Source organism: Streptomyces sp. YIM 130001 (genome assembly GCF_003574445.1).
Classification (GTDB): Bacteria; Actinomycetota; Actinomycetes; order Streptomycetales; family Streptomycetaceae; genus Streptomyces.
Genome location: NZ_KZ984549.1, coordinates 1 through 227,633 on the forward strand (window position 1 = coordinate 1; position 227,633 = coordinate 227,633).

At 70.8% G+C, this 227,633-nt stretch carries 198 protein-coding genes, 4 pseudogenes and 1 riboswitch (1 of these 203 running past the window's edge); of the genes and pseudogenes, 89 read left to right on the forward strand and 113 right to left on the reverse strand.

Translation table 11 applies throughout. The features are described from left to right. Window positions 1-232 precede the first annotated feature (232 nt). Window positions 233-499 (forward strand): annotated as a pseudogene (locus tag DSC45_RS36220) (MerR family transcriptional regulator); the annotation flags it as partial. A 317-nt stretch (window positions 500-816) separates the two neighbouring features. Continuing rightward, a complete protein-coding gene (locus DSC45_RS36225; protein WP_240434389.1) occupies window positions 817-1,818 on the forward strand; it encodes a TIGR03086 family metal-binding protein in 1,002 nt (333 codons plus the stop codon). Window positions 1,819-1,935: 117 nt separating this feature from the next. Here DSC45_RS36225 and rpsN read toward each other — a convergent pair whose 3' ends face one another. Then, a complete protein-coding gene (gene rpsN, locus DSC45_RS03135; RefSeq protein WP_119286890.1) occupies window positions 1,936-2,241 on the reverse strand; it encodes a 30S ribosomal protein S14 in 306 nt (101 codons plus the stop codon). Continuing rightward, on the reverse strand, window positions 2,241-2,477 hold the full coding sequence (gene rpmB, locus DSC45_RS03140) for a 50S ribosomal protein L28 (RefSeq protein WP_119286892.1): 237 nt from the start codon (window positions 2,475-2,477) through the stop codon (window positions 2,241-2,243). Before rpmB ends, rpsN begins: the two co-directional genes overlap by 1 nt. 85 nt (window positions 2,478-2,562) lie before the next feature. Here rpmB and rpmG point away from each other — a divergent pair, with 85 nt between their 5' ends. The 6 genes from rpmG (at window position 2,563) to DSC45_RS03170 (ending at window position 7,681) form a co-directional block, all read left to right on the forward strand. Then, the gene (gene rpmG, locus DSC45_RS03145) at window positions 2,563-2,727 is read left to right on the forward strand and encodes a 50S ribosomal protein L33 (protein ID WP_119286894.1); all 165 of its coding nucleotides are present in this window, start codon (window positions 2,563-2,565) and stop codon (window positions 2,725-2,727) included. A gap of 53 nt (window positions 2,728-2,780) precedes the next feature. Then, window positions 2,781-3,035, forward strand: a complete 255-nt coding sequence (locus DSC45_RS03150) for a type B 50S ribosomal protein L31 (RefSeq protein WP_119286895.1) — start codon at window positions 2,781-2,783, stop codon at window positions 3,033-3,035. Continuing rightward, a complete protein-coding gene (locus tag DSC45_RS03155) occupies window positions 3,035-4,189 on the forward strand; it encodes a CobW family GTP-binding protein (RefSeq protein WP_119286897.1) in 1,155 nt (384 codons plus the stop codon). Before DSC45_RS03150 ends, DSC45_RS03155 begins: the two co-directional genes overlap by 1 nt. 68 nt (window positions 4,190-4,257) lie before the next feature. Then, a complete protein-coding gene (gene rpsR / locus DSC45_RS03160) occupies window positions 4,258-4,494 on the forward strand; it encodes a 30S ribosomal protein S18 (protein ID WP_119286899.1) in 237 nt (78 codons plus the stop codon). A gap of 268 nt (window positions 4,495-4,762) precedes the next feature. Further along, window positions 4,763-5,332, forward strand: coding sequence for a type 1 glutamine amidotransferase domain-containing protein (locus tag DSC45_RS03165; RefSeq protein ID WP_119286901.1), 570 nt, complete (start codon window positions 4,763-4,765; stop codon window positions 5,330-5,332). Between the two features lie 3 nt (window positions 5,333-5,335). Beyond that, on the forward strand, window positions 5,336-7,681 hold the full coding sequence (locus DSC45_RS03170) for a phosphoketolase family protein (protein ID WP_119286902.1): 2,346 nt from the start codon (window positions 5,336-5,338) through the stop codon (window positions 7,679-7,681). 53 nt (window positions 7,682-7,734) lie between these two features. Here DSC45_RS03170 and DSC45_RS03175 read toward each other — a convergent pair whose 3' ends face one another. From DSC45_RS03175 to DSC45_RS03205, 7 genes are all read right to left on the reverse strand, one after another. Further along, a complete protein-coding gene (locus DSC45_RS03175) occupies window positions 7,735-8,616 on the reverse strand; it encodes a universal stress protein (RefSeq protein WP_119286904.1) in 882 nt (293 codons plus the stop codon). Between the two features lie 138 nt (window positions 8,617-8,754). Further along, window positions 8,755-9,564: an ABC transporter ATP-binding protein gene (locus DSC45_RS03180; protein ID WP_240434408.1), complete on the reverse strand. Its 810-nt coding sequence runs from the start codon at window positions 9,562-9,564 to the stop codon at window positions 8,755-8,757. Then, window positions 9,561-10,520, reverse strand: a complete 960-nt coding sequence (locus DSC45_RS03185; protein ID WP_119286908.1) for an ABC transporter ATP-binding protein — start codon at window positions 10,518-10,520, stop codon at window positions 9,561-9,563. Before DSC45_RS03185 ends, DSC45_RS03180 begins: the two co-directional genes overlap by 4 nt. Before the next feature lie 2 nt (window positions 10,521-10,522). Further along, window positions 10,523-11,374 carry an ABC transporter permease gene (locus tag DSC45_RS03190; RefSeq protein ID WP_119286910.1) on the reverse strand — a complete coding sequence of 284 codons (852 nt, stop codon included), beginning with the start codon at window positions 11,372-11,374 and terminating at the stop codon, window positions 10,523-10,525. After that, window positions 11,371-12,321: an ABC transporter permease gene (locus DSC45_RS03195; RefSeq protein ID WP_119287632.1), complete on the reverse strand. Its 951-nt coding sequence runs from the start codon at window positions 12,319-12,321 to the stop codon at window positions 11,371-11,373. The genes DSC45_RS03190 and DSC45_RS03195 overlap by 4 nt, the downstream gene beginning before the upstream one ends. Before the next feature lie 14 nt (window positions 12,322-12,335). After that, complete coding sequence (locus DSC45_RS03200) at window positions 12,336-13,985, reverse strand: ABC transporter substrate-binding protein (RefSeq protein ID WP_119286912.1); 1,650 nt, start codon at window positions 13,983-13,985, stop codon at window positions 12,336-12,338. Next, window positions 13,982-15,127 (reverse strand): C45 family autoproteolytic acyltransferase/hydrolase, encoded by a 1,146-nt coding sequence (locus DSC45_RS03205; RefSeq protein ID WP_119286914.1) that lies wholly within the window; start codon window positions 15,125-15,127, stop codon window positions 13,982-13,984. Before DSC45_RS03205 ends, DSC45_RS03200 begins: the two co-directional genes overlap by 4 nt. 120 nt (window positions 15,128-15,247) lie before the next feature. Here DSC45_RS03205 and DSC45_RS03210 point away from each other — a divergent pair, with 120 nt between their 5' ends. Continuing rightward, complete coding sequence (locus DSC45_RS03210) at window positions 15,248-16,138, forward strand: MurR/RpiR family transcriptional regulator (RefSeq protein ID WP_119286915.1); 891 nt, start codon at window positions 15,248-15,250, stop codon at window positions 16,136-16,138. A gap of 24 nt (window positions 16,139-16,162) precedes the next feature. Here DSC45_RS03210 and DSC45_RS03215 read toward each other — a convergent pair whose 3' ends face one another. Next, the gene (locus tag DSC45_RS03215) at window positions 16,163-16,720 is read right to left on the reverse strand and encodes a TetR/AcrR family transcriptional regulator (RefSeq protein WP_119286917.1); all 558 of its coding nucleotides are present in this window, start codon (window positions 16,718-16,720) and stop codon (window positions 16,163-16,165) included. Window positions 16,721-16,847: 127 nt separating this feature from the next. On the opposite strand from DSC45_RS03215, the gene DSC45_RS03220 reads away from it, so the two are divergent. Beyond that, a complete protein-coding gene (locus DSC45_RS03220; protein ID WP_119286919.1) occupies window positions 16,848-17,459 on the forward strand; it encodes a DUF2867 domain-containing protein in 612 nt (203 codons plus the stop codon). Between the two features lie 28 nt (window positions 17,460-17,487). On the opposite strand, the gene DSC45_RS03225 is transcribed toward DSC45_RS03220, so the two are convergent. Genes DSC45_RS03225 through DSC45_RS03235 form a run of 3 tightly spaced genes read right to left on the reverse strand, consistent with a single transcriptional unit; the run spans window position 17,488 to window position 20,373 of the window. After that, complete coding sequence (locus tag DSC45_RS03225) at window positions 17,488-18,021, reverse strand: cupin domain-containing protein (protein ID WP_119287633.1); 534 nt, start codon at window positions 18,019-18,021, stop codon at window positions 17,488-17,490. Window positions 18,022-18,029: 8 nt separating this feature from the next. After that, window positions 18,030-19,328: a cytochrome P450 gene (locus DSC45_RS03230; protein WP_119286920.1), complete on the reverse strand. Its 1,299-nt coding sequence runs from the start codon at window positions 19,326-19,328 to the stop codon at window positions 18,030-18,032. After that, complete coding sequence (locus tag DSC45_RS03235) at window positions 19,318-20,373, reverse strand: type III polyketide synthase (RefSeq protein WP_119286922.1); 1,056 nt, start codon at window positions 20,371-20,373, stop codon at window positions 19,318-19,320. Before DSC45_RS03235 ends, DSC45_RS03230 begins: the two co-directional genes overlap by 11 nt. Before the next feature lie 465 nt (window positions 20,374-20,838). On the opposite strand from DSC45_RS03235, the gene DSC45_RS03240 reads away from it, so the two are divergent. Then, complete coding sequence (locus tag DSC45_RS03240) at window positions 20,839-22,335, forward strand: acyl-CoA carboxylase subunit beta (RefSeq protein ID WP_240434410.1); 1,497 nt, start codon at window positions 20,839-20,841, stop codon at window positions 22,333-22,335. 12 nt (window positions 22,336-22,347) lie between these two features. On the opposite strand, the gene DSC45_RS03245 is transcribed toward DSC45_RS03240, so the two are convergent. Both DSC45_RS03245 and DSC45_RS03250 read right to left on the reverse strand, forming a co-directional pair. Beyond that, window positions 22,348-23,604, reverse strand: a complete 1,257-nt coding sequence (locus DSC45_RS03245; protein ID WP_119286925.1) for a DUF4032 domain-containing protein — start codon at window positions 23,602-23,604, stop codon at window positions 22,348-22,350. A gap of 221 nt (window positions 23,605-23,825) precedes the next feature. Then, complete coding sequence (locus tag DSC45_RS03250) at window positions 23,826-25,616, reverse strand: AAA family ATPase (RefSeq protein WP_162929110.1); 1,791 nt, start codon at window positions 25,614-25,616, stop codon at window positions 23,826-23,828. 266 nt (window positions 25,617-25,882) lie between these two features. On the opposite strand from DSC45_RS03250, the gene DSC45_RS03255 reads away from it, so the two are divergent. Further along, window positions 25,883-26,464 (forward strand): O-methyltransferase, encoded by a 582-nt coding sequence (locus tag DSC45_RS03255; protein ID WP_119287635.1) that lies wholly within the window; start codon window positions 25,883-25,885, stop codon window positions 26,462-26,464. Between the two features lie 18 nt (window positions 26,465-26,482). Here the strand turns inward: DSC45_RS03255 and DSC45_RS03260 are convergent, their stop codons facing one another. From DSC45_RS03260 to DSC45_RS03270, 3 genes are all read right to left on the reverse strand, one after another. Beyond that, on the reverse strand, window positions 26,483-28,552 hold the full coding sequence (locus tag DSC45_RS03260; RefSeq protein WP_240434412.1) for a SpoIIE family protein phosphatase: 2,070 nt from the start codon (window positions 28,550-28,552) through the stop codon (window positions 26,483-26,485). A 204-nt stretch (window positions 28,553-28,756) separates the two neighbouring features. Beyond that, entirely contained in the window at window positions 28,757-31,333 is a 2,577-nt protein-coding gene (locus DSC45_RS03265) for an ATP-dependent Clp protease ATP-binding subunit (protein ID WP_119286931.1), read from the reverse strand. Between the two features lie 198 nt (window positions 31,334-31,531). Then, the gene (locus tag DSC45_RS03270) at window positions 31,532-32,161 is read right to left on the reverse strand and encodes a LysE family transporter (RefSeq protein ID WP_119286933.1); all 630 of its coding nucleotides are present in this window, start codon (window positions 32,159-32,161) and stop codon (window positions 31,532-31,534) included. Window positions 32,162-32,294: 133 nt separating this feature from the next. On the opposite strand from DSC45_RS03270, the gene DSC45_RS03275 reads away from it, so the two are divergent. After that, window positions 32,295-33,200 carry a LysR family transcriptional regulator gene (locus tag DSC45_RS03275; protein ID WP_119286935.1) on the forward strand — a complete coding sequence of 302 codons (906 nt, stop codon included), beginning with the start codon at window positions 32,295-32,297 and terminating at the stop codon, window positions 33,198-33,200. A gap of 16 nt (window positions 33,201-33,216) precedes the next feature. On the opposite strand, the gene DSC45_RS36765 is transcribed toward DSC45_RS03275, so the two are convergent. After that, window positions 33,217-34,029 carry a methyltransferase domain-containing protein gene (locus tag DSC45_RS36765; RefSeq protein ID WP_346426641.1) on the reverse strand — a complete coding sequence of 271 codons (813 nt, stop codon included), beginning with the start codon at window positions 34,027-34,029 and terminating at the stop codon, window positions 33,217-33,219. Between DSC45_RS36765 and DSC45_RS03285 the strand changes: the two genes are divergently transcribed. Both DSC45_RS03285 and DSC45_RS03290 read left to right on the forward strand, forming a co-directional pair. After that, window positions 34,010-35,665, forward strand: coding sequence for a sigma-70 family RNA polymerase sigma factor (locus tag DSC45_RS03285; RefSeq protein ID WP_119286937.1), 1,656 nt, complete (start codon window positions 34,010-34,012; stop codon window positions 35,663-35,665). The genes DSC45_RS36765 and DSC45_RS03285 overlap by 20 nt on opposite strands. Window positions 35,666-35,742: 77 nt before the next feature. After that, window positions 35,743-36,468, forward strand: a complete 726-nt coding sequence (locus DSC45_RS03290) for a class I SAM-dependent methyltransferase (RefSeq protein ID WP_119286939.1) — start codon at window positions 35,743-35,745, stop codon at window positions 36,466-36,468. A gap of 63 nt (window positions 36,469-36,531) precedes the next feature. Here the strand turns inward: DSC45_RS03290 and DSC45_RS03295 are convergent, their stop codons facing one another. After that, window positions 36,532-37,992 (reverse strand): FG-GAP-like repeat-containing protein, encoded by a 1,461-nt coding sequence (locus DSC45_RS03295; protein WP_119286940.1) that lies wholly within the window; start codon window positions 37,990-37,992, stop codon window positions 36,532-36,534. 114 nt (window positions 37,993-38,106) lie between these two features. Here DSC45_RS03295 and DSC45_RS03300 point away from each other — a divergent pair, with 114 nt between their 5' ends. Further along, window positions 38,107-39,072, forward strand: coding sequence for a pirin family protein (locus tag DSC45_RS03300; protein ID WP_119286942.1), 966 nt, complete (start codon window positions 38,107-38,109; stop codon window positions 39,070-39,072). Between the two features lie 47 nt (window positions 39,073-39,119). On the opposite strand, the gene DSC45_RS03305 is transcribed toward DSC45_RS03300, so the two are convergent. From DSC45_RS03305 to DSC45_RS03320, 4 genes are all read right to left on the reverse strand, one after another. After that, window positions 39,120-39,740 carry a response regulator gene (locus DSC45_RS03305; protein ID WP_119286943.1) on the reverse strand — a complete coding sequence of 207 codons (621 nt, stop codon included), beginning with the start codon at window positions 39,738-39,740 and terminating at the stop codon, window positions 39,120-39,122. After that, entirely contained in the window at window positions 39,737-40,990 is a 1,254-nt protein-coding gene (locus DSC45_RS03310) for a sensor histidine kinase (protein ID WP_205571235.1), read from the reverse strand. The genes DSC45_RS03305 and DSC45_RS03310 overlap by 4 nt, the downstream gene beginning before the upstream one ends. 99 nt (window positions 40,991-41,089) lie before the next feature. Then, window positions 41,090-41,854: an ABC transporter permease gene (locus tag DSC45_RS03315; RefSeq protein ID WP_205571236.1), complete on the reverse strand. Its 765-nt coding sequence runs from the start codon at window positions 41,852-41,854 to the stop codon at window positions 41,090-41,092. Beyond that, on the reverse strand, window positions 41,854-42,789 hold the full coding sequence (locus DSC45_RS03320) for an ABC transporter ATP-binding protein (RefSeq protein ID WP_119286945.1): 936 nt from the start codon (window positions 42,787-42,789) through the stop codon (window positions 41,854-41,856). The genes DSC45_RS03315 and DSC45_RS03320 overlap by 1 nt, the downstream gene beginning before the upstream one ends. A gap of 320 nt (window positions 42,790-43,109) precedes the next feature. Between DSC45_RS03320 and DSC45_RS03325 the strand changes: the two genes are divergently transcribed. Then, entirely contained in the window at window positions 43,110-43,739 is a 630-nt protein-coding gene (locus DSC45_RS03325) for a class I SAM-dependent methyltransferase (RefSeq protein WP_119286946.1), read from the forward strand. Between the two features lie 21 nt (window positions 43,740-43,760). Here the strand turns inward: DSC45_RS03325 and DSC45_RS03330 are convergent, their stop codons facing one another. Beyond that, window positions 43,761-44,528, reverse strand: coding sequence for a YqjF family protein (locus tag DSC45_RS03330; RefSeq protein WP_119286948.1), 768 nt, complete (start codon window positions 44,526-44,528; stop codon window positions 43,761-43,763). Between the two features lie 398 nt (window positions 44,529-44,926). Here DSC45_RS03330 and DSC45_RS03335 point away from each other — a divergent pair, with 398 nt between their 5' ends. After that, on the forward strand, window positions 44,927-45,727 hold the full coding sequence (locus tag DSC45_RS03335; protein WP_119286950.1) for an SAM-dependent methyltransferase: 801 nt from the start codon (window positions 44,927-44,929) through the stop codon (window positions 45,725-45,727). Between the two features lie 57 nt (window positions 45,728-45,784). Here DSC45_RS03335 and DSC45_RS03340 read toward each other — a convergent pair whose 3' ends face one another. Both DSC45_RS03340 and DSC45_RS03345 read right to left on the reverse strand, forming a co-directional pair. Continuing rightward, entirely contained in the window at window positions 45,785-47,119 is a 1,335-nt protein-coding gene (locus DSC45_RS03340; RefSeq protein WP_119287641.1) for a family 43 glycosylhydrolase, read from the reverse strand. 16 nt (window positions 47,120-47,135) lie between these two features. Further along, window positions 47,136-48,602 carry a sulfatase family protein gene (locus DSC45_RS03345; RefSeq protein ID WP_119287643.1) on the reverse strand — a complete coding sequence of 489 codons (1,467 nt, stop codon included), beginning with the start codon at window positions 48,600-48,602 and terminating at the stop codon, window positions 47,136-47,138. 250 nt (window positions 48,603-48,852) lie between these two features. Between DSC45_RS03345 and DSC45_RS03350 the strand changes: the two genes are divergently transcribed. The 4 genes from DSC45_RS03350 to DSC45_RS03365 all read left to right on the forward strand — a co-directional run bounded on the left by DSC45_RS03350 (window position 48,853) and on the right by DSC45_RS03365 (window position 52,766). Beyond that, a complete protein-coding gene (locus DSC45_RS03350) occupies window positions 48,853-50,124 on the forward strand; it encodes an ROK family transcriptional regulator (protein WP_119286952.1) in 1,272 nt (423 codons plus the stop codon). After that, entirely contained in the window at window positions 50,115-50,933 is an 819-nt protein-coding gene (locus DSC45_RS03355) for an ABC transporter permease (protein ID WP_119286954.1), read from the forward strand. Before DSC45_RS03350 ends, DSC45_RS03355 begins: the two co-directional genes overlap by 10 nt. Beyond that, complete coding sequence (locus DSC45_RS03360; protein WP_119286956.1) at window positions 50,930-51,709, forward strand: ABC transporter ATP-binding protein; 780 nt, start codon at window positions 50,930-50,932, stop codon at window positions 51,707-51,709. The genes DSC45_RS03355 and DSC45_RS03360 overlap by 4 nt, the downstream gene beginning before the upstream one ends. A 73-nt stretch (window positions 51,710-51,782) precedes the next feature. Beyond that, a complete protein-coding gene (locus DSC45_RS03365; protein WP_119286957.1) occupies window positions 51,783-52,766 on the forward strand; it encodes an aliphatic sulfonate ABC transporter substrate-binding protein in 984 nt (327 codons plus the stop codon). 61 nt (window positions 52,767-52,827) lie between these two features. Here DSC45_RS03365 and DSC45_RS03370 read toward each other — a convergent pair whose 3' ends face one another. The 5 genes from DSC45_RS03370 to DSC45_RS03390 all read right to left on the reverse strand — a co-directional run bounded on the left by DSC45_RS03370 (window position 52,828) and on the right by DSC45_RS03390 (window position 59,125). After that, window positions 52,828-54,009, reverse strand: a complete 1,182-nt coding sequence (locus DSC45_RS03370; RefSeq protein ID WP_240434416.1) for a PP2C family protein-serine/threonine phosphatase — start codon at window positions 54,007-54,009, stop codon at window positions 52,828-52,830. Between the two features lie 131 nt (window positions 54,010-54,140). Beyond that, window positions 54,141-55,661: a catalase gene (locus DSC45_RS03375; RefSeq protein ID WP_119286961.1), complete on the reverse strand. Its 1,521-nt coding sequence runs from the start codon at window positions 55,659-55,661 to the stop codon at window positions 54,141-54,143. A 386-nt stretch (window positions 55,662-56,047) separates the two neighbouring features. After that, on the reverse strand, window positions 56,048-56,365 hold the full coding sequence (locus DSC45_RS03380) for a WhiB family transcriptional regulator (RefSeq protein ID WP_119287644.1): 318 nt from the start codon (window positions 56,363-56,365) through the stop codon (window positions 56,048-56,050). 562 nt (window positions 56,366-56,927) lie between these two features. Next, window positions 56,928-58,166: a PP2C family protein-serine/threonine phosphatase gene (locus tag DSC45_RS03385; RefSeq protein WP_240434417.1), complete on the reverse strand. Its 1,239-nt coding sequence runs from the start codon at window positions 58,164-58,166 to the stop codon at window positions 56,928-56,930. A 74-nt stretch (window positions 58,167-58,240) separates the two neighbouring features. Further along, a complete protein-coding gene (locus tag DSC45_RS03390) occupies window positions 58,241-59,125 on the reverse strand; it encodes an aldo/keto reductase (RefSeq protein ID WP_119286962.1) in 885 nt (294 codons plus the stop codon). A 267-nt stretch (window positions 59,126-59,392) separates the two neighbouring features. Here DSC45_RS03390 and DSC45_RS03395 point away from each other — a divergent pair, with 267 nt between their 5' ends. Continuing rightward, a complete protein-coding gene (locus DSC45_RS03395) occupies window positions 59,393-60,295 on the forward strand; it encodes a helix-turn-helix transcriptional regulator (protein ID WP_240434424.1) in 903 nt (300 codons plus the stop codon). Between the two features lie 22 nt (window positions 60,296-60,317). Further along, a pseudogene (locus DSC45_RS03400) lies at window positions 60,318-61,336 on the forward strand (aldo/keto reductase). A gap of 22 nt (window positions 61,337-61,358) precedes the next feature. Here the strand turns inward: DSC45_RS03400 and DSC45_RS03405 are convergent. Together DSC45_RS03405 and DSC45_RS03410 are read right to left on the reverse strand one after the other, a co-directional pair. Then, complete coding sequence (locus tag DSC45_RS03405) at window positions 61,359-62,693, reverse strand: enolase C-terminal domain-like protein (protein WP_119286966.1); 1,335 nt, start codon at window positions 62,691-62,693, stop codon at window positions 61,359-61,361. Window positions 62,694-62,826: 133 nt separating this feature from the next. Further along, the gene (locus DSC45_RS03410; protein ID WP_119286968.1) at window positions 62,827-64,263 is read right to left on the reverse strand and encodes a dihydrolipoyl dehydrogenase family protein; all 1,437 of its coding nucleotides are present in this window, start codon (window positions 64,261-64,263) and stop codon (window positions 62,827-62,829) included. 127 nt (window positions 64,264-64,390) lie between these two features. Here DSC45_RS03410 and DSC45_RS03415 point away from each other — a divergent pair, with 127 nt between their 5' ends. From DSC45_RS03415 to DSC45_RS03425, 3 genes are all read left to right on the forward strand, one after another. Next, entirely contained in the window at window positions 64,391-64,798 is a 408-nt protein-coding gene (locus DSC45_RS03415; RefSeq protein WP_119286970.1) for a thioredoxin family protein, read from the forward strand. A gap of 182 nt (window positions 64,799-64,980) precedes the next feature. Then, a complete protein-coding gene (locus DSC45_RS03420; protein WP_119286971.1) occupies window positions 64,981-66,405 on the forward strand; it encodes an amidase in 1,425 nt (474 codons plus the stop codon). A gap of 168 nt (window positions 66,406-66,573) precedes the next feature. Further along, the gene (locus tag DSC45_RS03425; RefSeq protein ID WP_119286973.1) at window positions 66,574-67,032 is read left to right on the forward strand and encodes a type II toxin-antitoxin system PemK/MazF family toxin; all 459 of its coding nucleotides are present in this window, start codon (window positions 66,574-66,576) and stop codon (window positions 67,030-67,032) included. Window positions 67,033-67,051: 19 nt separating this feature from the next. Here the strand turns inward: DSC45_RS03425 and DSC45_RS03430 are convergent, their stop codons facing one another. Next, window positions 67,052-67,912 (reverse strand): TIGR02452 family protein, encoded by an 861-nt coding sequence (locus DSC45_RS03430; protein WP_119286974.1) that lies wholly within the window; start codon window positions 67,910-67,912, stop codon window positions 67,052-67,054. Window positions 67,913-68,112: 200 nt separating this feature from the next. Here DSC45_RS03430 and egtA point away from each other — a divergent pair, with 200 nt between their 5' ends. The 4 genes from egtA to egtD are packed head-to-tail and all read left to right on the forward strand — an operon-like array spanning window position 68,113 to window position 72,501. Further along, window positions 68,113-69,381 carry an ergothioneine biosynthesis glutamate--cysteine ligase EgtA gene (egtA, locus tag DSC45_RS03435; protein ID WP_119286976.1) on the forward strand — a complete coding sequence of 423 codons (1,269 nt, stop codon included), beginning with the start codon at window positions 68,113-68,115 and terminating at the stop codon, window positions 69,379-69,381. Further along, complete coding sequence (gene egtB, locus DSC45_RS03440) at window positions 69,378-70,727, forward strand: ergothioneine biosynthesis protein EgtB (protein ID WP_119286978.1); 1,350 nt, start codon at window positions 69,378-69,380, stop codon at window positions 70,725-70,727. Before egtA ends, egtB begins: the two co-directional genes overlap by 4 nt. Continuing rightward, entirely contained in the window at window positions 70,727-71,545 is an 819-nt protein-coding gene (egtC, locus tag DSC45_RS03445; protein WP_119286980.1) for an ergothioneine biosynthesis protein EgtC, read from the forward strand. Before egtB ends, egtC begins: the two co-directional genes overlap by 1 nt. After that, entirely contained in the window at window positions 71,542-72,501 is a 960-nt protein-coding gene (gene egtD, locus DSC45_RS03450) for an L-histidine N(alpha)-methyltransferase (RefSeq protein ID WP_119286981.1), read from the forward strand. Before egtC ends, egtD begins: the two co-directional genes overlap by 4 nt. 23 nt (window positions 72,502-72,524) lie before the next feature. On the opposite strand, the gene DSC45_RS03455 is transcribed toward egtD, so the two are convergent. Next, window positions 72,525-73,790: an extracellular solute-binding protein gene (locus DSC45_RS03455; protein ID WP_240434439.1), complete on the reverse strand. Its 1,266-nt coding sequence runs from the start codon at window positions 73,788-73,790 to the stop codon at window positions 72,525-72,527. Between the two features lie 205 nt (window positions 73,791-73,995). Here DSC45_RS03455 and DSC45_RS03460 point away from each other — a divergent pair, with 205 nt between their 5' ends. After that, on the forward strand, window positions 73,996-74,205 hold the full coding sequence (locus DSC45_RS03460) for a dodecin (RefSeq protein ID WP_119286983.1): 210 nt from the start codon (window positions 73,996-73,998) through the stop codon (window positions 74,203-74,205). Window positions 74,206-74,265: 60 nt separating this feature from the next. Here the strand turns inward: DSC45_RS03460 and DSC45_RS03465 are convergent, their stop codons facing one another. Then, entirely contained in the window at window positions 74,266-74,757 is a 492-nt protein-coding gene (locus DSC45_RS03465) for a phosphatase domain-containing protein (RefSeq protein ID WP_119286985.1), read from the reverse strand. Window positions 74,758-74,861: 104 nt separating this feature from the next. Between DSC45_RS03465 and DSC45_RS03470 the strand changes: the two genes are divergently transcribed. Together DSC45_RS03470 and DSC45_RS03475 are read left to right on the forward strand one after the other, a co-directional pair. Then, window positions 74,862-75,899 carry an LLM class flavin-dependent oxidoreductase gene (locus DSC45_RS03470; RefSeq protein ID WP_119286987.1) on the forward strand — a complete coding sequence of 346 codons (1,038 nt, stop codon included), beginning with the start codon at window positions 74,862-74,864 and terminating at the stop codon, window positions 75,897-75,899. 38 nt (window positions 75,900-75,937) lie between these two features. Beyond that, entirely contained in the window at window positions 75,938-78,277 is a 2,340-nt protein-coding gene (locus DSC45_RS03475; RefSeq protein ID WP_119286989.1) for an ATP-binding cassette domain-containing protein, read from the forward strand. 19 nt (window positions 78,278-78,296) lie between these two features. Here DSC45_RS03475 and DSC45_RS03480 read toward each other — a convergent pair whose 3' ends face one another. Further along, complete coding sequence (locus DSC45_RS03480; protein WP_119286990.1) at window positions 78,297-78,881, reverse strand: YceI family protein; 585 nt, start codon at window positions 78,879-78,881, stop codon at window positions 78,297-78,299. Window positions 78,882-78,982: 101 nt separating this feature from the next. On the opposite strand from DSC45_RS03480, the gene DSC45_RS03485 reads away from it, so the two are divergent. Beyond that, entirely contained in the window at window positions 78,983-79,855 is an 873-nt protein-coding gene (locus DSC45_RS03485; RefSeq protein WP_119286992.1) for a helix-turn-helix transcriptional regulator, read from the forward strand. Between the two features lie 117 nt (window positions 79,856-79,972). On the opposite strand, the gene DSC45_RS03490 is transcribed toward DSC45_RS03485, so the two are convergent. From DSC45_RS03490 to DSC45_RS03500, 3 genes are read right to left on the reverse strand one after another with little or no spacing between them, the layout of a single operon-like run. After that, window positions 79,973-80,719: a succinate dehydrogenase/fumarate reductase iron-sulfur subunit gene (locus tag DSC45_RS03490; RefSeq protein WP_119286994.1), complete on the reverse strand. Its 747-nt coding sequence runs from the start codon at window positions 80,717-80,719 to the stop codon at window positions 79,973-79,975. After that, the gene (locus DSC45_RS03495) at window positions 80,716-82,665 is read right to left on the reverse strand and encodes a fumarate reductase/succinate dehydrogenase flavoprotein subunit (protein ID WP_119286996.1); all 1,950 of its coding nucleotides are present in this window, start codon (window positions 82,663-82,665) and stop codon (window positions 80,716-80,718) included. Before DSC45_RS03495 ends, DSC45_RS03490 begins: the two co-directional genes overlap by 4 nt. Before the next feature lies 1 nt (window position 82,666). Further along, window positions 82,667-83,410 carry a succinate dehydrogenase gene (locus DSC45_RS03500; protein WP_119286998.1) on the reverse strand — a complete coding sequence of 248 codons (744 nt, stop codon included), beginning with the start codon at window positions 83,408-83,410 and terminating at the stop codon, window positions 82,667-82,669. A 96-nt stretch (window positions 83,411-83,506) separates the two neighbouring features. Between DSC45_RS03500 and DSC45_RS03505 the strand changes: the two genes are divergently transcribed. Continuing rightward, a complete protein-coding gene (locus DSC45_RS03505) occupies window positions 83,507-84,397 on the forward strand; it encodes a LysR family transcriptional regulator (RefSeq protein ID WP_119286999.1) in 891 nt (296 codons plus the stop codon). 88 nt (window positions 84,398-84,485) lie between these two features. Here DSC45_RS03505 and DSC45_RS03510 read toward each other — a convergent pair whose 3' ends face one another. From DSC45_RS03510 to DSC45_RS03525, 4 genes are all read right to left on the reverse strand, one after another. Next, the gene (locus DSC45_RS03510) at window positions 84,486-85,028 is read right to left on the reverse strand and encodes a heme-binding beta-barrel domain-containing protein (RefSeq protein WP_119287001.1); all 543 of its coding nucleotides are present in this window, start codon (window positions 85,026-85,028) and stop codon (window positions 84,486-84,488) included. A 148-nt stretch (window positions 85,029-85,176) separates the two neighbouring features. Further along, window positions 85,177-87,312, reverse strand: a complete 2,136-nt coding sequence (locus DSC45_RS03515; RefSeq protein ID WP_119287003.1) for a putative bifunctional diguanylate cyclase/phosphodiesterase — start codon at window positions 87,310-87,312, stop codon at window positions 85,177-85,179. After that, entirely contained in the window at window positions 87,309-88,121 is an 813-nt protein-coding gene (locus tag DSC45_RS03520) for an SAM-dependent methyltransferase (protein WP_119287004.1), read from the reverse strand. The genes DSC45_RS03515 and DSC45_RS03520 overlap by 4 nt, the downstream gene beginning before the upstream one ends. Window positions 88,122-88,441: 320 nt before the next feature. Further along, entirely contained in the window at window positions 88,442-89,392 is a 951-nt protein-coding gene (locus DSC45_RS03525; protein ID WP_119287006.1) for an SCO0930 family lipoprotein, read from the reverse strand. A 359-nt stretch (window positions 89,393-89,751) separates the two neighbouring features. Between DSC45_RS03525 and DSC45_RS03530 the strand changes: the two genes are divergently transcribed. Further along, window positions 89,752-90,282 (forward strand): hypothetical protein, encoded by a 531-nt coding sequence (locus DSC45_RS03530; protein WP_119287008.1) that lies wholly within the window; start codon window positions 89,752-89,754, stop codon window positions 90,280-90,282. Window positions 90,283-90,408: 126 nt separating this feature from the next. On the opposite strand, the gene DSC45_RS03535 is transcribed toward DSC45_RS03530, so the two are convergent. Continuing rightward, the gene (locus DSC45_RS03535) at window positions 90,409-90,894 is read right to left on the reverse strand and encodes a hypothetical protein (RefSeq protein ID WP_119287009.1); all 486 of its coding nucleotides are present in this window, start codon (window positions 90,892-90,894) and stop codon (window positions 90,409-90,411) included. Between the two features lie 333 nt (window positions 90,895-91,227). Between DSC45_RS03535 and DSC45_RS03540 the strand changes: the two genes are divergently transcribed. Beyond that, complete coding sequence (locus DSC45_RS03540) at window positions 91,228-91,893, forward strand: class F sortase (protein ID WP_119287011.1); 666 nt, start codon at window positions 91,228-91,230, stop codon at window positions 91,891-91,893. Between the two features lie 54 nt (window positions 91,894-91,947). Here the strand turns inward: DSC45_RS03540 and DSC45_RS03545 are convergent, their stop codons facing one another. Further along, the gene (locus DSC45_RS03545) at window positions 91,948-92,793 is read right to left on the reverse strand and encodes a polysaccharide deacetylase family protein (RefSeq protein ID WP_119287013.1); all 846 of its coding nucleotides are present in this window, start codon (window positions 92,791-92,793) and stop codon (window positions 91,948-91,950) included. Between the two features lie 133 nt (window positions 92,794-92,926). Further along, window positions 92,927-96,274 carry a bifunctional lysylphosphatidylglycerol synthetase/lysine--tRNA ligase LysX gene (gene lysX, locus DSC45_RS03550; RefSeq protein WP_119287015.1) on the reverse strand — a complete coding sequence of 1,116 codons (3,348 nt, stop codon included), beginning with the start codon at window positions 96,272-96,274 and terminating at the stop codon, window positions 92,927-92,929. A 93-nt stretch (window positions 96,275-96,367) separates the two neighbouring features. Here lysX and DSC45_RS03555 point away from each other — a divergent pair, with 93 nt between their 5' ends. Then, window positions 96,368-96,829, forward strand: coding sequence for a universal stress protein (locus DSC45_RS03555; protein WP_119287016.1), 462 nt, complete (start codon window positions 96,368-96,370; stop codon window positions 96,827-96,829). 105 nt (window positions 96,830-96,934) lie between these two features. Next, a complete protein-coding gene (locus DSC45_RS03560) occupies window positions 96,935-98,392 on the forward strand; it encodes an amino acid permease (RefSeq protein ID WP_119287018.1) in 1,458 nt (485 codons plus the stop codon). 87 nt (window positions 98,393-98,479) lie between these two features. Here DSC45_RS03560 and DSC45_RS03565 read toward each other — a convergent pair whose 3' ends face one another. Then, the gene (locus DSC45_RS03565) at window positions 98,480-99,730 is read right to left on the reverse strand and encodes a CapA family protein (protein WP_119287020.1); all 1,251 of its coding nucleotides are present in this window, start codon (window positions 99,728-99,730) and stop codon (window positions 98,480-98,482) included. A 225-nt stretch (window positions 99,731-99,955) separates the two neighbouring features. Between DSC45_RS03565 and DSC45_RS03570 the strand changes: the two genes are divergently transcribed. Together DSC45_RS03570 and DSC45_RS03575 are read left to right on the forward strand one after the other, a co-directional pair. After that, the gene (locus tag DSC45_RS03570) at window positions 99,956-100,528 is read left to right on the forward strand and encodes a sigma-70 family RNA polymerase sigma factor (protein WP_346426642.1); all 573 of its coding nucleotides are present in this window, start codon (window positions 99,956-99,958) and stop codon (window positions 100,526-100,528) included. A gap of 141 nt (window positions 100,529-100,669) precedes the next feature. Beyond that, on the forward strand, window positions 100,670-101,188 hold the full coding sequence (locus DSC45_RS03575) for a hypothetical protein (protein ID WP_119287021.1): 519 nt from the start codon (window positions 100,670-100,672) through the stop codon (window positions 101,186-101,188). Window positions 101,189-101,219: 31 nt separating this feature from the next. Here DSC45_RS03575 and DSC45_RS03580 read toward each other — a convergent pair whose 3' ends face one another. From DSC45_RS03580 to DSC45_RS03605, 6 genes are all read right to left on the reverse strand, one after another. Beyond that, window positions 101,220-102,431 (reverse strand): sensor histidine kinase, encoded by a 1,212-nt coding sequence (locus tag DSC45_RS03580; RefSeq protein WP_119287023.1) that lies wholly within the window; start codon window positions 102,429-102,431, stop codon window positions 101,220-101,222. Next, complete coding sequence (locus DSC45_RS03585) at window positions 102,428-104,206, reverse strand: sodium/solute symporter (protein ID WP_119287025.1); 1,779 nt, start codon at window positions 104,204-104,206, stop codon at window positions 102,428-102,430. Before DSC45_RS03585 ends, DSC45_RS03580 begins: the two co-directional genes overlap by 4 nt. Before the next feature lie 5 nt (window positions 104,207-104,211). Continuing rightward, window positions 104,212-104,616: a hypothetical protein gene (locus DSC45_RS03590; protein WP_162929112.1), complete on the reverse strand. Its 405-nt coding sequence runs from the start codon at window positions 104,614-104,616 to the stop codon at window positions 104,212-104,214. Between the two features lie 112 nt (window positions 104,617-104,728). Further along, entirely contained in the window at window positions 104,729-105,493 is a 765-nt protein-coding gene (locus DSC45_RS03595) for a LytR/AlgR family response regulator transcription factor (RefSeq protein ID WP_119287027.1), read from the reverse strand. Between the two features lie 123 nt (window positions 105,494-105,616). Next, window positions 105,617-107,680, reverse strand: coding sequence for a SpoIIE family protein phosphatase (locus tag DSC45_RS03600; protein WP_119287029.1), 2,064 nt, complete (start codon window positions 107,678-107,680; stop codon window positions 105,617-105,619). Window positions 107,681-107,806: 126 nt separating this feature from the next. Next, a complete protein-coding gene (locus DSC45_RS03605; protein ID WP_162929113.1) occupies window positions 107,807-109,042 on the reverse strand; it encodes a DUF6777 domain-containing protein in 1,236 nt (411 codons plus the stop codon). Between the two features lie 125 nt (window positions 109,043-109,167). Between DSC45_RS03605 and DSC45_RS03610 the strand changes: the two genes are divergently transcribed. Next, complete coding sequence (locus tag DSC45_RS03610) at window positions 109,168-110,622, forward strand: lipase maturation factor family protein (protein ID WP_119287032.1); 1,455 nt, start codon at window positions 109,168-109,170, stop codon at window positions 110,620-110,622. Here the strand turns inward: DSC45_RS03610 and DSC45_RS03615 are convergent. The 7 genes from DSC45_RS03615 to DSC45_RS03645 all read right to left on the reverse strand — a co-directional run bounded on the left by DSC45_RS03615 (window position 110,610) and on the right by DSC45_RS03645 (window position 118,387). After that, complete coding sequence (locus DSC45_RS03615) at window positions 110,610-111,497, reverse strand: amidohydrolase family protein (RefSeq protein WP_119287033.1); 888 nt, start codon at window positions 111,495-111,497, stop codon at window positions 110,610-110,612. The two genes, DSC45_RS03610 and DSC45_RS03615, sit on opposite strands and share 13 nt — an antisense overlap. 53 nt (window positions 111,498-111,550) lie before the next feature. Continuing rightward, window positions 111,551-112,609 carry an aldo/keto reductase gene (locus tag DSC45_RS03620; RefSeq protein WP_119287035.1) on the reverse strand — a complete coding sequence of 353 codons (1,059 nt, stop codon included), beginning with the start codon at window positions 112,607-112,609 and terminating at the stop codon, window positions 111,551-111,553. Next, the gene (locus DSC45_RS03625; protein ID WP_119287037.1) at window positions 112,606-113,373 is read right to left on the reverse strand and encodes an SDR family NAD(P)-dependent oxidoreductase; all 768 of its coding nucleotides are present in this window, start codon (window positions 113,371-113,373) and stop codon (window positions 112,606-112,608) included. Before DSC45_RS03625 ends, DSC45_RS03620 begins: the two co-directional genes overlap by 4 nt. Continuing rightward, complete coding sequence (locus tag DSC45_RS03630) at window positions 113,370-114,710, reverse strand: L-fuconate dehydratase (protein ID WP_119287653.1); 1,341 nt, start codon at window positions 114,708-114,710, stop codon at window positions 113,370-113,372. The genes DSC45_RS03625 and DSC45_RS03630 overlap by 4 nt, the downstream gene beginning before the upstream one ends. A gap of 68 nt (window positions 114,711-114,778) precedes the next feature. Then, window positions 114,779-115,822: an ABC transporter permease gene (locus DSC45_RS03635; protein WP_240434440.1), complete on the reverse strand. Its 1,044-nt coding sequence runs from the start codon at window positions 115,820-115,822 to the stop codon at window positions 114,779-114,781. Continuing rightward, window positions 115,815-117,317, reverse strand: coding sequence for a sugar ABC transporter ATP-binding protein (locus DSC45_RS03640; RefSeq protein ID WP_119287038.1), 1,503 nt, complete (start codon window positions 117,315-117,317; stop codon window positions 115,815-115,817). Before DSC45_RS03640 ends, DSC45_RS03635 begins: the two co-directional genes overlap by 8 nt. Next, the gene (locus DSC45_RS03645) at window positions 117,314-118,387 is read right to left on the reverse strand and encodes a sugar ABC transporter substrate-binding protein (protein WP_119287040.1); all 1,074 of its coding nucleotides are present in this window, start codon (window positions 118,385-118,387) and stop codon (window positions 117,314-117,316) included. The genes DSC45_RS03640 and DSC45_RS03645 overlap by 4 nt, the downstream gene beginning before the upstream one ends. A gap of 165 nt (window positions 118,388-118,552) precedes the next feature. Here DSC45_RS03645 and DSC45_RS03650 point away from each other — a divergent pair, with 165 nt between their 5' ends. Further along, window positions 118,553-119,284 (forward strand): FadR/GntR family transcriptional regulator, encoded by a 732-nt coding sequence (locus DSC45_RS03650; RefSeq protein WP_240434441.1) that lies wholly within the window; start codon window positions 118,553-118,555, stop codon window positions 119,282-119,284. A gap of 119 nt (window positions 119,285-119,403) precedes the next feature. Continuing rightward, on the forward strand, window positions 119,404-121,026 hold the full coding sequence (locus tag DSC45_RS03655) for an alpha-L-fucosidase (RefSeq protein ID WP_119287044.1): 1,623 nt from the start codon (window positions 119,404-119,406) through the stop codon (window positions 121,024-121,026). 45 nt (window positions 121,027-121,071) lie between these two features. Here DSC45_RS03655 and DSC45_RS35610 read toward each other — a convergent pair whose 3' ends face one another. Continuing rightward, window positions 121,072-121,242, reverse strand: a complete 171-nt coding sequence (locus tag DSC45_RS35610) for a hypothetical protein (protein ID WP_162929114.1) — start codon at window positions 121,240-121,242, stop codon at window positions 121,072-121,074. Between the two features lie 289 nt (window positions 121,243-121,531). After that, the gene (locus tag DSC45_RS03660) at window positions 121,532-122,059 is read right to left on the reverse strand and encodes a DUF6328 family protein (RefSeq protein WP_240434442.1); all 528 of its coding nucleotides are present in this window, start codon (window positions 122,057-122,059) and stop codon (window positions 121,532-121,534) included. Window positions 122,060-122,225: 166 nt separating this feature from the next. Here DSC45_RS03660 and DSC45_RS03665 point away from each other — a divergent pair, with 166 nt between their 5' ends. After that, the gene (locus DSC45_RS03665) at window positions 122,226-122,741 is read left to right on the forward strand and encodes a metal-dependent phosphohydrolase (protein ID WP_119287046.1); all 516 of its coding nucleotides are present in this window, start codon (window positions 122,226-122,228) and stop codon (window positions 122,739-122,741) included. A gap of 58 nt (window positions 122,742-122,799) precedes the next feature. Here the strand turns inward: DSC45_RS03665 and DSC45_RS03670 are convergent, their stop codons facing one another. From DSC45_RS03670 to DSC45_RS03690, 5 genes are all read right to left on the reverse strand, one after another. Continuing rightward, the gene (locus tag DSC45_RS03670) at window positions 122,800-124,353 is read right to left on the reverse strand and encodes an SDR family NAD(P)-dependent oxidoreductase (RefSeq protein ID WP_119287048.1); all 1,554 of its coding nucleotides are present in this window, start codon (window positions 124,351-124,353) and stop codon (window positions 122,800-122,802) included. Between the two features lie 161 nt (window positions 124,354-124,514). Next, entirely contained in the window at window positions 124,515-126,857 is a 2,343-nt protein-coding gene (locus tag DSC45_RS03675; protein WP_119287049.1) for a GH92 family glycosyl hydrolase, read from the reverse strand. A 243-nt stretch (window positions 126,858-127,100) separates the two neighbouring features. After that, window positions 127,101-128,138, reverse strand: coding sequence for an SPFH domain-containing protein (locus DSC45_RS03680; RefSeq protein ID WP_119287051.1), 1,038 nt, complete (start codon window positions 128,136-128,138; stop codon window positions 127,101-127,103). Window positions 128,139-128,141: 3 nt separating this feature from the next. Further along, window positions 128,142-128,573, reverse strand: a complete 432-nt coding sequence (locus tag DSC45_RS03685) for an NfeD family protein (protein WP_119287053.1) — start codon at window positions 128,571-128,573, stop codon at window positions 128,142-128,144. A gap of 348 nt (window positions 128,574-128,921) precedes the next feature. Then, a complete protein-coding gene (locus DSC45_RS03690) occupies window positions 128,922-131,456 on the reverse strand; it encodes a PA14 domain-containing protein (RefSeq protein ID WP_119287658.1) in 2,535 nt (844 codons plus the stop codon). 266 nt (window positions 131,457-131,722) lie between these two features. On the opposite strand from DSC45_RS03690, the gene DSC45_RS03695 reads away from it, so the two are divergent. The 5 genes from DSC45_RS03695 to DSC45_RS03715 all read left to right on the forward strand — a co-directional run bounded on the left by DSC45_RS03695 (window position 131,723) and on the right by DSC45_RS03715 (window position 137,680). Beyond that, window positions 131,723-132,748 (forward strand): LacI family DNA-binding transcriptional regulator, encoded by a 1,026-nt coding sequence (locus tag DSC45_RS03695; RefSeq protein WP_119287055.1) that lies wholly within the window; start codon window positions 131,723-131,725, stop codon window positions 132,746-132,748. 190 nt (window positions 132,749-132,938) lie between these two features. Further along, on the forward strand, window positions 132,939-134,042 hold the full coding sequence (locus DSC45_RS03700; RefSeq protein WP_119287057.1) for an ABC transporter substrate-binding protein: 1,104 nt from the start codon (window positions 132,939-132,941) through the stop codon (window positions 134,040-134,042). A gap of 2 nt (window positions 134,043-134,044) precedes the next feature. After that, entirely contained in the window at window positions 134,045-135,697 is a 1,653-nt protein-coding gene (locus DSC45_RS03705) for a sugar ABC transporter ATP-binding protein (RefSeq protein ID WP_119287059.1), read from the forward strand. After that, window positions 135,690-136,652 (forward strand): ABC transporter permease, encoded by a 963-nt coding sequence (locus tag DSC45_RS03710; RefSeq protein ID WP_119287061.1) that lies wholly within the window; start codon window positions 135,690-135,692, stop codon window positions 136,650-136,652. The genes DSC45_RS03705 and DSC45_RS03710 overlap by 8 nt, the downstream gene beginning before the upstream one ends. Next, window positions 136,649-137,680 carry an ABC transporter permease gene (locus DSC45_RS03715; RefSeq protein ID WP_119287062.1) on the forward strand — a complete coding sequence of 344 codons (1,032 nt, stop codon included), beginning with the start codon at window positions 136,649-136,651 and terminating at the stop codon, window positions 137,678-137,680. The genes DSC45_RS03710 and DSC45_RS03715 overlap by 4 nt, the downstream gene beginning before the upstream one ends. Window positions 137,681-137,758: 78 nt before the next feature. Here the strand turns inward: DSC45_RS03715 and DSC45_RS03720 are convergent, their stop codons facing one another. Next, on the reverse strand, window positions 137,759-138,307 hold the full coding sequence (locus tag DSC45_RS03720) for a YciI family protein (RefSeq protein ID WP_119287064.1): 549 nt from the start codon (window positions 138,305-138,307) through the stop codon (window positions 137,759-137,761). A gap of 43 nt (window positions 138,308-138,350) precedes the next feature. Continuing rightward, entirely contained in the window at window positions 138,351-139,208 is an 858-nt protein-coding gene (locus DSC45_RS03725) for a LysR family transcriptional regulator (protein ID WP_119287066.1), read from the reverse strand. Window positions 139,209-139,302: 94 nt separating this feature from the next. Between DSC45_RS03725 and DSC45_RS03730 the strand changes: the two genes are divergently transcribed. Beyond that, a complete protein-coding gene (locus DSC45_RS03730; protein WP_119287067.1) occupies window positions 139,303-139,620 on the forward strand; it encodes a hypothetical protein in 318 nt (105 codons plus the stop codon). Window positions 139,621-139,685: 65 nt separating this feature from the next. Then, entirely contained in the window at window positions 139,686-140,558 is an 873-nt protein-coding gene (locus DSC45_RS03735; RefSeq protein ID WP_119287069.1) for a trypsin-like serine peptidase, read from the forward strand. Between the two features lie 47 nt (window positions 140,559-140,605). Here the strand turns inward: DSC45_RS03735 and DSC45_RS03740 are convergent, their stop codons facing one another. The 4 genes from DSC45_RS03740 to rph form a co-directional block, all read right to left on the reverse strand. Next, window positions 140,606-141,724 carry a protein kinase family protein gene (locus tag DSC45_RS03740; RefSeq protein WP_240434443.1) on the reverse strand — a complete coding sequence of 373 codons (1,119 nt, stop codon included), beginning with the start codon at window positions 141,722-141,724 and terminating at the stop codon, window positions 140,606-140,608. Window positions 141,725-141,758: 34 nt separating this feature from the next. Next, window positions 141,759-142,979, reverse strand: a complete 1,221-nt coding sequence (glgC, locus tag DSC45_RS03745; RefSeq protein ID WP_119287072.1) for a glucose-1-phosphate adenylyltransferase — start codon at window positions 142,977-142,979, stop codon at window positions 141,759-141,761. An 86-nt stretch (window positions 142,980-143,065) separates the two neighbouring features. Next, entirely contained in the window at window positions 143,066-144,241 is a 1,176-nt protein-coding gene (gene glgA / locus DSC45_RS03750) for a glycogen synthase (RefSeq protein ID WP_119287073.1), read from the reverse strand. Window positions 144,242-144,382: 141 nt separating this feature from the next. Continuing rightward, complete coding sequence (rph, locus tag DSC45_RS03755; RefSeq protein ID WP_119287075.1) at window positions 144,383-146,992, reverse strand: rifamycin-inactivating phosphotransferase; 2,610 nt, start codon at window positions 146,990-146,992, stop codon at window positions 144,383-144,385. A 456-nt stretch (window positions 146,993-147,448) separates the two neighbouring features. Between rph and DSC45_RS35615 the strand changes: the two genes are divergently transcribed. Next, window positions 147,449-147,610 (forward strand): hypothetical protein, encoded by a 162-nt coding sequence (locus tag DSC45_RS35615; protein WP_162929115.1) that lies wholly within the window; start codon window positions 147,449-147,451, stop codon window positions 147,608-147,610. Window positions 147,611-147,797: 187 nt separating this feature from the next. Here DSC45_RS35615 and DSC45_RS03760 read toward each other — a convergent pair whose 3' ends face one another. After that, window positions 147,798-148,040 (reverse strand): hypothetical protein, encoded by a 243-nt coding sequence (locus DSC45_RS03760; RefSeq protein WP_119287076.1) that lies wholly within the window; start codon window positions 148,038-148,040, stop codon window positions 147,798-147,800. A 425-nt stretch (window positions 148,041-148,465) separates the two neighbouring features. On the opposite strand from DSC45_RS03760, the gene DSC45_RS35620 reads away from it, so the two are divergent. Next, window positions 148,466-148,702: a hypothetical protein gene (locus tag DSC45_RS35620; protein WP_162929116.1), complete on the forward strand. Its 237-nt coding sequence runs from the start codon at window positions 148,466-148,468 to the stop codon at window positions 148,700-148,702. Window positions 148,703-148,769: 67 nt separating this feature from the next. Here DSC45_RS35620 and DSC45_RS03765 read toward each other — a convergent pair whose 3' ends face one another. Continuing rightward, entirely contained in the window at window positions 148,770-149,465 is a 696-nt protein-coding gene (locus DSC45_RS03765; RefSeq protein ID WP_119287078.1) for a (2Fe-2S)-binding protein, read from the reverse strand. 347 nt (window positions 149,466-149,812) lie between these two features. Between DSC45_RS03765 and DSC45_RS03770 the strand changes: the two genes are divergently transcribed. Then, complete coding sequence (locus DSC45_RS03770) at window positions 149,813-150,898, forward strand: DMT family transporter (protein WP_205571237.1); 1,086 nt, start codon at window positions 149,813-149,815, stop codon at window positions 150,896-150,898. 62 nt (window positions 150,899-150,960) lie between these two features. Here the strand turns inward: DSC45_RS03770 and DSC45_RS03775 are convergent. Next, a pseudogene (locus tag DSC45_RS03775) lies at window positions 150,961-151,430 on the reverse strand (carboxymuconolactone decarboxylase family protein). A gap of 50 nt (window positions 151,431-151,480) precedes the next feature. On the opposite strand from DSC45_RS03775, the gene DSC45_RS03780 reads away from it, so the two are divergent. Further along, window positions 151,481-152,167 (forward strand): TetR/AcrR family transcriptional regulator, encoded by a 687-nt coding sequence (locus DSC45_RS03780; protein ID WP_119287079.1) that lies wholly within the window; start codon window positions 151,481-151,483, stop codon window positions 152,165-152,167. A 72-nt stretch (window positions 152,168-152,239) separates the two neighbouring features. Here DSC45_RS03780 and DSC45_RS03785 read toward each other — a convergent pair whose 3' ends face one another. Together DSC45_RS03785 and DSC45_RS03790 are read right to left on the reverse strand one after the other, a co-directional pair. Then, window positions 152,240-153,475, reverse strand: coding sequence for a transglycosylase family protein (locus DSC45_RS03785; protein ID WP_119287081.1), 1,236 nt, complete (start codon window positions 153,473-153,475; stop codon window positions 152,240-152,242). A 131-nt stretch (window positions 153,476-153,606) separates the two neighbouring features. Continuing rightward, on the reverse strand, window positions 153,607-154,581 hold the full coding sequence (locus DSC45_RS03790; RefSeq protein WP_119287083.1) for an acetylxylan esterase: 975 nt from the start codon (window positions 154,579-154,581) through the stop codon (window positions 153,607-153,609). A 742-nt stretch (window positions 154,582-155,323) separates the two neighbouring features. Between DSC45_RS03790 and sigJ the strand changes: the two genes are divergently transcribed. After that, complete coding sequence (gene sigJ / locus DSC45_RS03800; protein WP_119287085.1) at window positions 155,324-156,256, forward strand: RNA polymerase sigma factor SigJ; 933 nt, start codon at window positions 155,324-155,326, stop codon at window positions 156,254-156,256. A gap of 52 nt (window positions 156,257-156,308) precedes the next feature. Here sigJ and DSC45_RS03805 read toward each other — a convergent pair whose 3' ends face one another. The 4 genes from DSC45_RS03805 to DSC45_RS03815 form a co-directional block, all read right to left on the reverse strand. Beyond that, the gene (locus tag DSC45_RS03805; protein WP_119287086.1) at window positions 156,309-156,746 is read right to left on the reverse strand and encodes a nitroreductase family deazaflavin-dependent oxidoreductase; all 438 of its coding nucleotides are present in this window, start codon (window positions 156,744-156,746) and stop codon (window positions 156,309-156,311) included. Window positions 156,747-156,843: 97 nt separating this feature from the next. Next, window positions 156,844-156,990: a hypothetical protein gene (locus DSC45_RS35625; RefSeq protein ID WP_162929117.1), complete on the reverse strand. Its 147-nt coding sequence runs from the start codon at window positions 156,988-156,990 to the stop codon at window positions 156,844-156,846. Window positions 156,991-157,205: 215 nt separating this feature from the next. Further along, window positions 157,206-157,628, reverse strand: a complete 423-nt coding sequence (gene panD, locus DSC45_RS03810) for an aspartate 1-decarboxylase (protein WP_119287088.1) — start codon at window positions 157,626-157,628, stop codon at window positions 157,206-157,208. Window positions 157,629-157,824: 196 nt separating this feature from the next. Then, a complete protein-coding gene (locus DSC45_RS03815; RefSeq protein WP_119287089.1) occupies window positions 157,825-158,007 on the reverse strand; it encodes a hypothetical protein in 183 nt (60 codons plus the stop codon). A gap of 343 nt (window positions 158,008-158,350) precedes the next feature. Between DSC45_RS03815 and DSC45_RS03820 the strand changes: the two genes are divergently transcribed. After that, window positions 158,351-159,964 (forward strand): MFS transporter, encoded by a 1,614-nt coding sequence (locus tag DSC45_RS03820; protein ID WP_119287091.1) that lies wholly within the window; start codon window positions 158,351-158,353, stop codon window positions 159,962-159,964. A gap of 239 nt (window positions 159,965-160,203) precedes the next feature. Here the strand turns inward: DSC45_RS03820 and DSC45_RS03825 are convergent, their stop codons facing one another. Further along, complete coding sequence (locus tag DSC45_RS03825; RefSeq protein ID WP_162929118.1) at window positions 160,204-160,851, reverse strand: TetR/AcrR family transcriptional regulator; 648 nt, start codon at window positions 160,849-160,851, stop codon at window positions 160,204-160,206. Window positions 160,852-160,956: 105 nt separating this feature from the next. Continuing rightward, on the reverse strand, window positions 160,957-161,937 hold the full coding sequence (locus tag DSC45_RS03830; RefSeq protein ID WP_119287095.1) for an SDR family NAD(P)-dependent oxidoreductase: 981 nt from the start codon (window positions 161,935-161,937) through the stop codon (window positions 160,957-160,959). A 63-nt stretch (window positions 161,938-162,000) separates the two neighbouring features. Between DSC45_RS03830 and DSC45_RS03835 the strand changes: the two genes are divergently transcribed. Next, entirely contained in the window at window positions 162,001-162,564 is a 564-nt protein-coding gene (locus DSC45_RS03835; protein WP_119287097.1) for a TetR/AcrR family transcriptional regulator, read from the forward strand. Window positions 162,565-162,589: 25 nt separating this feature from the next. On the opposite strand, the gene DSC45_RS03840 is transcribed toward DSC45_RS03835, so the two are convergent. Next, on the reverse strand, window positions 162,590-163,225 hold the full coding sequence (locus DSC45_RS03840; protein WP_119287099.1) for a hypothetical protein: 636 nt from the start codon (window positions 163,223-163,225) through the stop codon (window positions 162,590-162,592). Window positions 163,226-163,630: 405 nt separating this feature from the next. Here DSC45_RS03840 and DSC45_RS03845 point away from each other — a divergent pair, with 405 nt between their 5' ends. Both DSC45_RS03845 and DSC45_RS03850 read left to right on the forward strand, forming a co-directional pair. After that, a complete protein-coding gene (locus DSC45_RS03845) occupies window positions 163,631-165,106 on the forward strand; it encodes an FG-GAP and VCBS repeat-containing protein (RefSeq protein WP_119287100.1) in 1,476 nt (491 codons plus the stop codon). A gap of 127 nt (window positions 165,107-165,233) precedes the next feature. Next, window positions 165,234-165,848 (forward strand): VOC family protein, encoded by a 615-nt coding sequence (locus DSC45_RS03850; RefSeq protein ID WP_119287102.1) that lies wholly within the window; start codon window positions 165,234-165,236, stop codon window positions 165,846-165,848. Window positions 165,849-165,864: 16 nt separating this feature from the next. Here the strand turns inward: DSC45_RS03850 and DSC45_RS03855 are convergent, their stop codons facing one another. The 11 genes from DSC45_RS03855 to DSC45_RS03905 all read right to left on the reverse strand — a co-directional run bounded on the left by DSC45_RS03855 (window position 165,865) and on the right by DSC45_RS03905 (window position 182,523). Next, window positions 165,865-166,896 (reverse strand): LacI family DNA-binding transcriptional regulator, encoded by a 1,032-nt coding sequence (locus tag DSC45_RS03855; RefSeq protein WP_119287104.1) that lies wholly within the window; start codon window positions 166,894-166,896, stop codon window positions 165,865-165,867. A 14-nt stretch (window positions 166,897-166,910) separates the two neighbouring features. Continuing rightward, window positions 166,911-167,996 carry a rhamnose ABC transporter substrate-binding protein gene (rhaS, locus tag DSC45_RS03860; protein ID WP_119287106.1) on the reverse strand — a complete coding sequence of 362 codons (1,086 nt, stop codon included), beginning with the start codon at window positions 167,994-167,996 and terminating at the stop codon, window positions 166,911-166,913. A gap of 57 nt (window positions 167,997-168,053) precedes the next feature. Beyond that, window positions 168,054-169,124, reverse strand: coding sequence for an ABC transporter permease (locus tag DSC45_RS03865; protein WP_162929119.1), 1,071 nt, complete (start codon window positions 169,122-169,124; stop codon window positions 168,054-168,056). Beyond that, the gene (locus tag DSC45_RS03870; protein WP_119287107.1) at window positions 169,117-170,172 is read right to left on the reverse strand and encodes an ABC transporter permease; all 1,056 of its coding nucleotides are present in this window, start codon (window positions 170,170-170,172) and stop codon (window positions 169,117-169,119) included. Before DSC45_RS03870 ends, DSC45_RS03865 begins: the two co-directional genes overlap by 8 nt. Then, window positions 170,169-171,698 (reverse strand): sugar ABC transporter ATP-binding protein, encoded by a 1,530-nt coding sequence (locus DSC45_RS03875; RefSeq protein WP_119287109.1) that lies wholly within the window; start codon window positions 171,696-171,698, stop codon window positions 170,169-170,171. The genes DSC45_RS03870 and DSC45_RS03875 overlap by 4 nt, the downstream gene beginning before the upstream one ends. A gap of 395 nt (window positions 171,699-172,093) precedes the next feature. Further along, window positions 172,094-173,470 (reverse strand): low temperature requirement protein A, encoded by a 1,377-nt coding sequence (locus DSC45_RS03880; protein WP_240434444.1) that lies wholly within the window; start codon window positions 173,468-173,470, stop codon window positions 172,094-172,096. 31 nt (window positions 173,471-173,501) lie between these two features. Continuing rightward, window positions 173,502-175,241, reverse strand: a complete 1,740-nt coding sequence (locus tag DSC45_RS03885; RefSeq protein ID WP_240434445.1) for a sodium/solute symporter — start codon at window positions 175,239-175,241, stop codon at window positions 173,502-173,504. 168 nt (window positions 175,242-175,409) lie between these two features. Continuing rightward, the gene (locus DSC45_RS03890) at window positions 175,410-176,828 is read right to left on the reverse strand and encodes a PucR family transcriptional regulator (RefSeq protein ID WP_119287111.1); all 1,419 of its coding nucleotides are present in this window, start codon (window positions 176,826-176,828) and stop codon (window positions 175,410-175,412) included. A 205-nt stretch (window positions 176,829-177,033) separates the two neighbouring features. After that, on the reverse strand, window positions 177,034-179,910 hold the full coding sequence (locus tag DSC45_RS03895; RefSeq protein ID WP_205571238.1) for a helix-turn-helix transcriptional regulator: 2,877 nt from the start codon (window positions 179,908-179,910) through the stop codon (window positions 177,034-177,036). A gap of 219 nt (window positions 179,911-180,129) precedes the next feature. Further along, window positions 180,130-181,023 carry a bis(hydroxyethyl) terephthalate hydrolase gene (locus DSC45_RS03900; RefSeq protein WP_119287115.1) on the reverse strand — a complete coding sequence of 298 codons (894 nt, stop codon included), beginning with the start codon at window positions 181,021-181,023 and terminating at the stop codon, window positions 180,130-180,132. Window positions 181,024-181,764: 741 nt separating this feature from the next. Beyond that, entirely contained in the window at window positions 181,765-182,523 is a 759-nt protein-coding gene (locus DSC45_RS03905) for an SDR family NAD(P)-dependent oxidoreductase (protein WP_119287668.1), read from the reverse strand. Between the two features lie 151 nt (window positions 182,524-182,674). Between DSC45_RS03905 and DSC45_RS03910 the strand changes: the two genes are divergently transcribed. Continuing rightward, a complete protein-coding gene (locus DSC45_RS03910; RefSeq protein ID WP_119287117.1) occupies window positions 182,675-183,322 on the forward strand; it encodes a TetR/AcrR family transcriptional regulator in 648 nt (215 codons plus the stop codon). Between the two features lie 189 nt (window positions 183,323-183,511). On the opposite strand, the gene DSC45_RS03915 is transcribed toward DSC45_RS03910, so the two are convergent. The 3 genes and pseudogenes from DSC45_RS03915 to DSC45_RS03925 form a co-directional block, all read right to left on the reverse strand. Beyond that, window positions 183,512-185,449, reverse strand: coding sequence for an ABC transporter ATP-binding protein (locus tag DSC45_RS03915; protein WP_119287118.1), 1,938 nt, complete (start codon window positions 185,447-185,449; stop codon window positions 183,512-183,514). An 89-nt stretch (window positions 185,450-185,538) separates the two neighbouring features. After that, window positions 185,539-185,787, reverse strand: a pseudogene (locus tag DSC45_RS03920) (hypothetical protein); the annotation flags it as partial. Window positions 185,788-185,936: 149 nt separating this feature from the next. Next, complete coding sequence (locus tag DSC45_RS03925) at window positions 185,937-186,758, reverse strand: sulfite exporter TauE/SafE family protein (protein ID WP_119287122.1); 822 nt, start codon at window positions 186,756-186,758, stop codon at window positions 185,937-185,939. Between the two features lie 456 nt (window positions 186,759-187,214). Here DSC45_RS03925 and fusA point away from each other — a divergent pair, with 456 nt between their 5' ends. Beyond that, the gene (gene fusA / locus DSC45_RS03930) at window positions 187,215-189,293 is read left to right on the forward strand and encodes an elongation factor G (RefSeq protein WP_119287124.1); all 2,079 of its coding nucleotides are present in this window, start codon (window positions 187,215-187,217) and stop codon (window positions 189,291-189,293) included. Window positions 189,294-189,595: 302 nt separating this feature from the next. Further along, on the forward strand, window positions 189,596-190,582 hold the full coding sequence (locus DSC45_RS03935) for a peptidoglycan-binding protein (RefSeq protein ID WP_119287126.1): 987 nt from the start codon (window positions 189,596-189,598) through the stop codon (window positions 190,580-190,582). A 413-nt stretch (window positions 190,583-190,995) separates the two neighbouring features. Here DSC45_RS03935 and DSC45_RS03940 read toward each other — a convergent pair whose 3' ends face one another. Continuing rightward, on the reverse strand, window positions 190,996-191,670 hold the full coding sequence (locus DSC45_RS03940; protein WP_162929120.1) for an XRE family transcriptional regulator: 675 nt from the start codon (window positions 191,668-191,670) through the stop codon (window positions 190,996-190,998). A gap of 279 nt (window positions 191,671-191,949) precedes the next feature. Between DSC45_RS03940 and DSC45_RS03945 the strand changes: the two genes are divergently transcribed. The 3 genes from DSC45_RS03945 to DSC45_RS03955 all read left to right on the forward strand — a co-directional run bounded on the left by DSC45_RS03945 (window position 191,950) and on the right by DSC45_RS03955 (window position 197,251). Next, window positions 191,950-193,395, forward strand: a complete 1,446-nt coding sequence (locus DSC45_RS03945; RefSeq protein ID WP_119287129.1) for an NCS2 family permease — start codon at window positions 191,950-191,952, stop codon at window positions 193,393-193,395. 230 nt (window positions 193,396-193,625) lie between these two features. Next, window positions 193,626-195,338, forward strand: coding sequence for an ABC transporter ATP-binding protein (locus tag DSC45_RS03950; protein ID WP_119287131.1), 1,713 nt, complete (start codon window positions 193,626-193,628; stop codon window positions 195,336-195,338). Window positions 195,339-195,415: 77 nt separating this feature from the next. Continuing rightward, complete coding sequence (locus tag DSC45_RS03955) at window positions 195,416-197,251, forward strand: ABC transporter ATP-binding protein (RefSeq protein ID WP_119287670.1); 1,836 nt, start codon at window positions 195,416-195,418, stop codon at window positions 197,249-197,251. A gap of 50 nt (window positions 197,252-197,301) precedes the next feature. Here the strand turns inward: DSC45_RS03955 and DSC45_RS03960 are convergent, their stop codons facing one another. Beyond that, a complete protein-coding gene (locus tag DSC45_RS03960; RefSeq protein ID WP_119287132.1) occupies window positions 197,302-198,309 on the reverse strand; it encodes a 1-aminocyclopropane-1-carboxylate deaminase in 1,008 nt (335 codons plus the stop codon). Between the two features lie 119 nt (window positions 198,310-198,428). Then, entirely contained in the window at window positions 198,429-199,157 is a 729-nt protein-coding gene (locus tag DSC45_RS03965; RefSeq protein WP_119287134.1) for a GntR family transcriptional regulator, read from the reverse strand. A 355-nt stretch (window positions 199,158-199,512) separates the two neighbouring features. Between DSC45_RS03965 and DSC45_RS03970 the strand changes: the two genes are divergently transcribed. From DSC45_RS03970 to DSC45_RS03995, 6 genes are all read left to right on the forward strand, one after another. Continuing rightward, window positions 199,513-199,980: an SRPBCC family protein gene (locus DSC45_RS03970; RefSeq protein WP_119287136.1), complete on the forward strand. Its 468-nt coding sequence runs from the start codon at window positions 199,513-199,515 to the stop codon at window positions 199,978-199,980. Window positions 199,981-200,253: 273 nt separating this feature from the next. Next, entirely contained in the window at window positions 200,254-201,198 is a 945-nt protein-coding gene (locus DSC45_RS03975) for an alpha/beta hydrolase (protein ID WP_119287138.1), read from the forward strand. Window positions 201,199-201,374: 176 nt separating this feature from the next. Continuing rightward, window positions 201,375-201,950 (forward strand): DinB family protein, encoded by a 576-nt coding sequence (locus DSC45_RS03980; protein WP_119287140.1) that lies wholly within the window; start codon window positions 201,375-201,377, stop codon window positions 201,948-201,950. Window positions 201,951-202,095: 145 nt separating this feature from the next. Then, window positions 202,096-202,815, forward strand: coding sequence for a cupin domain-containing protein (locus DSC45_RS03985; RefSeq protein ID WP_119287142.1), 720 nt, complete (start codon window positions 202,096-202,098; stop codon window positions 202,813-202,815). Window positions 202,816-202,954: 139 nt separating this feature from the next. Further along, window positions 202,955-203,179, forward strand: a complete 225-nt coding sequence (locus DSC45_RS03990) for a DUF6458 family protein (RefSeq protein WP_119287143.1) — start codon at window positions 202,955-202,957, stop codon at window positions 203,177-203,179. A 54-nt stretch (window positions 203,180-203,233) separates the two neighbouring features. Next, the gene (locus DSC45_RS03995; protein ID WP_119287145.1) at window positions 203,234-203,554 is read left to right on the forward strand and encodes a small hydrophobic protein; all 321 of its coding nucleotides are present in this window, start codon (window positions 203,234-203,236) and stop codon (window positions 203,552-203,554) included. A 58-nt stretch (window positions 203,555-203,612) separates the two neighbouring features. On the opposite strand, the gene DSC45_RS04000 is transcribed toward DSC45_RS03995, so the two are convergent. Next, complete coding sequence (locus DSC45_RS04000; protein WP_119287147.1) at window positions 203,613-204,182, reverse strand: DinB family protein; 570 nt, start codon at window positions 204,180-204,182, stop codon at window positions 203,613-203,615. A gap of 133 nt (window positions 204,183-204,315) precedes the next feature. On the opposite strand from DSC45_RS04000, the gene DSC45_RS04005 reads away from it, so the two are divergent. From DSC45_RS04005 to DSC45_RS04030, 6 genes are all read left to right on the forward strand, one after another. Then, window positions 204,316-205,506: an AAA family ATPase gene (locus tag DSC45_RS04005; RefSeq protein WP_119287149.1), complete on the forward strand. Its 1,191-nt coding sequence runs from the start codon at window positions 204,316-204,318 to the stop codon at window positions 205,504-205,506. Window positions 205,507-205,522: 16 nt separating this feature from the next. Beyond that, complete coding sequence (locus DSC45_RS04010) at window positions 205,523-207,130, forward strand: VWA domain-containing protein (protein WP_119287151.1); 1,608 nt, start codon at window positions 205,523-205,525, stop codon at window positions 207,128-207,130. Between the two features lie 348 nt (window positions 207,131-207,478). Beyond that, window positions 207,479-208,096 (forward strand): TetR/AcrR family transcriptional regulator, encoded by a 618-nt coding sequence (locus tag DSC45_RS04015; RefSeq protein ID WP_119287153.1) that lies wholly within the window; start codon window positions 207,479-207,481, stop codon window positions 208,094-208,096. A gap of 47 nt (window positions 208,097-208,143) precedes the next feature. Next, entirely contained in the window at window positions 208,144-209,799 is a 1,656-nt protein-coding gene (locus DSC45_RS04020) for an acyl-CoA dehydrogenase family protein (protein WP_119287672.1), read from the forward strand. Between the two features lie 253 nt (window positions 209,800-210,052). Further along, window positions 210,053-211,771 carry a ribosomal protection-like ABC-F family protein gene (gene abc-f / locus DSC45_RS04025; protein WP_119287155.1) on the forward strand — a complete coding sequence of 573 codons (1,719 nt, stop codon included), beginning with the start codon at window positions 210,053-210,055 and terminating at the stop codon, window positions 211,769-211,771. Continuing rightward, window positions 211,768-212,718: a phosphotransferase gene (locus tag DSC45_RS04030; RefSeq protein ID WP_119287157.1), complete on the forward strand. Its 951-nt coding sequence runs from the start codon at window positions 211,768-211,770 to the stop codon at window positions 212,716-212,718. Before abc-f ends, DSC45_RS04030 begins: the two co-directional genes overlap by 4 nt. Window positions 212,719-212,763: 45 nt before the next feature. On the opposite strand, the gene DSC45_RS36770 is transcribed toward DSC45_RS04030, so the two are convergent. Together DSC45_RS36770 and DSC45_RS04040 are read right to left on the reverse strand one after the other, a co-directional pair. Continuing rightward, on the reverse strand, window positions 212,764-212,892 hold the full coding sequence (locus tag DSC45_RS36770; RefSeq protein WP_276145439.1) for a hypothetical protein: 129 nt from the start codon (window positions 212,890-212,892) through the stop codon (window positions 212,764-212,766). Further along, a complete protein-coding gene (locus DSC45_RS04040) occupies window positions 212,870-213,997 on the reverse strand; it encodes a TetR/AcrR family transcriptional regulator (protein WP_346426643.1) in 1,128 nt (375 codons plus the stop codon). Before DSC45_RS04040 ends, DSC45_RS36770 begins: the two co-directional genes overlap by 23 nt. 62 nt (window positions 213,998-214,059) lie before the next feature. On the opposite strand from DSC45_RS04040, the gene DSC45_RS04045 reads away from it, so the two are divergent. The 3 genes from DSC45_RS04045 (at window position 214,060) to DSC45_RS04055 (ending at window position 217,027) form a co-directional block, all read left to right on the forward strand. Further along, window positions 214,060-214,680, forward strand: coding sequence for a transcriptional regulator (locus DSC45_RS04045; RefSeq protein WP_119287161.1), 621 nt, complete (start codon window positions 214,060-214,062; stop codon window positions 214,678-214,680). After that, window positions 214,677-216,347 (forward strand): pyruvate, phosphate dikinase, encoded by a 1,671-nt coding sequence (locus DSC45_RS04050; RefSeq protein ID WP_119287163.1) that lies wholly within the window; start codon window positions 214,677-214,679, stop codon window positions 216,345-216,347. Before DSC45_RS04045 ends, DSC45_RS04050 begins: the two co-directional genes overlap by 4 nt. A gap of 92 nt (window positions 216,348-216,439) precedes the next feature. Further along, the gene (locus DSC45_RS04055) at window positions 216,440-217,027 is read left to right on the forward strand and encodes a histidine phosphatase family protein (protein ID WP_119287165.1); all 588 of its coding nucleotides are present in this window, start codon (window positions 216,440-216,442) and stop codon (window positions 217,025-217,027) included. 120 nt (window positions 217,028-217,147) lie between these two features. Here DSC45_RS04055 and DSC45_RS04060 read toward each other — a convergent pair whose 3' ends face one another. Both DSC45_RS04060 and DSC45_RS04065 read right to left on the reverse strand, forming a co-directional pair. Continuing rightward, window positions 217,148-217,540, reverse strand: coding sequence for a VOC family protein (locus tag DSC45_RS04060; RefSeq protein ID WP_119287166.1), 393 nt, complete (start codon window positions 217,538-217,540; stop codon window positions 217,148-217,150). Further along, a complete protein-coding gene (locus DSC45_RS04065; protein ID WP_119287168.1) occupies window positions 217,537-217,839 on the reverse strand; it encodes an ArsR/SmtB family transcription factor in 303 nt (100 codons plus the stop codon). The genes DSC45_RS04060 and DSC45_RS04065 overlap by 4 nt, the downstream gene beginning before the upstream one ends. 198 nt (window positions 217,840-218,037) lie before the next feature. Here DSC45_RS04065 and DSC45_RS04070 point away from each other — a divergent pair, with 198 nt between their 5' ends. Both DSC45_RS04070 and DSC45_RS04075 read left to right on the forward strand, forming a co-directional pair. After that, a complete protein-coding gene (locus DSC45_RS04070; RefSeq protein WP_119287170.1) occupies window positions 218,038-218,409 on the forward strand; it encodes a VOC family protein in 372 nt (123 codons plus the stop codon). A gap of 245 nt (window positions 218,410-218,654) precedes the next feature. Next, complete coding sequence (locus tag DSC45_RS04075; RefSeq protein ID WP_119287172.1) at window positions 218,655-219,854, forward strand: cysteine desulfurase-like protein; 1,200 nt, start codon at window positions 218,655-218,657, stop codon at window positions 219,852-219,854. A 69-nt stretch (window positions 219,855-219,923) separates the two neighbouring features. Here the strand turns inward: DSC45_RS04075 and DSC45_RS04080 are convergent, their stop codons facing one another. The 4 genes from DSC45_RS04080 to DSC45_RS04095 are packed head-to-tail and all read right to left on the reverse strand — an operon-like array spanning window position 219,924 to window position 224,854. After that, the gene (locus DSC45_RS04080; protein WP_119287174.1) at window positions 219,924-221,528 is read right to left on the reverse strand and encodes an ABC transporter ATP-binding protein; all 1,605 of its coding nucleotides are present in this window, start codon (window positions 221,526-221,528) and stop codon (window positions 219,924-219,926) included. After that, entirely contained in the window at window positions 221,525-222,349 is an 825-nt protein-coding gene (locus DSC45_RS04085; RefSeq protein ID WP_240434446.1) for an ABC transporter permease, read from the reverse strand. Before DSC45_RS04085 ends, DSC45_RS04080 begins: the two co-directional genes overlap by 4 nt. Further along, a complete protein-coding gene (locus DSC45_RS04090) occupies window positions 222,346-223,293 on the reverse strand; it encodes an ABC transporter permease (protein WP_119287175.1) in 948 nt (315 codons plus the stop codon). Before DSC45_RS04090 ends, DSC45_RS04085 begins: the two co-directional genes overlap by 4 nt. A 1-nt stretch (window position 223,294) precedes the next feature. Further along, window positions 223,295-224,854, reverse strand: a complete 1,560-nt coding sequence (locus DSC45_RS04095) for an ABC transporter substrate-binding protein (protein ID WP_240434447.1) — start codon at window positions 224,852-224,854, stop codon at window positions 223,295-223,297. 52 nt (window positions 224,855-224,906) lie between these two features. Then, window positions 224,907-225,035, reverse strand: a riboswitch (cobalamin riboswitch). A gap of 246 nt (window positions 225,036-225,281) precedes the next feature. On the opposite strand from DSC45_RS04095, the gene DSC45_RS04100 reads away from it, so the two are divergent. The 4 genes from DSC45_RS04100 to DSC45_RS04115 form a co-directional block, all read left to right on the forward strand. Further along, window positions 225,282-225,713 (forward strand): molybdopterin-dependent oxidoreductase, encoded by a 432-nt coding sequence (locus DSC45_RS04100; protein ID WP_119287179.1) that lies wholly within the window; start codon window positions 225,282-225,284, stop codon window positions 225,711-225,713. Window positions 225,714-225,838: 125 nt separating this feature from the next. Beyond that, window positions 225,839-226,237, forward strand: coding sequence for a TOBE domain-containing protein (locus tag DSC45_RS04105; protein ID WP_119287181.1), 399 nt, complete (start codon window positions 225,839-225,841; stop codon window positions 226,235-226,237). A gap of 163 nt (window positions 226,238-226,400) precedes the next feature. After that, window positions 226,401-227,198 carry a molybdate ABC transporter substrate-binding protein gene (modA, locus tag DSC45_RS04110; RefSeq protein ID WP_119287182.1) on the forward strand — a complete coding sequence of 266 codons (798 nt, stop codon included), beginning with the start codon at window positions 226,401-226,403 and terminating at the stop codon, window positions 227,196-227,198. A gap of 103 nt (window positions 227,199-227,301) precedes the next feature. Then, window positions 227,302-227,633: the beginning of an ABC transporter permease gene (locus DSC45_RS04115; protein WP_119287184.1), read on the forward strand. The gene runs 1,663 nt beyond the window's last position; 332 of the gene's 1,995 nt are visible here — the first part of the coding sequence; the start codon lies at window positions 227,302-227,304; its stop codon lies off the right edge, out of view.

The window sequence follows — 227,633 nt, forward strand, 5'->3', positions numbered from 1 at the left end:
AACCGACCCCCACATCACGCATCCAGGCCCCCGCACCCGACGCCCCACCGCGCCGGACACGGGGGCCTGACGCATGCCCCGAACGGTCAGGTCCGGTGGCTCCCGGGACCGGAGGGAAGCACGGCGGAAACGACACGGAAGGATCAAGGAGTCGCAGCAGATCGGTGTCTCCTGCGCCCGCATCACCAGGCTGCTTGACTCTCCCACGAAGGGAGAGTCGAGGGTGGTGCACATGCACAGGGAAGACGCGTCGCGGCCCACGTGGAGCATCGGGGCCGTGGCACGGCAGACCGGACTGACCGTGAAGGTGGTCCGGCACTGGTCGGACGCGGGCATCGCCGCACCGGCCGGACGGACCACCGGCGGCTACCGCCGCTACGACACCGACGGCATCGCCCGACTGCAGATGGCCCGGACGCTGCGGGACCTCGGGCTCGGACTCGGTGAGATCAGGGCCGCTCTGGACCGGGAGAGCGGGCTCGCGGACGTGGCCGCCGCGCACGTGGAGGCGCTGGAGGCGCAGATCCGCCGGCTGCGGACCCACCAAGCCGTCCTGCGCAACGTCACCCGTCACACCACCCGGGAAGGCCTCGCTCTGATGACTCGCACCGCCCACATGTCCCCCGAAGAGCGACGCAGCCTCATCCACGGCTTCCTCACCGACACCCTGGGCGACCTCGACGTGCCCACTTCCGTGAGGGGCTGCTCGACGCGGGAGCGGACCTTCCCGAGGAGCCCACCGACGAGCAGGTCGAGGCATGGCTGGAACTGGGCGAGCTCGTCGCCGGCAGGGAGCTGCGGCCCGCCATGCGGCGCATGGCCCGGTACACCGCCCGCCAGGGGCAGGGAGCGCAGGCCACCGATCCCGCGGCGGCAGCCGAGATGCGCGCACTCACCGACCTGTGGACCACCCGCGCCCGCGAGGCGATGCAGGCCGGCGTCGCAGCGGACTCCCCGGCCGCCGACGCGGTCGTCGCCGATGTGGTCGCCGGCTGGCTGCCGAGCGGCGCCAACAACAACGCCGCCGTGACCTCCGACGGCCCCGATGCCCGCTCCCTCCTGCACGAGCAACTCACCGCCGCCGCCGAACCGGCGGTCGAGCGCTTCTGGCAGCTGCTGTGCATCCTCGGCGGTCAGCCCGCACCCGCCTCGATCGCCGCAGAAGGACAGTGGCTGACCACCGCCCTGCGCGCCAACCCCGCGCCCGGCACACGCGATTCGCGCCTCGAGGCCCTCTACGCGCAAGACTCCGACCCTTGGCCTGGCGGCGTCCTGGACGCGTTCGCACGTGTCCGGGACACCGTCGGCGCACTCGTGCGCGCGACGACGCCGGAGCAGTTCAGCCTGCCGACCCCGTGCGAAGACTGGACCGTACGGGATCTGCTCGACCACCTGGTGTGGGAGAACATCATCTGGGGTGGCCTGGCACAGGGCGCCCCACCCGCCGACGGCCATACGGAGGACCATCTGGGCGCCGACCATGTCGCCGCCTTCGAAACGGCCTCCGCGACCGCTCGCGCGGCGTTCCGTCAGCCGGGCATGCTGGACCGCTCCTTCGGCCCTGCCCCCGGCCGCCGCGTGGCCGAGCAACTCCTGATCGAGCTGCTGGTGCACGGCTGGGACCTCGCCGCCGCGCTCGGCGGTGACCGTGACCTGGAGTCCGACATCGCGCGCGCCGCCCTTCCGGTCGTTCAGGAGGTGTACGGCGAACTGCCCCGCACCGTCGGCGGCTCCTTCGCCCCCGCCGTGCCCGTCCCACGGAATGCCCCGGCCCTGGACCGCGTGGCCGCGTTCCTCGGCCGCCGTATCCCGCACTGACCGGGGCGCGCCGCTCGGCGCTGCTCCACCTTGGGCACAGACCGTCCGGGCAGGTATGTCCGGACGCACCGGCCGCGCCCCTGACGGACGCCGTGCGGCGCCGCCGACCTGTCTACGTCACCAGGAGGACTTCCTGACTCCCGGCAGGAACCCGGCGTGTGCCTGCTCGCGCATCCTTACCCGTGAGAGTCCGAACCGGCGCAGGTGACCGCGCGGGCGGCCGTCCACACTGTCCCGGTTGCGCACCCGGGTCGCACTGGCGTCGCGCGGCTGGCGCCTCAACTCGTCCACGGCGGCGGCACGTTCGGCATCCGTAGTGGTGCGGCGGCGGATGATGTCCTTGAGTTCGGCCCGGCGGGCAGCGTACCGGGCGACGGTTTCCTTGCGCTTCTCGTTCTGCGCGATCTTGCTCTTCTTCGCCATCAGACCTTCCCTCCCCGGGAGCGGATGCGAGCGACGGCGGCCTCGATGCCGATCACGTCGACGGTCTTGATCGCCCGCGCGCTGAGTGTGAGCCGGACGTGGCGGCCCTCGCTCGGCAGCCAGTAGCGCTTGCGCTGGATGTTGGGGTCGAAGCGGCGCGGGGTGCGCCGGTGCGAGTGCGAGACGGTCCGGCCGAATCCTGGTTGTGCGCCGGTGAGTTGGCAGTGGGCGGACATGGTGGCCCCTCCTGATCGTGATGGCATCTCCGGTTCCCTGGATCGCCTTATTGGTAATGGGAACCATTTCCAATATAGTAGCGGCATGGCTCGCAACGAACTACGCCCGGTCATCAAGCTCCGCTCCACCGCCGGCACCGGCTTCACCTACGTCACCCGCAAGAACCGCCGGAACGATCCGAACCGCCTGGTGCTCCGCAAGTACGACCCGGTCGCCCGCCGTCACGTCGACTTCCGCGAAGAGCGCTGACGCCCCGCACCGGCCGCACGCCCCAGACCGCATCACCCACCTCGAGGACCACCATGAAGCCCGGAATCCATCCCGCCTACGGCCCCGTCGTCTTCCGCGACAAGGCCGCCGGCACCGCCTTCCTCACCCGTTCCACGCTGACCAGTGACCGTACGATCGAGTGGGAGGACGGCATCACCTATCCCGTCGTCGACGTCGAGATCTCCAGCGCAAGCCACCCCTTCTACACCGGTACCGCTCGCGTCCTCGACACTGCGGGCCGGGTCGACCGGTTCGAGCGCCGCTACGGCCGACGCGGGGTGAACTGATGGCTGAGAACGGGCAGTTGGCTGTCCTCGTCGTCGGAGGTCTGCACGCCGAGGCGCGTCGGGAGGTGGCGGACGGCCTGCTGCGTACGGTGCCGGGCAGCGTCCTGCTGCATCACGACCTCAGCACTGCCGCCGAGGGGACCGTCCGCAGGGTGGTCAAGGACTCCGCGGGGACGCTGCAGGTGGGCGAGACGCCGCTGGTGAACGACTGCGCCTGTTGTGCGCTGCGTGAGGACCTCGTCCCCGAGCTCGAGCGCCTCGCCGACGACGGGCTGACCCGCCTTGCCGTGGTGGAGCTGTGGGACTCCGTCGAACCCAAGGCGATGGCCGAAGTGATCGCCTCGCAGGGCGGCGATTCCGTCCGGCTGACCAATGTCGTCACCGCCGTCGACCCGGCCCTGGTACTGGCCTGCCTGGCGAACGGTGACGATCTGGCCGACGTGGGACTCGCGGCGGCCCCCACGGATCAGCGCACCGTCGGTGACACCTGGGCCCGACAGCTCGAGTACGCGCCCGTGCTCGCCCTTGCCGACAGCCCCGCGGCCGACGACGCGGACCGTGCGCTCCTCGGGCAGTTGCACCCCACGGCGGCCCAGGTGGCGGCCGGATCGGCGGAGCTGGCCCGGCTCGCGTTCGCCGGCTTCGACGTCGAAGCGGCCGCCGCCGCCCAGCATCCGGCGTGTGCCCTGCTTCCGCAGGACGCGGACGACGCCGGTGTGACGACGTACGTGTGGCGCAGGCGTCGCCCGTTTCACCCCGGTCGGCTCTTCGACGCGCTCGAGGACCTGTGCTGTGCGGGCGTGCGCAGCCGGGGCCGCTTCTGGCTCGCGGACCGTCCCGACACACTGTTGGCCTGGGACGCGGCCGGCGGGGCCTTGTGTGTGGAGGATTCCGGTCCGTGGCTCGCCTCGTTGCCGGACGCGGCCTGGGAGCTCGTACCGCCGATGCGCAGGGCAGCGGCCGCGCTCGACTGGGATCCGGAGTACGGCGACCGCTGTCAGCATCTGGTGTTCACCTCGCCCGGCCTCGACCGCGACGGACTCGAGCGGCTGCTCGAGGACTGCCTGCTCACCGACGCGGAGTACGCGGCCGGGCCCGAGGCGTGGCGGCGGCTGCCCGCCGCATTCGACGCGCTGCTCGACTCGGTGCCGTAGCCGGACGGCGCCTTGCTCACACCCCATCTGCCCCGGCAGGACACGTACACCGAGAGGAAACGTCAGACATGACACGCCCCCGCGATCCCCGCCGGCCGCTGCGCCCCAAGCGCAATCCGCTGGATGCCGCAGGGATCACCTACATCGACTACAAGGACACCGATCTGCTGCGGAAGTTCATCTCCGACCGGGGGAAGATCCGCAGTCGACGGGTGACACGGGTCAGTGTCCGGCAGCAGCGCCGGATCGCCGCCGCGGTCAAGAACGCGCGCGAGATGGCTCTGCTGCCGTACGCGAGCCGCTGAGGACGCGGCGGACAACGGTGGTGCGGAGGGGACGGCGAACCGGCACCCGTTCGGTTCGCCGCCCCGCGAGTGCACGGCCCTTCGGCCGCGCGGGCTGTTCCATGCAATGCCTGGTAACGCCCGGCTCGCGGTGGCACATATCGGAAGAACCCCAACGATCCCGGTGTGACCTCCGCAGGTCCGGGTAACCGGACGGGCGGATACCGAGCCCCGGACCGGCCGGCACCTCTGCCCGGCCCGGGACCGCATCGACAGTTAGGAGCCGGACATGCCTGACACGCAGCCCCTCGACGGCCGCCGCATCCTGGCGATGGTCACCAACTACGGCGTCGAGCAGGACGAACTCCTCACCCCTGTACGGCACTTGCGGAATCAGGGCGCCGAGGTCTCGGTGGCCGCCGTCACCAAGGATCCGATCGAGACCCTCGTCGGTGACCAGAACCCCGGGGAGAGCGCGGAGCCCGATCTGACGCTGGCCGAGGCGGACCCCGCCGCGTACGACCTGCTCCTTGTCCCCGGCGGCACGCTCAACGCCGACTCGCTGCGGCTGCAGGACGACGCGCTGCGCGTGGTGCGCGCCCTCACCGAGGCCGGGAAGCCGGTCGCGGCGATCTGCCACGGCCCGTGGATCCTGGTCGAGGCAGGGCTCGTGAGCGGCAGGACGCTGACGTCGTACGCCTCCCTGCGGACCGACATCGTGAACGCGGGCGGCGACTGGATCGACAAGTCGGTGGCCGTCGACGAGGGCGACGGGCGACTGTTGATCACCTCGCGCACGCCGGACGATCTGCCCGACTTCCTGCGCGAGATCGACGCCGCACTCGCCCCCGCGGGCTGACCCGTGGCCCCGGCACCGGACGGCACGCTCGCCTATCGGCGGGCGGCGGACTACATCGCCGTCGCCCTGGTCTTCCTGCGCGACAACGTGCTGCTGCGCGAGCCGTTGCGCCCCGAGCATCTCAAGCCCAGGCTGCTCGGCCACTGGGGCTCCTGCCCGGGCATCACCATGACCTACGCGGCCCTCAACGCCCTGGTCCGGGAGCGAGGGACCGACGTACTCCTGGTCACCGGGACCGGCCACGGCGCTCCCGCCAATCACGCGAACCTGTGGCTGGAGGGCACCCACGGCCACTACGACCCGGCGCTCGAGCGCACCGAGGAGGGCCTCACCGAGCTGGTCCGCCGCTACTGCGCACCGGACGGCTTCCCCAGCCACCTCTCCCCCGCGCTGCCTGGGACCCTGCACGAGGGCGGCGAGTTGGGGTACGCCCTGTCGACCGCGTTCGGTGCCGCCCTCGATGCGCCGGAGCGGCTGGTGACCTGCATCGTCGGCGACGGTGAGGCGGAGACGGGGCCGACCGCCGCCGCCTGGCACGCGGTCAAGCAGCTCGATCCGGTGACCGGGGGCGCTGTGCTGCCCGTACTGCACCTGAACGGCTACAAGATCTCCTCGCCCACGCTGTTCGCCACCATGTCGGACACCGAGCTGACCGACCTCTTCCGCGGGTACGGCTGGGACCCGGCGATCGTCGACATGATCGAGGCGCCGGACAGCGAGCGGCTCACCGAGGCCGTGCTCGACGCCCACACGGCGATCACCGGGATTCAGCGCCGTGCCAGGTCCGGGGAGAGCGTCGAGCGTCCGCGGTGGCCGATGATCGTGCTGCGCAGCCTGAAGGGGCAGGGCGCGCCGGCCGAGGTCGGCGGGCAGCGCATCGAGGGGACGTTCCACTCGCATCAGGTGCCGCTCCCCCAAGTGCACGACGATCCCGAGGAGTTCGCGGCTCTGGAGGGCTGGCTCAGGTCGTACCGGCCGGACGAGCTCTTCGACCAGGACGGGCGGCCGGTGGCGGGGGTCCTGGCGGCCTGTCCGAGCGGCGAGCGGTGTATCGGGCGCCGACCGGCGGGTGACGGCGGGCAGTTGAGGCGACCGCTCGACCTGCCGCCGGTCGAGTCGTACGCGGTCGAGCTGAAGGGCGGTCCGGGCAGCGCCACGGCCAGCCCCAACGAGGTTCTCGCGGCCTGGCTGACCGAGATCTTCCGCCGCACGGAGGCGACCCGCGATTTCCGCATCGTCTCCCCCGACGAGCTGGCCTCCAACCGCCTCGACGGCGTCCTGGAGGCGACCGGACGCGGCTACAACTGGCCCGTCGACTCCTACGCCGAGCATCTCACCCCGGACGGACGGGTGCTCGAGGTGCTGTCCGAACACAACTGCCAGGGCTGGCTGCAGGGTTACCTGCTCACCGGCCGGCACGGCATCTTCCCGACGTACGAGGCGTTCGCGTCGGTCGTCGACAGCATGCTGAACCAGTACGCGAAGTGGCTGAAGATGGCCGCCGAAGTGCCGTGGCGCTCCCCCGTCAGCAGTCTCACGTATCTGCTGACCAGTGAGGGCTGGCGGCAGGAGCACAACGGGTACAGCCACCAGGGCCCGGGATTCATCAACAACCTGCTCACCAAGCGGAGTTCGGTGACCGGCGTGTATCTGCCGCCGGACGCCAACACGTTGCTCGTCACCATGGATCACCTGCTGAGCGACACCGGCCGGATCAACGCGGTGGTGTCCGGGAAGCACCCTGCGGCTCAGTGGCTCGACCTGGACGAGGCGCGCCGGCACTGCGCGGCCGGGGCGTCCGTGTGGCGGTGGGCGTCGACCTACGACGGGGAGGATCCCGAGGTGATCCTGGCCTGCGCGGGCGGCATCCCCACCGTGGAGACGCTCGCCGCGGCCGAACTGCTCGCGCACGACGTGCCGGACGTACGGATGCGCGTGGTGAACGTGGTGGACCTGTGCACCCTCTCGCCGCCCGGGCGGCATCCGCACGGGATGCCGGACGAGGAGTTCCGGGAACTGTTCGGCGAGGACACTCCTGTGTTGTTCGACTTCCACGGCTATCCGTCGGCCGTGCACCATCTCCTGCACGGCCGTCCGTCGCCCGACCGCTTCCATGTGCGCGGCTACGTCGAGGAGGGCACGACCACGACGCCGTACGACCTGCTGGCCGACAACGGTGTGTCACGGCACGATCTGGTGATCGCCGCGCTCGGGCTGCTGCGGGGGCGCTCCGGCACCGCCGGCGATCTGGCGGCGGGCTGGGCGCGCCACCGCGACCGGCTCCGCGCGCAGTTGCGGCGTACCGGCGAGGATCCCGCCGAGATCACGGAGTGGCGCTGGGGTGGCTGAGGCCGTGGCGGCCTGCGGACGCGTGGCCGAGGCGGCGCCCGCCTGCCTGAGCGTCAGGCCCCCGCGGAGAGCGGGACGACCATCACGGGGCAGGACGCGGTGTGCAGGACCTCCGCGCTGACCGAGCCGAGGATGAGTCGCTGCAGGCCGGTCCGCCCGTGCGAGCCGACCACGAGCAGCGAGGAGCGCCGGGACGCCTCGGTGAGGAGCGTGGAGGCCCGGACGCGTTCGACGCGCAGGCCCACCTCCACATCGGGGTGGCGTTCGCGGCGTTCGACGGCCTCGGCGGTCAGGACGCGCCGCGCTCCTGCGTCCAGGGCCTCGAAGTTCGGCGCTGCCATCGCCGGGCCGGTGGGCAGTTCGCTGAGGTGGAAGTTCGCGTGCAGCAGGGTGAGGTGGGCGCCGCGCAGTTCGGCCTCCCGATAAGCCTGGTCGAGGGCCTGCCCGGCGATGTTCACGACGTCGACCCCGACGGCGACGCGGTTCGGCGCATCGGCTCGTTCGGGCTCCTCGCCCGGACGGACCACGATGACCGGGCACGCCGCGTGGGTGGCGACCTGCCAGCTCACGGAGCCGAGCGGCAGCCGCGGGAAACCTCCGCTGCCGCGGTGGCCCACCACCAGTTGGGTGACGTGGGAGGACCGGTCGATGAGTACGGCGGCCGGCTGCCCGGACACCGCCTCGGAGGACACCGCCAGATCGGGGAACTCGGTGCGGATCAGCTGGGCGAGCGGCTCCACCACGGTCGCTTCCCGTTCCACGCCTGCCCGCAGCGCCTCCTTTCCCGAGGCCTCGGGCCGTACGACATGCACCAGGTGCAGTGCGGCCGCGTGCAATGCGGCCTGCCGGGCGGCGTACCGCACGACGGACCGCTGCTCGCGGCCCTCGTCGACACCCACCAGGACGGTGCGCCCTGCACCCGCGGTGTCCTCCATCGTGACTGCTCCCCTGTTGATCGGCTGCTGCGGGACGTCCGGGCCGCGCTCGCACGCGCCCCGGCCATCGTCCTGCGGGCGGTGCGACGGCGCCACCGCGCCTGCGCCGTCCGGCCCGTCCGCGGCGCCGCGGGAGCGTCAGGCGAGCGCCGCCCTGGCCGCCACCGCGTCGGCGGGGTCCCAGCCCTCGCCGGGCACGGAGGCGAGGAGGAGTCGGGTGTAGGGGTCTGAGGGGTCGGTGAGCACGCCGCGGGTCGGTCCCTGTTCGACGGTGCGGCCGCGGCGCATCACGATCACCTCGTCGGTGATGTGCTGGACGACGGCCAGGTCGTGACTGACGAAGACGAGGGCCACGCCGGTGTCGCGGCGGATGTCGTCGAGCAGGCGCAGGATCTGGGCCTGGATGGAGACGTCGAGTGCGGCGACGGCCTCGTCGAGTACGAGGATCCGCGGGTCGACGGCGAGTGCCCGGGCGATGGCGAGCCGTTGCCGCTGTCCCCCGGAGAGCCGGCGCGGCAGAGCCTCGGCCTCGCGTGCGCCGAGGCCCACCTGATCGAGGAGCCCGGCTGCCAGCTGCTCCTGTCTGCCGTGCAGACGCAGGGCGGAGCGCAGGCACTGCGCGGCGGTCAGGCGGGGGTCGAGCGACACGTAGGGGTCCTGGAAGACCATCTGGATCTGTCGGGCGCGGGCGAGGCGTGCGGTGCGGCCGCGTGGGGTGCGGTCGGCGCGCGGGAGGCCGTCGACGGTGATGCCGCCCCGGTCGGGGCGCACCAGGCCGACCAGCATGCGGGCGACGGTCGTCTTGCCGGAACCGGATTCGCCGACGATGCCGAGGGATCCGCCTGCGGGCACCGTGAAGCCGACGCCGTCGGCCGCGGTCTGGCGCCCGCCGCCGGGCAGGGCGTAGGTCTTGGTGAGGTCGGTGACCTCGAGGAGGGCTCGGGTCACTGGCCGCTCAGCTCCTTGGGGTGCGATCGTGCGGCGCCGGGTTCGACCCGGCGGCATTCGGCGCTTCCGCCGTCGGCGAGGTGGACCGGTTCGGGCTGCCAGGTGGTGCAGGCGTCTTCGGCGTCCGCGCAGCGGGTGGCGAAGGGGCAGCCGGTGAAGGTGTCCGACAGGGACGGCGGGCGCCCGGGGATGGGCCGTACCTCGACCGCCTCGCCCAGCGTCGGGGAGCAGGCGAGCAGTCCGTGGGTGTAGGGGTGGGTGGGTGCGGTGAACAGGGCCTTGGCAGTGCGCTGTTCGACGACGCGGCCCGCGTACATGACGTAGACCCGGTCGCAGTAGGCGGCTGCCAGGTGCAGGTCGTGGGTGATGAAGAGGAGTCCTGCGCCCTGTTGTTCGCGGGTGGTGCGGAGCTGGGCGAGGATCTCGGCCTGCGTCGTGACGTCGAGGGCGCTGGTGGCTTCGTCGGCGAGCAGGAGCCGGGGGCGGGCGGCGAGGGCACCGGCGATGACGACGCGCTGGAGCATGCCGCCGGAGAGTTCGTGGGGCCGTTGGCGTACGTGGCGTTCGGGGGCGGGCAGACCGACGGTCCGCAGGAGTTCTACGGACTGGTCCTTGGTGGCACCGCGTTCGGTGAGGAAGTCGCCGATGCGGCGTACGGGGTTGAGGGCGGCCCGCGGGTCCTGGTGGATCATCGCCGCGGTGGTGGCGCGATGGCGGCGCAGTGTCTCGCCGGTGAGGGTGAGGACGTCCTGCCCCTCGACCCGGACCGCTCCGGTGGTCTCGGCGCCGGTGGGCAGGAGGCCGAGTGCGGCCTTGGCGGTGGTGGACTTGCCGGAGCCCGACTCGCCGACCAGACCGACGACTTCGCCCTCGGCGACGGTGAGGCGGACGGAGTCGAGTACCGGCCGGGCGGCGCCCGGGAGGCGGACGGTGAGGTCCTCGATGTCGAGCAGCATCGTCAGTCCTGCCTTCCGAGTCGGTCGGCGGCCCAGACTCCGACGACGTTGAACGAGACGACGACCAGGGCGATGGCGGTGCCGGGGACGAGGGCGGGCAGCAACGCCCCCTGGACGACCGCGGCCTGCCCCTCCTGGACCATCAACCCCCAGTCGGAGGAGGGTGGTTGGGCACCGAATCCGAGGTAGGACAGGGTCGCCAGGGACATCAGGGCCTCGCCGAAGAGGACGACCAGGTACCCGAGGATGGCCCGGCCGAGGTTGGGCACGATGTGCAGGGTGCAGATCCGGGCGCCGCCCATGCCCTGTACGCGGTAGGCGTCGACGTAGGGCTTGCGGGTCTCGGCGAGGGCGACCGAGCGCGTGTAGCGCGCGATGGTCGGGGTGAAGGCGAGGCCGAGGGCGAGGACCGAGGTGGTCATGCCGGCTCCGAAGACGGCGATGATCAGGACGGTGAAGAGCAGTCCGGGGAAGGCGTACATCACGTCGGTGAGGCGGGATACGACGGTGTCCACCCAGCCGCCGCGCCAGGCGGCGAGCACTCCGAGGGTCACACCGAGGACGGCGGCGACGGCGAGGAGCAGCACGGGGGCGACGAGGCTGCTGCGGGCGCCGTACAGGACGCGGGAGAGCAGGTCCTGGCCGGAGGAGTCGGTGCCGAGCAGGTGCTCGGAGCCGGTACCGACGAGCGATGCGGACAGGTCGATGGCGTCCGGGGCGTAGGGCGCGAGCAGCGGTGCGAGGACGGCCGCGACGACGACCAGGGCGAGCAGGGCCGCGGCGACGGTGACACCGACGGGGCGTCGGGCCCGTGGCAGGGACGGGTCCGGTTTCAGGGTGAGAACTGCGCTCATCGGGCCGTCGCCTCCTTCACTCTCGGGTCGAGCAGGGGGTGGACCAGGTCGACGAGGGTGGTGACCACGATGTAGCCGGTGACCATCAGCAGCAGTACGGCCTGGGCGACCGGGAAGTCGTGGGTGTTGATGGCCCCGACGAGGAGCGAGCCGATGCCGCTGATGCCGAAGGCGGTCTCGACGACGACGGTGCCGGCGAGCATGCCGGCCATGACCAGGCCGCACATGGTGACGATCGGCCCGAGGGCGTTGCGCAGCACGTGCCGGCGCACGATGTCGCGTTCGGGTACTCCGGAGGCGCGGGCGGCCTCGACGTGGTCGGAGGCGGCCGCGTCGGCCATGGCCTGGCGGGTGACGCGACTGATGACGGCGAGGGCGCCGAGGGCCAACGAGCAGGCGGGCAGGGTCAGATGATGCAGGGTGTCCATCGCGCCGTCGCCCGCTCCGGTCACCGGGAACCAGCCGAGTTGTACGCCGAAGAGCGAGACGAGAGCGATGGCGGCGACGAAGGAGGGCACCGAGGCGGCGAGCGTGGTGCCGCCCACGACTGCCGAGTCCACCCAGGTGGATCGCTTGACGGCGGCGAGGATCCCGGCGCCGACACCGAGGACGACGAACAACACGCTTGCGTAGGCGACGAGTTGGAGCGTGGTGGGCAGTCGGGCTGTGATCAGGTCGGCGACCTGGTCGCTGTACTTGAAGGAGCGGCCGAGGTCGAAGTGGACGCAGTCCCAGAGCCAGCGGCCGTATTGGACGACGAGGGGTTCGTCGAGGTGGTACTGGGCGCGGACCTGGGCGAGGCGCTCGGGGGTGAGCTTGTCGCGTCCGCCCGCCAGGAACACGGCCGGGTCGCCGGGGGCGGCGTACACGGCGGCGAAGATGACGAACGAGGCGGCGAAGAGGGTGGCGAGGAGTCCGGCGACCCTGCGTGAGATCCGTCCGGCGATGGCGTGCACGGTGGTCACCCGGCCTTCTTCTTGCCGAGGCCGGCGGCCCACGGGTAGTAGAGGTAGGCCTGGGACGAAGTCGGTCCGGTCAGTTCGGAGTCGAGGACCAGGATGGTGGGGACCTGGGCGACGGGGATCCATACGGCGGCTTCCACGAAGCGCTGCTGGATGTCGGTGGCGAGGCCGGCACGTTCGGTGTCGTCGAGGGTGCCGAGTGCCTTCTTGACCAGGCGGTCGTAGGCGGCGTCCTTGAAGCCGACCCAGTTGTTGGGAGAGGTGGACAGGCCGTTGTCGTAGAAGCCGACCGGGTCGGCCTTGGAGATGTACCAGTCGCCGACCAGCAGGTCTATGTCGCCGCGCGCCTGCTCGTCGCTGTAGAACTCCTCGAACTGCGCGGTGGGTACGGTCTTGATCTCGCCCTTGAGTCCGATGCGCTGCAGGGCGGCACGTACCGCGTTCGCGGTGACGGTGCGGCCCTGGCTGGCGTCGGTGCCGATGACGACGGGTTCGGTGGGCGCGCCCGACTCCTTGACCAGGCGCTTCGCCTCGGCGAGGTCGTCGGCGTCCGGGGAGGCGGGCGCGCCGGCGGCGAGCTTCTTCTGCGCCGCTGCGAAGGTGTCCTTCTCATACCCCCAGGCTCCTGAGCCGACGGGTGAGGCCCAGGGCTGCACGAGTCCGCCGAAGCCGGATTCGGCGATGCCTTTGCGGTCGAGCGCGAGGGAGAGGGCGTGCCGGATCCGGTCGTCCTGCATGCCGCCGCGGGCGGTCGGGATGAGGACGAGCGAGGCGGTGGAGGGGCCGTAGTACTGGCTCAGGCCCTTGTCGCCGCGCAGGGCGGCGGCGGTGTTCGGCGACTCCGCGTAGGCGCCGTCGGCGGCGCCGGTCTTGAGCGCGTTGACGAGAGCGCTGTCGGTGGCCCACTTGAAGACGACCTCGCGGGTCAGTGGCTGCTCGCCCCAGTAGGCGTCGTGGGCACGGATGGTGATCGAGTCGCCGGAGTCCCAGCGCGTCAGTTCGTACGGTCCTGAGCAGGCGTCGGGCTGGCCGGGGGTGCCGAACTCCTTCCCGGATTCGCGTACTCGAGCCTTGTTCCACACGATGCCGGCGTCGCCTGCGAGGGCCTTGAGGAAGAGGGCGTCGGGTTCCTTGAACCGGACGGTGATCTCGTGTTCGCCGGTCTTTTCCATGGCGGCGACGTTCTCGAACTCGTCGGCCTGTTCCATGTCGGGGTCGGCGTGCCGCTTCAGGGACCACAGCACGTCATCGGCGGTCATCTTCGAGCCGTCGTGGAAGGTGACGTCGTCGCGGAGGCCGAGCGTGAGGGTCTTGCCGTCGGCCGAGGCCTGCCCCTTCTCGGCGAGGTGCGGCTTCGTGCTCATGTCGGGCTGCAGCTGGTAGAGACGCTCGCAGACGTTGGTGAGGACGATTCGACCGGCGCTGGTGCCCTGGGCGTCGAGATCGAGGGAGTCCGGCTCGTCCTCGAGCAGCCAGTTCGCCTTCGCCAGTGCGTCCTCGGCGGCGGGGGTGGTGGCGGTGAGGTCGAGCTTCGCGGCGTCGGCGGGGGCCCGGTCGCCGGCGGGCCGGTCGGCGCCGCTACAGCCGGTGGCGGTGAGCAGGGCGAGAGCCGCGAGCCAGGCGACGGCGGCCGTGCGGGTGGTGGTCATCCGGCGTCTCCGTACGGGCCGTCGTAGAGGTTCCAGGGCAGGTGCTGGTAGTCACGGTCGCAGGGGGTACCGGCGGTGACGTGGTAGTCACCCGTGGTCAGGTCCACGCAGGAGGACACCAGGGTGGCCCAGTGCTTGACGGCCGGGCGGCGCGGGTCGGGGTGGGTGCACAGCGACTCGGGGTGGCCGAGGTGGTCGGACATGGCCTCCTGGATGACCTTGCGGGACTCGTCGGGTCCGGTGGCGTCGCGCAGGGCGCGCAGGCCGCGTTCGGCGCGCGGGACGCGGACCAGGGAGTCGGAGGACATCGGCCGGTAGTCGGCGGCGAGGGCCGCGGGGAGACCGGCCTGGTAGTGGTTTCCGTGCACCAGCAGATCGTCGGTCGGGTACATCCAGCCGATGCCGGCGGGCGTGGTCTCCAGGTCGACCGCGAAGCCTTCCCTGCAGGTGAGCAGGGCATTGCTCGCGATGTGGGCGCGGGTGCGGCAGAGCACGTCGAGGGCGTCGGTGATGGTGTGGGTGTCCAGGACGGCGCGGCGGACCACGGTCTGCGGCAGTCCGACGCGGTCGTCGAAGCGGCCGCCGAGGCCGTTGGCGTTGAGCGCGATGCCGGCGGAGTTGGCGCCCTGCCGTCCGATCTGGCCGGCCTCGACCTGCATGATCAGGGTGGGTCTGGGCGGCTGGACGATGCGGAGCATGACGACGGTGTCGCCGACCCCGGCCCGCCAGTCCCAGTTCTGCCCGGCCCACACGTGTCCGTCGCCACTGGCTTCGCCGAAGGCGGCGAAGGACGTGCACCCCTCGGCGGGTTCGTCCTCGGCGGCCATGTCCTTGAAGGACCGGTCATAGATCACCTCGCCGCGGGCGTTGAGGGCGAGTACGTCGAGAAGGTCGACGCCCGCGCCCTCGGCGATCCCCCGCATCTCCTCGAGGAGTTCGGGGGCGTAGTCGCGTACGGGATCGAGCCAGCGGGCGGCGCGTGCGGTGACCAGGTCCCAGGTGAGGCCCGCGGACTGGCCGAAGGCCTCCTCGTAGTAGCCGAGGGCCGCGTGCAGTTGGGTGCGGACGGCTGCGCCGTACTGGCGGCCACACTCCAGGGCCGTCCCGCTGATCTCGATGACCGGAAGGGTCCGGGGTGTCATTCTTCTCCTCGCGGCGAGAGGTTCCGGCAACCGTCCTGTAACGTCGGTTACGAGACGCTCTCCTCTTGGAATGCGTTGTTCAGGAGAGTAACGACCATCACACGAGAGTCAATACCTGTAATGGAGATTACTGAGGAGAGCGGGGCGGGCGTCGTCCGCCTCCGCACCGTGGTGCGCGAGAAGTGGGACGAGCTGTCCTCCTCCGAGCGGGCCGTGGCCCAGTACCTGGTGAGTGCACCCGCCGAGTCCCTGGTCTTCGCCTCGGCACAGGAGCTGGGCGGCGCGAGCGGCACCAGCAACGCCAGCGTGGTCCGCACCCTGCAACGCCTGGGATACGCCGGACTCCCCGCCCTCAAACGCGAGTTGGCGTCCGACTTCACCTCCGCGGTGGCCCCCGAGGTCCGGCTCAAGCAGCGCATCGCGCACGTGGGCCGGGACCTGGACGACATCTGGGAGGAGGTCTTCGACGAGGCGCAGGAGCGCATCGAGCACACCCGACGGCTCACACCCGGCGAGGCACTGCGCGACGCGGTCGCGCATCTCGCCGAGGCCGGGGAGATCCACTGCTACGGGGTCGCCGCGTCCGAACTGGCCGCGCGCCACCTCGCTTTGGCGCTCGGAAGGCTGGGCCGCAGGGCCCGCTTCGTCGGGGCGACGGGTTTCGCACTCGCGGACGACCTGCTCGCCCTGCGACAGGGCGACGCCGTGGTGATCTTCCAACCAGGCCGCGATCTCGCGGAGTTGACCGTGTTCGTCGACCGCGCCCGTGCGGTGGGCGCCCGGGTGGTCCTGGTGACCGACGAGTTGGCCGAGCCGTACGGAGACCGCGTCGACGCCGTCCTGACCGCACCGCACACCCCGACCGGCATCACCACCGAAGCGCTCACCGCACTGGTCGTCGCGGACGCGCTCCTCCTCGCCATGACCACGCTCGACGAGTCACGCGCGGTACAGACCTCGCACGAACTCACCACGCTGCGCGAGCAGTTGCTCAAGCCGAAGCGACGCTGAGCGGGCGGCGGACCGCCCGGCACATCACCTCAGGAGCCAGGCACGGGTCCGTTCCAGTACTTCGCCACGGGTGTGGCCCGGGTGGTCCGCGACGATGAACGGATTGCCGATGCGGAGGGCGAAGGTGAGCAGGCAGCGGGCCTCGACGTCACCTTCGTCCTCGCAGACGGCACGGAACAGGGAACGCAGGTAGTCCATCCGCCGGTTGTCGACGCGTCGCAGGCGCTCGGCGACGGCGGGGTCGCGGCGCGCCCAGTCGCGTACGGCGAGGTCGAGGGTGGTGCCGGTCGTGACGTCGTCGGCTTCCGAGACGAGGGTGAACAGCCGGTCGAGGCGGGCCCGTTCGTCGCCGGCATCGCGTTCGACCTGCTCGATGACGCCCTCGGTGACCTCGCGCTCCCAGGCATCGAGCATTTCCTCCAGCAGGGCCTCGCGATTGCGGAAGTGGCCGTAGAAGCCGCCCTTGCTGACGCCGAGCGCCTGCGCGAGCACCTCGACGCGGACCTCGCCGGGGCCGCCGGTCGCGAGCGCGCGCAGACCCTCCTCGACCCATCGAGCGCGCGGCGTGCGCGTCACACCCATCCTGTGCCCCGTCCTCGTCGCCGACTTCGTATACGCCACCGTACAGAAGCCTGCTAGTCTCGATGTATACGGCGCCGTATAGATGGAACGGACCACCGGACGCAACCGTAGGGACAGGGGCACGCTCATGAGACTCCCCACCACCGCATTCACCGCCCGCCCGTGGCGGGTGCACGAGATCGCCGAGGACTTCGACGTCGAGGACGTGTGGGCTCTGCCCACGCCCGGCGGGCCGGACGATCTGGACCGTCTCGTCGCGCAGTTCGCGGAGCGGGACGACGAGAGCCGGGTGGAGTCGCCGGTGTACCGCGCGCTCTTCGCCGTCCGCTGGAAGCTCGGCAAGCTGGCACGTCTCGACAAGCCCAAGAGCGGCGTCGGGGCACGGGTCGCGACGCTGCGCGACCGGCTGCCGGCAGACCTGCGTGACGGGACACGCGGGCCCGACTTCGGGGACCCCGCCAAGTTCCACTCGGTGTTCCTGACCCATGACGAGTGGGCGGCCGAGATGGCCAACAGCACCATGCACTGCGTACTGCACCTGGGGTGGGTGCCGGACGGCAAGGGCGGGTACCACGGCGTGATGACCGTCCTGGTCAAGCCGAACGGACCCCTCGGACGCCTCTACATGCTGGGCATCAAACCGTTCCGCTACGTCGGTGTGTACCCGGCGCTGCTGCGGGCGATCGGACGCCGGTGGGAGGCGAACGGCTCCGGGCGCCACCCGGCGGGAGCGGCCTGAGCCGCCCCCGCGCCAGGCTGCCCGTGCCTCAGTCGTGACGCAGCGGGGTGAGCTGTTCGATGTCGTAGCGCGCCCGCAGTTCGGCGATGGCCGACGGGTGTGGTGAGCCCTCGGCGTCGATCAGAGCGAGCAGCTCCTCGAAGTAGCGCTCGTGGTCCGGCGGCGGGGACGACTGGAAGAACATCTTGGCCGCGGTGCCCGTCCGGTTGGCGAACGCGTGCGGACAGCCCGGCGGCACGACGATGACCGTGCCCGGGGTGGCGCGCACCGTGCGCTGTCCGCCGGGTGACTCCCAGTCCTCCCAGCCGTCCGGGGTCCGCACCCGCGGTTCGAAGGCGAGGACGTCCAGCTCGCCGTCGAGGACGTAGAACAACTCCTCGCTGCGGCTGTGCACATGAGCGCCCACGTCGAATCCGGGCGGCACCACGACCTCGAAGCTGGAGGCCGCCCTGGAGTGCTCGCCGGTGACCTTGAACGTCACCTGCTGGGCCGGTGAGCGCAGGGTCCGCCCGTGGCCGCTGGGCACGAGCAGTCCCTGCGCCGCCGATGCCCCGCCCGGCACGACCGCGGTCACCAGGCCACCGGCATGCCCTCGGGGCCACGGATCAACGCACCCGGGCGCCAGCGCAGTCGGTCCTCCGGCACGGCGAGGTGGAGTCCCGGGAAGCGGTCGGCGAGTGCGTCGACGACGAGTTCGCTCTCCAGGCGCGCGAGCAGTCCGCCGATGCAGTAGTGCGGTCCGTGCCCGAAGGAGACGTGCGGGTTCTGGGCGCGGTCGAAGTCGATGCGGTCCGGGTCGGGGAAGACGTCCGGGTCGCGGTTGGCGGCGAGGTAGGAGACGTAGACGGGGTCGCCGGCCCGGATGCGGACACCGGAGACGGTCACGTCCTCCAGGGCGATACGGGAGAGGCCGACGGAGTTGCGGTGCGGGATGTACCGCAGCAGTTCGTCGATGGCCCGTGGCCGCACCGCCGGGTCGTCACGCAGTCGGGCGAGCAGGTCGGGGCGGGTGAGCAGGATGTACGCCATGTTGCCGGTGTTGTTGGTGACGGCCTCGCCGCCGATCTGGATGAGCAGCGCGAGCCCGACCGCCTCCTCCTCCGTCACGTCGCCCGCTGCCACGGCGGCGGCCAGCAGGCTGACCACGTCCTCGCCGGCCTGGTCGCCCCCGGCCCGCAGCCGCTCGGCGAAGTAGGCGCACATGGCGCCCTTGGCCTGCTCGCTGCGGTCGGCTCCCGCGGAGGAGGAGAGGATGAGGCTGGTCCACTCGTGCATCCGGGGGCGCTCGTGCTCGGGCGTTCCCATGAGTTCGCAGACGACGGCCAGCGGGAACGGCGCGAGGAGGCGCTCGGTGAGGTCGAGCGGCGGGCCGTCACCGAGCATCGAGGCCACGAGTTCGTCGAGCATGTCCTGCGCCCGTGACCGCAGCCGCTCCACACCGCGCCCGGTGAACGCGGGCGCCACCGCCCGTCGCAGGGTCGTGTGGTGCGGCGGGTCCTGCATCCCCACCGCGTCCTTGCTCGGGATGAAGTGCGGGGCGAGCCGGGTCACGTCGCGCTCCATCACGGCGGCGCGGCCGAACCGCGGATCGCCCGCGACCAGGCGTACATCCTCGTAGCGGGAGACCATCCACGCCCAGCCTGTGCCGTGCGGCAGCTGGATCCTGGTGACCGGGCCCTCGTCCATCAGCTCGGCGAGCACGGGGTCGAAGTCCACTCCGTCCAGGTCGATCGCCGGCCAGTGCCGCAGCGGAGGGAGTGCGCCGTCGGGGCCGGTCTCCGCGAGCGGGCATCCGGGGGCGTCGGCCGCCGGGGCGGTGCCCACCGGATCGGCGGTACGGGTCGTGCCGGTCGTGGTCTCACTCTTCATGCTGCCTCCAGCGGCCGAGCGACATCTCCGCGGTGATGCCGGGTCCGAACCCGGCGAGCAGTCCGCAGGCGGCGTCGCGGTTGCCGCCCTCCTCGAACATCCGGCGCAGCGCGTCGAGTACGACAGCGCTGGCGATGTTGCCGTACTCGGTGAGCGTGGCGCGGCTGAACCGGAACGCCTCGGAGGGGACTCCGAGGAACTTGCTCAGGTCGTCGAGGATCCGTGGGCCGCCCGCGTGAATGATGTAGAAGTCCAGCTGGGAGGCGTCCCAGCCGTGCAGTGCCGCCAGCTCCTTGAGGGCTGGGGCGAGGGGTTCCATGGTGCCGGGCACCCGCTTGTCGAGCTGGAAGTGGAATCCCGTGGAGCGGACGTCGTAGGCGATCCAGTCCTCTGTGCCCGGGACCAGGTAGGAGCGGTTGCGCTCGAGGGAGATGCCGGTGCCGCCGCGGCCGCGCACGACTGCCGCCGCTATGCCGTCGCCGAACAGGCCGTTGGACAGCAGATTGCCGATGCCGAGGTCGGTGGGCTGGTAGCACAGCGAGCAGAACTCGCAGGCGACGATCAGGGCGTTGGCCTCCGGATAGGCCAGGCAGAAGTCGTGGGCCCGGTTCACCGCCGCGCCGCCGGCCGCGCAGCCGAGTTGGGCGATGGGTATCTGTCGGGTGTCGGTGTCGAACTCCATCTCGTTGATCAGCCAGGCCGTCATGGACGGCATCATGAATCCGGTGCAGGAGACGTAGATGATCACGTCGATGTCCGCGGTGCGCAGTTCCGCCTCGTCCAGGGCACGGCGTACGACCTCCGGGACCCTGGCCTTGGCCTCGGCCTCGTAGCGGGCGTTGCGTGCGTCGAAGCCGGGGTGCTTGAGCGTTTCCTCGATGGGCTGCACGATGTGCCGCTTCTGCACACCGGTGTTCTCGATCAGCCTTAGCGCAAGCTCCAGTTGGGGGTGGTCCGCGTGCAGTGTCCGAGCCAGGTCGAGCGTCTGCGCCTGAGTGATCACGTGCTCGGGAACGGCCACCGCGGGTCTGCACAACGTCGCCATGGGAGGAGCCCCTTCTGTCGTCCCCGAGTCGTGGGCCCCTGCCCGGGGGCTCTGCTCCCCGGGGGCCGGTACCCAGCGTGACCCGACTACGGGGTCCGCACTGGCTCAGCTGGGCCGAACCGGTGACGGCCCAGTCCCCGGCCGACCCGAGGGGCCTGACGTCCGGGTTCCGTGGACCGCGGCGCGGGCCGACCTGACTCGCCCGGCATCCGTGGTGCCACCACGGATGCCGCACCGGCTCGCTGGACGGATCATGAGGGCACCCGTCGACACCCCCATCCCACCTGGAGGTCACTCATGGCCACCGTCGAGGAGCCTGTACGGCATCGCCGCCCGGACCGTCCAAATCAGTCGGAGCCCATAGGCACGAGGGAGCCGGGCCCACACTTCAGCCGTGACCGTCCGGCCGCCTCGGAGCCCGCAGTCGACTCCGGGCAGGACGGCCCCGCACGCGGGGACCGCATCGTGCGCTGCTGCGCTCCGGTCAAGGGTGAGCGGGCCGCGCGGTCCGCGGGGACCGCCCGTGAACGTCTCGAACTACTCCTGGACCAGGGGTCGTTCCACGAGACCGAGGCGCGCGTGGCGGATCATGGCAGCGACTTCGGCACCGGACTCGGCGCTGCGCACTCGGACGGCGTCCTGACCGGATGGGGACTGGTCGCCGGTCGCACGGTGTTCGTCTACGCGCACGATCCGGGCGTCTTCGAGGGCACCCTGGGCGAGACCTCGGCGGTCAAGGTGCACAAGGTGATGGACCGGGCCCAGCGGATGGGCGCACCGCTGGTCAGTGTCTGCGACGGAGCCGGCGTCCCGGTGCTCGAAGGGGTGGGCGCGCTCGCCCGGCACGGCGGGATCCTGCGCCGGCACGCCCGCGCCTCGGGGGTGATACCGCAGATCAGCGTGGTGCTCGGCCCCTGCTCCGGCACCGCGGCCTACTCCCCCGCCCTCACCGACTTCGTGTTCATGGTGGACGGTACGTCCCAACTGGCCGCGTCCGCCCCCACCCACGTCGAGTCGGCCACCGGCGCCCGCACCGCCCTGGAGGACCTGGGCGGCACCCAGGTGCACGCACGTACCACCGGGACCGCAGGTTTCACTTACCCGGACGAGCGGAGTTGCCTCGACGACGTACGGCATCTGATCGCACAACTACCCTCCAACAACCGGGAGTTGCCGCCCTGGGAGTCCACCCGCGACACACCGGACCGGCGCTGCGAGAACCTGCTCGACCTGGTTCCGGCCGACCTGCGCGAGCCGTACGACATCCGTCCGGTGATCCGCGAGATCGCCGACGCCGAGTCGTTCTTCGAGGTGCACGAGTCGTGGGCACCGAACGTCGTCTGCGCCCTGGTGCGGCTGGACGGCGAGGTGGTCGGCGTGGTGGCGAATCAACCCAGCTCCCAGGCAGGCGCGTTGGACGCGCAGGGCGCGCACAAGGCGGCCCGCTTCGTCACCACCTGCGACGCCTTCAACATCGCTCTGGTCACCCTCGTGGACGTGCCGGGTTTCCTGCCCGGACCGGAGCAGGAGCGCGAGGGCGTACTGCGGTGCGGCGCCCAACTCCTGTACGCCTACGGCAATGCGGCCGTCCCCAGAGTGTCGGTGGTGCTGCGCAAGGCGTACGGCACCGCCTATCTGGTGATGGACTCACGTGCGGCGGGCGCCGACCTGGCCTTCGCCTGGCCGGGCAACGAGATCGCCGTGACCGGCGCCGAGGACGCGGCCGACCGTGCCCTCCCCACCGACATCGAGTACGCGGACGATCCCGAGGCCGGCCGCGAACGTCTCGCCAAGCAGTACCGGGCGGAGCTGATGCATCCCTACGACGCGGCGGAGCGCGGCCTGATCGACGAGGTCATCGATCCGGCCGACACCCGCCGGGTGCTGATCGATTCGCTGGCGGCACTGCACCGCAAGCACGCCGATCTCCCCCTGCGCAAGCACGGGAACCCGCCCCTGTGAACCGGGCCGGCCTCAGGCGTCGTCGTCCGCGGGGTCTTCGGATTCCGGCTCCGGTCGCCCGTCGGCGACGTTGCGCACATAGTCGTCGGCAGCCGCTTCGAGGCCGATGTCGTGCTGGGCGCGCTCCGACAAGTACCAGCGGTGTTCGAGGAGTTCGTGGTACAGCTCCGCCGGGTCCATGCGCTGCGGAACCCGGTCGCGCACGGCGCGGACCACGGGCCGGAAGACCTCGCGGACCCACCGGTGGGCCAGCACCTCGGGGCGCGGTCCGAGTCCGGCGTCGCGGGAGCCCGGCGCGACGTAGTCGGCCTGTGTGGCCATCCAGCTCTCCAGGTCGTTGAGGAGCCGGCGGGCCTGGTTCTCCTCCGCGTCCAGGCCTGTCAGGCGCAGGAGTTGGCGCTGGTGGTGGCCCGCGTCGACGACCTTCGGCACGAAGGTGACGGTGTCTCCGTGGTCGGCGTGCTCTATCTGCATCTCGGCGACGTCGAAGCCCAGGTCGTTGAGCCGCCGGATGCGCCGCTCCATGTAGTGGTGCTTGCCCGCCGGATACACCGAGGTCCGGGTCAGCTCCGACCACAGTGCCTCGTACCGCTCGCCGATCTCGGTGCCGAAGCGGATCGGGTCGAGGGCCGGATGGAGAGCTCCGGCCGCCTCCAGATCGAGCATCTCGCCGCTGATGTTGACCCGCGCGAGATCGATGTCGTACGCCCGCTGTCCGTCGCTCAGGGACGGGTGCAGCTCGCCCGTCTCGGCGTCCACGAGATACGCGGCGAAGGCTCCGGCGTCCCGGCGGAACAGGGTGTTGGACAGCGAACAGTCGCCCCAGGCGAACCCGCCGAGGTGCAGCCGCACGAGCAGCACGGCGAGCGCGTCCATCAGCCGGTGCACGGTCGCCGGCCGCACGGTCGTCTCGAACATCGACCGGTACGGGATGGAGCCGTCCAGGTGCCGGGTGATCAGTACGGGTTCGAGGTCCGCACCGCCCGCCGTGGTGCGGCCGGTGACCACGGCCAGCGGGTCGACGGACGGGATGCTCATCCGGTCGAGGGTGCGCAGGAGTTCGTACTCCCGCAGGGCGGGGCGTTCGGCGATCTCCTTCACCACGACCACCTCGTCGCCGGCCCGTACGTGCCGCACCACGTGCCGCGAGATACCGCGCGGAAGCGGCACGAGGACGTCGTCCGGCCACTCCTCGAGGGGAGTGTGCCAGGGCAGGTCGAGCAGCAGCCCGGGGTGCTCCGGGTTGGTGGCACTGATCTGCAAGGCCATGGGGGTGTCCCGCTCCTGTGCTCGGGGGCGCGGCTGGTTCAGTACAGGCAGCGACGCCCCGAACGGTCCCGCCTGTCGCTGCGTAGTCTCACACCCTCGCCGCGGAGACGATCGCGGTGGGCTCCCGGCTCCTTCCCCGCGTAGGCCGCTCGTTCGACCCGACTCAGGTGCCGTACGGCCGCCGTGAATCCGGTGGACACCGTGCGGTCGGTACTGGCGGCTCAGGGCCTGCGGCGCAGCTCCGCCGGGTGCCGGGAGGCCGGACGGGTGCGAGTGAGGTGGGGATGGTCGCCGCCGAGGTCGTCGGCGAGGGGCTCGAGCCGGGTGCGGAGGTTCTCGTAACCGTGGTGGCGGGCCGCCTCCAGCGCGGTCAGGCAGGCCCGCCAGGCCGCAGCGGGCCTGCCGTGGCGCTGGTGGATGACCGACCGGGCATGCAGCAGCTGCGCCTGCGCCCACGGGTCGTGGTCCGGATCGATGGCCTGCTGGGCACGATCGGCGGCGTAGGCGGCCTCGTCGAGCAGCCCGTCCCCGGCGAGGGCGAGAGCGAGCCTCGCCCAGCCCAGGCCCACGCCCGGAGCGGCACTCGGCAGCCGCTGCCGTCCGCGACCCGACGGGTCGGCGGTCCGCAGGAACTCGCGGGCCGCCGACCAGTCGCTCTGCCCGAGCGCGTGCTCGGCCTGGGCGACCTGTGCAGCGGCGAACAGTCCGCCGTCTCCGCTGACCACCGCGGACCGCCAACTCCCGTCCAGGTACGGCCGAGCGGGCCGGCCGGCGGCGAGCGCCAGATGGGCGGCAAGAGTGAGCGCCTCGGCATGCATGCCCCAGAGCCGGCCGTGCGCCGTCAGGTGGCACCGGACCAGATCGAGCGCGAACTCCGCCCAGTCCCGGGTCAGCCACCAGAACCACAGGTCGACGCAGATCCCGAGCAGCGCCACGTCCCCGTCCGGGCCCTCCGGGACCTCGCCGGGGTGTTCCAGTACGGCGCTCAGCAGCGGCCAGTCCTCCTCGACGGTCCGCAGCGCGCGGCGGTGCTGGCCGATGTCCCAGAGGTGACGCGCGTTGACGGCGATGAGCTGGGCCCGCAGGCGCAGCCGGTGCCGCGCCTCGTCGTGTTCGCCGCGGGCTCGTAGTTGCCGCAGGCCCCAGGCACGCGCGGAGGCGGTGAGCCGGTAGCGGGGTGCCGTGACGGCGCCGGGATCGCGGTCGGCGCGAACCACCGAGGCCAGGTTGAGGCGGGCGACTGCGGACGGGATCTGCGCGGGTGGGCAGGCACCGGCGTCACCGGCCAGGGTCTGCGCGGTGGCGAGGTCGAAGGTGGACGGCAGCACGGAGAGCCGGGCCCAGACCGTCCGGTCGCCCTGGTCGAGGAATCGGGCGCCCGCGTCCTCCGCGGCCAGCATGGACGTGTGGCGCCGAGGTCCGGCGGGGCGGGTGGCGCCGGACGCCAGAAGCAGGGCGAGCGGGTTGTGTTCGAGCGCCGCACAGAGAGCTGCCGGGTCGGCGGGTTCGGCCACCGGTCCGGGTCCGTCGGTCGCCGTGCACAACTCCCTGGCGTCGTCGGCGTCGAGCGGACCCAGGCGCAGAATGGTTTCTTCGCCGAGCCCGAGCGGGCCCCGCGAGGTGACGAGAACCTTCAGGCGCGGCAGCCGCATCAGCAGGTCCTGCACGAGACGGGCCAACGGCAGGCGTACGGGGTCGACATCGTCCAGGAAGAGCAGGCAGCGGCGGTTCCGCAGCGCGCGGGCCAGTGCTTCGAGGCCCGCCTCGGGGGCGAGGCCGGCCGCCTCGCACAGTCCCTCGAGAGCGCCCTTCTCCCGGCCCGGCCCCCACCAGCGTGCCCGCAGGAGGCGGTCGCGTTTCCAGGTGCGGGACACGATGTCCGCGGCCTCTTCGGCCAGCCGGCTCTTGCCCACTCCCGCCGGCCCCGTCACGGTGGTCAACCGTTCGCGGCCCAGGAGTGCTCGGAGCCGGTCGCGCTCGGCACTGCGCCCCACCATCCGTCCCTGGCTCATGCGCCATTGCCCTGCGCCCTTGCGCGTCGCCATCCCGTCCCCGTCGTTCGGCCAAGGTGAAGCCTTTCCGCTCCGGACATGGTGGGAGACGGGGGGCGTTCGGGCGTCAGGACTCTGATGCGGTTCACCCGATCGGGGGGCTCTGGCCGGATTTCTGCACGGTGGCGGGCTCGGGCACCTAAAGGGCCGGGACCGCGCGCCGCCTCGGGCGGACGGCTGACTCGTGGAGGCGCCCGCCCCCGCCGGTACGGTGATGCGTCGTGGACATGAACCTGCTCCGTTCGCTCCATCAGGACGGCCTCGCGTACGACGCGGCACAGAGCGACCGACTGCTGCGCCGTCGCAATCTGGAACCCGAGTCGGCCGCCCTGCTCTCCGTCGTCCTGCAGACCGCGGGTGTGCGGCGGATGGCCGAGATCGGCACCTCCAACGGCTACTCGGCGATCTGGTTCGCGGATGCGCTGCACGCCACCGGCGGTGCGCCCCTGCTCAGTGTCGACCTGGACGGCGACGCACAGCGCGCGGCATCGGGCCATCTCGAGCGGGCCGGTCTCGCCGGCCTGGTGGAGTTGCGGCACGCCGACGGCGGCGAGGTGCTGCGGGCGCTGCCGGACATGGGCCTGGACGCGCTGTTCCTGGACTCCGAGCGGACCGAGTACGCGAGTTGGTGGCCGCATCCGCGCCGGGTTCTGCGCCCGGGCGGGTTGCTGATCGTCGACAACGTCCTCTCGCATCCCGACGAGGTGGCGGAGTTCCGCCGACTCGTGGAAGGCGACGGCGAGTTCGGGACGTCCACCGTCGCCGCGGTGGGCAAGGGGCTGCTGCTCGCGGTACGTGCGCAGGCCTGAACCGGGGCCGCGGGGGCGTCAGTCGGGTGGCAGGGCGATCTCGCACCAGACACGTTTGCCGGTGCCGCGCGGCTCGACGCCCCAGGAGTCGGCGAGTTCCTCGATCAGCATCAGACCGCGCCCGGAGGTGGACTCGTCCGTCGTGGCGACGCGCCGCGGCTGAGCGGGCGAGGTGTCGCTGACGGCGAGCCGGAGCGCTCGCCCGCCGCTCACCGGGTGCGCGGTGAGCATGGCGTACCCGTCGGTGTGCAGCAGCGCGTTGGTACTGAGTTCACAGGCCAACAGCTCGGCCGTATCGGTGAGTTCGTCGAGCGACCAGCGCGTCAGCGCGGCGCGCAGAGCGGCTCTGGCGGTACGCAGCGAGTCCGGGTCGGCGCGGGTGAGGCTGAGCTCCACCTTCGGCAGCCGGTCCGGGTGGCGCCGGTCCCGGCGCAGCACCAGCAGGGCCACGTCGTCCTCCTCGCTGGTGAAGGCGCCCATGGTCTTCAGCAGGTGGTCGGCGAGATCGTCCGGTTCCGGTGGGCCGTCCCGGAGTACTTCGAGGAGCCTGGTGCGTCCCCGGTCCAGGTCCTCCATGCGCGCCTCCACCAGTCCATCGGTGTACAGGACGAGCGTCGCCCCCGGCGCCAGGATCGTTTCGGAGGCCGGGTACGGAGGCTGGGCACCCATCGGTGCGACGCCGAGCGGCAGACCGCCGGGGGTGGGCAGCCAGCCGCAGGAGCCGTCGGGGCTGCGTACGACGGGTTCGGGGTGGCCGGCCCGGACCGTGACGGTCAGGCCGGTGTGCGGGTCGATGATGGCGAGCAGGCAGGTGGCGAAGCGGTCGGTGTCCAGGTCGGCGAGGAAGTCGGCGGCGCGTGCCATCACCGTGGTGGCGGGGTGCCCCTCGGCCGCGTAGGCCCGTAGTGCGATGCGGAGTTGACCCATCACGGCGGCAGCCGTCACGTCGTGGCCCTGTACGTCGCCGACCACCGCGGCGATCCGGCCGTCCGGCAGGGTGAGCGCGTCGTACCAGTCGCCGCCGATGCCGCCGCGTGCCCTGGCCGGCTGGTACCGGGGGGTGAGGGAGACTCCGGTGATCTCCGGCAGGCGCCCCGGGAGCATGGCCGTCTGCAGGCCGGCGGCCAGTTCGTGCTCCTGGTCGTAGAGCAGGGCGCGCTGCAGGGACTGGGCGATGACCTTGCCGAGGGCGGTCAGTACGGTCCGTTCGTCCGGGGTGAACCCGGCCCGTCCGTCGTAGGTCAGGCCCACGGAGCCGATCGGGGTGTCCTGGGCGATCAGCGGCAGGTAGACGGCGACGGCCGTCGGGGAGACCGCTCCCACGTAGGGCGCCAGCTGCGGGTAGCGGTCCCGGTACTCGTCGCGCGAGGTGATGAAGACCGGCTGACGGGTGACCACCGGTTCGGTGAGCGGCAGTGGGTCGGTCAGGCGGGAGAGGTGGAAGTCCCGGACGAACGCCGGCGGGCAGCCGTTGGAACCGACGATCTGCAGGTGCCCGTTGTCGACGAGGGCGAGCACGATGGTGGCGGCGCCGAGCTGTTCCAGCAGCTGGGTGCTGGTGAGGGCGCCTGCGACGTCGTCCACGGTGACGGCGGGGGCGAGCGCGTCGCTGACGTGCCGGACGATGTCGGCCTGTCGGCGTCTCTCGTCGCGTGCGCGGCGCAGTTCCTCGGTGTGGTCGACGGCGCGCAGTTCCTGGCTGGCGTCGCGGATGATCCCGATGACGCGCACCGGTGAGCCGTCCGCGTCGCAGACGACGTGGCCCTGGGTGTGCGTCCAGCGCAGCCGTCCGCCGGGCAGCCGCACCCGGAAGTAGAGGCTGAAGCCGGTGCGGTCGCGCAGCGCCCGGCCCACCTGGTCCTCCACTGCGGGCAGCTCGACGTCCACCATCCGCTCGCCGAGGGTGGGCAGCTTGCCGTCGAACTCGCCGGGGGCGAAGCCCATCACGGCCAGGCCGGCGTCGTCGTAGCGCATGGTGTTGCTGGCCACGTGCCAGGTGAAGCTGCCCATGCCGTTGGCGGCGAGCGCCAGGTCGGGACGCGGCGGTTCGATGTCGGGGGCGCGGTCGGGTGCGGTGGCTTCAGGCACGGGAACGGGCGCTGGTGCCGGCGCTGGTGCTTCAGGCCTGGGCGTGCTCGCGTCGTCCGGGCGCGAGCGGGGGCCATCGGCCGGCTGGTGATCCGGATCGACGTGATTCATGACGGCCTCCCAACCCGCGTCCCGCGGGGCCGGCCCGTGCCGCGGCCCGGTCGACGCCGTTCTCCGCACCGCTGCCGGACCGTGCGCACCACCTCATTCTGCGGGCGCGGCACTGCTCCCGCCCGCCGTGGCTCCTGCGGGCCGCTCGGCCGCTGTGTCCTGCCGTGCCTTCTGCTCCCGCTGCGCCTCGTCGCCCGGACGTACGGAGCAGACCAGGGAGTCGTCCACCACATCGGCGACGATGGTGTCGCCCGGCCCCGCCTCGCCGGAGATCACGAGCGAGGCGATGCGGTTGTCCAGTTCGGTCTGGATGGTGCGGCGCAGCGGTCTGGCTCCGAATTCGGGCTGGTGACCGTGCGCGACCAGGAGCTTCTTGGCCGCCTCGGTCACCTCGAGGTCCATGCCCTGGGCGCGCACCCGGCGACGGCTCTCGTCGAGCAGCAGGCCCACGATGTGCGAGAGATCGTCCGCGGTGAGGCCGTGGAAGATGATGATCTCGTCGATGCGGTTGAGGAACTCGGGCCTGAAGTGCCCCCGCAGGTCGGACATCAGGTCGTCCTTGATCTCCGACACATCGCCGTGGTGCGCCAGGATGCGGTGGGCGCCCACGTTGGAGGTCATCACGACGATGGTGTTGCGGAAGTCGACCGTACGTCCCTGACCGTCCGTCAGGCGGCCGTCGTCCAGGACCTGCAGGAGTGCGTTGAACACGTCGGGGTGGGCCTTCTCCACCTCGTCGAAGAGCACGACACTGTACGGCTGGCGGCGGATCCGCTCGGTGAGCTGGCCGGCCTCGTCGTGACCCACGTATCCGGGCGGTGCGCCGATCAGGCGGGAGACGGTGTGCTTCTCCTGGAACTCGCTCATGTCGAAGCGCACCAGGCGACTCTCGTCGCCGAACAGCAACTCGGCGAGCGCCTTGGCCAGTTCGGTCTTGCCGACGCCGGTGGGGCCGAGGAAGAGGAACGAGCCGACCGGCCGGTCCGGGTCGCTCATACCGGCGCGGGAACGGCGTACCGCCTCGGAGATGGCCACCACGGCCTCGTCCTGTCCGACGACCCGGCTGTGCAGCGCGTCCTCCAGCTTGAGGAGCCGCTTCTTCTCGTCCTCGGTGAGTTGGGCGACGGGAATGCCGGTGCGGCGGGAGAGGATCTCGGCGATGTCGTCGGCGGTCACCTTCATCACGCCCTCGCGGCGCTCGGCGATGCCCGCAAGTTCCGACTCGGTGCCGGCGATCCGGTCCTTGAGTTCCTTGGCGCGCTCGAAGTCCTCGTGCGCCACGGCCTCGTCCTTCTCCCGCCGCAGCTTGGTGAGGACGTCCTCGCGCTCCACGGCCTCCGTGGACCTGCCGAGCGAACGCAGCCGGACGCGGGCGCCCGCGGTGTCGATGAGGTCGATGGCCTTGTCCGGCAGAAAGCGGTCGGTCACATAACGGTCGGAGAGGTCGGCCGCTGCCGCGAGCGCCTCGTCGGTGTATCTGACCTGGTGGTGCGCCTCGTACGAATCGCGCAGGCCCTCCAGGATCTGGACGGTCTCGGCGACCGTGGGTTCGGGGACGGTGACCGGCTGGAAACGGCGTTCGAGGGCGGCGTCCTTCTCGACGTACTTGCGGTACTCGTCGAGCGTGGTGGCGCCGACCACGTGCAACTCGCCGCGTGCCAGGGCCGGTTTGAGGATGTTGCCGGCGTCCATGGAGCCCTCGCCGCCTCCGCCCGCGCCGACCACGGTGTGCAGTTCGTCGATGAACAGGATCGTCGAGTCGGAGGCGGCGGTGACCTCGTCGATGACGTTCTTGATGCGCTCCTCGAACTCGCCGCGGTACTTGGATCCGGCGACCATCCCGGTCAGGTCGAGCGCGACCACCCGCCGGTCCGCGAGGGATCCGGGCACGTCACCGGCGACGATCCGCTGGGCGAGGCCCTCCACGATCGCCGTCTTGCCGACGCCGGGCTCACCGATGAGCACCGGGTTGTTCTTCGTACGGCGGGAAAGGATCTCCACCGTCTGCTCGATCTCCTCCGCCCTGCCGACCACGACGTCGAGTCGGCCGGCCTTGGCATCGGCGGTCAGGTCCCTGCCGTATTCGTCGAGTGTCGGGGTGTCGCTCGGGGGCTTGGCCGCCTGGGTGTCCGTGCCGCCGGGCTCCCCGGCCTCCTGGAGGACGGCGCGGGCGTCGACGCCGTGCGCCTGCAGCAGTTTCGCGGCCGCCGAGTCCTGGTCGGAGACGAGCGAGAGCAGGATGTGCTCGGGGCCGATGTAGGAGGACTCCGCGGCCTGGGACATGGCGTGCGCGCGCAGCAGGGTCCGTTTGGCGGCCGGCGTGAGGTCCGGGGTTCCGGAGACCTCGGAGCCCTCGCCCGGCAAGGCCTCGGCGACCTGCCGGCCGAGCCGTTCGGGGTCCACGCCGGCGCGCTGCAGGAGGGTGCGGGTCGGCTCGGCCTGGGTGCAGGCCCAGAGCAGATGCTCGGTGTCGAGGTCAATGCTGCCGTCCGCGACGGCTCGTTCCGCCGCCTTGGCCAGGAGGTCCTGGGCGGACTCGGTGAGCAGCCTGCCGATCGGCACTCGCTGCACCGCGGGCGGGGACGCCATCGGCGACGTACCGAAGAACCTGCCCAGCAGATCCCCGAAGGGGTCGGAGGAGCCGAACGAACCGAAGGACGAGAGCGACATGGCCTGTGGCCTCCTTGGACGCTGTGTCCTGCCCGAATGCGCAGGGTCGCGCGCCGCGGCTCGCCCGCCACGGCGCTTCCTTCACACCGAAACAGCAGCGGGTAGGTCCCGCAACGCGAGGAAGTGCCCCGCCGCCGAGGCGCGGCGCGGCGGAACGTACAGCTGCCCCGGATGCCGCCACGCGACTGCCTTGCCCACTCATCCGCCCGTCACCATGCCCGCCGCGAGGCCGAGGATCAGCGCGCCGGAGACCACGGCGGTGACGCGCCTGCCTCGCGGCCCGGTGAGGAACCTGCCGAACACGGTCCCGCAGCAGGCCAGGAACACCTGCCAGCTCGCCGAGGCGGCCACCACGGCGACGAGATACGCGACGGCCTCGGCTCCGCCCGCGCCCTGCTGCGCCTGACGCCCCAGGATCAGGGCCACGAAGTACAGGGCAGGCCAGGGGTTGAGCGCGGTCAGGCCCAGGAACATGAGGTAGGACCGGGGTGGTGTCGGGCCCGCCGCACGCGGGCCTGCGGTGGCGGCCGGTCCGGCCGAGGTGCGCCGGGCGCTCAGGAGGATGCGTACGGCCATGCCCGCGAGTACCAGGAATCCGATCCACCGCAGGGGCCCGGCGTACGGTTCGATCGCCGTGGCGAGGGCGGCGCCGCCGGCCAGTGCGGCCACGGCGTAGAAGGCGTCGGCGGTCGCGGCGCCGAGGGCGGCGAAGACGCCGACCCGGAACGAGGTCCGCGCGGTCACCTCCACCATGAGCACGGCGACCGCCCCGACCGGGACGGCCAGTCCGTAGCCCGCCCAGAGGCCGGCGAGTACTGATTCGAGCACGTCGAAGTCCGTTCATGGTGCGCAGGAGGAGGCGTCCGCCGGTGTCCGGGAGGCGGTTCGCGGTACATTCTTGAACGCGTGAACCTTGTGACACCAGCGAATGTTTCTGCACATGACCGTTCGACGGAGCAACATGATTGACCCGCGTCTGCGTACCCTGCGTGTCCTGCACGCCGAGGGCACGGTCACCGCCACCGCTGCCGCCCTGCACCTGACGCCGTCCACCGTCTCCCAGCAACTACGCCAGCTGGCGGCCGAGTTGGACGTACGACTGCTCGAACCCGAGGGGCGGCGGGTGCGGCTCACCCCGGCCGCGCTGACGCTCGTCGAGCACACCGACGTACTGCAGGCACAGTGGGAGCGAGCCGACGCCGACCTCGAGGTGCATCGCAGCGGATCCGCCGGACTGCTGCGGATGACCGGCGTCGCCACGGCCGTCGCGGCGCTGATGGTGCCGGCGGTGCGGCATCTGCGGTCCCGGTTCCCGGGGATGACGTTCCACCTGGGCGAGGATCCGGGCGAGGACCGGTACCGGATGCTGCTCGCAGGCCGCACGGACATCGCGGTCGTCATCCCGACCCCGGATTCACCGCCACCCGACGAGCGGGCCTTCGATCAGCGTCTGCTCCTCGAGGAGCCACAGGATCTGCTCGTCCCCGACCAGCACCGACTCGCGGGCAAGCGGCGCGTGGAGCTCGCCGACGCTGACCGGGAGACCTGGATCGCGGCCGGCGATCCGGCCGACCAGCATCGGCTGCTCCTCGGTGCGGCAGTCGCCGCGGGGTTCACGCCACGGATCGAGCACGGCGCGGTCGACTGGTCCGCGGTCGTCGCGCTGGTCGCCGGCGGACTCGGGATCTGTCTGATGCCGCGGCTGGCACCCGTACCGCCCGGCCTCGCGGTGCGGCGGGTGCCGCTGGCCGGAGCCGTGCGGCCCACCCGACGGCTCGTCGCCTGCGTGCGCCGCGGGAGCGCGGATCAGCCGGTCATCGGCCGAGGTCTCGCGGCGCTCGCGGAAGAGGCGTCGGCGCTGGGGTGAGGCGAGCGGGGTCGCGTCACCGAGGTACCCGAACCTCCCGGAGCGGATCGCCTCCGTCGATGAACAACCGCCCCTCGGGCGCGAGTACGCCGCCGATACGGACCGGCACCCGCCTCCCCGACGCCGGGTGACGGCCGTCCAGGGCCCCGACCCGGAAGGCGAAGACGAGGTCGAACGGCCCCTCCCCCGGCTCCGCGGCGAAGTCCTCCGCCGCACACTGCCGCACCGTCTGCCGCCCGGAGGCGATCTCGGCCGCGCAGGCGGTACGGGCCAGGGCCACGGCTGCGGCGGACCGGTCGACGGCCACGATGTGCCCGGACCGCAGACGTGCGGCGACGGCGCGAGCCGCCGCGCCCGGACCCAGCCGATCTCCAGGACGCGCAGCCCGGGCTCCAGCGGGAGGGCCTCGACAGCGGCGCGGAGACGCGGCGACAGATGCGCCAAGAGCCGACCGTACGCCGGGGATCGGGCCCGCTTCCCGGCCGAAGCGGGACGTCCCGGACGGAACGCACGGCGGTCCGACGGAATGCTCCGTCCCTGTGTGGGCATCGGGTGGCGCCCCTGGCAGACTGCAGCCGCGGTCGGCCGGCGGCTCGCGCCGCGGGGTGGATCGCGGGCATCGCCCGCGCACGGGAGCCCGTCGGCGGGACCTCGCGGGTGGCGATGGACCGCTGCCGCCGGGCGGACGGCAGGCGGCCGTCGTGAAAGTCGGCAGGACGGTGCACCGATTCTTGTTATCCGCCCGGGCACCGGACGTCTCCCAGGTGTCGAGGGAGCAGGCCCGAGCAGACAGAGGCAGGGGACGGCACGTGAGCAGCGAACGTGACACGGCGTTGATCAGAGCAGCACAGGCGGGCGAGCAGCAGGCCCAGGACCGGCTGGTGGCCGCGTACCTACCGCTGGTCTACAACATCGTGGGCCGCGCCCTGAACGGCCACGCGGACGTGGACGACGTGGTGCAGGAGACGATGATCCGGATGCTCGGTGGGCTGCCCGCCCTGCGTGATCCGGACACCTTCCGCAGTTGGTTGGTCGCCATCACCATGAACCAGATACGCGGCCACTGGCGGGAACGCCGGTTCGGCGCGATACCCGGCGGCGGCCTGCACGAAGCACACGACGTCGCCGACCCGGGAGTGGATTTCGTCGATCTCACGATCGTGCGGCTCGGGCTCTCCGGCCAGCGGCGCGAGGTCGCGGAGGCCACCCGCTGGCTGGACGAGGACGACAGGGCGCTGCTCTCGCTGTGGTGGCTGGAGGCCGCCGGCGAACTGTCCAGGGCGGAGGTCGCTGCGGCGCTGGAACTCTCCGCGCAGCACACCGCGGTTCGGGTGCAGCGGATGAAGGCGCAGCTGGAGACCGCGCGGGTGGTGGTGCGTGCGCTGTACGCGGACCCGCGGTGTGTGTTGCTCGCCGATCTGGTCGCGGGTTGGGACGGATCGCCGTCGGCTCTGTGGCGCAAGCGCATCGCGCGGCATGCGCGGGGCTGTACCGCCTGTTCGGGTCACTGGTCCGGACTCGTCCCGGCCGAGGGGCTGTTGGTCGGTCTCGCTCTCGTACCGGCAGGTGCGGCGGGCGCTCACTTCGCGGCCGGCGGGGTCGGTTCGGGCGGCTCGGCGCCGACGGCCGCGTCGTATCAGGCGGGGCCCGACGGCGGGTACGGGGAGGCCGGGCACTCGGCCGATACCGGGTTCACCGGGGCCTCGTACGGCGACCCGGGTGTCTCCGGACCGGTCGGCGGCCACACTCCGCGCCGCCGGAAGACGGCGCAGGGGCGCCGGACCACCGTGGTCGCCGCCGTCGCCGTACTCGCCGCCGCGGGTGGTGCCGTGTACCTGTCGACCTGGCCGGATCAGGACGAAAGGGAGCGGGACACGGTCGGCGCCCGGTCCGCGGCCGTGTCCCCGACGACACCGAGCCGCACCCCCGAGGCCTCCCCCGGCAAGACGTCCGAGAAGCCCTCCCCGAAACCGAGCAAGTCCTCGGCGAAGCCGTCGCCGAAACCCACCACCGCCAAGCCCACCAAGAAGCCGGCACCCAAGCCCGAGCCGAAGCCCACCCGCCCCGCGGCACCCGCACCGAGCGGCAAAGTGGAACAGGTGGTCGCACTGGTCAACTCCGAGCGCGCCAAGCAGGGTTGCGGTCCGGTCACCGCCAACTCCACGCTCCACGAGGCCGGCCGTCGCCACTCGGTCGATATGGCGGCCCGCGACTACTTCGACCACACCAGCCCGGACGGAAAGGACCCGGGCGACCGCATCACCGCGGCCGGTTACCGCTGGAGCACGTACGGCGAGAACATCGCCCGCGGCCAGCAGACCGCCGCGCAGGTCATGGAGGGCTGGATGAACAGCGAGGGACACCGCGCGAACATCCTCAACTGCTCCTTCAAGGAGATCGGCGTCGGCATCCACGAAGCGGGCGGCGGCCCTTGGTGGACCCAGGTGTTCGGCGCGAAGCTCTGACCCTCGCCCGTGCCGTATCCCGTCACGAACGCGAAAATCGAGAGCCCCGGACCGCGGCGCGGCCTACCCTCGTCGCCATGCCCGACGCCTGCTTCGCCCACCCGCGACTCGCCGCGGTCTACGACCCGCTCGACCCCGATCGCAGTGACCTGGACGCCTACGTGCGGATGGCGGAGGAGTTCGGCGCCCGGACGGTTCTCGACATCGGATGCGGTACCGGCGTGTTCGCGCTGCGCCTGGCCGGGCTCGGCCTCGACGTCGTGGGCGTCGACCCAGCCCGGGCATCCCTCGACGTCGCACGGGGCAGACCCGGCGCCGACGCGGTCCGCTGGCTGTGCCAGGACGCCACCGGACTACCGCCCCTGCAAGCCGACTTGGTGACGATGACGGCGAACGTGGCCCAGGCCATCGAGGCGCCCGCGATGTGGCAGGCCACGCTCCGGGCCGCCCACGGGGCGCTGCGGCCGGGCGGCCGCCTGGTCTTCGAGACGCGTGTCCCGGCGCGGCGCGCCTGGCTGGAGTGGACACCGGAGCGCTCCCGCCGGGTCACGGACGTGCCGGGAGTCGGCCGCATCGACAGCTGGGTGGAGCTGACCGAGGTCGACCTGCCACTGGTCAGCTTCCGCTGGACCTACGTCTTCGCATCCGATGCCGAGACGCTGACATCGGACTCGACGCTGCGGTTTCGCGAACTGGCGGACATCGAGGCCGACTTGGCGGCTCATGGCTTCGGGGTGGAGGAGGTGCGGGACGCTCCGGACCGGCCGGGCAAGGAATTCGTTCTGGTGGCGCGCCGGCTGTGAGCGTGGCGCGCCGGCCGAGTGACCGGCCGGCCGGCGCGTGAGCGCGAGTCCTGGCTTTTCCGGTCACGACCCGGTGGCGAACTCCGTGGTCGCGAACGACGTGGCGTCTCTCGCCGTTGTCCCCTCGGTGATCCACCAGTGGGTGGGTTCCTCGCCGTAGAGGCCGAAGAGCCCGTCCCCGGACCAGTGCATGACGAGTTCGTCCTTGCCGTCCTTGTCGAAGTCGGCTGCGGCGGCGGGGCGTGCGTGCCGCCCGGCCTTGGGGATCTTGTCGCCGTCGACCCGGGCGGGCACGTCGCGACGGACCACGGTCCGCCGGTCACCGTCGATCAGCGTGGCTCCTTCGTAGGTGGCGACGAGTACGCCGTCGCGGCCGTCCCCGTCCGGGTCGGCCGCGACGTATCCACCGGGGCCGTAGCCGGTGGCGGCGCCCTTCGGCACCTTCGGCAGCAGGTGCCTGACCGGGTCGCCGCCGGCGCCCGGATACACGGCCAGGGAACCGTCGACGTCCGATTCCTCGCTCTCGGTCCCTGGCTCGTCGTTGCGTCCACCGTCGTCGCCGACGGCGATGTCGCGGGTACCGTCACCGTCGAAGTCACCGAAGGCGTGAGCGCTGCCGACCCGCAACTCCTTGCTCTTCGAGGCGAGTCCGCCGCCGGTGGAGGCAGGGTAAAGGGTGTTGCCGGACTGTTCGCCGTCGTTCCCGCCCTCCAACAGCAGCGAGGTGGCGCGGTGTTTGCCCGACGGGTCGATGTCGTCGGCGATCGGAGTCGCGTCGGCCCAGGGCCGGTGGTCACTGCGGGCGGGTGCGCCCGCGCGGGTGAAGGGCCCGTACATCACGACGAGGGACGACGTCTCGTCGTGTCCGAGAGCGGCGAGGTCGTGATGCCCGTCGCCGTCGAAGTCGCCGCGCTCGGCGGATTCGACACCGAACTCCCCGAGCTTCGAGGGGAGTTGCAGCTCGGTGGTCCGGGAGTCGCGACTCGGACCCTGCGGCCCACCCCAGGACACGTGCAGTTCGCCGCGGTCCCGCTCCCCGCCGCCCGGCACATCGCCGGACACGGAGGACACGAAGTCCGGGAAGCCGTCACCGTCGAGATCGGCCAGGTCGACGTCGTCGGCACCGATGGATTCCTTGCCGTAGGCGTCGTCCTGCGGTGCCGGCAGACCGAGATCGCTCCTCCCGTACACGGTGCGGGTCACGGGGTCGAGGCCCTCGGCGGAACCGAACACCACCGCGATCCGGTCCTCACGGTCCTCGGCGTCCGGGTCCGCGCTGGTGAATGCCGGAACGAGAAGATCCCGGTACCCGTCGCCGTTGACGTCGTCGGGGTCCTTCGAGCGCTTGCCGGCAGGCGGCTGCCTGCTCTCGCCCGGGACGCCCGGTATCGAGGCCGGCGCCCTGTCCTCGCCCGAGGGCTCGGGTGACGCACCGGAACCGCCGTCGCCGCATCCGGTGACCAGGGCGAGCGCGGCGAGGGCGGCGAGGGCGGTCAGGGCACTCAGCACGTTGCGTGACTTCATGCGCTCAGCTTGGCACCGGTCGGTGCCCGCCCCGCCCTGAACCCCCTGCGTGAGACTTTGCGGGTGAGTCGTGGCGGGGTGAGCGGGTCGTTCGCGGGCACTAGGTTGTGGGCCATGAGCAACCTTGACCGTGAGGCCGTACCGTCCGTCTGCGGCGGCCGGGGATTCGTCGTCGCCGAACCCGTGCGCGAGCTCCTGGCACCGCGCCGCGTCATGCTGGGCGAATCCACCGAGGTCCGCCGTCTGCTGCCGAATCTGGGCCGCCGCATGGTCGGCGCGTGGTGCTTCGTCGACCACTACGGTCCGGACGACATCGCCGACGAGCCCGGCATGCAGGTACCTCCGCATCCGCACACCGGCCTGCAGACCGTCAGTTGGCTGCACGACGGTGAAGTGCTGCACCGCGATTCCGAGGGAAGCGTGCAGACCGTACGACCCAGGGAGCTCGGCCTGATGACGTCCGGCCGGGCGATCAGCCACTCCGAGGAGAGTCCCCAGTCGCATGCGAAGTACCTGCACGGCGCTCAGCTCTGGGTCGCGCTGCCGGACGCGCACCGCCACACGGAGCCCCGTTTCGAGTACCACGGCGATCTCCCCCAGGTCACCGCTCCCGGCCTGACCGCGACCGTCCTGCTCGGCACACTCGCCGGCGCGACCTCACCGGGTACCGCCTTCACACCTCTCGTGGGCGCCGACCTGGCCCTGTCCCAGGGTGCGGATCTCGCGGTCCCGCTGGAACCGGACTTCGAGTACGCGGTCCTGTCGATGTCCGGCGAAGTACATGTGGACGGCGTACCGATGGTGCCCGGCTCGATGCTGTACCTCGGCTGCGGGCGCACCCGACTCCCGCTGCGCGCCGAGTCCGACGCCGAGATCATGCTGCTCGGCGGCGAGCCGTTCGAGGAGGAGATCGTCATGTGGTGGAACTTCATCGGCCGCTCGCAGGACGACATCGCCCAGGCCCGCGAGGACTGGATGTCCGGCACACGCTTCGGCGAGGTGAAGGGCTACGACGGGGCGCCACTCCCCGCGCCGCAGCTCCCACCGGTCCCGCTCAAGCCACGGGGTCGCGTGCGCTGACCTGCGCGGACATGGTGACCTCAGCAGGCATCGGGCCGGCGGTGCCGTCAGGTCAGCAGGCGACGGCGGTAGCCCTCGGCCACCGCCGAGGCTCGATCACGAACGCCGAGCTTGTCGTAGATGTGCTGCAGGTGGGTCTTGATGCTCGCCTCACCGATGAACAACGCCGTGGCGGCCTCGCGATTTGAACTTCCGTTCGCGACCAGTTGCAGCACTTGCTTCTCCCGATCGGTCAGTGTGCCGGCGCCGGGCCTGCGGACCTGTCCCATGAGGTGCTGCGTCACCGACGGCGCGAGCACCGACTCTCCGCGCGCGGCGGCACGGACGGCTCTCATCAGCTCGTCGGGCAGCGCATCCTTCAGCAGATAACCGATCGCACCCGCCTCGATCGCCGGCAGTACATCGCTCTCGCTGTCGAAGGTGGTCAGGATCAGCACTCGGGCACCGGGTGCCCGTTCGCGCAGAGCCGCGGTCGCTGTGACGCCGTCCATTTTGGGCATCCGAAGGTCCATGAGCACCACGTCCGCGGCCAGCACCTGCGCACGTTCGACGCCCTCGGCACCGTCCCCGGCCTCACCGACCACGCATATGTCCTCGGCGCCCGCGAAGGTGTCACGCAGACCGCCCCGCACGACCGGATGGTCGTCGACAACCACCAGTCGAATCATCGGCCGTCCTCCCCCTTCGCTCTGGTGCCCCCGGGGGCGATCGCCGGAACGCGCGCACTGACGGATGTCCCTTCACCCGGCGCGCTCTGCACTTCCACCTGACCGCCGACCCCTCTGACGCGCTGGCGCATGCTCGTCAGGCCGAAGCCGGTGCCCGCCCCGTCCGCGAATCCGCGTCCATCATCGCGCACGTCCAACAGCACCTCGGTGCCCGTGTACGACAGGGTGACACCGACGCGCGAGGCCTCCGCGTGCTTCGCCACGTTGGTCAGCGACTCCTGCGCGACCCGGAAGAGCGACACCTCTATCGCCGGGCTCAGTGGCTCTCGAGTGCCGGTGACCTCGACCTGCGCCCTGATCTCCTGGTCCTGCGACCATCGCTCGGTCAACGTACGCAGTGCGTCGGGGAGTTGCGCTCGCCCGAGTTCCTGCGGGGCGAGCGCCTTCACGGACCGCCTGGCCTCGGTCAGGCTGCTGCGTGCGAGCCCCAGTGCACGCGAAACGTGCTCTTCAGTCTCACCCTGCACGCTCACCGAACGCTCCGCGGCCTGGAGTTGCGTGATGATGCCGGCGAGACCCTGGGCCAGGGTGTCGTGGATCTCGCCGGCCAGTCGCTGCCGCTCGTCCTGGGCACCGGATTCCCGGGCCTGGACGACGAGTTGCTTATGGAGCCCGGCGTTCTCGTGGAGTGCCGCCTCGAGTCGCTCCACGAGTTCCTCCCGCTTGCGCTCCTCCGGTTCGCTTCGCGCCGTCAGCACGATGCCGACACCGATCGCCGCAGACTGCACGGCGACGATCAGGAGGAACTCCGCGAGCACGACCGGGGCCGGGTCCGCCCACACACGCATCGCCGAGCCGTTCAGAGCCACCGAGGTGGCCAGGACCCCGAGCACCCCCGCCGGCCACGGCCTGAGCAGGTACGCGTGGAAGAAGCCCGCAATGGTGAAGACGAGGAAGATCTCGGAGTACGTCATGAGGCAGACGCACAGCGCCAGCAGTCCGACGAAGTAGATGCCCGCCGACACGGGCCCAAGCGTCCTCCGCCTGATGGGCAACGTGTGACCGAGCAGCACCCACGGCACCGAGACCGCGACCAGCCCGAGGACGGATGCGCCCTCGGGCCAGAACCCCGCGCCGGAGACCGGAAGCACCCATCCGAAGTAGACGGCCGTCGAGATGGTCCCCAGCAGCCACGGTGTGATCAATTGCAGCAGGTCCCAGACCCGCAGCTGCTCCGCTTTCCAGGCCAACCGGGAGCGATTCGCGATCTCCGCCACTTCCCCGACGGAGGGTTCCTGCGTCCCGGGGCTCGGGCGCTCACCGGCCCCGGCATCCCGCATCATCGACATCTACTCCCAGCGGAAGAGCCTGGCGGCGGTCGCGCTCGCGATCACTGCGATCCCCGCCATTATGGCAATCAGCAGCCAGAACGGGTGGCCGCCGGCGGTGGCGGTGACCTCGCCCGCTTCGGCGGACCAGGCCGCGGTGAGGGCCTGCAGCCCGGGCGGTACGAACTCGCTGATCTCGCGCAGCACTTCGGGCATCAGGGCACGGGGCAGGAAGGCTCCGCCGAAGAACATCAGCGCAACGAACAGGAGGGTACCGATCTGGTTCGCTGCACTGCTCGTAGGGGCCACACCCGCGGAGATCATGCCGAGCCCGAGCAGTGCCGCACAGCCGACGACGAGGGCGGCGACGAACTCCAGGGGCCGCTCGGGCGGCGCGATGTCCAGCACCGCCCACGCGACGAGGACCACGAGCGCCGCGGAGACGACCACGGATGCGAACGCGACGGTCATGTGCGCGAGCAGGACATTCCGCGGATGCGCAGGAGTGGTCGACAGCCTGCGCAGGATGCTTCGCTCGCGATAGGCCGCGATCACCGCCGGAACGTGCTGCACGGCGATCATCACCATCCCGAACACCACCGCGGTCGGCGCCCAGACGTCGATGGACCGGAGCCCGCCGGTCTCCGGCGCCCTCTCCCTGAGCGCCGGGACGGCAGCCAGCCCGAGCAGGAGTGCCGTCGGGAACAGCACACCGAAGATGACGGTGGCCGAGTCCCGGAGGAAGAGTCTCGTCTCGACCTTGACCATCTTCAGGAGAGCAGGCATCACTCACCCCTCCTCTCGGGGGTTTCCGGCGTCTCCGGGGCGCGTCCGGTAAGGGCCACGAACGCGTCGTCGAGGTTGCGCTGATCGACTCGGAGATCCTCCGCCACGACCTGCACCCTGGCGAGAGCCCCTGCGACGCTGCTCAGCAACTGTCCCCTGCCGGTGACCAGCCAGCGCCCTTCGGTGATCTCGACACCGGTCACGTCGGGAAGTTCGGTCAGGACGCTCGCGTCCAGCGATTGACTTATCCCGAACCGGACTTGCTGCTCCGCGCTCGACTGCGCGATCAGCTGTGCGGGCGTATCCACTGCGACGACCCGGCCGCCGTCGATGACGGCGATCCGGTCGCTGAGGCGCTCCGCCTCGTCCATGAAGTGCGTGACGAGGAGGATCGTGACGCCGGTGTCACGCACTCGCTCGATGAGGCTCCAGGTGTCACGCCTCGCCTGCGGGTCGAGGCCCGTCGTGAGCTCGTCGAGAATCGCGATCCGCGGGTTGCCGACCAGAGCGAGCGCGATCGAAAGCCGCTGCTTCTGCCCGCCGGAGAGAGCCTTGTACTGCGTGTTGCGCTTCGCGGTGAGGCCAAGGAGCTCCATGAGTTCACGCCAGTCGGCAGGGTTTTGGTAGAAGGAGCCGTAGAGCTCGAGGGCTTCGGCCACCTTGATCGCGTCGGGGAAGCTGCTCTGCTGCAGTTGCACGCCGAGTCGCTCACGCACCTCCGCCCGGTCCTTGACCGGATCGAACCCGAGCACTGAGATCGAGCCCGAGTCGGGCGTTCGCAGGCCGGCGATGCTCTCGACCGTTGTCGTCTTGCCGGCTCCGTTGGGCCCGATGATGCCGAAGATCTCCCCCTCCGCGACCGTGAACGAGACGTCGTCCACGGCAAGGTGCTGCCCGTAGCGCTTGTGCAGATGTCGCACTTCCAATGCGGTCATACCGCGAAGTTATGGGCGCCCGCACCTCACCACATCGACCGCGGGGTCTGAGCGGGGGTTGACTCACGCCTCCACCGATCGGTGGATCTCCGGCACTTGCGGAGCACCCGCGGGCCACAGGTGCGACACCGGCCGTCGGCGACGTCGGGGCCCCGGCGAGGGTGCCCGCAGCCGTACCCCTCGCGGCCGACGACAAGGCTCAGGTGCGGGGCAGGCCCGCCCAGGAGTGACGCGGTGAAGACGGCCCGGGAAGTGTCGCGCACCTGCGCGTTGAGCGCAGAGAGGACGACTGCGAGCCGAGTGAGTGCTAGTTTCCTGCCGTGTTGGAACACCAGGACGAGACCAGGGACGGCTACGACGCGGTCGTCGAGCGCTACGCGTCGATGTTCACCAAGGAGTTGGAGACACGGCCGTTCTCACGGAACATGATCGCCACCTTTGCCGAGCTCGTACGGGAGACGGGGAATCCACGGGCAGCCGATGTCGGCTGCGGGCCGGGACATCTGACGGCCATGCTGCACGACTTGGGGCTCAGCGCCTTCGGACTCGACCTCTCCCCGGGCATGGTCGACCACGCCCGGCGGACCCATCCGACGCTGCGGTTCGACGAAGCGCGCATGGAGGCGCTGCCGGTCGAGGACGGCACACTCGGCGGCGTGCTGGCCCACTACTCGATGATCCACACTCCACCGGGGGAATTGCCGGCGCTGCTCGCCGAGTTGGTGCGCGTCCTGGCACCGGGGGGTCTACTCCTGGTGTCGTTCTTCGGGACCGAGGGACTGGAGCCGGTTCGCTTCGATCACAAGGTGGCGCCCGCCTACAGCTGGCCGGAGGCGCAGTTCGCCGATCTCCTGGCCGGAGCCGGGCTCGTCACGGTGGCGCGGTTGCTCCACGACCCGGCCACTGAGCGGGGCTTCCTCGACACCCACTTCCTGGCTCGCCGGCCGTAGACGGCAGTTCCGGGCGTCGGCTCAGGGCGTGGGGATGCCCGCCGGCGCGCGTGGTGGGCGTCCGAAGCGGACCGGGACTCCCGGGGAGTACAGGACGCTGGCGGGAGCCTCGGCCGGTGCGGGCAGGCCCGCCGCCGTGATGAGGTTCTCCTCGCAGTGGAGGAGTTCGGCTCGGTGCAGGGGCCAGCGGGGGTGCGTGTTCGGCAGGTACATCGAGCGCCCGAAGAATGCGTTGTGCATGCCCCAGCGGGCGGTCAGGAAGTGTTCGAGGGCGGAGGGCTCCTCGATCCGCTCACCGGGCCGCACGGAGATCTCACTGTGCGCGCCCCGGGGTCCGGGCCAGCGGCGGTGACTGCTGTACGTGACCGTGTCCTCGTCCCGGCGCACGCTCATCCTCGACCAGACGTACGGAAGACGGAACGCGGCCCGGGCGACGGCGACGGGGATCAGCCGCGAGGCGTCCAGGGAGCGGAAGACCACTCCGCGCCGGCCGCGGGCGTCGACGGAGTACAGGCGGACGTTGGTCTCGGGAAATGAGCCGAGATAGGGGATACCGGGGAGGCGGAACCATCCCACGCGGTGCATCCGGAAGGCGACGAGGCCGATGTAGGTGAGCCCGTCCAGGGTGTCCGGCCGGGTGCCGACGGGCAGCAGCGGGGCGACTACGGACGGTTCGGCGGCCCAGTGCAGGAAGGCCAGGTCGAGCCAGGACTGGAAGAGGAAGGGCCGGTCCGTGTGGTGGGGCGGGTCGGCCGTTATCGGCTCGGGGGCCCTGTCCAGCGCAGGCATCGCGACAGTATGGCACGGGCCTGTCCCACGCTTGGAAGGAGGACGGTCCCGCCCCGCGGCGGTAAAGGAGCGCTTGGCCGCTCCGCTCATGTCGCCCGCCGGGGGTGGTACGCGGCGAGGACGATCCGGCGGTCCCGTTCCCGTCCTTGCACGGCGCTGCGGCGCAGGCCGCGGTGGAAGCCGTATTCCGGGCACCGGGATCTACGTGGGACCGTCGGCACCCTGGCGGGGCGCCATCGAGGGCAGGCGCCAACTCGTTCACCGGCGAGGCGAGTTGGCCGGGTCTGCACAACCTCGCCCCGTGTCCTGCCGACTACGGCGATCGGCAGGACACTGAGGTGTACCGTGATCGAATCCAGGTACGTCCTGCCAGGTTTTGGCGCACGAGGTGGCAATCGATGAACGATTTCACGCAGTCCGCAGAGCACCCGACGAACGCGCACCCCGCTCGCGTGTACAACGTCTGGCTGGGCGGCAAGGATCACTACGAGGTGGACCAGGAGGCGGCCGAGCTCGCCGCCCGCGCCAATCCGACGATCGTGCCGTCGGTCCGGGCCAACAGGGCCTTCCTCGGCCGGGCCGTACGCCACCTCGCGACCTCCGGAATCCGCCAGTTCCTGGACATCGGCACAGGCGTCCCCGCCGCGGACAACACCCACGAGGTGGCCCAGCGGGCCGACCCCGACGCGCGCGTCGTGTACGTCGACAACGACCCGATCGTCCTCGCCCATGCCCGTGCCCTGCTGGTCAGCGGGCCCGGCGGACAGACGGACTACGTGCAGGCCGACGCACGCGACGTGGACGCGATCCTCGACGCCGCCTCGGACACCCTCGACCTCGATCAGCCGGTCGGCCTCATGCTGGTGGCGATCCTGCAGTACATCAAGGACTCCGAGGACCCCTGGGACATCACCCGCCGCCTCCTCGACCGCCTGGCCCCCGGCAGTTACCTGGTGCTGTCCCACCCGGCCGCCGACGTCACCGCACCCGAGGTGGCCGAGTCGATGCGGATCTACAACGAGCGCGCCGCCAGCCACGCCTCGGCCACACCTCGCACGCGGGGCCAGGTGGAGGGCTTCTTCGAGGGCCTGGAGCTCCTGACACCCGGTGTGGTGACCTTGACCCGCTGGCGTCCCGACCCGGCGGACACCCCGGACGACACCCTGCCGATGTGGTGCGGAGTCGCCCGCAAGGCCTGACGGCGACGGCCCGCACCCGCGTCGACTTACGGGCGCGTGCGGGCCCGCCGGTCCGCTTCACTCCTGGTCGCGGCGCTTCACGTACAGGCGGTTGCCCTCCGGCCCCGTCCACTCCAGGCGTACGACGCCCGCGACCGCGGCATCCGCGACGCGCGAGGGGTCCGCCCAGTAGCCGTGGGCGGGGTTGCGGAAGAAGGTGGCCCACAGGCCGCCTTCGTGGTCCTCGAACATGTTGTTGTGGCCGGCCCCGACGCCGGCGGTGTAGCGGCTGGAGTACGGCCCCTCGAAGCGGTCGGCGACCGCGACCACCGCGTCGTACTGGTACTGCGTCCGTCCGTCGGCGGGCGGATCGTAGGCGTATCGGGTGCTGCCGTCCGCGTTCGTCGACGTGCGGTCCCAAGCAGCGTGCAGCAGGAAGTACTTGCCGCCGTGCTTGAAGACGTACGCCCCTTCCAGGTACGGCTCCGGTTCGTAGGGTTGCTGTGCGAACGGCGGCAGTCCGGTCGTCGGGACGATGTCCTCCATGTCGGCGCGGAACTTCGCGTAGACGTGGTTGTGCAGCACCAGCCACGCCTCGTCGCCCTCGCTGTACAGGCCGCCGTCGATGTGGAAGTACGCGCCGGGTTCGATGAACTCCGGTCCACCCTCGACGACTTCACCGAAAGGCGACTCCAGACTGCCCTCGACCAGCCGGTACGGGCCCGCCACGTCTCCCTCGCTGACCAGCATGAACGTACCGACGAGCCGGGAGTGGTCGCCCATGCACGCCACCATGTACCAGCTGCCGCGGAAGTAGTGCAGCTCCGGCGCCCAGACGTTGCCGCGTTTACCGAACTCGCCGTCGTCCTCCCAGTGTTCCTGCCAGGGCGCGACGACCGTGCGGCCAGGGCGGTTCTCGCCAACGAACTCCGGCGACCAGACCTTGCCCTTCTCCGCGTCGGGTCTGATGCCGGTGGTGTCGGCGAGCTGCCACGGACCGTCCATCGAGGGGGACGTCCACACGAAGAGGCCGTCGTTCCACGGTCCTGCCGCTTCGAGGCCGGGGGCGCGCGTGGTGCCGGTGGCGACGTACAGCGGTGCGCCGTCGACCTCGAAGCAGTTGACGTAGGTGTCGCGCATCCACACCCGACCCAACTCCGCGTCCTGGGGGCGGAGTTCCAGCGGCAGGATGTGTGAGTTGTCCTCGCGCGGCCACAGGTCGTCGCGCGTGTCGGCCAGTCCGTAGGGTTCGAGGTCGGGCCAGTTCGGCGGATACACGGTCCGGGCGTTCCCCGCCGCCGCGAGGCGCGGTCCGCTCTCGGCGAGCTGCGGTAGTGCTCCGGCCGCGAGTGCGCCCGCGGCTCCGGTGAGCAGCACGCGACGGCGCAGGTGTGAGCTGTTCGTCGGTTCCATGTCCATGGAGCACTCCCTATTCGGGCTCGAAGGCCGACAGCGTGGTGTCGTAGTCCGTCTCCACGTCGTACATCGGCGTCATCCAGTGGTAGAAGTTGTCGCCTCGTTCGCGGAGCAGGTCGTACAGGCGCCGGGTCAGTACGGTGCGTGTGCCGGCGGCGTCCGGGTGGTCGTAGCGGTTGGTCAGCTCGTCGGGGTCGGCTTCGAGGTCGTACAGCTCGTTGCGGGACTCCGGGTTGATCACGAGCTTGTGCGTTCTGGTGCGCAGCATCCGCTGCGGGTACGGGAAGTGGTGCCCGTGGAACTCGGCGAGGTGGTGCTCGTCCCACTCGGGCGTCTCGCCGAGCGCGAGCGGCACCAGGCTGCGGCTGTCAACGGCCAGTTCGGGCTTGCTTTCCGCGAGGTCGAGGACCGTCGCGGTGCAGTCCGTCAGCGAGACGAACTCGTCCCGCACCTGGCCCTGCGGGGCGCCGGGCACCTTCAGCAGTCCCGGGATGCGGTAGATGTCGTCGTACATCGCCGGGCCCTTGTCGTGCAGGCGGTGCGCGCCGGTGAACTCCCCGTGGTCCGCCGTGAAGAACACCGCTGTCCGGTCGTCGAGGCCGAGTTCACGCACGGCGTCGAGGATGCGGCCGATCTGCTCGTCGATGAGGGTGACGTATCCCCAGTAGGCCGCGATCAGTTTGCGCGAGTCCTCGAGCGGCATGGTGTCGAAGGCCCAGAGCTTGCTGTAGTTGTGCTGGACGGGCGGCTTGTCCGCGAAGGTCTCGTGCACCGAGGCGGGCAACGTCACGAGGTCCGGGTCGTACATGTCGAAGTACGCGTCCGGGAGGATGTACGGCAGATGCGGGCCGAAGAAGTGGGTGGCGAGGAAGAACGGTGACCCGCCGCCGTGGTCCTCGCCCGCGGCGAAACGGCGCAGCATCTCGATGGTGCGGGTGGCCAGGTAGTACTCGAAGGTGGCCTCGACCGGCTGATCGAGGCGCGCCGCCAGCAGGTTCCCGGGACTTCCGTTGGGTGTGGTGCCCCGCATCAGGTCGGTGATGCGGTACGGCGGCAGGCCGGCCGCCTCCAGGTAGGCCAGATAGTCCGGGTGGTCCACGGGGTTGTGCCAGCCCGCGAGGTCGGGTCCCTCGAAGCCGTAGTCCGCCGCGGTGCGCCGCACGCCGCCGTGCCACTTCCCGATGAGCCCCAAGTTGTAGCCCTCGGACCGCAGTTGCCCGGCGAAGGTGAACTGGTCGTCGGAGAGGTCCTCCAGGTAGCCGACGTTGCGCTCGTAGTTGGCGAGGAGCTTGTGCCGGAAGGGCGCTGCTCCGGTGAGCAGGCTGGCGCGTGCCGGAGTGCAGATCGCCGTGGGTGTGTAGAAGCTGTCGAAACGCGTGCCCTCCGCGGCGAGCCGGTCGAGGTTCGGGGTGCGGACATGGGGGTTGCCGTATGCACCCAAGGTGTCCACCCGGTGCTGATCGGTCATCAGGAAGAGCATGTTGTGGCGCACGGAGAGCCTCTCGGGTCGGTCCGGCTCGCGCGTCGGACTTCAGCGGCCGCCTGTCGACGTCGGGTTGGTACGGCACGTCGCCGTTCACGTCACGGCGACGTCCTCGGAGCACGGCCGAGGTGATCTCGACCGGTTCCCTGCCGGGATGTTCCGGCTCGGACCGCATTTACGTCAAGTACGCGCACGAAAATCAGGATGATTTTGGTTCGCGTCCTTGACGAAAATCCACGGTGCTCACATGCTGTCCGGCATGCAGGATCACGACGGCCCGCTGACACGGCTCAGGCGCAGCAACGAACAGTTCGTCCTCGGCCTCCTCCGCAAGCACGGCCCGCAGAGCCGCGCGGAGTTGGGCACGCGCAGCGGACTGTCCCGCACGACGCTCTACGAGATCGTCGCGGACCTGACCGAGAGCGGCGCCGTCGTCGCGAGCACACCCCATGTCGCCGTACGCAAACGGGGACGTCCGGTGGAGAAGCTCAGCCTCAACCCCACTGCGGGCGGCGCCGTCGGCATCGACTTCGCACGCCGTGCCGTTCACGTCGCTGTCGCCAACCTCGCCCACGAAGTGATCGGTTCGGCGAGCGAGAGCCACGGTGCGGACCTGTCCTGGCCGGAACGCGTCGACGTCGCCTGGCGGTTGCTCGACTCACTGACCGATCCGGAGAGTGCGGCTGCCGACGGCGCTGCGCCCGCCGCCGCCCCTGTGCGCCTCGGCGCGCTCGGCGCCATCGGCGTCGGCGTGGTCGGCCCGCTCACCGACCCCGGCAGTACGAACGCCCATGCACGCGACATCGACGGACTGCAGGACCTGCTCCGCAAGCGCCACCAGGTGCCGGTGCTCCTGGACAACAACACCCGGCTCGCCGCCCTGGCCGAGACGGTGTGGGGCGCAGCGTCCGACAGCAGCGACGTGCTCTACCTGCGCCTCTCGCACGGCGTGGGCGGCGGCCTGGTCGTGGGCGGCGCCCTGCACCGCGGCGGGCACGGCCTGTCCGCGGAGTTCGGGCACATCGTCGTGGACCCGTCCGGCACACGGTGCGAGTGCGGCGGCACCGGCTGCCTGGAGACCGTCGCGTCGCTCGACGCGGTCCTGCGCCGGTACCGGCAGGCCGGCGGACGGGCCGCGGACATCGCCGGGTTCCTGAGAGCCGTCGAGGAGGACGACGCTCTCGCTCTCGAGGTGCTCGACGCCGTCGGCAGCGAGATCGGCGCAGTACTCGCCGGGGCGTGTCAGACCGTCGGCCCCGGCGCCGTCGTCCTCGGCGGCGAACTGGCCCAGGCCGGCGCGCGCCTGCTCGAACCCGTCGAACGCGTCCTGCACCAGCGGCTCATGCCCATGGCCCGCCATCACGTGGACGTACGCCGGGCCACCCTGGGCGACGCCGTCAGCGCGCTGGGCGGAATCGCGCTCGCGCTGCACGAGTCTCCCCTGCTCTCCCACTACCCACAGCCGACCGACGCCGAGGACACCCCCGTGACACCACCAGCGAGGAACCCATGGCAGTGATCACCCCTCCGGAGAATCCCGGCACCCGCGCCCTGCCGCCACGGCAGACACGCCGAACTCCCGCCCTGCGGCCCCTGATCCTGGGCATCGCCTCCGTGGCAGCGGGTATCGCCCTGTGGGCCGTGGTCGCGGCCCTGGGACTGGTCGAAAACCTGCCTGCGCCGGCGGCCGTCACGCGGCGGGCCGGCGAAATGATCTCCGACGGCACACTGGCCTCCGACACCCTCGCCAGCCTGCGCCGCGTCTTCATCGGATACGCCCTCGGCGTGGCCGTGGCCATCCCGGTCGGCTTCCTCATGGGCTGGTACGCGACGGCACGCGCGGTCGTCGAGCCGTACATCCAGTTCTTCCGCACCATCCCGCCGCTGGCTCTGATTCCGCTCGCCGTCGTCCTGCTCGGCATCGGCGAAGTGCCGAAGATCGCGGTGATCTACCTGGCCTCGTTCATGGCCTGCGTCGTCTCCTCGTTCCAAGGGGTCGTCGATGTGGACAAGACGCTGATCAACGCGGCACGCGTGCTCGGCGCCTCGGACCGCACGATCTTCGCCAAGGTGGTGGTGCCGGCGTCCACACCGTTCATCCTCGTCGGCATGCGGATCGGCCTCGGTGCGTCCTGGGCCACCGTGGTCGCGGCCGAACTCATCGGCGCACAGGAGGGATTGGGCTATCGCATGCAGAAGTCCGCCACCTGGTTCGACATGGACGCGGTTTTCGTGTCCCTCATCACGATCGGCGTACTCGGGCTCGTCATGGACCGGCTCCTGCTGCTGGCCGAACGGCGCCTCACCGGCTGGCAGGAGCGACGATGAACAGCAAGATCAGTTTCCGTGACGTGGTGAAGACCTTCCCGCTCAAGGACACCACCTTCACCGCCCTCGACGGGGTGGACCTGCACATCGCGGACCAGGAGTTCGTCACCGTCGTGGGCCCCTCGGGATGCGGCAAGTCCACGCTGATGAACATGGCGGCCGGGCTGGAGGTACCGGACTCGGGCGACGTACTCGTCGACGGGAAGCCGGTCCTGGGTCCCGGACCCGACCGTGGGGTGATCTTCCAGCAGTACGCCCTGTTCCCGTGGCTGACGGTGCGCCAGAACGTGGAGTTCGGGCTCAAGCTCGCCGACCTTCCCGCCGAGGAGCGCAGGCGCCGCGCCGAGGGCGCCATCGCGCTCGTCGGCCTGAGCGAGTTCGCCGACGCCCTGCCCAAGACGCTGTCCGGCGGCATGAAGCAGCGCTGCGCCATCGCCCGCGCGTACGCGGTCGACCCCCAAGTGCTCCTCATGGACGAGCCGTTCGGGGCGCTCGACGCACTCACCCGGGTGCAGCTCCAGGACCAGCTCCTGGAGACCTGGAGCCAGGAGAAGCGCACCGTCCTGTTCATCACCCACGATGTCGACGAGGCCGTCTATCTCGCCAGCCGTGTCGTCGTGATGGCCGCGGGGCCCGGCCGGGTGCGCCAGGTCATCGATGTGGACCTGCCCTACCCGCGTACGGAAGAGATCCGGCTCTCCGCGGAGTTCCGCCGTATCCGCAACGAGGTCTGGACCTCCGTCTACCACCAGGACGCACCCGCCTCCGCCGCGTGACCGGCCGAGACCGCTCCGCATCCCACTCCCCCACCGCACCCCCGATTGCCCTGCCCAGAGAGGATCACCCGCCATGCCCCGCAGCACGACCCGACGTTCCCTCATCGCCCTTCCCGCGGCACTCGTGCTGTCCCTGTCCGTCAGCGCGTGTTCCGGGAGCGATTCCGGCGACGACTCCACGGTCGAGTTCGGCTACATCGGCGACTACAACGGGGCCAGCCTGCTGGCGATCGCCGAGAATCAGGGGCTGTGGAAGAAGGCCGGCCTCACCGCTTCAGTGAAGTCGTTCAACAACGGCCCGGTCCAGATCCAGGCGCTCGGCGCCGGCGACCTGGACTACGGCTACATCGGCCCGGGCGCCGTATGGCTGCCGGCGTCCGGCCAGTCCAAGATCATCGCGGTCAACACGCTCACCTACGCGGACCGGGTGATCGGCCAGCCGGGCATGAAGTCCATGAAGGACCTCAAGGGCAAACGGGTCGGCGTCCCCGAGGGCACCTCCGGCGACATGATCCTCAACATGGCCCTCGAGAAGGCCGGGATGACCGCCAAGGACATCACCAAGGTCAACATGGACCCGTCCACCATCGTGTCCGCCTTCTCCTCCGGGAAGATCGACGGCGCCGGTTTCTTCTATCCGGGCATCGACACCATCAAGAAGAAGGTGCCGGACCTGCAGGAGATAGCCAGCACCGAGGACACCGGAGACTCCTTCCCCACCGCGTTCGTCGCCGGCAACAAGGTGCCGGAGGAGAAGACCAGCAAGGTGATCAAGGTCCTGCAGCAGGCCAACGACTGGCGCAAGAAGAACCCGGACAAGACGATCACGCTCACCGCGAAAATGCTGGAGGTCTCCGAGGCGCAGACGAAAGCCGACGCCTCGCACGTACGCACCCGCTCCACCGCCGACCTCGTCGCCAAGTCGAAGAGCGGCGAGGTGGACAAGTGGCTCAAGTCCCTCGGCGACTTCTTCGTCCGCAACAAGCAACTGGACGAGAACCCCGATCCGTCGGACTACTACACGGGGGACCTCTACGAGGAGGCGCAGGCCGAGTAGAGCCGGATCGGCATCGGCCACCGGCGCGGGTTCCCGCACGGAGCCCGCGCCGGGGTTCCGCTCAGCGCTGGGGACCTAGCCACTCGAACATGAGGAGCGTGGCATCGTCCCGCAGCCCCTCGCTCTGGGTGTCCAGAATGGAATGGATCAGGCGCCGCAGCGTCTCCGGCGCCAGTTCACCCGCGGCAGTAGCACGGATGAGGGAATCCACGAACCGGTCCAGGCCGAACTCGGTGCCGTCCCGCAGCCGGGCCTCCGTGACCCCGTCGGTGTACATCAGCACCCGGTCACCGGGCTCCAGAGCGATCTCGTGCACCCGGCGGTCCATGGAGGCGAGCTGCGAAGGCAGTCCCATCGGCGGGTCCGCCTCACGGTCCAAGGCCCCGGGAACCAGCCTCTTGTCCCGGATGAGCAGCGGAGCCGGATGGCCGCAGTTGCTCCACCGCAGCACGCCGGTCGCCAGGTCGAGCTGGGCGAGGATCGCCGTGCAGAACTGGTCCGGCAGCCACTGCGCGAGCGCGTCGTCGACCGACTCGATGAGGTCGGGCAGGTCGGATCCGGTGCGACGCGCATTGCGGCAGGCGGAGAGCGACACCGACGTGGTGAGGCCCGAGGCCAGGTTGTGGCCCATCGAATCGAGGATCCCGGCGTGCAGCGTCGACTCGGTCAGCGCGTGGTCGAACGCGTCGCCACCGATCTCGTAGGCGGGCTCGAGTACGGCCGTCGACACGGCATGCGCGGTGCCGATCGTGCGGGGCGGGAGGAAGGTGCGCAGCATTTCGGCGGGCAGCTGCATCGGCTCGGTACGGGTCCGCCGTACGAACGAATCCTTGTAGGCCCGCTCGGACGTGATCATCATGGCGAGCAGCGCGGCGAGTGCCCGACCGCTGCGCAAGGTCGCGGGATCGATCGACGCCGCCCGCACGGCCAGCACCCCGAGCCGCTCCGCCCCGTCGAGCAGGGGGAGCCAGGCCGTCATGCCCCCGGTCTGCGACTCCTCGACGTGCAGGGACTGTGTGCGGTACGCCCAGCCCGCCAGTGAGGCTTCGACGTCCAGCGTCGATGCCACGTCCGTCAACGGTACGAGCCGGCGCTGCTGCAGATCGGCCAGGTAGACGACGGCGGGCTGTAGGCCCAGCGCTTGGGAACAGCGGGCCGCCGCGGTGGTCAGGTCCAGCCTCGCGTTGTCCGGTTCGGCCAGGAACTCGCCCAGCGAACCGGCCTCCGTCTCCGACGCCGCCACGTCGTCTCCCTTCGCCTCGCCGTCGCCGGAAGAGGGGCCGCCGGCCGTCTCGCCCGGTCCGGCAGGCTCACACCGGTACGCGGCGCGGTGTGAGCCTGCTCGACCTGGGTCGGTGGAGCGCGCCGGGCCTGTCAGGCCTTTGACTGCATGTCGCGCCGCGCCTTGTTGCCCTGTTCCGCGGCCTTGGGATCCTTCTCGTCCGCCTTGGCGCGCACGCCCTGCTCGATGCGTTCGCCGATCGACTTGTCGATGTTGGACCAGTACTCGAAGGCCCGGCGCAGGACGGGTTCGGTGACGCCGTTCAGGAGGTGGCCCACGACGTTGTCCACCAGTCGGTCACGGGCCTCGTCGTCGAACACCTCGCGCACCATGGTGCCCGGCTGGCCCCAGTCGTCGTCCTCGGCGTGCGAGACGTAGGCGGCCCGCGTGATCTCCCCGTCGGCGTACCAGCTGGGCGGGCTGCCGTAGCGCTCGGTGTCGGCCGCGGGGCCGCCCTTGGAGTTCGGGGCGTAGACGGGGTCGCTGGTCTTGCGGTACGCCATCGCCCCGTCCTTCGAGTACGTGTGTACCGGGGCGACGGGGGCGTTCACGGGCAGCTGCTGGTAGTTGCCGCCGATCCGGTGCCGGTGCGCGTCCGCGTACGAGAACAGGCGGGCCAGCAGCATCCGGTCCGGGCTCGGGCCGATACCGGGGACGAGGTTGTTCGGCTGGAACGCCGCCTGCTCGATCTCGGCGTGGTTGTCGGTGGGGTTGCGGTCCAGCGTCATGCGGCCGACCTCGATCAGCGGGTAGTCGCTGTGCGGCCACACCTTGGTCAGGTCGAACGGATTGAACCGGTAGTCCGCCGCGTCCGCGTACGGCATGACCTGCACGTGCAGCGTCCAGCTCGGATACTCGCCGTCGCGGATGTGCTCGAACAGATCACGCGTGTGGTAATCCGTGTCGGCCGAGGCCATCTGGTCGGCCTCGTGCTGGGTGAAGTACTCGATGCCCTGGTCGGTCTTGAAGTGGTACTTCACCCAGAAGCGCTCGCCCTGCGCGTTGATCCACAGGTACGTGTGGGAGGTGTAGCCGTTCATGTGGCGCCACGTGCGGGGGATACCGCGGTCGCCCATCAGCCACGTGACCTGGTGGGCCGACTCCGGCGACAGGGTCCAGAAGTCCCACTGCATGTCGTGGTCGCGGAGATTGTTGTCCGCGCGTCGCTTCTGGGACCGGATGAAGTGCTGGAACTTCATCGGGTCCTTGATGAAGAAGACAGGGGTGTTGTTGCCCACCATGTCGTAGTTGCCTTCGCTGGTGTAGAACTTCACAGCGAATCCGCGGGGGTCACGCCAGGTGTCCGGGCTTCCGCGCTCCCCCGCGACGGTGGAGAAGCGGATGACCAGATCGGTCGTGGTCCCGGGCTGGAACAGGGCCGCCTTCGTGTACGCGCTGACGTCGTGGGTCACCTCGAAGTGCCCGAAGGCACCGCTTCCCTTCGCGTGGGGCTGCCGCTCGGGGATCCGTTCCCGGTTGAACTGCGCCATCTGCTCGATCAGGTAGGCGTCCTGCAGCAGGATCGGGCCTCCCGGGCCGACGGTGAGCGAATGCTCGTCGCTCTCCACCGGGGCGCCGGAATCCGTGGTGGTCGGCTCGCGTGAGACTGTCATCGATCTGTCCTCCGTCGGGCGGTATGGGCTGCGACGCCGACAGGCCGCGAGGCCGGACGGAATCGCCGCGATGCGCGAGTAGCCCAATCAGGATCGTGCCAAACCCGGGCAACCGCCGCTCTTCGACGACGAGGGTCGGGTCCTGCCGCCGATGGTCCGTCGGCGGCAGTGGGCAAGGGGCGGAGGATCCCCTCGCCGATTGGGCACGGGACAGTTCGAAGCCCGTCGGCACGGCCGGCCGTCACGGTGGACGGAGCAGAGCCGACTTCGGCACGAGTTGCACGTTCTTGCAGATCGTGATGTCGGCAGGACCGGACCGGCACGTACCCGGCCCGGTGCGGGGCCTGTCGGCGGTGCTGCACCGCATACCCGGCACCCCGCCGCAGTCAGCAGACCTTCACGTCCCGGTCCTCCGCCGCCTGCGGCAGTTGTGTGTGCGCTTCGCGTGCTGCCAGCAGGAGGCCCTGCCAGGAGGTGACCGTAGGACGGCGCTTGAGCAATGCACGCCGTTCACGTTCGGTCATGCCTCCCCAGACGCCGTGCTCGATGCGCTCGTCCAGAGCATGCGCCAGGCACTCGGTCCGCACCGGGCACGGGGCGCAGATCCGTTTCGCGCCGGTCTGTGCCGCGCCTTCCACGAACAGCTCGTCGGGGCTCGTCGTGCGGCATGCCGCACGCTCGGCCCACGTGGTGTGGCTGTCCACCATCATCCGCCCCCTCGCTTCCAGTTCCCCTGCTGTGCCAGTTCCCCTGCTGGAGACCCTAGTTGGCGGGTGAATCTACGGCACAGGTCCAGGCCATGCACCCCATCCCCACAGCTTCAGCTGGGAGTTACCGTCCCGCCGCCCCTACAACACCCGGCTCCTGTCGGCTACTTCAAGCCACCGAGCGGGCGGCACGGCCGCTGTGTCCGATACGCGCTCGATCCGCTCTGACGGCGCTGGGAGACGACCCGCGCCACCCCGTACTGCACGGCGAGGGCGCCATCTCGATCTTCTCCTCCGACTCGGGTCCGACCGATGCACTGCGCGGTCCGAAGGCCCCGACCGACAAGGGCCGTCCGGGCAGGATCATAGGTGAGCTGCAGGAGTTGCCGACGGCCCGACGTGAAGCGCACAGATGATCCGGCGTCCCGTCTCGCCCCGTAGCCCCCTACGCCCGCGCGCCGCGGTGGCGTCGCTCTCCGTGGCCAGCGGGATGTCGAAGCATCCGTATGCGGGAGTCGCTGATGGCTGGTATCCGTTGTGCCGGCGGTGGCCCGCCCTGTCACGCCCTCGGCTTCCCGCGCGCGGATGAAGCCTGCGAGGTGTCCGCCCCGGAGCTCACGTGCCGCTGGGTCTCCTGCGGGCCGTGCCAGTCCAGGCACATCACGGTGGCATCGTCCTGGAGGCGTCCGCCGGCCGCCTCCAGGACGGCGGACGTCAGGGCCAGTGCCGTCTCCCGCGGGTGCAGGCCACGAGTTCGCTCCAGCAGTGCGGGCAACTGCACATTCGCTGCGTGCCGTTCGATCATGCCGTCGGTGAACATGAGCAGACGGTCGCCGGGGCGCAGATCCAGGGACTGGACACGGTAGGGCTGGGGCGCGAGCTCGGACAGCCCGAAGGGCTGGTCCACCTCGCACGTGACCACTTCCACCGTGCCCTCGCGCAAACGCAGCGGCCAGGGGTGGCCTGCGTTGACGAACTGGACCTGCCCGGTACGAAGGTTGACGCGCAGCAGCTGCCCGGTGGCGTGACCGCGACCGTGGTCGACCAGAGCCCGATCGGCCAGTCGCGCTTGCTCGGCCAGCCCCGCTCCCGCCCGGCGGGCGCCGCGCAGAGCGCCCACCAGGACGGTCGCGGCAAGGGCAGCGTCGATGTCGTGCCCCATGGGGTCGGTCACCGACAGGTGCAGGACGTCGCGCTCCAAGGCGTAGTCGAAGGTGTCGCCGCTGAGGTTCTCGGAGGGCTCCAGGTTCCCGCACAGCGTGAATTGTGCGGCTTCGCACGACAGTGACATGGGCAGCAGCTGGTACTGGATCTCCGCGGCCAAGGAAGGGGGCCTGGAGCGTTTGCCCCAGGTGTAGAAGTCCGTGAACCGCCCGTTGGCGATCACGATGTAAGCCAGGAGGTGGGCGGCTTCCCCGATCTCGGCGAGTACGCCCTCGCCGAGATCGCTGGGCAGGAGCAATTCCAGCAACCCGATGGCGTCTCCGCGGTTGGTGACCGGAACGATCACCCGCTGCTCCTCGCCCGCCGTCTCCTGATGCAACTGCTGGGTGCGGATCACCTGCTCGTAGACGCTGCCGAACAAGGGCGTCCGCTCCGCTTCCGGCCCGCCCTCGACCAGGCCGGCGGTGGACAGCCGCGCCACCGCCTGTCCGGTCAGGTCCACGATGAGGAAGGAGACCTTCGTGGCGTCGAACCGTCGACGCAGATGCTCCGCCACCACATCGACGGCCTCCACCGGCGCCGCCGTCTCCGCTGCCGTGAGCAGTCGGGCGAGCCTGCTGTGCCCACCGCTCACGCTTCGCTCTCTTCCTCGCCTGCGTCTCAGCTTGGGTACCCGCACGGCAAGCGTCAATCGGAGACCGGCCGGGCTCAGGCTTCGGGGATGGGCCGGCCGTGGTCTGCCAGATTCATGGACTCCGGCTCCGGGCCGCCGCGTCGGCCGGTCTCCAGGCCGTCGATCGCCTTCAGCTCGCCGGCCGTGAGGTCGAAGTCGAAGACGTCGATGTTCTCGGCGATCCGGTGGCGCTTGGTCGACTTCGGGATCACGGAGCGGCCCTGCTGGAGGCCCCAGCGAAGCAGCACCTGGGCCGGGGACTTGCCGTGCGCCTCGGCGATACCGGTGACGACGTCGTCCTCGAGGACGCTGCGGCGGTCCTCGCCGTATCCCGGGTAGAAGGTGATCCCGCCGATCGGGGACCAGGCCTGGTTGAGGATGCCGTTGCGGTCGTCGAATTCGAGGACGGTGCGCTGCTGGAAGTACGGGTGGATCTCCAGCTGGTTGACGGCCGGGACGACCGTGGTGGCGTCGAGCAGTGCGGTCAGGTGGTCGACCATGAAGTTGCTGACGCCGATGGCCCGGACCTTGCCGTCGGCGAGGAGCTTCTCCAGAGCACGGTAGGCCGCCACGGTCCTGTCGAAGTCCGACGGCAGCGCCTGGTGCAGGATGAGCAGGTCGATCCGGTCGAGCCCGAGTTTGGCGGCGCCCTTGTCGAAACCGTGCAGGGTCTCGTCGTAGCCGTAGTCGCTGATCCAGATCTTCGTCTCGACGAAGATCTCCTCCCGGGGCACGCCGGAGTCCCGCAGGGCCTGGCCGACCTCGCGCTCGTTGCCGTAGGCGGCGGCCGTGTCGATGTGCCGGTAGCCCAGGTCGAGCGCGTCCTCGACGGCGGCACGGGTCTCGTCCGGCGGGGTCTGGAAGACGCCGAGTCCGAGGGCGGGCATCTCTACACCGTTGTTGAGGGTGATCGTCTGCATCGCTGAGCCTTTCGTTGCGGGTGGCGCTTGCGTGCGGGGGGCACGCTGCGGGTCGGGACGGTCACGACCACAGGTAGCGCCCGCCGTCCAGGAAACCGCGGATCGGCGCGCAGGTGGGAGTCACTGCTCTTCCAGGTAATGGCAGTACCTCGCGGGCGCTCACCGCCGGATCTACCGTGAAGGCACCGGCACAGGATGCACATCGAGCCAGAGGAGTTGCCGTATGCCCGCCCGCCTCGTCGCCCCCGTCACCGAAGCCCGCGGGCCGTGAGTACGGCCGACCGCAGCAGGAAGACGCCGACCGCCGAGGTCCGGGAGTTCCTGAGTACTCGCCGGGCACGGATCACGCCGGAACAGGCCGGACTGCCGGTCTACGGAGGGAACCGGCGCGTGGCCGGGCTCCGCCGTGAGGAAGTCGCTCTCCTCGCGGGCATGAGCGTTGATTACTACGTACGGCTCGAACGCGGGAACCTCGGCGGCGCATCGGACTCCGTACTGGAGTCCCTCGCGCACGCGCTGCAACTGGACGAGGCCGAACGCACCCACCTCTACGACCTCGCCCGCGCGGCCGCCCCGGCGGGCCGGCGTCCGACCGTCACGGCGTCGCGGGTGCGGCCCACCATGCTGCGCCTGCTCGACTCCATGACCGACGTGCCGGCCTACGTACGCAACGCTCGCTTCGACATCGTGGCCGCGAACGCGCTGGGCCGGGCCCTGTACGCACCGGTCTTCGACTCACCGCTGTTCGTGCGGCGCGGTCCGGTCAACAGCGCCCGCTTCATGTTCCTCGACCCGGCGAGCCGGGAGTTCTGGTCGGACTGGGACCGGGGCGCCGACGACGCGGTCGGGTTCCTGCGCACCGAGACGGGCCGGGCGCCCAACGACAAGGCACTGACCGATCTGATCGGCGAACTGACCGCGAAGAGCGACGACTTCGCGCGCCGGTGGGCCCGCCACGACGTGAAGTTCCACCGCTCCGGCCTGAAGAACCTGCACCACCCACTGGTTGGCGATCTCGCCCTGCCCTACGAGGCGATGGAGCTGCCGGCCGATCCGGGCCTGCGCCTGAACTTCTACACGCCCGAGCCGGACTCCCGGGAACAGGCGGCACTCGGCCTCCTCGCCAGTTGGGAACGCACCGGCAAGACCGTTCCCTCCGGGAACCAGTGACCCTTCCAAGGAGAACCACCTGATGCAGTACCGACCGCTCGGCCGCACCGGCGTCCAGGTCAGCCCGCTCTGCCTGGGCGCGATGATGTTCGGCCCCTGGGGCAACGAGGACGAAGCCGACTCGATCCGGGTCATCCACCGCGCCCTCGACGCGGGCGTGAATTTCGTCGACACCGCAGACGTGTACTCCGCCGGTGTCTCGGAGGAGATGGTCGGCAAGGCCCTCGCGGGCCGCCGCGACGACGTGTTCCTGGCGACCAAGTTCTTCATGCCGATGGACAAGGACGATCCCAACCAGCGTGGCGGGTCACGGCGTTGGATCTTCCGAGAGGTCGAGAACTCCCTGCGGCGCCTGGGCACCGACCACATCGACCTCTACCAGGTCCACCGCCCGAGCCCGGACACCGACGTCTCCGAGACCCTCGGCGCCCTCTCCGACCTCGTGCATCAGGGCAAGATCCGCTATATCGGCTCCTCCTCCTACTCCGGCTCCCAGATCGTCGATGCCCAGTGGACTTCGCGGGAGCGGAACCTGGAGCGGTTCGTCACCGAGCAGCCGCCGTACTCGATTCTGGTCCGCGGGATCGAGGAGGACGTGTTGCCCGCGACGCGTCGCCACGGCCTGGGCACGCTCACCTATAGCCCCCTGTGCGGCGGCTGGCTCTCCGGCCGCTACCGCAAGGACGCCACCGCGGGCCCGGCTTCCTCGGCCCGTCCGCAGGCACGCTTCGACATGCGCTCCCCGGCCAACCAGCGCAAGCTCGACGCCGTCGAGCAGCTCGCCGTCCTCGCCGAGCAGAACGGCCTCACCCTGATCGAGCTCGCCGTCGCCTTCGTCGTGAACCACCCCGGCGTCACCTCGGCAATCATCGACCCGCGCACCATGGCCAACTGGAGGCGTTCCTGCCCGCCGCGGACGTCACGCTCTCGCCGGACGTACTGGACGCCGTCGACGAGATCGTCCCACCCGGCCTCACGGTCAACCCGGTCGACAACAGCTACGGCGACTTCGAACTGAGCCCGGCTCAGCGGCGTCGCTGACGTGATCCGCGAGGGCGAGGCCCTACCGCACCAGGCACGGCCGCTTGGCGTTGAACTCCCAGCCGGGGACCAGGTAGTTCATGGCGATGGCGTCGTCGCGTGCGCCGAGTGCCTTCTCGCGGTACAGCGCGTGGGCCGCGTGCAGGCGATCCGGGTCCAGTCGTACACCGAGTCCGGGTGCGGAGGGGACGGCGATCTCGCCGCCGGTGATGCGTGGCGGGGTGACGGTGAGGCGCTCCAGGCCTTCCTGCCAGATCCAGTGGGTGTCGAGGGCGTTGTACTCGCCGGGCGCCGCGGCGCCGCAGTGCGTGATCATCGCGAGGGAGATGTCGAAGTGGTTGTTGGAGTGGCAGCCCCAGGTGAGTCCCACCGCGTGGCAGAGCTGGGCGACTCGTACCGAGCCCTGCATGGTCCAGAAGTGCGGGTCGGCGAGCGGGATGGAGACGGACTGCAGGGCCAGTGCGTGGGTCAGCTGGCGCCAGTCGGTGGCGATCATGTTGGTCGCGGTGGGCAGGCCGGTGGCGCGGCGGAACTCGGCGAGGATCTCGCGTCCCGAGTAGCCGTCCTCTGCCCCGCAGGGGTCCTCCGCGTAGGCGAGGGTGTCGACGAGCGGGCGGCACAACTCGACGGCCTCGCGCAGCGACCAGGCGCCGTTCGGGTCGAGGGTGACGCGGGCCTCGGGGAAACGTCGCTTGAGGGCACGCACCGCGGTGACCTCCGCGGTGCCGTCCAGGACTCCGCCCTTGAGCTTGAAATCCCGGAATCCGTACAGGTCGTGGGCGGCCTCGGCCTGGCGTACGACGGCCTCGGGGGTAAGGGCTTCCTCGTGCCGGACGCGGTACCAGTCCGTGTCGGCGTCGGGTTCACGGACGTAGTCCAGGTCCGTGCGGTCGGGGTCGCCGACATAGAAGAGGTAGCCCAACATGCGTACGGAGTCGCGCTGTTGGCCGTCGCCGAGGAGAGCGGCGACGGGTACGTCCAGGTGCTGGCCGAGGAGGTCGAGCAGGGCGGACTCGATCGCGGTGACGGCGTGGACGGTGGTCCGCAGGTCGAAGGTCTGACTGCCGCGCCCTGACCGGTCACGGTCGGCGAAGCGGTCGCGGACGGCTCGCAGGACTGCCTTGTAGGTGCCCAACTCCGCGCCCAGGACCAGAGCTTGAGCATCCTCAAGGGTGCGGGTGATGGCCTCGCCTCCGGGTACCTCGCCGAGTCCGGTGCGCCCCTCGGAGTCCGTGAGGACGAGCACGTTACGAGTGAAGTAGGGGCCGTGGGCCCCGGACAGGTTCAGCTCCATGCTGTCCCGGCCTGCTACGGGAAACACCGCGTACGCCGCGACGGTCGGTTGTCCGCTGCCCATCGGATCCCCAGCCCCCGTGATTCTCATATGTGGACGTCAGTTGCGTATGAAGACGAGCTGAGGCTAGGACGAGCCGCTCGGGGCGTCAATGGGCCCGCTCCCCGAGCGGCTCGGTCACCACTGCGCGGGGTAGTCAGCCCCGGTAGGTCTCCAGCAGCCGCAGCCAGATCTCGCTGATCGTCGGGTAGGCGGGGACCGCGTGCCAGAGGCGCTCGATCGGCACCTCGGCGGTCACCGCGATGGTGGCCGCGTGGAGCAGTTCACCGGCCCCGGGGCCGACGAAGGTGACGCCGATGACGGTCTCCGTGTCGAGGTCCACCAGCATGCGGGCCTGCCCGCGGTAGCCGTGGGCGTACAGGCCCGCGCCCGCGACCGCGCCCATGTCATAGTCGACGGCGCGCACCCGGCGGCCGGACTCCTCGGCCTCGGCGAGCGTCGGGCCGACGGCGGCCGCTTCCGGGTCGGTGAACACCACTTGCGGTACGGCACGGTGGTCGGCGGTCGCCGCGTGCGCACCCCAGGGGTCCGTCTCGAGGAGGGGAACCCCGCCCGCCCTGGCCGCGATGGCGGCACCGGCGATCCCCGCCTGGTACTTGCCCTGGTGGGTGAGCAGAGCCCGGTGGTTGACGTCGCCGACCGCGTACAGCCAGCCGGTGCCCTCCACTCGGCAGCTGTCGTCCGTGGTGAGCCAGGAGCCGTCCTCGAGGCCGACGGACTCCAGTCCGAGGCCGTCCGTGCGCGGGGCGCGGCCGGTGGCCATGAGCACCTCGTCCGCCTCCACGAGCGAGCCGTCACCGAGGGTCAGGGTGACGGTGTCCCCGCTGCGGACCACCGAGGTCACATCGGTGCCGGTACGCACGTCCGCCCCGGCCTCGCGCAGCCCCTCGGCGACGAGCTCGCCGGCGAAGGGTTCCATGCGCGGCAGCAGCCTGTCCGTACGGGCCAGGAGCGTGACCTGGGAGCCGAGCCCTTGCCAGGCGGCGGCCATCTCGGTGCCGACAACTCCCCCGCCGACCACCGCGAGCCGCCCCGGCACGTGGTCCGCGCTGGTGGCTTCGCGGCTGGTCCAGGCGCGGGCCCCGGCGAGCCCGGGCAGATCGGGCAGCACCGCACGGCTGCCGGTGCACACCGCCACGGCATGCCGCGCCTCCAGGACGTGCCGCTCCCCCTCGGGGCTGGTCACGACGACGCGTTTCGGTCCGTCGAGACGACCGTGGCCGCGCAGGACCTTGACGCCGATGGAATCGAGCCATTCGGCCTGGCCGTCGTCCTTCCAGTTGTTGGTGTAGTAGTCGCGATGGGCGAGTACGGCCGTGGCGTCGAGAGGGCCCTGCACCGACTGGCGCAGGCCCGGCACCCGGCGGGCGTCGGCCCGCGCGATGACGGGGCGCAGCAGCGCCTTGCTCGGCATGCACGCCCAGTAGGAGCACTCACCCCCGATCAGTTCGCTCTCGACGATCGCGGCACTGAGGCCCGCCGCGCGGGCCCGGTCCGCCACGTTCTCCCCCACTGGGCCGGCGCCCAGGACGACGACGTCGTACTCGCTGGTGGCTGCATGTCCCTGTCCCATGAATCCCAGTGTTCCCGTATGTGTGCGCCGCGGCCACAGGGGCATCCGGAACAGTGGCCCGGAATAGGGCACGGTCCCGCGCCGTTGTGCGGGTCAGTACGACGCAGCCGCCTGGAGAGGTAGATCAGTGAGCACCCAGGAACTCACCAAGGACAACTTCGACGAGATCGTGTCGGAGAACGAATTTGTGCTCATCGACTTCTGGGCGGAGTGGTGCGGTCCCTGCCGGCAGTTCGGCCCGGTCTACGAGGGCGCTTCCGAGCGTCACCCGGACCTGGTCTTCGGCAAGGTCGACACCGAGGCACAGCCCGAGCTGGCGCAGGCCTTCGGCATCCAGTCGATCCCGACGCTGGCGATCATCCGGGACAAGGTGGCGATCTTCGCCCAGCCCGGTGCGCTTCCGGAGTCGGCTCTCGAGGACGTGATCGGCCAGGCACGTGACGTGAACATGGAGGACGTGCGCAAGGCCATCGCCGAGGAGCAGGCCAACCAGGGCGACCAGGCAGGACAGCCGGCTCCGCCCGCCGGCGAGTGATCCGGGCCGGCTGCGCCTTCGGGTGCGGCCGGCCTTCGAGGACCCGGACCCTCCAAGGGGGTTCCGGGTCCTCGTGCGTCCGGGGCGGCCGCACCTCGCCCACGTGCGGGTGGTGGCCCCGAGTCGAGCCCCCGGCGCTATCGTTCGGTCGGACGAACAGCCGACCGACAGGAGGGCTCCCGGTGAGCGACGACCGAGCCGCGGGGCTTGCCGAGACGGCGAACGCCCTGGCGAGCGGCGAGTTGACGTCACGCGAGGCCATCGAGCGCGCTCTGGCCCGCATAGAGGCTTCCCGGCCCTCCCTGAACGCCTTCCGACTGGTGCGCGCCGAGGCTGCGCTCGAGGAGGCCGACGCCGCCGACCGGCGGCTCGCTGCGGGCGAGCAACTCCCCCTGCTCGGCGTGCCGGTCGCGGTCAAGGACGATATGGACGTCGCGGGTGAGCCGACCGCGTTCGGCTGCGGGGGGACGTTCCCGGTCAAGGGCAGGGACGCCGAGGCGGTACGACGCCTGCGCGAGGCCGGCGCCGTGATCGTCGGAAAGACCAACTCGTGCGAGCTCGGCCAGTGGCCGTTCACCGAGGGTCCGGCGTTCGGCGAGACGCGCAATCCGTGGAACACCGCTCACACGCCCGGGGGGTCGTCCGGCGGCTCGGCCGCTGCCGTGGCGGCCGGCCTGGTGCCTGCCGCGCTCGGCTCGGACGGTGCGGGTTCGGTGCGCATCCCGGCCTCCTGGACACATCTGGTGGGGATCAAACCGCAGCGTGGCCGGATCTCGTCCATGCCCGATCCGGAGGCGTTCCAGGGCATCACCGTCAATGGACCGCTGGCTCGCACCGTCGCGGACGCGGCACTGCTCCTCGACTGCGCGAGCGGCAGCCACCCGGGCGATCTGCACCGGCCGGCCCCGGTACGTCTCGCCGACGCCGCGACCCGGGAGCCGGGGCGGCTGCGGGTGGCGGTGTCGTTCCGCATGCCGTTCACCGCGACCCCGAAGCATCTGGACCCGGGGGTGGGGGCGGCCGTGCTCTCGCTCGCCGAGCGCATGGCCGCACTCGGCCACGAGGTGGAGGAGGCGGATCCGCGCTACGGGCTGGTCGGTCTCGGGTTCGTGCCCCGGGCGACGGCCGGGATCGCGGAGTGGGCCCGTCGGGTGCCGGACCCGGACCTGCTCGACCCGCGCACCCGGGAGGCGGCCCGGCTGGGGCGCACTCTGTCCGGGGCTCCGCTCAGGGCCGCACGCCGGGCGGAGGACGGGTTGCGGCGCAGGGTGTGGAGCCTGTTCCGCCGGTACGACGTGCTCCTGGTGCCGACCACGGCCACCGCGGCCCCGCGCGTGGGTGCCTTCGACGGACTCAGCGGGTTCGCCACCGACCGGGCGATGATCGCGGCGTGCCCGTACGCCTGGCCGTGGAATGTGCTCGGCTGGCCCGGGGTGAGCGTTCCGGCGGGTGTGCTGCCGGGTGAACTGCCCGTGGGTGCGCAGCTGTTGGGCCCCGACAGCAGCGAGCCGCTACTGGTCTCGCTGGCCGCGCAACTGGAGAGCGAGATGCGCTGGCACGAACGGTGGCCGGCCACGGCGGACGAACCCGGAGCGGCGGCCCGCTGACGAGGGAGCCCAGCACATGCGCGGTCGCGGACGTGGACCGTGCGGACGGGCAGGAACAAGCCGGGATGTCGCGCCTGCGGGACGGCACGCACGAGTGGCCGTCAGAGGCTTCCGTCCACGGATGACCGCCCTCCGTACCCTCGAAGCCCTTGGCCTAGGCTGCTCTGCGTGACTGCCTCCACCGAACCTCAGCAGAGTGCCGACTCCCCCGGCCGCCACGGTCCTTCGGCCACCGTCGAGGCCGATCCCCGGGAGGTGGGCCGGGTCCGTACCGAGTACGCGCCCGCCCACGACGGCGATCCCGATCCCGGCGAGATCGTGTGGACCTGGGTGCCCTACGAGGAGAACGACGGGCGGGGCAAGGACCGGCCGGTCCTGGTCGTCGCGCGCGAGGCGGCCGGCAGCCTGCTCGGTGTGGCGCTCTCCAGCAAGCGGCACGACGGCGACCGGGAGTGGGTGGCACTCGGCACCGGCCCCTGGGACTCCTCCGGACGTGAGTCGTGGGTGGACCTGGACCGGGTGCTGCGCCTGCACGACGGCGGGATGCGCCGGGAGGCCTGCGCGCTCGACCGGATGCGCTTCAACGCGGTCGTCCACCGGCTCCAGGAACGCTACGGCTGGCGCTGAGCCTCGCCGGGCCGGCCTGTCACCGCACCGGGTCGCCGGTCAGATCTGCGAACTCTGCGGTGAAGGCGCCGAGCGTGGTGGCGTCGCGTGTCCGGTCGAGGACGGCGAACACGACGTGCGTGAAGGTGCCGGCGAAGCGCCCACCGTCCGCGAGCAGGGCGCGGAACGCGCCGGCCACCTCGGCCGGGTCGTTGCGGAAGACGCCGCACCCCCACGCGCCCAGTACCAGTCGGCGGTATCCGCAGGCCGTCGCCGTCTCCAGGACGCGCTCGGCACGGCTTGCGAGCGCCTGCCCGATCCGGTGCGCCTCGGCCGGCGTACGGCGCAGGATGACACCCGCGTTGGGTGCGGGCGAGGTCAAGAACCCGGCCCTGTACGGGACTTCGAGCAGCGCGCCGCGGTCGTCGCGGAACACCGGCACCCCGGGTGAGTGGATCACGCGGTCGGAGTAGAACGGGTCGCGGTCCGCCCGGTGGTGGGCGTAGTAGTCCGGAGCGCGGAGCAGGCACGTATACAGGGCGGAGGCTCGGCAGAGGGCTTCCTCCTGCGCCTGGGCGCCGTTGAGGTAGCCGCCGCCGGGATTGCGTGCGGAGGCGAAGTTGAGGACGGCGACCGGGTCCGGCACCGTCGGTTCGGACGTCAGACGGCGGGCCGCCTCCATACTGCTCTCGCCGGTCGTCTCGAACCGTGTCGCGACGAGGCCGGAGGTCGCGTCCGCGGCCCCCGCGGCCACGGGCTCCGGGCCGAACAGTGCCGTACCGTCCGCAGCGGCCGCGATCTCCTGCGCGAGGTCCACGCGCCGGCCGTCGGGCAGTACGTAATGACCGGCCTCGACGATCTCCTGGGTGTGTTGTGCGGTGGCCCGCAGACGTGCGCTCATGTGCCGTCCCCCGTCGTTCTCATGACGCCATCGTTGCCTGCGGGTGACGCCTGTCGCAATGCAATTCATCGGCCGCAGGTGCACTCTTGTGCACGTGCGGCGGAAGAGTTTGGCTTGACTGAGCACGCCGACCGGAGGCATCCTCACCGAGCCACCAGGTATCGAACACACCTTCGATCAATGATCCGGAGGACCGATCCATGCAAGAGGCCGACTGTCCCCGGCGCACCCCCACCGTCACCGAGGCGGAGGTGGAGGCGCTGGTCAAGGGCATCTGTTTCAAGACCGGGCCGCCCCACACCCTGGGCGTCGAACTCGAATGGCACATACGGGAGTTGCACGACCCACGACTCCGCGTCCCACCCGAACGTCACGAGGCGGCCCTGGCCGCGGTGCGCGCACTGCCCCTCGCCTCACCCCTCACCGTGGAACCCGGCGGGCAGCTCGAGCTGAGCTCGCTCCCCGCCCCCTCCCTCTCCTCCTGCGTCGACCTCGTGTCGGCCGATCTCGCGCTGCTCCGCAGCACACTCGCCGGCTTCGGGCTCGGGCTCAGCGGCATCGGCCAGGACCCGTGGCTGGCCCCTCGGCGCACTCTGACCGCCGCACGCTACGACGCCATGGAGGCGTACTTCGACCGGACGGGCCCCGCCGGCCGCGCCATGATGTGCTCCTCCGCCTCGGTACAGGTATGTGTCGACGCCGGGCACGAGGAACCAGGTCCGCTCGGTCACGGGCGCCGCTGGCGCATGGCGCATCTCCTCGGTGCCGTACTGGTCGCGGCGTTCGCCAACTCGCCCATGGCCGAAGGACGCAGGACCGGATGGCGCTCCACCCGGCAAGCCGTGTGGGCCGCGATCGAGCCCAGCAGGTCGGCAGCCCCGCCGTACGGCGCGGAACCGCGTGCGGCCTGGACGGAGTACGTCCTCGACGCGCCGGTGATGTGCCTGCGCACCGAACACGGTCCCTGGCAGATCCCGGACCGGCTCACCTTCCGTGACTGGCTGCGGCACGGTCTGCCGCGCCCGCCCACCCAGGACGACCTCGACTACCACCTGACCACACTGTTCCCGCCGGTACGGCCGCGCGGGCACCTGGAACTGCGCATGATCGACGCCCAGGGGGGAGACGACGGCTGGCTGGTCCCGCTGGCGGTCACCGACGCGCTCTTCGACGATCCCGAGGCCGCCGAGCGCGCGTACCGGATCGTCGAGCCGCTCGGCGAGCGGGCCGGTCCGAAGCCGGCACCGCACAACCCTCTGTGGCTGGACGCGGCACGGCACGGCCTTGCCGACCCGGAACTGCACCGCGCCGCGACCGCGTGCTTCGCCGCTGCCACCGAGGCCCTGCCCCGGCGGGGCGCGTCGAGGACGGTGCGCGACGCGGTCGGTGCGTTCACAGAGCGCTACGTCGCCCGGGGCCGCTGTCCGGCCGACGATCTGCTGGAACGAATCGACGGGAGGCGCCCATGACCACGCCCCAGACCGACCCCGAGGCGCTGCGCCGACGCGCGCTCGATTCCCTGACCTCGGCACGCGACCGTACCCGGCTGCTCACCGAATGCGTGGACGACGGCGAACTCACCGCACAGCACTCGCCGTTGATGTCACCCCTGGTGTGGGATCTCGCGCACATCGGCAATCAGGAGGAGCAGTGGCTGCTGCGCGCGGTCGCCGGACAGGACGCGCTGCGCCCCGAGATCGACTCGGTCTACGACGCGTTCGAGCACCCGCGCGCCGAACGCCCGAGCCTGCCCCTGCTCGCACCCGCCGAGGCACATCGCTACGCCGGTGAGGTGCGGGGCCGGGTGATCGACGTACTGGAGGGTTCCTCCTTGCGGGGTTCCCCGCTGGTGGACTCCGCGTTCGCCTTCGGCATGGTCGCTCAACACGAACAGCAGCACGACGAAACGATGCTGATCACCCATCAGCTGAGGCGTGGCCCGGCCGCACTCGCCGAGGAGACGGCCACTCCCCCGCACGCGTCCCTCTCGGCGCCCGAAGTCCTGGTTCCCGGCGGCCCGTTCACCATGGGAACTTCGACGGAGCCGTGGGCTCTCGACAACGAGCGTCCCGCGCACCGCCGCGAGGTTCCCGCCTTCTGGATGGACACGGCGCCGGTGACGTGTGCGGCGTACCAGGAGTTCATGGCGGACGGCGGCTACGAGGATCCTCGCTGGTGGGATCCGCAGGGCTTCGACCTGGTGACGCGGCAGGGCGTCCGGGCCCCGCTGTTCTGGCGCCGGGAGGGCGGTGTGTGGCTGCGGCGGCGCTTCGGTGCCACCGAGCCCGTACCGCCGGATGAGCCGGTGCTGCACGTCAGTTGGTACGAGGCGGACGCGTACGCCCGCTGGGCGGGACGGCGGCTGCCGACCGAGGAGGAGTGGGAGAAGGCTGCGCGGCACGATCCCGCCACCGGGCGGTCGAGCCGCTACCCCTGGGGGGACGAGGAACCGGGCGTGGAGCATGCGAACCTCGGGCAGCGGCGGCTGCGCCCTGCCCCGGCAGGCAGCTATCCGGCGGGCCGCTCGCCCTCGGGCGTGGGCCAGTTGATGGGCGATGTGTGGGAGTGGACGTCGAGCGGCTTCCTGCCGTACCCCGGCTTCGTCACCTTCCCTTATCGGGAGTACTCCGAGGTGTTCTTCGGTGGCGACTACAGGGTGCTGCGCGGCGGGTCGTTCGCGGTCGGCGAGGTCGCCTGCCGCGGCACCTTCCGCAACTGGGACCATCCGGTGCGCCGGCAGATCTTCTCGGGCTTGCGTACCGCACGGGACGCACGGCCGGGCGAGGACGGTACGCACGTCGGCCGGGACCGCTGATGTGCCGTCATCTCGCCTACGTGGGCGAGCCGTTGCCGCTCGCCGAGGTTCTCGTCTCGCCGGACCACAGTCTGCTGCGGCAGTCGTGGGAGCCCCGGAGGCAGCGCTACGGCACGGTGAACGCGGACGGCTTCGGGGTCGGCTGGTACGTGGACGGTGACCCGGTGCCGGCCCGCTACCGGCAGGCCGGTCCGGTCTGGGCCGATCCGAACTACGCCGACCTGACCCGGGTGGTGCGCAGTGGCGCGGTGCTCGCCGCGGTCCGGGACGCGACCGAGGCGGGCGCGGACGGCGCGGCGGCGGCCGCTCCGTTCGCCGCGGGGGGCCGGCTGTTCAGCCACAACGGTGCGGTCTCCGGCTGGCCGGGGTCGCTCGCTGCGGCTGCCGGAGCCCTGCCGGCCGCCGATCTGCTGTCCCTGGAGGCTCGCTGCGACTCGGCGCTGGTGTGGGCGCTCGTCCTGCACCGGATCCGCTGCGGGGCGGGCGACGGATCGGCGCTCGCCGGCGCGGTGACCGAGGTCGCCGCGGCGGCCCCGGGCTCCCGTCTCAACCTCCTGATGACCGACGGCCGCACGATCACCGCGACCGCCTGGGGCGACACGCTGTCCTACCTGGCCAGCCCGGGCCGGCGCACCGTCGTGGCCTCCGAGCCGTACGACGACGACCCGGCCTGGCGCCAGGTCCCCGACCGGACCCTGCTGACCGCGACCCGCACCGAAGTCCTGCTGACCCCGATCGACGAGGTTCCGGTGCCGCTCGGCGGCCTGCAGCCCCCGCTCGATCTCCCGCCGTATCCGTCCGAGGAGCCGATCGCGTGAGCCCGTTCCAGCTGACCCGCATCCTGCCCGAGGACGCCACCGGGGCCGCCCTGCGCGCCGATGTGCGCACCGGCTTGACCGGAACTCCCAAGACCCTGCCGCCCAAGTGGTTCTACGACGCCCACGGCAGCGCGCTCTTCGAGAAGATCACCGAACTGCACGAGTACTACCCGACCCGAGCCGAGCGGGAGATCCTGCACGCCCGCGCCGACCGGATCGCCGCGGCGAGCGGCGCCCGCACTCTGGTGGAGCTCGGATCCGGCTCGTCGGAAAAGACCGGCCGCCTCCTCGACGCCCTTCCCGGCCTGGACAGTTACGTACCGGTCGACGTCAGCGCGAGCGCCCTCGAGGACGCGGGCCGTGCCCTGGCCGTGGAACGACCGGGACTCACCGTGCACGCGCTGATCGCCGACTTCACCCGGGGCCTCACCCTCCCGCCCACTCCGGGCCCACGCCTGGTGGCTTTCCTCGGCGGCACGGTCGGCAACCTGCTGCCCACCGAACGGGCCTCGTTCCTGCGCTCCGTCCGCCATCTGCTCGAACCCGGGGACATGCTGCTGCTCGGCACGGACCTGGTGAAGGCCGAGAGTGAGCTGGTGGCCGCCTACGACGACGCGGCGGGCGTGACCGCCGAGTTCAACAAGAACGTGCTCGCGGTGATCAACCGCGAACTCCGCGCCGACTTCGACCCACAGGGCTTCACGCACATCGCCCGCTGGAACCCGGACCGGGAGTGGATCGAGATGCGGCTGCGGGCACAGCGGGCGCACACGGTGCACATCCAGGAGCTCGGCCTCGACGTGGAGTTCGCGGCCGGAGAAGAGGTGCGCACCGAGGTGTCGGCCAAATTCCGGGAGGAACGGGTCCGGGTGGAACTGTCCGCGGCCGGATTCCGGCCGGCGCACTGGTGGACCGATGAGCGCGGGCGGTTCGCGCTGTCGCTCTCGGGCGTATGAACAGGGCGTCCGGCCAAGACCGTTCAGCCGCGGGTGTGGTCGAGCTCCTCGGTGATGCGGGCTGATGCCTTGCGGGCCTCGCGGGCGGGGTCGCCGCCGGTGAGGACCGCCGTCATGTACCGCTTGATCGGGTTGTCGGCCTCCACGGCGGCCCAGCGGGGAGAGTTGGGGGTCGCGCGGCCCTCGGCCGCACCGGCGGCCATGGCGGCGACTCCCTCCTCGGCGCCGACCACGCCGGACAGGGTGGTCTTGTTGGGCACGTAGTTCATGGTCCGTGCGAGGTCGGTCTGCCACTTCTTGCCGGCCAGTTCGGCGACGACGTTCACCGCGGCGTCGCGCTGGTCGGTGCGCTCGGGGACGACCAGGTCGGAGCCGCCGGTGAAGACGGCTCCGGGTTTGTCCGCCTTCTTGCCCGGCACCGCGAAGTAGCCGATCTTCCCTTCGAGTTCGGGGTTGGCTTCCTCGATCGCCTTGGTGGTGCCCGGTACGGCGATGATCTGGGCGACATCCCCCTCGGCGAACACCTCCGCCTGGGGCGGGGTCTCCTCGTCGGCGTCCTTCGGTCCGTCGCCGAGTGCCTGCAGCCGCTCGTAGAAGTCCATGCCGCGCAGCGCTTCCGGGCTGTGGAGTGATCCCTTCCAGCGGACGTCGCGTTCCTCGGCCAGGTCGCCGCCCTCCTCCCAGATGAACCCGGCGAGCGTGTACCAGTCCTGGCCCGCCAGGTAGATGCCCTGGTTCTTCCCGGTGTTGAGGCGTTTCGTGAGGGCCGCCCACTCGGCACGGTCGGCAGGCGGTTCCTTGATTCCGGCGGCGGCGAAGCGGTCCTTGTTGTAGATCACGACCCGGTTCGCCGCGTACCAGGGGATCCCGTACTGGGCGCCGTCGTGCGTACCTGGTTCGGCGAGACCGGGCAGCCAGTCCTTCATGCCCCATTCGCGCATCGACTCGAGCGTGAGGTCGAGCAGCCCTCCGTGATCGACGTACTGCGCGACCTGGGTGTTGCCGACCTCGATCACGTCCGGCGCGGAGGCCTCGTCGGTGTCGAGGGCGCGGGTGATCTTCTCGCCGATGCCCGACCAGTCCTGGAACTTCACCTCCAGCTCGACACCGGAGTGCCGCTTCTCGAAGTCGGTCGTGAAGCGGTCCACGAACGCCTGGGTGGCGCTGCCCTTCATCAGCCAGACGGTGACGGTCCGGGTGTCCCCGTCGCCACCCGGCAACAGCCCGCAACCGCTCAGGGCCACGAGCGATGCCAGGGCGAGGGGGACGGCGAACGGTCTCTTCTTCACGGGCGATCACCTTCGGCATGCGGGGCAAGGGGCGGCAGCCCGGCATGGGGGGAAGCGAAAGGCGCTCGCCCGGGTATGTGGCTGGATTTTGGTATGGACCAATTCGATCGGTCAACCCTTCGAACCCCGGGACCTGCCCGATCGCCTCGCGGTCGGGCGCCAGTTGGGGCACGGTGGAGTCACCGAGCGAAAGGAGTACTACTCCATGTCCGACCACACGTACCGGGTCACCGAGATCGTCGGAACCTCGCAGGACGGAATCGACCAGGCCATCCGTAACGGGATCAGCAGGGCGTCGCAGACCGTACGCGGCCTCGATTGGTTCGAGGTGACGCAAGTCCGCGGCCACATCGTCGACGGGGCGGTCGAGCACTACCAGGTCGGGCTGAAGCTTGGATTCCGGCTGGAGGAATAGCCCTGCAGGGGCCGACGAACGGCCGGGGCTCCCCATCGCAGGTTCGGGGTCGGGCCCCGGTCAGGTACGCCCCTCCCGCTCCTGCGCATCCGCGAGGTCCGCGGACCGCACCGCCCACCGTGCCCGCACGACCGTGAACCCGGCCGCTTCCGCCGCGTCGCAGACCTGCTCGTCGTCGTCCACCAGCATCCCGACCTCGCGCACTCGGGACAGGCGTCGCAGGACGTCGAGCTTGGTCTGCCGTGCGGGCCGCCGGTCGCGGTCCCCGCGCATCCAGATCCGCCCGGCGGGGAGGCCCTGCCGCTCCAGCCAGGCGCTCGTGTCGGCCCGGCAGCGCTCCGGCCGGCCCGTCAGGTACTGGATCTCGCAGTCCGTCGCGTTCGCGTGCACGAGCCGGACGCCTTCGGCGAGGGGCGGGTCGTCCGGGGCCGCGGCGAAGAAGGCTTTCCAGTCGCGCGGTCTGCGCTCCAGGAAGTGCTGCCGGTGTGCGGTGCCGGCGAGCGTGTTGTCCAGGTCGAACAGAGCCAGGGGTGGCCGCGCCGCGTCGTCCATGGCTCCAGCGTAGGCCGTGGCGGACCGGGGGCTCCGCGCACCCGGCGACCCGCGGCCTTCCCTGCGCCCGGGAATCCTCTTGGCTCCCGCGCGTTGAAGGTGGTGTGAACTCCGTGATCAGCCGCACCCGCTTCTCCGTACTCGACCGTTCCCGCACTCGCGCCGGCCAGGAGACGGCCGCTGCCCTGCGGGACACCGTGCGCTTCGCCCAGCAGATCGAGGAGCTGGGCTACCACCGCTTCTGGGTCTCCGAGCACCACAGCGTTCCCGGAGTGGCGGGATCGGCTCCGACCGTGCTCGCAGCCGCGGTCGCGGGAGCCACCTCGACGATCCGGGTCGGCACGGGCGGCGTGATGCTGCCCAATCACCGGCCGCTCGTGGTCGCCGAGCAGTTCGGCGTGCTCGCCTCGCTGTTCCCGGGGCGGATCGACATGGGCCTGGGCCGTTCCGTCGGCTTCACCGGCGGGATCCGCAGGGCCCTCGGCGTGGACCGCGAGGGCGCCGACGCATTCGCCGACCAGCTGCGCACCCTGCTCGGATTCCTCACCGGCACCCAGACCGACTTTCCGCAGGTGCACGCCCACCCGGCCGAGGGGCTCGGCATCCCTGCGTACGTCCTGGCCATGGGCGAGGGCGCGACGGTGGCGGCCGAGGCGGGGCTCCCCCTGGTGATCGGGGATCTGCGCAGCCGGACGCGCATGGTCGAGGCGGTCGGACGGTACCGGGACGCGTTCAAGCCCTCGCAGTGGGCCGCCGGACCCGAGGTGATCATCTCGGGCAATGTGGCGGTCGCCGGCACGGCGGCGCAGGCGCGGCGGCTCCTCGTACCGGAGGCGTGGTCGATGGCGTACTCCCGTACGCACGGGGTCTTCCCTCCCCTCGAGCCGGCCGAGGCGACGGAGAGCCGGACCATGACCGACAAGGAGCGCGAATTCTTCGAGTCGGGGCTGCGGGGCCAGCTGCACGGCACACCGGACGAGGTGTACGCCCGGCTCGAGGACCTCATCACGGCCACCGACGCCGCCGAGGTCCTGGTCACCACCTCCTCGTACGACCGGGCGGCGCTGCTCGACTCGTACAGTCGGCTGGCCCGGCTTGCTGGTCTCGACGGCCCCCGCGTTGCGAGGGGCCAGGGTGCCTAGAATCGTGGAGTTTGCCCAACAGTCGCCCCGGAGAGCCGATGGACAGCCCGCACGACCCCTATCTGCGCGTCCGCGGGGCGCGTGAGCACAACCTGCAGGCTGTGGACGTCGACATCCCGCGCGATGTGCTCGTGGCGTTCACCGGGGTCTCCGGTTCGGGCAAGTCGTCGCTCGCCTTCGGGACGATCTACGCGGAGGCGCAGCGCCGCTACTTCGAGTCCGTCGCTCCGTACGCCCGGCGGCTCATCCACCAGGTCGGGGCGCCGCAGGTGGGTGAGATCACGGGGCTGCCGCCCGCCGTATCGCTCGAGCAGCGGCGTTCCACTCCCAGCTCGCGATCGTCCGTCGGCACCGTGACCACGCTGTCCAACTCGCTGCGCATGCTGTTCTCCCGCACGGGTGACTATCCACCGGGGGCCGAGCGCCTGGACTCCGACTCCTTCTCCCCCAACACCGCGGCGGGCGCGTGCCCGGGGTGTCACGGTCTCGGTCTGGTGCACCGCACGACCGAGCAGTCGCTCGTGCCGGATCCCGCACTCTCCATCAGGCAGGGCGCGATCGCCGCCTGGCCGGGCGCCTGGCAGGGCAAGAACCTGCGCGACGTACTGGAGGCGCTCGGTTACGACGTGGACCGGCCGTGGCGCGAGCTCGACGCGGCCGACCGGGAGTGGATCCTGTTCACCGACGAGCAGCCGGTGGTGACGGTGCATCCGGTGCGCGAGGCGGGCCGCATCCACCGCCCGTACCAGGGCAAGTACATGAGCGCGCGGCGCCATGTGATGAAGACGTTCGCCGATTCGCGCAGTCAGACGCTGCGGGCCCGCGCCGAGCGTTTCCTGGAGAGCGCGCCGTGCGGCGTCTGCGGCGGCAGCAGGCTGCGCCCCGAGGCGATGGCGGTGACCGTAGCCGGGCGGACGATCGCCGAACTCGCCGCGCTGCCGCTGGCCGAACTCGCGGACCTACTGGCCTCCGCGGCCGGCGACGCCACCGCGGAGGTCCTGACCGGCGATCTGGTCGCACGCATCGAGGTGGTGCGTGAACTCGGCCTCGGCTACCTGTCGTTGGACCGGACGACGCCCACCCTCTCGGCCGGAGAACTGCAACGGCTGCGCCTGGCGACCCAGTTGAGGTCCGGTCTCTTCGGAGTGGTGTACGTCCTGGACGAACCGTCCGCAGGCCTCCATCCGGCCGACACCGAGGCTCTGTTGACCGTGCTCGACCGGCTCCGGGCGGCGGGGAACTCGGTGTTCGTGGTGGAGCACCACCTGGACGTGATGCGGCGTGCGGACTGGCTCGTCGACGTCGGGCCGCTCGCCGGCGAGCACGGCGGCCGGGTGCTGCACAGCGGGCCGGTGGCGGGACTGGCCGAGGTGCCCGAGTCGCGGACCCGCCGGTTCCTCTTCGACCGCGGGCCGGCGCCGGTCCGGACCGTACGAACGCCGGCCGGACACCTGAAGATCGGCCCGGTCACCCGGCACAACCTGCAGGACGTCTCCGTGGACCTGCCCCTCGGGGTGCTGACGGCAGTGACCGGCGTGTCGGGTTCGGGCAAGTCCACCCTGATGAACTGTGTCGACGAGGAACTCCCGGGTGCAGGACGCCTGGTGAGGGTGGATCAGAAACCGATCGGCCGTACTCCGCGGTCCAATCTGGCCACCTACACGGGCCTCTTCGACGTGGTGCGGAAGGTGTTCGCCTCCACCGCGGAGGCACGCGCCCGCGGCTACGGCGTGGGGCGGTTCTCCTTCAATGTGAAGGGCGGGCGCTGCGAGACCTGCCAGGGCGAGGGCGCGGTCACGGTCGAGCTGCTCTTCCTGCCCAGTACGTACACCCCCTGCCCGGACTGCAAGGGCGCGCGGTACAACCCGCAGACGCTGGAGGTCCACCACCGCGGCCACTCCATCGCCGATGTGCTCGCACTGACCGTCGAGGCCGCGGCGGAGTTCTTCGCCGACACTCCCCCCGTACTGCGCAGCCTGCGCACGCTGCTCGACGTGGGGCTCGGCTATCTGCGGCTCGGACAGCCGGCGACCGAACTGTCCGGCGGTGAGGCGCAGCGCATCAAGCTCGCCGGCGAGCTTCAGCGGGTACGCCGCGGCCACACCCTGTATGTCCTGGACGAGCCGACGACGGGACTTCACCCGGCCGATGTCGAGGTGCTGATGCGGCAGTTGAACGGCCTCGTCGACGCCGGGCACTCCGTGGTGGTGGTCGAGCACGACATGGATGTGGTGGCCGGGGCGGACTGGGTGGTGGACCTCGGTCCGGGCGGCGGGGACCAGGGCGGACACGTCGTCGCCACCGGGACCCCGGCGGAGGTCGCCGCAGTGGCCGACAGCCGGACCGCGCACTACCTGGCGGCCCGGCTGCAGAGCTGAGTAGTGGGCGGGTCGGCGGTCAGGCGTCGGACTCGGTGTCCGCCGCCTCCGGCTTCGGCTCCACGAACTGCACATCCAGGTTGATCTTGATGACGTCGCCGAGCATTCCGGGCGCGAAATCGAGCCCGAACTCACTGCGCCGGATCTCGCCGTGCGCATCGAACCCGGCGTGCCTGCTGCCGTCCATGGGGATGTCGACGAGCCCGCCGAACTCGACGTCGAAGGTCACGGGGCGGGTCACGTCGCCGATGGTGATGTCGCCCTCGAGCGTCCAGTCCTCGTCGGCCTGGGCGATCCGGGTGGAGCGGAAGGTCATGGTGGGCCGCTTGGCCACGTCGAGCAGATCGGGGGCCCGCACATGGGCGTCCCGGTCGGCGTTGCCGGTGTCCACGGAGGCCAGGTCCACGGTGGCGGACACGGAGGAGGTCTCCAGGCTCTCCCCCACGACCAGCTCAGCCTCGAGGTCGTTGAACCGACCGCGGACCTTGGAGATGCCCAGGTGGCGGATGGTGAATCCGACCGCGGAGTGGAAGGGGTCGAAACCCCAGCGCCCGGCGGGCAGCGGAAGGGTGTCGCTCGAGTTGCGTGATTCGGTGGTGGTCATGCCTCGACCGTGCCCCCTGCGCGCCGGCCGAGGAAGGCCCGCCCCAGACGGGTAGTGACAGGGCCACCCTCGCCGCACCCTCCTTCCGTACGATCGAAGGCGTGAGCGGAAACCGAGATACGCACGGCAACGAACTGGGGGCGTTCCTGCGCGCCCGGCGCGAGGCCCTCACCCCCGAGCGCGCGGGTCTGCCGCCGGGAGTACGCCGCCGCACCCCCGGTCTGCGCCGCACGGAGCTCGCCATGCTCGCGGGCATCAGCGTCGAATACCTGGCCCGCCTCGAGCAGGGCCGGGACCGCAATCCCTCGCCCCAGGTCCTCGGGGCGCTCTGTGACGCGCTGCAGCTGCCGCACGACGACCGGGCCCATCTGCGCCGGCTCCTGAAGACGGCCGACAGCGCGTTCCTGTGCTCCACCGTCCCGCAGCCGGCCCGCGAGGCCCGCCCGACGGTGCTGCGCCTCCTCGACCGGCTCGAGCCGACACCTGCGGTCGTGCTCAACTGGTTCGGGGACGTCGTCGCGTACACCCGGGCCTACGAGCGCCTGATGCGGCCGCTCGGTCTGCTCGACCCGGAACACCCGAACATGCTGCGGTACCTGTTCACGGATCCACGCGCACGGCAGGGCTTCCCCGACTGGGACGAGGTCGCCGACCGGCTGGTCGCCGCCCTGCATTTCGATGTGGCGAAGGAGGATCCGCAGCTCGCGGAGCTGGTCGCCGAACTGTCCATCACGGCGGGTGCCGCCTTCACCGACCGGATCGCCGCACCGATCCGCATCGTCACGGAGACCGGCGAGGAGCGTGTCGAGCATCCGACGGTCGGCGGTCTCCGGTTCGCGTTCGAGTCGCTGACCCTGCCGGAGTCGGACGGCCAGTACCTGGTCGCACAGCTGCCTGCCGACGAGGCCACGGCGACCGCCCTCGACCGTCTGGAGGGCCGGGGGCCGGGGGTGCTGCGGGCGGTGGGTGACTGAGTACGCCGGGTGCCTGAACACCCCGCAGCCGATGGGCGGTTGACCCGGAGCACCACCTTCGGGTCAACCGCCCCGTTTCGTGCGGGGAGCGGGGCTCCCCGGGGCTCGGGCGGCTGCTCAGCGCGGGGATGTGCGGGCCGCGCGCAGCCATTCCTTGTTCATCGCCGCGATCGAGGGCAGCGGGATGCCCTTCGGGCAGGCCGTCGCGCATTCCCCGGTCAGCGTGCAGCCGCCGAAGCCCTCGGCGTCCATCTGGTCGACCATGTCCAGGACGCGGGTCTCGCGCTCCGGGGCACCCTGCGGCAGGACGCCGAGATGGTTGACCTTGGCCGAGGTGAAGAGCATCGCCGATCCGTTGGGGCAGGCGGCGACGCAGGCGCCGCAGCCGATGCACTCGGCGTGCTCGAAGGCGAAGTCGGCGTCGGCCTTGGGCACTGCGGTCGCGTGCGCTTCGGGGGCCGAGCCGGTCGGTGCGCTGACATAGCCGCCGGCCTGGATGATCCGGTCGAACGCGGAACGATCCACCACGAGATCCTTGACCACCGGGAAGGCGGCCGCCCGCCACGGTTCGACGTCGATGGTGTCGCCGTCCTGGAAGGACCTCATGTGCAGCTGACAGCTGGTGGTGCGCTCCGGGCCGTGCGCATCGCCGTTGATGACGAGCGAACAGGCGCCGCAGATTCCCTCGCGGCAGTCGTGGTCGAAGGCGACGGGGTCCTCACCGCGCAGGATGAGTTCCTCGTTGAGGGTGTCGAGCATTTCGAGGAACGACATGTCCGGGGAGATGGAGTCGACCTCGTAGGTGGTCATGGCGCCGTCCGTGTCGGCCGCCGGCTGGCGCCAGACGCGCAGGGTGAGCTTCATGCGTAGCTCCGCTGAGTGGGGTGGACGTAATCGAAGACGAGGTCTTCCTTGTGCAGGACGGGCGCCTCGCCGGGAGCGGTGAACTCCCAGGCCGCGGCGTACGAGAAGTCCTCGTCGCGGCGCGCGGCCTCGCCGTCGGGGGTCTGGGACTCCTCGCGGAAGTGGCCGCCGCAGGATTCGGCCCGGTGCAGCGCGTCGAGGCACATCAGCTCGGCGAGCTCCAGGTAGTCGATGATGCGGTTGGCCTTCTCCAGCGACTGGTTGAACTCCTCGCCGGTGCCGGGCACCTTGATGCGGCGCCAGAACTCCTCGCGGATCTGCGGGATGCGGTCGAGGGCCTTGCGCAGGCCGGTCTCGGTGCGGGCCATTCCGCAGAACTCCCACATGAGTTCGCCCAGTTCGCGGTGGAACGAGTCGGGCGTGCGGTCGCCGTCGACGGCGAGCAGCAGGTGGAGGCGGTCCTCGGTCTCGGCGACGACGTCCTGTACCACCGGGTGGGCGTCGGTGACCGGGTCCTGGTGCGGATGCCGCGCGAGGTAGTCGTTGATGGTGGAGGGCAGGACGAAGTAGCCGTCGGCGAGGCCCTGCATGAGGGCGGAGGCGCCGAGCCGGTTCGCGCCGTGGTCGGAGAAGTTGGCCTCGCCGATGGCGAACAGGCCGGGCACGGTGGTCTGCAGGTCGTAGTCCACCCAGAGTCCGCCCATCGTGTAGTGCACGGCGGGGAAGATCCGCATCGGCACCTCGTAGGGGTCCTCGGCGGTGATCCGGGCGTACATGTCGAAGAGGTTGCCGTACTTCTCCTCGACCTGTTTGCGGCCCATCCGTGCGATGGCGTCGGCGAAGTCCAGGTAGACGCCCTGGCCGCCGGGTCCGACTCCGCGGCCCTCGTCGCAGACGTTCTTCGCGGCGCGTGAGGCGATGTCGCGCGGGACGAGGTTGCCGAAGGCGGGGTAGATCCGCTCCAGGTAGTAGTCGCGTTCGTCCTCGGGGATCTCCCGGGCCGGGCGGGTGTCTCCCTTGGCCTTGGGCACCCAGATACGGCCGTCGTTGCGCAGTGACTCGCTCATCAGGGTGAGCTTCGACTGGTGGTCGCCGGTGCGCGGGATGCAGGTGGGGTGGATCTGGGTGAAGCACGGGTTCGCGAAGTGGGCGCCGCGCCGGTGGGCGCGCCAGACGGCGGTGGCGTTGGAGTTCATGGCGTTCGTCGACAGATAGAAGACGTTGCCGTATCCGCCGCTGGCGAGGACGACGGCGTCCGCGAAGTAGGTGTCGATCTTCCCGGTGACGAGGTCGCGGGCGACGATGCCGCGGGCCCGGCCGTCGACGACGATCAGGTCGAGCATCTCGGTACGCGGGTGGAGTTCCACGTTGCCCGCGGCGATCTGACGGGACAGTGCCTGGTAGGCGCCGAGCAGCAGTTGCTGTCCGGTCTGGCCGCGGGCGTAGAACGTACGGGAGACCTGGACGCCGCCGAAGGAGCGGGTGTCGAGCAGTCCGCCGTACTCGCGGGCGAAGGGCACTCCTTGGGCGACGCACTGGTCGATGATCTCGACGGAGATCTGGGCGAGCCGGTGCACGTTGGACTCCCGGGCTCGGAAGTCGCCGCCCTTGACGGTGTCGTAGAAGAGGCGGTGCACGGAGTCGCCGTCGTTGCGGTAGTTCTTGGCGGCGTTGATGCCGCCCTGCGCGGCGATGGAATGGGCGCGGCGCGGGGAGTCCTGGTAGCAGAACTGGACGACGTGGTAGCCCTGTTCGGCGAGGGTGGCCCCGGCCGAGCCGCCGGCGAGTCCGGTGCCGACGACGATGACGGTGTGGCTGCGGCGGTTGGCGGGGTTGACCAGCTTGGCCTCGAAGCGGCGGGTGTCCCAGCGTTCGGCGACGGGGCCGTCGGGGGCCTTGGTGTCGGCGATGGGTTCACCGGTGCTGTAGGACGCGTAGGAGCTCATGTCAGTTCACCAATCCGGTCATCACGGCCACGGGTACGGACACGAAGCCGGCGGTCAGGACCAGGGCCAGAAGGTTGGCGCCGGTCTTGAGGATCCGGTCGCGGGTGGCGTTGCCGACGCCGAGCGTCTGGGCGGCGCTCCAGAAGCCGTGCCGTACGTGCAGGCCCATGGCGAGCACGGCGACGATGTAGATGACGTTGCCGTACCAGGTGGAGAAGGTGTCCACGACGTTCTGGTACGGGTGCCCCTCCTGGAAGCCGCCGGGGTGGGCGTGGCCGGTGGTCAGGTCGAGGAGGTGCCAGACGATGAACAGGGCGAGGATGACTCCGCCCCAGCGCATGGTGCGGGTCGCGTAGCTCGTCCGGCGCCTGGTGTGGGCGTACTTGGTGGGCCTGGCCCGGATGTCGCGGCGGCTCAGCTGGTAGGCGGCGACCGCGTGGCCGACGACGGCGAGGACGAGGGCGACGCGGAGAAGCCACAGGGCCCACTCGTAGTGCAGTACGGGGGCGCCCATGGTGCGCAGCCAGTGGGCGTAGCCGTTGAACTCGTCGGAGCCGAAGAAGATCTTGAGGTTGCCGAGCATGTGGGCGACCAGGTAGCCGAGCATGACCAAGCCGGTGACGGCCATCACGGCCTTCTTGCCGAGGGTGGAGTCCCAGAGCCCGCGCGGGCCGCCCCTCACGGGACGCTGCCGCGTCCCGGTCCCCTTCGACGGCGTACGCTCCGCCCGCGTTTCCAATGCCATGGAGCTGACCGTAGAACCCAAGGTCCCGAGAGGTCCAAGACATGGAGCAGCTCATTTCCATAGCCTGTACCTATCGTGCGTGCCTATGATCGTCGTATGCAGCTCCAGCAGCTCCAGTACTTCGTCGCGGTGGCCGAGACCCAGCACTTCACCCGGGCCGCCGAACAGGTTCATGTCGCCCAGCCCTCCCTGTCCCAGCAGATCCGCTCGCTCGAACGGGAGCTGGGCGCCGAGCTGTTCAGCCGCGCACGCGGGAACATCGCGCTGACGGACGCCGGCGAGACCCTGCTGCCGCTGGCCCGCCGGATCCTCGCGGACGCCGAGACGGCGCGGCAGGAGGTGCAGGAGCTGGTGCAGCTGCGCAGCGGCCGGGTCAGGCTCGGTGCGACCCCGAGTCTGTGCACCGGGCTGCTGCCCGACGTGCTGCGGGCGTACTCCGACCGGTACCCCGGCATCCGGCTCCTGATCGAGGAGGGCGGCTCGCACGACCTGGTGCGCGAGCTGGCCCGCGGCAGCCTGGACCTGGCCCTGGTCGTGCTGCCGCTGCCCAGCCCTGCACCGTCCCTGATCACGCACGAACTGCTGCGCGAGGAGTTGGTGGTGGTGTCGTCACCGGACGTGCGGGCGCCGGGCGGCTCGCGCGGGACGGTCCGGATCCCGGATCTGCAGGGCGAACGGCTCGTGATGTTCCGGCACGGCTACGACCTGCGGGAACTCACCGTAGCCGCCTGTCACGCCGCGGGATTCGAACCGGATTTCGCCGTCGAGGGCGGCGAGATGGACGCGGTACTCGGCTTCGTGCGGTCCGGCCTCGGCATGGCTGTCGTGCCGAGCATGGTCGCCCGGCGGGCCGGCAGCGGCCTGCGCGTGACACCGCTCGCCCGCCCCGGCCTCCACCGCACCATCGCCCTCGCCCACCGCAGCGACGTCGCCCCGCCGCGCGCGGCCCGCGAACTCCAGGCACTGCTGCTCGACGGGGCGTCATAGTCGCCTGCGGTGCCGTGGTGAGCCGGCAGCACAACGATGCTCGGGTTCACCGCTGCGGCGACCGCGCCGAAGTGTCCCGTACGCGGAGTCAGCGCGCGCGGACCAGACGGGCTGCGAGGTGGTGCTGCAGCGGCTGGTCCACCGCGGCCATCGCGTGCGTGAAGGTCAGGGTGCCGTCGGCCGTGAGGGCGTAACTGCGGTGGCTGGCGTCGACCTGTTTCGCGGTGGGGGTGCGGGCCACATCGCCGGTGGCCAGCTCGACCGCCTCCCCGGTGGCGGCGCCGGAGGCGATCTCGACGATGCCGGTGGGCTGGCTGATCAGCGCCTCCACCCTGCCGTCCGCCTGCAGCCGCCACCAGCCGGCCTCCCGCGCGGCCGGGCGCACCGGTGCGCCCTCGGCATCGATGATCCACGCCCGGGCCTCGTACTGCAGGAAGGGCCGGCCGTCGTGACTGAAGGTGACCTGCTGGGCGTACGTGAAGTCCTCGGCGAGCGTGGGGTATTCACCGCGCCCCTGCCCGGACCAGGTACCCAGGAGCCAGGCCACGGGGGCGAGCAGCGGGTGCGGGGAGGGCGCGGCGTCCGCACCGAAGGAGTCGGGGTACGGGGGCGTCGCTGCAGCTTCGGACACGGTGGCGTGCTCCTGGTTCGGTGCGGGCTTCGAGGGCGTCGAACCAGCTCCGATCGGGGCGTCCCACCGGGAGCGTGGTGCGTCCCCGAACGGAGAGTTCGTCGTCCTCGAAGCCTAGGGCGTGCCGCGGGACACGGCCCCGTCCCCTTCACCCCGTAGCGTCCACCAGGGCCAGTTGGTGCAGGTGGTCCCACGGGCCGGGACGGGCGTAGTACCAGCCCTGGGCCGTGTCGCAGCCGATCCGGCGCAGCTGGTCGGCCTGGGCGGCGGTCTCGACGCCCTCGACGGTCACCGAGAGGCCGAGGCTGTGGGCGAGGGCCACGATGCCTTCGACGATCTTGGTGTCGACGGGGTCGGCCGGGTACTGCTGCATGCCCTGGGTGAACGACCGGTCGAGCTTGAGCTCGCTGACCGGCAGGCGCCGCAGATTGGCCAGGTTCGAGTAACCCGTGCCGAAGTCGTCGAGCGCGATGTCGACGCCCATCTCGGCGAGCCTGCGCAACGGCTTGAGCAGGTCGTCGTCGGCACCGATCAGCGCGGACTCGGTCACTTCGAGGCAGAGGGCGCCGGGTTCCAGGCCGATCCGCTCCAGGGTGTCCACGGTGTCGGCCACGAGTCCGGGGTGGTACAGCTGGCAGGGAGAGAGGTTGACGTTGATCCGCAGCGGGCCGGCACCCGGATGGCGCTGCTGCCACTCATGGGTCTGGCGTACGGCCTCTTCGAGCACCCAGCGGCCGAGCGGAACGATCAGCCCGGTGTGCTCCGCGAGCGGGATGAAGCGGTCCGGTCCGAGCACGCCGTGCTGCGGGTGCGACCAGCGCACCAGCGCCTCGGCGCCGCTGACGCTGCCGTCGGCGAGGTGCACCAGCGGCTGGTACTCGATGAAGAACTCGCTGCGGTCGAGGGCGGCGGGCAGCGCCGTGGTGAGTCCGTGGCGGGTGATGGTGCGCCGGTCGACCTCGGGGTCGGCCAGTTCGAAGCGGTTGCCGCCTGCCGACTTGGCGCGGTACATCGTGATGTCGGCGCTGCGCAGGACTTCGGCCGCGCTTCGCTCGCCGGCCAGTCCCTCGACGATGCCGATGGATCCGCGGACGGTGAGTTCGCGGCCCTCGATGCGGATGGGGATGGCCAGCATGCTGAGGATCCGGCCGGCCAGCTCGTCGACCTCGCGTTCGGTGTCGGGGCCGGTGGTGAGCGCGACGAACTCGTCGCCGCCGAGTCGCGCGACCATCTCGCCGGGTGCGGTGGCGCAGGACTGCAGGCGGTCGGCGACCTCGACGAGCAGCCGGTCGCCGGCCGCGTGGCCGAGGCTGTCGTTGATCGCCTTGAAGCCGTCGAGGTCGAGGTAGCAGAGGCCGAAGCGGCCGCCGGACGTGGCCAGGGCCTTCTCGAGCCGCTCGAAGAACAGCGTCCTGTTGGGCAGGCCGGTGAGCGCGTCGTGGGTGGCCTCGTAGCGCAGCCGCAGGTTCAGCAGCCGGCGTTCGGTGGTGTCCTCCATGAGCGCCAGCTGGTACTGCGGGTTGTCCTCGGGATCGCGCAGCAGGGACACCGTGAGGTTGGTCCACAGGACCGTGCCGTCCTGGCGGTAGAACGGCTTCTCCACCCGGTAGTGCTCGCGTTCACCGCGCACCAGCTCCTCGTAGAGCCGCCAGACCTGGGGGGCGTCGTCGGGGTGGGTCCACTCCTGGACGGGGCGGGAGCGACCGTTGTGGTCGAGCGAGCCGCCGAACATGCGCTTGAGCGCGTCGTTGACCTCGATCAGGTTGCCGTCGAGGTCGGCGATGCCGATGCCGATCGCGGCACCCTCGAAGACCGCGCGGAAACGTGCCTCGCTCGCGTGCAGCGCCTCGGCCACCATCTGACGGGCATTCAAGGTCGCGCGCGAGATGGCCTCTTGCTCGGCGAGCGTGCGCTCGCGCAAGGCCTTCGCGAAGCCGGCCGCGACCGCGTGCTGCAACCGGGCGCTACGGGCCCGCAGTTCCTCGCCGTCCCCGTCGCCGCCGCAGTACAGGACGAGGTAGGCGTCGACGGCGTCCAGGGTGCGGCTGAGCACCTCGGGGTCGGTGGAGTGGAACGAGATCAGTGCGGCGCCCACCTCGCGGCCGGCTTCCGGCGCGAACGCACGGGCCGTCAGGCAGTTCCTCAACTGCCGTGCCAACGGGATCAGTTGCAGCTCGATCTCGGGTCTGGTGAGCGACGTCGCCGTCACGGGGAAGATCGCGCGGCTCCATATCGTCGCGAACCGCCGCAGTCGCCCCTCGGGGCCGTCGGATGTGTCACTCACGCCTTGCGCCCCACGCCCGCGAACCCGGAGAAGGCGTACGGATCCTCGTCCTCGTGCGGCGTGTCCGGCCGCCATTCGGGCATCGACACCAGACCTGGCTCCACCATCTCGTACCCCTCGAAGAACCGTGCGATCTCGTCGTGCGATCGCATGATCAGTGGATTGCGGATGTTCTTGTACACCCCGACGGCGCCACCCGCCTGCTGCTCAGGGAGCGGAATCCCGTCGTACGCGGCGTGCGTGAGGACGATCAGGCTGCCCGGCGCGAGTGCCGCGCCGAGTTCGGACACTGCACCGTACGGGTCGTCGGCATCCTCCACGAAATGCAGGAGAGCTACAAGCAGGAGTGCAACGGGACGTTCGAGGTCCAGATGGGACGCGACCGCCGAACTGCCCAGAATGTCCTCGGGCTTTCGGAGGTCGGCGGCCACAATTCCCGCGCCGGCATTGCCTTCGAGTACGACCTCGCTGTGTGCCACCGCAACGGGATCGTGGTCCACGTAGACGACGCGCGCATCCGGATTCTCGCCCTGCGCGACCTCGTGGACATTGCCGAACGTGGGAATGCCGGATCCGATGTCGAGGAACTGCGTGATGCCCTCGGAAGCCGCGAACCGCACAGCTCGGCGCATGAAGGCACGATTCGCCTGCATGATCTTGGGCATCCCCGGCAGGAATTCCATGGCCTTGCGGGCGGCCTCTCGGTCCACCTCGAAATTGTGCGAACCACCCAGGTAGAAGTCGTACATTCGGGACACGCTCGGCGTCGAGATGTCGACGCCTTGCGGGGCCCAGGAAGGGCGGTCCATCAGAGTCTCCCGGTTGTAGGCGATCCGGTGTTCGAACCGAGGCTACTGATCGCCCGCCAACGGGTCGAGCAGAAACGGAAATTGCTCGTCCGTATCTAGCCACTGCCTATGGCATGTGCACCTGCAGGTGCACATGCATCCCGACTCCGAAAGATGTCCGATCGCGGAACTCGCGGTGTGGCACCTGTGAATGCGAAGACGGCCGGCCACCGCCTCGACGACGCAGCGCCGGCCCCTCTCCCGCGGGGACGGAAGAGGGGCCGGACCGATCGGACGCACCGCAGCGTGGGGGGCGCTGCACATCTCCTGCCCTGCGAGATCTACTTGGCCGCGCCGATCAGCTTTCCCTGCGGTGAGACGGCGTACCAAGTGCCGCCCATTCCCTGGCCGTTGGTGTCGCCCGGCGCCTTGTCGCCGCCGAAGGTGTAGAGCGGCCAGCAGTCGATGGTCTGCTGCTGGAGACCGTCCGGACGGTCGAAGGTGACGAATCCCTTCTTCAGGACGCCCTTGACGTCGTCCTTCGCGACCGGCTCGACGACGGGCCACTGCTCCAGGCACTCGCCGGTGCAGGCGGACTTCATGGGCCAGGCGGAGTCCTTCTTGAAGCGGTAGACGGTCATGCCGTTCTTGTCGACGACCACCTCACCGAGCTTCGGGTCGTTGCGGGTGGACAGGCCCGGCCGGTCGGCCGCTTCCCCGCCCGCACCCGCGGCGGCCGGAGCCGCCTTCTTGCCGTCGGCGGCGGCCGCGTACCAAGTGCCGCCCACGCCCTGCCCCTTGGCGTCACCGGGCTTCTTGTCCTCGGCGTAGCGGTACATGGGCCAGCCGGCGACGGTCAGCTGCTCGGTGCCGTCGGGCGCCTTCACGGAGCCGAGCAGCGACTTGTCGATGCCGGGAGCCGGCTCGGCACCCTTCGCGAGGACCGCGGGCCAGGCCTTGGCGCAGTCGCCCTCGCAGGCGGACTTCGGCGGCTTCGCGGTGTCCTTGTCGAAGCGGTACAGGGTGAACCCCGAGCTGTCCGTCAGCACCTTGCCGAGTTCCTTGCTCTCCCAGACCGCGAGCTGCCCCGCGGCCTTGGCGCCGGACTTGCCGGCGGCCGAGGAGTCGGAGCCGTACGCCCCGCCCGAGTCGTAGCCGCCCTCCGCGGGCGCCGCGTTGCCCACAGCCTGACCGTCCGGGGAATCCGATCCCTGCTCCTGACCGCACGCCGTCGTCAGCGCAAGAACGGCTGCGGCCGTCACGGCGATCGAAGCGTTGCGCCAGGTGTTCATGGTCAACTCCTGTTGTCTTCCCGAGGTCTGCGATGCCGGGAGGCGCCGCACATGGCCCTAGGTACGCGCCGAGGGTGCGGCCGCGTTCAATGCCCCGGGAGATTTCCGCGAAGACCGAGGCCGGCGGGCCGTTCACCGGGTGCGCCGGGAACCCGCCCACCCGCCCGGTCCAGCACCGCCTCCCCGCGCCACACCGGAATGGCTGGAACTCTCCCCCGCGTGGCCCACCCTCGTGCCCCATTCGCCCCACAAAGATCGCGACCCTCCCGCTACGTACCTAGCGTTTCGGACATCGAGGTGCATTACGGCACACGCGGAATGGATCCGCGGCTGCTCCTCGGGGACTCGGAGGACTCACGATGCGTGCAATATCCGCCGCCGCCGTCACCCTGCTCTCGGCGGGCGCCCTGGCCCTGGCCGCACCCGCGGCGATGGCCGGCGACGAAGAGCCGGGGACGAACAAGAACGACATCACCTCGTTCGGCTTCAGCGTCACCCCGTCGACGGTCGCCGCGGGCGGCCAGGTCACCCTCAAGGCCGACGGATGCGACTCTGCCGTCAAGGCGAGCTCGGGCGTCTTCGACACGGTGACGGTGCACAAGGGCAAGCCGGCGACCGCCAACGTCGACTGGGACGCCAAGCCCGGCGCGATGTACAAGGTGACCTTCGACTGCAACGGCGAGAAGGGCACCACGGATCTCACCATCGCCTCCGGAGGCGGCGGCAACCCGACGACTCCCCCGCACCACAAGGGTGTCAACGGCGGTATCGGCGGCAGCTTCTCGAATCTGGACCTCGGGGAGATCGCCCTGGGCGGCGCCCTCATCGCCGGCGCTCTCGGCTCCGCCTACTACTGGGCCCGCAGGCGCCCCGACGAGGAAAGCGCCTGAGCCACCCCGCACATACGTCGCCCCGGGATCCGTGCCGATCCCGGGGCGACGTACGTGCGAAGCGAGAGTCCGCGAAACGACAAGGTCCGGACGACGGTGACGTCGTCCGGACCTTGTCCCCTGCTATCAAGCCTTCGAGTCGCCGCGACGGCGCATCCAGAAGACACCGCCGCCGACCAGTGCCGCGGTCACCAGACCGCCGCCGATCGCGATGTCCGTGGGGGTGGCGCCGGTGCTCGAGCTGCCGCCCAGACCACCGCGGACACCGCCGTGGATGACGGTGAGCGCGGCGTCACGGGTGACGCTCTGGCCGCCGCAGGTGGCGGTCACGCTGTGCGGGCCGGGAGTGGCGCTGTGATGGATCGTCACATTCGCGACGCCGCCGCTACCGCCGGACTTGAGGTGGGTGGTGGGGAACGCGTTGGACGACACCTTGCCGCTGCCGTTCGCGCATTCGTGGGCGTTGACCGTCACCGAGGCGGTACCGCCCCGCGCGATCGTGCTCGGGGAGACGGAGATGGTACTCCCGTCCCAGGCACTCGCCGCGGGCGCGGCGAGTCCGATGAACGCACCGGCGACAGCTGTGACCGCCAGGGTACGAGTTGTACGCATGAGGACCTCCGCGGCAGGCGCCCCGAGGAACGTTCCCCGGAAAGTTGGCGAGAGCGCCTCCCGCTAAGACCCTCCGGCGACCTGCGACAACCCGCATTTCGGGAATCGGCCGTACGGTTGACGCGACACGCCGAACACGTTCCCGCTATTGCCGAATTGGCGCAGGTCACGGACCGTCAGAAACTGTAGAGGCGCTGCAACTCGGATGGCGCACGGCACGGATGGCCGCCACCCGTTTCGCCCCCGCTCTGTCGCAGGCCGGTCCGCGGGCACTTAGCTTTCTTCCATGCACAACGGACGCGGCCGAGCACCGCGTTGAGAGGGGAAGAGCGCATGCCTTCGTTCCAGCCCGCCGAAGAGGAGGAACCGCGGAAGAAGCGCGCCCCTTGGGGTGTCATAGCGCTTGTTCTGCTGACCGGCCTCGCACTCATCCGGAACGGCTCCGGGGAGTTCGCCGTCGGCCCGCCACAGCCGGCTTCGGCCGCCGCGACGGACACCCGGACCACGAATCAAGCCCCCGCGGCAACCGATGTGAAGCCGCTCGGCTTCTCGCTGGCCCAGCGGGTGAAGATCCCTGCCATCCAGGTCGACGCACCGATCCAGCCGGTAGGTCTGGACGCGGAAGGGTTCGTCGACGCACCGCCGCCGGAGCAGGCGAACCTGGCCGGCTGGTTCACCGGTGCGGTGTCGCCCGGCGAGAAGGGCACCTCGGTGGTGGTCGGTCACGTCGACAACAACGCCGGGCCCGCGGTCTTCTACGGCCTGGGATCGGTCGAGAAGGGAAACCGGGTCGAGGTGACCCGCGGAGACGGAAAGACCGCCGTATTCGAGGTCTACGGGATCGAGGTGTTCGACAAGAACAACTTCCCCGGCGACAAGGTCTACGGATCGTCAGGAAAGCCGGAACTCCGCGTCATCACCTGCGGCGGCGGTTTCTCCAAGAGCAATGGGTACGACGGAAATGTCGTCGTCTTCGCCCGCATGGTCAGTTCCAACTGACCATGCGGGCGGGGGGGGGAATCCCTTGTGCGTGATTCCGGCGCTGCGAAAGGCTCAGACCGTCGCTCGGGTGGGCACGCCCAACTTGTAGCCGGATGAGAGCAGTTCGGGCAGATAGCGGCGCAGGGCCGCGACCGTCTGAGAACGATTGCCGCCCGCGTCGTGCGACAGGACCACGACGCCCGGTGCGGCCCCCTCGATGACGCGGCGGACGATGCTGCTGGTGCCCGGTTCACTCCAGTCGAGCGTGTCCACGGTCCAGGCGAGAGGCTCCATGCCGTACTCCGAACCGAGCTCGAAGACATCGCGGTTCCACGCGCCGTAGGGGGCGCGGAACCAGCGCGGTGTCTCGCCGATGGCCTTGTCGACGGCGTCGACGGTGCTCTCGATCTCGTCGCGGATCTTGCGGCGGGTCATGCGCGGGAGTTCGGGGTGCGACCAGGTGTGGTTGCCGATGGTGTGCCCCTCGTCGATCATCCGTCGCAGCAGGTCCGGGTTGTCCTTGGCCATCTCGCCGCAGACGAAGAACATGGCCTTCACGTGATGGCTGCGCAGGATGTCGAGCACCTGGGGCGTGTAGTTCGGATCCGGTCCGTCGTCGAAGGTCAGCACCATGCTGCGGCTGCCGCCGCTCATCTGCAGGATCGGCGCCTTGCGTACGGGCGGACGAGCCGGGGCCGCTCGCTGGGGGCCGTATCCCGTCATCGGCTCGAGCCGGTAGGCAGAGGGCTTCATCGGCCGCTTGGCCGGGGCTCCGGCCGCGCCGGCGGCCGGTGAGGGCTTTGCCGGACCGCCCGAGCCGTTGGCGCTCGTGCAAGCGGCGGTGACGGCGAGACCGACGAGCGCGAACCCGCCGCGGAGCAGGGTCCTGCGCCCTTGGAGCCTTTCGTCGTTTTTCATGACTAATGCCTCGCACGGCCCTCTCCCGCCGCCGTTCATCAACACGGTCCGGCGGACGAAAGCACCTGATGGGACCGTCCCGGGATGCGGGCACGGGCGCGCGGGCGTAGGAGTACCGATGACCGCCGGTGGCTCAGCGGCGGCGTACCAGCGGGAACGGCAGGGTCTCGCGGATGGTGAGGCCGGTGAGGAACATGACCAGCCGGTCCACCCCGACCCCGAGCCCGCCGGTGGGAGGCATCGCGTACTCGAGGGCGTCGAGGAAGTCCTCGTCCAGTTCCATCGCTTCGGGGTCGCCGCCGGCGGCGAGCAGCGACTGCTCGGTGAGTCGCCTGCGTTGTTCGACGGGGTCGGTCAACTCCGTGTAGGCGGTGCCCAGTTCGGTGCCGAAGGCGACCAGGTCCCAGCGTTCGGCGAGGCGTGGGTCGGTGCGGTGCTGGCGGGTGAGCGGGGAGACGGACGTCGGGAAGTCCTTGTAGAAGACGGGTGAGGTGGTCTTCTCCTCGACGAGGCGTTCGTACATCTCCAGGATCACCTCGCCGTGCCCGTCGTCCGGTGTGTACGGGACGTCGGCCCGGTCGCACAGGGTGCGCAGTACGGGCAGTTCGGTGCCGGGGCCGATCTCCTCGCCGAGTGCCTCGGAGATCGCTCCGTACACCGTCTTGACCGGCCAGTCGCCGGAGATGTCGTGCTCCACCAGCCGTCCGTCGGCGTCGGGCCGGTGGGCGATCTGGCGACCGAAGGCGGCGACGGCGGCCGACTGGATGAGTTCGCGGGTGAGGTCGAGCATCACGTCGTAGTCGGCGAAGGCCTGGTAGGCCTCCAGCATCGTGAACTCGGGGTTGTGCTTGTAGGAGACGCCCTCGTTGCGGAAGGTGCGGCCGAGCTCGAAGACCTTCTCCAGACCGCCGACGCAGAGCCGCTTGAGATAGAGCTCGGGGGCGATGCGCAGATACAGGTCGAGGTCGTAGGCGTTGATGTGGGTGGTGAACGGGCGGGCGTTGGCGCCGCCGTGGATCTGCTGGAGCATCGGCGTCTCGACCTCGAGGTAATCGCGCTCGAGGAGTCCCTGGCGCAGCGCCTGGACGGCCCGCGACCGGGCGCGGACCGTGTCGCGGGACGGGGGCGCCGCGATCAGGTCGACGTAGCGGCGGCGCACCTTGGCCTCGGGGTCGGTGAGTCCGCGGCGCTTGTCGGGCAGCGGGCGCAGGCATTTGGCGGTGAGCTGCCAGCCGGTGACGAACACGGAGAGTTCGCCGCGCTCGGTGGTGCCGATCTCGCCGGTGGCGGTGATCTGGTCGCCGATGTCGGTGTCCGCGGTGAAGCGGTCGAGTACCTCGGCGCCCGAACCGTCCCGGGTGAAGGCGAGTTGGAGATCACCCGACCAGTCGCGCAGCACTGCGAAGACGACACCGCCGAAGTTGCGGACGATCATCACCCGGCCGGCGACAGTGGCCTGCTCCCCCGTACGGCTGCCGGCGGGCATCGCGCCGTGCTCGGCACGGATCGCGGCCAGGGCATGGGTGCGCGGGGCGATGCCTGCGGGGTACGGGTCGATGCCGCGCTCGCGCAGCCGCTCCAGTTTGCGGTGCCGGACACGGACCTGGTCGGGGAGGGCGGCCAACGGGTCGGCGGCGGTGTCGGGGCCGCCGATGCCGAGTTCACCGATCGGCGGCAGGCCCTCGGTGGTGGCGGGCTGCGGGCCGGTGAAGCGGGCGGTGTGCCCGCGGCCCCAGAGCTTGCGCATGCTGGGTACGGAGACGAAGCCCTCGGCGATCGCGGAAGCCAGGCTGATGCGGGCGAGCGAGCCCGCGTCGCCGTAGCAGATGAAGCGCGGGTACCAGTCGGGCTGGTACTTGGCGTTGGAGCGGTAAAGGGCCTCCAGCTGCCACCACTTGGAGAAGAAGAGCAGCATCCGTCGCCACAGGCGCAGGACCGGGCCGGCGCCGATCCGGGCGCCCTCCTCGAAGACGGCCCGGAACACCGCGAAGTTCAGGGAGATGTGACGGACCCCCAGTTTGCCTGCTTGGGCGCAGAGTTGGGAGACCATGAACTCCATCACGCCGTTCGGCGCGGCGGCCCGGTCACGGCGCATCAGGTCGAGCGAGACCCCGTCCTTGCCCCAGGGCACGAACGAGAGCAGTGCGAGCAGCCGCCCGTCGGAGTCGAGGCATTCGACGAGCAGGCAGTCGCCGTCCTGCGGGTCGCCGAGGCGGTCGAGGGCCATCGAGAAGCCGCGCTCGGTCTCGGTGTCCCGCCAGGCGTCGGCCTTGTCGATGACCTCTTCCATCTCCGCGTCGGTGAGCGCCGCGTGCCGGCGGATGCGACAGGTGGCGCCGGTGCGGGCGACGCGGTTCACCGCCTGCCGGGTGACGCGCATGTCGCGGCCGTCGAGGTCGAACCCCGCGACGTGCAGCACCGCCTCGTCGCCGAGTTGCAGGGCGCCGAGTCCGGCGCGGGCGTAGGCCTTGGCGCCCAGTTCGGAGGCGCCCATCACGGCCGGTGCCCAGGCGTAGCGCTGAGCGGCGTCTTGCCAGGCGGTGATCGCCTGGTCCCAGGAGGCGGGCTCGCCCACCGGGTCGCCGCTGGCCAGGCAGACTCCGGCCTCGACGCGGTAGGTGACGGCGGCCCGGCCGTTCGGGGCGAAGATCACGGCCTTGTCGCGGCGGGTGGCGAAGTAGCCGAGGGAGTCCTGTGCACCGTAGGCGCCGAGCAGCGCCCGGATCCTGGGCTCCTCGTCGCCGTGCAGCGCCGCCTCCATCCGCTGCGAACGGAAGAGTGTGGCCACGGCGGCGAGCAGCGCGAGCGCGCCGAACAGACCGAGGAAGAAGAACAGCGGCCGCGGCGGCACCCCGTCGAACCGGCCCATCGGCACCAGTCCGCCGCACACCCGTGACAGCGCCCACAGGAGTCGCTGCCCGTGCGCCAGGCTGCCCGGGAAGAGCGCGACGAGTCCCCAGCCCACCAGAGTCGCGACCACGAGTCCGGCGAGCAGGACGCCGAGTGCGCGCCGGACGGCACCGCGGCGGGCGTCCGCGTAGAACTCGCGGTGCGCCAGGATCAGCAGCACGAGTGCTGCCAGACAGACGACCAGCGAGACGATGACCTCGGTCCACTGGCCGGTGCCGATCCACAACAGGTCCGCGGCGATCAGCAGGCCGAGGTACCAGACGAGGATGTGCCAGGCGATGGTCTTGCGCGAGGCGCAGGCCAGGGCGAGCAGCACCAAGAACACGGCGTACGCGAGGTTCGCGCTGACCGGGACGGTGGCCATGTCCAGGAGTTCGGTGACGGGCCTCACCAGTCGCCTGAGCGGCGGAATGATCGCGATGATCGCGCAGTACGCGGCGAGCAGGCCGAAGAAGGTCGCGAATCCGTCCGGCACCTGATGCAGGAACCGGTCTCCGCGTGAGGTACCGGTCGCGCCCGGCTCCGCGCGCCGGGCGGTAGGCGGTTCGGATTCCCGTATGTCGGCACTCATGGGCACGACTCTAGGAACGGCACCGGCTTCCCGCCCGTCGAGCGTGCGGGGGCGCACTGCCCTGCGGGCGGCCCGTGGACTAGCCTCACCCGTGTGACGGAACAGCAGCCCCACCAGTTCGAACGGGGCACCGACGGCCCCAAGGTCATCGTCGTCGGCGTCGACGGATCGGACACGTCACTGCGCGCCGTGGCGTACGCGGCCGGACTCGCCCGTCGGCAGGGCGCCCTCCTCGCGATGGTCTACGTACAGCCGGTACTCGCGACCAGTGCCGCGCTCGGTGTGCCGGTCACGGACACCACCGACGAGGTGGCCGAGTCGCTGATCGCGGAGATCAGGGCCAGCGCCGAGCGGGTGAAGGACACCTTCGAGGTGCGCTGGCAGTTCCACACGCTGCGCGGCGACCCCTACAGCGGCCTGGTGAGCGCGGCCGAGGACCTGACCGCGGACGCGGTGGTGGTCGGCGCGTCCGAGCAGGCCGGGCACCGCTTCGTCGGCTCGGTCGCGGTGCGACTGGTGAAGGCGGGACGCTGGCCCGTCACCGTCGTGCCGTAGAGCGCGCCCCTCACCTCTCGTTTGGTGCGCCTTCTTCCGTCACCGGCCTGTTGGGTCCATCATGATCGGCCGTCAGGGTCCGCCGATCACAACGAGGTGAAGCAGATGGCCAGGCTCCGTGCCGGACAGGGCGTACTGCGCCGCAAACCGATCGAACAGATCCAGGAGGGCCAAGAAGAGGGCCAGCTCAGCAAGTCGCTCGGCCTGTGGCAGCTCACCGCCATCGGTGTCGGCGGCATCATCGGCGCCGGAGTCTTCTCGCTCGCCGGTGCGGTCGCCAGTGGCACGGCGGGCCCGGCGGTGCTGCTGTCGTTCCTGATCGCCGGTGTCGCCAGTGCCGCGGCGGCGTTCTCGTACGCCGAGTTCGCGGGCATGATCCCGAAGGCCGGTTCGGCGTACACCTACGGGTACGCGGTGCTCGGCGAGTTGGCGGGCTGGTTCATCGGCTGGGACCTGCTGCTCGAGTACACCGCGATCGTCGCGGTGGTGGCGATCGGGATCTCGGGCTACTTCGGGTTCCTGGTCGATTCCTTGGGGGCCGACCTGCCGGACTGGATGCTCGGGGCCCCGGGGACCGGCGACGGACATGTGGTCGACCTCTTCGCGGTGGTGCTCTGCCTGCTCATCGCGTATCTGCTCACGCTCGGCATCAAGAACGCGGCCCGCTTCGAGACCGTCGTCGTGGTGCTCAAGGTGCTGGTCGTCCTGGTGGTGATCGCGGTGGGTGTGTTCCACATCGAGACCACGAACTACGACCCGTTCTTCCCGTTCGGCGTGGGCGGCGCGTTCACCGGTGCCGCGACCGTCTTCTTCGCGGTGTTCGGCTATGACGCGATGAGCACGGCGGCCGAGGAGTCCAAGGACGCCCAGCGCCACATGCCCAAGGCGATCATGTACTCGCTGGCCATCTCGATGGTGCTCTACGTCCTGGCCTGCCTGGTCCTGACGGGCATGCAGAACTACAAGGAGGTCGACCCGGAGAGCGGGTTCTCGACGGCCTTCGAGTCGGTGGGGCTCGGCGGTCTCGCGGACGTGATCGCGATCGGCGCGATCATCGGCATCCTCACCGTGATGTTCACGTTCATGCTGGGTGTGACCCGGGTGTGGTTCTCGATGAGCCGCGACGGGCTGCTGCCGAAGTGGTTCGCGAAGACCTCCGCGAAGCATCACGTGCCGACCAGGGTCACCTGGATCGTCGGAGTGGCGTCCGCCGCGATCGCCGGTTTCCTGCCGATCGGCGAGGCCGCGGAGCTGACCAACATCGGGATCCTGCTGGCCTTCGTGGTGGTGTGCATCGCGGTGATCGTGCTCAGGTACCGGCAGCCGGATCTGCCGCGCTCGTTCAAGTGCCCGGGCATGCCGGTGGTTCCGGCGATCGGCGTGGTCTTCTCGCTGTGGCTGATCACGTTCCTGCAGTGGCAGACCTGGGCGCGGTTCGCCGTGTGGTTCGCGATCGGCCTGATCATCTACTTCGCGTACTCGTACCGGCATTCGGCCATGAACCGGAGCCGGGTGCCGGGTGGCCCTGGACCGGTCGGGGACGAGCGGCCGCCCAAGTCCTGATCCGTACCCGCACCGCATCGCAGCGCGACCGCCCGTTTCCCGGGCGGCCGCGGTGCGTAGGGGCGGGGTGGTACCCGGCCCGGGGGGTCACTTGCCCATGACCAGGCCCTGCTTGCCGGCGCCGCGGCCGAGAACGACCTGCTGGATACGGTCGCGGATGCCGGCGAGGTCGGCGTCGCCGGCATCGCCGCCCAGGTTCGTCACGCGCCCCGCGTCCGGGTCGAACCCCATGGGCAGGAACTCGGCCCGGCGTACCGTCCAGCGTTCGCCGGGCTGCGCGGGCGGGGCGAAGGTGAAGCGGCCCATCGAGCTCTGGTTGCCGCGGGGGTCCTGCTCTCCGGCGTGATTGATCATGGCGCCCGCGATCTGGTCGCCCATGCCGTAGACCACCCAGGTCCCGTTGACTTTCTCGTAGGCCTGCGGGACGTGGGCGTGGGTGCCGATGATCAGGTCGATGTCGGGGCGGCCTTCGGTCTTGGCTGCGGTGAGCTGCTCGGCGAGGGCGAGTTGGCGGGCGTCCGGCTCGTCCTGCCACTCGGTGCCCCAGTGCGGGCTGACGACCACGACGTCGGCGCCTGCCCGCCGGGCCGCCTTGGCGTCGGCCACGACCTTCTCGGCGTCCAGGCGGTTGACGGCCCAGGGCTGCCCGGCGGGCAGCGGGGCGCCGTTGGTGCCGTAGGTGTACGCCAGGTGGGCGACCTTGGCTCCGCCGGCGTCCATCAGGGCCGGGCGCTGGGCCTCGTTCGCCGAGCGGGCCGAACCGGTGTGCCGGACGCCCGCACCGTCCAGGGCGTCGAGGGTTCGGCGCACGCCTGCGGCGCCGTCGTCCAGGGTGTGGTTGGACGCGGTGGAGCAGGAGTCGTATCCGGCATCGCCGAGAGCGGTCGCGACCTCGGGGGGCGATTTGAAGGTGGGGTAGCCGGTGTAGGCGCCGTTCTCGCCGTAGACGGTCTCCATGTGGCAGATCGCCACGTCGGCCTTCGAGACGACGGGCTTGGCTCCGGCGAGCATCGGGCGGAAGTCGTATCCGTCGCCGCCGGCGTCGACGGATGCGCGGCGGATGACCGAGTCGTGCGGCAGGACGTCACCGCTGGCGACCAGCGTGAAGCCGCCGGGGCGGCTGCCGTGTCCGCCCGCGGCGGACTGCGCCGGGCCGGGGGTCCGGGTGGCCTTGCCGCTTGCCTCCGGGGTCTTCGGAGCGGTTTGCGGGGCGCCGTCGTCCGTCGCGCAGGCCGTCGCGGCCGCGGCGAGGAGCAGGGCCGCGAGGGCGGCCCTGCCCCGGGGTGCACCACCTGGCCGGTCCTTGATGTCCCCGTTGCCCGTGCTGCGCTGCGTCATCGGCCAGTCTCCGTCGTTCGGGAATAGCGGCCGTACGAATTCACATTCGGGCATTTAAGGAGTCAAGCCGCAATACCGAGCAAGACACTCGAAATAGGATCTTCTACATCCAGTTGCGTGGCCGGTGGCCCGTTCGCCGCACCATTCGCCGACGGCTTCGACCGCCCGCCGCACACGGCTGCACGGCATATGTGCGCAGCCCGGCGGGTGCGCTGCCATACGGCCATGACGACGGCGATCCAGGACCACGGCAGCACGCGCCCCGCGGGCCCACCGACGGGGCGCCACACGGAAGAACGGGTACTCGCCGAGCTGCAGCGCGAGCACGGTGCCGCACTGTTCACGTTCCTGCTCCGGCTCACCAGCGGGGACCGGCAGCGCGCCGAGGATCTCGTACAGGAGACTCTGCTGCGCGTCTGGCAGCACCCGGAAGCACTGGCTCCGGAAAACGGCTCGGTACGGCCCTGGCTCTTCACGGTCGGCCGCCGGCTCGCGATCGACGCACGGCGCGCGCGGCTCTCCCGCCCCACCGAGGTCGACGGCGCGTCCCTTGACCGCACGCCTGCCTGCGCCGACCACGCGGAGCGATCGGCAGCGGTCCTCGATGTACGCGACGCCGTACAAACCCTCAGCCCGGAGCATCGGGCCGTCCTCCATCAGGTGTACTTCCGCGATGCGAGCACCGCGGAGGCGGCCGCCGCTCTGGACATCCCGCCGGGTACCGTGAAGTCCCGTGCGTACTACGCGTTGCGCGCACTGCGACGAGTTCTCCCGGGTTACTCGGGCGACCTGCATTGAAACCGGCCACCGGGTCAAGCCTCCGCAAAGTCCCTTGCTCGCCGCCCCGTTGAGTAATCGGCTGATCCCAGCCGTTTACTCGGGTGAGGGCCGGAACCCTCGTCCGCACACGGACTGGAGGGGCCGGAGGAAGGGTGCACGATGCAGCACACGAACAGAGACGGCGCCGGCGGACCCGGCGAACTGACCGTGCCGATGGCGTGGTTGTACGCCGAGTACATCGCCGAGGAGCTGCTGCGCACCGGCGATCTGATGCCGCCCACGTCCTTCGAGTACCGCGCGGGGCGCGAGGCGCTGGCCCTGACCATCTTCCTGTCCGACGCCGAGGGCGAGTTGGCGGGCATCCGGGTCATCACCCAGCTGGACACCTGGCTCTCCCTGACGGCGTACGACCGCCCGTGGCAGGACTGGGTACGCGAGCGCCTGGACGTGCTGGAGGCCGAGGCCGCCACGACCGGTGGCGCCGAGCCCGATCTCGCGCTCGCACAGGCCGCCTGGCGCTGGCTCGAGGAGACGGAGCTGCTCGCGCCCGACCTGGACGCCGTACTCCACGAGGGCGGTCCGCAGCCCGACGAGGAGGAGGCGGAGGAGTCGCACGTGTGGACGCCCGCATGGCAACTGGGGCTCCCCCTGGGCCACTTGGCGATCCATCTGTTCTGACACCGGCTCTGCGCCGCGACCGGACGCCCCGTCAGCCGTCCTGGTGCGAGGACGGTGAAGAGTGCACGCCCGCACGGTACTTGGGGATCCTGACGGTGATCTTCATGCCCGCCCCGCGCCCGGTCTCGATGACCAGTCCGTAGGCATCGCCGAAGACGGTCCGCAGCCGCTCGTCGACGTTCGACAGGCCGATGCCCGCGGTGGGCCCGCCCTCGCCCCGCAGGATGCGGCGCAGCCGCTCAGGCACCATGCCCACCCCGTCGTCCTCGATGACGACCAGCGCCTCCGCCCCCGCGTCCTCCGCCCGGATGGTGATACGGCTGCGGGTGACGGCACCTTCGAGGCCGTGCTTCACGGCGTTCTCCACCAGCGGCTGCAGACACAGGAACGGCAGCGCGACCGGCAGCACTTCGGGGGCCACCTGCAGCGTCACGGAGAGCCGCTCGCCGAAGCGGGCCCGTACCAGGGCCAGATACTGGTCGATCGAGTGCAACTCGTCGGCGAGAGTGGTGAAGTCGCCGTGCGTCCGGAACGAGTAGCGGGTGAAGTCGGCGAATTCCAGAAGCAGTTCGCGTGCCCGCTCCGGGTCGGTGCGGACGAAGGACGCGATCGCCGCGAGCGAGTTGAACACGAAATGCGGTGAGATCTGCGCCCGCAGGGCCTTGATCTCCGCCTCGATGACCCGGGTGCGCGAGCGGTCGAGCTCGGCCAGTTCCAGCTGTACGGACACCCAGCGGGCGACTTCCTCGGTGGCTCTGGCCAGCACGGCCGACTCCCGTGGCGCGTAGGCGACCAGGGCGCCGAGCACCCGGTGGTCGACGATGATCGGCGCGGCCACCCCCCACCGGCGTGGGCAGTCGAGGTCACCGCAGGAGCAGTCGAAGGCGGCGCCCCGTCCGGAGTCGAGCAGGGTGGAGAGCTGGTCCATGACCGGGTCGCCGTGCTGGTCTCCCGTGCCGTCCCAGGCGAGGACGACGCTCCGGTTGGTCAGGCAGAGGGCGTCGGTGCCGAGCAGCGTGCGCAGCCGGCCCGCCGCCTTGCGCGCGGTGTCCTCGGTCAGCCCGGCGCGCAGCGGCGGCGCGGCGAGCGAGGCGGTGTGCAGGGTCTCGAACGTGGCGCGCTCGACGGGCGTGCCGACGTCGCTGTGTCCCGCGGGGTGGGCGGTACGGCGGCCGAGCAGGAAGCCGCCCGCGAGGAGCAGCGGGCACAGGGCGAGCAGCACGGCAGCCGCGGTGCCGGTCATCGGGCCCTCCGTTCGGCGGCGGGCGCGGCCGCCGGGGCGGCGCCGTCGGCTCCCTCGGCCGCGGCGGCGGTCTCCTGGACGCTGAGCGACTCGGGCAGGTGCAGCCGGGTCATGGTGGCGCTGGTGTGCGGCGGGACGCTGGAGCGGGTGGCCAGGGAGACGAGCACCATGGCGAGGAAGCCGACCGGCACGGACCAGACCGCGGGCCAGGCGAGCAGGGTGTGCAGCCAGCCGGATCCGGCCAGGCCGGTGACCGTCAGCGTGACGGCGACCAGCGCCGAGCCGCCGCCGAGGAGCAGGCCCGCGAGGGCACCGGGCGGGGTGAGTCCGCGCCACCAGATGCCGAGGACGAGCAGCGGGCAGAAGGACGATGCGGATACGGCGAACGCCATGCCCACGGCGTCCGCCACCGGCACTCCGGTGACGAGCAGCGCTCCGGCCAGCGGCACGAGCATGGCCAGTGCGGTGGCCAGACGGAAGTGGCGCACTCCGCGGGACGGCAGCACGTCCTGCGTGAGGACTCCGGCGACCGCCATGGTGAGGCCGGAGGCCGTGGACAGGAAGGCGGCGAAGGCACCTCCGGCGATCAGGGCACCCAGGAGGTCGCCGCCGATCCCGGAGACGAGTCGTTCGGGCATCAACAGGACTGCTGCGTCCGCCTGTTGGCTAAGGCTGAGCTCGGGGGCGTACATCCGGCCGAGTGCCCCGTACAGCGGTGGCAGCAGGTAGAAGGCGCCGATCAGGCCGAGTACGACGACGGTGGTGCGGCGTGCGGCACGGCCGTTGGGGCTGGTGTAGAAGCGGACGACGACGTGCGGGAGGCCCATGGTGCCGAGGAAGGTGGCGACGATCAGCCCGTACGTGGCGTACAGCGGATGGTCGGCGCGGCTGGTGGCGAGCGGCTGGCTGACACTGTCGGCGGATCCCGGCTCGCGGCGCGGCACTTCACCGCCCTCGGGGAAGGTGAGCCGGGTGCCGCCCGCGATGCGATGCGTGCCCTCGTCGAGGTGCACCGTGTCGCCTTCGTGCCGGCGGTCGTCCACGACGCCGTCGGCGCGGACGGTGAGCGGTGCACCGAGTTTCATGTCGACCGTGTCCTGGATGCGGACGGTGCGCTGTTCGCGGAAGCGGGCGGGCTCGTCGAACTCGGTGCCGGGACTGCCCTCGCCCTGCCAGGCGAGCACCAGGAACAGGGCGGGTACGAGGAGTGCGGTGAGCTTGAGCCAGTACTGGAAGGCCTGGACGAAGGTGATGCTGCGCATGCCGCCGGCCGCGACCGAGACGACCACCACCACCGCCACGAGAGTGCCACCGAACCAACGCGGCGCCCCGGTGAGAATCTCCAACGTCAGCCCCGCGCCCTGTAGTTGGGGCGTGAGATACAGCCAGCCGACTCCCACGACCAGCATGCTCACCAACAGCCGGACCTGCCGTGATTCGAGGCGGCCCTCGGCGAAGTCTGGGAGGGTGTAGGCGCCGGACCGGCGCAGGGGCGCGGCGACGAAGACGAGCAGGACGAGGTATCCGGCCGTGTATCCGACCGGGTACCAGAGCATGTCGGGGCCGTGCAGCAGGAGCAGGCCCGCGATGCCGAGGAAGGATGCGGCGGAGAGGTACTCGCCGCTGATGGCGGCCGCGTTGAGGCGGGGGCCGACGGTCCGCGAGGCGACGTAGAAGTCCGAGGTGGTGCGCGAGATGCGCAGGCCGAAGCCGCCGATGAGGACGGTGGCGAGGACCACGAGGGCGACCGCGGTGATCGCGTACGACTGCGGCACGACGGTCAGTCGCCTTCCGCCGGCCCGGCCGGGCGGCCGGACGCCTGCTCGGGTCCGTGCACCCCGTGCACCAGGCGGGCGAAGTCGCTCTCGTTGCGCTCGGCTCGGTGCACGTACCACCAGGCGATGCCGACCAGGACCGGGTAGCAGGCGAAGCCGAGGACGATCCAGACCACGGAGGCGTTGCCGAGGGCGTCGAAGAACAGGGGCAGTGTCACGACGGTGAGCGCCAGGAAGCCGAACGCGGTGAGCCCTGCCCGGAGTTGACTGCGCATCAGGGACCGGACATAGGCGGCGCCGAGTGTGGTCTGTTCGTCGATCTCGGACTGGGTCGGGTGCCCGGGCAGCCGGTGCACCCGGCGCGGCTCCCCGGTCACCACCTCACGTCGGGGCGCTGGCTCTGCGGACACGGCCAGGAGTGTACGGGGCATCCCGGCTGCGGCGGAAGGCCTGGCCCATAACGAACGGGCTGGTCAGCGGGCGGTCGGCGGCCGTTCGCCGCAGGCGCTCGGGGTGGCCGGGTCAGGTGCCGCTGGGGCGCATGAGGAGCTCCCGCAGCCGTGGGGCGTGGCGCCGGGACACGGCGAGTTCCGCGTCGCCTATCCGGACGCTCATACTGCCCGCGTCCAGGCGGAGTTCGTCGATACGGTGCAGGGCGACCAGATGACGCCGGTGGATGCGTACGAAGCCGTGCTGCTGCCAGCGTTCCTCGAGCGTGGCGAGCGGCACCCGCACCAGGTGGCTCTCCTCGCCGGTGTGCAGTCGGGCGTAGTCGCCCTGCGCCTCGGCGTAGGCGATGTCGGACACGGCCACGATCCGGGTCACGCCACCGAGTTCCACGGGAATGCTCTCGACGGTGGTGGCGGGTACCGGGCGCACGGCCCGGGTCTCGCGCGCGTCGACCTGTTCGGCGACGCGGCGTACCGCCTCGGCGAGCCGCTCCGTGCGGACCGGCTTGAGCACGTAGTCGACGGCCTTGAGGTCGAAGGCCTGCACGGCGAAGTCCTCGTGCGCGGTGACGAAGACGATCAGCGGCGGGCTGGCGAATCCGGCGATCAGCCGGGCGACGTCGAGTCCGGTGAGGCCCGCCATCTGGATGTCGAGGAAGAGTACGTCGACGGTGTCGGCGCTGTCGGGACCCGCCTCGAGCGCCCGGCCGATACGGCGCAGGGCCTGGTTGGCGTCCGTGGCCCCCTCGGCACTGCCGATCCGTGGATCGGCGCGCAGCAGGTAGAGCAGCTCGGCGAGGGCGGGTTCTTCGTCGTCGACGGCCAGTACGCGCAGCATGCGGCTGGAGTGTATGTGGTCGGCAGTCCCCGGCCAATGCTGGTGGGCGTGGAGCGGATGAGCGGTGCCTGACCGCCTGCCGCGAGCGGTGCCTGACCGCCTGCCTCGCGCGGGGCCCGCGCCTCAGCGCGCCGGAATCGTGAACTCGCACCACACGCATTTCCCGGACCCCCGCGACTCCACGCCCCACACCTCCGCGAGCTGGTCCACCAGCAGCAGCCCACGGCCCGACACTCCCGACTCCCCCGCTTCGCGCCGCCGGGGCAAGGCACTGGAGGTGTCCTCCACCTCGATGCGCAGCCGGCGTTCGGCCCCGGCGAGCACCCGCAGCGTGACGATGGCGGCACCTTCCGTGTGTATCAGCGCGTTGGTGATGAGTTCGTCCGCGACCAGTTCGATCTCGTCCGCGCTCTCGCCCGCACCCCAGGCGCGAACCGCGGCGCGGATCATGTGCCGGGCCTCGGTGAGCGCCTCGGGGTCGGTGGGACCGACGTGCTGCTGCAGCCGTCCGCCGGACTGCGGTGCGTCGGTCAGGCGGCGGCGCAGGAGCAGCAGCGCGGCGTCGTCGAGCCCAGAGGCCGCCTCGTCCGAGCCGCACAGGAGGTCCGCCAGTTCCGTCAGGTCCGCGGGGCCGGAGCCCACCAGCGAGGTCAGTCGCTGCAGACCGTCGTCCAGGTCGGCACCCGGCTCCTCGACAAGACCGTCCGTGCACATCACCAGGGTCTGCCCGGGGTCGAGCTCCACGGTCGTCACCGGGTACTCGAGCCGGCCGAACTCGGCGGAGAGGCCGAGCGGCATGGCGCCGTCCACGGGCAGCCGACGGCAGCCGCCGTCCGTGCCGCGCAGCAGCGGATCGATGTGTCCGGCCCGGACGAACTGCACGACTCCGGTGGAGAGTTCGGCCTCGGCGTACAGGCACGTTGCGAAGCGGTCGGTGTCGAGCTCGTGCAGGAAGGTGGAGGCCCGGGCCATCACGGTCGCCGGGTTGTGGCCCTCGGCGGCGTACGCCTTGAGGACGATGCGCAGCTGTCCCATGACGGCGGCCGCGTGGGTGTCGTGCCCCTGGACGTCGCCGATGACGGCTCCGACCTTGCCGCCGGGCAGGGGGATGACGTCGTACCAGTCACCGCCGACGTCCCTCCCCTCCCGGGCCGAGCGGTAGCGCACCGCGATGTCCGCGCCGGGGACGTCCGGGATGGTGCGGGGCAGCATCGCCTGCTGGAGGCCCTGCGCCAGGTCCTTCTCCTGCTCGAAGAGCATCGCGCGCTGCAGGCTCTGGGCGATGGAGCTGCAGAGCGCGACCAGCAGCGTCCGCTCCTCGGGTGTGAAGCCGGTCTTCCCGGTGTAGAGGAGTCCGATCGCGCCTATGGGTCTCGCCTGGGCGATCAGCGGCAGATACGCGGCGGCGGTGATCTCCAGGTGGGCGATGTGCGGCCACAGGATCGGGTACGACTCGGCGAAGTCGTCGCTGCTCTCGATGAACCGCGGCGCCATGGTGCGCACCACGTCACCCATCGGGTACGGCTCCTCGATACGGGTGATCGCGGTCCCCTCCACGTAGGCACCCTGCGGCCCGTCTGCGACGAGGCGGATCCTGCCGGACTCCACGAGGCCGACGACCAGGCTGGCCGGGCCGAAGCGGGAGATGCCCTGCGCGTCGCTGAGCACGTCGATGACGTCCTGCACGGTACGGGCGTGGGCGAGGGCGGCCGCGGTCGCCTGGACGACGCTGGTGTGGCGGCGGCGCTGGGCGTCCGTCTCCAGCCGGGCCTCGGTGTCGCTGAGCTCCTGGGTGGCGTCCCGGACGATGCCGATGATGCGGCGCGGGACTCCGGCGTCGTCGCGGCGGATGCAGCCCTGGGTGTGGGTCCACCGCAGAGTTCCGTCCCGCCGGCGGACGCGGAAGTACGCGCCGTAGTTCTCGCTCCCGTTCTTCAGGGCGCGGGACACCATGCCGTCCAGACGGTGCCCGTCGGCCGGCGGCACGCGGTCGGCCAGGGACAGCGGGCGTCCGTCGTACTCCTCCTCGGTGAGGTCGAAGATCTCGCGTGCCTGGGCGTCGATGTGCATGAGACCTGTGACGAGGTCCCAGTCGAAGGTGCCCATCCGGTTGAGCGCCAGGATCGGATCCGGGTCCAGGGGCCAGTCGTCCGGGAATGCCAGGGCGCTCGCTCCCCGATCAACCATGTGGCCACCTTGCCACCATTCGTACCCTTTTTCGACATTTGCCGATGTTGGAGACAGTGGCCCGGGACCGCCTCGCGGACGCGGCTGTCGGCAGCCGACGGCGTGGAGGTCCCGGGCCCGTGCGGATCAGCTCCGGCCGGCGCCGGGTTGCGGTGTCGGGCAGCCGTCCGGGATCGGCAGGGCGGCTCCGTCGGGCCCGGTGGGCAGCACCGTCGGGCAGTCGGCCGGGGAGTTCTGGTCCGTGGTTCCGTCGGGGCTCCGGTCCGCGGATTCGTCCGGGGCGGGGCTGTCGTCCTGCGCGTCGGGGCTTTCCTGGTCGTCCAGGCCGTCGGGGTCGCTCTGCCCGTCGGAGTCCTGCTGGTCCGGGTCGTCGGTCGCCGTGGGGTCGTCCGGGTTCACCGACGCGTCCGGGTCGTCCGGGTCCGTCGAGTCGTCCGGATCGGTGGTGTCGTCGTCCGGGTCGGTGGACTGGTCGTCCGGACCGGTGGTGTCGTCGTCCGGCTCCGTGGTGTCGTCGTCCGGCTCCGTGGTGTCGTCGTCCGGATCGGTCGGGTCGTCGTCCGGGGTCGGCGACGGCGGCGGGACCGGCTTGTCGCGGCGGCCGTCGTCGCCGATGGGGCGCTCGATCCAGGTGTTGTTGGTGACGTTGACGAGGGTGATGTTGTTGATCACCTGGGTCGACTGGTTGATCACCACGACCTGGTTCACCTGATACCCCGGCCACTGCTTGCCCTGGTGGCGCGGGCTGCCGTTGAGCTGCACCGGCGGGGTCAGCGGATTGCCGCAGGCGCAGCGCACCCGGGGCAGCCCGCGGTTGTCCACCAGGACCGCGGTGCCGGCCTGCATCACCGACTGGAAGGCGTTCGCACTCCCGGACCGGAAGCCGTGGTTGGTGATCCGAGTGTCGGCGCGCAGCTGGACGGGCGTGAGCCCGCGCAGGTAGCCGGTCACCTCGGACGAGCTGATCCCCACGGTCTCGGCGAACGCCGTGGCCTTCGCGGAGTGGGCCGTCAGATAGCGGATCTGCTTCTCGACATCGCAGCTGCTCACGGACTTGGTTCCGCCGTAGAGCCCGGGGGTGTCTCCGGAGAGGCTGCGCGTGCCCTCCTGGTTCGACGTACCCGAATCGTTCGGTTGCGGCGATCGGGTGACGGGGGGCGGTGTCGCTGACTGCGCGGCGGTGGAGTCGGTGAACGGGTCCGAACCCTCCGCGGCCACCGGCTCCAGGAACAGTTCCTGGTCGGAGGCGGCGGCCACGCCGGTCTGTCCACCGGCCGAGCAACCGGCGAGGGCGAAGGCGGCGCTCGCCGCGAGGGCCGTGGGTATGGCGAAGGCTTTGGCTCTCCGCCTCGTCGGTCGCATCACACCGCACTCCCAGTTCAATTCGGGGCGTTCATGTCCTGTCGTCCTTGTTCGTCCACCATTGTCTGAGGCGTGTCCGACCGGCCCGCAAGCCGAGCGAGCGCCTGCGGAGTCACACTGGGGGCGTGGAGTGGTTCTCTGCGCCCGAGTACTGGCCGGCCCGGCTGGTCTTCCAGCGGGCCCTCGCCGCGGTGTACCTCGTCGCGTTCGTGGGTGCGGCCCTGCAGTTCCGGGCGCTGATCGGCGAGCGCGGGATGCTGCCGGTCCCCCGCCTCGTCGCCGGGGTGCCCTTCCGTCGGGCCCCGAGCCTGTTCCAACTGCACTACTCGGACCGGCTGTTCGCGCTGTGCGCGTGGACCGGCGCGGCCTGCGCGGCAGTGCTCCTCGCAGGCCTGGACGGCGACCTGCCGCCGGCCGCGGCGATGACCCTCTGGGCCGTGCCCTGGGTTCTGTACCTGTCCATCGTGAACGTCGGGCAGACCTGGTACGGATTCGGCTGGGAGTCACTGCTCCTCGAAGCCGGGTTCCTTGCCGTGTTCCTCGGCCCGTCCCATGTCGCCCCACCGGTCCTGGTGCTCTGGCTGCTGCGCTGGCTGCTGTTCCGGGTCGAGTTCGGCGCGGGCCTGATCAAGTGGCGCGGCGATCCCTGCTGGCGGCAGCTGACCTGCTTGGACTTCCATCACGAGACACAGCCCATGCCTGGCCCGCTGAGCTGGTTCTTCCACCGGCTCCCGAAGCCGGTGCACCGGATGGAGGTGGCCGCGAACCACGTCACGCAGCTCCTGGTCCCGTTCCTGATCCTGACGCCCCAGCCGGTCGCCTCGGTGGCCGCCGGAATCGTCGTCGTCACCCAGCTGTGGCTGGTCCTGTCCGGCAACTTCGCCTGGCTCAACTGGCTGACCATCGCGCTCGCCGCCTCCGCGATCGACTACACCCCGCTCGCCGGCCCGCCACCCACCCTCGACGCCCCGCCTCTCTGGTACGAGATCGTCGTCCTGTGCGTGACGGGCCTGATCCTCGCGCTCAGCATCCGTCCAGTTCGCAACCTGCTGTCCCGCCGGCAGGTGATGAACCGCTCCTTCGACTCGCTCCACCTGGTCAACACCTACGGCGCCTTCGGCACGGTCGGTCGGGTGCGCCACGAGATCGTGGTGGAGGGCACGGACCGGCCTCGCCCACCGACCGACGACGCGGACTGGCGGGAGTACGGATTCCGTGGCAAGCCCGGTGAAGTACGGCGGCTGCCACGGCAGTTCGCCCCGTACCATCTGCGGCTCGACTGGATGATGTGGTTCGCGGCGTTGAGTCCGCGCTACGCGGAGCCGTGGTTCGGCGGATTCGTCGAGCGGTTGCTCGAGGGCGACCGGGACGTCCTGCGCCTGCTGCGCCACAATCCGTTTCCCGACGGGCCGCCGACGTATGTGCGCGCTCGCCTCTGCCGGTACCGATTCACCACCTGGCGTGAACTGCGGTCCACGGGAGCCTGGTGGCATCGGGACCACTTGCGCGTCTTCCTGCCGCCGACCCGCCTCGACACCACCGCTCCACCCGCGGACGCCCGGCCTCCTCAGAGCCCGTAAGCGCGCCGGGCCGTGCCGGAGAACACCTCCGCCCGTTCCGCGTCCGTCAACTGCCCGGTCAACTCGTCTGCGGCATCCAGTACTTCCTCGTATCCGGCAGCCAGCGTGCACACCGGCCAGTCCGAGCCGAACATCAGGCGCCGAGGGCCGAAAGCCTCGAGAACAGTGTCCGCGTACGGCGCGAGGTCCGCCGTGGTCCAGGCAGCGGGATCGGCTTCGGTGACCATGCCGGACAGTTTGCAGACGGTGTTGGGGAGCGCCGCGAGGGCCCCGATGTCCGTGGCCCAGGGGGTGCGGGCCCCTGCGGCGATCGGCGGCTTGCCCAAGTGGTCGAGTACGAAGGTGAGTCGCGGGTGGCGTCGGGCGACCTCGGTGCAGGCAGGGAGCTGGTGCGGGAGTACCACCAGGTCGTACGCGAGTCCGGCCGCGGCCACCGCCTCGAGGCCGCGCCGGACGTCCGGGCGCAGCAGCCAGTCCGGGTCGGGCTCGCCCTGCACCTGGTGACGGACGCTCACCAGGTGTTGCCCACCGGTCAGTTGGCGCAGCCTGTGGAGCTCGTCGGCAACGGCGGGGGCGGTGAGGTCGGTCCAGCCCACGACTCCGGCGACCAGGTCGTTGCGTACGGCGACGGCCAGAAGTTCGGGGGTCTCGTCGGCGACGGTGACGGTCTGCACGAGGACGCTCGCCACGACTCCGGCGGCCCGTGCGGCGGGCTCCATCTCCTCGATCGTGAAGTCGCGGCGGATCGGGGCGAGTTCGGGCCCGGCGATCCACTCCTGGTCCCGCACGGACAGGTCCCAGACATGGTGGTGCGCGTCCACGACCGAGGCGGGTCTACGGACTGAGGCGGGTGCACGCTCCGTGGGGTCGGCCATGGTTCGCGCGGCTCCTGTCGGTCTCGTCGGGGGGCGGGCCGGTTCGGGCTTCGTCATGCCCCGCAGGGTGGGACGGCGGGGGCCGTGGGTACCGGGACGTCCGGTGCGAGCAGGCCCTCTGCGCGCAGTTCGTCCCACAGTGCGGTCGGCACGGGGCGCTGGAACCCCCTTACCGCGTCGGCCACTTCGGCCGCGGAGCGCGCGCCGACGAGTACCGAGGCGACGGCAGGGTGGCCGAACGGGAAGGCGAGGGCCGCCGCCCGCAGTGTGGTGCCGTGCCGGTGCGCCGCCTCCTTCATGCGTAAGGCGCGGACCAGCACTTCCCGGGGCGCCTCGGCGTAGTCGTAGGTGGTGCCGGGGGCGGGGTCGGCGAGCAGCCCGGAGTTGAAGACGCCGCCGATCACCACGCTCCTGCCTCGGGCGGCCGCCGTGGGCAGCAGGTCGGCCAGGGCGCTCGGGTCGAGCAGGGTGTACCTGCCGGCGCACAGCACCGTGTCGACGTCGGTGTCCCGGACGAATCGGGTGAGCATGCGCGTCTGGTTCATGCCCGCGCCGATGGCGCCGACCATGCCCTCGTCGCGCAGCTCCTCCAGGGCCGGGTAGGCCTCGGCGAAGGCCTGTTCGGCATGATCGTCGGGGTCGTGGAGGTACACCAGATCGACCCGGTCGAGTCCGAGGCGGCCGAGACTCTCCTCGAGACTGCGGCGCACGCCGTCGGCGCTGAAGTCCCAGACCCGGCGGTGCGTCGCCGGGGCCGCGAAGCCGTGCGCCAGGTCGTCGCCGTACGGCGGTGGCTGCTCCACCAGGAGGCGGCCGACCTTGGTGGACACCACGAACGAGTCCCGGTCGCGCCCGCGCAGGGCTGCCCCCAGTCGCCGCTCGGACAGGCCCACGCCGTAGTGCGGCGCGGTGTCGTAGGAGCGGATGCCCGCGTCCCAGGCCGCGTCGACGGCAGCGGCGGCCTGTTCGTCGCCGACCTCCGTGTAGAGGCCCGCGAGTGCCGCGGCTCCGAAGGACAGCCGGGTGGGCCGCACCGGGCCGGCGCCGAGCCGGGTGCGCTCGGCGGCGGGGTGGCCGCCCGGCGGCGCTTCGGTAGGTGGTCCGCACGTCATGACTGTGCGGGGCGCAGCCTGAGTCCTTGCATTCCGCCGTCCACCGCGAGCGAGGCGCCGGTCGTGGCGCCGGAGGCCGGGCTCGCCAGATAGGCGATGGCTCCGGCCACTTCGTCCGCGGTGACCAGGCGTCCGGTGGGCTGGCGTGCCGCGAGGGCGGCGCGTTCGGCCTCCGGGTCCGGCGCGGCGTCGAGGAGACGGCCGATCCAGGGGGTGTCCGCGGTGCCGGGGTTCACGCAGTTCACCCGGATCCCCTCCCGGATGTGGTCGGCCGCCATGGCCAGGGTGAGGGAGAGTACGGCGCCCTTGGAGGCGCTGTAGAGGGCGCGTTGCGGCAGTCCTGCCGTGGCCGCGATGGAGCAGGTGTTGACCACGGCGGCGTGGCGGGAGTCCCGGAGGTAGGGCAGGGCGGCGCGGGTGGTACGCACGATGCCGAGGACGTTGACGTCCAGGACACGGTGCCACTGCTCGTCGTCGTTGTCCTCGACGGTGCCCTGGGCTCCGATGCCCGCGTTGTTGACGAGGATGTCCAGGCCGCCCATCTGCGCTGCGGCCGAGGTCACCGCGGCACGTACGCGGGCGTCGTCGGTGACGTCGGCGCGGCGGGCGAGCAGGTGCTCGGCCACGCCGGCGGTGTCCAGGTCGAGGACGGTCACCGTCGAGCCACGGGCGGCGAGCAGGTCGGCGGTGGCCCGTCCGATGCCGGATGCTCCGCCGGTGACCAGGGCCCTGAGTCCCTCGTACTCGGATGCTGCGGTCGTCATGCGCCTGCTCCGTTCTGACTGGCCTCGGGAGTCGCCCAGCAGGTACCGCCGGGGAAGAGGAACTCGGTGAGGGTCTCCGGCCGCATCGCGGCGGAGAATCCGGGCGCGGTGGGCGGCAGATAGTGGCCGTCGCGCAGGGTGACCGGGTCGAGGAAGTTCTCGTGCAGGTGGTCGACGTACTCGATGACCCGGTTCTCGGTGGTGCCGGTGAGTGCCACGTAGTCGAACATCGAGAGGTGCTGGACGAGTTCGCACAGTCCCACGCCGCCGGCGTGCGGGCAGACGGGGACGTCGAACTTGGCGGCGAGGAGGAGGATCGCGAGGTTCTCGTTCACTCCGCCGACCCGGGCGGCGTCGATCTGCAGGACGTCGATGGCGCCGGCCTGCAGCAGCTGTTTGAAGACGATGCGGTTCTGTACGTGCTCGCCGGTGGCGACCTGGACCGGTGCGACGGCGCGTCGGATGGCCGCGTGGCCGAGGACGTCGTCGGGGCTGGTGGGCTCCTCGATCCAGTACGGGTCGTAGGGGCTGAGGGCGCGGGTCCAGCGGATTGCCTCGTCGACGTTCCACCGCTGGTTGGCGTCGACGGCGATGCGGATGCCGTCGCCTACGGCGGAGCGGGCGGTGCGCATTCTTCGCAGGTCGTCGTCGAGGTCCGCGCCGACCTTGAGCTTGATCTGGGTGAAGCCGTCGGCGACGGCCTCGGTAGCGAGCCGGGTGAGCTTCTGGTCGGAGTAGCCGAGCCAGCCGGGCGATGTCGTGTACGCGGGGTAGCCGCGCTCGTGGAGGTTCCGGATGCGGTCGGCGGCTCCGTCCTTGCCGCGCCGCAGCATGTCGAGGGCTTCGTCAGGGGTCAGTGCGTCGGTGATGTAGCGGAAGTCGATCTGGGACGCCAGCCAGGCCGGGTCGGCCTCGGCGAGCAGTTGCCACAGCGGCCGCTCCGCGCGCTTGGCGGCCAGGTCCCAGACGGCGTTCATCACGGCGCCGATCGCCATGTGCATCACGCCCTTCTCCGGCCCCAGCCAACGGAGTTGACTGTCGCCCGTCAGGTCGCGGTTCAGTGAACCCGGGTCGGCGCAGAGGGCGTCGAGGGGGCGCCCCAGGAGGTGCGGGCGCAGGGCTTCGATGGCGGCGACCTGTATCTCGTTGCCGCGTCCGATGGTGAACGAGAAGCCGTGGCCCTCGTGCCCGTCGGGCGAGTCGGTGCGCAGCACCACATAGGCGGCGGAGTAGTCGGGGTCCGGGTTCATGGCGTCGGACCCGTCGAGCTCCCGCGAGGTGGGGAAGCGGATGTCGTACGTCTGCACGGCGGTGACGCGGGCGATGCCCGACGGCACGGTGGCGGACGCGGCGGTCCCGGACGATGCGGTGGAAGTCAAGGGGTCCCTCTCGGGGAAGGCGCAGGTCAGTCCTGTGCGCGGCCGGTGGTGACGCGGGCGATCATCAGGGCGACGAGGATGATGCCGCCGTAGATGGCCTGGATCCAGAACGACGGCACCTGGGCCAGCGTGAGCAGGTTCTGTACGACGCCGAGCAGCAGTACACCGGTGAGTGCGCCGAACATGGTGCCCTTGCCGCCGTCCAGACTGATCCCGCCGATCACCGCGGCCGCGAACACGGTGAAGATCATGTTCTGGCCCTGGTTGGCGTTGATGGCACCGACGTACCCGGTCTGGATCAGGCCGCCGAGCGCGGCGAGGACTCCTGCGGTCACGAAGACGCCGAGCATCACCCGCTCCACTCGGATACCGGCGGCGCGGGCCGCCTCGGGGTTGCCGCCGATCGCGTAGAGCGCGCGGCCGACCCGGTGGTACTTGAGGACGAGTCCCGCGAGGCCGAACGCCGCCGCGGCCAGCCACACCGACATCGGGATGGTGAGGAACGTGGTGGTGGCGAGGGTGTAGAAGGAGTCGGGCATCCCGAAGAGGGTCTTGCCCTCGGTGGCGCCGACGAGCAGTCCGCGCAGCACGATCAGCATGGCGAGCGTGACGATGAAGGCGTTGAGCTTGAGCTTGACGACCAGAACGCCGTTGAACGCGCCGATCACCGCGCCGACCAGGAGGATCGCCGACACCGCGACCACAGCGGGCAGTTCGGTGCCGAATCCGGCCTGGGCGGCGGGCAGCACGAGCAGCGCACCGACGGCCGGCGCGATCCCGACGACCGATTCGAGCGACAGGTCGAACTTCCCGGTGATCAGCACCAGTGCCTCGGCGAGCACCACCATGGCGAGTGCGGCGGAGGCGCCGAGAATGGAGATGAGATTACGCTCGGTCAGGAACGAGTCGTTGAGCAGCGCCCCGAGCACGAGCAGCAGCAACAGAGCCGGAACGAGCGCGAGTTCACGGGCCCGGCGCAGCAGTACGGAGCGACCGCCACGACCGCTCTGCTGGTGTTTGCCGGTGTGGCCCGCCGTGACCGAGGCCGCCGCGGCCTTGGTGTCAGCCATGGTCCACTCCTTCGATGGAGGCGATCAGCTCGTGGTCGTGCCAGCCCGCCGGGTGTTCGTCGACGATCCGGCCGTGGAAGAGGACGAGCACCCGGTCGCAGCGGCGCAGGTCGTCGAGTTCGTCGGAGACCACCAGTACGGCCGTGCCGTCCTCCCGGCAGCTGTCCATGTGCGCGAGCAGTGACTCCTTGGACTTCACGTCCACGCCCGCGGTCGGGTTGACGAGGACGAGGAGCCGGGGGTCGGAGGCGAGCGCTCTGGCCATCACCACCTTCTGGGCGTTGCCGCCGGACAGGTCGGACACGGGCTGGTGGGGGCCTTCCGTGTGGATGTCCAGGCGGTCGATCAGTCCGTCCGCGAACGTCGCGCGCCGCTCGGTGCCCACGAATCCGTACCGTCCGAGCCGGGACAGGACCATCATGGTCGCGTTGTCCCCGATCGTCATGCCGGGGACGAGTCCCTGGTCGTGCCGGTCACGCGGTACGCACCCGACGCCGGCTCTCAGGGTGGCCGGCACGTCGCCGAACGGCAGCTGCTTTCCGTCGAGTTGGGCTGTGCCCGACGTCGGGGTGTGCAGTCCGGCGAGACTCTCGGCCAGCTCGGTCTTGCCGCTGCCGCTGATCCCGGCGAGCCCGACGACCTCTCCCCCGCGGACGGCGAACGAGATGTCGGCGTACGCCTCTGCGGTGAGACCCGACACGGTGAGGAGTTCGGGGGCGTCGTCCAGCGCTGCCGTCGGCCTCGCCGCGCTGCCGGTGAACGCTTCGCCCGCCATCGCCTCCACCAGCTCTGCGCGCGGGAGTTCGGCCACCGGCGCGGTGGTGATCCAGCGTGCGTCGCGCAGTACGGTCACGGTCTGACAGACCTCGTAGACCTCCTGCAGGTGGTGCGAGATGAACAAGAACGTCACCCCGGATTCCTGCAGCGAACGCATCCGGCCGAAGAGCCGCTCGATCTCCCGTTTGTCGAGCTGCGCGGTCGGCTCGTCGAGGATGATGAAGCGCGCGCCGAAGCTCAGGGCCCGGGCGATCTCCACCATCTGCCGGTCCTCGACGCGGAGTTCGGCGGTGCGGGCGTCCGGGTCGACGTGTACGTCCCAGGTGGCGAGGACCTCGGCGGCCTGCTCGTGCAGTACCCGCCAGTTGATGAGGCCGCCGCGGCCCGTCGGCTGGCGGTTGATGAACAGGTTCTCCGCGACGGTGAGTTCGGGTACGACGGTGGGTTTCTGGTAGACGCAGGCCACCTTGGTGCGCCAGGCGTCACGGTCGGCGAGAGCAGGAGCGGGGCCGCCGTCGAAGCGGACGGCACCCTCGTCGGGGGCCTGCAGTCCGGTCAGAATGTTCACGAGCGTGGACTTGCCCGCGCCGTTGCGGCCGACGAGGGCGTGGGACTCACCGGGCATGACGGCGATGCGGCCGTCCTGCAGGGCGACGGTGGGTCCGTACCGTTTGGCGACGCCCTCCGCCTCCACCAGGGGGATGGACGGAGTACTCATTCGACGGTGTTTCCCCACAGATCGGAGTCGTCGACGTTCTTCCTGGTCACCAGCGGGGCCGGCAACTGGTCCTCGAGGAGACCGTTCGGCAGCTTCACGATCTTCGAACCGTGGTCGGTGGGACCGGGTTTGAAGGTCTTCCCCGCCATCGCGGCCTTGATGTAGTGCATGCCGTACTCGGCATACGCGTCCGCCGGCTGGGAGACCGTGACGTCGATCTGGCCCTTGCGGATGGCGTCGAACTCCTGCGGGATGCCGTCGTTCGACACGATCGAGATGTGGCCCTTCGTGCCGGCCTTCTTGAGCATCCCCTTGGACTTCAGGGTCTGCAGGGTGGGTGCGAGGTAGACGCCGCCCGCCTGCAGGTAGATGCCTTTGATGTCGGGGTTGGCGTTGAGCAGCGTGTCCAGCTTGGACGCGGCGGTGTCCGACTCCCATTTGGCGGGGATCTCCAGGACCTTGAGGTCCGGGTACTTCTTCTTCACGCAGGAGCGGAACGCCTCGGAGCGTTCCCGGCCGTTGACGGACGCCAGATCTCCCATGACCTGGACGACCTTGCCGCTCTTGACCTGTCCGCCGAGGAATGCGCAGGCCTTCTGCCCGTAGGCGACATTGTTGGCGCGGACCACCATCGCGACCTTGCCCTCCTCGGGCGCCACGTCGACGGCGACGACGGGCACACCCTTGCGTTCGGCCTGGTCGAGTCCGGCGGAGACGGCGGCACTGTCCAAAGGAGCCACGACGAGGCCGGCGACGCCCTGGTTGAGCTGGTTGTTGATGTCGGTGATCTGCTGCGACGAGTCGCTGTTGGAGTTGACGGTCTTGAGGGCGTCGACTCCCTGGGACTTCGCCATCTTCGGCACGTAGTCGTTGTACGACTGCCAGAAGGGCGAGGTCAGCAGCGGCAGGATCACTCCGACCCTGCCGCCCTCGCCGTCCTTGCCTCCCGAGCCCGGTGAGGCGCCGGTGTCCTTGGTGCTGCCGCACGCCGCGAGTAGCAGGGCGGCTCCGAGCGCCGCTGCCGTGACGCGCACGGCCCGTGGGCTGATTCGCACAGTTCTGCCGACCATACGGCGGCTCCTCATGAGGCGACTGTTGGGCGAGTGCGAGGAATATTTATCAGACCACTTGGCGCGCACAACACCCTTCGGCGCTAACTTTCCCTGCTTACTCGGCATGGTGGTCGGACCACTTCGCTGACTAGACTGCGGCGCACCCGGTGGGAGGGAGTGGTCGTGGAACGCGTCGATCAGGCGGTCCAGGGCGAGCAAGTGGCCCCGCAGAAGGGCACGGTGACGCAGCGTGCCATCGAGGAGATCAAGGCGATGATCGCCGAGGGCCGGCTCGAACCCGGCCAACGGCTGCCCACGGAGCGGGAACTCGCCGTCCGGCTGGGCATCTCCCGCAGCTCGATGCGCGAGGCGATCCGCGCCCTCACCGTCATCGGCGTCCTCCAGGCACGGCACGGCTCGGGCATCTACGTGACCCAACTGGAGGCGGGCGACCTCCTGGAGACGTTCGGCGTCGTCGCCGACCTGTCCCGTGGCCCCCGCCTGGTGGAGCTGCTCGAAGTGCGCCGCGTACTGGAGTCGACCGCCGCCGCACTGGCGGCCGCACGGATCACGGACGCCCAACTCTGCGTGGTCGAGGACCATTTGCTGGCGATGAACGCCACCGACGATCCGGAGGAGATCCTGGCCCACGACCTCGACTTCCACCGCGCCGTCTCCGCGGCCGCGGGCAACGCCACCATGGCGGCCATGCTCGAGGGCCTCTCCTCGCGGACGTTCCGGGCGCGGGTCTGGCGCGGATACCAGGAGGCGGGCGCCTTCGAGCGCACGCGCCGCGAGCACGCCCGTATCCACGCGGCCCTCAAGTCCCGTGACCCGGAAGCGGCCCGCGCAGCCGCGGCGGCTCACGTCGGCGAGGTGGAGCAGTGGCTGCGCACCCAGAGGGACTCGCTCTGACCGCATGGCCGCCCCGCTGCGCACGGTCGCGGCTCCCCCGGCACCGAACCCGGCACTGAACTGCACGGCACACCTCCGCACTGGCCCGGCACGACCGACCGAACAGGAGAGCGCACCGTATGACAGTGAGCCGCAGGACCTTCCTCACCGCGACCGCCGTGGCAGCGGCCGGCACCTCCTGGGTGCTGACCGCCGGCCCACCCGCCTCCGCAGCAGCACGTGACGACGCCTACCGCCTGCCCATCGGCCCCGACGACACCATCGACCAACTCGTCGAGACGGCCGCCCGCATACGCCCGACCGAACGTCAGATCACCTGGCAGCGACTGGAACGAACCGCGTTCCTGCACTTCGGCGTGAACACCTTCACCGGCCTCGAATGGGGCACCGGCGACGAGGACCCCGAGGTGTTCCAGCCCGCCCGGCTCGACACCGACCAATGGGCGCGGGCACTGCGCGACGGCGGCTTCAAGCTCGCCGTCCTCACCGTCAAGCACCACGACGGATTCGTCCTCTACCCCAGCCGCTACACAGGGCACACCGTCGCCGCGAGCTCCTGGCAGGACGGCCGTGGAGACGTGGTCCGCGCGTTCACGGACTCCATGCGCCGCCACGGCATCAAGGTCGGCCTGTACCTCTCCCCCGCCGACGAGAACCAGTACCTGCACGGCGTCTACGCCAACGGCAGCCCCCGCACCGCACACACCGTCCCGACCCCTGTCGAAGGCGACGACCGCACACGCGACGACACTCCTCGCACCTTCGAACTGCAGGGCACGGACTACGGCGCCTTCATGCTCAACCAGCTCTACGAGGTACTCACCGAGTACGGACCGGTCGACGAGGTGTGGTTCGACGGCGCGCAGGGCCGGATCCCGGACGACAAGGTCGAGGAGTACGACTGGGACAGCTGGTACGCGCTGATCCGCGCCCTCGCACCGCAAGCCACCGTCGCGGTGAGCGGCCCCGACGTGCGGTGGGTCGGCAACGAGGGCGGACTGGCCCGGGAGGACGAATGGAGCGTAGTCCCGGTCAAGGAGGAGAACTACGGCCGTACGGATATCGCGCTGCCCGCCGACGCACCCGCACACGGCACCCGGGACGCGCTCCTCGAGGCCCGCACGGTCGCCACCCACCTGCAGTGGTGGCCGGCCGAATGCGATGTCTCCATCCGGCCCGGCTGGTTCTACCACGCGGACGAACAGCCCAAGTCCGTGGACGAACTCACGGACATCTACTTCCGTTCCGTGGGCCGCAATTCGGTGCTGCTGCTGAACATCCCGCCGGACCTGCGCGGACTCCTGCCCGACGCGGACGTGGACCGGCTGCGCGCGTTCCGCGCCCGCGTCGACGCGGAACTGCCCGAGGATCTGGCGCGCGGATCAGCCGCATCAGGGGACGGCAGGGGTGCCGGCCGCGCGGTCGACGGCGATCCGGACACGGCCTGGGTCGCACCGGCGCCGGCGCGAGGGAGCGTGCAGATCAACCTCGGCCGGGAGCTCGATGTGGACCGCGTCCGCCTGGCGGAGGACGTCCGGCACGGTCAGCAGGTCGAGCAGCTCGTGGTCGAGGCCCGGGTCGACGGGGCGTGGAAGACGGTCGCCGAAGCGGGAGTCGTCGGGATGAGCCGCATCCTGCCGCTCTCCGATGTGACGCGGGCACAGCACTGGCGCTTGCGGGTCACCGCTTCGCGGCAGGCGGCCCGGATCAGCGAGTTCGGCCTGTACAAGTCACGCCGCTGATCAGGGGCGGCCGCCACGGACGGCGGCCGCCCGCCGACCGAGAACTCAGTCCACGCTCGGCAGGATGTGCGGCTCGGCGAGGTCGTCCTCGTAGCCCGCGAGCCGGATGGGGGCCGAGCGGGCCCACACATCGAGGCTGCCGAGCTTCTTCGGGTGCCCCTTCGCCTGCCTGCGTTCCTTGGGGTGGTCTTCGCTCTTCGTCTTGTCCGGTGTCACCGCGCACTCCTTCTGTGTCGGGTAACCCCCGGGTCTCTCGCCGACCCGGGTATCCCGGGCCACCGGGCCACCCGTCGGGGCTCGTGATGGGCAGTTCGGTCGCGGTGGCGCCGGTAACTCGTTCGGGATTCGGCCGTGGTGACCGGCTTGTCCCGGGACGGGGTTTGTGGGTGTGGGTGGGACCCAATCGGGCTGTCCGTCCGGTACAGGGTAACCATATGAGCGGGACCCTGCTCGATGGGGCCGAAAATTGCCCCGGATTGTTGTCAACCCCCGTCCGCCCAGCGTCTCAGCGCCGTGTTGCACCCGCATGACGGGCCCATACCGGAAGGCCGTACCAGCACAGACCGAACCAGACCACCATCGCGACGACCGCCCAGACCGCGAGCGAGTCGTCGAGGGCGATCCGCAGGACGAGCAGCAGCGCACTCGCCATCGTGCAGAGCAGCAGCACCAGGCCCAGCAAGGTCATCCGGGACGCCCAGACGACGGTCTCCGGTTTGAGGCGCCGCCCTGCGACCATTCGGTGGAACGCGACCGGTCCGATGAGCGCCCCCATGGTCGCCGCACCCAGAAGCACAGTGACCACATAGATCGCACGATCGGCACCGGACAACGCGTCGAAACGTGGCTGGAACACCACGGTCAGCAGGAAGCCGAACATGATCTGCACACCGGTCTGCGCCACCCGCAGTTCCTGCAGCAGTTCGCCCCAGCGCCGGTCGGCCCGCTCCTCCGGAGATTCCCTGCGCCCCAGTACCCGCCCATCGTCGTCCGGCTCGAGGGGATTTCCGGGCAGCTTCGCACCATCGGTCATGAGCTCCACCTTCCAGGGACCGGGTATCCCACCCGGCGCCGTCCATCCCGGGCCTCGGCCGGCAGGCGAGGTTCAGCTCCTGTTGACCCCGCGGACAGCACCCCATGGTGTGCTGCCGGTACCCGCCGCCCGCCGGGGCGTCCGAGGGCCGAAGGGAGCGCCGCGCATGGACATCCGTACGGGACCGCCGCACAGCGTCGACCACCTCATACAGCTGTTGTACGCCTGCCGGGGAGCCTCGGACACTTCGTACGGCAGCGGCGATCCGGTGGATCTGCACGACCACGCACTGCGGACCGCGGCCCTGCTGCGCCGCTCGTATCCCAGCGACAAGGAGCTGCAGACCGCGGGGCTTGTGCACCGCATCGGGACGGTCCTGCGGCCGGGCGAGGCCGCACCCGCCCGGCTGGCGGCCGACGCCGTTCGCCCGCTGCTCGGAACCCGGGTGGCACGGCTCGTACTGCTGCAGGCGCCGGCCGGACGCAGGCTCGCGGCGAAAGGCGCCATGACGGAGGCGGAGGCCTCGGACTTCGACCGCGACCCGTACGCCGAGGACGCGCTGACCGTGCGGCATGCCGCGGACACCGCGAAGATCACGGGTTTCGGCGTCGGCGTCCTGGAGGACTGGCGCCCGGTGCTCGAACTCCTCGCAGCTGCTGCGGCAGCCACGTCTCACGCATGACGGCGTCCGGGCCGGGCGGTACTGCCTCCCGGTCGGGACGCCGACGCGGCTGCGCGGCCTACCAGTTGGCGGGCGCGTAGTCCTTCAGGAACACTCCGTACAGGTCCTCGCCGGCCTCGCCGCGCACCACGGGGTCGTAGACCCGGGCCGCGCCGTCGATGAGGTCGAGCGGGGCGTGGAAGCCCTCGTCGGCCAGGCGCAGCTTGTCGTAGTGCGGGCGCTCGTCGGTGATCCAGCCGGTGTCGACCGAAGTCATCAGGATCTGGTCGGTACGGAACATCTCCTGGCCGCTGGTGCGCGTCACCATGTTCATCGCGGCCTTCGCCGCGTTGGTGTTGGGGTGGCCCGCGCCCTTGTAGCCGCGGCTGAAGACGCCCTCCATCGCGGACACGTTGACGACGTACGCGCGGCCGCTCGCCGCCTGTCGCGCGGCCGCCGCCATCGCCGGACGCAGCTTGCTGATCAGGACGAACGGCGCCGTGTAGTTGCACAGTTGGGTCTCGAGCAGCTCCACCGGGGAGATCTGCTCGATCGTCTGCACCCAGGTGTTGGAGTCGACGACGTCGGGGACGAGGCCGCCGGCGTCGATGGCGGTGCCGTCGCGGTGCCGGACGACGCTGGCGTTGCCCGCGACCAGGGCCAGGTCGGCGACCTCCTGCGCGTCCATGCCCGAGATGCCGGCGGGCAGGGCGGCCAGTGCGTCGACGGCGCCGGAGTTGAAGGCCCCGATGACGTGGTGGGCGGGCAGTTCCCCGGCGGGCAGCGGTGCGCTCTCGCCGTCGACCAGGGCGGCGTACGCGGAGGGCAGTCGGCGCACGGTCTGGGTGGCGTTGTTGATCAGGATGTCGAGCGGGCCCGCGTCGGCGACCCGGTCGGCGAGCGCGACGGCCTGGGCCGGATCGCGCAGGTCGATACCGACGACCTCCAGACGGTGCATCCAGTCCGCCGAGTCGTCCATCGCCCTGAAGCGGCGGATGGCGTCCTTCGGGAAGCGGGTGGTGACCGTCGTGTGCGCGCCGTCGCGCAGCAGTCGCAGCGCGATGTACATGCCGATCTTGGCACGGCCGCCGGTGAGCAGGGCCCGCTTGCCGGTGAGGTCCGCGTGGGCGTCTCGTTTGGCGCGGTTCTCGGCCGCGCACTTCTGGCAGAGCTGGTGGTAGAAGGCGTCCACCTCGACGTATCGCGCCTTGCAGATGTAGCAGGAGCGGGGGCGCTGGAGTATCCCGGCGATCTCGCCGGCCGCCGAGGAGGACGGCAGCAGACCCTGGGTCTCGTCGTCGATGCGCTCGGCGGAGCCGGTGGCCGTGGCGTGGGTCACCGAGCGGTCGTGGGCGGTCTTGGCCGCGCGGCGCTCCTGGCGGCGGCGCTGCTTGACCGTGCGGTACACCCCTGCTGTGGCCCGGCGCACCTTGATCGCGTCCGGGTGGTCGACGTCGATCTTGTCGAGCTCGTCCAGAACGGACAGGCAGACCGCGAGTCGTTCCGGGTCGATTCCGGGGCCGAACTCCTCGGCGTCCGCGGCCTGTTCGGCGCCGGCCGTGGGCTCGGGAACGCGCGGGCCGTCCGCCGCCGCTTCGGGGTCGAGCCCCTGGCCTTCCGCTGTCACCGTCATCGCCGTTCGTCCTCGTACTCACTCGGGCCCGGCTGCGGCCTTCGCGCGCGGGTCATGAAGCATCCAAAAGGGAAACTTTACGTAGGCACGCGTGTTCTCTCCAAACCGCTCGGCCCCGGGGGCAGCGAGTGCCCCCGGGGCCGAGCGGCCTGCGACTGCCGTCAGTCGAGGGCGGGCGGAGCCGCCTCGGGTGAGGTGCCCCAGTCGGAGGGCTTGTCGCCGACGGTGAGGGACAGCGAGCGGGCCCCGCGGATGTCCTCGGTCGTCAGATAGGTGTGCTCCTGCGCGTCACCGTCGAGCGTCGCCGACTGGATGTAACGGTCGGTGTCCGAGGTGCCCTCTGCGGTGACGCTGAGCGATCCGCTCGGGTAGTAGCGCCGGTCCAGGTCGATGTCGACCCGGTCGAAGAGCGGCGTGGACAGCCCCCAGGTGTCGGTGCCCGGCTGTACCGGGAAGATCCCGATCGAGGAGAGCACGTTCCACGCGGACATGGTGCCGAGGTCGTCGTTGCCGGTCATTCCGGTCGGCCCGTCGGTGAACAGGGTCAGCGCGGCGTGCACGACGTCCGTCGACTTCCACGGCTGGCCGGTGGACAGGTAGGTGTACGGGGCGATCAGGTCGGGCTCGTTCTGCGGGTTGTACTTGTCCGCGTTGTAGTAGTCGTACGGGCCGTTGACCCAGACCTCGCGGGCCGTCTTCGCCGGGTCCTCGAGCAGTTGCTCGTAAGCGAAGAACGAGTCGAGGCGCTCGTTGGTGGCGTCCTTGCCGCCGATCAGGTCGATCATGCCGGGCAGGTCCTGCGGCACGAGCCACTGGTACTGCCACGACGTGCCCTCGTGGAAGCCCTCGGACTTGGCCGGGTCGGCCGGCCCGGTGAAGGCGCCCTTCTCGTCCTTCGCCCGGAAGAAGCCGGTCGACTCGTCGAAGATCGTCCGGTAGTTCTGTGCGCGCTCCCGGTAGCGGGTGGCGTCCGCGTCGTGTCCGAGGTCCTCGGCCATCTCGGCGAGCATCGCGTCGGAGAGTGCGTACTCCAGGGTGGCAGAGCCACCGTGGTCGTAGTCGGAGTCACCGGGCTTGGCGTGCTCGCGGTCCTTGATGTACGGGGCGAAGCCGTCCTTCAGGTACTCCTCGTTCGCCTCGCGGCCGACCGCCGGGTGCTCGGTGGGCGGCACGGAGTCGGCGTTCTTCTTGAGTGCGCGGTACGTCTCCTCCTCGAACCCGTCGAGCAGTCCCTGCTTGTAGGCATTGGTGAGGAACGGCGTGACCGGGTCGCCGGTCATGATGTTCGTCTCGACCGTCCCGTACGCCCACTTGGGCAGCCAGCCGCCCTCCTCCTCGATCTTGAGGATGGATCGGGCCATGTCCCGGGACTCCTGCGGGGCGAGCAGGGCGAGGAGCTGGGCCTGGGTGCGGTAGGTGTCCCACAGGGACCAGTTCTGGTAGTACGTGAAGCCCTTGGCGCGGTGGATCTTCTGGTCGTGGCCGGTGTACCGGCCGTCGACGTCGCTGCCCACGTTCGGGGCGAGGAAGGACCGGTAGAGCGAGGAGTAGAAGGTGCGCCGCTGCTCCTCGCTGCCGCCCTGGGCCCGTACGTCGCCGAGTCGCTTCTCCCACACGCGGTCCGCCGCCTCGGCCGTGTGGTCGAAGTCGGGGCCGCCCTCGGCGCGCAGGTTGCGGGAGGCGCCGTCGGCGTCCACGTAGCTGATCGCCGTGGTGGCCTCGACGGTGCGGTCCTCGGAGGTGTCGAAGCGCGCGTAGGCACCGTTGCGGCCTTCGCCGGTGGACTCCTTGGATCCCGCGGTCACCTTGTCGCCCTTCCAGGTGCCGGAGGTCTCGAAGGGCCGGTCGAAGCGGGTGACCGTGTGGATGGTGTACGGCTCGGTGTCCTGGCAGAAGCCGCTGCCGGTCATGGAGGTGCGGATCGTCCGACTGTCCAGCACCTCGACCTTGGTGGACTCCGTCTTGTGCAGCGACTGGCCGGAGTTGAGCATCACGTTGGCCTTGTCGGTGGCGGGGAACGTGTAGCGCTGCACCCCCGTCCGCTCGGTGGCCGACAGCTCCGCCGTGATGCCGGAGTCGAGACCGACCTTGTAGTAGCCCGGGCGCGCGCTCTCGTCGTCGTGACTGAACTTCGCCGCGTACTTCTCGTAGTCGGTCTCGGTGATGTCGCCGGTGGTGGGCAGCGTCGGCAGGTCGCCGCCGAGACCGCAGCCGACGCCGGAGATGTGCACGCTGCTGAAGCCGCGGATCCGGTCGTCCTCGTAGTCGTAGCCGGTGGTGTGTCCGGTGTCGGGCGAGAGCTGCACCATCCCGAACGGCACGGCGGCGCCCGGATAGGTGTTGCCCTCGTTCTGGGAGCCGATGAACGGGTTGACGAGGTCGGTCAGCCGCTCGTCGGCGGGCTTCGCCTGCGCGGACGGCACCGCGAGGAACCCGCCGAGGAGTGCGGCCGCGGCGACTGCGACTCCCGTGGTGCGCGCCCGAGCGCGCCTGGGCCAAGACATGCGGGGGTCCTCCCGGGGGATCGGACAACGTTGTCAGACGGCGCGGTCATTCTTCGGCCCGCGCCCAACTCCCGTCAAGGGGCCGGACGGTGATGACCTCAAGCGATACGCCCCGGCGGGACTGCCTGCCGTCTGCGCGCACGAAGCAGGGGCCGGCACCCACTTGGGTGACCGGCCCCTGCCCCCGAGACGACTCGCTTGCCGGAGACGGCTACTGACGGGCCGTCATCGACCGGCGCCCCGTCACTGCTCCGCCTTCGGGAGCTTCGCAGGCGCGGCGGTCTCGGCGTTCGCCGCGTCGGCGAGTGCCTGCGCCGCCGCCTCCGCGGCCTGCGCCGTGTCGTCCGCAGCCTCGGTGGACCGGTCCTGGGAGGCCGGCTTCTCCTTGGTCGCCGGCGACTGCGGCAGGTTCTCGCCGAAGGCCCGGGACACGCTCTGCAGTGCGGAGGTCACCTCGCTCGGGATCATCCAGAACGTATTGCCCTCGCCCTGCGCCAACTCCGGCAGCACCGTGAGGTACTGGTACGCGAGCAGCTTGGGGTCCGGGTCGTTGCGGTGCACCGCCTGGAACACCTCGTCGATGGCCCGGGACTTGCCCTCGGCCTTGAGGATCTCGGCCGTACGGTTGCCCTCCGCGCGCAGCACCGCCGCCTGCTTGTCGCCCTCGGCGGTGAGGATCTGCGACTGGCGCTGGCCCTCGGCCCCGAGGATCGCGGCCCGCTTGTCGCGCTCGGCGCGCATCTGCTTCTGCATCGCGTCCTTGATGGACTGCGGCGGGTCGATCGCCTTGATCTCCACACGGTTGACCCTGAGGCCCCATTTGCCGGTGGCGTCGTCGAGTACGCCGCGCAGCTGGCTGTTGATGGTGTCGCGCGAGGTGAGCGTCTTCTCCAGGTCCATGGAGCCGACCACGTTACGCAGCGTGGTGACGGTCAATTGCTCGACGGCCTGCAGGAAACTGGCGATCTCGTAGAAGGCGGCACGGGGGTCCGTGACCTGGAAATACAGCACCGTGTCGATCTCGACGACGAGGTTGTCCTCGGTGATGACCGGCTGCGGCTGAAAGGACACCACCTGCTCGCGGAGATCGATCACCGGGTGTACGCGGTCGATGTACGGAATGACGAGATTGAGGCCCGGGTTCAGCGTGCGGTGATATCGGCCGAGCCGCTCGACATTACGGGCCCGCGCCTGCGGCACGATGCGGACCGCCCGCACCACGGTGAAAACCGCGATGAGCGCGACGATCACGCCGGCGATCAGGAACGCCGAAACTTCCATGGCTCACTCCCGGGGGTACACGAGGGCGGTCGTGCCGGCAATCTCGATCACATCGACCGTCGCCCCTGCTGGAATCACCAGCGTCTCGTCGTAGGCACGAGCCGTCCATTCCTCGCCGCCTATCCGGACCCTGCCGCCGAGACCGGTGACCTCGGAGAGGGTCGTCGCCGCGGAGCCGATCAGGGCCTCCACGCCGAAGCGTTCCGTCTGAGGTCTGAGAACGTGACGCAGTGCAATAGGACGTACAAAAAGCAGACCCACCGCGGAGACACCGGTGAACACCAGAAACTGCAGCGGGACCGGAAGGCCGAGCGCGGCGGTTCCCGAGGTCACCAGGGCGGAGATGCCGAGGAGTCCGAGTGCGGCGGTCAGCGTGAAGATCTCCGCCACTGCCAGGACCCCAGCGACGATCAGCCAGATCAGCCATGGATCCATCGCAATCCCCTCTTGGCGCCGCGGTGCAGGGCAAAGGCGTTGACGATTGGCGGGTGTTTTTCGGTGGACTTCTGGTGGCCTTGCGTAGAGCTTACTGCGCGTGGGTTTGCGGGTAGGCGAAGAGACCGTTCGGCGGCCTCGCTCACCGACGGAATGGGGTCGTCTTCCAGTGAAGCGGTGTGTGGACTGGATGTCGATACATCCGCCTCTTTGCCCTCTCTTTACCCATCTCGGTAACCAGGGAACCTTCACGCAGCCGGACAAAACACCTCGCCCACGCCCGCGGGCCCCCGGCCCCGCCCCCCGAGGGGACAGGACCGAGGGCCCGGTCGTGCGCCGCGCAGCTGCTCAGCTTCCCGAGCAGTCCATCGACCCGGGGTCCGCCGCTTCCTTGATCAGCGCGTCGTGTGCCGCCTTGAGCCGGTCCACGTCGGGCTTCATCACCTTGCGGTCGTAGGTGAGCAGGCCGTTCAGCTCGCCCTCCAGGTCGGTGATCTGGGTGTAGACGGCACCGTTGCTTCCCTCGCAGGCGAAGTCCCTGACCTCACCGAGGAGCCTGAGGTATTCGTCGGTGTACTCGTCACGCTCGACGCCCACATAGGTGTGGCGTACGGGCCAGGCGTGGCCCGGCACCGCGAGGCCGAGTCCCCCGTACTCACCCGTGACCAGCGCGCGTTTGCCGTCGGGATCCGGCAGGAGCGGGCTCGGATAGCCGTGGGCGTCCGAGATGTCACCGTTGCCGCCGTCGACCGCCCCGCAGCAGTTGTGTCCGCTCATGTTGTTCACGAGCCTGCTCGGGTCCCACTTCTTCGCCTGGTCGGCGATGCGGGCCTGGTCGTACTGGCCCCAGCCCTCGTTGAAGGTGACCCACATGATCACCGACGGGCTGGAGACGTGCTGATCGATCATCTGCTTCATCTCGGACTCGTACTGGGTCCGGGACTCCTCGTCGGGCGTGACACCGGACGTCATCGACGGCATGTCCTGCCAGACGAGCAGCCCGAGCCGGTCCGCGTGGTAGAACCAGCGGTCGGGTTCGACCTTGATGTGCTTGCGGACCGAGTTGAAGCCCAGTTCCTTGTGCTTCTTCAGATCGAACTCGAGAGCCTCGTCGGTCGGCGCGGTGTGCAGACCCTCCGGCCAGAAGCCCTGGTCCAGGGTGGCCATGGAGAACACCGGCTTGCCGTTGAGCACCGTGCGCTGCTTGCCGTCGATCTCCTTGACCTCGATGCTGCGCATCCCGAAGTAGCTGTTGACGGCGTCCTGTTCGCCACCCTCACCCACGGTGACCTCGAGCTTGTACAGGTGCGGGTCGTCCGGCGACCACAAGTGCGGGTCGGGGACGGGGAGTTCGAGGGTGCTGCCGCCCTTGCCGCTGATCCTGCCGACCTCGCGGCCCTCGTCGGTCGCGACGGCGGTGACGGGCACACCGTCGGGCACACCGTTCACGTCCACGGTGAGCTGCTCGTCCTCGATGTCCGGGGTCAGCTTCAGGCTGTCGGCGTGGTTCTCGGCGACCGGCTCCATCCACACCGTCTGCCAGATACCGGAGGACGGGGTGTACCAGATGCCGCTCGGGTCGAGGCGCTGCTTGCCGATGGGCGGGTTCTCACCGTCGGCGGCGTCGGTCGGGTCGTACACGCCGACGATCAGTTCCTGCTTGTCACCGGGCTCGAGGGCGTCGGTGATGTCGACGGCGAAGCGGTCGTAGCCGCCCTTGTGCTCGGTGACCTTCTCGCCGTTGACGTAGATCTCCGACTTCCAGTCGACGGCGTCGAAGTTGAGCTTGAGGCGCTTGCCGTCCCCGACCTTCCATCCCTCGGGCACCGAGAAGTCGCGCTTGTACCACATGCGGTCCTCGTGGCGTTCGATGCCGGAGAGCTGGGACTCGACGGGGTAGGGAACCAGGATCTTCTCGTCGAGCTGCTTGCCGACGGGCGGCTCCTCGCCGGCCTCGGCGCCGGCGAACTCCCACTGGCCGTTGAGGTTCTTCCAGTCCTTGCGGGTCATCTGCGGACGCGGGTACTCGGGCAGCGGGTTCTTCTCGCTGACGTCGTCGGCGAACGGGGTCTTGAGCTGGTACTCGGAGTCGTTCTCTCCGGTGCTCCAGAACGATCCGACGGTCTTGCCGTCCGCGCCCGTGAGTCCGCCCTCGCCGTCGTAGCGCAGATCGGCGGTTCCGCCCTGGCCGACGACGGGTTCCTTCAGCTCGACCAGGAGGCTGCGCGGGTCGTCGGGGTTCGCGCTGATCTTGCCCAGGGGCCATTCGGCGCCACCGATCACGGCCTGGACGTGGTCGCCGATTCCGGCCGGGGGCGCGGCGAGTTCCTGCGCGAAGTCCAGACGCAGGGTGCGGCCGTCCTTCAGGACGGTGCCGGCGATGGCACCGTCGTAGTCGAATCCGTCGGGGAGGCGGAACGCCGACTTCGGGACGGGCTCCTTGTCCGCGCCCGGACGGATCCAGTTGAGGTGCAGGTTGGACCCGCCCTCACGCTCGAAGTACTCGACCTTGATGTCGTGTTCCGTGCCCTCGGTCAACTCGACGGGCTCGGAGGTCTGTTCGTTGTCCCAGTCGTCGACCCAGTGGTCGATGGCGAGTTCGTCGTCGATCCACAGCCGGAAGCCGTTGTCGCCCTTCATGGTGAAGGTGTGGGCTCCGGTGGTCTCCGGGACGATCTTGCCGGTCCAGCGGATGCTGGCGTCGTCGGACTGGCCGGTTGCCTGGGTCAGTCGTGACTCCAGGTCGTCGAAGTCGATGTCGGGGTCGAACCCGGTGGCCTTGAGCTCGTCGAAGTCGAAGGCCCCGGAAGCTGATTGGGTGTAGTACTCGCCCTTGAGACCGTGTGGCTCGACCGGCTCGTCGGCTGCCGATGCGGACGGCATCGCGGTGAGTCCCGCGATGCCGAGCAAGGCAGCCAGAAGTAGGGCCAGTTGTCTTCTCAATCGCACAGATACTCCTTCGTGGGGAAGGGTGGCGGCTCGTTGCGTCAGTCTGTACAACGTTGGAAGGAACGGCAGTTGGCATGACAGCACGGCTTCAAGGCTCTGTCCAGGGTCATGACAAGCAGCCAGTACAAGTGCCTGTATAACGATGTACGGACAGGCAGGGGCCGACTCGGGTACAAGCCCTGGCCCCGGAGGGGAATCTTGTGAGGGTGAGCCTCAAGGACGTCGCCGAACGCGCCGGCGTCTCGATCAAGACCGTGTCGAACGTGGTGAACAACTACGCGCACGTCACGCCAGGGATGCGGACCCGCGTGCAGAAGGCCATCGACGAGCTCGGGTACCGGCCGAACCTGACCGCCCGCCATCTGCGCAAGGGCCGGACCGGCATCATCGCGCTCGCCGTACCGGAGCTCGGCAACCCGTACTTCGCGGAGTTGGCCGGCGCCGTGATCGACGTCGCGGCGGACCATGATTTCACGGTGCTGCTCGACCACACCCAGGGCGACCGGGAGCAGGAGGTCCTGGTGAGCCAGGGGTTCCGGGCCAGAGTGATCGACGGTCTGATCCTCAGCCCGCTCGAGCTCGAGTCGGACGATCTGCGCAGCCGCACCGACGACGTGCCGCTGGTGCTGCTCGGTGAGCGCGAGTACGACCTGCCCTACGACCACATCGCCATCGACAACGTGGCGGCGGCGCGGGCGGCGGTGCGTCATCTCACGGGCCTGGGGCGTACTCGTATCGCGTTCCTCGGGGCCCGGACGGACACCGCGAACCAGCCCGCGCATCTGCGACTCCGGGGCTGGCGGGAGGCGTTGAAGGAGTCCGGCATCGAGCCCCAGGAGTCGCTGGTGGCGTCGGTCGGCGGCTGGGACCGCGGCGACGGCGCCGTGGCGATGGCCAGGATGCTGGACTCGGGTGTGCGGCCGGACGCGGTGTTCGCGTTCAACGACCTGGTCGCGATCGGTGCCATGCGGGTGCTGCACGAACGGGGTCTTCGGGTGCCGTGGGACGTGGCCGTGGTCGGGTTCGACGACATCGCCGAGGGACGGTACGGGGCGGTCACCCTGACCACGGTGTCGCCCGACAAGCACGCCATCGCACGGCTGGCCGTCGAGTCCGTGATCAGCCGGCTCCGCGGCGCCGAATCGGCGGGAAACGAGCCCGACGGACGCGAACTCACCGCGGAATTCCAGCTGGTGGAGCGAGAGAGCACACTCGGCCGCCGCTGAGGAGCGCGGGCGCCAGGGCCGGTCCCGTGCGCACGCGGACACTGCCACTCGCCGCGCCCCGCTCCTTACGCGGAGGGTTTACAGAGTCCTTCCAACGATGTAAAACGTGCTCCTGAACGGAGAGTTGACCGTCACAGCCGATCACCCACGCGAGCCGAGCGCCGCGGGGCCGCGCCATTCTGGGGACGCCATGAAGTCGACCGCTCAGCTGGGCCGCACCACCGTCAGAACCCTGGTCGCCACCGGGCTTTCACTCAGCCTCGCTCTCACTGCGGGCGCCTGCGCGAAGTCCGAGGACGACGGGGGCAGCAAGGACAAGGACAAGGGCGCATCCGGAGACGGCGGCCAAGTGGTCGCCGACCCGAGCACCGGTAGCGGAAAGACCTGCACCATCGAGCAGTTCGGCAGCGAGAAGATCGACCTGAAGAACGCCACGGTCGGCTTCTCGCAGTCCGAGAAGGAGGCCAATCCGTTCCGTATCGCCGAGACGGCCTCCATCAAGGCCGAGGCCAAGAAGCGCGGCATCAAGCTGCTCACTGCCAACGCCCAGACCCAGTTCTCCAAGCAGATCAGCGATGTACAGGACCTGATCGCCAAGGGCGCGGACCTGCTGGTCATCGCACCGCTCAACTCCGACGGCTGGGGCCCGGTGCTGCGCGCGGCCAAGGCCAAGAAGATCCCGATCGTCACCATCGACCGGAAGATCAACTCCAAGGCCTGCAAGGACTACGTGAGCTTCATCGGCTCCGACTTCGTCGAGCAGGGCAAGCGCGCCGCCGACCAGATGATCGAGGCCACCGGCGGCAAGGGCGAGGTGGCGATCCTCCTGGGCGCGCCCGGCAACAACGTCACCACCGAGCGCACCAAGGGCTTCAAGGACCGGATCAAGGAGAAGGCCCCGAAGCTGAAGGTGTCCTTCGAGCAGACCGCCGAGTTCTCCCGCGAGAAGGGCCAGCAGGTCACGGAGCAGCTCATCCAGTCCAACTCGAAGATCGGCGGCATCTACGCCGAGAACGACGAGATGGGCCTCGGCGCGGTCACCGCGCTGAAGAGCGCCGGCAAGAAGGCGGGCGACGTCAAGATCGTCACCGTGGACGGCACCCGCAACGCGGTCCAGGGCATCGTCGACGGCTGGATCTACGGCGTCGTCGAGTCCAACCCGCGCTTCGGTCCGCTCGCTTTCCAGACCCTGGACACCTTCACCAAGGGCGAGAAGGTCTCCCAGGACATCGTGATCAAGGACTCCGCGTACACCGAGAAGAACGCCAAGTCCGACCTCGGCAAGGCGTTCTGACCATGACCGTCGCACCACAGGCGCCGGGGCAGCCGCCACCGGAGCACGCGGCGCCCGCCCTGGCCGTCACGTCCCTGACCAAGCAGTTCCCGGGCGCTCTCGCCCTGGACGGCGTGGACTTCGAGGCCCGGGCGGGCGAGGTACACGCCCTCATCGGCGAGAACGGCGCCGGCAAGTCCACGCTCATCAAGGTCCTCACGGGTGTGTACCAGGCCGATGCCGGCCAGGTCCGCTACCTGGGTGACGAGGTGCGTTTCGGCACTCCCCTGCAGGCGCAGGACGCCGGGATCTCCACGATCTACCAGGAGGTCAACCTCGTCCCGCTGATGAGTGTCGCCCGCAATCTCTTCCTCGGCCGCGAGCCGCGCGGCCGGCTCGGGCTGATCGACTTCCGCTCGATGCACCGGGCGGCGGACGAGGCCCTGCGGGACTTGGGCGTACGGGTGGACGTGACCCGCCCGCTGCGCACCCTCGGCGTCGGTGCCCAGCAGATGGTGGCGCTGGCCCGCGCGGTCTCGGTCGACGCGCGGGTCGTCATCATGGACGAGCCGACCTCGTCGCTCGAACCCCGCGAAGTGGCGACCCTGTTCGGGGTGATCCGGATGCTGCGGGACCGCGGGATCGCGGTGATCTACGTGAGTCACCGCCTGGAGGAGCTGTACGAGATCTGCGACAGCGTGACCGTGCTCCGGGACGGCCGACTCGTGCACACCGGCCCGATCGCCGAACTCGACAGGCTGCGGCTCGTCGCGCTGATGCTGGGCCGGGAGATGGGCGAGGTCCGCGACGAGGGGGTCACCAAGTTCTCCGGTGAGCACGCTGCGGTCGGTGAACCCGTGCTGCGGGCCGCAAACTTGACGCTGAGTCATACCCTGGATTCGGTCTCGGTCGAGGTCCGTCCCGGCGAGGTCGTCGGACTCGGTGGACTGCTCGGATCCGGTCGCAGCGAGACCGCGAAGGCGATCGCCGGCGCACTGCCGCCCGACTCCGGCCGGGTGGTGGTGGCGGGCGCCGAGGTGCGTACCGGATCCACACCGGCGGCGATCCGGGCGGGTATCAGCCTGCTCCCGGAGGACCGCAAGGCGGAGGGCATCGTGCCGGGGCTCTCCGTACGCGAGAACATCGCGCTCGCCGCGCTGCCGGGCCTGTCCCGGTTCGGTCTGGTCGACGAGTCGCGCATCGACCGCATCGTGGAGACCTTCATGAAGCGGCTGCAGATCAAGGCGTCGAGCCCGCACCAGAAGGTCGGCGAACTCTCCGGCGGCAACCAGCAGAAGGTGCTGCTGGCCCGCTGGCTGGCGATGCAGCCCAAGGTGCTGCTGCTCGACGAGCCGACCCGCGGCATCGACGTCGGAGCCAAGGCAGAGGTGCAGAAACTCATCGACGAACTGGCCGAGGACGGCCTCGGCGTGCTGTTGATCTCCTCGGACATGGAGGAGCTGGTGGAGGGTTCGGACCGCGTGGTGGTCCTCAAGGACGGTGGTGTGATCGCCGAGTTGGCGGGCGACCAGGTGACCGAGGACATGCTGCTGCGCGCCATCGCGGCGCCCGCTTCGGCAGACGCCGCGCCGCCGCCCGACGGTCCCGCCGACGCCGCTGCGGACAAGGCGGCGCCCAAGGTCCCCGGCGTACGCAAGGAGGTCGGGGATGACTGATCTCGCCCTGCGCCGCCCCGAGTTGGACCGCGCCCGTGCCCTGCGCCTGCTGCAGGACTACGGCGTCTACGCGGGCGTGGTCGTACTGATACTGGTCAATGTGCTGATCACTCCGAACTTCGTGTCGGGTGAGAACTTCCGCACCCAGGCCGTCCAGGTCGCCCCTGTCATGATTGTCGCGCTCGGTATGGCGCTGGCGATCGGCTCGCAGGGCATCGACCTGGCGGTGGGGTCGGTGATGGCCCTGTCCACCTCGCTGCTCTCGCTCTATCTGGGGTACGGGCCGTGGGTCGCGGTCCTGATCGCGATCGTCGGCGGCATGGTCATCGGCCTGGCGAACGGCTCGTTGATCGCCTTCGTCGGGGTCCAGCCGATCGTGGCGACACTCGCCCTCATGGTGGCCGGGCGCGGACTTGCCCTGGTCCTCCTCCCCCAGCTCAAGGACGTCCGGGACCCGGGCATGGCCACGCTCGGCTCCGGCAGTGTGGCCGGCATCCCGTACCTGGTCATCATCGCCGCGGCGCTCGCGGTCGCGGTGGCGTTCGTGGTGCGGCGCACCACGTTCGGACGCCAGCTCCTCGCGATCGGCGACAGCCGGCCCGCGGCGCAGCTGGCCGGCCTGCCGGTTCGCAGGGTGCTGATCATCGTCTACGTGGTCTCCGGTGCGCTCGCGGCGATTGCGGGTGTGATCGCCACGGCACGCCTCACCGCGAGCGACCCCACCTCGCTCGGCAATCTGATGGAACTGTCCGCGATCACCGCGGTGGTGGTCGGCGGCACACCGCTGACGGGCGGCCGGGTTCGGATCGGCGGCACGGTGGCCGGAGCCGTCCTGATCCAGCTCCTCACAGCCACCCTGATCAAGCACGACCTGCCGCCGTCCTGGACGCAGATCGCGCAGGCGATCGTGATCATCGCCGCCGTGTACGCGGCGCGGGAACGGGGGAAGCGATGACCACCGACACGACAGGACCGGAAGTACAGGCGAAGGACCCGACGCCGAGTACCGAGCAGCCGCTCGGCGCCAGCCGTTCCGAACGCCTCACCGCGCTCGCCCAGCAGCACGGGGCCCTGGTCGCACTCGTCGTCATGGTGCTGGTCGCGAGTCTGAGCTTCGACTCCTTCCTGACCGGCGACAACCTCGAGAACATGGCCGTGTCCTCCGCGTTCCTCGCGGTCGTGGCACTGGGCATGACGTTCGTGATCATCACCGGGGGCATCGACCTCTCGGTGGGCTACGTGTTCGCACTCGGCGGCGTACTGGCCGCCTGGGGATCGCGGCACGGGACGCTGGTCGCCCTGCTGCTGCCGCTCGCTGTGTGCGGCCTGATCGGCCTGGTCAACGGGCTCCTCATCGCCCGGGCACGGCTCGCTCCGTTCATCGTGACGCTGGCTGCGATGCTGCTGGCCCGCGGGCTGCTCCTGTCGGTGACGGACGAGGGCTCCGAGACGTACCTGGTCGACAAGGACTCCTTCTTCGCCCGGCTCGGCCAGGAGAAGCTCCTCGGCATCGGTCTGCCGGTGTGGATCACAGTGGTGCTGTTCGGCGTGGGCGCACTCGTCCTGCGGCGCAGCCGCTTCGGGCAGTACGTGTACGCGGTCGGCGGCAACGAGGACGCGGCCGCCCTGATGGGCGCCCCCGTGGCCCGTACGAAGATCGCGGTGTACACGCTCTCCGGGCTCTGCGCCGGACTTGCGGGTGCGCTGAACGCGGCCTGGCTGATGTCGGGTGTGACGATCCTCGGCACCGGCATGGAGCTGGAGGCGATCTCGGCCGTAGTCATCGGCGGGACACTGCTCACGGGTGGCTTCGGCTTCATCAGCGGCTCGCTGGTCGGCGTGCTGCTCCTGAAGGTGATCCAGAACGTGATCAACCAGATCGGCTCGCTCGACTCCGCGTACCAACAGGTGGTCAGCGGCGCCTTCTTGGCGTTGGTCGTGATCGCTCAGACGTGGTTGGGACGGCGCCGCAGAATGCTGTGACCGCCGATCCGGCCACCGCGACGGGGTGTCCGTCGCACCGGGGCATCCGTTCAGGAGGGGAGCCCCGGTGCGGTCGGGTCAGCGCCGTCCGCCGAATTCCCAGCTGTGGACCTCTACTTGGGCGTACCGGTGCGGGGCGAGAACGTCCCGAGCGGCATCGGGAGACGGGGCCCGCAACAGGGCGGCAGTGCCGAGCCAGTTGGCCGCGTCGTCCGACAACAGAGGCCCATGGGCGATGAGTCGGCCGTCCTCGGTCGGGCGTTCCAGGTCCGAGACCGGGTCCGGGGCGAGCCCCAGGACGAAGTAGCGGTCGCTCCCCTCGCTGCCGCCCGGGAAGTCCCACATGGTGCGGCCGAGGGAGTTGCGCCAGCGGCGCAGCAACACGTCCCGGTACACGCCGGCCTGGAAGTTGGGCTCGTCGAAGGCGAAGGCGCGGGCCGCTGCGGCATCCGGCAGGTCGAGGATGTGCAGGCTCCCGGTGAGAGTGTCACTGCCCGCGGCGAACGTCGGCCCCCGGGCGATCATCTCCTTCGCGTATCGGTCCATGTACGACCAGTGCGACTCGATCAGTTCACCCCGCAGCGCCTCGGACTCGGAACGGTCGCGGTGCCAGCACAGGTACTCCATGCCGCCGCACTCTCGCCGAACGCGGCCGCGAAATCAACCGTCCTCAAGATGCCCCGACGGCATCGACGGCGGCAGCGACGAAAGAGGCGACCAGGCGGCGGCGGTCGTCCTGCGACCAGGCGAGGACCAGTTCGCTGTCGGGGGCGTCGGTCACGGGGCGGTAGACCAGGCCGGGGTCCATGGGCTCGGCCAGCGAGCTGGGCAGGATCGCCACCGTACGCCCCAGTCTGATCATGTGCAGGGCCTCGGCCGCGTCCGTGACCTCGGGCCCGTGCGCGGCATCAGGTGCTCCGGTCCAGCGCACACCCTTCCAGCGTGGCAGCGGCTCCTGGGCGAGGTCGGCGAGCGTGATCTGCGCGCTGGAGGCGAGCCGGTGGTCCGGCGGCAGGATCGCCACACGGCCTTCGACCCGCAGCGTCTCGTGGTCGAGTCCGGTCATGTCGTCGAACGGCGCGTACAGCAGGGCGACATCGGCACGGCCGTCGCGGACGTGGTCGGCGCGGTCGGTGGCTCCACCGAAGAGGATGTCCACCTGGCGGGCGTCCGGCCGGTCGGCGTAGGCGGCCAGGATGCCCGACAGCAGATTGGCGTCTCCGCCGGGTTTGATCACCAGGCGCAGGTGGGCCTGCCGATCGCCGGCCCGGCGGGCCTTCTCGGCAGCCGCGCCGACAGCGTTGAGTGCGTGCCGGCCGTGGTGCAGCAGCGCTTCGCCTGCGGGGGTCAGGGCGGTACGCCTGCTGGAGCGCTCGAGGAGGGTCACTCCGAGTCGGGATTCCAGCCGCCTGACCGCCTTGGACAGGGCCGGCTGCGCGATGGCCAGGCGAGCAGCGGCGTGACCGAAATGCAGCTCCTCGGCCACGGCGACGAAGTACTCCAGCTCTCGGGTCTCCAGTTCGGCCATGCTCCGAGACTACCGTCGCATCGATTCCTGGCAGGCATGGAACGAGAACGGACGGATCTTGGACGGTCGCGCGAAATGCCTGTTCTCTGGAGGCATGATTCACCACACGATGATCGTTGCGTTCGACCATCCGATTCCCACCGATGAGCTCGACGCCTACCTCAGGGAGTTCGAGGAGCTCGTGAGCGGGTCCGGTCTGGTCGAGTCGTTCGCGGCCCGGCACCATATCCGCGTCCCGGGTGACGACCACTCCCCCGTGGCCGTCGCCAGCGCGGTCCTGCAGCTGCGTCTGGCCGATCTCGACGCTCTGAACGCCACGTTCACGATGCCGGGGGCGCTCGATCTCATCCAGCGGTGGCAGGGCCGCCACCCGTACAAGGCGATCTGGGTCAACCACGAGCCGCTGACCTGAGCAACCACTGGGCCCCGCAGACCGGTCGAATGGCCCGGCGGAGGCTCCCGGCTTACGTTGGATTCATGCGGCTCAGAGCACCCGGGCCCTGCGCGCTCGTGCTGGTGGCAGCGGTCGGTCTGGTGCCGGCCGGTGGCGCCGCGCACGCCGCCGACCCGGTCTCCACGGTGACGTTCGGCAAGGCGGACCGCACCGAGGCACTCGCTTACTGGACTCCGCAGCGCATGCGCGATGCGGGGGCCGCGCTGGACGAGGGCGCGACGCCCGCGAACCTGAAGCCCTGGAAGGGCCCGCGGATGGCCGCCGTCGGACGGCTCTTCTTCGTCGACGACAAGGGCAACGACTCCTGGTGCACGGCCACTTCGGTGCCCGGCCGGAACCGTTCGACGGCAATGACCGCGGGGCACTGCGTGCAGTTGCCCGCCTCCCCCGGCAACCACCACATCTCGATGGTGTTCGTGCCGGCCTACGCCGAGGGCAAGCAGCCCTACGGGGCTTACGCGGTACGAGGGTTCGCCATGCCGCGCTCCTGGGAGCAGGACGACAAGGTCGATGTCGCGGCCCTGGCGGTCGACCCCGGCGACGGCCGGGATCTCGCGGACGCGGTGGGCACCCTGCCGGTGGCCTTCACCGACCGGCCGGGCGGCAGGGTCACGGTGTTCGGCTATCCGGCCACGAGCCCGGAGCGCGGCGAGCGGCTGCTCTTCTGCGCCGGGACCGCTCGCGCCGCGGACGGCCACGCCCAGAAGGTCCCCTGCGGCATGGGCGGCGGCGCGAGCGGCGGGCCGTGGCTCGCCGGCTTCCACCGCGATCAGGGCCGGGGCACGGTGGTCGGAGTGACGAGCTACGGCGACTCGGCTACGGAAAGCAGCACCACCTCGGCGGAGCTGCTCGGCCCGGACGCGAAACGGGTCCACGACCGGGCTCAGGGCATGTGAGTACCGCGCGTCGAGCACGATCTGCCGATCGCCGACCGGTCGGCCTGTCACGGCAGTTGCCCCGATCGCTGCGGATCCGAGAGAGCCCGTCGGACCGCGGCTGCCGGAAACGGCGTGCGCTTGCTCCGCGTGACGAGCCGGTGATGGAAGTCGTCCAGGACGATGGCGTGCCGCGCATGCCGGTCGATGATCGCGCCGATGCCGGGCGGCACGCCGTCGGGTCGGCGCCCCTCCACCCAGTCACGCAGGAAGGCTCCGTGTTCACTGCCGCCCCTGACGTCGTCCGGCAGATAGTGGCGAAGCAGATGGCTCGGCGCGAAGGAGCGGTCATACACGAGGTGATCGGTGAGGAAGTCGGCTTCCTCCGCCGAGAGTTCGAAGTCCCGGCTCGACGCGAGCCCGAAGTCCGCGAAGTAGACCTGCCGTCCGTCGGTCAGCAGATTGGCGAAGTGTGCGTCGAAGTGCACGAGCCCGTGGGCCCTCATGAACTCCGTCCCCCGCAGGAGTTCGTCTTCCACCCAGAGATACGGCGACGGGCCGCACGCGTCCTGCTGGGCCGTGTCGCGGATCTCGCCGAGTCGGCCGGCGAGGGTCTGCGGCACGCGCTCCAGGAAGAGGACCAGACTGTGCGAGGAACTGCCGATGGCCTCGAGCCGACGGCCCACGGCCGGTGACCCTTCCCAATGTGCGACGGCCCCCTCGACGCCGCCGAACTCGTCGGCGAAGTCGGCAGGGGGACGGTCCGGGAGCACCCGCCAGTGGTACAGCAGGGGGAAACCCGCGTACGCGTCCCTCAGGACCCAGCCCGTGGTGATGATGTGCGTGGCCAGCTCTCGCCAGGCTCCGAACCCCGTCGAGCCCACCCCGTACTGGTAATGGAGGGGCAGCCCGAACAGGTTCGCGGTGGACCGCAGGTGCTCCGGCTGCAACTCGATGTCCGTCAGCGGCACCCGCTTGACGAAGACGCCCCTCCCCTCGATCTCCAGCTCCGCCGACCTGCCTCCGATACCGGAGCCCAGACCCGGCGCGGCGGCCACGGCATCCGCGAGTCGCCGATCACTGAACAGCGACAACCGTGCACCCACGGCCGCGTAGGCGGACGTTCGTGCGGCATGCCCTGACCCGGCCCCCTCAGGCGGCGGCTCGGGCACAGCGTCGGGAATCACGCCGTCGATGATGCCAGGCGGCGGGACACGACTCTCACGTCTCGATCACTCGCCCCTTCCCGAGGGCGATGATCCCGCCCGGAGAGACGGTGTAGAGCTCTCCGTCGCGGTCGGGGTTCACGCCGATCGTCGCGCCCGCCGGGACGTCCACGTTCTTGTCGAGGATGGCGCCTCGTACGACCGCACCGCGGCCGATGCGCACGTTGTCGTGCAGCACCGAGCCCTGGACGACGGCGCCCGGCTCGACGACGACGCCCGGCGAGAGCACCGAGCGGGTGACCTGCCCGCGGATGACGCAGCCGGGACTGACCACGGACTCCCCCGCGATACCGCCCGCCACGAATCGGGCGGGCGGCAGCTGGCCGGGGTGGGTGTAGATCGGCCAGTGCCGGTTGTACAGGTCGAAGGCGGGGGTGTCCGACACGAGGTCCATATGGGCCTCGTAGTACGCGTCCAGGGTTCCGACGTCCCGCCAGTAGCCGTGGTCGCGCGAGGTCTCGCCCGGTACGTGGTTGGCGTCGAAGTCGTAGAGCTGGGCGACTCCGCGTTCGGTGAGCATGGGCAGGATGGATCCGCCCATGTCGTGCACCGAGTCCCGGTCCTCCGCGTCCTGTTGCAGGGCGTCGATGAGGGCCTTGGTGGTGAAGATGTAGTTGCCCATGGACGCGAAAACCCGGCTCGGATCGTCGGGCAGTCCCGGCGGCGCGACGGGCTTCTCCTGGAAGCGTTCCACCCGCGTACTGCCCCGGGCCGGGGTGATGATGCCGAACGCGGAGGCCTCGACGCGCGGCACCCGGATGCCCGCCACGGTGACGGCTGCGCCGCTCTCGACGTGCTGCTCGAGCATCTGCCGCGGGTCCATGCGGTAGACGTGGTCGGCGCCGAACACCGCGATGTGGTCCGGCTGTTCGTCGTGCACGAGGTTCAGTGACTGCAGGATCGCGTCCGCGCTGCCCAGGTACCAGCGCGGGCCGAGCCGCTGCTGTGCGGGGACCGGCGTGACGTAGTTGCCGAGCAGGCTCGACATGCGCCAGGTGGTCGTCACGTGGCGGTCGAGGGAGTGCGACTTGTACTGGGTCAGTACGCAGATCCGCAGGATGCCCGCGTTGACCAGGTTGGACAGGACGAAGTCGACGAGCCGGTAGGTCCCGCCGAAGGTGACCGCTGGTTTGGCGCGATCGGTGGTGAGCGGCATGAGGCGCTTGCCCTCGCCTCCTGCCAGGACGATGCCGAGTACCGAAGGTCCACCACGCATGGGCCGCCCCCTTGGTCGTTGCCGAATGCGTATGTCTGGTCAGGCCGCGCTGTGCTTCAGGTGGTGAGTGACGGCCGTCCACGGGGTCACGCCGCCGGCCGGCGCCTGTCGAGCAGGCTCCGGTAGATCGCGTGGGTGGCTCGGGCCACTGTGTCCCAGCCGAACTCCCTTACTGCGCGGGCCCGTCCGGCCTCGCCGAGCGCTCGCGCCGTCGACGGTTCGGCGACCAGCCGGTTCACCGCGTCCGCGAGCCCGGTCTCGAAGTGGTCCGTGGCCGCCTCGTCGTACGGCACGAGCAATCCGGTCACGCCGTGCTCGACCACCTCCGGAATGCCGCCGACATCGGACGCGACCACGGCGGCACCGCACGCCATGGCCTCCAGATTGACGATGCCAAGAGGTTCGTACACCGACGGGCACACGAAAGCCGCCGCGTGGCTGAGGAGTTGCACGATCTCGTCACGCGGCAGCATGGCGGGGATCCAGTGCACGCCACGTCGACTTTCACTCAACTCCGCATACAGCGCCCGGAATTCGGCGTCCGTCTCGGGAGTGTCCGCGGCGCCGGCGCACAGCACCAGCTGGAGGGCCGGGTCGAAGTGCCGGGCCGCACGCAGTAGATGGGGCACCCCTTTCTGGCGGGTGATGCGGCCGACGAACAGGAGGTACGGGCGGTCGGCGTCGATGCCGTGCCGTGCGAGGGTGCCGGTGCCCGGGTCGGGCCGGTAGAGACGGGTGTCGATGCCGTTGTGCACCACGTGCACGCGGGCGGGGTCCACCGCCGGGTAGCAGTCGAGGATGTCCGTACGCATTCCGTGGGACACGGCGATCACCGCGTCGGCTGCCTCCAGGGCGGTGCGTTCGGCCCAGGAGGACAGGGCGTAGCCGCCTCCGAGCTGTTCGGCCTTCCAGGGCCGGAGCGGTTCGAGCGAGTGCGCGGTGGCGACGTGCGGGACGCCGTGCAGCAGGGCGGCGAGGTGGCCGGCGAGGTTCGCGTACCAGGTGTGCGAGTGGACCAGGTCACGGCCGGCGAGGGCCGCGGCCATGGACAGGTCGACGGAGAACGTCCGCAGCACGTCGTTGGCATCGGCGAGGGTGCTCCAGGCGGAGTGCCGGACGACGCCGTCGCCGCGTCCCTCGCCCCAGCAGTGCACGGTCACATCGGCGAGCGACCGTAACTCCCTTGCCAGGAACTCCACATGGACTCCCGCGCCGCCATAGACGTCGGGCGGGTACTCACGGCTGAGCAGGCCCACTCTCACTCTCGGCCCTCCCGTCCGCCTGGCGTCGGCAGCTCCCTCATGGTCACCCAGAAGCGCTTCCGGGGGAAGAGCGGGGGACCCGCCAGTCCCCGCCCGACGGGGCGCCCGAAGCAGCCGCTTCGAGCGCCCCGGTGCGGCTGCTCAGGACAGGAGCTCCACGTAACCGTCGGTGCCGTGCACCCGGATGCGCCGGCCGTCCTTGATCCGCCGTGTCGCCTGCTCGACGCCCACCACTGCCGGCAGGCCGTACTCCCGGGCGATCACCGCGCCGTGCGTCATCAGGCCGCCCACCTCCGTCACCAGACCCGCGATCCCGACGAACAGGGGCGACCAGCTGGGGTCGGTGTGGGCGGTGACCAGGATGTCGTCCCCGTCGAGGTCGGCGTCCGCCATGTCGAGGACGACGCGGGCACGTCCCTCGACGGTCCCGGCGGAGACCGGGAGTCCGGCCAGGGCACCCTCCGGCACGTTGTCGCGCCGGTAGGCCCCCGTCACCGTCTCGCCGTGCGAGGTGAGGACCCGCGGGGGTCTGAGTGCCAGGTACGACCGGAACGCGTCCCTGCGCTCCTCGACGAGCCCGTCGTCCACCCGGTGCGAGCGCACCACGTCGTGGAGTTCCGGGAACGTGAGGTAGTGGATGTCCTCCGCGTCCCGCAGCACACCGTCCCGCACCAGGCGCTCAGCCTCCCCGAGCAGCGCCTTCCGGTAGACGAAGTAGCGGCTGATGATGCCGTACTTCGGATACTCCCGGTAGCCGGCGAAGGTCCGCAGCCGGTCGATCATCCGCTCCGCCTCGGCCGCCTTCCCTTCCCCGTCCGGCAGGGCGCGCAAGCGTGCCAGTACCTCCGCCGCCTTCAGCTGCGCCTTCTGCCGCCCTTGCTCGAAGCGCCGTTCGGCGGCGCCCGGTCCGAAGTTCCGGATGTTGTCGAGGAGTACGGGAACGAGCGTGGCGGGGCGCTCGCGCCAGCGGGGCCGGGTGATGTCGATCTCGCCGACGCAGCGCATGCCGTACCGGTCGAGGTAGGTCTCCAGGGCGTCACGCGCCTCGGTCCCGCCCGGGAGTCTCGCCAGGTCGTCGAGGAAGTCGTCGCCCTCCGCCCGCTGCAGGAACGCCACCACTTCCGCGTGCGGGCGGATGACGTCCGCGACATCGAGCAGGGCCAGGCCCATCTGGGACGTGATGTTGTCGGGCGCGGACAACGTGAGCGTGTCGGCGACGCTCTTCTCGCCCAGCCAGTCCGCGAGGTGGTCGTTGAGCCACCAGCCGGCCTCCATCCCCGCCATGATCGCCTGGTAGCTCAGCGGATCGGTCAGTACGCGCTTGTGCTCCTCGAAGGCCTCGAGCAGGAAGTCGAACAACGCCGGTCCGCGCTTCGTCCGGATGTCGCGTTCCAGGGCGGCGACGGAGGCCTCGTTACGTTCGATCAGTTCGGTGACGAGCGCGGGATCCGTCTCGATCGAGGTGGGCCGGCCGCCGGACTGCGGTGCGCCAGGCATCTCTTCGGGTGGTGCAGGGGCGAGGCCGTCGCGCTCGAGGACGGTCTCGAGGGCGTCTTTGGTCAGTGGGTCGCCGCGGCCCATGAGGTCGAGGAGCGCGGCGCGGCCGGCGGGCTCCGCGAGCCGCCGGGTGACGTCGACCCACAGCCGGCCGCCGGCGTGGTGCATGGGCGCCATGGCCGTCAGCTGCCATACGGACAGGCCCAGGGGCTTCATGGGGTCGGTCATCATCTGCTGGTGGCCGACGGAGACGTAGTAGTGCTTCGCCTCGTCGCCGTCGCCGTCCTCGGTCTCGGGTACGGGAAAGAGCGTGGTGATCGGCCGGCTCTGCACGATCTGGAACTCGTCGTCCGCCAGACACCATTCGATGTCCTGCGGGCGCCCGAAGTGCTCCTCGATCCGCCTCCCGATCCCGACGAGCCGTACGACGTCCTCGTCCGTCAGCGCGGGCTCCTCCTGGCGCTGCGGGTCGACTCCGACTTCCTGGGTGCCGCCGTCCGGCAGGCCGTGCACGGCACGCTGTTTGGCGGCGATCGTGCGCTCGACGACCTCGCCGTGCCGGACCCTGAAGACGTCCGGGTTCACCAGGCCGGAGACCAGAGCCTCACCGAGGCCGAACCCGGCGTCCACGGTGGCGACGGTCCGGTCGCCCGAGACGGGATCGGCCGTGAACAGGATCCCCGCCGCCTGTGGCAGCACCATCTCCTGCACGACGACGGCCATCCGCACCGTACGGTCGTCGACACCGCTCCGGCGGCGGTACGTCACGGCCCGCTCGGTGAACAGCGAGGCCCAGCACCGGCTGATGTGCCGCAGGATCGCCTGCGGCCCCACGACGTTCAGACAGGTGTCCTGCTGGCCGGCGGAGGAAGCGGTCGGCAGATCCTCCGCGGTCGCGCTGGAGCGCACCGCATAGGCTGCCTGCTCGCCGTGGCGGACGAGCGCGCCGGTGATCGCCGCCGCGAGATCGTCCGGCACGGTGATCGCCTCGATGGTGCGGCGGATCCGCGCGCTGAGCGTACGGATCCCCTCGCGGTCGTCCGGGGCCAGGCGCGACAGCTCGTCGAGCCGGTCGTCGAGCGTCGGCGCTTCAGCCATGATCCGTTCGAAGGCTTGTGTCGTCACGCAGAAGCCGCCCGGAACCCGGATGCCTTCGATCCGTGACAGCGCGCCCAGCTGCGCGCCCTTGCCGCCCGCGGCCGCGACCTGCGTCGCCTCGATCTCCTGCAGGTCCCACACGTAACCTTCGCTCACCGCGCCACCTCCGGGGCAGTCGTCCTCCGTCGCACAGCGCCGGCCCCTACAACGGCCGACGCCTCCCGATTCGACGCCATGGCGCCCCCGTATGCCGCCAACACACGCACGTCGTGCCCTCGTTTCCGCAGGTTGTGGACTCGGCGGACGATTGTGCGGCACCACGGGGGCCTTGCCGCAAGCCCCTAGGTGCGCTATAAGTTGAGAGTGGCAGGGAGAGGTCTCCCTGCCTTTCGCATGTCCCGGACCGAATCCGCCGCCTCGCCCCCGGGCGCGGCCACTGATTTCCGAAACGCCACGCGGGAACGTCCCCGCCTTGCGAGGGCGTTCGTCATCATGAGTGGTGATGACAAGCGATCATGACGCGCAGCAGAGTCCGCGGGCGGGTGTCCAGTGAGCCGTTCGCCGCGCCGCCCCTGCCCCGTATGCAAACGGTCCATCGCCGTCGTCGGCGGCATGATCTGGCGCCACGACCCACCCGAGAGCCAGCGGGCGAAACTGACCTCGTGCGACGGCTCGTGGGAACGGCCGACGGATCCGTGCCCGGGGCAACTCACCCTCGACGTCCCCGCGGTCGGCGAGGAGAGCGGGAACGACGGCGGGGCGACGCTGTTCTAGAGCGCGTCCGGAAAACGTGTCCGGAAAGTCGTGTGCGGTGCTCGCGGTGTGTGTTTGGTGCGTGCTCTCGGCACTCCGGCCGGGAGTCCTCGTACGGGACGTACTCGGGCTATCGGGCGGTGCGCCGAGAATGCGTACCGGGCGCCGTGAGTGCCGTGAGTGCGGTGCAGGACGTTCCTGACATGCCCTAGTCCCCGGACGCGGCCCGGCGGTTCGCCAGGCAGGTGCGGCGGTACGAGCGCGCCGCCCAGAGTCCCACCACGCCGGCGGGGAGAAGCACTCCGAGGTCCACCACGGGCGGGCGCCCGTCGGCCGCCCCCAGCACGACGGCGGCCAGTACCGCGACGCCGACGGTGGTCAGGGAAAAGACACCGACCTCTCCCCACCACTGTGCCGCGGTGGGTATCCCTTCGTTCCCCTGCTTCCGCATCAGGTATTCCTTTCTCGGCGATATTGCGGCGCCGCGCCCTTCGGGGTTTGCCCCAACTGCCGTGCTGCGCCTGCTTCATACCCGCGCATTCGGGCCGGCGACGTACTCCCGAGAGACGAGCGCTACCGCGTGAAGGTTGTGCGCCAGGAAAGTGCGAACGATCACATTGCCGGGACATGGGGGCGATGATCAAGCCGCGTTAAAGTCAACCCCGGCCGCCCCCGGTCAGGACCAGCAATGGTGGGGGCGGCCGCATGGATCGCATGAAGACGTCCCAGGTCATCGCAGGCGTCGAATCCGACCCCCACCTCCCCTGCTCTCTGTTCCACCACGCGTGCGTGCTACCGCACGACCGGCATACCAGCAGAGCTCACTCGATGCACCAGTGAGCCGGCTCGATTCCCAACGAACGTCGAGGAAACCGCATGACCCCCTCCTCCCGAACGGCAGCGGCGAAAACCGAGGCGAAGAGACTCCCCATCTGGGTGACTATCCTTGCCGGTATCGCCGTTTCCTTCATCTGCGGCGAGTTTTTCCACTTCCCCTACTGGGCGCGACTGGTGACGGTCGCCGTTGCCGCACTCGCACTGGAAGGCGTCAATCAATTCGTGCGCCGAAGGCTCCCGAGCAGCAGGCACTCAGGGTTGAATTCGCCAGGATGAATACGCCGTCGGCGGCCGAATTCCCTTGCGCCTGACCGAAGTTCACGCCGCCGTAGCGGACTCCGTCTCACCTCTGCCGGCTCCGCGGTGGCGCATCGAAGCAGCAGTCACCGCAGAGTCCGCCGCCGGGGCAGCGGTAGTAGAGGCAGCAACTACGCCGCCGGTGACGTGCGCCGGGCGCGGGCAGTGGCCCCTCGGCCCGCAGGCCCGGATGTACGAGCAGCGCTTCTGCGGCCTCCCGGCCTCCGGCAGCCACCTCCGGCCGGCCGGCCTTCCCGGCCCAGGTCTCCAGCTCGCGCACCGAACCGGCGAGTGCCGAGCCTGCGTTGCCCCGCAGAAGGCCGGGGGCGATGCGATAGTGGCGAGTCAACACGGCCGACAGAGGGGCGAGATGGCCCTCCCACAGCACCTCGGCGATCCGGTCCACGGGCAGCGGGTCGACGCGGTCGATCCACAGGTCGTCGGGGCTGGTCCCGTCCGGATCCCAGTACAGTCGCCGCGGATCGAGGTCGGGTACCGCGCAGAAGAGCGCGGCGCCGCCGACGGCGACCGAGCACAGGCGGGCGGCCAGACCGAGCTGCGCGACGGACACCCCGACCCGCACCTCCGGTGCCCTCAGCCGCGCCACCACCTTGCCGACCCGGTGACCGAGGGCCGCGCCTTCCCCCGCGTAGACCTCCGCGAGCGGTAGCGCGCCCCTGGGCGGTGCTCCGGTGCGCAGCGCGAAGAATCCACCGACGTTGCCGAGCTGTACGAGATCCACCCGGCCATGATCCCCGTCCCCGCGACATCTCGACACCCCGTCCCCGGACACCCATCGCCGATCACGCAGTGCATCCACCCCGCGACAGACAGGAGTTGGCCGGCCCGCCGTCCACTGCGCACGGGGTCCTCACCGCATCCGCCGGAGTCGGCCGGCGAGCGCGACCGGCCCGAACTCACCCGCCCGGTCCGGAAGTCGACCATCCACAGGACTACTCGGTCCCCGGAGTACTACGTCGGCGGTATGAGCAGGTGCCTGCTCAAGGACGACGACGGCAGGCGTCGGGCGCGACATGGTAGGACCATGGAAGCCGACCCGATGCCGCACGACCTGGCGAGGAGGGCCCGATGAGCGCACTGGCGCTGTCTGTGCTGCTGTCCCTCGTCTCCGCCCTGACCTACGCAGCGGGGGCGATCGTGCAGGAGCGGGTGGCCGTGACCACCCCCGGAAACTCCTACGCCCCGGTCCGCCGCCCGTCCTGGTGGATCGCCGTGGGCCTCAACGGCATCGGCGCCATCCTGCACGTCGCCGCTCTCGCGTTCGGTCCGCTCAGTCTCGTACAGCCGCTCGGTGCGCTGACGATCGTGTTCGCGCTGCCGCTGGCGGCGCTGTTCGTGGGGCGGCGGGCAGGCACGACCGCCTGGCGCGGCGCGATCATGGCGACGGTGGGCCTTGCGGGACTGCTCGCCCTCACGGGCACCGCCGACACCGGTTCGCTCGACGGCGGGGAGCGGATCCTCGTCGCCGTCACCACCTTCTCCGCGGTGGCCGTACTGATGGTGCTGGCGCACGCCGTGCACCGGCATCCCGTGGTGCGCAGTGTGCTCCTGGCCACCGCGGCCGGTGTCGCCTTCGGCATCGCCTCGGTCTTCACCAAGACGGTGGCGGTGGACTGGAGCGCCCACACGATGTCGGCCCGGCTGTCCAGCTTCGCCGTGATCGGCGTACTCGCTTCGGCCGGGCTCCTGCTCTCCCAGGCGTCCTACCGCGGCGCGGGCCTCGCAGCGCCGCTGGCCACGGTCACCGTGGTGAACCCGGTGGTGGCCGCTGCGGTCGGCATCACCCTCTTCGAGGAGTCGTTCCGGTACGGGTCGACGGGTACGGCCATCGCGCTCGGCTGCGGAGTGGTCGCCGCAGGCGGCCTGATACTGCTCACCACCGAGCGCATCGGCCGCACCCAGCCGGCGGCCGTCGAAGGCCCTCCGGCCCGACGGGACGATGCCGTGCCCGCGCAGGGCGGTGGGCGCCGGGAATCCGGTGCCAGGCGCGCGGAAGCCGAGGTGTTCGACGGACTCACGGCCCAGCTCCCCGCGCTGCCTCCCCCGTCCGGACTGCAGGACGCCCCGGCCATCGAGCACCTGTCGCCCGACGACGAGCCGGCCGGCGGCGGCCCTCACCGACCGTGCACGCACGCCGGCGGCGGCCGGGGCTGAGCACACGCCAAGGCACACAGCGGTTCACCTCGGCGACCCGGCGACGGGCCCCGACGCGCCCCTCAGTGCCGGCCGACGCGATAGTCGCCGGCCGGCTGGCAGGTGATGGCGTTCAAGCGGTTGAAGGCGTTGATGCAAGCGATCACGCACACCAGCTCGGCGAATTGATTGTCGTCGTAGTGCTTGGTGGCGCGCGCCCAGACCTCGTCCGGGACGCCACCGGCAGCGTCGGCCAGGCGGCTGCCTTCTTCGGCGAGTTCCAGAGCGGCCCGCTCGGCCTCGGTGAACACGGTGGCATCGCGCCAAGCGGCCGCCAGGTTCGGCCGCACCGACGTCTCTCCGGCGTGCGCGGCCTCCTTGGTGTGCATGTCGATGCAACCTGCGCAGCCGTTGATCTGACTGGCCCGGAGTTGACCAACTCCTGCGTCGCGAAGGGCACGGTCGGCTCCTCCAGCGCCTTGTTCGCAGCGATGAAGTGCTTGAGGACCTTGCCCGCGACCCGGCTGACGAGCGGGTTCAGACGTGCTTCCATCGACGCCTCCTCGTCAGAACGGAACGTTGCGTTCTCAAGTAGCTTCTTCCATGCCGAATTCGCCTGGCCGCTCCGCGCGCTCACATGCCGCGATCCTTCAGGCTGCACTCGACCTGTGCGCGGAACGGGGCTACTCAGCGGTGACCATGGAAGCGATCGCGCAGCGCGCGCGGGTCGGCAAGCCGACGCTGTACCGCTGGTGGCCCTCGAAAGGGAAACTGTTCCTCGCCGTGCTCACCGAGCGCCTCGGCGAGCCCTACTTCGCCATCGGCGACACGGGGGACCTGGTCGCCGATCTCCGCCGCTGGCTGCACGGCGTCGTCGATGAGCTCACCGACCCGGTGCTGGGCGACGTCGTCGCTTGGGTGGCCGGGACCGCGCAGCACGACACGGAACTCGCCACCATCCTGCAGGAACAGATCGACAACCTGCTGTCCGGCCGCAACCAGGAGCGCATCGGCGCCGGCCCGCGGGACGGACAACTGGCCAGTCTGGAGCCGCTGTTGGTCGAGGACCTCCTCGTCGCGCCGCTGTGGTACCGGCGGATGATCAGCGGTCGGCCGCTCACACGGGCCTACGCGGACACGGTCCTGGACACCCTGCTCGGCATCCACGGGACGCCTCCGTCGGGAACGGCGGGGAAGGCGGGGACGGCGGGGACGGCGGGGAAGGCGGGGAAGGCGGGGACGGCGGGGACGGCGGGGAAGGCGGGGAAGGACGAGACCGCCGAGGCATAGGCGCCCGGCGGTCTCTCGGGACCGGACGCCCGACGATTCGTGCGAGCCGATGACCCGTCGGCCTCGAAGCCCCTAGATGCGCACTCCCCCGGCCCTCAGGTACCGCAACGGGTCGACGTCGGCGCCGTAGCCGGGCCCCGTGCGGATCTCGAAGTGCAGGTGCGGGCCGGTGCTGTTGCCCGTGGTGCCGGAGCGGGCGATGCGCTGACCCGCACCCACGCTCTGGCCCGCCTTCACGTTGAGCGCGGACAGGTGCGCGTACTGGCTGTACTTGCCGTCCGTGTGCCGGATGACGACCTCGTAGCCGTAGCTGCCGCTCCAGCCCGCCGAGACGACCTTGCCCTGCGCGACCGCCTTGACCGAAGTCCCGGTGGCCACCGGGAAGTCGACACCTGTGTGGTAGCCGCTGGCCCAGGACCCGCCGGACGCGCGGTAGGGCGTACTGGGGCCGGCCGCGACCGGGGCCGACATGCCCTTGCTGCGGGAGCTCGCCTGCTCCGCCTTGTCGGGCTTGGCCTGCGGCTTGGACTGCGGCTTGGACTGCGGCTTCGACTCCGGCTTGGACTCGGGCTTCGACTCCGGCTTGGGGGCCGGCTTCGCGGCGGCGCGTTCGGGCTTCGCCGCGGGCTTGCCCTTGCCGTCGACCGTCAGCCGCTGGCCCGGGACGATCATGTCGGGGTCGCCGCCGATGACCTTGCGGTTCTCCGCGTAGAGCTGCTTCCAGCCGCCGTCGACCCGCTCCGAATCGGCGATCGTGGACAGGCTGTCGCCGCGTACCACGGTGTACATACCGCCCCGGCCGGCGTTCGACTGCGGCGTCGTCTCCGGCTTGGCGCGGCGCTCCTCGTCGGGTTTGTCGCGCGGCTGTACGGCGGGCTTCGCCGAGTCCTTGCCGCTCGAACCGCCGGGGTTGATGTCCGGCGCGTCGCCGCCCCGGGTCAGTCCGGCGCGGACCGAGCAGGCCGGCCAGGCACCGGGGCCTTGGCCCTTGAGGACCTTCTCGGCCACGGCTATCTGCTGGTCCTTGGAGGCCAGGTCGGCTCGCGGCGCGTAGCGCGTGCCGCCGTAGGCCTCCCAGGTGGACTGCTTGAACTGCAGGCCGCCGTAGTAGCCGTTACCCGTGTTGATCGACCAGTTGTTGGTCGACTCGCAGGCGGCGACCTTGTTCCAGGTGTCCACGTCGGCCGCTTGCGCGGCTCCACTGCCGAGGAGTGGCAGGGCCATACCGGCCCCGCCCGCCGTCACGGTGAGCGAGGCTCGGTTGATCCTGCTGGGCTGATAACGGCGGTGACGGCCGCGTAAGGCCATGATTCCCCCTGTAGTGCGCGCGACGGGAATCGCCAAGCTAATCGTCCCGAACAGTCCATGACAAGGGGGCGCGCGTGGCGCCAAGTCCGCCCCCTGTGCCGACAGTTGGCTTGATCAGCCCGTCAGGAGGGTCAGCCCCGCAGGTACTGAGGCAGCCAGCGCAGCTTCACGTCCTCCTGATACGGCCCGCCGCCTTCATGGTCGTTGAAGGAGTAGACCTCCATGGAACGCTCGCGTCCGGCATACGCGTTGAAGGCCGCGAACACCGTCGAGGGCGGGCAGGTCTGGTCCTCGAGCGCCGCGGAGAACAAGGCCGGAGCACGGCCCCGGGCGGCGAAGTTCACGCCGTCGAAGTAGGACAGCGTGCGGTACACGTTCTCGTGGTCCGACCGGCGGGCCTTGAGATAGATACCGATCTCCCGGTAGGGCATCCGGTCGGTGAGTGTGGTCGAGCGCCGGAAGTGGCACAGGAACGGCACGTCGGGGGCGATCGCCACGAGGTCGGGCACCAGACCGCCGACGGCGATGGTCACGCCGCCGCCCTGGCTGCCGCCGACCGCCGCGACACGGGAGGCGTCGACCAGCGGGTGCGAGCGTGCCGCCTCGACCGCACGGACCGCGTCCGTGTACAGCCGGCGGTAGTAGTACTCGTGCGGGTCCTCGATGCCGCGCGTCATGAAGCCGGACGTGGCCGGCGCGCTGCCGACCGGGTCGGCGGTGTCGCCCTGCGCGGCGTTGGAGCTGCCCTGACCGCGGGTGTCCATCACGAAGTGCGCGTATCCGGCGGTGGCCCAGAGCAGGTGCATGTGCGGCAGTCCGCGGCCGCCGCCGTACCCGATGTACTCGACCACCGCGGGCAGCGGCTCGCGGGCACCGGCCGGGAGTACCAGCCAGCCCTTGATGGGGTGCCCGCCGAAGCCGGCGAAGGTCACGTCGAAGACGTCGACGCCGGCGAGCGGGATGTCCACCCGCTCGAAGCGCGCGTCCAGGTCGTGCTCGCGGGCCTCGGCGAGGGTCTTCTCCCAGAAGGCGTCGAAGTCCTCGGGCTCCGGTACGTCGGGCCGGTACTCCTGCAGTTCGTCGAGCGGAAGGTCGAACAGAGCCATGGCTGGCACACTCCCCGGGCGCGCTGGTGGAAATATCGGCTCAGCCTAAAAGATCTCGCTCGTGCCGCCCCAGGGGGTTTCCCGCTCGAGTCCCGTTCCGTCCCGTTTCGCCACGTCCGCAGGCGGCACGCGGCCGCCTGCGGATACCTCGCGGGCCCTGCTCAGGACATCGGCCCCGGCTGCGGTTCCGGCGCCGGGTCGGGCCCCGGCGGCTGCGGGACCGGGGACGGCGGTGGCTGCGGGACAGGCGCGGGGTCCGGTCCCGGCACGGGCGAGGGGAACGGCTCGGGGCCCGGGCGCTCGGGACCGGGCTCGCCCGGACGTCCGGGTTCGGGACCGGGCTCCGGTCCGGGAGTCGGATCGCCCGGGCCGGGACCGGGGCCCGGCGGCGGCCCGGGGGCGGGCCCGGGTTCCGGTGCAGGACCCGGCGGTACGGGGTCGGGGATCGGATGGGTCATGAGGTGCTCCTCCATGCTCCGAGGCCGTGCGCCGTACACGCTCCCCGCCGCACGGCCCGTGTCGTCCCACTGTCTCCCGGCTCGGGTGCCCGCGCCCGGTGAACGCACTCTTGCGTGACGGCTCGGATCCGGGACCGGGTCCGGCCCGCGCCGGCCGCGGGTCCTTGATGTCACACCCGGACCCGGTCCGTACGTCGACCTGATGTGCGGCGCGATCGCGCCGTACGCCTGGGACGATGCCCACCGCCGTGCGAGGCAGGGCACAGCAGCACAGAAGGGGCGCCATGCCCGACACGTACAGGGCCGAGCAGACCGAGCACGAGGCGGAACGCGACGCGGACGCGCTGGCCGCACGCTTCGAGCAGGACCGCCCACGCCTGCGCTCCGTCGCCTACCGCATGCTCGGTTCGCTGAGCGAGGCGGAGGACGCCGTGCAGGAGGCGTGGATCCGCCTCGCGCGCACCGGTGACGGCGCACTGCGCGATGTCAGTGCGTGGCTGACCACGGTGGTCAGTCGGGTCTGTCTGGACATGCTGCGCTCCCGCACCGCTCGGCGCGAGGAGCCCTTGGACACCCATGTGCCGGACCCGGTCGTCACCGCGGCGACGGCTCCCGAGGAAGAGGCCGTGCTGACGGACTCGGTGGGCCTCGCGCTGCTCGTCGTGCTCGACCGGCTCGCCCCGGCGGAGCGGATCGCGTTCGTGCTGCACGATCTGTTCGCCGTACCGTTCGACTCCATCGCGCCGGTGGTGGACCGGACCCCGGCCGCGACCCGCCAACTCGCCAGCCGGGCCCGCAGACGGGTGCGCCGCGAAGGACCGGCGCCACAGAGCGACACGACGCGCAGGCGGCAGGTGGTGGAGGCGTTCCTCGCGGCCTCGCGCGCCGGCGACCTGGACGCACTCGTCGCGGTCCTCGACCCGGAGGTAGTGCTGCGAGTCGATGCGGGAGCCCTGGAAGGCGGGGTGTCCCACCTGGTGCGCGGCGCCGGGAAGGTCGCGGGACAGGCGGTCCGGTTCCGCCGGGTGGCGCCGTTCGCCCGGCTCGCTCTGGTGAACGGCGCTCCCGGGCTGGTCACCGCGCCGAACGGCGAGCCGGTCTCCGTCATGGACTTCACGATCCGGGACGGCCTGGTGGTGGAGATCAACCTGATCGCGGACCGCGCCCGGCTGCGGGACCTCGGTCTGCCGGACCTCGGCGTGGAGCAGGACGGCTGACCCGGGGGCCGGTCCGGGCCGGCAGGCCCGACCGGCCCCCGGCCCGCTCCGCTCAGGCCTTTCGGCTGATCCGGACGACGGGGATGTCCCGGTCCGTCTTCTCGCGGTAGCTCGCGTACGGGGCGAAGAGCTCGACGAGTCCGGGCCAGACGCGCTCCTTCTCCTCGGTCGAGAGGGTCGACGCGCGGGCCTCGAAGCGCTCGGGGCCGACCTGGATCCGTACGTCGGGCTCGGCCTGGAGATTGAGGTACCACTGCGGGTGCCGGTCGGAGCCGCCGTAGGAGGCGACGATCAGGTAGTCCTCGCCGTCGCGACCGTAGATGAGCACCGTGCGGCGCCACTGGCCGGTGCGACGGCCCCGGTAGTCGAGCAGCAGGCAGGGTGCGCCCTGCACGGTGGTGCCCTTGGTGCCGCCCGACTCCTCGTAGAGCCGGGCCTGTTCGGCGACCCAGCCCTCGGGGCTGACGGTGATGTCCTCGTCCTGTGCCATGCGCTGCCCTTTCGACGTGTGCGTAGGTGAGATGACGTGGTCCTGAGCCCGCCAACGTCTGCCGGGGCGCCAGGTGTTCCCGTACGCCCCGCTCTGATCAGCGGTGTTCGGGATCGGCGCCGAACTGCCGCACGACGTACGGGCGGAGCAGCACCCCGACGACGCCCGCACGTCCGGCGAGCGCGCCCGTCTCGCGAGCCCCCGAACCGGGGATGACCTTCTCCTCGTGCGCGGACTCGACCACAGTGTGCGCCGAAGCCAGGCGCGTCGGGACGGTCGAGTTCGAAGTGTCGATCGGGTTTCGGAGTACTCGACACGGCCCACGACTCCGCCCTCGGCGTGGGCCTCGAGCTTGCCGCTTCCCTGTCGTCCTTGATCGCGATGACCGTCAGTCACTGGCCCCGGTCTCCGCCCGGGCGGCCGGTTGCTCGCGCAGCGCGGCAGTAGCGCGTGTGTGAGTCACGCGGGCACGCGCGCGTGCGGGCTGCGTTCCGTGTCCGTCCCGGGAACCGGGGCGGAGGCATCGGCGCTGAGCTCGACGATCCGGTTGTCGGCGTCAACGTGCACGACGCTCGGCCGCAGCGTGCGCGCCTCGGCGTCGGCGACCTGCGCGTAACTGATCAGGATGACCTGGTCACCGGGGTGCACGAGGTGGGCCGCGGCACCGTTGATGCCGATCACCCCGGTGCCGCGTTCGCCCTCGATCACGTAGGTCTCGAGGCGTGCACCGTTGGTGATGTCGACGATGTGGACCAGTTCGCCGGGCAGCAGATCGGCGGCGTCCATCAGATCCGCGTCGACGGTCACGGACCCTACGTAGTGGAGATCGGCCTGGGTGACGGTTGCCCGGTGAATCTTGGACTTGAACATGGTTCGCAGCATGGAGTCACTCCCACAAGTCAGCTCCCTGCCTGCCTTGTTGCAGGTCAAGGGCTCGCGTAGGAGCGTACAGCGACCCCGCGTCAGCGAGTAGCTCTCCCCCGTGCGTCTCGGGACCTGGGTGCCCAGCGGTGGCACTCTGCGGCCGACCCCGCAGCGCCGCACGCCACGACCTCCATGCGCCTCGGGGCGGAGCGCCTCAGAACGGCCCCGTCTGCTGCCCGGGGCCGTTCGTGCCGCCGAGTCCGCGGGCGAGCCCCTGCTCGGCGGCTGCGCGCTCCGCCGCGCCGCGTTCTCCGGAGCCGCCCCTGCGCCGCACCACGGCCAGGCACGCTCCGATCGCCACCGCGAAAGCAACCACCATGCCGATAACGAAGATCATCAGTACCCCCCATTGATCCTTGGGACTCCCCGGCCCCACTGGTCCGCGACCGTGTTCTACCCAAACGTAGCCGGAGTACCCGCAGGTCATGCGCGCCCCGTAGAGCAAATGGCATCCAATGGCGCATATCCACCAACTACCGGAGCGGCCGCCACTCCGGAACCGACCGCACGCCCGTCCGTCGAGCGGCGAGAGGTTCCGTATTTGCACATGCCCGGGCAATAAATTAGCCTGCACATTGATGGGCAATTAAGTGGTGGCCGCAGTCATCCGCACCCGGCCACCGCACCGCCCGCACCGTCCCCTTGAGCCTCCGCTTCACCTCCTGCCGAGGAGCTTTTCGATGCCGCTCGTAGTGAAGACACCCGCCGAGAGAATGACCGCGCCCTACGCACGGCGCTGGTGGGCCCTGCTCCCGCTGTGCCTGAGCCTGCTGATCGTGGTCATGGCCAACACGTCCCTGATCGTGGCGGCGCCCGACATGACCAAGGACCTGGGTCTGTCCAGCAGTGACCTGCAGTGGGTCATCGACGGCTACACCGTGCCGTACGCCGCACTGATGCTGGTCCTGGGCTCACTCGGCGACAAATACAGCCGACGGGGCGCACTGGTGGCGGGCCTGCTGATCTTCGCGGGCGGCTCGGTGATGGGCAGCCTGGTGGACGAGGCCGGACTCGTGATCACCGCCCGCGCGGTCATGGGCATCGGTGCCGCGGTGGTCATGCCGGCCACCCTGTCCCTGCTCGTGGCCATGTTCCCGAGGTCGGAGCGCGGCAAGGCCATCACGGCCTGGAGCGCGACCTCTGGGCTCGCCATCGCCGTCGGCCCGCTGGCCGCAGGCTGGCTGCTGAAGAGCCATGCCTGGGGCTCCACCTTCCTGATGAACGTTCCCGTCGCGCTCATCGGCGTCGTGGCCGTACTGATGCTCGTGCCGCCGTCGAAGGCGCAGCACATGGGCCGTATCGACTACATCGGCGGACTGCTCTCCATCATCTCCGTCGGCGCCCTCGTCTACGCGATCATCGAGGGCCCGCACTTCGGCTGGGGATCCGGCCCCGTCGCGGCCGCCGTGGTCGCCGCCGTCGGTCTGCTGGCCTTCGTCGCCTGGGAGTTGCGCCATCCGCACCCCATGCTGAACGTGCGCAAGTTCAGGGAGCGCCCGTTCAGCGGATCGATGCTCGCGGTGCTGTTCTTCTTCTTCGGCACCTTCGGTTCGATCTACTACTCCACGCAGTTCCTGCAGTTCGTCCTCGGCTACAGCCCGCTGCAGACCGGAGTGCGGCTGCTGCCGCTGGCCGCTGCCGTCGGAGTCGGCGCCCTGGTGACCGGGCGGATGGCCCCGAAGCTCGGCGTGAGGCTGATGGTGGGGGCCGGCATGGTGATCGGCACGGCAGGCGTACTGCTGCTCACGCAGATCGAGTCGGGCTCCACGTACACCGACTTCCTGACTCCGCTGCTGATGCTCGGTTTCGCGATCGGTCTCAGCGTGGCCCCGGCGACCGACACCATCATGGGCAGCTTCCCCGAGTCGGAGCTGGGCGTCGGCGGCGGCGCCAATGACACCGCGCTCGAGCTCGGCGGCTCGCTGGGCATCGCGCTCCTCGGTTCGCTCCTCGCCACCTCGTACAAGGACGAGTTGGGCGACACGGTCGGGAACCGCCTGCCGGCGGAGGCCCTGAGTACCGCGCAGGATTCGGTGGGCGGCGGACTGGCCGTCGCCGAGCAGATCGCGAAGACGCCCGAGGGTGGAGCGCAGCAGGCCCAGGCACTGATCTCCGCGGTCAACGAGTCCTTCGCCCACGCCATCGCGCACACCAGCCTGCTCGGCGGCATCATCATGGCCGCCGGCGCACTGATCGTCATCGCGGTCCTGCCCGGCCGCAGACGGGGCGGCAAGCCCGCCCGGCAAGACGCGGACCAGGCACAGACGGAGACCGAGCCCGTGGGAACCACCTGAGTCGCACCCGGTGGGCGCGGGATCTCGGTCTCGGCGTCCTCCGCCCCCGTACGAGTCGTGCCTGAGCGGCGCACGGCTCCGGACGGTGCCGGGAGGGGACGCCCGGCACCGTCCCCCGCCACCGCCCGCATCGAAGGACCTGATGCGGGCGGTTACTTCTGTGCGTGCGGCGGCGGCAGGGGGCCCGGGGACCTCGCACCCGCCCGTTCACACCGCGGAGTCAACGGCAGCACCGCGGCTCAGTCGTCGGAAGCGGATTCCGTCGCGGCCGCGGCACTGACCTCGTCGACCACGGTGCGCGCTTGCTTCTCCGGCACGCCGCAGGCGATGAGTACGGCGACGGCTGTGCGCGTCCCGTCGTCCTCCAACGCCCCGACGTTGAGCTGCTCCAGCAGGGCAAGCGCCATGGCTTCCGTGGCGGCACTCAGTACCGCCGGCGGCAGGTGGGTGTGGAAGGCGCCCTCCCGCTGTCCCCGTTCCACGATGGCCGTGGAGGCGACGCGGGCGGGTTCGAGGATCTCGGCGACGCGCTCCGTGCCCAGGTCGCGCCGGGCCAGTGCCAGGAGCATCCGGTATCGGTCGGCCACCGGCCACATCGACAACTCGAAGTGTGCGAGCGCCCGTTCGGCCGGCTCCGTCACCTCCTCCGCGACGGCAACCGCCGCGTGGAGAGCCTCGCCGGCCTCATCGGCCAGCGCCTCCAGGAGCGCCAGCCGTCCGGGGAAGTGCCCGAACAGCGTGCGCCTGACGACGCCCGAGGCGCGGGCGAGTTCCTCCAGGGTGACGTCGGGATTCCGCCCGAGTTCCTGGCGTGCGGTGGCCAGAATGCGCGCCCGATTGGACCGGGCGTTACGTCGCTGCGGTACGCGGCCGACGGGCTGGGACACCGATAACCTCGCTGAACTCGCACGCAGAATGGGCCTCCTCATTCTGACACGCGGGGTCCGCACCAGGTCCGTGGGAATCACGCCCGGACAGGCCCAGGAGCGGCCCTACGCGGACTCGGCGCGCAGCAGTTCGGTCGAGACCCTCCAGAGCCGTTCGGCGGCCTCGGGGTCGAGCGCCCATTCCTTGACGCCGTGGGGATGGTCCGCGAGCTCGGCGTCGTCGGGCACCGTGTATGCCTCCTGCGCGTCGTCCAGGTAGTGGCCGCCGGAACGGGCGAAGGCCGGACTGACGGCGGCCACCATGCTGGTGGCGGCACCCTGCGCAACGGTCTTGTACGTGAAGACGCCTGCGGCCTCGGCCGCGTCGAGCGACTGCTTCTGCTCCGAGGTGAAGTTGCGTTGCAGCCCGGTGGCGACTCCCCCGGGGTTCACCGCGTTCGCCACGATCCCCTCCGATGCCCACAGGCGGGTGGCCTCGACCGCGAACAGGGAGTTCGCCGTTTTCGACCGGGCGTAGGCGATCTGCGGGTCGTAGGTGCCGTTCCGGAAGTGAAGGTCGTCGAAGGCAACGCCTGAACGCATGTGCGCCGTGGAACTCACCGAGACGATCCGGGCCTCGCCGCGATCGGCCGCGCCGAGGGCCAGGGCGTCACGCAGGCCGACGGCGAGGGCGAAGTCGCCGAGGTGATTGGCCGCGAACTGCCATTCCCAGCCCTCACCGGTTCGTTCGAGGCCGCCGGTGACCACGCCCGCGTTGTTGACGAGGAGGTGTAGCGGGCCAGCCCACTGTGCGACGAAGCTCTCCCCTGACGTCCGGTCGGCCAGGTCGAGGCGGGCGACTCGCGGCCGGGGGCCGCCGGTCGCCTCTTGGATGGCGGTGGCGGACTCGTCGCCCGCGACCGTGTTGCGGACGGCGAGGGTGACCTGCGCCCCGGCCGCGGTCAACGCGCGGGCGGTCTCGAACCCGATTCCGGAGTTGCCGCCCGTCACGATCGCGCGGACGCCGGTCAGGTCGTGGCCCACCAGTACGTCGTCGGCAGTGCTGGTGGCGGTGAAAGGCGTGGAGATGAGGGCAGACTCGGCCATGACCGTGACTATACGCACTAGGCAGAATGTGTCTAGTGCGGCTGGTCCTCGTATGCTCGCCCCATGAGTAGCCCCGATGCCGAGCGCCCGCCCGTCACCTCGGACCGGCGGGCCGCCGTGCTGGATTCCGCGCTCGGTACCTTCGCGCGATTCGGCTACCGGAAGACCTCGATGGAGGAGGTGGCGCGGGCGGCGCAGGTCTCGCGCCCCGGGCTCTACTTCCTCTTCTCCTCGAAGGAGGCGCTCTTCCGTACCGCGGTCACTCAGTTGCTCGAACGCGACATCGCAGCGGTCGAAGGCATCCTGGCCGATACCGACCGGCCGCTGCCGGAGCGCCTCGTCGAAGCGTTCGACCAGTGGGCCGGGCGGTACGTCGGCCCACTGGCACGCGACGTCACCCGAGTCATCGAAGCGAACCCGGACCTGCTCGGCGAGGTGACCGAGACCGCGCCGCGGCGTTTCGAGGAGCTGGTCGTCGAAGCGATCGCGGTGGAGTCGGGACGGCAGACCGCGCCGGCTGTCGCGCAGACACTGATCAGCGCGTCGATCGGCCTCAAGTACCAGGCGAACTCACGGGAGTTCTTCCGCGAGCGCCTCACCGTCGCAGTCGGTCTCCTCGCCCCCTGAGGCCGCGCGGCACCGGCCCTACGGCTCAGCTCCTGGGTTCGTCCGGCTGCCCGGGGCCCGGCTCCCGCTTCCGCACGTCGACGTCGGAGATCTTCTGGCTGTCGCGGTCGACCTGGACGCGCAACTGGGTCGGCGAGTACTCGGGCTCGTCGGGGGTGCCCGATTCCTCCGTGGGAACCTTGCCGTCCTTCCATTCCAGGTCGACGAAGAACCAACTGTGGTTGTCGATGGTGCTGTCGTGGCTGACCTTGCCCGCACGGTGCGGGGTGTTCTCCGACTGGGTCAGTGCGTCGCCCCGGTTGAGGGTCTCGTCGCCTCCCAGGTCTTCGAGATAGTGCGTACTCAGCCGCTCCTTGCGCAGCTTCCCCGGTTCCCCGGACGGTCCGTCCAAGGCGGCGAGGTATTTGGCGTAGAACGCCTTCAGCTGCTTGCCCGTCTCGTCGGTGGCGGGGACGTGGGCGACCGGTGAGTCACTGGCCCTCGGCGGCTCGGTTCGGACCGGACTCTCGCCGGCGTCGCTGTCCTCGCCCGATGAGCAGCCGGTGAGTGCGACGGCCACCAGGCTCGCGCCGGCCGTTCCCAGCGCGAAGTGCCGGAGACTGCCGCGCCTGGCCCGGCGCGAGGTGACGGCGGCGGGGCGGGGAACGGGAGCGTGCGTCATGCGCGGCTGCCTCCTGGCGGTGCGGTCGAATCGGTTCCACCCAGCAGTACGCCGGCCCTTCGGCGCAGAGGCTGTCCAGGTCTGGGACGCGTGGATCGCCCGGCCACGTTCCCGTGTGCGGAGCCGGATTTTCGCGCAGCAGCGGCGCGGAGACGAGTTCCGCAGGCCACACCTGCACCACGAGCCTCAGGCGTCACAACATCTTCACCACTCGGTGGACGCCTCTGAGCTGCACTTCTGCGCCTGCCGGCGGTCGGGCCGGTGACCGAGGCCGCTCCGAGGTGCAACCACGCCCGGTCCCCGACCAGTCGTAGTGGGTGTGCACGGTGCGCGCAGGCCGAGCTGTCCGGCCATCGCGTCGGCAGCGGCACGCACCCTGAAAACCGCCGTCCTGGGAGCCTGTACTTGCGTATCAGCATCAAACGCCTCGGCGTGACCGCAGCAGCCGGCGCGGTGTGCGCCACCCTTCCCCTGGGCTGGATGGCCTTCGGCAGTTCCGCCGACGCGGACTGCGGTGACCGCTCGCCCGCGAAGGCCGCCGCGAGCCCACCGAAGGTCGACTTCGACGGGGACGGGAACGACGACGTGGTGACGCGCTCTCCCCAGAGCGAGGTGGCCGGCGAGGACGGTGCCGGCTACGTGTCCGTCGTCTACGGATCGCAGGACGGCCCCGACCCCGAGCGCCACCAGGTGCTCTCCCAGAAGGACGCGGACACCCCGGGATCGGTGGCCAGCAATGCGGGATTCGGCACCGGGGCCGTCGCCCGGGACTTCGACGCGGACGGCCTCACCGATCTCGCCGTCGCCGTGAGCCGGTACGGCACCTCCTCCGGCCGCAGTGATCCCGGGGCACCCGGCGGCATCATCGTGTTCTTCGGCTCGAAGGACGGATTGAAGCAGTCGGCACTGGTCGAGCACGACGGCCGCTTCGACGGCGAACTGTTCAGGGGCGGTGACTTCGACGGGGACGGGAACGCCGACCTCGTCTGGGGCGTGGGCGAGGAGAAGGGCCTGCTCAAGGGGCCGTTCACACGTTCCGGGTCCCCCGCCGGCACTGGTGCCGTGCCCTCGGGAACCCACCAGGCGAACTGGGACGAGGACATGATCGTCGGGGACCTCACTGGTGACGGCGCCGACGACCTCGTAGTGCCCCAGAGCCACGGCAAGGCCACCGAGGAACCCGCACTCGTCATCAGAGGCGGAGGCAAGAGCCTCACCGCGGTGCGCCAGGGACGGCTGCCCTTCGGCAGGGTCGGCGCCATCGCCGACTTCAACGGCGACGGCTACGGAGATCTCGTCGTCGAGCGCCAGCCACTGGGCAAGGTGAACCGTCCCAGCAGCACGATCGAGGTCGTGTTCGGCTCCAAGTCCGGCCTCAGCAACCGCTATTCGGTGATCGACCAGGACACCGAGGGGGTGCCCGGCAAGCGGAAGGCGAAGGACAACACCTTCGGCTCCGCGATGGACGCGGGCGACCTGAACGGGGACGGGTACGCGGACCTCGCCGTCGGCAACATGGGGCAGGAGACAGCCGGCAAGTACCACTCCGGCGCCGTCACCGTCCTGAACGGCGGTCCGTGCGGCGTGACCGGCCGCGGAGCGGAGCGGATCGCCCTGGACACGGCCGGGGTGCCGGGAGCTCCCACGGAGATGAGGGAGTTCGGCACGTCCGTGAAGCTCCTGGACGCCGACGGCGACAACCGTCTCGACCTCGCGGCCGGCGGCGCCGGTTACGAGCGAGGCGTGGACAACGTGTGGGTGGTACCCGGTTCCGGCAAGGGACTGAAGCCGAAGGACACCTCCGCGTACGGGCCGAAGGATCTCTCCGGCACGGACATCTCCGGCAACACGATCGACTTCAGCGAGGGGTTCCCCCGCTGAGGTGGACGCCCGGTCGGCGTGCTCAGGGCCACGGCGCGGCGCACCGCGTCGTGGCCCGCAGGCCGCAGCGGTGACCGGTCAGGATTCGAGAAGCGCCGGTCCCGGCGGCGCGGCTAGCGTCGAGAGCATGAACTCCATCGCATCCGTCACCCTCGGCGTGACCGACCCCGCCGCCGCGCGGGACTTCTACGAGCAGGCCTTCGGCACGGTCGCTCCCCTGCGCGTGCGGGAGACCGCAGAGCCGTCGACCGGCTTTCGCGGGTTCACGCTGTCGCTCGTGGTCTCCCAGCCGGCGAACGTGCGCGCGCTCGTCGACGCGGCCGTGGCCGCCGGGGCCGAGGCTCTGAAGCCCGCAGCCAAGTCGCTCTGGGGCTACGGCGGCGTCGTGCAGGCGCCCGACGGCACGGTCTGGCAGCTCGCGTCCTCCTCGAAGAAGGACACCGGCCCGGCGAGCCGTGCGTTCGACGAGTTCGTGCTCCTGCTCGGTGTCGACGACGTGTCCGCGACCAAGCGGTTCTACGTCGAACGCGGGCTGGCCGTGGGCAAGAGCTACGGCAGCAAGTACGTCGAGTTCGAGACCGGCTCGAGCCCGGTGAAGCTGTCCTTGTACAAGCGCCGCGGACTGGCGAAGGTCGCCGGGGTCGCCCCCGACGGGACCGGATCGCACCGGCTCACGATCGACGCGGGCACGGAGTCGTTCACCGATCCCGACGGGTTCGTCTGGGCGCCCGCGTCTGCGTGACGTCCTTGCGCGCCGGTCAGCGTGCTCGGGTGGGCGCGCTGGATCCGCGGACGACGAGTTCGGGCTCCAGGACCACTCGGCGATGCTCATGTCCGCCTGGAAGCGCGGGTTCCGCCGTCTCCTCGAGGAGCAGGCCTGCGGCCATCGCGCCCATGGTGACGGCAGGCTGGCGCACCGAGGTCAACGGGACGGCCGCGGCGGCTGCGAAGTCGATGTCGTCGTAGCCCACGATGGCGATGTCCTCCGGCACCCGGAGCCCGGCCGCGTACATCGACTGCAGGACACCGAGGGCCAGCAGGTCGTTGGCGCAGAACACCGCGCTCGGCCGGTCCGGGAAGCCGAGCAGCCGCGCCCCCGCGTCCCGCCCCGCGACGACGTCGAGCCGCTCGGTGCCGATCTCCCGCAGTGCCTGCGGGGGGTGGCCCGCCTCGGCGAGTGCCTGCAGCGCGCCGGTGCGCCGGTCGCGGACCTGGTTGAGGTTCTCGGGGCCGCTGACGTAGGCGATCGACCGGTGTCCCACGTCGAGCAGATGCCGTACGGCGAGGGCGCCGCCGGTCACGTCGTCGACGGAGACGGAGCAGCCGTCGGTCTCCTCCGCCACCCGGTCGACGAGGACGAAGGGGATGCCGTGCCGGCGGAACGCCTCGATGTTGCGGCCCGTGGCGTCGGCCGGGGTCAACAGGACACCGCGCACCCGCTGTTCGGCGAACAGGGACAGGTACTCCGCCTCCTCGGTGCCGCTCTGGGCGCTGTTGCACACCAGGACGCCGAGGCCGGCGGCACGCGCGGCGCGTTCGGCACCGCGCGTGACGTCGACGAAGAACGGGTTGCCCATGTCGAGGACGACGAGTCCGACGACCCGGCTGCGTCCGGCGCGCAGTTGGCGTGCCGACTCGCTCCGTACGTAGCCGAGCCGTTCGATGGTGTACAGGACCCGGCTGCGGGTCTCCGGACCGACCGAGTCCGGCCGGTTGATGACGTTGGAGACCGTGCCCACCGAGACTCCGGCGGCGTGGGCGACGTCCTTGATTCCGACCGGCTGGGTCACGGGTGGCTACCTGCCTAGAAGTTGTAGTCGTCGACGTTGTCGGCGTCGAAGACGGTCGGCTTGCCGAGGTTGATCACGCCGTCCTTGCCGACGGTGAACTCTCCCAGGTCGCCGGCCTTGAACTTCTCGCCCTGCTTGCCGGTGATCCGGCCCGATTCGAGCGCCACCGCGGTGTGCGCGGCCAGCGCACCGAGGTCCGCCGGGTCCCACAGTTCGAAGGCCTCGACGGTGCCGTCCTTCACGTACTTGCGCATGTCGTTCGGGTTGCCGAGGCCGGTCAGCTTGACCTTGCCCTTGTACTTGGAGCCGGAGAGGTACTGGGCGGCGGCCTTGATGCCGACGGTGGTCGGGGAGATGATCCCCTTCAGCTTGGGGTGTTCCTGGAGAAGTCCCTGGGTCTGCTGGAACGACTTCTGGGCGTCGTCGTCCCCGTAGGCGGTGGTGACGAGCTTGATGTCCTTGTACTTGGGCTTCTTCAGCTCGTCCTTCATGTAGTCGATCCAGGTGTTCTGGTTGGTGGCCGTCTGGGCCGCCGAGAGGATCGCTATCTCGCCCTTGTTGTCGATCTGTTCGGCGAGGAGCTGCACCTGGGTGCGGCCGAGGTCCTCCGCGCTGGCCTGCGAGATGAAGGCGTTGCGGCAGTCTGTCTTGGTGTCGGAGTCGTAGGTGACGATACTGACTCCGTTCTTCATCGCCTGCTTGAGTGCGGTGCACAGGGCGCCCGGGTCCTGCGCGGAGACGGCGATGGCGTCGGCCTGCTGCTGGGTGAGGGTGTTGACGTAGGAGACCTGCCCCGAGGTGTCGGTGCCGCTGCTGGGGCCGACCTCCTTGAAGGTGGAGCCGAGTTCTTCGACCGCCTTCTTGCCGCCCTTGTCGGCGGTGGTGAAGTACGGGTTGTTGACCTGCTTGGGCAGGAAGCCGATCGTCAGGTCCTTCTTGAGTTCGGCCTCGGGGTCCGCCTTTCCCGCGGCGGCCGATCCGCCTTCCTTCTCGGTGTCGCTCTTGGTGGTGCCGCCGCAGGCCGTCGCCCCCACACAGAGGGCTGCGGTGACGGCGACGGCGACGGTGATCCGGCGGGTCCGGGTGAGGGCGTAGGACATCTTTGTTCCTTTGCGGGTGGAAGAGGGCCGGGCGGTGGGGCGGTTCTGAACGGGCTTCTATGCGGCGGGAGTCGGCTGCTTGGGAGGTGGCGCCGGGGTGCCGGGCGGCGCTGCGGTCGTCCTGCGGCGTGCACGGGCCCGGGAGATCTCCCTGCCGATGCGCGGCGCGAGCACGGAGACGACGAGGAGGACCCCGGTGACGACGATCTGGGACTGCGCGGAGACGTTGAGCAGGCTCATCACGTTCTGCAGCGTGCCGAGCAGGAACACGCCGGCAACCGCACCGCCGAGGGTGCCCCGGCCGCCGTCGAAGTCCACGCCGCCTAGCAACACGGCCGCGATGACGGAGAGTTCGAGGCCCATGGCGTTGTCGTAGCGGGCGCTGGCGTAATGCAGGGCCCAGAAGACTCCGGTGAGCGAGGAGAGCAGGCCGGTGGTGACGAACATGGCCAGCTTGAGCCGCTTGACCCGGACACCGCTGAAGCGTGCGGCCTCCACGCTCGCGCCGATCGCGAAGAGCGAGCGTCCGAAGCGGGTGGCGTGCAGCACCACCACGGCGATCGCGAGAAGCACCACGAACGGCAGGGCCGCGTACGGGATGAAGGTGTCCCCGATCCGTCCGGCGCCGAAGTCCAGGTACTGGCTGGGGAAGTCGGTGACCGAGTCGGAGCCGAGGACGATCTGGGCGATGCCGCGGTAGGCGGCCATGGTGCCGATGGTCACCGCGAGGGACGGCAGTCCGAGGCGGGTGACGAGCAGGCCGTTGACCAGGCCGCAGAGCACCCCGAGGAGCAGGCAGATCGGGATGATCGTCTCGATGGCCATGCCCTGGTTCCACAGTGCGCCCATCACCGCACCGGACAGGCCGACGGTCGAGCCGACCGACAGGTCGACCTCGCCGGATACCACGAGCATCGTCATGGGCAGGGCGATCAGGGCGATGGGCAGGGTGTTGCCGATCAGGAACGAGAGGTTGAGCGCGTTCCCGAAGTTGTCGACGAACGAGAAGGAACAGAGCAGCAGGACGACGAGCAGGGCGCCGACCGCGGTGTCCCAGCGCACCGCGCCGCCGATGCGGTCCCGCAGCGCCGTTGCCGGGCCGGACGTCTTGACGGTTGCTTCAGGCATGGCGGGCGCTCCTCATCCGTGCGGCCTGCTTGCGCAGCACTGCGGCGACCCGCAGGGCCAGGATCCGGTCGACGGCGATGGCGAGCAGCAGCAGGATGCCGTTGATCGCGGTGACCCATACGGAGCTGACGCCGATGGCCGGCAGGACACTGTTGATGGAGGTCAGGAGAAGGGCGCCGAGGGCGGCTCCGTAGACCGTGCCGGAGCCTCCGGTGAAGGCGACTCCGCCGACCACCACGGCGCTGACGACGGTGAGTTCGTAGCCGGAGCCGGTGGCGGAGTCGACGTTGCCGAAGCGTGCCAGGTACAGGGCGCCGGCCAGTCCGGCGAGTGCTCCGCACAGGACGTACGCCGACATGATGCGGCCGCGGACCGGGATGCCGGCCAGCTGGGCCGCCTCGGGGCTCGAGCCGAGGGCGTACATCTCGCGTCCGCTGCGGTAGCTGCGCAGGTAGTAGCCGACGCAGAAGACGACGGCGGCGGCGAGCAGGGCGAGGTAGGGGACGACCCAGATGCCGTTGTGGCCGAAGCCGACGAAACCGTCGGGGAGGCTGTCGGCGGTGATCTGGCGGGAGCCGACCCAGATGGAGTCGATGCCGCGCACGATGTACAGGGTGCCCAGGGTCACGACGAGGGCCGGGACCTTTCCGAGGCTGACCAGGGCTCCGTTGAGCGCGCCGAACAGGGCGCCGAGGCCGACGGCGAGTACGACAGCGTTGAGTGAACTCCCGCCGCTCTGCAGGTGGTTGCCTGCCGCGAAGGCGGAGATGCCGAGCACCGAGCCGACCGAGAGGTCGACGTTGCGGGTGATGACGACGACGGCCTGGCCGGTGGCGACGAGCACCAGGATGGTGGCGTTGAGCAGCAGGTCGGTGACTCCCTGCCGGGACAGGAACTCGGTGTTCGACAGCTGGGTGGCGAGCAGCATCAGCACCAGTACGGCGGCGACGGCCAGCTCGCGGGCCTTGAACACCTTGTCTATGAAGCGTCGTCGGGCGGCGCCCTCGGGCGGCGCGTCCTCGGCGACGGGTGGGGCGGTCAGAGTCATGCCGCCTTCCCCTCTCGGTTCGCGCGGCCGGTCGCGGCCGCCATCACGGTCTCCTCGGTCGCCTCGCCCCGGGTCAACTCGGCGGTCAGGCGCCCCTCGTGCATGACGAGCACGCGGTCGGCCATGCCGAGGATCTCGGGCAGGTCGGAGGAGATCATCAGTACGGCGACACCTTCGGCGGCGAGGGACGACAGGAGCCGGTGCACCTCGGCCTTGGTGCCGACATCGATGCCACGCGTGGGTTCGTCGACGATGAGCACCTGCGGGTTGGTCGCCAGCCATTTGGCGAGTACGACCTTTTGCTGGTTGCCTCCGGAGAGCGTGCCGACGACGTCGGCGAGGCGTGCGTACTTCACCTGGAGGCGGACCGCCCAGTCGAGCGAACGGCTGCGCTCCGCACCGCGGTTCATCAGGCCGGCGCGGGTCGTCTCGGCGAAGCCGGTCAGTCCGATGTTGCGCTCGATGGACATGTCCATCACCAGGCCCTGGGCGCGGCGGTCCTCCGGCACGAGGGCGAGCCCGGCGTGCATCGCGAGGCTCGGGGCGCCCGGCTTGAGTCCCTGGCCGAGCACCTCGACCTGCCCGCCGTCGAAGCGGTCGACGCCGAAGACGGCGCGGGCGACCTCGCTGCGTCCGGCACCCACCAGGCCTGCGAGGCCGACGATTTCGCCGCGCCGCACCTCGAAGGAGACGTCGGTGAACACGCCCTCGCGGGTCAACCTCTTCACGTTCAGGGCGACTTCGCCGATCTCGGTGTCCTGCTTGGGGTACAGCTCGGCGAGGTCGCGGCCCACCATGCGGCGTACCAGTTCGTCCTCGGCGAGGCCGGCCACGGGTTCGCTCGCCACCCAGCCGCCGTCGCGCAGGGTGGTGACGCGCTGGCAGAGCTCGAAGATCTCCTCGAGGCGGTGCGAGATGAAGAGCACGGCGGTGCCCTGCTCGCGCAGCGCCCGCACGACGCCGAACAGGCGGGCGACCTCGCTGCCGGTGAGGGCCGCGGTGGGCTCGTCCATGATCAGGACGCGGGCGTCGAACGACAACGCCTTGGCGATCTCGACGAGTTGCTGGTCGGCGATGGACAGGCCGCGGGCCGGCTGGTCGGCGTCGAGTGCGACACCGAGGCGGGCGAAGAGGCCGTCTGCCGCGCTCTTCACCGCCCGATGGTCGACCCGGCCGAGCGAGCGGCGTGGCTGGCGGCCCATGAAGATGTTCTCGGCGATGGAGAGGTCGGGGAAGAGCGTGGGTTCCTGGTAGATGACCGCGACGCCGGCATCGCGGGCATCGGCGGGGCCGTTGAACTGTACGGGCTTGCCGTCGAGCAGGACCGTGCCCGTGTCGGGTCGGTGCACCCCGGCGAGCGTCTTGATCAGCGTCGACTTGCCCGCGCCGTTCTCGCCCGCCAGGGCGTGGGCTTCGCCGGCGTACAGGCGCAGCGAGACTCCGCGCAGCGCGCGCACGGCTCCGAAGGACTTGCTCGCTCCCTCCAGAGCGAGCACCGGAGTCGTCTCCGGTTCAGATTGCGTCATCGGGTGGTCTCCATGAGAGTGCCGACAGATGTGCCCGGATCGGGGCCGTTGGAGTTCCCGTCCATGCCCTGCAGCCAGCTGACTGAAATGTTTCAAACAGGTAGCCGGGAAGCTAGTTCCGTGGAGAGCCCAGGTCAATAGGCCGGACGGGATTGGGCAGTTGCGTGCTTCATGAATCGATTCAGGAAGAGGTACGGATCACGGTTCCGGATCGACTCCTGGGACGCCCCGTCGGAGGCCGGGGCGCGGCAGGCGGCGGCCCGCGTCGCCGCGACGCGGGCCGGCGGGCTTTCGGCGGCTTCGGCGGTTTCGACGGCTTCGACGGTTTCGGATCATCCACGCACGCGGCGCGGGCAGTTGCCGTCCGCGCCGGTGCCGTACGGGGACTACTCGGCTCAGCGCCCCCGCACGCCGAGGTCCGCGAGCATCCTCCGCTGGTGGCGGTGACCCACGGTCTCGTAGCCGATCACCGTGACGTACGGGCTCAGCATGATCACGAGCAGGCAGACCGCGACCGGCGCCCCGGCTGCCGCGAGGAGCACGGCCGCGGCAAGGACGACGAGCGTGGCGGTGAGCAGCAGGAGGTGGAACCGGTCCGTCGCGGAGAGCAGCAGCGTGTGCAGGAGAAAGACCGTCAGGAGGTAGAGGCCGACGGGCAGGGCGAGAGACACGATCACGGCCGCTTCGCCGAGTTCCGTGTGGTGCTCCATGTACAGGCCCGCCACATGCAGGCCCGCGCCCGCCCCGGCGATCCCCATGAACAGCAGGATGTGCCCGTAGCCGAACAGGTAGCCCCGGCCGCGACGGTGCACCAGGACGTCGCCGAACGGGGTGGAGAAGTACACCCACCACATGCCGAAGGTCAGCCCCACGCCCGCGACGACGACGGCGATCGCGTCGATGCTCCAGTCCGTACCGTGCGCCCCGCCGAGCAGGTCACCCGAGGAGGCCACCGTGCCGACCACGGCCTCGCCGAGAGTGATGATCGCGAACAGGCTGTACCGCTCCGCCATATGGTGCGGATGCCAGGGAGTGCCGCCGGCGCTGCCCTGGCTGAGTGCGGGAAGGAGCAGTTCGAGCACTCCGAGCAGCGGGACGGCGACGACGACCAGCCACGTCGGAAGGTGCACGAAGGCGATGACCACCCAGCCGATCTGTGCGATCGCGATCCAGCGCATGTTCGCCATGCCCACTCGGCGGTACGCGGCGGACTCTCGGGAGGCACGCCACCACTGCGCGACCATCGCGATCCGCATCACCACATAGCCGAGGACGATCCCGCGCAACTCGAGGCGGCCGCCCTCGTCCACGGAATGGAACATCGCGGGCAGTCCGAGCGCGAACACGACGACGCCCACCATCTGAACCATCGTCAGGAGACGGTCGAGCCAGTCGTCCGTGCCGAACGCCGAGGCGAACCAGCTGAAGCTGATCCAGGCGACACTGATCGCGAACATTGCGAGCGCGAACGCGGTCGTCGCGTGCCCCACATGCCCCTCGGCGAGCAGCTCCGCGAACTGTGCCGCGGCCGTCCCCACCGCGACCACGAAGGTCAGGTCGAAGAGCAGCTCCAGCGGGGTGGAGGCGCGTTCGTGCTCGTCGGGGTCGCGGCCCGCCATCGGCACCCGGCGGTGCGCGGTCCCCGTCACGTCCGCGCCGTCGGGGCGCGGCGCTGCGACGGCGCCTGCCGACGCGGCGCGGTGGGTGCTGTCGGTGGGGCGCTGCGATGCGTCGCGGGAGTGCGACGCATCGGTGTCATCGGGGTCCGTCATGTTCAGCATCATGCCGCAGACGGCGGCTGCTTCAGCGTGCGAACTGCCGCGGGTCCGGGGACTGCGGCGGGTACCGGGGCGGGGCCTGCTGCGCATGTCGCCCGGTGTGGTGGCCCCCGGCGCGTACGGCACCGAGCCACGCGAACAGGAAGCCTGCCGGGATCGTGACGAGGCCGGGAGTCTGGAGCGGGAACCAGTGGAAGTCGCGGTCGGGGAAGAGGGCGATCGGAGTGCCTGACGCGGCCGGTGAGAACGCCATCAGGAGGGTGATCAGCGGCAGCGTCCCGTACACGGTCCAGCGCACCGCGCCTGCCGGGAACCCGCGCCGGAACAGCGCGAACAGCAGGACCGGCGGCAGCACGGAGGCGGCTGCGGCGAAGGAGTACGACAGGAACACCTGCGGGCTGCGGCCTCCGGTCCCCACCGCGACGAGTACGGCCGCGGCCCCGATCCCGGTCACCACCCAGCGCGCGAGCCGGACTTCGCCGGCCATCGAGCGCCCGGCGGAGGGGGGCGAGTCCGGCCGCGCGTCGGTGCGGTGACGACCGGTGTCGGTGCGCGGGGTGGTAGCCGTGCGCGGGATGGCGCCGCTTTCCAGGGCCCTGCGGGGTCGGCCGCCGAGGTCACGGACGACCGCGGAGGCGGCGGCCAGGGTGATGCCGGCGACCGTCGACAGTGCCGTGATGAACACCGCGCAGGCCACCACGGCGAAGAGCACGCTCTCCCGAGGTCCGGCGGCCGTCGGGTCGAGCGCCGCGGTGACCAGCAGCAGCGCCGTGCTCCCGCCAGGATCGGCGCCCGCGATGGCCTGTGCACCGACGAGCGCCGCCGCGCCGAGACCGATGACGACCACGGCGGCGCACACCACGGCGACGGGCGTGACGGCCCAGACGGTCGCACGCCGCGCACTGCCGGTGCCGCGCAGCGGGTACAGACGCATGGTGATGTGCGGCATGCAGGCCGCACCGAGGATCAGGGTCAGCTGAAAGCTGATCAGATCGAGGCGTCCGGCCACCTCATGGCCGAACTGCAGGCCCGGTGTGCCGTACGCCGCCCTCTGACCGCTGCCGTTGCGCGCGGCATCGAGGAGGCTGGTGACCGACCAGCCGAACCGGTCGAGTACGAGCCCCGCCACCAGTACGACGACGCCGACCACCACGAAGATCTTGAGGATCTGGACGTACCCGGTGCCGCGCATGCCGCCGAAGGCCGAGTAGCACACCATCAGGGCACCGCCCGCGACGGTGCAGCCGGCGAAGGCTGAGGTGGGCAGGTCGAACATGGCGGTCATGATCCGCCCGGCGGTGGCCAGTTGGACGACGAGCAGCGGGAAGAGTACGACGAGTGCGGCGACCCCGAGAGCATGTCGCGCGCGGGCGTCGGCGAAGCGTTCGGTGAGGAAGTCCCCGAGCGTGTACACCCCCGGCCGGCGCAGCGGCCCGGCGAGTACGGCCATGACCAGGACCAGCGAGACGACCGTGGCGACGGCGAACAGGACGCCGTCGAAACCCGCGAGGGCCACCGCGCCGGTGGTACTGAGCAGGGTCGCGGCGGACACGTAGTCCCCGGCTATGGCCAGGCCGCCGCCGGCCGGGCCGAGGGCTGCCCCGCCGGCGTAGAAGTGTTCGGGGTCGTCCTGGTCGGCGGCGGCCAGACCGCAGAGCAACAGCGAGACGGCGACGAAGCCGAGGAAGACGACGAGGGCGAGGGACCGGCCCTCGAACCCCGCGGCCACCGCGAGCGGCGTGGCATCGACAACGGTGGACGGCATGGCGGCCACCGCATCAGCGCAGGGGCGCCCACGTACAGCGTCTGCCAGGGCTGCTGTGCGAGGCGACAGGGTCCGGCCGCCGGTACATGTGCGGCCGCACAGTCCCGACGGCCCGTACGCCCCCGAGCCAACTCGCCTGCGGACAACGGGTGGAGACCGGGCGTTTTCTCAATTCGCGAGCAGGCGGCGGGCGGTGAGGGCCAGTGAGATCTCCACGACGTCAGAGGGTTCGGACAGGGAGCGGCCCGTCAGCTGCTCGAAGCGGCGGAGCCGGTTGAGCACAGTGTTGCGGTGGCAGTAGAGGCGGGTCGCGGCGCGCTGGGCCGAGCCCTGGACGGCCAGCCAGGTGGTCAAGGTCTCCACCAGGAGGTCCCGGTCGGCCGGGTCGATGCCGTCGAGCGGCCCGAGGACCCGCTCCTCCAACGCGCGGCCCAGGTCGGGCGCCGTGACGACGAGGGCGTCGGGCAGCTGCTCGTCGAGCAGGACAACTCCCCCTTCTCTGGGGCACGTTCGCAGTGCGACCTCGGCGAGTACCCTCGACTCCCCCACGGCGGCAAGGCCGTCGACCACCGGTCCTACAGCCGCGCGGACGCCGGTCGCGGTCCTGAGCAGTACCGCGAGCGCAGCGGGGTCGGTGGGCCCGCCGCCGGTCTCGACGGCCCGGACCGCGGCGGCGGCCGCGGTCGGCTCCGGACCGGTGGATGACAGATGGTGATCAGGCGTCATATCACCGTCGGCAACCGACAGTCGACCCGCGCGATGGGGCACGCCGCTGCCGGCTTGTGCTGCGTCGGAGCCACTCTCATCGGCCAGCCGAACGATGCCCAGCTGCCCGTCGCCGGTGGCGTGCCACAGCGCGCGTACGTCCGGCGGCAGCGCCAGCAGCGGACCCGGCGGGTGCGGGCCCACCGGTGCGGCTGCCACGACCACGTACCGGCCGTCGAGCGGAAGGCCGAGCAGCGCGGCCGCCTCCGGCAGGTCGGTGACGCGCACGGTGCCGTCCAGGACGGCCGCGGCCGTCAGACGCAGCCTGTTCTCGCGGCGCCAGGCGATGCGGCGTTCGGTCTGCCGGTAGGAGTCGCTGACGAGGGCGCAGTGCTCGTCGACGAAGTTCCATACGTCGGCGGCGACATGGACGAGCAGTCGCATGTCCTCGGGATGCCGCCGCGACGTGTCGTCGACCAGGCCCTGCCACACCATCGCTCCACCGAGCCGGAAGGCGTGCAGTACGGCGTCGAGCGGCACTCCGTGCTCGGCTCGGGTCGCGCCGATGGCGCGCGAGGTGCGCCGGGCGATCTCCCGGCATTCGACGGGACGGATCAGTGAGGCGATGTTGTGCCGCAGGGACTGGTGCACCTCCCGCCAAACCGCCGCGGCATCGGCGTCGATCGCGGCACGGTAGGCGGGCTCCCGTTCGCCGAGGTCGGCGACCAGGGCCGTGGTCAGTCCGGCCACGTCGTCGAGCAGGACCTGAGCGGCCCGGTGCAGTACGGCGACCGACTCCGCGTCGAGCAGGGAGCGGCCGCGGCGCGGCACGGCGTACGGGACGGGAACCTGCCTGACCCGCGAATGTACGAGATGCGACATGGGCGGCCTCCACCAGGAGTCGGTTCGCTCCGGTGCGCGGACGCCCCGTCCCCGCACCGGATCTACCTGACGCCCGCAGAATGGCATACCGCCCGGTCGGTACCCCACCCTTCCGGCTCATCGTTCTCATCACGGTCCCGCAACGCAGCCTGCGCCGGCCCCGGGCCGCCGCCTTCCGCAGGGGCGTCCCGAGCGCCGGAGTCGTTCAGCGGCCGGTCGGCCGGACCCGGTCGCGGTGCAGTTCAGGGGCGGACTGGCGGAGGAATCGGGCGAGTTCGGTGCGGGAGCGGACGCCGAGGGTGGAGTAGACGTTACGGAGGTGGTGGTCGACGGTCCGGGTGCTCACCGACAGCCGGACCGCGACCTCTCGGTTGGTGGCTCCCTCGGCGACCTGCCGGGCGATACGGCGTTGTTGCGGGGTGAGCAGGTCGAGTGGGCCGTCCGCCGAGTCGCCTGCGACGGCCTCGCCCGCGGCCCGCAGTTCACCGGACGCGCGCTCGGCCCAGATGCGGGCTCCGCAGCGTTCGAAGGCGACCAGGGCGTCGCGCAGCGGTCCGCGGGCCTCGCGGGTGCGACGCCGGCGGCGCAGCCAGTATCCGTACAGGAGCAAGGTGCGGGCCCGCTCGAAGTCGCCGCCGGCACGGTCGTGGTGGGCGATGGCTTCGGTGTAGTGGTCGGCGGCGTCGCTTCCCTCCTCGGCCGACGCAACCAGGGCTCGGCAACGGGCGAGCTGCGCCGGGGCCAGCGGGTCCGCGGTGTGCGCCGTCCAGTGGGCGAACTCCTCGACGGAGCCGAGCACTTCGCCGGTCCTTCCGGCCAGGGCTGCGGCTTCGACCAGGCACGGTACGGCGAGCATCCGGGCCGCGAAGTGACCGCGCCGCGGCCCTCTGCGCACCAGTGGGAGGAGTCGCGCGACGGCCTCGGCCGGCATTCCCCTGGCGAGGTCGGCACGGGCGAGCGCCCAGGTGGCGAGGGTGGTCGCCTGGCTCAGGCCGTGCGGACCCGCGCCCTGCACCGCCGCCTCGGCGTGCAGCGCGCAGGTGTCCCCGTCGCCGGTCACGGAGGCGCTGAGCGCGAGGACGGCGTGCAAGTGGGTGGCGATATTGCGCTGCCCGAGTCGGGCGGCGGCACGCAGCCCTTCCTGTGCGCGGGCACGGGCCGGTGCGTGCCGGCCGGCCCGGAGTTCGCCGTACGCCAAGTGCTCCAGCGCTTGCGGCAGTTGTGCCTCGGGGCCGTGTGCCCGTACGACGGCGAGCGCACGGGCACCGGCGCGGCAGGACGCGGCGACGTCTCCTACGACGAGCGCGGCGACGCCGCCGCGCATCACCTCCGAGGCGTCACTCGCACGCAGCGAGGCCTCGATGCAGTACCGCAGCAGTTGCTTGCCCGACCCGGTGCGCCCGCCGAACATCGCGAGCATGCCGTCGCGGTAGGCGGCCAGCGCGCTTCCGGGGTCGGGAGCGGCCATCGGATCCGGTTGCGGTGGAGGGGCGCCGTCCTGACCGGGCAGTCGGTGCAGGACTTCCGTCAGGAGGGTGGCGTCGCCCATCGCCCACGCCGCCTCCGCGGCGCCGAGTAGCGAGCCGACGGCGCGGCCGGGATCGTCGGCGCTGAGCAGGGACGCGGCGGTGAGCAGGGACTCGTGGGCGTCGCCGACCGGGCCGTCGCGCAGGGCCAGCAGACCGCGTACGTAGTGCGCCCGTCCCGGTGCGGGGACCGCGCGCACCCGGGCGAGCAGAGCGCGGGACCGACCGGATGCACCACCGAGCAGCGCCAGTTCGGCCGCGGCGGCGAATCGGGCGTCGCGCCCGGCCGCATCGGGGGTGAGATCGGCCGCGCGGGCGAGCGCCAGCGCACGCTCGCCCTGCGGCCGTGGCTCGACGGCCACGGCGGCCAGCGCGTCGGCGAGCGCCGGGGCACAGCCCGTGGCGGCGAGCGAGCGCTGCACCAGTCGGGGCAGCTCCTCGTGCGGTGCGGCCAGTGCGGTGGCGAGGAGTCGGTGGGCCGCGTGGCGCCGGGCCGCCGCAGAACGTCGCAGCAACGCGGTTCTCACCAGGGGATGCGGGAAGCGGAGGCGCCTGCCGTCCGTGGTGATCAGGCCGGCTCGTTCGGCGGCCGTGAGGGACTCCGGGTCTGCTCCGGCCCGCCGGGCGGCGTGCTGCAGAAGGGCCAGATCGACACCGTCGTCGCCCGCATCGTGCTCGTGGGCCGCGGCGGCCAGGAGCAGCATCAGTCGGGTGTCGGCGTTGAGCGCGTCGGCCCGCACGGTGTAGGCGTCGAGCACGGCACCGCCGCCGGGCAGCGGGTGCGGGACGGGGGCCTCGCCCGCCAGTTGGTCCGGTGTGAGTGCGTGGACGAGGTCCGTGAGCAACCGGGGGTTGCCGGCCGCCTCGCGGCACAGTGCATCCCGCACCACGGAATCGGACCCCGGTCCGGCCAGCTCCGTGCACAGGTCGTCGGCAGCGGGCTCGTCGAGTGGCGCGAGGCGCAGCTCCGCCAGTCCTGCGAACTGGGCCCGGGACTCCCCGAGTCGGCCACTCTCCCCGCCGGGCGGCGCGCCCCCGCGGTCTCCTGCGTGCGGCGTCGTCTCGTAGGGCCCGTCGGTCAGCGTGACCAGGGCGGCGACGCGGTCGGCGGGGGTGAGGCGGCGCAGGGCGAAGGCGAGGGCCAGGCGCGAATCGGGGTCCCAGGCGTGGGCGTCGTCGACGCAGACGAGCAGGGGCCGGCGCGAGGCGAGCGCCCGTAACAGGCCGACCAGCACCGTGGGTCGGAGTCCTCCGCGCATCATGTCGGACGCCCAGCGTGGAATCGGCCCCGGGGCCGAGCTCAGCAGCGCGTGGAGTCCGCTGTACGGCAGCCCGGCCTCGGCGGGGACAGCCCGCGTGTACAGCACGCTGCGGTCCCCCTGCGCCTCCACGGCGTGACGGACCAGTGCGGATCTGCCGAGTCCCGGTGGTGCGACGATCACGAGGCTGCCGCCGGTGCTGTCGCGGTGGCGCGCCAGGAGGCCGTCGATCAGGGCGAGTTCACCGCTTCGGCCGTACAGCCGAAGGGGACTGTGGACGGTCGGTGTCGGGTTCACGCCCGGCAACTTACTGCCGCGTAAAGACGGGCGGGAGGCCCGGAACCGGCCCGTCCGGCACCGGAGTCCCCATCCTGGGCACGACCCCAGCGAAAGCGCGCGCCAACTGTGCCACGGCACAGGAAGGCGTGTTGCCGGCGGCGCCTGCGCACCACCGGCAACACGCCTTCCGACGCCGGTTGTCGGGCCGTGCGAAGCGCTACGCGCCCCTGGCGTACGTCAGTTGTGCGGGCAGTTGCCGCGGAACTCGGCGATGGCGCCACCCGCGTCCGGCAGCGGGCACAGGAACTGCTCGTAGCGGGTGTCGTCGTCGATGAAGCGCTTCAGCCAGGAAATGCTGTACTTCGCGATCGTGGTGTTGGAGGTGTTCGGGGTGAAGTGGGACGCTCCGCTGAGCTCCAGGTACGCCTTGTCGAGCGATCCGGGCAGCGACTCGTAGAACGGCTCGGAGTGGGAGGAGACCGGCGCGACGGTGTCGCCGTCCGCCCCCACCACCAGGGTGGGGGTACTCAGTTCGGGCCAGCTCTTGTCGAGGTTCCAGCCGGTCAGCGGGATCGCCGCCTGCAGTTCCGGCCGGTCCTTGGCAGCCTCCAGGGTTCCGCCGCCGCCCATGGAGTGGCCCATGACGCCCAGACGTTCGCTGTCGATGCGGCTGCTGACGTCACTGCGCTCGGTGAGGTAGTCGAGTGCAGCGAGGAGCTGGTCGCCTCGGGCGGCAGGCTGATCCAGCCGGGTGTTGGTGTCGATGGTGAACACCACGAAGCCCTGCGAGGCGAGCCGCGGCCCGTACCAGGCCATGCTGGTCTGGTCGGCGGTGTACCCGGGAGCGACGGCGACCGCGCCGAAGGTGCCGTCCTCGGTGGAGGTCGGGTAGTAGATGGTGCCTCCGCCGAATCCGCTGACGCCCACGGAGGAGACCCGTTCCTCGGAGACGTCGTACGAACCTCGCGGGGCCTCGATGCTGGACTCGGTGGGGTCGGGTCCGCGCTCGTAGGAGTTCTCCGCCGCATCGGCCTGCTCGCCGGGGAGGAGCGCGGCGCACAGGCCGGCGGCCACGGCGGCTGCGCCGAGCGCCACTTGGGTGGCGCGGCTCTTGGGGAGTGCGTGCTTCACGAGGGGGGTCCTCTCAGTCGTCGGCGGTGCGGATCCGGCTGCGGAGCCGGATCTGTCGCCCCTGGGGCGGTTGTGCCCGGGGCGGCACCGTCTGCTGGTTGGCGGTCCCTACGGTGGTGGGTCCTCGGCCCGTGAGGCATCGGCGACTTCACCGGTCTCAAGAGGTGGTTCACACCAGCCCGTTCGTCGACAGCCTCCGTTTTCAGGCCCGGGCTGGCTGCCTTGTCGTCACGCGCCGGACAGGCTGTCCGGCGCGTGACGACAAGGCTGGAGACGCTCCCGGCGTGCTGGAGACGCCGCACGGCTCGAAGTGGCCGTGTCCGTCTGGCTCGCCAGAGCGATGCAGCGTCGGAGCCGCGCGTGCCACGACCCGGTGTTGCGCAGCCGGATGCCACTTCGACTGCGGCAGCTGGAGCTGTCCTGCGCCGGGGCGGAACCGCACCGGCGGGAGCGTCGACGGGCGCAGTGGTGGGCTTGGGGGGCCCTCACGATCGTCGAGTGCATGCCGCCGGCGGTCTGGTGGGCTGGTGCACTGGTGCACTGGTGCACTGGTGCACTGGTGCACTGGTGCACTGGTGCACTGGTGGCGAGCGAACCCGGTGAAGCCGACGGCCCGAAAGATCCTTCATGTCCCGCTGGCCCGGGAACACGACAGTCCCGCCCAGCTCTGCACGACCCACCGACACATCTCCGGGTTCCGCGAGGTGAGGGTCGGGGCAGGCACCCGGTGTGGGCCGAGCCCTACAGCAGGGCGCCGCCGGACACTTCGAGGCGCTGGGCGGTGACCCATCGCAGGTCGTCGGAGGCGAGCGCGGCGATGGCGTCACCGATCTCCTGCGGATCACCGACGCGGCCGAGCGCGGTCTGCGCGCCCAAGCCCTCGCGCATCTGCGCGTCGTCCCGCATGGCACCGCCGTTGAAGTCGGTGGCGGTCGGCCCCGGCGCGATCGCGTTGACGCGGATCTTGCGTGCCCCCAGCTCCACGGCCAGCGTCCGGCCGAGGACCTCGACCGCGGCCTTGGAGGCCGAGTACACCGAGGTTCCGGCACTGGTGTGGCGGCTGAGGGAGGAGGAGACGTTGATGATCCGCCCCCCGTCGGCCAGTACGGGCGCAAGCGCCTGGATGAGGAAGAACGTGCCGCGCACGTTGGTGTCCATCACCGCGTCGTACGCGTCGGGCGTGACCGTTTCCAGGGGGCCGAACAGCCCGATCCCGGCGTTGTTCACCAGGACGTCCAGCCGGCTCGCGCCCCAGCGCTCCAGGTGCGCGGCCAGCTGGGAGGTGAAGTCGGGGAAGGAGGCCACGTCGCTGATGTCAAGGCGCAGTGCAGCGGCCGTGGCGCCGGTGTCCTGAATGCTCTTGACCGTCTCCTCGGCCTCGTGCGGGTCGCCGCGGTAGGTGACGATGACGCGCAGCCCGTGCCGGGCCAGCGACTGGGCCGTGGCCCGGCCCAGCCCGCGATTGCCGCCGGTCACCAATGCGATCTTGCCTGACTCCATGAATGCTTCTCCCTGGCCGAACGGAACGACGCCGGCGGCGAGTGCTCCCACCGACCGAATGCGAGTCACCCGACTCGCCTCCCCTTCCACGTAAGCATCAGCGCAGTGGCGAGTCAAGTGACTCGCCTCGCGATGGAGGCATACTGGGCCCATGACCGCAGGACTCTCCGCGCACCATCAACGACTCGCTCGGCGCAAGCGCGAGGCGATCACCGCAGCGGCCACGAAGCTGTTCCTGGAACGGGGCTACGACGGGACCTCGCTGGCGAAGATCGCGCAGGAAGCGGCCGTCTCGAAGTCCACGCTGTTCAAACAGTTCCCCACCAAGGCAGCGCTCTTCGAGGCCATCGTCACCGAGTACTGGAAGGGCGGGCCGGACCCGGCGGCGCCCGCGGCGCAGCCCGGTGACCTGCGCGCCGGTCTGAGCGCGACCGGCCGCCAGTACGCGGACCTGGTCGGCCGCCCCGCGATGGCGGCCCTCTTCCGCATCGTCATCGCCGAACTGCCGCGCTTCCCGGAACTGGGACGGACTCAGTTCGAGCTGGGCAAGCTGCCCTACTTCATCTCCGTCCAGCACTACCTGGAGGCCGAGCACGCCGCGGGCACCGCGGTGGTACCCGACCCGGAGAGCGCGACGAACCAGTTCCTCGGAATGATCGCCAACTACGTCCTGTGGCCGCGAATGCTGCTCGCCGACTGGAGCCCCACACCTGCCGACGTCGACCACGCCGTCGAGGAGGCGGTCGAGACGATGCTCGCCCGCTACGGCCGCAGCGCCGGCGACCCGCAGCACTCCTGAAGGCTCCGGCGCCGCCCCCACCCCGGGAGGCCGCCGGCGGTTGCGGGCCCCGTCCGCACATCCTCGGCACCTCGGGTGTGCCGCAAGCCTCACTGGCCGCAGTTGCCAGTAGCGGTCGCACGGATCGAGTCCGCCGCCTTCGCGGGCGGCGGACTCGTCGGGCGGGCTGCCGTGGTGCGGCCCGCGCTCTCAGGCCGGCTCGGCCACGCGCACCCCGCCCCGGTCGCCCTCGGAGCAATCGGAGCCGTCGCTCGTGAACTCACCGTCCGCGGACGCGAATTGGGTGCGGTACAGCTCCGCGTACCGGCCGCCCGCGGCGAGCAGCTCATCGTGCGGCCCGCGTTCGACGATCCGCCCTTCCTCGACGACCAGGATCTGGTCCGCGGCGCGGATCGTGGAGAGGCGGTGTGCGATGACGACCGCTGTGCGGCCTTCGAGGGCCTCGGTGAGGGCCTCCTGCACGGCGGCCTCCGAGGTGTTGTCCAGGTGCGCGGTGGCCTCGTCGAGGATGACCACCCGCTGCCTGGCGAGCAGCAGCCGCGCGATCGTCAGACGCTGGCGCTCACCACCGGAGAACCGGTATCCGCGCTCCCCCACCACCGTGTCCAGGCCGTCGGGCAGCGCGGCCACGAGCCCGTCGAGACGGGCGCGGCGCAGGGCGTCCCACAGCTCCTCCTCGTCGGCGCCGGGACGGGCGAGGAGGAGGTTGGCGCGCACCGAGTCATGGAAGAGATGGCCGTCCTGGGTGACCATGCCGAGCGTGGCCCGAACCGAGTCGGCCCTCAACTCCCGTACGTCCACGCCCCCGAGGCGCACGCTGCCGGCATCCGCGTCGTACAGGCGGGGCACGAGTTGCGCGATGGTGGACTTGCCTGCTCCCGAGGAGCCGACAAGGGCGATGGTCTGGCCGGCTTCGGCGCGGAACGACACCTCGTGGAGCACCTCGGCTCCGCCCCGGTTGTCCAGCGTGGCGACCTCTTCGAGTGAGGCGAGCGAGACGCGGTCGGCCGCCGGGTAGCCGAACCGTACGCGGTCGAACTCCACCGAGACGGGCCCTTCGGGCACCGCGCGGGCGTCCGGCTTCTCCTCGATCAGCGGCTTGAGGTCGAGCACCTCAAAGACGCGCTCGAAGCTGACGAGAGCACTCATCACCTCGACGCGTGCCCCGGCGAGTGCGGTGAGCGGCGCGTAGAGCCGGGTGAGCAGCATGGCGAGCGCGACGACACTGCCGGGCTCCAGTGAACCGGTCAGGGCCAAGTGGCCGCCGAGACCGTAGACGAGGGCGAGGGCGAGGGCGGAGACCAGGGTCAGCGCGGTGATGAACACGGACTGCGCCATGGCGGTCCGAACGCCGATGTCACGTACCAGGCGTGCCCGGGCGGCGAATTCGACGGACTCCTGGTCGGGCCGGCCGAAGAGCTTCACGAGGGTGGCACCCGGGGCGGAGAAGCGCTCGGTCATCCGGGTGCCCATGGCGGCGTTGTGCTGAGCCGCCTCGCGCTGAAGTCGGGCCATCCTGGCCCCCATCCGGCGGGCCGGGATGACGAAGACGGGCAGCAGGACCAGGGCGAGCAGAGTGATCTGCCAGGACAGGCGGAGCATCACGACGAGAGTGAGCAACAGGGTGACGAAGTTGGCGACCACCGAGGAGAGCGTTCCGGAGAACGCGCGCTGGGCGCCGATCACGTCGTTGTTGAGCCTGCTCACCAGGGCGCCGGTGCGGGTCCTGGTGAAGAAGGCGACGGGCATGCGCTGGACGTGGTCGAAGACGGCGGTACGGAGGTCGAGGATCAGATTCTCGCCGAGTCCCGCCGACAGCCACCGGCCGAGAATGCCGAACGCCGCCTCGGCGATGGCGATCAGGGCGATGAGTACGGCGATACGGACGACGACGCCGGAGTCGGAGCCGTTGACGATGGCGTTGACCACGTCGCCGGCGAGTACCGGGGTGGCCACGGCGACTACCGCGGTGGCGACGCTGACCAGCAGGAACTGGACGATGCGTCTGCGGTGCGGCCGGGCGAAGGTCCCGATCCGGCGCAAGGTGGCGCGGGCGAAGGGGCGGCGGTCCTGCTGGGCGTTCAGCACGCTGTGCAGCTGGGTCCAGGCTGTGGTCTCCATGCTCATGCACAGGACGCTAAAACCTGAACCAAAGTTGAGGTCAAGCCCTGCTCGAGACCTCCCCGGAAAGCGCGCCTTCGGGCCGCTGCCGCCCGTCAGGGCAACAGCACCCAGTCCGCCGCAAGGGCCGCCACCAGGCCCACGACGAGGAGCCAGCTGCCGAGCCGGGTGCGGCCCCTGCGGCTCAGGTCGATCACGATCCCGCAGAGGATGAGCAGCAGTCCGTAGACGCCGACGACGAGGACGGACGAGCGACTCGCCAGGCGTACCGCGAGCACGACTGCGGCGGCCACCATGAGCACTGCGGCGGCGGCGATCCTGAGGCGTCTGGCCTGACGGGGCGTCGTCCCGCCGCGTTCGGGGTCGCCGGACTCTCCGGCCTCGTCCGGTTCATGATCGGGAGAGCTCATGGCCTGGATCGTAGCCGCTCGCAGTTCGCCTGTTCGACGGTCGGGCAGGGGCGGGACCGGCCGCAACTCCGGACCGTCCGGGGTCAGCGCAGCAGCAGCTGCAGGCCGCCGAGGACGGTCGCGGCGAGGACCAGGCGTTCGAAGAGCCGCTGGTCGATCCGGTCGACACAGCGTCTGCCGAGATAGGCGCCGGGCACGACGAACAGGACGAGGGCGGCGTCCAGCAGCAGCGAGTCGGCGTCGATCAGGCCGAGACCGGCGCTGAACGGCAGCTTGGAGGTGTTGACGATGAGGAAGAACCAGGCGGAGGTACCCAGGAATCCGAGCTTCCGGAAGCCTGTGGAGAGCAGGTAGAGCGACATCACCGGACCGCCCGCGTTGGCGACCATGGTGGTGAAGCCGCCGAGCACCCCGTACGAGCGGGCCTTGACGCGCGCGACCCGCAACTGCCGCCCGTCGCTGACCGGTTCGTCGCTCTCTCCCGGCGCGTCCTGCACCGGGTCGCGGTCCGTCTCCCGGCGTGCGAGGCGCTCGGCCCGGTCCGCCTGGCGCCGGCGCCAGAGCGTGACGCCCGACATGAACAGCAGGATCGCCCCGATCGAGGTGCGCACCGCTTCGTCACCGGCCCACATCATGAAGACGGTGCCGAGTGCGACACCCACCCCGACGGCGGGGAACAGCCGCCACAGCGTGGGCCAGTGTGCGTGCCTGCGGTAGGTGGCCACGGCGAGTGCGTCGCCTGCGATCAGCAGCGGCAGGAGCACGCCGGTGGACTCGCGGGCCGGCAGTACGGCGGCGAAGATCGCGAGACTGACGGTGTTCGCTCCGCTGACGGCGGTCTTCGAGAAGCCGACGAGTGCGGTCGCGGCGGCCAGTATCGCGAATTCCCAGAGGGTGACGTCCATGACGAGCGCCGATGCTATGCCGTCCCGTTCACGGCCGGGCGGCCGGGGCTTCCAGCAGCGCCCGGCGGAATAACCTCGTGCCCGGCCCTCCCCCCTTCACTACACTCGGCGAAGCCCGCCGCGACGGCGGGAGCGCCGCCTCACGGTGGCGCCTGGAACGCACCGTGACGAAGGAAGGGAGACGGCCGGGCGAGACCTCCGCACCGTCGCCGTCCCCGCGTCCCGGTTCGACGTGATCCTGGTGTCTCCGGCGCCCCGGCGCCGGCTGCGCGGCCGGCCCCGGACCCCGTGACGACCCACGCATCCGCGTCCCGACGGAACTGATCCGACGGACCGGCCCACGACGCATGCGCGCGCCGTGGCGAACCGCCGTACCGGCCTTGCCACTTCGGCAGGCCGTGTCGTCCGGGCATCGCGCCGACCCGTTCTCATCCCGAACCGAAAGGCCACCGGGCCGTGCGTACTCCCCTGCAGTCCAGTCCTGCCATCCCCCTGTCCGCCGTCCGCAATCTGGGCATCCTCGCCCATGTCGACGCCGGCAAGACCACCGTGACCGAGCGGATCCTGTACCTCACCGGCTCCACGCACAAGCGCGGCGAGGTCCACGACGGCACCACCGTCACCGACTTCGACGCCCAGGAGCGCGACCGCGGCATCACCATCTTCGCCGCGGCGGTGAGTTGCACCTGGGACGGCCACCGGATCAACCTCCTCGACACCCCTGGGCATGTCGACTTCGCCGATGAGGTCGAGCGCTCGCTGCGGGTACTGGACGGCGCGATCGCCGTGTTCGACGCGGTGGCCGGTGTGGAGCCGCAGAGCGAGTCGGTCTGGCGGCAGGCCGACCGGCACGGTGTCCCGCGGATCGCGTTCGTCAACAAACTCGACCGGTCCGGCGCCGACCTCGACTCGGCCGTGGACTCGATCCGGCGCCGGCTGCACACCGTGCCGCTGGTCGTGCAGATGGCCGTCGGCCGTGAGGACGGCTTCACCGGTGTCCTCGATCTCGTCCGCCTCCGGGCACTGACCTGGGCCGACGGCGAGGGTGTCGCGCAGGGGCCGGTGCCGGACCAGCTGCGCGAGGAGGCGGAACGCCGCAGGCGGCTGCTCGACGAGGCCGTGGCGGAGCTGCACCCCGAAGCGCTCGAGGAGTACTGCGCGCAGGGCTCCCTGACGGCAGGGACGCTGACAACGGCGCTGCGCGAGGTCACCCGTACCGGAGACGGTGTCGTGGTGCTCTGTGGTTCGGCGTACCGGAACCGGGGCGTCGAGCCGCTGCTGGATGCGGCGGTGGCCTACTTGCCGTCACCGTCGGACGTGCCGCCGGTGCGGGGCATGCACGACGGCGTCGAGCAGGAGCGACCGGCGGATCCCGAAGCGCCGTTCGCGGCACTGGCGTTCAAGGTCAACTCGACCGCCACCGGGCGGCTCACGTATCTGCGGGTGTACTCGGGGACGCTCACGAAAGGAGACACGGTGTGGGACGCGGGCGCGCACCGCAAGGAGCGCGTCGGGCGGATCCTGCGGGTACAGGCCGACCGGCGCACTGATGTGGAGCGCGCGGTCGCCGGTGACATCGTCGCGGTGATCGGGCTGAAGAGTGCCCGGCCGGGCACGACACTGTGCGCACACTCGGCGCCGCTCGTGCTCGAACCTCCTTCCTCGGCGACACCGGTGGTTTCGGTGGCGGTTGAGGCCGCCCGCAACTCCGACACCGACCGTCTCGCGGCCGCACTGGCCCGCCTGGTCGAGGAAGACCCTTCGCTGACCGTCGGCACGGACGCGGAGACCGGACAGACCGTGCTCTCGGGCATGGGTGAGCTGCATCTGGAGGTGGCGGCGGAGAAGGTCCGGCTGGCCACCGGAGTCGAGATCGGCACCGGCCGGCCTCGGGTCGCCTACCGCGAGACGGTGCTGCGCGGTGTGTCCGGTTTCGTGTACCGGCACGTCAAACAGGACGGTGGCGCGGGCCAGTTCGCGCATGTCGTCGTCGATGTGCGGCCCCTGGACCCCGATGACGGTACGACCGGTCCGGCCGACCTGGTCTTCGGCTCCAGCGTGGTCGGTGGCCGGGTGCCGCGGGAGTACGTGCGGGCGGTCGAGGCGGGGTGCAGGGACGCGTTGGCCGAGGGGCCGCTCGCCGGTCATCCGGTGACCGGAGTGCGGGTCACGCTCACGGACGGGGCGACCCATCCGAAGGACTCTTCGGAGATGGCGTTCCGTACGGCGGGCCGGTTCGCGCTCCGGGACGCGCTGCGCGCCTGCACCATGGCGGTCCTCGAGCCGGTCGTCGAGGTGACGGTGACGGTGCCCGACGATGCCGTCGGCGGGGTGCTCGGTGACGTGGCGTCCCGTCGCGGCCGGGTGTCGGGGTCCACGGCGCGGACCGGTACGGCGGTACTCACCGCCGATGTGCCGCTGGCCGAACTCTTCGGCTACGCGACACAGTTGCGGAGTCGGACCCAGGGGCGCGGCTCGTTCACCACGCGGCCTGTCGGTTACGCGGTGGTTGCGGCGCACGTGACGACCGGCTGACCTGCGACCCGCCGGCCGGTGCCGGGACACCGGCGCCGGCCGGCGGTGCGGTCGGGGCGGCAGGTCCCGGGGCCGGTACGGCGGCGGCGGCGGGGGCGGGGCAATCGGTACTCCTGGTTCCTGTCGCGCCCCGGGCGCCTGTGTTGAGCTGGACGGCCGAGGAGCTCACCGAGCCTCTTTATTGACATGTCTACTTCACGACTAGGCCTGATCGTGCCGTCATGTCGCTATATCGCCAACCCGGTTTCGCGTGCACCACCGGCCCGACAGGCCCCGCACCGACCCGGACGTCAGGAGGAAGTATGTGTGCGACCTGCGGCCCCGCGGATGAAGTACCCCTGGATGAGGCCGAGTTCGACGCGGCCGGCCGGTCCGGCCCGTCCAGGCGCCGACTCCTCATGGGTGTCGGCGCGGGACTCGGACTCGCCCTGACGAGCGCGCCGTTCGCGATGTCCACCGCGTCGGCCGCGAGCCTCAAGAACGGCCGGTGGTGCAATCCCGCGCTCGGCCACTTCCCCGACGGCGGTCACTACGGCGCACCCCGAGGGCGGCTTCCGCACGCCGGCCAGGACGTCACCAACTCTGTCGGCACCGCCGTCTACGCTGCCGCGGCAGGAAAGGTGGTGCGCCGAGGCTCCGGGGTACTGGCCGGGCGCACCGGCAACGGCCTGGTCCTCTCGCACGGCGGCGGCGTCTACACGTACTACGGGCACCTGAGCGCCTTCCGGGTGGGCGCCGACGCCGAGGTGAGTGCGGGCCGGCGTATCGCCGACATGGGCGCCACCGGAAACGTCACAGGCCCGCACCTGCACTTCGAGATCCATCACGACGGACTCAACGCGACCACCGATCCGGTCGATTACCTGTCCGCCCGCGGAGTGGGCCTGGGTGGCGGCTGGCCGAGTCTCGACCCCGGCGCCTCCGGCAGGACCGTGGTGGCCCTCCAGCACTTGATGACGAAGCGGGGGTACGAACTCGAGGCGGACGGCGCGTATGGTTCCGCCTCCGTCGCCGCGGTGAAGAAGTTCCAGTCGGCGCGGGGGCTGGTCGCCGACGGCCAGGTCGGCCCCCGGACCTGGCCCGTACTGGTCTATGCGCTGCGGCGCGGGGCCTCCGGTGTCCATGTCCGCGCACTGCAGGTGGCACTCAACAAACGCAGCGCGGGCCTGGCGGTCGACGGCGACTTCGGCTCGGTGAGCGAAACGGCCGTCCGCACGTACCAAGGCCTCAACCGACTTGTCGCGGACGGAGAAGCGGGCCCGAAGACCTGGCGAGCACTGGTCGCCTGACACTTCCCACTCACCCCGGGCCGGAACCGGAACCTGCGTCCGGCCCGGGCCTCGCACGCGTACCACCGCAGGCAGCGACGGAACCACGCCGCCGGAGCGGCGGCACGAGACGGTCGGTGACCGGGCACCCGCGGAAATCGGCGCTGCGCCGAAAACTTCCGGAAGGCTGTCGACTTACCTGCCACGCATTGAATCCTGCCCTTTTCCACGTCGACACCGCGAGTTTTTCTCGGCGACTTCTACGCATCGGGCATCACATTCTTCTGCAGCATTCCAGAGGTATTTACCGGTGCCCGAGGCAACGCCTCCGAAACAAAACCAGTACTTCCAGTACCGGTCCCCCACTGTAGGAAGCCACAAACAAAAGCCGCGGTCAGCGTCCGGCCTCGCCAACTGACTTTCGCGTAACGTGACTAGACCTCAGGGAACCACTCCCACAGGCGGTCGACTATCGAGTCCAAATAGCGCCGCCCCTCCTCACCGGCGGCAGCACCGATGGCCCGGCCGAGCGTCGCGGCCATGATCGCCTGGTACTCCTGGTGCATCGAGCGCAGCGGCTCCTTCAGGTCGCGCTTGTCGATCGCGGTCAGCTTCGCGATGTCCTTGATGTGCGCCTGCCAGCGCGTGGTCACCGCCTCGACGAGCAGCCTCGCGAGCTCGTCCTGCAGCCCGGTGATGGCGATGAAGTCGCTCGGCGGCAGCTGGAAGAACTCCCCCAGTCGCGCCGACTGCATCTTGTCGCCGACCCATCGGCCCGCCTGTTCCATCTGGAGATAGGCGTCGACCGGCACCCCCACGGTCCGCGCCACGTCCTCCGCCGCGACCCCCCGCGAGAGGCGGTACTCGAACAGCGTGCGCGGCCGCCCCATGAGGTCGCCCGGCGAACACCACAGCGCCGCCGCGAGAGCGGCCAACTCGCTCGCGGTCGGCAGTACCGCGCCACGCTCCCAGGCCGTGATGTGCTCGGGCGTCACGTGCGTCATCCCGTAGGAGGCACGCACGCCGTGGGCCACATGCTCGGGCGCCATCCCGAGTTTCCAGCGCAGGGTGCTGGCGGCGCGCGCGTTAAAAGGAATCAGTGGGGGCACAGCTACAGACTGTAAAGATCTTCGCAGAAATCTCCAAGTGTGCCTGTCGATTGCACCCCGTTTTGGACGGATAGGTCGGAGCCAATCCTGTAGGAACCCACGGGACAATCCGCGGCCCCGGGAGCCGTTTATCGGCTGCCGATTGAGAAATCCCGACGGACGCGTATGATCCGCCCGCAAGGTGTCGCATACACGTTCGCGCGAAAAACGGCCGCGAATGGCACGGGCGCGACGCCTGGCCACTTCCCCCGATCCTGTATACGTCCAGGAGACGCGCATATGCAGACCAGTACGACGAGGCCGCCCGGCTCGGCTCCGGCCGGATCCGGAGGGTCGCTCGACCGGTTCTTCCGGATCAGCGAGCGCGGCTCGACCTACGGCCGGGAGATACGTGGCGGTCTCGCCACGTTCTTCACCATGGCGTACATCCTCGTCCTCAACCCGATCATCCTCGGCAGCGCCGAGGACAAGTTCGGCAACCAGCTGAACTCCACTCAGATCGCCACCGCCACCGCCCTGGTGGCCGCGGTGATGACCATCATCATGGGCGTCGGCGGCAACCTGCCGCTCGCGTTGGCCGCAGGTCTCGGCATCAACGCCATCGTCGCGTACCAGGTCGCTCCGCTGATGAGCTGGAACGACGCGATGGGCCTCATCGTCCTCGAGGGACTGCTGATCACCGTCCTGGTGATGACCGGCCTGCGCGAGGCCGTCATGCACGCCATCCCCCAGGCACTCAAGCAAGCCATCAGTGTGGGGATCGGCCTGTTCATCGCGTTCATCGGCTTCGTGGACTCCGGGTTCGTCTCCCGCGTCCCGGACGCCGCGAACAGCACCGTGCCCGTCCAGTTGGGCACCGGCACGCTGACCGGCTGGCCGATGCTCGTCTTCTGCCTCGGCGTCCTGACGACCGTCGTCCTGCTGGCACGCAAGGTCAAGGGCGCGATCCTGATCAGCATCGCCGCGATGACCGTCCTCGCGGTGATCATCAACGAGATCGCCGACGTCAAGACCTGGGGCCTGACCAACCCGACGCTGCCCGACAACGCCGTGGCGTCGCCGGACTTCGGACTGCTGGGCCAGTTCGACCTGTTCGGCGCCTTCGGTCAGGTCAGCGTGCTGACGGTCGTCCTGCTGATCTTCACGCTGATCCTCTCCGACTTCTTCGACACCATGGGCACCGTCGTCGGTGTCACCGCGGAGGCCGGACTCCTCGACGAGCGCGGGCAGGTACCGGGCCTCGGACGTGTGCTGTTCATCGACAGTGCCGCCGCCGTGGCCGGTGGCGCCGCCTCCGCCTCGTCGGCGACCGCCTACGTGGAGTCCGCCGCGGGTGTGGGTGAAGGCGCCCGTACCGGCTTCGCGAACATGGTCACGGGCGGACTGTTCGCCCTGGCGCTGTTCCTCACCCCGGTGTTGACCCTGGTGCCGATGCAGGCGGCCGCGCCGGCTCTGGTCGCGGTCGGGTTCCTGATGATGACCCAGGTCAAGCACATCGACTGGGAACGCTACGACCTCGCCATCCCCGCGTTCCTGACGATCGCCGTGATGCCGATGACGTACTCCATCACCAACGGCATCGGCGCCGGCTTCGTCTCGTACGTGCTCATCAAGGCCTTCCTGGGCAAGGGCCGTGAGGTGCACTGGCTGCTGTGGGGTACCGCGGCGCTGTTCGTGCTGTACTTCGCGATCGATCCGCTGGAGCAGATCCTCGGGCTCAAGTGACCCGGGCGCTCGCGGTGTGAGACGTACGAAGGGGCGCCCCTGGAATGCGCCGACGGCCGGGGCGCCCCTTCGTACTTTCCTGCCCGGGCCGACTCCCCGCTCCGAGGGCATCGCGCGGGCTGCTCGACGCACCCCGGCCTGGGCCGGCGGTAGGTGCTTAGAGTAGCCTTGCCTAAGTTTTGCTCACACTGTTTCCGCAGGTGGGGGTGCTCGATCCCGGAGGAGTTGGGGTGGTTCCGGCAGAACCGTCGGGGCGGGGCGTACTGCGCCATGCCGTCCGCGCGCAGCGGGGCAGGGTCGCCGTCGGCGCACTGCTCGGTTCCGGTCACCAGATCGGCGAAGCGCTCGTCCCCGTCCTCATCGGTGTGGTGATCGACAACGCGGTCACCGATTCCGACACCGGAGCCCTGGTGCTCTGGCTGGTCGTGCTCGCCGTCGTCTACGTCGGCCTCGCGCTGAGCTTCCGCTTCGGCGCCTGGAACGGCGACCTCGCCGCCACCCGCGCCGAGCACAAGCTGCGCGTCACCCTGGTCGAGCGGGTCATCGCCCCCGGCGGTGGTACGGAACGGGGCAGACTTCCCGGTGCCCTGGTGAACATCGCGACCGAGGACGCCAAACGCGTCGGCGTCTCGATCATGGCCCTGATGATCGGCACCTCGGCCCTGATGGGCCTGTTGACCTGCGCCTTCGTCCTGCTGCGCACCTCGGTGACACTGGGACTCGTGGTGCTCCTGGGCACCCCCGTACTGCTCGGGCTCGCGCACCTGCTGAGCAAACCGCTCGAAGCGCGCAGCGGCGCCGAGCAGGAGCGAGCCGCACACGCGTCCGCGGTGGCCGCCGACCTGGTCGCCGGCCTGCGGATCCTCAAGGGCATCGGCGGCGAGCCGACCGCCGTGACCCGCTACCGCACCACGAGCCGGGAGTCACTGCGGGCGACGCTGCGGGCGGCGCGCGCCCAGGCTCTGCAGAACGGGACCGTCCTGGCTCTCACCGGCTTTCTGATCGCCGCGGTGGCCCTGGTCGGCGGACGTCTCGCGGCCGAAGGAAGCATCAGCCTCGGCCAGTTGGTCTCGGCCGTCGGCCTCGCCCTGTTCCTGCTCGGCCCACTGCAGACCCTGGCCTGGGTGAACGCCGAACTGGCCCAGGGACGCGCCTCGGCCGCCCGGATCGCGGACGTACTCGGCACATCTCCCACCGTCTCCTCCGTCAGCGACACCGGCAGCGCGCTGCCCGCGCCCGCCGAACCGGTGGCCGGCGCCCTCCGTCTCACGGGCGTCGGGCACGGCGGCCTCGACGCCCTCGACCTGGCCGTCGCACCGGGCGAGCTGCTCGGCGTGGCCGCCACCGACCCGGCGCACGCCACCGATCTGATCCGATGCCTGGCCCGCGGGACCGACCCCGAGCAGGGCACCGTGGAACTGGACGGAGTGTCGCTGCGCGACCTCGATCCGGCAGCACTGCGCACCCACCTCCTGGTCGCCGAACACGACGCGGACCTCTTCGAGGGCACCGTGCACAGCAACGTCACCGCTGCCGCGAACGGCTCGGCGGAACCGGATCGTGCGATGGCGGCGGCCGGCGTCACCGAGGTGGTCCGTACGCTGCCACGGGGCGCCGAATCGGCGGTCAGCGAGCGCGGCCGCTCGCTCTCCGGAGGGCAGCGGCAGCGCGTCGCGCTGGCCCGTGCCCTGGCCGCCGACCGTCCGGTACTGGTCCTGCACGACCCGACGACCGCGGTGGACGCGGTCACCGAGGCGGATGTGGCCACCGGGATCAGGGAGTTGCGCACCGGCCGGACCACCGTGCTCGTCACCACCAGCCCCGCCCTGCTCGCCGTCGCCGACCGGGTGGCACTGCTCGTCGACGGGCGGGTCACCGACACCGGCAGCCACGCGGAACTGGCCGCCCGGCACGAGGTGTACCGATCGGCGGTGCTGTCGTGACCCTCCCCTCCCCGCAGGACACCGGCCGGACGGACCCGGACACGCAGGCATCACCCACTCCCGGAACGGACACGCTGATGCCGGAGCCCGGCCCCACCCGGAAGCCGGACGGCGAAAGGGAGTTGCTGCCCACCGCGACCGGCCGCGAGACCTGGGCCGCGGTCCGCGAGCTGCTGCGGCCGCGCCGTGGTCTGGCGCTCGCCGGACTCGCCGTGATGGTCGCGGCGACGGGCATCGGGCTGCTGATCCAGCCGCTCCTCGGACGCATCGTCGACCTGGTCGCCGAGCAGCACTCGCCGGACGCCCTGACCCTGCCGGTCGTCCTGCTCGTGTTGGTCGCGCTGGCCCAGGGCGGCGCCACCGCGCTCGGCCTGTCGCTCGTGTCCCACCTCGGCGAAAGCGTCCTGGCCCGGCTCCGCGAACGCTTCGTGGCGAACGCGCTGCGGCTGCCGATCGGACAGGTCGAGAAGGCCGGGGCCGGCGACCTCACCGCCCGCGTCACCCGTGATGTGTCGATGGTCGGCGAGGCAGTGCGCTCCGCGCTGCCCGAACTCGCCAGGTCCGTCCTCGCGATCGTCCTCACGCTGGCCGCGATGGCCGCCCTCGACTGGCGCTTCCTGATCGCCGCGCTGATCGCGGTGCCGGTCCAGGCCCACACCGCCCGCTGGTACGTACGCCGAGCCGTCCCGCTCTACGCGCAGCAGCGCATCGCCACCGGTGCCCAGCAGCAGCAGCTGCTCGACACGGTCGCCGGCGCCGGCACGGTGCGGGCCTTCCGGCTCGAGGAGCAGCACACCGAACTGGTGACCCGTCGCTCGTCCACCGCGGTCGGCCTCACCATGCGCGGCGTCCGCCTGGTGCTCGACTTCTACAACCGCCTGCACGTCGCCGAGTACGCGGGGCTCGCCGCCGTACTCGTCACGGGATTCCTGCTCGTACGCGCCGACTCGGTCTCGATCGGTACGGCGACGGCGGCGGCGCTCTACTTCCACAGTCTCTTCGGCCCGGTCAATCAGGCCCTGGTCCTGCTCGACGACGCGCAGTCCGCGAACGCCTCGCTGGCCCGCATCGTCGGAGTGACCTCGAAGCGCACCGCCGAGACATCGGCGGACGGGCGGACGCCTGACGCGGTGGGCGAGGAGCAGCGGGCGGAGTCGGCCCAGCACGTCGAGGCCGGCGAGGCGACGGACGCACCCGGCGTCACCGTCACCGTGACGGACCTGAACCATGCCTACGAACCCGGACGTCCGGTGCTGCGTGACGTCGATCTGACGCTGCGCCCGGGCGAGTTGGTCGCCCTGGTGGGGCCGAGCGGCGCAGGCAAGACCACCCTCGCCAAACTCGTTGCAGGCGTGCACCAGCCCGCCTCCGGCACCGTACGGCTGACCGGCAGCGGATTCGCGTCGAACGGTCCGCCGGTTGCGCTCATCACCCAGGAGACCCACGTCTTCGCCGGCCCGCTGGAGGACGACCTGCGCCTGGCCCGCGCCGACGCCACCGACGAGGACGTCCACGAGGCACTGGCCACCGTGGACGCCCTCGACTGGGCTCTTGCTCTGCCCGACGGACTGAGCACCGTGGTGGGCGAGGGCGGGCATCGCCTCACCGCCGCTCAGGTGCAGCAACTCGCCCTGGCCAGACTGGTACTGGCCGACCCGCCCGTCGCCGTACTCGACGAGGCCACGGCGGAGGCGGGCAGTACCGGAGCGCGGCTTTTGGAGAAGGCGGCGCAGCGCGCGGTCGCCGGCCGCACGACCCTCGTGGTCGCCCACCGCCTGACGCAGGCCGCTACCGCCGACCGTGTCGTCGTCATGGAGGACGGACGCATCGTGCAGAACGGCACGCACGCCGATCTCTGCGCGGAAGCCGGGCCGTACGCGGAACTGTGGGAGGCCTGGTCGGGGGCTCGCTGACTCCGTCCCGTCCGTCGAGAACGCAGGCGGAGCGGGTGGCCGGCGGCCGGTCAGTCGAAGACGCCGCTGTACGCGTTGAGCGCGGGCTGGCCGCCGAGGTGGGCGTAGAGCACGTTGGACTCCGCGGGGATGTCGCCGCTGCGTACCAGGTCGACGAGGCCGGCCATCGATTTCCCCTCGTAGACGGGGTCGATGATCATGCCTTCGAGGCTGCCGCAGAGCCTGATGGCATCCACCGTGGACTGGACCGGCACACCGTACGACTCACCGGCCCAGCCCTCCAGAACGGTGATCTCGTCGTCGCGCAACTCCCTTCCGAGGCTGATGAGTTCGGCGGTGCTGCGGGCGATCTTCGCGACCTGGGCGCGAGTGTCGCCGATCTTGGCGGAGGCGTCGATGCCGATGACACGCCGCGGCCGGTCCTGGCCGGCGAATCCGGCGATCATTCCGGCGTGGGTGCTGCCGGTGACGCTGCACACCACGACGGTGTCGAAGAAGACGCCGAGCTCGCGTTCCTGCTGCTCCACCTCGTAGGCCCAGTTGGCGAAGCCGAGACCGCCCAGCCGGTGGTCGGAAGCGCCGGCCGGGATGGCATAGGGAGTGCCACCCGCGGCCCGTACGTCGTCCAGTGCCTGGTTCCAGCCGTCCTTGAAGCCGATGCCGAAGTCGGCGCGGACCAGGCGGACTTCGGCGCCCATGATGCGGGAGAGCAGGATGTTGCCGACCTTGTCGTTGACGGCGTCCGGCCAGTCGACCCAACTCTCCTGCACCGTGACGGCCTTGAGCCCGAGGCGGGCCGCGACGGCGGCGACCTGACGGGTGTGGTTGGACTGGATGCCGCCGATGGTGACCAGCGTGTCGGCGCCCTGCGCGAAGGCGTCCGGCACCAGGTACTCGAGCTTGCGGGTCTTGTTGCCGCCGAAGGCGAGACCGCTGTTGCAGTCCTCGCGTTTGGCCCAGATCCGGGCGCCGCCGAGGCGGCCGCTGAGGCGGTCGAGCGGATGGACCGGGCTGGGACCGAAGAGCAGCGGGAAACGCTCGAAATCGGCCAGGGACATGACGACTCCTTCACCTGCGGGACGGGACGGGGCGGGAGGGAACGGGGCGGGACGGGGCGGGGCGGGACGGCGGACCGGGACAGGCCGAGGCTGCGACGGGGACGAAAGCCAGGGACCACTCAGGGCGCCGAACGCCCGCGACCGCCCTCCCCGGGACCGGCGGGGCCGTGCCGGTCCTCCTGGTCGGGCAGCGGCACGGCGTCGAGCAACGGCGCGAGAGTCTGCCAGTTGGCGTGGACGGCGGCCGCCGCTGCGTCCACGTCCCCGGCCGCGCACAACGCGATGATCAGCTCGTGCTGCGCGACGGACCCACGGCCTCCGAGCGAGCCGAACCGCAGTCGCTCCACTCGGCGCAACACCGGGGTGAACTGGTCGAGGACGGACCGTACGGCCGGATTGGCACTGGCAGTCACCGCCACGTCGTGGAACGCGTCGTCGGCGGCGAGCGCGGCATCCACATCGCTGTCGGCGAGAGCGCGGGCGAACCGGGCGTTCGCCTCCCGCATGGCATCGAGTTCGGCCGCCGAGAGGTCCGGAAGCGCTTCACGGACGGCGAGTTGGTGCATGGCGGCCGTCACCGACTGAGCAGCCCGCTCCGCACGGCTGTCGAGCGGGCTGACGATCGTGTAGCGCCCGGGCTTTGTCCGTACCAGGCCGGCCTGCTCGAGCCGTCCGAGAGCTTCCCGGACCGGAGTGCGGCTGATGCCCAACCACTCCACCAAGTCAGGGTCGTTGAGCCGCTCCCCCGGTGCGAGGGTGCCGTCGACGATGGCGTCGCGGATCACCCGGTACGCGTTCTCCCGCAGGAGCGACCTGGATACGAGACCTCGACTCTCCGGAACCGGCATGCAATATATTGCGCATCGCATGCCGGAACCTGTCAAGGACAGTTCCCGGCTCTTACCGAAGACAGAGCGACTCCTGGGGCGGACGGGCCGTCGGGCCCGCGCCCGGCCGAGCCCCACGGCGAACATCCGCAGATCGCAGTTCTCCGGCAGCGTCACACTCTTCCCCGAAACCCCGACCCGGACGCCGCCCTTCAGTCCTCCGGCGGGGCAGACACGCGGGTCAAGGGGCCCGCGGTAACGACCAGTTGCACGGCCGTCCTCCCCGCCGCCCGGAGACGACCGCACCGGAGTCACCGTGCGACCCGCCGAGCACGCTGCGAACGCTCGGCGACCTCGCCCCTCCTATGATTCGGCCATGCCCCGAATCGACCGCGCCGCCAGACTGATCGCCGCACCGCCGGGGTCCGTGTACGCCGCCCTCGTCGACCGCGAAGCCCTCGAGGCATGGCTGCCGCCGGACGGTATGCGCGGCCGGATCGAGCGGTGGGACCCGCGGCCCGGCGGCGGGCTGCGGATGGTGCTCACCTACCTGGATCCCGCCGGCAGCCCGGGCAAGACCTCCGACGCGACGGACGTCGTGGACATCGGTTTTGCCGACCTCGTGCCCGCTGAACGCGTCGTGCAGCAGGCGGTGTTCGAGGCGGACGACCCCGCGTTCGCGGGCACCATGACCATGACCTGGGAGCTCACCCGCGCCGGCGACGGGACCGAGGTGAGTGTCTCGGCGACCGATGTGCCGTCCGGTATCAGCCAGTCCGACCACGAGGCCGGCATCGCTTCCTCTCTCGCCAACCTGGCGTCGTACGTGGAGCGACGGCCCTGAGTCCGGCGTGGCGAGGTAGGCTGCCGCGCATGGTTCACATGTACGTCCGCCGCCGGACCGTCTGACCGCCGCACCACACCAACCACAGTGTGTGCGGCGCCGATTGAGTGGCCGCTCGAGTGTCACTCGAGGGGCGGCTCGGCAGCTCGCGGCCTGCGAGCCGCGCGCCCGGCGCAGGCTCCACTTCACCCACCGTCCCGGCAGCGTGCGACGACGGCTCAGCCGGTCGACCACTCCCGCCGCGACACTCCGACGAACATGGGACCCACAGGTATGGCATCTTCCCCCGGCAACACCGCCCCCACGGCCAACTCGGCCCGCCCTCAAGGCACTTCGAACCCGCGCGGCGATCGGTCCACGGACCCCACCTTCGTCCTGGTGCACGGCTCCTGCTCCAGCTCGCTCATGTGGGCCCCGGTGCAGCGCGAACTCGCCCTGCTCGGCCGCCGCAGCTACGCCGTCGACCTGCCGGGACACGGCTGCGACGCGCAGTACTCGACCCACTACCAGGCACCGCAGGACCTCGACGCATGGGCGCACGAGCCCTCTCCGCTCGCGGGCGTCACCCTGCAGGACAACGTCGACTTGGTCGTCGATGTCGTACGCCGGCTCGCCGAGCACGGACCGGTGGTCCTGGTCGGCGCCAGCCTCGGCGGCACCACCATCACCGGAGTGGCCAACTCGGTACCCGAGTTGGTCGACCGGCTCGTCTACATCTCCGCCTGGTCCTGCGTGGAGCGCCCGAACCCGGTCGCCTACATGACGGAACCGGAATTCGCCGGCAGCCTGCTCGCACCCCTGGCGCCGCTGAACGTCGGCGATCCCGCAGCTCTCGGCGTCGGCCGGGCCAACTACCGTACGTCCGACCCGAATCTGCTCGCCGCCGCGAAGGAGGCGATGATGGCGGACGGGACCGACGCGCAGTTCATGGCCTTCCTCAACATCCTGCAACCGGAGGAGTCGATGGCGGTGATGACCTCCGACGCCCGAGCGCACGCGAGCACCTGGGGAACCGTCCCGCGGACGTACATCAGGCTCAGCGAGGACCGCTCACTCCCCGTCGCCATGCAGGACCGGCTGATCGCCGAGGCCGACGCCCTCACCCCCGACAACCCGTACGACGTGCACACCCTGCCCACCAGCCACGTCGGCTTCCTCCTCGCCCCGGAGAAGCCTGCCGCCATCCTCGACCGACTCCCGCTGAACGACCGCCCGTGACGGCCCCGCACTGACAACGGCGGACCGTGGCCGCCCCACCCACGGTCCGCCGGAGCGCGCCCCACGCGTCTTCGCGTCACCAACGTGCAGGTCGAAGGCTCTGGCACAGCGCCCACTCAGCCGGCAACGGCGTCCGTGAGGGGCGTAGCCATCTCCGTTGTCAGTAGTGTGCGGAAATGACAAGAAGCGAGCGAATCGCGGACCAGTTGGACCGGCACTGGCAGAAGAATCTGAGACCGCGGCTGCGCGGTCTTACCGATGGGGAGTACCTCTGGGAGCCGGTGCCTGGCTGCTGGAGCATTCGCCCGCGTGGCACGTCGGCCCCACCGATGTCGGAGGGGTCGGGGGAATGGACAATGGATTTCGCGTCCCCCGCACCGGTACCGCCGCCGGTGACCACGATCGCCTGGCGGCTGGCGCACATCATCGTCTCCTGCCTGGGCTATCGAGTCGGCTGGCACTTCGGCGGCCAGGACGTCGACTCTGCGACATTCGCCTACGCGGGGACCGCTGACGAGGCGCTGCACCAGCTCGACGAGATGTACGGAAGGTGGCACGCGGGGGTCGGCGCGCTCTCGGACACCGACCTGGAGAATCCGCCCACGGTGGGTCCCGAGCGGGTTCCCATGGAAGGCATCGTCCTGCACGTCAACCGAGAACTGATCCACCACGGCGCCGAGATTTCCCTGCTGCGCGATCTCTACCTCCGGCAGGACGGATCCGTACAGGTGCCTGTTGACCGGCGTACGTAGCCCGCTTAGGTTCGAACCCGTACAGAAAGCGCTTACCGTCACGCGAGCCCGACCGGGCGGCACGGGAGTCCCGAGGCCTCGATGCCCAGTACCACTCGCCGACCGCCCACATCACCCCACTCCTCAGCCCGAGTTGGAGATTGCAGTGGCAGCGACCGCTCAACGATTCGACGGACTGCCCGGCGGCGTCGCCGTGTCCCACCTGTCCGTGTACGACTGGCCCGCAAGCGACGGACTGTGCGGCGGTACGCCCCATCTGCATCTCACGTGCAGCGAGGGCTATGTCGTCATGGGCGGGCGAGGTGCGGTCCAGACCCTCACCGCCTCGGGCTTCGACCGGACCACGCTCGAGCCGGGCACCGTCGCGTGGTTCACCCCCGGCACCATCCACCGACTCGTCAACGATGACGGCGCCCTGCAGATCGTCGTGCTGATGCAGAACAGCGGGCTGCCGGAGGCCGGGGACGCCGTGCTCACGCTCCCGGCGGAGTATCTGGCCGACCCGGACACCTACGCTGCGGCCACCGCGATCCCCACGGAAGCACCCGAGGCGGACCAGGAACGCGCGGCGCGGGCACGCCGGGACCTCGCCATCGAGGGATACGTCCGACTTCGCGAACACCCGGACGAGTTGCCCGCGTTCCACGAGGCGGCAGCACGTCTCGTACGGCACCGGGTCGACGCCTGGCGCAAGCGATGGGAAGCCGGGGCCGCAGCCGCGAACGCCGCCACCGCCCAGCAGCTCGACCGGCTGGCCGCGGGTGACGCCGGGCATCTGGCCGACGCCGTGGTGCGCAGTGAAGTCCCCGCCGCACACGGCAAGTTCGGCATGTGCGGCCGTCTCGACGTCTACCGGACCGAGTGACGTCCGGACTGATTCTCCGCACCGTCCGCCGGGACTCGCTCCCCACTGTGCCTTGTTCCGGAATGAGCCCCTCTGCCACGGGTACTCGCCTCTGGTCCGCAACCAACAAGCATTCCAGACCCGTTGGGAGGCACTTCTCATGGGAATGGGAGCCAGCCTCGTCATGCTCGCCGTCGGTGCGATCCTCGCGCTGGCGGTGGACTGGGAGATGCAGGGCGTCAATCTCGACATCGTCGGCCTGATCATGATGGTCGTCGGCCTGATCGGCGTGTGCTCGTACGTGAGTATCTTCAAGCGCCGCAAGATGCAGGCACCGCCGCCGGCGGCCCCGGTCGTCGAGCAGGACCACCGCTACTACGAGTGAGACCCCACCGCCGGCAGAGAACGCAGTCGCGCGTGAACGGGAGGGAGACCACCCATGGCACGCCTCACCCAGGCGATGCACCACCGCACCCATCACCGCACCCCGGACCGGAGCGTGCTGGGGATCGCCGGAGCGGTCCTCGGCGCGATCGGTCTCTTCGCCCTGCCGATCGTGTGCGGTCCGCTCGCCGTACTCTGCGGCTATTCGGCGGTGGGCGGGCGCGGAGCCGGCCTCGGCACCGCACGCCGTGCAGTGCGCGGCGGCGGCCGCCGGAAACCCGTGGCCGCGTTGGTCGCCATCGTGCTCGGCATCGTCGACACGGTCCTGGCGATCGTGCTGATCGCCGCGAGCCCGGGCGCCGGCCCACTCGCCTGAGTCACCGGCCGCGGAGCGATCGGCACGGTACCGGGCCGCCCCCGCGTCCGGCGGCCCGTCACTGCCCGACGCGTCCGTCGACGCATTCGCGCAGCAGGTCGGCGTGGCCGCAGTGCCGGGCGTACTCCTCGATCCGGTGCACCATGAGTTCGCGGACCGCGATCTCCTCGCGGCCGATGCGGGCGCCGAGGTCCTCGTGCCGCGCCAATTCGGCATCGGTGGCTGCCTGTTCACGCTCGAGGTCGGCGTACGAAGCGTCCACCACGGCCTGATCGCCGAGGGCGCCGTCGAAGTCCGCGTCCCGTACTCCGTAGATCTTGGGCTCGGGTTCGCCGAGGGTGATCCAATTGCGCCAGTCGCGTTCCACTTCCGCGAGGTGCCGGATCAGGCCGAGCAGTGACATGGTCGACGGCGGGACCGAACGGCGGGCCAGTTGCTCGGCGTCGAGGCCCTCACACTTCATCCGGAGCGTTTTGCGGTAGCTGGTGAGGTAGTCGTCGAGCGTCGCGAGCTCACCCTCGGGGCCGTCGCCGTCGGTCTCACGAGGGTCGTTGTCGGGGTCCGTCCACATGTCGGGGTAGACGGTCGCCCGGGTCCATCGTTCGGGTTGGTCAGTCATGCCGCCCATACTTGTGCGTGGCCGAGGGGATGCGCCACCGGGTTTGCTCCGGACCCCGCCGTGGGCGGGAGGGGCTGGTCAGGTGATCGAGGCCGGGGCGTAGATTGCGGGTCGAGGCGGTCGAGGCGGTCGAGGGGGAGAGATGGCGATGGATGCGCGGCGGACGGCGGAGCGGCTGCGGTCGGTCACGGCTGAACTGTCGGACCTGTTCTACGAGCGGGACGACGTCATCCGTACGCTCACGGTGGCGATGCTGGCCGGACAGCACTCGCTGGTGATCGGCCCGCCCGGCACTGCCAAGTCCGAGCTGGCGCGCGAGCTGACGGGCCGGATCGAGGGCGCGAACTACTGGGAGATCCTGCTCAGCAAGTTCACCGCGCCGACCCGGATGTTCGGTCCGATCGACGTGGCGGCGCTCAGTCGTGGTGAGTACCGGCAGGTGTTCGACGGGCGCGCGACGACCGCGCATATCGCGTTCATCGACGAGATCTTCAAGTGCTCCACGGCGGCGCTGAACGAGACGCTCGGTCTGCTCAACGAGCGCATATACCACCCGGAGAACGGCGGCGAGCCGATCCGTTGCCCGCTGATCAGCGCTATCACCGCCTCCAACGAACTTCCGGCGGGCGACGACAGCGCCGCCATCTACGACCGGCTCCTGGTCCGCCTCGAGGTGGGCTATCTCGCCGATCCGTCGAACTTCGCCGGTCTGGTGCGGTCCGCGGTCAGTTCGGCGGCCGCTGCGACGAGAACCACGGTACAGCTGGCCGAACTGCAGCATGCGGTGGCCGAGGCCGTACCGGCCGTGGTGGTCCCGGATGCGATCGTGGACGCCCTGTGCACGCTGCGTGCGGCCTTGCGGCGCGAGGAGTTGATCGCATCGGACCGGCGCTGGCGGCAGTCGGTCCGGCTGCTGCAGGCGAGTGCGTTCCTGGACGGGCGGGAGTCGGTGGACTCGTCCGATCTGTCGGTCCTCACGCATGTCCTGTGGGACTCCCCCGCGCAGCGTCCGACCGTGGAGCGCGAAGTACTGCAGCTGGTCAATCCCGACGCCAGGGAAGCGCTCGATCTCGCCGATGCCATCGACGAGTTGGAGACCGAACTGGAGGCGAGGACGGGGCAGTCCCGGGAGGCGCTGAGCGACTGGGCGATCAGGGAGGCGCTCACGAAGCTCAACAAGGCCGGCAAGCGCCTGGAGAAACTGCTGAGCGAGTCCCGGACTCCTGGACGCGGCACGGCCGAGCGCGTGATGGGCCGTCAGCGTGCCGTGCATGCCCGGGTGTTGACCGAGGCACTCGGGGTCGACGCCAGCCTCGTGCAGGACCGACTCTGAGCGGCGAGGAGCCGGGATGGCACGCGACACACTGCGAGAGCTGACGGACCGGGCGGGCAGATGGCTCGGTCCGTCGGCCGCGGCGGGTGCGAACTCGGCGGTCGTCGCGGACCGGTTCGACGCCATGGCCTGGCGTGAGGCGAGCGACCAGGCACCCGCGCTGCACATGCTCGCCCGCAGCCTGAACCTGCGCCACGACCACACCGACGACCTGCTCGCGGACGTGTTCCTCCTCGCGTACAAGGTCGCCCCGCGGGTACGCGAGCGGGCCGCGATGGCACCGTCACGACTGGTCAACCACGAGATCGTCGCGGCGCTCGAGAACAGCCCGGAGTTCGCGGAGCTGCACCGCGAGACGTCGGGCGATCCTTACGCGGCAGCGATGGCCGTCCTGGCGCAGGGCGAGGCACTGCGCCGGATGCTCGAGCGGGCCGCCGACGTCGCGGAGCGGGCGGCTCGGGCCCAGCGGGCGCGGGAGGAGGCCGGCCGGGCGGCCGCTGCCGTGGCCGGCGCGCTCGACGAGGCCGCGGGTGACGCCGCCTCGGACGGCACCGTCGCGGACGGTGCGGCCGACGGCGTGGCCCGGGCGTCGGCAGCGGCCGAGGGCGCGGAGGCCGCCGCACAGCAGTCCGCGTCCCAGGCCGAAGAGGCGATCGCCGCGGCGGCTCCCGGCATCCGGGCGGATGCGCGGCGATCCACTGCGGACGCCGCCGAACAGGCCCATGAGGAGAGCGCGTTGATGCGCGCGTGGGGTGTCGGGCCGGGCGAGCTGGGGCGGATGCCGTACGACAAGCGGGCACGGCTCGCCGAGCAGCTGCGTACCGGAAGGCTCGGCCGGTTCGCGGACCTCATCGGCCGCTTCCGGCTGATGGCGGAGGGAGAGCGTGCCCGCAAGGTCGAGGAGGCCAGCGGCGAACTGGTCGGGATCACCTTGGGCGACGACCTGTCCTGGGTGATCCCCTCCGAGCTGGCGCACCTCGGAGTCCCGGCCATGCGGAGCGTGTTCGCCGCGCGCCTCGCCGAGTCCCGGTTGATGCTCTACGACAGCCGGGGCGAGCAGGACACCGGCAAGGGCGCGATCATCGCGTGCGTCGACTGCTCGTACTCGATGGAGGAGTCGGGACCCGGCGGGATCACTCGGGAGGCCTGGGCCAAGGCGTGTTCCCTGGCGCTGCTGGACCAGGCCCGTCGCTCGGGGCGGGACTTCGTCGGCGTGCTGTTCTCGTCCGCCGAGTCGGTGAAGGTGTTCCGATTCCCGGCAGTCCGGCCGGCCGAGATCGAGCAGGTCCTGGAGTTCGCCGAGCACTTCTTCGGCGGAGGCACCAACTATCGGGCGCCGCTCTCCGCGGCCGTCGCCGTGCTCGAGGCGGAGTTCAACACCGAGGGCCGGCAGCGCGGGGACATCGTGATGATCACCGACGGGGAGTGCGGTGTCACCGAGGCGTGGATGCGGACCTGGAACGACGCCAAGCAGGCGCTCGGCTTCCGGGCCTTCGGGGTCGCTGTCGGCGCGCCGGAGGCCGCGCAGCCGGGCCGCGCCCTGGACGCGTTGTGCGACAACCTGCGCAGCATCGAGGACCTTACGGACGTGCGGGCGGCGGGTGACCTGTTCCGGGCGATCTGAGGATCGGGTCCGGAGCCGTCGGGTGCCCGGGAAAGCCGTCGAACTCTGCGCTCTCCTGACCGAGTCGGCCGCTGCCCGCCTGGCCGTCGAGCGCTGCATGACCTTTGCGTCGAGGTCCGCGACGAGCATCGCGCTGCCGTGTTCCCCGTTGACGTACACACGTGTCGCCGGCCACGGGAAGCAGCCGACGCCGATGCGGCTCGTCTTCGGCTCGCGCACCTTCCGCTCCGTCTCGGCGACTTGGATGAGCCGCACAGGGCGTCCCGGTCGACGCGCGAGACGTCGATCGAGATCGCACCGCCGGATCCGGCCATGGCGCGAAGCTCTGAACAATGGTTCACTTCATTTATGGCCTACCGCAAGACCGATGCCGAGGTTCGCCGGCTCGAGGCGGCCCGTGAGCGCCTCGTCGACCGGGCGACCGTGGTCGTCGCCGAGGTGGGCTGGACGCAGGCGTCCGTCACGGCGGTCGCGAACGCCGCGGGGATCGCCGCGGGTTCGGTGTACCAGCACTTCCCGTCCAAGGCGGCGCTCGCCGTCGAGGTGTTCCGGCGGGCGGCGGGCCGTGAGGTGGAGGTGCTGGCCGAGGTGCTGCAGAGCCCGGACGGCACCGCGGTGGAGCGGCTCGCCCGCGGAGTGCAGGTCTTCGCGCGGCGCGCGTTCGAGAACCGCGGTCTCGCCCACGCGCTGCTCGTCGCTCCCGCGGAACCGGCCGTCGGGGCCGAACGACTCGACTACCGCCGTCGCTACCAGGCCCTGTTCGCCGACGTCGTCCGCGAGGGCATCGACGCGGGCCTCCTTCCGCGCCAGGACGGGCGGATCACCGCGGCCGCGCTGACGGGCGCGGTCGGCGAGGTGCTCGTGGACCCGCTCGGCGCCGACCGGCCGCGCGAGGCCGGGGAACTCCTCACCGAGCTGACCGCCCTGGCTCTGCGCTGCGCGGGCGCCCGGCCGGAGCCGCCCTGATGCCGGACCGCTCGGACGCCCACGCCCACGCCGTAGAGGAGAGGCCGATGCCCGCCGCCACGCCGCACAGCAACCCCACCGCAGTGACGCACGAGGTCACCAATCAGCCTCCGCCGCTGACCGGCCACGACGTCGCCGACGACCCGGTCCTCCTTGAGGGCGTGGCCCGTGAGGGCGCCGAGTGGTGCCTGGAGGACCTGCACCGTACGGGTCGGCTGGCCGGCAGCGAGCAGGTGCAGCGCTGGGCGGACGAGGCCAACCGGTACGAACCGGAGCTGCGCACCCACGACCGCTACGGCAATCGCATCGACGAGGTCGACTTCCACCCCTCCTACCACGCACTGATGGACGTCGCGGTGCGCGAGGGCCTGGCCGGCAGCGCCTGGGCCGACGAGCGGCCAGGGGCCCACGTGGCGCGCGCCGCCGGGTTCATGGTGTGGAGCGGCACCGAGGCCGGACACGGCTGCCCGATCTCCATGACGTACGCCGCGGTCCCGGCCCTGCGCCACTCCCCCGACCTCGCGAAGACGTACGAACCACTGCTCACCAGCCGTGCGTACGATCCCGGGCTGCGCACTCCGGGCGAGAAGCAGGGGCTGCTCGCCGGTATGGGGATGACGGAGAAGCAGGGCGGCACGGATGTGCGCGCCAACACCACGACGGCCGCCGAGCAGCCGGACCGCAGTTGGCGGTTGCGGGGTCACAAGTGGTTCACCAGCGCCCCGATGAACGACCTGTTCCTGGTGCTCGCGCAGGCTCCGGCCGGGCTCTCCTGCTTTCTCGTGCCGCGTGTCCTGCCGGACGGCAGCCGCAACACGTTCCGCATCCAGCGTCTGAAGGACAAGCTCGGCAACCGCTCGAACGCCAGCAGTGAACCCGAGTTCGACGACACCGTGGCCTGGCTGGTGGGTGCGGAGGGCAGGGGGGTGCGCACCATCATCGAGATGGTGACGATGACGCGTCTGGACTGCGTCCTCGGATCCGCCTCGGGGACCCGTGCCGCGCTTGCGCAGGCCGCTCATCATGCTCGGCACCGCTCGGTGTTCGGGGCCGAGCTGATCGACCAGCCGTTGATGCGCAATGTGCTCGCCGATCTCGCCCTGGAGTCGGAGGCGGCGACCACACTGGGGCTGCGCCTGGCCGGGGCTGTCGACCGCGCACAGCGCGGGGACTCCACGGAACGCGCCTTCCTCCGGCTCGCCACCGCAGTCGCCAAGTACTGGGTGTGCAAGCGGCAGCCCGCTGCCGTCGCCGAAGCTCTCGAGTGCCTCGGCGGGAACGGGTACGACGAGGCCTCGGGCATGCCGCGCCTGTACCGCGATGCCCCGCTGAACGGCATCTGGGAGGGCTCCGGGAACGTCAACGCACTCGACATGCTGCGGGCGCTCGCGCGGGAGCCCGAGTCCTTCGACGCGTTCCGCGCGGAGATCGAGGCGGCCGCGGGCGCGGACCGTCGGCTCGACGTCGCGTGGCGGGAGTTGCGGAACCGGCTGGTACTGACCGAGGACGCGCCGCTGCGGGCCCGTCGGGTGATCGAGCGTGCGGCCCTGGTGCTGCAGGGCTCGCTCCTGGTACGCCATGCGCCGCACGCGGTGTCCGACGCGTTCTGTGCGTCGCGGCTCGCCGGGGACCGCGGCCTGGCGTTCGGCACGCTGGCGGCGGACACCGATCTCGACGGCGTGCTGCAGCGGCTGCCCTGCTGACGGGCCCGGCCTCCCGCTGACCTGCCGGTTCGGACCTCCGTGCACTGTGGCCCACAATCCGTTGGAGACGAGACGAGCCGTCTTGCTATGGTGGGCCCATGGTCTTCTTCTACTTTCTCTGAGTCCGGGCACGGCCTTCGTGTCGCCGTCTCGACGGCGCTCGCCGCCGCCCATGCGGCCCGCGTAGCCGTCCGTACGGCCTTCGTGGCCGTTTCTGCTGCCCGTAGACCCCACCCATCGCAGGGGAAGTACCATGCGCGAACGCGCCCCCATCCATTCCACCGTGCCCGCTTCCGTGGCCCAGCTGTCGGTCAGGGACGTCACCAAGTCCTACGGCACCCGTAGCGTCCTCGACCAGGTCTCCTTCACCGTCCGGCCGGGCGAGAAGGCCGCCGTCGTAGGCGAGAACGGCTCGGGCAAGTCCACCCTGCTGCGCCTTTTGGCGGGCGCGGAGGCGCCGGACCTCGGCGAGATCACCGTCGTCTTCCCCGGCGGCACGGGCCATCTCGCCCAGACCCTGGATCTCGATCCCGTCTGCACGGTGCAGGACGCCGTCGACCTCGCCCTCGCCGAGCTGCGCGACATGGAGCGCAGGATCCAGGCCGCGGAGAAGTGCCTCGGCGACGCTTCACCGGACGAACTCGCCGCGTACGGCGAGCTGTTGACCACGTACGAAGAACGCGGCGGCTACCGGGCGGATGCCCGTCTGGACGCCGCCATGCACGGTCTCGGACTCACCGGAGTGACCCGCGACCGCGTGCTCGGCTCGCTCTCCGGCGGTGAGCAGTCCCGGCTCGCGCTCGCCTGCGTCCTGGCCGCCGCACCCGAGCTGCTGCTCCTCGACGAGCCGACGAATCACCTCGACGCATCGGCCGTGCACTGGCTCGAGGAGCATCTGCGCGCGCACCGCGGCACCGTCGTCGCGGTCACCCACGACCGCGGGTTCCTGGAACGCATCGCGACCACGATCCTCGAGGTCGACCGGGACTCCCGCACGGTGCACCGGTACGGCGACGGCTGGGCGGGCTACCGCTCCGCGAAGGCGTCCGCCCGCCGTCGCGCGGTGCAGGACCATGCCCAGTGGCTCGAGGAGCTGGCCCGCTCGGAGGAACTGCTCGCGGCGGCCACGAAACGCCTGTCCGGCACGGGCAGGGACCCTCGGCAGGGCTTCGGCAAGCACCGCCGTTCGCACGAGGCGAAGCTCGGCGGGCAGGTGCGCGCGGTCCGTGAGCGCCTCGCCCAGCTGCAGCGCAACCCGGTGCCCGCACCGCCGGAACCCCTGCGGTTCACGGCCGCACCGACGACGGCGCGCGAGGCCGACGCGGAGGCGCTTCGCACAGCCGGCGCCGACCGCACGGTCGCCCGCCTCGATGGCGTACGGGTCGGTGAACGGCTGCGCCTGGACGGCGTGTTGACTCTCTCGCAAGGGCAGCGGCTGCTGGTCACGGGCAGGAACGGCGCGGGCAAGAGCACACTGCTGCGCCTCCTGGCCGGTGACCTCGAGCCGGACGCCGGCACGGTGCGGCGCCCCGCACGGATCGGCTACCTGGCACAGGAGCTGCCGGCGCGCATCACGCGCCGCTCCCTGCTCGCGACCTTCGCGACCGGACTCCCGGGTCCGGCCGAGGACCATGCGCAACAGCTCCTCGCGCTCGGCCTGTTCCGGGAGGAGGACCTGTTCGTCGAGGTCGCGGCGCTCTCCGCAGGGCAGCAGCGCCGGCTGCAGATCGCCCGCCTGGTCACGCGCCCGGCGGACCTGCTCGTACTCGACGAACCGACGAATCACATCGCCCTCGACCTGGTGGAGGACCTTCAGGCGGCACTCGCGGCTTATCCGGGCCCGGTGGTCGCGGTCTCGCACGACCGCGGCTTCCGCGACCACTTCCCCGGGAATCGGCTCGAACTGCACGACGGCCGCGTCAGCACACCGACGACGACACCCCTTCAAGGAAACGGAGCGACCCGATCATGACCGGATCAGCCACACCCCAGGACCTCGCCCGCCGGACCTCAGCCGCCGTCGACGCGGCGGTCGGTGCCGGGCGCGACCTCGGGCTCACCGTGACCGATGCGACGGTGCTGCACGATCTGTTCTCCGTGGTGGTGCATCTCGCACCCTCCCCGGTGGTGGCCCGCATCCCCGTGGTCCTGCCCTCGGCTCCGGATCCGGCCGCTCTGTCGCACCGGCAGCAGGACGAGCTGGATGTGGCGCAGTGGCTCGCGGAGCAGGGCACGCCCGTGATCCCGCCCAGCCCACTGGTCCCGCGCGAGCCCGTGCAGCGGGACGGATTCTCGATCACCTTCTGGACGCACCTCGCGGAGGACTCCGGCAAGGAGCCCGACTACGTGGCGAACTCCGAGAGCGTGGCGGCGCTGCATGCCGCGCTGCGCGCGTATCCGGGGAAGCTGTCCTTCCTGTCCGCCGCGGAGCCGTCGTTCGTCACGGAGGGCCTCACGCTTCTCGAGCAGCAGCCCGTGCTCGTGACCCGGGAGGACCTGGAACGGGCGCGACGGGAGTGGCGGGTCCTGGAGCCGCTCGTGCGCTCCCGGGCCGTCTTCGAGGAGGCCTTCCCGGGTGTCGAGGTGCAGCCGGTGCACGGCGACTCCCCGCCCGCGAACATCTTCCACGGGGTGGACGGCGACCTCTACTCCGATTTCGAGATGATCACGCTCGGCCCCGTGGAGTGGGATCTGGCCTCGCTCGGACCGGAGTTGGAGGCGGCGTACGACCGCGGTGCGCGCCGGGCCGGTCTGCGGCCGCTGCGGGGGGACGTGCTGCGCTTCGTGAATGCCCTGGGGAGCTTGCGCGCGATCACCGTGCTCACGCTGGTGCCGCAACTGCCCGTCCTCGAGGAGTACATGAAGCCGGCCATCGACCAGTGGCGGACGATGCCGTTCGCCGGCGGTCTGGCCGGCTGAGCAGCGGGGAGCCCGTCCGGCGTACGTCCGTCGGGCGGGCCCCTGTCAGTCGGCTACGGCCGCGGCGGTGCCGGCGGAGGTCGCTGCGACGGTACGCATCACGGCGGCGTTGACCGCGTCAGCGCCCCAGCTGCCCTGCTCCCCCGCCTCGTCAGTGCCGGCGGCCGTCGTCATCCCTGGTTCGGTGGACGGCCACGGCGTGGCCCGCGCCGCGCCCTTCCGCGCGGGCCACGATCAGGCCGTCCCGGCAGCGGACGGCGGCCTCGGTGAGGTCGTCCGGAGCGTCGAGGCCGATCGCTGCGGGGACCGTACCGGCGTCGTCGAGGACGATGCGCAGGCGCGGCAGTTGTTCCGGGGGGAACACCCGCAGCAGACATGCGACGAGATCGACGATCCGCAGGCGGGCCAGACGGCCCGTCTCGGCGGGGTCCCCCGTCACGACGACGCAGGTCACGGCTTCACCCTGGGGCGCGTCTCGCAGTGCGTCCCCGACTGCGGACAGACGGCGCACGCCGAGGACGACCACCATCGCGTCCTCGTCCAGATCGACCGGACGCCCGGTGACCTCGTCCACGAGACCGCCGGGCGCCTCCCAGTCCGCGCTGGTGGCAGCCGCCGGTGCGACGTACGGCAGATGGGGCGGATCGGCGTCGTCGGTCAGGGGCGTGGCGGCCAGATGTCCGGCGGCACGGGCGATGTCGAAGGGGTCGTGGACGCCGGGGGCGTTCTCGGCGAGGCTCGCCGTGCCGTGCAACAGGGTCAGGGCGAGTGCGGCGCGCCGGACCGCTCCGGTCCGCAGTGGAGCATGCGGCTCGAGCGCGAGGGCGAGCAACTGGGCCTCGAAACGGGCGAGTTCGGCCAGCGCCTCGCGGGCCGGTTCGCCGGCGACGACTCCCGAGAGCGAGCGCAGCTGGAGGTGTCCCTGACTGGGGGTGTCGCCGATGAAGGGCAGCCGTTCGAGCCAGATCCGGGCGAAGGCGCTCAGCGCCTGCTCGGCATCGGCGGGTGACTTCGCGGGAGGTTCCGCGATCGCCCGGTCCTGCTCGGCCGCTGCGGCGAGCACCGCGAGATACAGGGCGCGCTTGCCCGTGAAGTTGGAGTAGACGGCGCCGCGGGTCAGTTCGGCGCGCTCCGCGATCCGGTCCACCTTGGCGTCGGCGAAGCCGCGCTCGGCGAACTCCGCGCGGGCGGCGACGAGCACCGCGGCACGGGTCCGTTCCTGTTGCTGTGCGCGGGTCAGTCGCACCATCCGTACCTGCCTTCCATCGGGCCGTGTCATGATACAGATGGCATCCGGATGATGACGTCATCCGAATTTCTCGGACACTGGAGGAACGAGCAGTGAGCCCGCCCCACGACCAGGACACCCGACTCCTCGTGCTGCACGCCCTGCGCTGCGCCGGCGCCTGCGGTACGGACCGCATCGGCCACGTCACCGGCGTCGGCCCGTTCGACGTCGAGTCGGAGCTCATCGATCTCGGTGCCGCGGGGCTCGTGACCCGTATGTCTCGCGACATGCCCTACTGGAGCCTCACGGACGCCGGCCGGGCGGCCGCGGCCCTGCGGATCCGGGACGAGCTGGATTCGGCCGCCACACGCGACACCGTGGCGGCGGCGTACGAGCGGTTCCTGGTGCTCAACCCCGAGCTTCTCGACCTCTGCCGAGCCTGGCAACTGCGGCCCGTCGACGGCGTCTTGACCGCCAACGACCACCGCGATGCCACCTACGACAGACATGTCCTTGACCTGTTCGCGGACCTCGACCGGCGAGCCGAGCCGGTACTCGACAAACTGACCGCGGCACTCCCGCGGTTCGGCCGGTACCGGGTGCGCTTCGCCGATGTACTGGGCCGCGCCCGCTCCGGCGAGCTCGAGTACGTCACCGACAGCACCCTTTCGTTCCACACGATCTGGGCGGAGCTGCACGAAGACCTGCTGGCCACCCTGGGGCTGCAGCGATGAAGTGGATCCGCCACCTGTCCGCCGAACCGGACGAACCGGCCGAGGAGTTGGGCGGCAAGGCGCACGGGCTCGTGCTCCTGCATCGCCTCGGTTGCCGGGTGCCGGCGGGCTTCGTCATCACCGCCGCGGCCTGCCGGGCCTTTCTGCGGGACGGGCGCGCACCTGACGGTCTGCGGGATGAACTGGTCCGAGCTGCGGGCGAGTTGGAGCGCGGCACGGGACGCGTGCTGGGTGGCCCGGAGGCGCCGCTGGCCGTGTCGGTACGTTCCGGCGCCGGCGTCTCGATGCCCGGCATGATGAACACCGTCCTCAACCTCGGTCTCACCACCGCGGCCACCGAAGGTCTGGCCGCGGAGACGGGTGACAGGGGATTCGCCGAGGACTCGCGGCTGAGGTTCCTCACGAGCTTCGCCGGCGCGGTCACCGACGCGGACGTGGCCGGCGTGACGGCCGGGCACCAGAGCGATGCCGGGGCCGCCGCGCGGGCGGTGCAGGACCTGGTGCTCGACCGCTGCGGCCGCCCCGTCCCGGACGACGCCGTCGGCCAGTTGGAGTGGGCGGTGGAGTCCGTGTTCGCCTCCTGGAACACCCCTCGCGCCCGCACCTACCGTTCACTGAACGGGATCCCCGAGGACCTCGGCACCGCCGTGGTCGTCCAGCGGATGGTGTTCGGGAACCGCGACGGCCGCAGCGGGACCGGCGTCGCCTTCAGCCGCGATCCGAACACCGGCGGGAGCACGCCGTACGGCGAGGTGCTGTTCGGGCGGCAGGGCGAGGACGTCGTGTCCGGCAGTACGACGACCCGGCCACTCGGGGACCTCGCCGAGCGGGAGCCGCAGGTGTGGAGCGAGCTCCTCGGCGCGCTCCGCCGGATCGAGGCCCACTACCGCGATGCCTGCTACGTCGAATTCACCTTCGAGGCAGGCGAGTTGTGGCTGCTTCAGGTCCGACCCGGCAGGTTCGTGGGTGGCGCGGCCGTCCGCCTCGCCACCGAACTCGCCGACGAGCGGATGATCGACCACGGCGAGGCGCTGCTCCGCGTCGCTCCCGGCCACCTCCGGCACGCCCGTACGCCGCGCGTCGCACCGTCCCCCGAGACCGAGGTGCTCGCCCGCGGGGTGGGTGCCTGCCCCGGTGTGGCGGTGGGGCGCGTGGCAACCACCGCGGAAGGTGCCGTGCGTATGGCCCGGGGCGCGCCGGTGATCCTGGTCCGCCCGGAGACGTCCCCGAACGACATGCACGGACTCGCCGCTGCGGCCGGGATCGTCACCGCGCGCGGCGGCCCTGCGAGCCACGCGGCGGTGGTCGCCCGGTCGATGGGCAGACCCGCGGTCGTCGGCGTCGTCGGCCTCCGCGTCGACTCCGGGTCCGGCTCGATGACGGTCGGCGGACGCACCGTGACCGACGGCACCCTGGTCACCATCGACGGAACCGGCGGCGAAGTCGTCCTCGGCGCCCCACGCATCGTCGAGAACCCGGCCGGGGGCTCGCTGTCCCGGCTGCTCACCTGGGCCGACGAGATCTCCGGTCGTATCGCACACGCCGCCTCGGACCACTCCCCGTGCGACGAGATCTCCGGTCGTATCGCACACGCCGCCTCGGACCACTCCCCGTGCGACGAGATCAGCCGCCTGGAGGCCGCGCACGCCGTACTCCGAGCGCGCTGAACCTCGCATGCCGCTCCCCCCGGCTGCGCACCACGGGCGGCAGCCGCGCCCCCGAGGAGACCCCCCGTCACGCCCGAGCAAGGAGAGCATCCATGGCAACTCGGCGCATCTATCTGGCCCGGCACGGAGCCGCCGACCCCTTCGGTGAACTGACCGGGACCGGACAACGACAGACCGAACTGCTCGCCCACCGCCTGTCGGACCTCCCGGTGGACACCGTCTGGCACTCGCCACTGCCCCGAGCCGTGCGCTCCGCGGAGATCATCGGGGACCGGCTGCCACGCGCGGCTGTACGGGAAGCGACCGAACTGATCGATCACATCCCGTACGTGCCGGCGCAGCCGCCCGCGGAGTGGGCACCGTTCTTCGACGGGTACAGCGCGGCGGAGGCTGCGGAGGCAGCGCGCCGGTCCACCGCTCTCACCACGCGATTCGCCCGCCCCGCCGACCAGGAGACGCACGAGGTGCTGATCACCCACGCCTATCCGGTGGCCTGGCTGGTCCGTGACGCCCTGGACGCCCCCGTGGAACGCTGGCTCGGCCTCAACTGCGGCAACGCCGCACTCACCGTCATCGAGTACCGCTCCACCTCGGCCCCGACCGTACTGCTCTACAACGACATGGGGCACCTGACGCCCGAACTCCGCTGGACGGGCTTCCGCGCGGGTGTGTGGCCCTGACAACACCCATGGGGTGAACGGGACTTGGCGCCCGGCGTGGCGAGTGCCCGGCGAGCCGTCGCGGCCGGGCGATAAGGCCGTGGGCACACCGCTCGCGGGCCTGACCGTGTCGGCGCGCGTCTACCGCGGCTGAGTGACGATCTGGACGAGGTTGCCGCAGCCGTCGTCGAGTACGGCGGTGGTGACGGGGCCCATCTCCACGGGTTCCTGGGTGAACCGGACACCGAGGTCACGCAGGCGTTCGTACTCCGCGGTCACATCCTCGACGGCGAACTGGGCGAGCGGGATCCCGTCACCGACGAGTGCGTCACGGTAGGGCTTCACGGCCGGGTGGACGGCGGGCTCGAGGAGGAGCTCGGTGCCGTCGGGGTCGTCGGGAGAGACGACGGTGAGCCAGCGGTGCTCCTCGCCCACCGGGACGTCGTGCTTGATCACGAAGCCGAGAACCTCGGTGTAGAAGCGCAGCGCCGCGGCCTGGTCGTCGACGAAGACGCTGGTCATATGGATCTTCATGGGGTGCTCTCCTCGGGTGCGGAATCTTTCGGTACGGGCCACCGCTCGGCGATCTGCCGCAACGGTGCCGTGTTCAGGTCATGGAATTTGTAGCGACCCTCCCGCCGGGTCTCGACGAGCCCGGCAGCCTCGAGCAGGGCAAGGTGCTGGGACACCGCCTGGCGCGACAGTCCGAGCCCGTGTTTCATGCTCAGCCGCGAGCAGATCTCGAACAGTGTCTGCCCGGGGCTCTCCGTCAGCTCGTCAAGGATCGTGCGGCGGGTGGGGTCGGCCAGTGCTTTGAACAGGTCGTCGGCCACATGGACAGCATAGGCAAGTTATGGCTTGCCTATCAAGTCGGGTGACGGACCGGCCCCTCGAGGGCATGAGAGTCGCGCCCGCGGGAACCCGGCCGCGCGACACCGTCGACCGCCCCCGCAGCAGAGACAGGCGGACGCACGACCGCACCACGACAGCAGTACGCCTGCGTACGGCAGCCGTACGGAGAAGGAGTCACCATGCCCGTCGCCGACTACTGCCTGGTGGTCGTGGACTGCCCCGACCCCGCCGCACTCGCCGGTTTCTATGCCGCGGTGCTCGGCGGGGAGATCCAGCAGGACAGCGAGGACTGGTACGACCTCTACGCGCCGGGCGGCCACCGCATCGCCTTCCAGCGCGCCCCCGAACACCGCCCTCCCCGGTGGCCCCGCGGCGACGACAACTCCCAGCAGTTGCACCTCGACTTCCACGTCAAGGACATGGGCAGCGCCGAGACGCAGGTACTCGCGCTGGGCGCCATGCCGCTGGACCTCGACGACCGCGACGGAGAGCGCGGCTTCCGGGTGTACGCGGACCCGGCGGGCCATCCGTTCTGCCTGTGCCGCGAGTGACGGCCGACGGCCGGGCTCCGACCCGTCGCCCGAAGAAGCCGCGCGGCCCGAGGAGGCCGTGGGAGACAGTGCCGCACCCTCCCCGACCTCGGCCACGGCCTGTTGCTTTTCGTTCCGCAAGTTATCGTGAGCAACGGCCGGGCCCGGTCAGTACGGTTCACCATCCGCGACGCCGTCCGCCGGGCCCTGCGCCGCCGGCCCGGCGTCGTCCTGCGCCGGGTATCCGACGAAGGGACGGACCGTCCATGACCCTCGACATCACAGCTCTTCGGGCTCATTTCCCCGCCCTGGAGTCCGGCATCGCGTTCTTCGACGGACCTGGCGGGACCCAGACCCCGCGCTCCGTCGTCGAGGCCATCGCCTCGACCATGACCGGCCCTCTCTCGAACCGCGGCACCATCAGCCCGTCGGAACTCAACGCCGAGGCAGCCGTGGCCGACTTCCGTGCCGCGTACGCCGACCTGCTCCACGTACCCGCCGCCGGCATCGTGCACGGACGCAGCGCCACCCAGCTCACCTATGACTTCGCACGACACCTGGCCAAGGACTGGCAGGCCGGCGACGAGATAGTCCTGAGCCGTCTCGACCACGACTGCAATGTCCGGCCCTGGGTCCAGGCGGCCGAGCGCAGCGGAGTGACGGTGCGTTGGATCGACTTGGACAGCGAGACCACGGAGCTCCAACTCGACTCCTATGAAAGGGTGTTGTCCGCTCGGACGCGGCTGGTCGCTGTCACGGCCGCCTCCAACGTGCTGGGCACCATTCCGCCCGTCCGCGAGATCGCCGATCGCGCACATGCGGTGGGCGCCCTGGTCCACGTGGACGGTGTGCACTACGCCGCACATCGTCCGGTGGACGTACCGGCCCTGGGTGCGGATCTGTTCGTGTGCTCGCCGTACAAGTTCTTCGGTCCGCACTGCGGCGTGCTCGCGGCCGCACCCGAACTCCTCGAGACGGTGCACCCCGACAAGCTCCTGCCGTCCACCGACACCGTGCCCGAGCGCTTCGAATTCGGCACGCTGCCGTACGAGATCCTCTCCGGTGCCACCGCCGCCGTGGACTTCCTCGCCACCCTCGCACCCCGCGCGGGCTCCACACGCAGGGAGCGGCTCACCCATTTCTTCGACGCTCTGCACACACACGAACGAGCCCTGCGCGGCGCCTTGGAGGCCGGACTCGGCGCCCTGGGTGACGCCGTCACCGTCCACTCGAGGGCGGCCGACCGCACCCCGACCGTCCTCATGTCACTCGTCGGCCGTGACGCCCGTGAGGCCCAGCGCCACCTCGCCGCACGGGATGTGGTCGCTCCCGCCGGGTCCTTCTACGCGTACGAACCTTTCACCGCACTGAAGTTGACGGATCCGGCGCTGCGTGTCGGCCTCGCGCCGTACAACTCGGCCGACGATGTGGAGCGGCTGCTCGACGGTCTGGGGTCTTTCGTCTGAGGCTCGGGTGCGCGTACGCGCGGGCGGGGCGGGCCCGTCGCGGGCCAGGTTTTCGCAAGTCAGGTGCGTTCAGATCGGCTCACCCTGCAGGTCGCCGTCGGGCGAGGATATCCACCCGGCGGGCAGTACGCCGTCGACCGGACCGCGCCTGACGCAGCGCCCGGCTTCGAAGAGCGCGGCCCGGTCCGTGAGCGCCCGTACGGCGGACAAGTCGTGGCTGATGAACAGCAGGGCCGTACCCGCAGGCGCCAACAACCCTGGCAGTGCGCCGAGTACGCGGCGGCGGGAGATCGTGTCCAGGGCCGACGTCACCTCGTCGCAGATCAGGAGGGACGGACGGGCCGTCAGAGCCCGTACCAGTGCACAGCGTTGAAGCTGGCCGCCGGAGAGCCGGCCGGGGGTGCGGTGGAGCAGTGTCTCGTCCAGGCCGAGCGCGCGGGCGGTCACGACCGCCTCGGCGGTCGCGTCCTCGACGCCGAGCCCTCTCAACAACCTTGCCGTATCGGCCAGTTGGGCGTGGACCGGCCGGTGGTCCTCGAAGGAGTCGGCACTGCTCTGGTGTACGTATTGCACGAGGCGGCGCTCCGCGGGCGGGCGGCGGTCGATGCGGGCGGGGATCCTGCGGCCGTCGAACCGCACTTCGCCCGAGGTGGGCGGGGTCAGCCCGGCAAGCACCCGGGCGAAGGTGGTTTTGCCCGAGCCGGAGGCGCCTAGCAGCGCGGTCCTGCTGCCGGGAGGGAACGCCATCGACACCGGGCCGGCCAGCGGATCGCCGGACCGGCGCCGCACGACGACCTCCTGGGCGACCACCTCCGAGCCGGACGCGGTGCCCCCTTCGGGATCCTCCAACTTCATTGATCTGTCCCCCAGTTCATGTTCCGCAGCCAACAGGTCCCTGGTGGCCCGCGGTCGCACACGCCGGTGCGGACGCTCGGTGGAGTCGCCGGAGCCGAGCACCTCGCCCGTCGGTCCCGAGTCCGCTGCCCGGCCGTGATCGAGGACGACGACACGGTCGGCCGTCGCGCGCACGAACGGCAGATCGTGGCTGAGGAGCAGCACTCCCGTGCCGTCGTCCGCGAGCGCCCGCACGGTGCGGGAGAGGTCGCGGGTGAGCAGCGGGTCGAGGCCGCTCGTCGGCTCGTCGAGCACCAGCAGACGTGCGCCCGTCACGAGGGCGGAGGCGAGTGCGAGGCGCTGCTGCTGGCCGCCGGAGAGCTGGTGCGGGAAACGTCGGCGTACCGCTGCCGGGTCCAGGCCGACGGCGTTCAGCGCCCGTTCCGCGGCGGCCTTGCGCGGCGCGCGTCCCGTGTGGCCGAGGGCGGCAAGTTCCGTCAGGGCACTGCCGTTTCGGCGCACGGGGTCGAGGACGGTCGCCGGGTGCTGAGGCAGGTGCGCGGCGCGGCCGGCGCGCCGCCGGGTTCGCGCGGCGGGCGTGAGACGCAGCAGATCCGTGCCCTCTAGGCGGGCCTGTCCGTCCAGTTCGACGCCGCTGCGCGCGGCGCCGAGCACGGCGAGTCCCAGCGTGGTCTTGCCGCTGCCCGAGGGGCCTGCCACTGCGAGCACCACACCGGGCTCGACGGTGAGCGCGATGCGGTCCAGGAGGGGCCGCGGGGCACCGTCGGCGTGCGCGGAGATCTCGGGGACGTTCAGGAGTTGAGGAACGGGCGTGTTCACCGCGGCTCCCTCTGCCGGGCGAGGGCCCGGTCCACGAGGAGGTTGCCTCCGATGCACAGCGCCGTCAGCAGCCCGGCGGGTGCCAGCACCGCGGCGGGCTGGGTGAACAGCGCGTCGCTGTTCCGCTCGATGAGGACGGCCCAGTCCGGGGAGGAGTGGGGCAGTCCGAGGCCCAGGAAGTTCGCGGACGCCAGCAGATAGAGCACCACCGAGAACCGTCCGGCGAAGTCGGTCACCAGCGAAGCGGTCAACTGCCGCGCCAGGTGCCGGAGATGGATGTACCCCCAGCCGTGCCCCTGCATCCGCAGCGCCTCGACGACCGTCCGAGTGCCGGGCGCGAGCGCGGCCGCACGGACCAGGCGCGCCACGGCCGGCACCTGGAGCAGTCCGGCGACCGTCACCAGCCAGTACCGGTCACGGTGTCCGGTGGCGGCCAACGTCATCAGGACCAGCAGCCCGGGAAAGGCGAGCAGCAGGTCAAGGGCGCGCATCACGCCCTCGTCGAAGGCTCGGCGCGGCCCCGCCGCGAGGAGGCCGAGCGGCACCCCAGCGACGGCACCGATCAGGAGCGCGCCCAGGGCACTGGCCAGGACCGAGGCGCCACCCTGCAGCACGAGGGCCAGTACGTCACGGCCCAGGACGTCGGTGCCGAGCGGGTGTCCCGCACCCGGCGGCCGGGACGGCAGCGCACCCGGTCCCGGTGTCGCGTCACCCGCCAGCCACGGGCCCAGGGCGGCAGCGGACACGGGTACGGCGAGGAGCAGCAGAGCGGCCCACGGGCGGCCCCGGCGCGCGGCGGCCATCGCCTGTGGTGCGGTCATGCCATGACCTCCCGTCGCGGCGCGAGGCGGTGGGCGACGAGGTCGCCGAGGAGGTTCACGACCACGGCCGTGCCGGTGAACAGCAGGGCGTACGCCTGGACTTGAGGCAGATCGCGGTTCTCCACCGCCTCGACGAAGCCACCCCCGAGGCCGCGGAAGCCGAACACGGCCTCCACCAGTACCGCGCCGCCGAGCAGCCCTTCGACACACCGGGCGTACTGCTGGGCGGCGGGGCCCATGGCGTTCGGCAGGACATGGCGCAGTACGACGGTGCGTTCCCGCATGCCGAGCAGGCGCAGATGCCCGGCGACCGGCCCGTGCCGCTCCGCTGCCACGCCGACGCGGATCTGCCGTGCCAGATCACACAGATGACGGGCGGTCAGAACGGCGACGGGCAGGACGAGCACGCTGGGCTGCGCCTGCAGCGCAGCGGTGTCCATGCCGACGGCGGTGGCCGGCAGCAGCCCTGCGGCGAGCGACACGGAGGCGACGAGCAACAGGGCGAGCACGAACTCCGGTACGGCATGGAGCAGTACGGCCGTGGCGTTCAGCACCCTGTCCATGCGGCTGCCCTCCCGTAGACCGCAGGCGGTGCCGAGCAGCGGTGCGAGCAAGGTGACCAGGGCCAGCGCCGGTACGCCGAGGAGCAGGGTGGCCCCGACGCGGCGCGCCATGTCGTCGCCGACGGGCAGTCCGGTCGTGAGTGACGTGCCGAGGTCTCCGCCGGCCAGGCCGGCCAGCCAGTGCACGAAGCGACTCAGCGCAGGCTCGTCCAGGCCCAACTGACTTCTCAGTGCTGCTACTTGCTCCGGGGTTCCGTGTTCGCCGCGGAGCACGTCCGCCGTGTCACCGGGGAGCAGCGTCCCCACGGCGAACACCGCGACCAGCACCACCAGGCACTGGACGACGGCGAGCAGTGTGCGCCGCAGGACGTACCCGCGCACGTCAGGAGATACGGACCCGGTCGAAGCGGGCCCAGTCGTGCGAGTTCGGCGGTGCGGCACGCAGTCCGCGCACGGAGGAGCCGACGGCGTCGACGGCATCGGAGAACGCCCAGACGAGCAGACCCGACTCGTCCCGGGCGATCTTCTGCGCGCGGGCGAGCAGGGCCAGGCGTTCCTGCTCGTCACGGGTGGTGCGCGCACGGTCCAGGAGCTTGTCGAACTTCTCCGAGACGTATTCGGTCTGGTTCCGGGCGGCTCCCCCGCGGACCCGCTGCTGCAGGAAGTCGGAGACGGGCAGCGTGGAGGTGGTGTTGAAGGCTGCGACGCCCTTCGTCTCGATCTCGCTGAAGTAGGTACTGGAGGCTCGGGTGTTGGCCGTCACCTTCAGACCCACCTCCTTGAGTTGACGTGCCATCAGGTCGGCGGCGGGCTGCCATGCGGCGTCCACCGAACTGGTCTGGATGGTGATGTGCAGGCCTTCGGCACCGGCCTGTTTCACCAGTTTCCGAGCCTGCGCGAGATCGCGTTCGCGGGCTTCGAGACCGTCCGGATAGCCGCGCAGCCCCATGCCGAACAGGTCGTTGCCCGGCTCGCCGTGTCCGGCCAGTGCGATCCTCACCAACGCCTCGCGGTCGATACCCAGTTGGACGGCCCGTATCAGCCGCGGATCGTCGAAGGGCTTGCGTCCGGTGCGCAGCAGCAACTGCTGGGCGGTGGCTCGCTTCGAGGTCAGCAGCCGGGCAGACTTGTCCTTCTCGAGGCGCTCGACGGAAGCCCCGGCCATGTCGGCGGCGTAGTGCACCTGCCCGGACAGCAGGGCGTTGAGCCTCGCCGACTCCTCGTTCGCGGGGACGATCTCCAGCTCGGCGATGCGCGGCGCACCGTCCCAGTGGTCCGCCCACGCCCGGTAGCGGGCGGTGCCGCCGGGGGTGAACGACACGTAGGTGAAGGGCCCGGAGCCGACCGGTTCGCGGAAGTCCGTCGTCCCGTCCGGGATGATCTCGGTGCCGGGACCGGCGAACACGGTGGGGAACTCGAAGTTGGGCGCCTTCAGTACGAAGACGACGGACCGCTTCCCGTCCGCCTTGCTCGCGTCGAAGTCGACTGCGGAGAGCAGCACTTGGGAGGGCGATCCGGTGTCCGGGTCGGCGGCGCGCCGGTAGCTGTACAGCACGTCCTCGGCGGTGACCGGGCCCCCGTCGTGGAACTGCGCCTTGCGCAGGCGTACGCGCCACCGGGTGCCGGAGGCGTCGCTCTCCCAGGACTCCGCGAGCCGCTTGCGCACCGACATGTCGTCGGCGTAGGTGCCGAGGGTGTCGTAGAGGGCTTTGGCCCGCGCCTGGTCGACGAAGTTCGGCGCGACGTGCGGGTCGAGGGTCTCCTGCGAGCCACCGGAGGTGAACGCGGCGCGGAACCTGTCGCCCTCTCCCCCGTCGCCGGTGTCGCCGCCGCACCCGCCGAGCAGGCCTGTCGAGGTGAGGGCCAGAGCGCCGCCGGCGGCCAGCACCCCTCTTCTGGTGGGTTCGGGGCGGTCGAACTCCGTCCGGGCACGCGTCGCCACGGTCGATCCTCTCCGGGGTTTCCTCGCCCCTGACGTCGGACCGGCGACGGGTCAGTCTCCTGGCTCCCGGATCATCGCTCGCCGCCGCCTTCCCGTCCGCAGCTGCGGACAGTGGCACGCCGGAGGGTCGCTTCCCGGTCACAGTGGCGGGACCGCGTCGGATTCACACCGACTTCCTGGTCCCCGTCGCCTCGTGCGCACATTGTGGCGTACGGGGTGGGGACGCCCGGGCGCGGGGCCGCCGGGGTACGGGTGGGCCGCGCCATGGTGGCACTTCCCAGCCCACGTACGGTGTTGCACTTGCCAGGGCTCTTCTCGAAGTCGGCTCATATGCGCCATGTGCATCCGCCATTTCTCCTGGCATCCTCGATCTCGGCAGCGTGACGTACCGGCCGGGCGGACGCCGTCCGCGACGAAGGGGGCGAGGATGAGCCGACTCGTGGTGATGGGCACGGTCGACCAGCAGGTGCGGCTGACGGTCGCGGACCTCCGCCACCGATGGCCCGCACGGGAGGCGGCCGTGACCTTCCACTGCGCGACCAGCGGTCCGCGGCACCACACCTTCCGGGGTCCGCTGCTGCGTGAGGTGATCGCGGCGGCCGGACCGGGATTCGACGCGTCCGGACGCAGGAACCGCTCCCGCTTCCTCCTCCAGGTCACGGGCGAGGACGGGCACGGCACCGTACTGTCCTGGGCCGAGATCGACGAGGACTTCGGGAACGCGCCCGTACTACTGGCCACGGAGCTCGACGGACGGGAACTCGACGCCCAGGGCAGCCAGTTGGTGGTTCCCACCGACCGCTGCGGGGCGCGCTACGTCAGCGGCATCAGACGGATCACGCTCGGCACCGCGCGCTGAACGATCCGGACTTCCCACCGCCGAGCCCGGAAGTCTTGGTGAATCCTCCATAGCGCCCAGCACCTGCGCCGGAGAATCCTCCGGAGAGTTGTAAATGCCAGGAAAACACGCCTACCGTGTCGCACATGCAGTCCTACACAATCGGTCAGGCCGCCCGGCTGCTGGGCGTCAGCCCCGACACCGCGCGGCGCTGGGCCGATGCCGGGCGGGTCAAGACGCACCGCGACGACAGCGGCCGTCGGCTGATCGACGGCCGTGATCTGGCCGCCTTTTCCATCGAGGTCGGCCGGACCGGCAACACCGAGGAGGAGGACGCCTCCTACACCTCGGCCCGGAACGCCTTCCCGGGCATCGTCACCGCCGTCAAGCTCGGCGACGTCGCCGCCCAGGTGGAGATCCAGGCGGGCCCGCACCGTCTGGTGTCCCTGCTGACCCGCGAGGCCGTCGAGGAGCTCGGTCTCGAGGTCGGCATGCAGGCCACCGCCCGGGTGAAGTCGACCAACGTGCACATCGACCGCACCTGAGCGACCGATCTCACCAGGGGCCCGCACCACCCGCCCGCTCGTCTCCACCACCGGGTGATGCGCCCCGCAGCCCCACCGCGTACCCACCGCGCAGGCTCCACCGTCCCGTACGCCCGCGCTTCCGCTCACCGGCGACACCGCCGTCTGCAGTCAGAGGAGCCCCATGTTCACCGCCGTCACGCCCCGACGCGTCGCTGCCGCGGCCGTCACCGCCGCCCTGCTCGTCCCGCTCGCCGCCTGCGGCAGCGACGACGACGGCAAGAAGGACACGGGCACGGGGAAGCAGTCCGGTCAGAAGACCCAGCTGACCGTGCTCGCCGCCTCCTCACTGACCGACGTCTTCGCGACGGCCGGCGCCGCCTACGAGAAGGACCACCCGGGCACCAAGGTGAAGTTCTCCTTCGCGGGCTCCCAGGAACTCGCCGCGCAGGTCGAGCAGGGCGCCCCCGCCGACGCACTGGTCACCGCCGACACCAAGACCATGGACGGCCTGACCTCGGACACCGGCAAGCCGTCGGTGATCGCGAAGAACCGCCTGGTCATCGCCGTCGGCAAGGGCAACCCGAAGAAGGTCAAGACGCTCGACGACCTCGCCGAGAGCCAGAACAAGGTCGTGCTCGCCGCATCCGAGGTGCCCGTAGGCCGGTACAGCAAGGAGATCCTGGACGCCCAGAAGATCAAAGTGAAGCCGGTCTCCCAGGAGCCCAACGTGCGCGCGGTCCTGAGCAAGGTCGAGCTCGGCGAGGCCGACGCGGGTCTCGTCTACAAGACCGATGTCACCGCCGCGGAGGGCAAGGCCGAGGCCGTCGACATCCCGGACGCACAGAACGCCATCGCCTCCTACCCGGCCGCCACCCTCAAGGCGTCCAAGAACACGGACGCGGCGGCCGAGTTCGTGAAGTGGCTGAGCTCGGACGAGGCGCAGAAGATTCTCGGGGACGCGGGCTTCCAGCAGCCGTGACCCCGCTGCTTCACCGGCCTGTCGACGGCGTCGGGCTGTCCGGCACGGGGGTGCGGACAGCCAGACGCCCGTCTCCCCCGCTCGCCCAGAACCGGGAACCGCGATGAGGAACATCCGCAAGGCAAGCGCCGACCCCGCAGCGGTGAAGCGATCCGGGCGCGCCCCTCGCTCCAAGGCGACACGCGCACCACTCACCCTCGCGGTGCCCGCCCTGCTGGCCATCGCGTTCCTGTTGCTCCCGCTCGTCGGCATCCTCTCCCGCACCGAATGGGGCGACCTGGGCACGCACCTGACCAGCCCCGCCGTCACCGAGGCCCTGACACTCTCGCTGTACGTGTCGTTCAGCGCCCTCGGCGTGTCCCTCGTGCTCGGCGTTCCGCTGGCCTGGCTGCTCGCGCGTGTCGAGTTCCCCGGCAAGACCCTCGTACGGTCGCT

Excerpts from the sequence above, each read along its gene's own strand:
- DSC45_RS36225 (WP_240434389.1), top strand. The coding sequence starts at position 817 with ATGGCCCGGTACACCGCCCGCCAGGGGCAGGGAGCGCAGGCCACCGAT.
- rpsN (WP_119286890.1), bottom strand. The coding sequence starts at position 2,241 with ATGGCGAAGAAGAGCAAGATCGCGCAGAACGAGAAGCGCAAGGAAACC.
- rpmB (WP_119286892.1), bottom strand. The coding sequence starts at position 2,477 with ATGTCCGCCCACTGCCAACTCACCGGCGCACAACCAGGATTCGGCCGG.
- rpmG (WP_119286894.1), top strand. The coding sequence starts at position 2,563 with ATGGCTCGCAACGAACTACGCCCGGTCATCAAGCTCCGCTCCACCGCC.
- DSC45_RS03150 (WP_119286895.1), top strand. The coding sequence starts at position 2,781 with ATGAAGCCCGGAATCCATCCCGCCTACGGCCCCGTCGTCTTCCGCGAC.
- DSC45_RS03155 (WP_119286897.1), top strand. The coding sequence starts at position 3,035 with ATGGCTGAGAACGGGCAGTTGGCTGTCCTCGTCGTCGGAGGTCTGCAC.
- rpsR (WP_119286899.1), top strand. The coding sequence starts at position 4,258 with ATGACACGCCCCCGCGATCCCCGCCGGCCGCTGCGCCCCAAGCGCAAT.
- DSC45_RS03165 (WP_119286901.1), top strand. The coding sequence starts at position 4,763 with ATGCCTGACACGCAGCCCCTCGACGGCCGCCGCATCCTGGCGATGGTC.
- DSC45_RS03175 (WP_119286904.1), bottom strand. The coding sequence starts at position 8,616 with ATGGAGGACACCGCGGGTGCAGGGCGCACCGTCCTGGTGGGTGTCGAC.
- DSC45_RS03185 (WP_119286908.1), bottom strand. The coding sequence starts at position 10,520 with ATGCTGCTCGACATCGAGGACCTCACCGTCCGCCTCCCGGGCGCCGCC.
- DSC45_RS03190 (WP_119286910.1), bottom strand. The coding sequence starts at position 11,374 with ATGAGCGCAGTTCTCACCCTGAAACCGGACCCGTCCCTGCCACGGGCC.
- DSC45_RS03200 (WP_119286912.1), bottom strand. The coding sequence starts at position 13,985 with ATGACCACCACCCGCACGGCCGCCGTCGCCTGGCTCGCGGCTCTCGCC.
- DSC45_RS03205 (WP_119286914.1), bottom strand. The coding sequence starts at position 15,127 with ATGACACCCCGGACCCTTCCGGTCATCGAGATCAGCGGGACGGCCCTG.
- DSC45_RS03210 (WP_119286915.1), top strand. The coding sequence starts at position 15,248 with ATGGAGATTACTGAGGAGAGCGGGGCGGGCGTCGTCCGCCTCCGCACC.
- DSC45_RS03215 (WP_119286917.1), bottom strand. The coding sequence starts at position 16,720 with ATGGGTGTGACGCGCACGCCGCGCGCTCGATGGGTCGAGGAGGGTCTG.
- DSC45_RS03220 (WP_119286919.1), top strand. The coding sequence starts at position 16,848 with ATGAGACTCCCCACCACCGCATTCACCGCCCGCCCGTGGCGGGTGCAC.
- DSC45_RS03230 (WP_119286920.1), bottom strand. The coding sequence starts at position 19,328 with ATGAAGAGTGAGACCACGACCGGCACGACCCGTACCGCCGATCCGGTG.
- DSC45_RS03235 (WP_119286922.1), bottom strand. The coding sequence starts at position 20,373 with ATGGCGACGTTGTGCAGACCCGCGGTGGCCGTTCCCGAGCACGTGATC.
- DSC45_RS03245 (WP_119286925.1), bottom strand. The coding sequence starts at position 23,604 with ATGGCCTTGCAGATCAGTGCCACCAACCCGGAGCACCCCGGGCTGCTG.
- DSC45_RS03250 (WP_162929110.1), bottom strand. The coding sequence starts at position 25,616 with ATGAGCCAGGGACGGATGGTGGGGCGCAGTGCCGAGCGCGACCGGCTC.
- DSC45_RS03255 (WP_119287635.1), top strand. The coding sequence starts at position 25,883 with ATGAACCTGCTCCGTTCGCTCCATCAGGACGGCCTCGCGTACGACGCG.
- DSC45_RS03265 (WP_119286931.1), bottom strand. The coding sequence starts at position 31,333 with ATGTCGCTCTCGTCCTTCGGTTCGTTCGGCTCCTCCGACCCCTTCGGG.
- DSC45_RS03275 (WP_119286935.1), top strand. The coding sequence starts at position 32,295 with ATGATTGACCCGCGTCTGCGTACCCTGCGTGTCCTGCACGCCGAGGGC.
- DSC45_RS03290 (WP_119286939.1), top strand. The coding sequence starts at position 35,743 with ATGCCCGACGCCTGCTTCGCCCACCCGCGACTCGCCGCGGTCTACGAC.
- DSC45_RS03295 (WP_119286940.1), bottom strand. The coding sequence starts at position 37,992 with ATGAAGTCACGCAACGTGCTGAGTGCCCTGACCGCCCTCGCCGCCCTC.
- DSC45_RS03300 (WP_119286942.1), top strand. The coding sequence starts at position 38,107 with ATGAGCAACCTTGACCGTGAGGCCGTACCGTCCGTCTGCGGCGGCCGG.
- DSC45_RS03305 (WP_119286943.1), bottom strand. The coding sequence starts at position 39,740 with ATGATTCGACTGGTGGTTGTCGACGACCATCCGGTCGTGCGGGGCGGT.
- DSC45_RS03315 (WP_205571236.1), bottom strand. The coding sequence starts at position 41,854 with ATGCCTGCTCTCCTGAAGATGGTCAAGGTCGAGACGAGACTCTTCCTC.
- DSC45_RS03320 (WP_119286945.1), bottom strand. The coding sequence starts at position 42,789 with ATGACCGCATTGGAAGTGCGACATCTGCACAAGCGCTACGGGCAGCAC.
- DSC45_RS03330 (WP_119286948.1), bottom strand. The coding sequence starts at position 44,528 with ATGCCTGCGCTGGACAGGGCCCCCGAGCCGATAACGGCCGACCCGCCC.
- DSC45_RS03335 (WP_119286950.1), top strand. The coding sequence starts at position 44,927 with ATGAACGATTTCACGCAGTCCGCAGAGCACCCGACGAACGCGCACCCC.
- DSC45_RS03340 (WP_119287641.1), bottom strand. The coding sequence starts at position 47,119 with ATGGAACCGACGAACAGCTCACACCTGCGCCGTCGCGTGCTGCTCACC.
- DSC45_RS03345 (WP_119287643.1), bottom strand. The coding sequence starts at position 48,602 with ATGCTCTTCCTGATGACCGATCAGCACCGGGTGGACACCTTGGGTGCA.
- DSC45_RS03350 (WP_119286952.1), top strand. The coding sequence starts at position 48,853 with ATGCTGTCCGGCATGCAGGATCACGACGGCCCGCTGACACGGCTCAGG.
- DSC45_RS03355 (WP_119286954.1), top strand. The coding sequence starts at position 50,115 with ATGGCAGTGATCACCCCTCCGGAGAATCCCGGCACCCGCGCCCTGCCG.
- DSC45_RS03360 (WP_119286956.1), top strand. The coding sequence starts at position 50,930 with ATGAACAGCAAGATCAGTTTCCGTGACGTGGTGAAGACCTTCCCGCTC.
- DSC45_RS03365 (WP_119286957.1), top strand. The coding sequence starts at position 51,783 with ATGCCCCGCAGCACGACCCGACGTTCCCTCATCGCCCTTCCCGCGGCA.
- DSC45_RS03375 (WP_119286961.1), bottom strand. The coding sequence starts at position 55,661 with ATGACAGTCTCACGCGAGCCGACCACCACGGATTCCGGCGCCCCGGTG.
- DSC45_RS03390 (WP_119286962.1), bottom strand. The coding sequence starts at position 59,125 with ATGCAGACGATCACCCTCAACAACGGTGTAGAGATGCCCGCCCTCGGA.
- DSC45_RS03405 (WP_119286966.1), bottom strand. The coding sequence starts at position 62,693 with ATGGGCAGCGGACAACCGACCGTCGCGGCGTACGCGGTGTTTCCCGTA.
- DSC45_RS03410 (WP_119286968.1), bottom strand. The coding sequence starts at position 64,263 with ATGGGACAGGGACATGCAGCCACCAGCGAGTACGACGTCGTCGTCCTG.
- DSC45_RS03430 (WP_119286974.1), bottom strand. The coding sequence starts at position 67,912 with ATGAGCGCACGTCTGCGGGCCACCGCACAACACACCCAGGAGATCGTC.
- egtA (WP_119286976.1), top strand. The coding sequence starts at position 68,113 with ATGCAAGAGGCCGACTGTCCCCGGCGCACCCCCACCGTCACCGAGGCG.
- egtB (WP_119286978.1), top strand. The coding sequence starts at position 69,378 with ATGACCACGCCCCAGACCGACCCCGAGGCGCTGCGCCGACGCGCGCTC.
- egtC (WP_119286980.1), top strand. The coding sequence starts at position 70,727 with ATGTGCCGTCATCTCGCCTACGTGGGCGAGCCGTTGCCGCTCGCCGAG.
- DSC45_RS03460 (WP_119286983.1), top strand. The coding sequence starts at position 73,996 with ATGTCCGACCACACGTACCGGGTCACCGAGATCGTCGGAACCTCGCAG.
- DSC45_RS03465 (WP_119286985.1), bottom strand. The coding sequence starts at position 74,757 with ATGGACGACGCGGCGCGGCCACCCCTGGCTCTGTTCGACCTGGACAAC.
- DSC45_RS03475 (WP_119286989.1), top strand. The coding sequence starts at position 75,938 with ATGGACAGCCCGCACGACCCCTATCTGCGCGTCCGCGGGGCGCGTGAG.
- DSC45_RS03480 (WP_119286990.1), bottom strand. The coding sequence starts at position 78,881 with ATGACCACCACCGAATCACGCAACTCGAGCGACACCCTTCCGCTGCCC.
- DSC45_RS03490 (WP_119286994.1), bottom strand. The coding sequence starts at position 80,719 with ATGAAGCTCACCCTGCGCGTCTGGCGCCAGCCGGCGGCCGACACGGAC.
- DSC45_RS03495 (WP_119286996.1), bottom strand. The coding sequence starts at position 82,665 with ATGAGCTCCTACGCGTCCTACAGCACCGGTGAACCCATCGCCGACACC.
- DSC45_RS03500 (WP_119286998.1), bottom strand. The coding sequence starts at position 83,410 with ATGGCATTGGAAACGCGGGCGGAGCGTACGCCGTCGAAGGGGACCGGG.
- DSC45_RS03505 (WP_119286999.1), top strand. The coding sequence starts at position 83,507 with ATGCAGCTCCAGCAGCTCCAGTACTTCGTCGCGGTGGCCGAGACCCAG.
- DSC45_RS03520 (WP_119287004.1), bottom strand. The coding sequence starts at position 88,121 with ATGGACCGCCCTTCCTGGGCCCCGCAAGGCGTCGACATCTCGACGCCG.
- DSC45_RS03525 (WP_119287006.1), bottom strand. The coding sequence starts at position 89,392 with ATGAACACCTGGCGCAACGCTTCGATCGCCGTGACGGCCGCAGCCGTT.
- DSC45_RS03530 (WP_119287008.1), top strand. The coding sequence starts at position 89,752 with ATGCGTGCAATATCCGCCGCCGCCGTCACCCTGCTCTCGGCGGGCGCC.
- DSC45_RS03535 (WP_119287009.1), bottom strand. The coding sequence starts at position 90,894 with ATGCGTACAACTCGTACCCTGGCGGTCACAGCTGTCGCCGGTGCGTTC.
- DSC45_RS03540 (WP_119287011.1), top strand. The coding sequence starts at position 91,228 with ATGCCTTCGTTCCAGCCCGCCGAAGAGGAGGAACCGCGGAAGAAGCGC.
- DSC45_RS03545 (WP_119287013.1), bottom strand. The coding sequence starts at position 92,793 with ATGAAAAACGACGAAAGGCTCCAAGGGCGCAGGACCCTGCTCCGCGGC.
- lysX (WP_119287015.1), bottom strand. The coding sequence starts at position 96,274 with ATGAGTGCCGACATACGGGAATCCGAACCGCCTACCGCCCGGCGCGCG.
- DSC45_RS03560 (WP_119287018.1), top strand. The coding sequence starts at position 96,935 with ATGGCCAGGCTCCGTGCCGGACAGGGCGTACTGCGCCGCAAACCGATC.
- DSC45_RS03565 (WP_119287020.1), bottom strand. The coding sequence starts at position 99,730 with ATGACGCAGCGCAGCACGGGCAACGGGGACATCAAGGACCGGCCAGGT.
- DSC45_RS03570 (WP_346426642.1), top strand. The coding sequence starts at position 99,956 with ATGACGACGGCGATCCAGGACCACGGCAGCACGCGCCCCGCGGGCCCA.
- DSC45_RS03575 (WP_119287021.1), top strand. The coding sequence starts at position 100,670 with ATGCAGCACACGAACAGAGACGGCGCCGGCGGACCCGGCGAACTGACC.
- DSC45_RS03580 (WP_119287023.1), bottom strand. The coding sequence starts at position 102,431 with ATGACCGGCACCGCGGCTGCCGTGCTGCTCGCCCTGTGCCCGCTGCTC.
- DSC45_RS03595 (WP_119287027.1), bottom strand. The coding sequence starts at position 105,493 with ATGCTGCGCGTACTGGCCGTCGACGACGAAGAACCCGCCCTCGCCGAG.
- DSC45_RS03600 (WP_119287029.1), bottom strand. The coding sequence starts at position 107,680 with ATGGTTGATCGGGGAGCGAGCGCCCTGGCATTCCCGGACGACTGGCCC.
- DSC45_RS03605 (WP_162929113.1), bottom strand. The coding sequence starts at position 109,042 with ATGCGACCGACGAGGCGGAGAGCCAAAGCCTTCGCCATACCCACGGCC.
- DSC45_RS03615 (WP_119287033.1), bottom strand. The coding sequence starts at position 111,497 with ATGGCCGACCCCACGGAGCGTGCACCCGCCTCAGTCCGTAGACCCGCC.
- DSC45_RS03620 (WP_119287035.1), bottom strand. The coding sequence starts at position 112,609 with ATGACGTGCGGACCACCTACCGAAGCGCCGCCGGGCGGCCACCCCGCC.
- DSC45_RS03625 (WP_119287037.1), bottom strand. The coding sequence starts at position 113,373 with ATGACGACCGCAGCATCCGAGTACGAGGGACTCAGGGCCCTGGTCACC.
- DSC45_RS03635 (WP_240434440.1), bottom strand. The coding sequence starts at position 115,822 with ATGGCTGACACCAAGGCCGCGGCGGCCTCGGTCACGGCGGGCCACACC.
- DSC45_RS03640 (WP_119287038.1), bottom strand. The coding sequence starts at position 117,317 with ATGAGTACTCCGTCCATCCCCCTGGTGGAGGCGGAGGGCGTCGCCAAA.
- DSC45_RS03645 (WP_119287040.1), bottom strand. The coding sequence starts at position 118,387 with ATGGTCGGCAGAACTGTGCGAATCAGCCCACGGGCCGTGCGCGTCACG.
- DSC45_RS03655 (WP_119287044.1), top strand. The coding sequence starts at position 119,404 with ATGACAGTGAGCCGCAGGACCTTCCTCACCGCGACCGCCGTGGCAGCG.
- DSC45_RS03660 (WP_240434442.1), bottom strand. The coding sequence starts at position 122,059 with ATGACCGATGGTGCGAAGCTGCCCGGAAATCCCCTCGAGCCGGACGAC.
- DSC45_RS03665 (WP_119287046.1), top strand. The coding sequence starts at position 122,226 with ATGGACATCCGTACGGGACCGCCGCACAGCGTCGACCACCTCATACAG.
- DSC45_RS03670 (WP_119287048.1), bottom strand. The coding sequence starts at position 124,353 with ATGACGGTGACAGCGGAAGGCCAGGGGCTCGACCCCGAAGCGGCGGCG.
- DSC45_RS03675 (WP_119287049.1), bottom strand. The coding sequence starts at position 126,857 with ATGTCTTGGCCCAGGCGCGCTCGGGCGCGCACCACGGGAGTCGCAGTC.
- DSC45_RS03680 (WP_119287051.1), bottom strand. The coding sequence starts at position 128,138 with ATGGAAGTTTCGGCGTTCCTGATCGCCGGCGTGATCGTCGCGCTCATC.
- DSC45_RS03685 (WP_119287053.1), bottom strand. The coding sequence starts at position 128,573 with ATGGATCCATGGCTGATCTGGCTGATCGTCGCTGGGGTCCTGGCAGTG.
- DSC45_RS03690 (WP_119287658.1), bottom strand. The coding sequence starts at position 131,456 with ATGCCGTCCGCATCGGCAGCCGACGAGCCGGTCGAGCCACACGGTCTC.
- DSC45_RS03700 (WP_119287057.1), top strand. The coding sequence starts at position 132,939 with ATGAAGTCGACCGCTCAGCTGGGCCGCACCACCGTCAGAACCCTGGTC.
- DSC45_RS03705 (WP_119287059.1), top strand. The coding sequence starts at position 134,045 with ATGACCGTCGCACCACAGGCGCCGGGGCAGCCGCCACCGGAGCACGCG.
- DSC45_RS03710 (WP_119287061.1), top strand. The coding sequence starts at position 135,690 with ATGACTGATCTCGCCCTGCGCCGCCCCGAGTTGGACCGCGCCCGTGCC.
- DSC45_RS03715 (WP_119287062.1), top strand. The coding sequence starts at position 136,649 with ATGACCACCGACACGACAGGACCGGAAGTACAGGCGAAGGACCCGACG.
- DSC45_RS03720 (WP_119287064.1), bottom strand. The coding sequence starts at position 138,307 with ATGGAGTACCTGTGCTGGCACCGCGACCGTTCCGAGTCCGAGGCGCTG.
- DSC45_RS03725 (WP_119287066.1), bottom strand. The coding sequence starts at position 139,208 with ATGGCCGAACTGGAGACCCGAGAGCTGGAGTACTTCGTCGCCGTGGCC.
- DSC45_RS03730 (WP_119287067.1), top strand. The coding sequence starts at position 139,303 with ATGATTCACCACACGATGATCGTTGCGTTCGACCATCCGATTCCCACC.
- DSC45_RS03735 (WP_119287069.1), top strand. The coding sequence starts at position 139,686 with ATGCGGCTCAGAGCACCCGGGCCCTGCGCGCTCGTGCTGGTGGCAGCG.
- glgC (WP_119287072.1), bottom strand. The coding sequence starts at position 142,979 with ATGCGTGGTGGACCTTCGGTACTCGGCATCGTCCTGGCAGGAGGCGAG.
- DSC45_RS35615 (WP_162929115.1), top strand. The coding sequence starts at position 147,449 with ATGATCTGGCGCCACGACCCACCCGAGAGCCAGCGGGCGAAACTGACC.
- DSC45_RS03760 (WP_119287076.1), bottom strand. The coding sequence starts at position 148,040 with ATGCGGAAGCAGGGGAACGAAGGGATACCCACCGCGGCACAGTGGTGG.
- DSC45_RS35620 (WP_162929116.1), top strand. The coding sequence starts at position 148,466 with ATGACCCCCTCCTCCCGAACGGCAGCGGCGAAAACCGAGGCGAAGAGA.
- DSC45_RS03770 (WP_205571237.1), top strand. The coding sequence starts at position 149,813 with ATGAGCGCACTGGCGCTGTCTGTGCTGCTGTCCCTCGTCTCCGCCCTG.
- DSC45_RS03780 (WP_119287079.1), top strand. The coding sequence starts at position 151,481 with ATGCCGAATTCGCCTGGCCGCTCCGCGCGCTCACATGCCGCGATCCTT.
- DSC45_RS03785 (WP_119287081.1), bottom strand. The coding sequence starts at position 153,475 with ATGGCCTTACGCGGCCGTCACCGCCGTTATCAGCCCAGCAGGATCAAC.
- DSC45_RS03790 (WP_119287083.1), bottom strand. The coding sequence starts at position 154,581 with ATGGCTCTGTTCGACCTTCCGCTCGACGAACTGCAGGAGTACCGGCCC.
- sigJ (WP_119287085.1), top strand. The coding sequence starts at position 155,324 with ATGCCCGACACGTACAGGGCCGAGCAGACCGAGCACGAGGCGGAACGC.
- DSC45_RS03805 (WP_119287086.1), bottom strand. The coding sequence starts at position 156,746 with ATGGCACAGGACGAGGACATCACCGTCAGCCCCGAGGGCTGGGTCGCC.
- panD (WP_119287088.1), bottom strand. The coding sequence starts at position 157,628 with ATGCTGCGAACCATGTTCAAGTCCAAGATTCACCGGGCAACCGTCACC.
- DSC45_RS03815 (WP_119287089.1), bottom strand. The coding sequence starts at position 158,007 with ATGATCTTCGTTATCGGCATGGTGGTTGCTTTCGCGGTGGCGATCGGA.
- DSC45_RS03820 (WP_119287091.1), top strand. The coding sequence starts at position 158,351 with ATGCCGCTCGTAGTGAAGACACCCGCCGAGAGAATGACCGCGCCCTAC.
- DSC45_RS03830 (WP_119287095.1), bottom strand. The coding sequence starts at position 161,937 with ATGGCCGAGTCTGCCCTCATCTCCACGCCTTTCACCGCCACCAGCACT.
- DSC45_RS03835 (WP_119287097.1), top strand. The coding sequence starts at position 162,001 with ATGAGTAGCCCCGATGCCGAGCGCCCGCCCGTCACCTCGGACCGGCGG.
- DSC45_RS03840 (WP_119287099.1), bottom strand. The coding sequence starts at position 163,225 with ATGACGCACGCTCCCGTTCCCCGCCCCGCCGCCGTCACCTCGCGCCGG.
- DSC45_RS03850 (WP_119287102.1), top strand. The coding sequence starts at position 165,234 with ATGAACTCCATCGCATCCGTCACCCTCGGCGTGACCGACCCCGCCGCC.
- rhaS (WP_119287106.1), bottom strand. The coding sequence starts at position 167,996 with ATGTCCTACGCCCTCACCCGGACCCGCCGGATCACCGTCGCCGTCGCC.
- DSC45_RS03865 (WP_162929119.1), bottom strand. The coding sequence starts at position 169,124 with ATGCCTGAAGCAACCGTCAAGACGTCCGGCCCGGCAACGGCGCTGCGG.
- DSC45_RS03870 (WP_119287107.1), bottom strand. The coding sequence starts at position 170,172 with ATGACTCTGACCGCCCCACCCGTCGCCGAGGACGCGCCGCCCGAGGGC.
- DSC45_RS03875 (WP_119287109.1), bottom strand. The coding sequence starts at position 171,698 with ATGACGCAATCTGAACCGGAGACGACTCCGGTGCTCGCTCTGGAGGGA.
- DSC45_RS03880 (WP_240434444.1), bottom strand. The coding sequence starts at position 173,470 with ATGACGGACCCCGATGACACCGATGCGTCGCACTCCCGCGACGCATCG.
- DSC45_RS03885 (WP_240434445.1), bottom strand. The coding sequence starts at position 175,241 with ATGCCGTCCACCGTTGTCGATGCCACGCCGCTCGCGGTGGCCGCGGGG.
- DSC45_RS03890 (WP_119287111.1), bottom strand. The coding sequence starts at position 176,828 with ATGTCGCATCTCGTACATTCGCGGGTCAGGCAGGTTCCCGTCCCGTAC.
- DSC45_RS03905 (WP_119287668.1), bottom strand. The coding sequence starts at position 182,523 with ATGGAGTCAGGCAAGATCGCATTGGTGACCGGCGGCAATCGCGGGCTG.
- DSC45_RS03910 (WP_119287117.1), top strand. The coding sequence starts at position 182,675 with ATGACCGCAGGACTCTCCGCGCACCATCAACGACTCGCTCGGCGCAAG.
- DSC45_RS03915 (WP_119287118.1), bottom strand. The coding sequence starts at position 185,449 with ATGAGCATGGAGACCACAGCCTGGACCCAGCTGCACAGCGTGCTGAAC.
- DSC45_RS03925 (WP_119287122.1), bottom strand. The coding sequence starts at position 186,758 with ATGGACGTCACCCTCTGGGAATTCGCGATACTGGCCGCCGCGACCGCA.
- DSC45_RS03935 (WP_119287126.1), top strand. The coding sequence starts at position 189,596 with ATGTGTGCGACCTGCGGCCCCGCGGATGAAGTACCCCTGGATGAGGCC.
- DSC45_RS03945 (WP_119287129.1), top strand. The coding sequence starts at position 191,950 with ATGCAGACCAGTACGACGAGGCCGCCCGGCTCGGCTCCGGCCGGATCC.
- DSC45_RS03955 (WP_119287670.1), top strand. The coding sequence starts at position 195,416 with ATGCCGGAGCCCGGCCCCACCCGGAAGCCGGACGGCGAAAGGGAGTTG.
- DSC45_RS03960 (WP_119287132.1), bottom strand. The coding sequence starts at position 198,309 with ATGTCCCTGGCCGATTTCGAGCGTTTCCCGCTGCTCTTCGGTCCCAGC.
- DSC45_RS03965 (WP_119287134.1), bottom strand. The coding sequence starts at position 199,157 with ATGCCGGTTCCGGAGAGTCGAGGTCTCGTATCCAGGTCGCTCCTGCGG.
- DSC45_RS03970 (WP_119287136.1), top strand. The coding sequence starts at position 199,513 with ATGCCCCGAATCGACCGCGCCGCCAGACTGATCGCCGCACCGCCGGGG.
- DSC45_RS03975 (WP_119287138.1), top strand. The coding sequence starts at position 200,254 with ATGGCATCTTCCCCCGGCAACACCGCCCCCACGGCCAACTCGGCCCGC.
- DSC45_RS03980 (WP_119287140.1), top strand. The coding sequence starts at position 201,375 with ATGACAAGAAGCGAGCGAATCGCGGACCAGTTGGACCGGCACTGGCAG.
- DSC45_RS03990 (WP_119287143.1), top strand. The coding sequence starts at position 202,955 with ATGGGAATGGGAGCCAGCCTCGTCATGCTCGCCGTCGGTGCGATCCTC.
- DSC45_RS03995 (WP_119287145.1), top strand. The coding sequence starts at position 203,234 with ATGGCACGCCTCACCCAGGCGATGCACCACCGCACCCATCACCGCACC.
- DSC45_RS04000 (WP_119287147.1), bottom strand. The coding sequence starts at position 204,182 with ATGGGCGGCATGACTGACCAACCCGAACGATGGACCCGGGCGACCGTC.
- DSC45_RS04005 (WP_119287149.1), top strand. The coding sequence starts at position 204,316 with ATGGCGATGGATGCGCGGCGGACGGCGGAGCGGCTGCGGTCGGTCACG.
- DSC45_RS04010 (WP_119287151.1), top strand. The coding sequence starts at position 205,523 with ATGGCACGCGACACACTGCGAGAGCTGACGGACCGGGCGGGCAGATGG.
- DSC45_RS04015 (WP_119287153.1), top strand. The coding sequence starts at position 207,479 with ATGGCCTACCGCAAGACCGATGCCGAGGTTCGCCGGCTCGAGGCGGCC.
- DSC45_RS04020 (WP_119287672.1), top strand. The coding sequence starts at position 208,144 with ATGCCCGCCGCCACGCCGCACAGCAACCCCACCGCAGTGACGCACGAG.
- abc-f (WP_119287155.1), top strand. The coding sequence starts at position 210,053 with ATGCGCGAACGCGCCCCCATCCATTCCACCGTGCCCGCTTCCGTGGCC.
- DSC45_RS04030 (WP_119287157.1), top strand. The coding sequence starts at position 211,768 with ATGACCGGATCAGCCACACCCCAGGACCTCGCCCGCCGGACCTCAGCC.
- DSC45_RS36770 (WP_276145439.1), bottom strand. The coding sequence starts at position 212,892 with ATGACGACGGCCGCCGGCACTGACGAGGCGGGGGAGCAGGGCAGCTGG.
- DSC45_RS04040 (WP_346426643.1), bottom strand. The coding sequence starts at position 213,997 with ATGACACGGCCCGATGGAAGGCAGGTACGGATGGTGCGACTGACCCGC.
- DSC45_RS04050 (WP_119287163.1), top strand. The coding sequence starts at position 214,677 with ATGAAGTGGATCCGCCACCTGTCCGCCGAACCGGACGAACCGGCCGAG.
- DSC45_RS04055 (WP_119287165.1), top strand. The coding sequence starts at position 216,440 with ATGGCAACTCGGCGCATCTATCTGGCCCGGCACGGAGCCGCCGACCCC.
- DSC45_RS04060 (WP_119287166.1), bottom strand. The coding sequence starts at position 217,540 with ATGAAGATCCATATGACCAGCGTCTTCGTCGACGACCAGGCCGCGGCG.
- DSC45_RS04070 (WP_119287170.1), top strand. The coding sequence starts at position 218,038 with ATGCCCGTCGCCGACTACTGCCTGGTGGTCGTGGACTGCCCCGACCCC.
- DSC45_RS04075 (WP_119287172.1), top strand. The coding sequence starts at position 218,655 with ATGACCCTCGACATCACAGCTCTTCGGGCTCATTTCCCCGCCCTGGAG.
- DSC45_RS04085 (WP_240434446.1), bottom strand. The coding sequence starts at position 222,349 with ATGACCGCACCACAGGCGATGGCCGCCGCGCGCCGGGGCCGCCCGTGG.
- DSC45_RS04100 (WP_119287179.1), top strand. The coding sequence starts at position 225,282 with ATGAGCCGACTCGTGGTGATGGGCACGGTCGACCAGCAGGTGCGGCTG.
- DSC45_RS04105 (WP_119287181.1), top strand. The coding sequence starts at position 225,839 with ATGCAGTCCTACACAATCGGTCAGGCCGCCCGGCTGCTGGGCGTCAGC.
- modA (WP_119287182.1), top strand. The coding sequence starts at position 226,401 with ATGTTCACCGCCGTCACGCCCCGACGCGTCGCTGCCGCGGCCGTCACC.